206 protein-coding genes, 1 tRNA gene, 1 other RNA gene, 1 pseudogene and 1 riboswitch are annotated in these 230,686 nt (G+C 37.7%); of the genes and pseudogenes, 68 read left to right on the top strand and 141 right to left on the bottom strand.

Features of this window, described 5'->3' with window-relative positions; all coding sequences use genetic code 11:
• Positions 1-218: 218 nt before the first annotated feature.
• The 5 genes from recJ (at position 219) to nth (ending at position 5,447) form a co-directional block, all read left to right on the top strand.
• A complete protein-coding gene (gene recJ, locus CBF29_RS01030) occupies positions 219-2,525 on the top strand; it encodes a single-stranded-DNA-specific exonuclease RecJ (RefSeq protein WP_126806352.1) in 2,307 nt (768 codons plus the stop codon).
• Positions 2,526-2,539: 14 nt separating this feature from the next.
• A complete protein-coding gene (locus CBF29_RS01025) occupies positions 2,540-3,052 on the top strand; it encodes an adenine phosphoribosyltransferase (protein ID WP_126806349.1) in 513 nt (170 codons plus the stop codon).
• Between the two features lie 202 nt (positions 3,053-3,254).
• Complete coding sequence (locus tag CBF29_RS01020) at positions 3,255-3,875, top strand: lysozyme family protein (protein WP_126806347.1); 621 nt, start codon at positions 3,255-3,257, stop codon at positions 3,873-3,875.
• A gap of 196 nt (positions 3,876-4,071) precedes the next feature.
• Positions 4,072-4,797, top strand: a complete 726-nt coding sequence (locus CBF29_RS01015) for a DnaD domain protein (RefSeq protein ID WP_126806345.1) — start codon at positions 4,072-4,074, stop codon at positions 4,795-4,797.
• An 11-nt stretch (positions 4,798-4,808) separates the two neighbouring features.
• Positions 4,809-5,447, top strand: coding sequence for an endonuclease III (nth, locus tag CBF29_RS01010; RefSeq protein WP_126806343.1), 639 nt, complete (start codon positions 4,809-4,811; stop codon positions 5,445-5,447).
• A gap of 114 nt (positions 5,448-5,561) precedes the next feature.
• On the opposite strand, the gene CBF29_RS13820 is transcribed toward nth, so the two are convergent.
• Entirely contained in the window at positions 5,562-7,778 is a 2,217-nt protein-coding gene (locus CBF29_RS13820; RefSeq protein ID WP_126806341.1) for a PBP1A family penicillin-binding protein, read from the bottom strand.
• 3 nt (positions 7,779-7,781) lie between these two features.
• Positions 7,782-8,393, bottom strand: coding sequence for a Holliday junction resolvase RecU (recU, locus tag CBF29_RS01000; protein WP_126806339.1), 612 nt, complete (start codon positions 8,391-8,393; stop codon positions 7,782-7,784).
• Between the two features lie 60 nt (positions 8,394-8,453).
• On the opposite strand from recU, the gene CBF29_RS00995 reads away from it, so the two are divergent.
• The 6 genes from CBF29_RS00995 (at position 8,454) to CBF29_RS00970 (ending at position 14,287) form a co-directional block, all read left to right on the top strand.
• The gene (locus CBF29_RS00995; RefSeq protein ID WP_126806337.1) at positions 8,454-8,996 is read left to right on the top strand and encodes an SLOG family protein; all 543 of its coding nucleotides are present in this window, start codon (positions 8,454-8,456) and stop codon (positions 8,994-8,996) included.
• Positions 8,997-9,094: 98 nt separating this feature from the next.
• Positions 9,095-9,451 carry a cell division regulator GpsB gene (gpsB, locus tag CBF29_RS00990; protein WP_126806334.1) on the top strand — a complete coding sequence of 119 codons (357 nt, stop codon included), beginning with the start codon at positions 9,095-9,097 and terminating at the stop codon, positions 9,449-9,451.
• An 18-nt stretch (positions 9,452-9,469) separates the two neighbouring features.
• Positions 9,470-9,840, top strand: an RNA gene (rnpB, locus tag CBF29_RS00985) — RNase P RNA component class B.
• 84 nt (positions 9,841-9,924) lie between these two features.
• Complete coding sequence (locus CBF29_RS00980; RefSeq protein ID WP_425469872.1) at positions 9,925-11,085, top strand: THUMP domain-containing class I SAM-dependent RNA methyltransferase; 1,161 nt, start codon at positions 9,925-9,927, stop codon at positions 11,083-11,085.
• Between the two features lie 5 nt (positions 11,086-11,090).
• Positions 11,091-12,590, top strand: a complete 1,500-nt coding sequence (locus CBF29_RS00975) for a carboxypeptidase M32 (RefSeq protein ID WP_126806330.1) — start codon at positions 11,091-11,093, stop codon at positions 12,588-12,590.
• Between the two features lie 260 nt (positions 12,591-12,850).
• Positions 12,851-14,287, top strand: a complete 1,437-nt coding sequence (locus tag CBF29_RS00970; protein WP_126806328.1) for an aldehyde dehydrogenase family protein — start codon at positions 12,851-12,853, stop codon at positions 14,285-14,287.
• A 47-nt stretch (positions 14,288-14,334) separates the two neighbouring features.
• On the opposite strand, the gene CBF29_RS00965 is transcribed toward CBF29_RS00970, so the two are convergent.
• Positions 14,335-15,759 (bottom strand): phospholipase D-like domain-containing protein, encoded by a 1,425-nt coding sequence (locus tag CBF29_RS00965; RefSeq protein ID WP_126806326.1) that lies wholly within the window; start codon positions 15,757-15,759, stop codon positions 14,335-14,337.
• Positions 15,760-15,975: 216 nt separating this feature from the next.
• On the opposite strand from CBF29_RS00965, the gene CBF29_RS00960 reads away from it, so the two are divergent.
• On the top strand, positions 15,976-16,914 hold the full coding sequence (locus CBF29_RS00960) for a glycosyltransferase family 8 protein (RefSeq protein ID WP_126806324.1): 939 nt from the start codon (positions 15,976-15,978) through the stop codon (positions 16,912-16,914).
• Between the two features lie 69 nt (positions 16,915-16,983).
• Complete coding sequence (locus CBF29_RS00955; protein ID WP_126806321.1) at positions 16,984-17,763, top strand: TIGR02452 family protein; 780 nt, start codon at positions 16,984-16,986, stop codon at positions 17,761-17,763.
• A 55-nt stretch (positions 17,764-17,818) separates the two neighbouring features.
• On the opposite strand, the gene CBF29_RS00950 is transcribed toward CBF29_RS00955, so the two are convergent.
• From CBF29_RS00950 to CBF29_RS00940, 3 genes are all read right to left on the bottom strand, one after another.
• Positions 17,819-18,673, bottom strand: a complete 855-nt coding sequence (locus CBF29_RS00950) for a DegV family protein (protein ID WP_126806319.1) — start codon at positions 18,671-18,673, stop codon at positions 17,819-17,821.
• Between the two features lie 13 nt (positions 18,674-18,686).
• On the bottom strand, positions 18,687-19,205 hold the full coding sequence (locus CBF29_RS00945) for a DUF1836 domain-containing protein (protein ID WP_170169950.1): 519 nt from the start codon (positions 19,203-19,205) through the stop codon (positions 18,687-18,689).
• Between the two features lie 140 nt (positions 19,206-19,345).
• Positions 19,346-19,753 carry a ribonuclease HI family protein gene (locus tag CBF29_RS00940; RefSeq protein WP_126806315.1) on the bottom strand — a complete coding sequence of 136 codons (408 nt, stop codon included), beginning with the start codon at positions 19,751-19,753 and terminating at the stop codon, positions 19,346-19,348.
• Between the two features lie 85 nt (positions 19,754-19,838).
• On the opposite strand from CBF29_RS00940, the gene CBF29_RS00935 reads away from it, so the two are divergent.
• Positions 19,839-20,297: an EbsA family protein gene (locus CBF29_RS00935; RefSeq protein ID WP_126806313.1), complete on the top strand. Its 459-nt coding sequence runs from the start codon at positions 19,839-19,841 to the stop codon at positions 20,295-20,297.
• 28 nt (positions 20,298-20,325) lie between these two features.
• Here the strand turns inward: CBF29_RS00935 and CBF29_RS00930 are convergent, their stop codons facing one another.
• Complete coding sequence (locus CBF29_RS00930) at positions 20,326-20,544, bottom strand: cold-shock protein (protein ID WP_126806311.1); 219 nt, start codon at positions 20,542-20,544, stop codon at positions 20,326-20,328.
• A 663-nt stretch (positions 20,545-21,207) separates the two neighbouring features.
• On the opposite strand from CBF29_RS00930, the gene CBF29_RS00925 reads away from it, so the two are divergent.
• The 15 genes from CBF29_RS00925 to CBF29_RS00855 all read left to right on the top strand — a co-directional run bounded on the left by CBF29_RS00925 (position 21,208) and on the right by CBF29_RS00855 (position 36,257).
• On the top strand, positions 21,208-21,597 hold the full coding sequence (locus tag CBF29_RS00925) for a hypothetical protein (RefSeq protein ID WP_126806309.1): 390 nt from the start codon (positions 21,208-21,210) through the stop codon (positions 21,595-21,597).
• A gap of 43 nt (positions 21,598-21,640) precedes the next feature.
• On the top strand, positions 21,641-22,288 hold the full coding sequence (locus tag CBF29_RS00920) for a CBS domain-containing protein (protein WP_126806532.1): 648 nt from the start codon (positions 21,641-21,643) through the stop codon (positions 22,286-22,288).
• Between the two features lie 12 nt (positions 22,289-22,300).
• A complete protein-coding gene (lspA, locus tag CBF29_RS00915; RefSeq protein ID WP_126806307.1) occupies positions 22,301-22,762 on the top strand; it encodes a signal peptidase II in 462 nt (153 codons plus the stop codon).
• Positions 22,759-23,661 (top strand): RluA family pseudouridine synthase, encoded by a 903-nt coding sequence (locus CBF29_RS00910; protein WP_126806305.1) that lies wholly within the window; start codon positions 22,759-22,761, stop codon positions 23,659-23,661. The genes lspA and CBF29_RS00910 overlap by 4 nt, the downstream gene beginning before the upstream one ends.
• Positions 23,662-23,861: 200 nt before the next feature.
• Positions 23,862-24,395, top strand: a complete 534-nt coding sequence (pyrR, locus tag CBF29_RS00905) for a bifunctional pyr operon transcriptional regulator/uracil phosphoribosyltransferase PyrR (protein WP_126806303.1) — start codon at positions 23,862-23,864, stop codon at positions 24,393-24,395.
• Positions 24,396-24,551: 156 nt separating this feature from the next.
• Positions 24,552-25,832, top strand: coding sequence for a solute carrier family 23 protein (locus CBF29_RS00900; RefSeq protein ID WP_126806301.1), 1,281 nt, complete (start codon positions 24,552-24,554; stop codon positions 25,830-25,832).
• A 21-nt stretch (positions 25,833-25,853) separates the two neighbouring features.
• Complete coding sequence (locus CBF29_RS00895; protein ID WP_126806298.1) at positions 25,854-26,780, top strand: aspartate carbamoyltransferase catalytic subunit; 927 nt, start codon at positions 25,854-25,856, stop codon at positions 26,778-26,780.
• Between the two features lie 2 nt (positions 26,781-26,782).
• Complete coding sequence (locus tag CBF29_RS00890) at positions 26,783-28,072, top strand: dihydroorotase (protein WP_126806296.1); 1,290 nt, start codon at positions 26,783-26,785, stop codon at positions 28,070-28,072.
• A 1-nt stretch (position 28,073) separates the two neighbouring features.
• The gene (locus CBF29_RS00885) at positions 28,074-29,174 is read left to right on the top strand and encodes a carbamoyl phosphate synthase small subunit (RefSeq protein ID WP_126806294.1); all 1,101 of its coding nucleotides are present in this window, start codon (positions 28,074-28,076) and stop codon (positions 29,172-29,174) included.
• A complete protein-coding gene (gene carB / locus CBF29_RS00880; protein ID WP_126806292.1) occupies positions 29,152-32,328 on the top strand; it encodes a carbamoyl-phosphate synthase large subunit in 3,177 nt (1,058 codons plus the stop codon). The genes CBF29_RS00885 and carB overlap by 23 nt, the downstream gene beginning before the upstream one ends.
• 29 nt (positions 32,329-32,357) lie before the next feature.
• Complete coding sequence (locus CBF29_RS00875) at positions 32,358-33,143, top strand: dihydroorotate dehydrogenase electron transfer subunit (protein ID WP_245987218.1); 786 nt, start codon at positions 32,358-32,360, stop codon at positions 33,141-33,143.
• Positions 33,140-34,057, top strand: a complete 918-nt coding sequence (locus CBF29_RS00870; RefSeq protein WP_126806287.1) for a dihydroorotate dehydrogenase — start codon at positions 33,140-33,142, stop codon at positions 34,055-34,057. Before CBF29_RS00875 ends, CBF29_RS00870 begins: the two co-directional genes overlap by 4 nt.
• 2 nt (positions 34,058-34,059) lie before the next feature.
• Positions 34,060-34,773: an orotidine-5'-phosphate decarboxylase gene (pyrF, locus tag CBF29_RS00865; RefSeq protein ID WP_126806285.1), complete on the top strand. Its 714-nt coding sequence runs from the start codon at positions 34,060-34,062 to the stop codon at positions 34,771-34,773.
• 1 nt (position 34,774) lies between these two features.
• Positions 34,775-35,404 carry an orotate phosphoribosyltransferase gene (gene pyrE / locus CBF29_RS00860; RefSeq protein ID WP_126806283.1) on the top strand — a complete coding sequence of 210 codons (630 nt, stop codon included), beginning with the start codon at positions 34,775-34,777 and terminating at the stop codon, positions 35,402-35,404.
• A gap of 139 nt (positions 35,405-35,543) precedes the next feature.
• Positions 35,544-36,257 (top strand): carbonic anhydrase family protein, encoded by a 714-nt coding sequence (locus tag CBF29_RS00855; RefSeq protein WP_170169949.1) that lies wholly within the window; start codon positions 35,544-35,546, stop codon positions 36,255-36,257.
• Positions 36,258-36,443: 186 nt separating this feature from the next.
• On the opposite strand, the gene CBF29_RS00850 is transcribed toward CBF29_RS00855, so the two are convergent.
• Positions 36,444-37,496 carry a helix-turn-helix domain-containing protein gene (locus CBF29_RS00850; protein ID WP_170169948.1) on the bottom strand — a complete coding sequence of 351 codons (1,053 nt, stop codon included), beginning with the start codon at positions 37,494-37,496 and terminating at the stop codon, positions 36,444-36,446.
• 355 nt (positions 37,497-37,851) lie between these two features.
• Between CBF29_RS00850 and CBF29_RS00845 the strand changes: the two genes are divergently transcribed.
• The 15 genes from CBF29_RS00845 to CBF29_RS00780 all read left to right on the top strand — a co-directional run bounded on the left by CBF29_RS00845 (position 37,852) and on the right by CBF29_RS00780 (position 54,264).
• Entirely contained in the window at positions 37,852-38,760 is a 909-nt protein-coding gene (locus tag CBF29_RS00845; protein ID WP_126806276.1) for a phosphate ABC transporter substrate-binding protein PstS family protein, read from the top strand.
• A 77-nt stretch (positions 38,761-38,837) separates the two neighbouring features.
• Entirely contained in the window at positions 38,838-39,557 is a 720-nt protein-coding gene (locus CBF29_RS00840) for a response regulator transcription factor (RefSeq protein ID WP_126806274.1), read from the top strand.
• Positions 39,554-41,287, top strand: a complete 1,734-nt coding sequence (locus tag CBF29_RS00835; RefSeq protein ID WP_126806271.1) for a sensor histidine kinase — start codon at positions 39,554-39,556, stop codon at positions 41,285-41,287. Before CBF29_RS00840 ends, CBF29_RS00835 begins: the two co-directional genes overlap by 4 nt.
• A 650-nt stretch (positions 41,288-41,937) precedes the next feature.
• Positions 41,938-42,357 (top strand): DUF4430 domain-containing protein, encoded by a 420-nt coding sequence (locus CBF29_RS00830; protein WP_126806269.1) that lies wholly within the window; start codon positions 41,938-41,940, stop codon positions 42,355-42,357.
• Positions 42,341-42,880, top strand: coding sequence for an ECF transporter S component (locus CBF29_RS00825; RefSeq protein WP_126806267.1), 540 nt, complete (start codon positions 42,341-42,343; stop codon positions 42,878-42,880). The genes CBF29_RS00830 and CBF29_RS00825 overlap by 17 nt, the downstream gene beginning before the upstream one ends.
• 227 nt (positions 42,881-43,107) lie before the next feature.
• Positions 43,108-43,923, top strand: coding sequence for a helix-turn-helix transcriptional regulator (locus CBF29_RS00820; RefSeq protein ID WP_126806265.1), 816 nt, complete (start codon positions 43,108-43,110; stop codon positions 43,921-43,923).
• 122 nt (positions 43,924-44,045) lie between these two features.
• Positions 44,046-45,383, top strand: coding sequence for a carbohydrate ABC transporter substrate-binding protein (locus CBF29_RS00815; RefSeq protein WP_126806263.1), 1,338 nt, complete (start codon positions 44,046-44,048; stop codon positions 45,381-45,383).
• Positions 45,384-45,499: 116 nt separating this feature from the next.
• Positions 45,500-46,390, top strand: a complete 891-nt coding sequence (locus tag CBF29_RS00810) for a carbohydrate ABC transporter permease (protein WP_126806261.1) — start codon at positions 45,500-45,502, stop codon at positions 46,388-46,390.
• Positions 46,391-46,402: 12 nt separating this feature from the next.
• Entirely contained in the window at positions 46,403-47,275 is an 873-nt protein-coding gene (locus tag CBF29_RS00805; protein ID WP_126806259.1) for a carbohydrate ABC transporter permease, read from the top strand.
• A gap of 10 nt (positions 47,276-47,285) precedes the next feature.
• Positions 47,286-49,448: a 1,3-beta-galactosyl-N-acetylhexosamine phosphorylase gene (gene gnpA / locus CBF29_RS00800; RefSeq protein WP_126806257.1), complete on the top strand. Its 2,163-nt coding sequence runs from the start codon at positions 47,286-47,288 to the stop codon at positions 49,446-49,448.
• Complete coding sequence (locus tag CBF29_RS13655; RefSeq protein ID WP_170169947.1) at positions 49,441-49,608, top strand: DUF6903 family protein; 168 nt, start codon at positions 49,441-49,443, stop codon at positions 49,606-49,608. The genes gnpA and CBF29_RS13655 overlap by 8 nt, the downstream gene beginning before the upstream one ends.
• Positions 49,609-49,621: 13 nt before the next feature.
• Positions 49,622-50,527: an ROK family protein gene (locus CBF29_RS00795; protein ID WP_126806255.1), complete on the top strand. Its 906-nt coding sequence runs from the start codon at positions 49,622-49,624 to the stop codon at positions 50,525-50,527.
• 121 nt (positions 50,528-50,648) lie between these two features.
• Positions 50,649-52,121, top strand: a complete 1,473-nt coding sequence (locus tag CBF29_RS00790) for an arylsulfatase (protein ID WP_126806253.1) — start codon at positions 50,649-50,651, stop codon at positions 52,119-52,121.
• A gap of 57 nt (positions 52,122-52,178) precedes the next feature.
• Positions 52,179-53,015, top strand: a complete 837-nt coding sequence (locus tag CBF29_RS00785) for a PP2C family serine/threonine-protein phosphatase (RefSeq protein ID WP_126806251.1) — start codon at positions 52,179-52,181, stop codon at positions 53,013-53,015.
• 460 nt (positions 53,016-53,475) lie between these two features.
• The gene (locus CBF29_RS00780; protein WP_126806249.1) at positions 53,476-54,264 is read left to right on the top strand and encodes a hypothetical protein; all 789 of its coding nucleotides are present in this window, start codon (positions 53,476-53,478) and stop codon (positions 54,262-54,264) included.
• Positions 54,265-54,749: 485 nt separating this feature from the next.
• Here the strand turns inward: CBF29_RS00780 and CBF29_RS00775 are convergent, their stop codons facing one another.
• The 8 genes from CBF29_RS00775 to CBF29_RS00740 all read right to left on the bottom strand — a co-directional run bounded on the left by CBF29_RS00775 (position 54,750) and on the right by CBF29_RS00740 (position 60,790).
• Positions 54,750-55,577 carry an IS30 family transposase gene (locus CBF29_RS00775; protein ID WP_245987217.1) on the bottom strand — a complete coding sequence of 276 codons (828 nt, stop codon included), beginning with the start codon at positions 55,575-55,577 and terminating at the stop codon, positions 54,750-54,752.
• A gap of 372 nt (positions 55,578-55,949) precedes the next feature.
• Complete coding sequence (locus CBF29_RS00770) at positions 55,950-56,147, bottom strand: helix-turn-helix transcriptional regulator (protein WP_126806247.1); 198 nt, start codon at positions 56,145-56,147, stop codon at positions 55,950-55,952.
• Positions 56,140-56,523 carry a DUF3796 domain-containing protein gene (locus CBF29_RS00765; protein WP_170169946.1) on the bottom strand — a complete coding sequence of 128 codons (384 nt, stop codon included), beginning with the start codon at positions 56,521-56,523 and terminating at the stop codon, positions 56,140-56,142. The genes CBF29_RS00770 and CBF29_RS00765 overlap by 8 nt, the downstream gene beginning before the upstream one ends.
• Positions 56,524-56,829: 306 nt before the next feature.
• Entirely contained in the window at positions 56,830-57,366 is a 537-nt protein-coding gene (locus tag CBF29_RS00760; RefSeq protein ID WP_126806243.1) for a hypothetical protein, read from the bottom strand.
• 321 nt (positions 57,367-57,687) lie between these two features.
• Positions 57,688-58,422 (bottom strand): ABC transporter permease, encoded by a 735-nt coding sequence (locus CBF29_RS00755; RefSeq protein WP_126806241.1) that lies wholly within the window; start codon positions 58,420-58,422, stop codon positions 57,688-57,690.
• Positions 58,415-59,320, bottom strand: a complete 906-nt coding sequence (locus tag CBF29_RS00750; protein WP_126806239.1) for an ABC transporter ATP-binding protein — start codon at positions 59,318-59,320, stop codon at positions 58,415-58,417. Before CBF29_RS00750 ends, CBF29_RS00755 begins: the two co-directional genes overlap by 8 nt.
• 132 nt (positions 59,321-59,452) lie before the next feature.
• Complete coding sequence (locus CBF29_RS00745; RefSeq protein WP_170169945.1) at positions 59,453-60,088, bottom strand: DJ-1/PfpI family protein; 636 nt, start codon at positions 60,086-60,088, stop codon at positions 59,453-59,455.
• A 426-nt stretch (positions 60,089-60,514) separates the two neighbouring features.
• On the bottom strand, positions 60,515-60,790 hold the full coding sequence (locus CBF29_RS00740; RefSeq protein ID WP_126806235.1) for a hypothetical protein: 276 nt from the start codon (positions 60,788-60,790) through the stop codon (positions 60,515-60,517).
• Between the two features lie 344 nt (positions 60,791-61,134).
• Between CBF29_RS00740 and CBF29_RS00735 the strand changes: the two genes are divergently transcribed.
• Positions 61,135-62,745 carry an ABC transporter ATP-binding protein gene (locus CBF29_RS00735; protein ID WP_126806233.1) on the top strand — a complete coding sequence of 537 codons (1,611 nt, stop codon included), beginning with the start codon at positions 61,135-61,137 and terminating at the stop codon, positions 62,743-62,745.
• Positions 62,746-62,817: 72 nt separating this feature from the next.
• Here the strand turns inward: CBF29_RS00735 and CBF29_RS00730 are convergent.
• The 22 genes from CBF29_RS00730 to CBF29_RS00625 form a co-directional block, all read right to left on the bottom strand.
• Positions 62,818-62,890: transfer RNA gene (locus tag CBF29_RS00730), tRNA-Ala, on the bottom strand.
• A 210-nt stretch (positions 62,891-63,100) separates the two neighbouring features.
• Complete coding sequence (locus CBF29_RS00725; protein ID WP_245987216.1) at positions 63,101-64,933, bottom strand: glycoside hydrolase family 13 protein; 1,833 nt, start codon at positions 64,931-64,933, stop codon at positions 63,101-63,103.
• Positions 64,930-67,356, bottom strand: a complete 2,427-nt coding sequence (locus CBF29_RS00720) for a glycogen/starch/alpha-glucan phosphorylase (protein ID WP_126806231.1) — start codon at positions 67,354-67,356, stop codon at positions 64,930-64,932. The genes CBF29_RS00725 and CBF29_RS00720 overlap by 4 nt, the downstream gene beginning before the upstream one ends.
• A gap of 121 nt (positions 67,357-67,477) precedes the next feature.
• Positions 67,478-68,908 (bottom strand): glycogen synthase GlgA, encoded by a 1,431-nt coding sequence (gene glgA, locus CBF29_RS00715; protein ID WP_126806229.1) that lies wholly within the window; start codon positions 68,906-68,908, stop codon positions 67,478-67,480.
• A 14-nt stretch (positions 68,909-68,922) separates the two neighbouring features.
• A complete protein-coding gene (glgD, locus tag CBF29_RS00710) occupies positions 68,923-70,059 on the bottom strand; it encodes a glucose-1-phosphate adenylyltransferase subunit GlgD (protein WP_126806225.1) in 1,137 nt (378 codons plus the stop codon).
• Positions 70,049-71,191 carry a glucose-1-phosphate adenylyltransferase gene (locus CBF29_RS00705; RefSeq protein WP_126806223.1) on the bottom strand — a complete coding sequence of 381 codons (1,143 nt, stop codon included), beginning with the start codon at positions 71,189-71,191 and terminating at the stop codon, positions 70,049-70,051. The genes glgD and CBF29_RS00705 overlap by 11 nt, the downstream gene beginning before the upstream one ends.
• Positions 71,192-71,232: 41 nt before the next feature.
• Positions 71,233-73,149, bottom strand: a complete 1,917-nt coding sequence (glgB, locus tag CBF29_RS00700) for a 1,4-alpha-glucan branching protein GlgB (RefSeq protein ID WP_126806221.1) — start codon at positions 73,147-73,149, stop codon at positions 71,233-71,235.
• A 300-nt stretch (positions 73,150-73,449) separates the two neighbouring features.
• On the bottom strand, positions 73,450-74,856 hold the full coding sequence (locus CBF29_RS00695; protein WP_126806219.1) for a serine hydrolase: 1,407 nt from the start codon (positions 74,854-74,856) through the stop codon (positions 73,450-73,452).
• A 247-nt stretch (positions 74,857-75,103) separates the two neighbouring features.
• On the bottom strand, positions 75,104-76,123 hold the full coding sequence (locus CBF29_RS00690; protein ID WP_126806217.1) for a DUF2804 domain-containing protein: 1,020 nt from the start codon (positions 76,121-76,123) through the stop codon (positions 75,104-75,106).
• 32 nt (positions 76,124-76,155) lie between these two features.
• Complete coding sequence (locus tag CBF29_RS00685) at positions 76,156-77,547, bottom strand: aldehyde dehydrogenase family protein (RefSeq protein WP_126806215.1); 1,392 nt, start codon at positions 77,545-77,547, stop codon at positions 76,156-76,158.
• A 180-nt stretch (positions 77,548-77,727) separates the two neighbouring features.
• On the bottom strand, positions 77,728-78,702 hold the full coding sequence (locus CBF29_RS00680; protein ID WP_126806212.1) for a siderophore ABC transporter substrate-binding protein: 975 nt from the start codon (positions 78,700-78,702) through the stop codon (positions 77,728-77,730).
• A 24-nt stretch (positions 78,703-78,726) separates the two neighbouring features.
• Positions 78,727-79,482, bottom strand: coding sequence for an iron ABC transporter ATP-binding protein (locus tag CBF29_RS00675; RefSeq protein WP_170169944.1), 756 nt, complete (start codon positions 79,480-79,482; stop codon positions 78,727-78,729).
• Positions 79,482-80,450: an iron chelate uptake ABC transporter family permease subunit gene (locus tag CBF29_RS00670; protein ID WP_126806528.1), complete on the bottom strand. Its 969-nt coding sequence runs from the start codon at positions 80,448-80,450 to the stop codon at positions 79,482-79,484. The genes CBF29_RS00675 and CBF29_RS00670 overlap by 1 nt, the downstream gene beginning before the upstream one ends.
• Positions 80,450-81,397 (bottom strand): ABC transporter permease, encoded by a 948-nt coding sequence (locus CBF29_RS00665; RefSeq protein ID WP_126806208.1) that lies wholly within the window; start codon positions 81,395-81,397, stop codon positions 80,450-80,452. Before CBF29_RS00665 ends, CBF29_RS00670 begins: the two co-directional genes overlap by 1 nt.
• 171 nt (positions 81,398-81,568) lie before the next feature.
• Complete coding sequence (locus CBF29_RS00660; RefSeq protein WP_126806206.1) at positions 81,569-81,865, bottom strand: hypothetical protein; 297 nt, start codon at positions 81,863-81,865, stop codon at positions 81,569-81,571.
• A gap of 28 nt (positions 81,866-81,893) precedes the next feature.
• Positions 81,894-82,499, bottom strand: coding sequence for a DUF5052 family protein (locus CBF29_RS00655; protein ID WP_126806204.1), 606 nt, complete (start codon positions 82,497-82,499; stop codon positions 81,894-81,896).
• 311 nt (positions 82,500-82,810) lie between these two features.
• A complete protein-coding gene (locus CBF29_RS00650) occupies positions 82,811-84,661 on the bottom strand; it encodes an acyltransferase family protein (RefSeq protein WP_126806202.1) in 1,851 nt (616 codons plus the stop codon).
• A 419-nt stretch (positions 84,662-85,080) separates the two neighbouring features.
• On the bottom strand, positions 85,081-85,302 hold the full coding sequence (locus CBF29_RS00645; protein ID WP_126806199.1) for a YozE family protein: 222 nt from the start codon (positions 85,300-85,302) through the stop codon (positions 85,081-85,083).
• A complete protein-coding gene (gene msrA / locus CBF29_RS00640; RefSeq protein WP_126806197.1) occupies positions 85,292-85,813 on the bottom strand; it encodes a peptide-methionine (S)-S-oxide reductase MsrA in 522 nt (173 codons plus the stop codon). Before msrA ends, CBF29_RS00645 begins: the two co-directional genes overlap by 11 nt.
• 2 nt (positions 85,814-85,815) lie before the next feature.
• Positions 85,816-86,505, bottom strand: coding sequence for a YpmS family protein (locus CBF29_RS00635; protein WP_170169943.1), 690 nt, complete (start codon positions 86,503-86,505; stop codon positions 85,816-85,818).
• 8 nt (positions 86,506-86,513) lie between these two features.
• Positions 86,514-87,350 (bottom strand): SGNH/GDSL hydrolase family protein, encoded by an 837-nt coding sequence (locus CBF29_RS00630; protein WP_126806193.1) that lies wholly within the window; start codon positions 87,348-87,350, stop codon positions 86,514-86,516.
• Positions 87,351-87,409: 59 nt separating this feature from the next.
• Complete coding sequence (locus tag CBF29_RS00625; protein ID WP_126806192.1) at positions 87,410-88,252, bottom strand: DegV family protein; 843 nt, start codon at positions 88,250-88,252, stop codon at positions 87,410-87,412.
• Between the two features lie 127 nt (positions 88,253-88,379).
• Here CBF29_RS00625 and trhA point away from each other — a divergent pair, with 127 nt between their 5' ends.
• Entirely contained in the window at positions 88,380-89,024 is a 645-nt protein-coding gene (gene trhA, locus CBF29_RS00620) for a PAQR family membrane homeostasis protein TrhA (RefSeq protein ID WP_126806191.1), read from the top strand.
• 148 nt (positions 89,025-89,172) lie between these two features.
• On the opposite strand, the gene CBF29_RS00615 is transcribed toward trhA, so the two are convergent.
• Positions 89,173-89,736: a cob(I)yrinic acid a,c-diamide adenosyltransferase gene (locus CBF29_RS00615; protein WP_126806190.1), complete on the bottom strand. Its 564-nt coding sequence runs from the start codon at positions 89,734-89,736 to the stop codon at positions 89,173-89,175.
• A 289-nt stretch (positions 89,737-90,025) separates the two neighbouring features.
• Between CBF29_RS00615 and CBF29_RS00610 the strand changes: the two genes are divergently transcribed.
• Entirely contained in the window at positions 90,026-90,919 is an 894-nt protein-coding gene (locus tag CBF29_RS00610) for a LysR family transcriptional regulator (RefSeq protein WP_126806189.1), read from the top strand.
• Positions 90,920-90,972: 53 nt separating this feature from the next.
• Here the strand turns inward: CBF29_RS00610 and CBF29_RS00605 are convergent, their stop codons facing one another.
• The 26 genes from CBF29_RS00605 to CBF29_RS00480 form a co-directional block, all read right to left on the bottom strand.
• Entirely contained in the window at positions 90,973-91,815 is an 843-nt protein-coding gene (locus CBF29_RS00605; protein WP_126806188.1) for an arginase family protein, read from the bottom strand.
• A 74-nt stretch (positions 91,816-91,889) separates the two neighbouring features.
• Entirely contained in the window at positions 91,890-93,284 is a 1,395-nt protein-coding gene (locus tag CBF29_RS00600; protein WP_126806186.1) for a GlmL-related ornithine degradation protein, read from the bottom strand.
• Positions 93,281-95,512, bottom strand: coding sequence for a D-ornithine 4,5-aminomutase subunit OraE (gene oraE, locus CBF29_RS00595; protein ID WP_126806183.1), 2,232 nt, complete (start codon positions 95,510-95,512; stop codon positions 93,281-93,283). Before oraE ends, CBF29_RS00600 begins: the two co-directional genes overlap by 4 nt.
• The gene (locus tag CBF29_RS00590) at positions 95,505-95,873 is read right to left on the bottom strand and encodes an ornithine aminomutase subunit alpha (RefSeq protein ID WP_126806181.1); all 369 of its coding nucleotides are present in this window, start codon (positions 95,871-95,873) and stop codon (positions 95,505-95,507) included. Before CBF29_RS00590 ends, oraE begins: the two co-directional genes overlap by 8 nt.
• 20 nt (positions 95,874-95,893) lie before the next feature.
• On the bottom strand, positions 95,894-97,294 hold the full coding sequence (gene ortB, locus CBF29_RS00585; RefSeq protein ID WP_126806179.1) for a 2-amino-4-oxopentanoate thiolase subunit OrtB: 1,401 nt from the start codon (positions 97,292-97,294) through the stop codon (positions 95,894-95,896).
• A 3-nt stretch (positions 97,295-97,297) separates the two neighbouring features.
• Positions 97,298-97,594, bottom strand: coding sequence for a 2-amino-4-oxopentanoate thiolase subunit OrtA (ortA, locus tag CBF29_RS00580; protein WP_126806177.1), 297 nt, complete (start codon positions 97,592-97,594; stop codon positions 97,298-97,300).
• Positions 97,595-97,623: 29 nt separating this feature from the next.
• Positions 97,624-98,682, bottom strand: a complete 1,059-nt coding sequence (gene ord, locus CBF29_RS00575; RefSeq protein WP_126806175.1) for a 2,4-diaminopentanoate dehydrogenase — start codon at positions 98,680-98,682, stop codon at positions 97,624-97,626.
• Between the two features lie 21 nt (positions 98,683-98,703).
• A complete protein-coding gene (locus tag CBF29_RS00570) occupies positions 98,704-100,131 on the bottom strand; it encodes an amino acid permease (protein ID WP_126806174.1) in 1,428 nt (475 codons plus the stop codon).
• 75 nt (positions 100,132-100,206) lie between these two features.
• Positions 100,207-101,286: an ornithine racemase Orr gene (gene orr / locus CBF29_RS00565; protein WP_126806173.1), complete on the bottom strand. Its 1,080-nt coding sequence runs from the start codon at positions 101,284-101,286 to the stop codon at positions 100,207-100,209.
• 456 nt (positions 101,287-101,742) lie between these two features.
• Positions 101,743-102,276 (bottom strand): ClbS/DfsB family four-helix bundle protein, encoded by a 534-nt coding sequence (locus CBF29_RS00560; RefSeq protein ID WP_126806171.1) that lies wholly within the window; start codon positions 102,274-102,276, stop codon positions 101,743-101,745.
• A gap of 271 nt (positions 102,277-102,547) precedes the next feature.
• Positions 102,548-103,261: a helix-turn-helix domain-containing protein gene (locus CBF29_RS00555; RefSeq protein WP_126806168.1), complete on the bottom strand. Its 714-nt coding sequence runs from the start codon at positions 103,259-103,261 to the stop codon at positions 102,548-102,550.
• Between the two features lie 446 nt (positions 103,262-103,707).
• The gene (locus CBF29_RS00550; protein ID WP_126806166.1) at positions 103,708-104,427 is read right to left on the bottom strand and encodes an aspartate/glutamate racemase family protein; all 720 of its coding nucleotides are present in this window, start codon (positions 104,425-104,427) and stop codon (positions 103,708-103,710) included.
• Positions 104,428-104,434: 7 nt separating this feature from the next.
• Positions 104,435-105,607 (bottom strand): carboxylate--amine ligase, encoded by a 1,173-nt coding sequence (locus CBF29_RS00545; protein WP_245987224.1) that lies wholly within the window; start codon positions 105,605-105,607, stop codon positions 104,435-104,437.
• A 58-nt stretch (positions 105,608-105,665) separates the two neighbouring features.
• Complete coding sequence (gene murE / locus CBF29_RS00540; RefSeq protein ID WP_126806162.1) at positions 105,666-107,192, bottom strand: UDP-N-acetylmuramyl-tripeptide synthetase; 1,527 nt, start codon at positions 107,190-107,192, stop codon at positions 105,666-105,668.
• A 90-nt stretch (positions 107,193-107,282) separates the two neighbouring features.
• The gene (asnB, locus tag CBF29_RS00535) at positions 107,283-109,157 is read right to left on the bottom strand and encodes an asparagine synthase (glutamine-hydrolyzing) (RefSeq protein ID WP_126806160.1); all 1,875 of its coding nucleotides are present in this window, start codon (positions 109,155-109,157) and stop codon (positions 107,283-107,285) included.
• A 126-nt stretch (positions 109,158-109,283) separates the two neighbouring features.
• Complete coding sequence (locus CBF29_RS00530) at positions 109,284-109,982, bottom strand: hypothetical protein (protein WP_126806158.1); 699 nt, start codon at positions 109,980-109,982, stop codon at positions 109,284-109,286.
• Positions 109,964-110,332 carry an acyltransferase family protein gene (locus tag CBF29_RS00525; protein WP_170169942.1) on the bottom strand — a complete coding sequence of 123 codons (369 nt, stop codon included), beginning with the start codon at positions 110,330-110,332 and terminating at the stop codon, positions 109,964-109,966. The genes CBF29_RS00530 and CBF29_RS00525 overlap by 19 nt, the downstream gene beginning before the upstream one ends.
• 377 nt (positions 110,333-110,709) lie before the next feature.
• Entirely contained in the window at positions 110,710-111,204 is a 495-nt protein-coding gene (locus CBF29_RS00520) for a dihydrofolate reductase (protein ID WP_126806154.1), read from the bottom strand.
• A gap of 31 nt (positions 111,205-111,235) precedes the next feature.
• Positions 111,236-112,183, bottom strand: a complete 948-nt coding sequence (locus CBF29_RS00515; protein ID WP_126806152.1) for a thymidylate synthase — start codon at positions 112,181-112,183, stop codon at positions 111,236-111,238.
• Positions 112,184-112,200: 17 nt separating this feature from the next.
• Positions 112,201-114,102 (bottom strand): ABC-F family ATP-binding cassette domain-containing protein, encoded by a 1,902-nt coding sequence (locus tag CBF29_RS00510; RefSeq protein WP_126806150.1) that lies wholly within the window; start codon positions 114,100-114,102, stop codon positions 112,201-112,203.
• Positions 114,103-114,314: 212 nt separating this feature from the next.
• Positions 114,315-114,773 (bottom strand): hypothetical protein, encoded by a 459-nt coding sequence (locus CBF29_RS00505; RefSeq protein ID WP_126806148.1) that lies wholly within the window; start codon positions 114,771-114,773, stop codon positions 114,315-114,317.
• A gap of 83 nt (positions 114,774-114,856) precedes the next feature.
• On the bottom strand, positions 114,857-115,216 hold the full coding sequence (locus tag CBF29_RS00500; protein ID WP_126806146.1) for a thioesterase family protein: 360 nt from the start codon (positions 115,214-115,216) through the stop codon (positions 114,857-114,859).
• Positions 115,213-116,421, bottom strand: a complete 1,209-nt coding sequence (locus CBF29_RS00495; protein ID WP_170169941.1) for a CCA tRNA nucleotidyltransferase — start codon at positions 116,419-116,421, stop codon at positions 115,213-115,215. The genes CBF29_RS00500 and CBF29_RS00495 overlap by 4 nt, the downstream gene beginning before the upstream one ends.
• The gene (locus CBF29_RS00490; RefSeq protein ID WP_425469873.1) at positions 116,399-116,770 is read right to left on the bottom strand and encodes a nucleotide pyrophosphohydrolase; all 372 of its coding nucleotides are present in this window, start codon (positions 116,768-116,770) and stop codon (positions 116,399-116,401) included. The genes CBF29_RS00495 and CBF29_RS00490 overlap by 23 nt, the downstream gene beginning before the upstream one ends.
• A gap of 137 nt (positions 116,771-116,907) precedes the next feature.
• Positions 116,908-117,435 (bottom strand): YpiB family protein, encoded by a 528-nt coding sequence (locus CBF29_RS00485; protein ID WP_126806142.1) that lies wholly within the window; start codon positions 117,433-117,435, stop codon positions 116,908-116,910.
• An 11-nt stretch (positions 117,436-117,446) separates the two neighbouring features.
• Positions 117,447-118,694, bottom strand: coding sequence for a tetratricopeptide repeat protein (locus CBF29_RS00480; protein ID WP_126806140.1), 1,248 nt, complete (start codon positions 118,692-118,694; stop codon positions 117,447-117,449).
• Between the two features lie 515 nt (positions 118,695-119,209).
• On the opposite strand from CBF29_RS00480, the gene CBF29_RS13650 reads away from it, so the two are divergent.
• The 6 genes from CBF29_RS13650 (at position 119,210) to CBF29_RS00460 (ending at position 121,671) form a co-directional block, all read left to right on the top strand.
• Positions 119,210-119,353: a hypothetical protein gene (locus CBF29_RS13650; protein WP_170169940.1), complete on the top strand. Its 144-nt coding sequence runs from the start codon at positions 119,210-119,212 to the stop codon at positions 119,351-119,353.
• 120 nt (positions 119,354-119,473) lie between these two features.
• Positions 119,474-119,662 (top strand): hypothetical protein, encoded by a 189-nt coding sequence (locus CBF29_RS00475; RefSeq protein ID WP_126806138.1) that lies wholly within the window; start codon positions 119,474-119,476, stop codon positions 119,660-119,662.
• A gap of 134 nt (positions 119,663-119,796) precedes the next feature.
• Positions 119,797-120,309: a dihydrofolate reductase family protein gene (locus tag CBF29_RS00470; RefSeq protein ID WP_126806136.1), complete on the top strand. Its 513-nt coding sequence runs from the start codon at positions 119,797-119,799 to the stop codon at positions 120,307-120,309.
• Positions 120,310-120,478: 169 nt separating this feature from the next.
• Positions 120,479-120,685, top strand: a complete 207-nt coding sequence (locus tag CBF29_RS00465; protein WP_126806134.1) for a hypothetical protein — start codon at positions 120,479-120,481, stop codon at positions 120,683-120,685.
• Between the two features lie 219 nt (positions 120,686-120,904).
• Positions 120,905-121,063 carry a hypothetical protein gene (locus tag CBF29_RS13645; RefSeq protein WP_170169939.1) on the top strand — a complete coding sequence of 53 codons (159 nt, stop codon included), beginning with the start codon at positions 120,905-120,907 and terminating at the stop codon, positions 121,061-121,063.
• A gap of 155 nt (positions 121,064-121,218) precedes the next feature.
• Positions 121,219-121,671 carry a tyrosine-type recombinase/integrase gene (locus tag CBF29_RS00460; protein ID WP_126806131.1) on the top strand — a complete coding sequence of 151 codons (453 nt, stop codon included), beginning with the start codon at positions 121,219-121,221 and terminating at the stop codon, positions 121,669-121,671.
• 297 nt (positions 121,672-121,968) lie between these two features.
• On the opposite strand, the gene CBF29_RS00450 is transcribed toward CBF29_RS00460, so the two are convergent.
• From CBF29_RS00450 to CBF29_RS00420, 7 genes are all read right to left on the bottom strand, one after another.
• Positions 121,969-122,244 carry an HU family DNA-binding protein gene (locus tag CBF29_RS00450; protein WP_126806127.1) on the bottom strand — a complete coding sequence of 92 codons (276 nt, stop codon included), beginning with the start codon at positions 122,242-122,244 and terminating at the stop codon, positions 121,969-121,971.
• A 187-nt stretch (positions 122,245-122,431) separates the two neighbouring features.
• Positions 122,432-123,742: a ribosome biogenesis GTPase Der gene (der, locus tag CBF29_RS00445; RefSeq protein ID WP_126806125.1), complete on the bottom strand. Its 1,311-nt coding sequence runs from the start codon at positions 123,740-123,742 to the stop codon at positions 122,432-122,434.
• Positions 123,743-123,956: 214 nt separating this feature from the next.
• A complete protein-coding gene (rpsA, locus tag CBF29_RS00440; protein ID WP_126806123.1) occupies positions 123,957-125,159 on the bottom strand; it encodes a 30S ribosomal protein S1 in 1,203 nt (400 codons plus the stop codon).
• A gap of 97 nt (positions 125,160-125,256) precedes the next feature.
• Entirely contained in the window at positions 125,257-125,925 is a 669-nt protein-coding gene (gene cmk / locus CBF29_RS00435; protein WP_126806121.1) for a (d)CMP kinase, read from the bottom strand.
• 59 nt (positions 125,926-125,984) lie between these two features.
• A complete protein-coding gene (locus tag CBF29_RS00430; RefSeq protein WP_126806119.1) occupies positions 125,985-126,542 on the bottom strand; it encodes an SAG1386/EF1546 family surface-associated protein in 558 nt (185 codons plus the stop codon).
• Between the two features lie 93 nt (positions 126,543-126,635).
• Complete coding sequence (locus tag CBF29_RS00425; protein ID WP_126806117.1) at positions 126,636-128,081, bottom strand: RecQ family ATP-dependent DNA helicase; 1,446 nt, start codon at positions 128,079-128,081, stop codon at positions 126,636-126,638.
• Positions 128,074-129,144, bottom strand: a complete 1,071-nt coding sequence (locus CBF29_RS00420) for a YpbB family protein (protein ID WP_126806115.1) — start codon at positions 129,142-129,144, stop codon at positions 128,074-128,076. Before CBF29_RS00420 ends, CBF29_RS00425 begins: the two co-directional genes overlap by 8 nt.
• Positions 129,145-129,171: 27 nt before the next feature.
• On the opposite strand from CBF29_RS00420, the gene CBF29_RS00415 reads away from it, so the two are divergent.
• Positions 129,172-129,402, top strand: a complete 231-nt coding sequence (locus CBF29_RS00415) for a ferredoxin (RefSeq protein WP_126806112.1) — start codon at positions 129,172-129,174, stop codon at positions 129,400-129,402.
• A gap of 24 nt (positions 129,403-129,426) precedes the next feature.
• Here the strand turns inward: CBF29_RS00415 and CBF29_RS00410 are convergent, their stop codons facing one another.
• From CBF29_RS00410 to CBF29_RS00355, 12 genes and pseudogenes are all read right to left on the bottom strand, one after another.
• Entirely contained in the window at positions 129,427-130,008 is a 582-nt protein-coding gene (locus tag CBF29_RS00410) for an ECF transporter S component (protein WP_126806110.1), read from the bottom strand.
• A gap of 144 nt (positions 130,009-130,152) precedes the next feature.
• Positions 130,153-130,279: riboswitch (FMN riboswitch) on the bottom strand.
• 90 nt (positions 130,280-130,369) lie between these two features.
• Positions 130,370-131,095, bottom strand: a complete 726-nt coding sequence (locus tag CBF29_RS00405) for a pseudouridine synthase (protein ID WP_126806108.1) — start codon at positions 131,093-131,095, stop codon at positions 130,370-130,372.
• A gap of 154 nt (positions 131,096-131,249) precedes the next feature.
• A pseudogene (scpB, locus tag CBF29_RS00400) lies at positions 131,250-131,816 on the bottom strand (SMC-Scp complex subunit ScpB); the annotation flags it as partial.
• 7 nt (positions 131,817-131,823) lie between these two features.
• Positions 131,824-132,582 carry a segregation/condensation protein A gene (locus CBF29_RS00395; protein WP_126806102.1) on the bottom strand — a complete coding sequence of 253 codons (759 nt, stop codon included), beginning with the start codon at positions 132,580-132,582 and terminating at the stop codon, positions 131,824-131,826.
• Between the two features lie 67 nt (positions 132,583-132,649).
• The gene (gene xerD / locus CBF29_RS00390; RefSeq protein WP_126806099.1) at positions 132,650-133,540 is read right to left on the bottom strand and encodes a site-specific tyrosine recombinase XerD; all 891 of its coding nucleotides are present in this window, start codon (positions 133,538-133,540) and stop codon (positions 132,650-132,652) included.
• A gap of 127 nt (positions 133,541-133,667) precedes the next feature.
• Positions 133,668-134,123, bottom strand: a complete 456-nt coding sequence (gene fur, locus CBF29_RS00385; RefSeq protein WP_126806524.1) for a ferric iron uptake transcriptional regulator — start codon at positions 134,121-134,123, stop codon at positions 133,668-133,670.
• A gap of 102 nt (positions 134,124-134,225) precedes the next feature.
• The gene (locus CBF29_RS00380) at positions 134,226-135,434 is read right to left on the bottom strand and encodes an MFS transporter (protein WP_170169937.1); all 1,209 of its coding nucleotides are present in this window, start codon (positions 135,432-135,434) and stop codon (positions 134,226-134,228) included.
• Positions 135,435-135,493: 59 nt separating this feature from the next.
• Positions 135,494-136,360, bottom strand: a complete 867-nt coding sequence (locus CBF29_RS00375; RefSeq protein WP_126806095.1) for a CvfB family protein — start codon at positions 136,358-136,360, stop codon at positions 135,494-135,496.
• Between the two features lie 113 nt (positions 136,361-136,473).
• Positions 136,474-137,910 carry an NCS2 family permease gene (locus CBF29_RS00370; RefSeq protein WP_126806092.1) on the bottom strand — a complete coding sequence of 479 codons (1,437 nt, stop codon included), beginning with the start codon at positions 137,908-137,910 and terminating at the stop codon, positions 136,474-136,476.
• 268 nt (positions 137,911-138,178) lie between these two features.
• Entirely contained in the window at positions 138,179-140,392 is a 2,214-nt protein-coding gene (locus CBF29_RS00365; RefSeq protein WP_126806090.1) for a heavy metal translocating P-type ATPase, read from the bottom strand.
• A gap of 2 nt (positions 140,393-140,394) precedes the next feature.
• Positions 140,395-140,601 carry a copper chaperone CopZ gene (gene copZ, locus CBF29_RS00360; RefSeq protein WP_126806088.1) on the bottom strand — a complete coding sequence of 69 codons (207 nt, stop codon included), beginning with the start codon at positions 140,599-140,601 and terminating at the stop codon, positions 140,395-140,397.
• The gene (locus tag CBF29_RS00355; RefSeq protein ID WP_126806521.1) at positions 140,598-141,059 is read right to left on the bottom strand and encodes a CopY/TcrY family copper transport repressor; all 462 of its coding nucleotides are present in this window, start codon (positions 141,057-141,059) and stop codon (positions 140,598-140,600) included. The genes copZ and CBF29_RS00355 overlap by 4 nt, the downstream gene beginning before the upstream one ends.
• 164 nt (positions 141,060-141,223) lie before the next feature.
• Between CBF29_RS00355 and CBF29_RS00350 the strand changes: the two genes are divergently transcribed.
• Entirely contained in the window at positions 141,224-141,499 is a 276-nt protein-coding gene (locus CBF29_RS00350) for a hypothetical protein (protein ID WP_126806085.1), read from the top strand.
• Positions 141,500-141,679: 180 nt separating this feature from the next.
• On the opposite strand, the gene asnS is transcribed toward CBF29_RS00350, so the two are convergent.
• The 8 genes from asnS to pflB all read right to left on the bottom strand — a co-directional run bounded on the left by asnS (position 141,680) and on the right by pflB (position 153,311).
• Positions 141,680-142,978 carry an asparagine--tRNA ligase gene (gene asnS / locus CBF29_RS00345; RefSeq protein ID WP_126806083.1) on the bottom strand — a complete coding sequence of 433 codons (1,299 nt, stop codon included), beginning with the start codon at positions 142,976-142,978 and terminating at the stop codon, positions 141,680-141,682.
• Between the two features lie 59 nt (positions 142,979-143,037).
• Positions 143,038-144,225 (bottom strand): pyridoxal phosphate-dependent aminotransferase, encoded by a 1,188-nt coding sequence (locus CBF29_RS00340; RefSeq protein WP_126806081.1) that lies wholly within the window; start codon positions 144,223-144,225, stop codon positions 143,038-143,040.
• A gap of 68 nt (positions 144,226-144,293) precedes the next feature.
• Positions 144,294-144,770 carry a cell wall elongation regulator TseB-like domain-containing protein gene (locus CBF29_RS00335; protein ID WP_126806078.1) on the bottom strand — a complete coding sequence of 159 codons (477 nt, stop codon included), beginning with the start codon at positions 144,768-144,770 and terminating at the stop codon, positions 144,294-144,296.
• Between the two features lie 73 nt (positions 144,771-144,843).
• Positions 144,844-147,615 carry a helicase C-terminal domain-containing protein gene (locus CBF29_RS00330; protein WP_126806076.1) on the bottom strand — a complete coding sequence of 924 codons (2,772 nt, stop codon included), beginning with the start codon at positions 147,613-147,615 and terminating at the stop codon, positions 144,844-144,846.
• A gap of 320 nt (positions 147,616-147,935) precedes the next feature.
• Positions 147,936-148,895 (bottom strand): Gfo/Idh/MocA family protein, encoded by a 960-nt coding sequence (locus CBF29_RS00325; RefSeq protein WP_170169936.1) that lies wholly within the window; start codon positions 148,893-148,895, stop codon positions 147,936-147,938.
• Between the two features lie 91 nt (positions 148,896-148,986).
• On the bottom strand, positions 148,987-149,910 hold the full coding sequence (locus tag CBF29_RS00320; protein WP_126806072.1) for a manganese-dependent inorganic pyrophosphatase: 924 nt from the start codon (positions 149,908-149,910) through the stop codon (positions 148,987-148,989).
• Positions 149,911-150,153: 243 nt separating this feature from the next.
• A complete protein-coding gene (gene pflA / locus CBF29_RS00315) occupies positions 150,154-150,936 on the bottom strand; it encodes a pyruvate formate-lyase-activating protein (protein ID WP_126806070.1) in 783 nt (260 codons plus the stop codon).
• Positions 150,937-151,064: 128 nt separating this feature from the next.
• Complete coding sequence (pflB, locus tag CBF29_RS00310) at positions 151,065-153,311, bottom strand: formate C-acetyltransferase (RefSeq protein WP_126806067.1); 2,247 nt, start codon at positions 153,309-153,311, stop codon at positions 151,065-151,067.
• 377 nt (positions 153,312-153,688) lie between these two features.
• Between pflB and cls the strand changes: the two genes are divergently transcribed.
• Positions 153,689-155,221: a cardiolipin synthase gene (cls, locus tag CBF29_RS00305; RefSeq protein WP_126806065.1), complete on the top strand. Its 1,533-nt coding sequence runs from the start codon at positions 153,689-153,691 to the stop codon at positions 155,219-155,221.
• Positions 155,222-155,419: 198 nt separating this feature from the next.
• Positions 155,420-156,451 carry a pirin family protein gene (locus CBF29_RS00300; RefSeq protein ID WP_126806062.1) on the top strand — a complete coding sequence of 344 codons (1,032 nt, stop codon included), beginning with the start codon at positions 155,420-155,422 and terminating at the stop codon, positions 156,449-156,451.
• 382 nt (positions 156,452-156,833) lie between these two features.
• Here the strand turns inward: CBF29_RS00300 and CBF29_RS00295 are convergent, their stop codons facing one another.
• The 5 genes from CBF29_RS00295 to CBF29_RS00275 form a co-directional block, all read right to left on the bottom strand.
• Positions 156,834-157,499, bottom strand: coding sequence for a deoxynucleoside kinase (locus CBF29_RS00295; RefSeq protein WP_245987214.1), 666 nt, complete (start codon positions 157,497-157,499; stop codon positions 156,834-156,836).
• Between the two features lie 64 nt (positions 157,500-157,563).
• Entirely contained in the window at positions 157,564-158,013 is a 450-nt protein-coding gene (locus tag CBF29_RS00290) for a GNAT family N-acetyltransferase (protein ID WP_126806060.1), read from the bottom strand.
• 232 nt (positions 158,014-158,245) lie between these two features.
• On the bottom strand, positions 158,246-159,694 hold the full coding sequence (locus tag CBF29_RS00285; RefSeq protein WP_126806058.1) for an ABC transporter substrate-binding protein/permease: 1,449 nt from the start codon (positions 159,692-159,694) through the stop codon (positions 158,246-158,248).
• 39 nt (positions 159,695-159,733) lie between these two features.
• A complete protein-coding gene (gene argH / locus CBF29_RS00280; RefSeq protein ID WP_126806056.1) occupies positions 159,734-161,107 on the bottom strand; it encodes an argininosuccinate lyase in 1,374 nt (457 codons plus the stop codon).
• A gap of 150 nt (positions 161,108-161,257) precedes the next feature.
• On the bottom strand, positions 161,258-162,457 hold the full coding sequence (locus CBF29_RS00275; RefSeq protein ID WP_126806054.1) for an argininosuccinate synthase: 1,200 nt from the start codon (positions 162,455-162,457) through the stop codon (positions 161,258-161,260).
• Between the two features lie 238 nt (positions 162,458-162,695).
• Here CBF29_RS00275 and CBF29_RS00270 point away from each other — a divergent pair, with 238 nt between their 5' ends.
• The 3 genes from CBF29_RS00270 (at position 162,696) to CBF29_RS00260 (ending at position 165,377) form a co-directional block, all read left to right on the top strand.
• The gene (locus tag CBF29_RS00270) at positions 162,696-163,460 is read left to right on the top strand and encodes an ABC transporter ATP-binding protein (protein WP_126806052.1); all 765 of its coding nucleotides are present in this window, start codon (positions 162,696-162,698) and stop codon (positions 163,458-163,460) included.
• A complete protein-coding gene (locus CBF29_RS00265) occupies positions 163,453-165,045 on the top strand; it encodes an ABC transporter (protein ID WP_126806050.1) in 1,593 nt (530 codons plus the stop codon). The genes CBF29_RS00270 and CBF29_RS00265 overlap by 8 nt, the downstream gene beginning before the upstream one ends.
• A gap of 134 nt (positions 165,046-165,179) precedes the next feature.
• Positions 165,180-165,377 carry a hypothetical protein gene (locus CBF29_RS00260; RefSeq protein WP_126806048.1) on the top strand — a complete coding sequence of 66 codons (198 nt, stop codon included), beginning with the start codon at positions 165,180-165,182 and terminating at the stop codon, positions 165,375-165,377.
• Between the two features lie 117 nt (positions 165,378-165,494).
• Here CBF29_RS00260 and CBF29_RS00255 read toward each other — a convergent pair whose 3' ends face one another.
• The 18 genes from CBF29_RS00255 to CBF29_RS00170 form a co-directional block, all read right to left on the bottom strand.
• Positions 165,495-166,922 carry a 6-phospho-beta-glucosidase gene (locus tag CBF29_RS00255; protein ID WP_126806045.1) on the bottom strand — a complete coding sequence of 476 codons (1,428 nt, stop codon included), beginning with the start codon at positions 166,920-166,922 and terminating at the stop codon, positions 165,495-165,497.
• Between the two features lie 99 nt (positions 166,923-167,021).
• The gene (locus CBF29_RS00250) at positions 167,022-168,935 is read right to left on the bottom strand and encodes a beta-glucoside-specific PTS transporter subunit IIABC (protein ID WP_126806043.1); all 1,914 of its coding nucleotides are present in this window, start codon (positions 168,933-168,935) and stop codon (positions 167,022-167,024) included.
• 114 nt (positions 168,936-169,049) lie between these two features.
• Positions 169,050-169,895: a BglG family transcription antiterminator LicT gene (gene licT, locus CBF29_RS00245; protein ID WP_126806041.1), complete on the bottom strand. Its 846-nt coding sequence runs from the start codon at positions 169,893-169,895 to the stop codon at positions 169,050-169,052.
• A gap of 478 nt (positions 169,896-170,373) precedes the next feature.
• The gene (locus CBF29_RS00240; protein WP_126806039.1) at positions 170,374-170,802 is read right to left on the bottom strand and encodes a VOC family protein; all 429 of its coding nucleotides are present in this window, start codon (positions 170,800-170,802) and stop codon (positions 170,374-170,376) included.
• Between the two features lie 296 nt (positions 170,803-171,098).
• Positions 171,099-171,584, bottom strand: coding sequence for an FUSC family protein (locus tag CBF29_RS00235; RefSeq protein WP_126806517.1), 486 nt, complete (start codon positions 171,582-171,584; stop codon positions 171,099-171,101).
• A gap of 222 nt (positions 171,585-171,806) precedes the next feature.
• Complete coding sequence (locus CBF29_RS00230; RefSeq protein ID WP_126806037.1) at positions 171,807-172,589, bottom strand: ABC transporter ATP-binding protein; 783 nt, start codon at positions 172,587-172,589, stop codon at positions 171,807-171,809.
• 16 nt (positions 172,590-172,605) lie between these two features.
• Entirely contained in the window at positions 172,606-173,652 is a 1,047-nt protein-coding gene (locus tag CBF29_RS00225; RefSeq protein ID WP_126806035.1) for a taurine ABC transporter substrate-binding protein, read from the bottom strand.
• Positions 173,653-174,432 (bottom strand): ABC transporter permease, encoded by a 780-nt coding sequence (locus tag CBF29_RS00220; protein WP_126806032.1) that lies wholly within the window; start codon positions 174,430-174,432, stop codon positions 173,653-173,655.
• Between the two features lie 78 nt (positions 174,433-174,510).
• Positions 174,511-176,214: an FAD-dependent oxidoreductase gene (locus CBF29_RS00215; RefSeq protein ID WP_126806030.1), complete on the bottom strand. Its 1,704-nt coding sequence runs from the start codon at positions 176,212-176,214 to the stop codon at positions 174,511-174,513.
• Between the two features lie 51 nt (positions 176,215-176,265).
• Positions 176,266-177,534, bottom strand: a complete 1,269-nt coding sequence (locus CBF29_RS00210; protein ID WP_126806028.1) for a YeeE/YedE family protein — start codon at positions 177,532-177,534, stop codon at positions 176,266-176,268.
• A 439-nt stretch (positions 177,535-177,973) separates the two neighbouring features.
• Positions 177,974-178,891: a magnesium transporter CorA family protein gene (locus tag CBF29_RS00205; RefSeq protein ID WP_126806026.1), complete on the bottom strand. Its 918-nt coding sequence runs from the start codon at positions 178,889-178,891 to the stop codon at positions 177,974-177,976.
• Positions 178,892-179,015: 124 nt separating this feature from the next.
• The gene (locus CBF29_RS00200) at positions 179,016-179,852 is read right to left on the bottom strand and encodes a class C sortase (RefSeq protein ID WP_126806023.1); all 837 of its coding nucleotides are present in this window, start codon (positions 179,850-179,852) and stop codon (positions 179,016-179,018) included.
• Between the two features lie 70 nt (positions 179,853-179,922).
• Positions 179,923-181,515 (bottom strand): SpaH/EbpB family LPXTG-anchored major pilin, encoded by a 1,593-nt coding sequence (locus tag CBF29_RS00195; protein ID WP_126806021.1) that lies wholly within the window; start codon positions 181,513-181,515, stop codon positions 179,923-179,925.
• 43 nt (positions 181,516-181,558) lie between these two features.
• Positions 181,559-183,928 carry a SpaA isopeptide-forming pilin-related protein gene (locus CBF29_RS00190; protein WP_126806018.1) on the bottom strand — a complete coding sequence of 790 codons (2,370 nt, stop codon included), beginning with the start codon at positions 183,926-183,928 and terminating at the stop codon, positions 181,559-181,561.
• 1,125 nt (positions 183,929-185,053) lie between these two features.
• Positions 185,054-185,989, bottom strand: coding sequence for a hypothetical protein (locus tag CBF29_RS00185; protein ID WP_126806015.1), 936 nt, complete (start codon positions 185,987-185,989; stop codon positions 185,054-185,056).
• Between the two features lie 577 nt (positions 185,990-186,566).
• Positions 186,567-186,902, bottom strand: coding sequence for a metal-sulfur cluster assembly factor (locus CBF29_RS00180; RefSeq protein WP_126806012.1), 336 nt, complete (start codon positions 186,900-186,902; stop codon positions 186,567-186,569).
• A 57-nt stretch (positions 186,903-186,959) separates the two neighbouring features.
• Positions 186,960-187,706 (bottom strand): prolyl oligopeptidase family serine peptidase, encoded by a 747-nt coding sequence (locus tag CBF29_RS00175; protein ID WP_126806009.1) that lies wholly within the window; start codon positions 187,704-187,706, stop codon positions 186,960-186,962.
• Between the two features lie 116 nt (positions 187,707-187,822).
• Positions 187,823-188,737, bottom strand: a complete 915-nt coding sequence (locus CBF29_RS00170; RefSeq protein WP_245987212.1) for a YitT family protein — start codon at positions 188,735-188,737, stop codon at positions 187,823-187,825.
• Between the two features lie 141 nt (positions 188,738-188,878).
• On the opposite strand from CBF29_RS00170, the gene CBF29_RS00165 reads away from it, so the two are divergent.
• Positions 188,879-189,424 carry a biotin transporter BioY gene (locus CBF29_RS00165; protein ID WP_126806007.1) on the top strand — a complete coding sequence of 182 codons (546 nt, stop codon included), beginning with the start codon at positions 188,879-188,881 and terminating at the stop codon, positions 189,422-189,424.
• Between the two features lie 91 nt (positions 189,425-189,515).
• Here CBF29_RS00165 and CBF29_RS00160 read toward each other — a convergent pair whose 3' ends face one another.
• From CBF29_RS00160 to CBF29_RS00150, 3 genes are all read right to left on the bottom strand, one after another.
• Positions 189,516-189,887 (bottom strand): YccF domain-containing protein, encoded by a 372-nt coding sequence (locus tag CBF29_RS00160; RefSeq protein ID WP_126806004.1) that lies wholly within the window; start codon positions 189,885-189,887, stop codon positions 189,516-189,518.
• Between the two features lie 153 nt (positions 189,888-190,040).
• Positions 190,041-191,771 carry an ABC transporter ATP-binding protein gene (locus CBF29_RS00155; RefSeq protein ID WP_126806002.1) on the bottom strand — a complete coding sequence of 577 codons (1,731 nt, stop codon included), beginning with the start codon at positions 191,769-191,771 and terminating at the stop codon, positions 190,041-190,043.
• A gap of 285 nt (positions 191,772-192,056) precedes the next feature.
• The gene (locus tag CBF29_RS00150) at positions 192,057-192,494 is read right to left on the bottom strand and encodes a hypothetical protein (protein ID WP_126805999.1); all 438 of its coding nucleotides are present in this window, start codon (positions 192,492-192,494) and stop codon (positions 192,057-192,059) included.
• Positions 192,495-192,924: 430 nt separating this feature from the next.
• Between CBF29_RS00150 and CBF29_RS00145 the strand changes: the two genes are divergently transcribed.
• A complete protein-coding gene (locus tag CBF29_RS00145) occupies positions 192,925-194,157 on the top strand; it encodes an ethanolamine utilization protein EutH (RefSeq protein ID WP_126805996.1) in 1,233 nt (410 codons plus the stop codon).
• Positions 194,158-194,212: 55 nt separating this feature from the next.
• A complete protein-coding gene (locus CBF29_RS00140; protein ID WP_126805994.1) occupies positions 194,213-195,016 on the top strand; it encodes a glucose 1-dehydrogenase in 804 nt (267 codons plus the stop codon).
• Between the two features lie 570 nt (positions 195,017-195,586).
• Here the strand turns inward: CBF29_RS00140 and CBF29_RS00135 are convergent.
• The 3 genes from CBF29_RS00135 to gcvPA (CBF29_RS00125) are packed head-to-tail and all read right to left on the bottom strand — an operon-like array spanning position 195,587 to position 199,698.
• A complete protein-coding gene (locus CBF29_RS00135) occupies positions 195,587-196,741 on the bottom strand; it encodes an ATP-NAD kinase family protein (RefSeq protein ID WP_126805991.1) in 1,155 nt (384 codons plus the stop codon).
• Positions 196,705-198,267, bottom strand: a complete 1,563-nt coding sequence (gcvPB, locus tag CBF29_RS00130; RefSeq protein WP_126805989.1) for an aminomethyl-transferring glycine dehydrogenase subunit GcvPB — start codon at positions 198,265-198,267, stop codon at positions 196,705-196,707. Before gcvPB (CBF29_RS00130) ends, CBF29_RS00135 begins: the two co-directional genes overlap by 37 nt.
• Before the next feature lie 24 nt (positions 198,268-198,291).
• A complete protein-coding gene (gcvPA, locus tag CBF29_RS00125; protein WP_126805987.1) occupies positions 198,292-199,698 on the bottom strand; it encodes an aminomethyl-transferring glycine dehydrogenase subunit GcvPA in 1,407 nt (468 codons plus the stop codon).
• 321 nt (positions 199,699-200,019) lie between these two features.
• Between gcvPA (CBF29_RS00125) and CBF29_RS00120 the strand changes: the two genes are divergently transcribed.
• Positions 200,020-200,889, top strand: a complete 870-nt coding sequence (locus tag CBF29_RS00120) for a MerR family transcriptional regulator (RefSeq protein WP_126805985.1) — start codon at positions 200,020-200,022, stop codon at positions 200,887-200,889.
• Positions 200,890-201,015: 126 nt separating this feature from the next.
• On the opposite strand, the gene CBF29_RS00115 is transcribed toward CBF29_RS00120, so the two are convergent.
• Genes CBF29_RS00115 through CBF29_RS00105 form a run of 3 tightly spaced genes read right to left on the bottom strand, consistent with a single transcriptional unit; the run spans position 201,016 to position 205,150 of the window.
• Positions 201,016-202,671 carry a peptide ABC transporter substrate-binding protein gene (locus CBF29_RS00115; RefSeq protein ID WP_126805983.1) on the bottom strand — a complete coding sequence of 552 codons (1,656 nt, stop codon included), beginning with the start codon at positions 202,669-202,671 and terminating at the stop codon, positions 201,016-201,018.
• A 26-nt stretch (positions 202,672-202,697) separates the two neighbouring features.
• On the bottom strand, positions 202,698-204,071 hold the full coding sequence (locus tag CBF29_RS00110; protein WP_126805981.1) for a transglutaminase-like domain-containing protein: 1,374 nt from the start codon (positions 204,069-204,071) through the stop codon (positions 202,698-202,700).
• Positions 204,071-205,150, bottom strand: coding sequence for a dipeptide epimerase (locus CBF29_RS00105; RefSeq protein ID WP_126805978.1), 1,080 nt, complete (start codon positions 205,148-205,150; stop codon positions 204,071-204,073). Before CBF29_RS00105 ends, CBF29_RS00110 begins: the two co-directional genes overlap by 1 nt.
• Positions 205,151-205,351: 201 nt before the next feature.
• Between CBF29_RS00105 and CBF29_RS00100 the strand changes: the two genes are divergently transcribed.
• Complete coding sequence (locus tag CBF29_RS00100; protein ID WP_126805976.1) at positions 205,352-205,918, top strand: helix-turn-helix domain-containing protein; 567 nt, start codon at positions 205,352-205,354, stop codon at positions 205,916-205,918.
• 181 nt (positions 205,919-206,099) lie between these two features.
• Here CBF29_RS00100 and CBF29_RS00095 read toward each other — a convergent pair whose 3' ends face one another.
• From CBF29_RS00095 to CBF29_RS00040, 12 genes are all read right to left on the bottom strand, one after another.
• Complete coding sequence (locus CBF29_RS00095) at positions 206,100-206,669, bottom strand: HD domain-containing protein (protein WP_126805974.1); 570 nt, start codon at positions 206,667-206,669, stop codon at positions 206,100-206,102.
• A 517-nt stretch (positions 206,670-207,186) separates the two neighbouring features.
• Positions 207,187-208,818: a peptide ABC transporter substrate-binding protein gene (locus CBF29_RS00090; protein WP_126805971.1), complete on the bottom strand. Its 1,632-nt coding sequence runs from the start codon at positions 208,816-208,818 to the stop codon at positions 207,187-207,189.
• A 24-nt stretch (positions 208,819-208,842) separates the two neighbouring features.
• Positions 208,843-209,163, bottom strand: a complete 321-nt coding sequence (locus tag CBF29_RS00085; RefSeq protein WP_170169935.1) for a cupin domain-containing protein — start codon at positions 209,161-209,163, stop codon at positions 208,843-208,845.
• 253 nt (positions 209,164-209,416) lie between these two features.
• Positions 209,417-209,914 (bottom strand): LURP-one-related/scramblase family protein, encoded by a 498-nt coding sequence (locus tag CBF29_RS00080; RefSeq protein WP_126805969.1) that lies wholly within the window; start codon positions 209,912-209,914, stop codon positions 209,417-209,419.
• Positions 209,915-210,345: 431 nt separating this feature from the next.
• A complete protein-coding gene (locus tag CBF29_RS00075) occupies positions 210,346-211,638 on the bottom strand; it encodes a D-serine ammonia-lyase (protein WP_126805967.1) in 1,293 nt (430 codons plus the stop codon).
• 19 nt (positions 211,639-211,657) lie between these two features.
• Positions 211,658-212,206 (bottom strand): TIGR01440 family protein, encoded by a 549-nt coding sequence (locus tag CBF29_RS00070; protein WP_126805965.1) that lies wholly within the window; start codon positions 212,204-212,206, stop codon positions 211,658-211,660.
• A gap of 32 nt (positions 212,207-212,238) precedes the next feature.
• Positions 212,239-213,357 carry an ATP-NAD kinase family protein gene (locus CBF29_RS00065; protein WP_126805963.1) on the bottom strand — a complete coding sequence of 373 codons (1,119 nt, stop codon included), beginning with the start codon at positions 213,355-213,357 and terminating at the stop codon, positions 212,239-212,241.
• Between the two features lie 111 nt (positions 213,358-213,468).
• Complete coding sequence (gcvPB, locus tag CBF29_RS00060) at positions 213,469-215,055, bottom strand: aminomethyl-transferring glycine dehydrogenase subunit GcvPB (protein ID WP_126805960.1); 1,587 nt, start codon at positions 215,053-215,055, stop codon at positions 213,469-213,471.
• The gene (gcvPA, locus tag CBF29_RS00055; protein WP_170169934.1) at positions 215,056-216,459 is read right to left on the bottom strand and encodes an aminomethyl-transferring glycine dehydrogenase subunit GcvPA; all 1,404 of its coding nucleotides are present in this window, start codon (positions 216,457-216,459) and stop codon (positions 215,056-215,058) included.
• 54 nt (positions 216,460-216,513) lie between these two features.
• Positions 216,514-217,314 (bottom strand): SDR family NAD(P)-dependent oxidoreductase, encoded by an 801-nt coding sequence (locus tag CBF29_RS00050; RefSeq protein WP_211334222.1) that lies wholly within the window; start codon positions 217,312-217,314, stop codon positions 216,514-216,516.
• A 435-nt stretch (positions 217,315-217,749) separates the two neighbouring features.
• The gene (locus tag CBF29_RS00045) at positions 217,750-218,766 is read right to left on the bottom strand and encodes a zinc-dependent alcohol dehydrogenase (protein WP_126805956.1); all 1,017 of its coding nucleotides are present in this window, start codon (positions 218,764-218,766) and stop codon (positions 217,750-217,752) included.
• On the bottom strand, positions 218,723-220,147 hold the full coding sequence (locus CBF29_RS00040) for a helix-turn-helix transcriptional regulator (protein WP_126805954.1): 1,425 nt from the start codon (positions 220,145-220,147) through the stop codon (positions 218,723-218,725). Before CBF29_RS00040 ends, CBF29_RS00045 begins: the two co-directional genes overlap by 44 nt.
• Positions 220,148-220,706: 559 nt before the next feature.
• On the opposite strand from CBF29_RS00040, the gene CBF29_RS00035 reads away from it, so the two are divergent.
• Positions 220,707-221,945, top strand: coding sequence for a transposase (locus CBF29_RS00035; RefSeq protein WP_126805951.1), 1,239 nt, complete (start codon positions 220,707-220,709; stop codon positions 221,943-221,945).
• Between the two features lie 182 nt (positions 221,946-222,127).
• Complete coding sequence (locus tag CBF29_RS00030) at positions 222,128-222,511, top strand: HIRAN domain-containing protein (RefSeq protein ID WP_245987211.1); 384 nt, start codon at positions 222,128-222,130, stop codon at positions 222,509-222,511.
• A 4-nt stretch (positions 222,512-222,515) separates the two neighbouring features.
• On the opposite strand, the gene CBF29_RS14085 is transcribed toward CBF29_RS00030, so the two are convergent.
• Positions 222,516-222,647: a hypothetical protein gene (locus tag CBF29_RS14085; RefSeq protein ID WP_281272899.1), complete on the bottom strand. Its 132-nt coding sequence runs from the start codon at positions 222,645-222,647 to the stop codon at positions 222,516-222,518.
• 202 nt (positions 222,648-222,849) lie between these two features.
• On the opposite strand from CBF29_RS14085, the gene CBF29_RS00025 reads away from it, so the two are divergent.
• Positions 222,850-223,845, top strand: a complete 996-nt coding sequence (locus tag CBF29_RS00025) for a zinc-dependent alcohol dehydrogenase family protein (protein WP_126805949.1) — start codon at positions 222,850-222,852, stop codon at positions 223,843-223,845.
• Positions 223,846-224,434: 589 nt separating this feature from the next.
• On the opposite strand, the gene CBF29_RS00020 is transcribed toward CBF29_RS00025, so the two are convergent.
• The 4 genes from CBF29_RS00020 to CBF29_RS00005 form a co-directional block, all read right to left on the bottom strand.
• Positions 224,435-225,061 carry a phosphoglycerate mutase family protein gene (locus CBF29_RS00020; protein WP_126805947.1) on the bottom strand — a complete coding sequence of 209 codons (627 nt, stop codon included), beginning with the start codon at positions 225,059-225,061 and terminating at the stop codon, positions 224,435-224,437.
• Between the two features lie 23 nt (positions 225,062-225,084).
• Positions 225,085-226,530, bottom strand: coding sequence for a glycoside hydrolase family 1 protein (locus CBF29_RS00015; RefSeq protein ID WP_126805944.1), 1,446 nt, complete (start codon positions 226,528-226,530; stop codon positions 225,085-225,087).
• A gap of 11 nt (positions 226,531-226,541) precedes the next feature.
• Complete coding sequence (locus tag CBF29_RS00010) at positions 226,542-228,425, bottom strand: beta-glucoside-specific PTS transporter subunit IIABC (RefSeq protein ID WP_126805942.1); 1,884 nt, start codon at positions 228,423-228,425, stop codon at positions 226,542-226,544.
• 114 nt (positions 228,426-228,539) lie between these two features.
• Positions 228,540-230,048: an AcpB/EbpR/MafR family transcriptional regulator gene (locus CBF29_RS00005; protein ID WP_126805940.1), complete on the bottom strand. Its 1,509-nt coding sequence runs from the start codon at positions 230,046-230,048 to the stop codon at positions 228,540-228,542.
• Positions 230,049-230,686 lie beyond the last annotated feature (638 nt).

The following is a 230,686-nucleotide window of genomic DNA, read 5'->3' as shown; positions in this document are numbered from 1 at the left end:
TTGATATTATTTTTAAATTTATTTGCCATTTTAATAATCAAAACCTCCAGTATATGCTGGGGGTTTTGCTTATTACTGGAGATTATTAGTTAACCAAATTAAGTTTTAAATCCTCAAAACTTTTATTATTATTGAAGCCATACTAAAATATATATGCTTCCCTAGTTATCTATTGTGAGGAAATTTGCTATAATGGACAGGTTGGGAGTGATAGATAAATGAGAAAATCTCATTTCCATTGGACAACAACAGAAGTGGAAATACCACCAGAAGTTGTCAATTGGTTAGAAAAAAATAATATTTCCAGTTTTCTTGGAGAATTGCTGGCAAAAAGAAATATAACGACCGAGGAACAGCTGGCGGGCTTTTTTAATCCCAGTCTTGAAGAACTTCATGACCCGTTTCTTTTATTTGATATGGAAAAAGCCATCGAACGACTTCGTGGGGGGATAGCCTCTGGGGAAAAAATAGTCATTTACGGTGATTATGATGCAGATGGTATTACCAGTGTGACGGTGCTGAAAGAAGCCATTGAGTTGGTCGGAGGAGAAGTCACCGTCTATCTGCCCAATCGCTTTACCGATGGATATGGTCCTAATTTAGACGTTTATAAACATTTGATTGAAGAAGGGGCGGAACTGATTGTCACAGTCGATAATGGTGTGACGGGTCATGATGCTGTGGATTATGCTAATGCCATGGGAGTTGACGTTATTATCACAGACCATCATGAGCTTCCTGACAGTTTACCGGAAGCCTATGCTGTGATTCATCCAAGACATCCTAAGGGGAAGTATCCTTTTGGGGAGCTGGCAGGTGTGGGCGTGGCTTTCAAAGTTGCCTCGGCCCTGCTGGAAGAAGTACCAGAAGAATTGCTTGATTTAGTAGCTATCGGCACGATTGCTGATTTAGTTTCATTGACCGGTGAGAATCGGGTTTTGGTTAAATTAGGGATAGAATACATGGGGCAAACTCATCGACTTGGCATACAAGCTTTGTGTCAAGTGGCAGGGATTGATATCTCATCTGTCAGTTCTCAAACGATTGGATTCGGTATCGGACCGCGGTTGAATGCGATTGGTCGGCTGGGTGATGCCACACCTGGTGTTCAGTTGTTGAGTACCTTTGATCAGAAAGAAGCGGAAGACATCGCCCAAGATATTCAGAAAAAGAATGAGCAAAGGCAAAAAATCGTGGCAGACATTAAAAAAGAAGCCATGGCCATGGTAAAAGATTCTGAGCCGAAAAATATTTATATTTTGGCTAAGGAAGGCTGGCATGAAGGTGTTTTAGGTATTGTCGCCAGTCACATTGTACAGGCCACTAACCGACCGGCAATTATTTTGTCCATCGATTCAAGCACAGGTATCGCTAAAGGGTCTGGCCGAAGTATTGAGGCAATCAATTTGTTTGAGTTGCTGCAAAATGTTGAAGAGCATCTGGAGAAATTTGGCGGGCATCATATGGCTGCCGGACTTTCGTTGCAAACAACTCACTTGGAACAAGTCAGACAATTGCTTAACGAACGAATTTTCAACATGGCCATTGATTTTTCGATTGGCAGTCCGCTACCAGTGGAAGATAGTCTTTCAATCAATAATATTTCTGAATCTTTGATTGAAGATTTGCAATTATTGGAACCTTTTGGCACTGATAATCCCAGTCCTTATTTTCTATTTAAGGATGTTGGCATAAAAGAAACTAGGAAAATAGGTGCAGATAAGAAACATTTAAAGCTGGTGTTAGAATCATCCGGCCAAACGCTAGACACGATTGGTTTTGGTTTTGGAGATGAGGCGGATGAATTTGAGACTGCAGAAGAGCTTTCAGTTGTGGGAACTATTGGGCTGAACGTCTGGAATGGTATAAAAAAACCCCAGTTGCTATTGAAAGATTTCCAAGTTTTAGGCAACCAATTATTTGATTATCGTGAACAGCTCCATCGTCTTGAAGAATTATCTCAGCTGGAGGATGTGTTATATGTCTTGTTCAATGAAAGGAATCGTCGTGTCTTCAGCAACCTGTCAGAAGATAAAATTTTTTCTTTTGAGGAGCTGACAAATGGGAAGATGGCTTTAACTAGCACTTATCGTTCGCTAGTCCTCTTGGATTGTCCCAACACGGTGGCACAGGCTCGCACGGTGGTGCAAGAGTATCAGGCAGAACGTCTCTATTTACTGTTATATTCTAGTGAGAAATGTTACTTAAACGGTTTGCCTAGTCGTGAACAGTTTGCCAAGTTATTTAAGTTAATCCAACAGGAAAAAGAATTAGATGTCCGCCACAAAACATCTTTGATTGCCAATCATTTAAACATCGAAGAAAGTTTGATTATTTTTATGATTCAAGTGTTTTTTGATTTGGAATTTGTTACAATAGAAGATGGTGTTTTGCGAAAAAAAGAAGTCATGCATTCTATGTCGCTAAATGAAAGTAAGATCTATCAGCTTCGAGAACAAAAAGTCTTGACGGAGAAACTATTATTATACGGCAGCATGACAGATGTGGAAAAGCACCTTTTTTAATGGGAGGAAATAACATGAATTTAAAAGACTATATTGCAAGTATTCCGGATTATCCAACTAAAGGGGTTATTTTTAGAGACATTTCTCCTTTGATGGAGGATGGCAAGGCCTATCGAGAAGCCACAAATCAAATTGTTGACTATGCCAAAGAAAAGAAAATCGACATGATCGTCGGTCCAGAGGCTCGTGGCTTTATCATTGGGTGTCCGGTGGCCTACGAATTAGGTATCGGCTTTGCTCCTGCTCGTAAGAAAGGCAAGCTTCCTCGTGAGACGGTTGAAGTCGACTATGCTTTGGAGTACGGACATGCTACATTGACCATACATAAAGATGCGATTAAACCAGGTCAAAGAGTCCTGATTTGTGATGATTTGCTGGCGACGGGAGGCACCATTGCTGCGACGATTGAATTAGTTGAAAAGCTTGGCGGCATAGTGGTAGGGTGCGCATTTCTTGTTGAACTTGCCGACTTAAAAGGACGGGACAAAATCAAAGGCTATGATATTTTGGCATTGATGGAGTTTTAAGCTTGGAACAGTAGCTATTGAAAAAAGCAATAAATCAAACAGTTTTCTTTTTGATTTATTGCTTTTTAAATTTTATCGTTATAGTCTTAAAATCTATTTTTTAAAAAATAACTAAGGAACTGCTAAAAACTACTCCCTGAATTAAATCTATAGTATGATGTGAATTCAAGAAATGATTTTTACTAGAAGGGTGACACCTAATATGAAGAAAAAAAGAAGACATCCGTTAAGACGTTTCTTCTTAATTATATTTGTATTTTTCTTGCTGTTTGTCGGCAGGTATTTATATATAAGTAAACAGAGAGTGGATCAGATCAATCAATGGCAGTCTCAAGTGGAAACTTTAGTTAAATATTATGATATTGGGGAATATCGTGATATCGTGCTAGGGATTATTTTTACTGAATCCAAAGGCAATCACGTGGACATCATGCAAAGCAGTGAGAGCAAATATGGGAAAAAAGACGAAATAAATGATACGGATGAAAGTTTGGAATCAGGCATAAAATTTTTATCTGAAGCTATCCATCAGTCAGAACTGTTAAAAACTGATGTCTGGACAGCTGTTCAAGCTTATAATTTTGGTCTAAACTATATTACGTATGTCAGTGAACGTGGAGGGAACCATACCATCGAGCTGGCCGAGGAGTATTCTAAAAACATTTTGGCTCCGGCACTTGGCAATAGCACGGGAGAGGAGTATAGATACTTGACCCCTCGTTCTGTGATACACAATGGAGGGCGTCTTTACCGGGATGGAGGCAATTTCTTTTATGTGGATATTGTCAAATGGAATGTGAGATTACTAAATTTATTGACTTAAAGGTTAGGCGTCGTGCCTGACTTTTTATTTTGACGGCTTTCAAGGAAAGTAATCTTTAAGCTGCTTTTAGAGAAAGAGAAAACAATAAAATCAACCAACGATTGAAGCATAGATTCAGCTATGCTTTTTTTATAGTTTTCAAACTAACAATCTGTTGTAAAAATTGCTATACTAGAGTCTAGAAAAGAGAGTGAGAATGATGTTAAAACTATCTGAATTTTTACAAGAAGGCTCAACAAATTTATCTAATTTAATCATCAAATATTATAAAAAAATCGGATTAAATGAGGTGGAGCTTGCTCTATATCTGCAACTGGTCATGTATCACGATCAGGGAGACTTGTTTCCAGATATGGAAGAAATCGCCTCGAATATGGACGTGTCCTTAAAAGAAGTTTATGGGAATATCCAAGGACTGCTCACGAAAAAAGCAATAAAAATGGAGTCCATAAGAGATGAGCAAGGTAAACAGGCAGACCAATACAATTTATTTTTGATTTTTGATTTGATTGGCAACTATTTGATTTCAAATAAACAAAAAGAGAAGATAGATGCTGATGAGCAGGGGATCGTTGAGTTGTATCAGTCTTTCGAAAAAGAATTCGGACGGATGTTGTCGCCTATTGAACGAGAGACGATTGGGTATTGGATTGAAGATGACAAGTATTCCTTGCCGTTGATTCATTTAGCTTTGCGAGAAGCGGTCCTTAATCAAGCGTATAATTTAAAATATATCGACCGAGTACTTCTCAGTTGGGAACGAAAAAATTTAAAAACCAAAAATGAAGTCCTTGAGGCATTGAACCGTCGTAAAAAATCAGTGTCAGAAAATGATAAACAGCAGTTTGACAAAGAACAAAAGAAACAGGGAAGAGTGCCGTTGTATAACTGGCTGGATCCAAATAATCAATCACAGAAGTAGGAGGAAATTCGTTGCTGTCAAAGAAGAAGACTTTAGAAGCCATTGAGGTAATGGCAAAAATGTTTCCTGATGCTGAAGGAGAACTGATTCACAACAATCCTTTTGAGTTGCTGATAGCAGTTATTTTAAGTGCCCAGGCGACCGATGTTTCTGTCAATAAAATCACCCCCGCATTATTTAAAAAGTTTCCCACACCGGAAGCTTTCGCTGAGGCGCCTTTAGAAGAAATCGAAGAGTCTATCAGGACCATAGGATTGTTTAGAAATAAAGCGAAACATATCAAAGGCTGCTGCATAATGCTGATTGAGGAGTACCAAGGGGAAGTGCCTCAAACAATCAAGGAATTAATGACACTTCCCGGAGTTGGACGCAAAACTGCTAACGTGGTTGCCGGGGATGCTTTTGGTGTTCCTGCAATCGCAGTAGACACACATGTGGAAAGAGTTTCAAAACGTTTGAGAATCGTAAAAAAATCAGCAACTGTTCTGGAAGTGGAAGAGGCACTAATGAAGAAAGTACCTAAAGAGCGTTGGGTAGAGACCCATCATCGCATGATTTTTTTTGGACGGTATCATTGTTTAGCTAGAAACCCTAAATGCAGTGAATGTCCGCTGCTTTATCTCTGTGCAGAAGGAAAAACAAGAATTTGATTTTTTTCTTAGAGTACTCTTATACTATATTTAATTATCAGTCAAAATAAAAAGAGTCTTAACACCTAGATGATTCATCTAACTGTTAGGACTCTTTTATATTTTAATCATTTGCTAAGGTGAAGTTCCGGCTTCCGGTTTAGGCTCAGGTTCCGGCTCAGGTTCTGGTTCAGGTTTTGGCTCCGGCTCAGGTTCCGGTTTAGGTTCCGGCTCAGGTTTAGGTTCCGGCACTTCAACAGGAGGAGTACTTTCGGAAGATTCTGTAGTCTCAGAAGTTTCACTCTCTTCAACAGAACTGGAAGGCTGAGTATACCTGTACTGATTGGTTTCATAACCTTTCACAAACAGTTCATTGCCGATTTTTACTACACTGTCAGGCATCACCCAGTCTTTGACTTCAACGCCATTCATCATATAGCTCATCATAAATTTATAAATCATCATGGCAAGCTGTTGTTCCGAATAAGGAATCGAATGGAAATATTCAGAGTAGCCTGTCCAAACTGAAATGACGTAGTTAGGAGTGTAACCTACAAAACTGATATTAGGCGCCCCTGATGGATCACCGATAACTTTACTTTTTTCTGTATCGTCATAGTTAGAAGTCCCGGTTTTTCCAGCATGAACGATGTTGGAAATATTTGCCGGCACACCGGTTCCTCTTCTCAACACATCCTTCAGTATATCTGTTACCATATAGGCGGTTGATTCTTTCATGACCCGGGTGCCGCTGTCTGTATAAATTTCTTCGGAACCATCTGTAAATTGTATGCGTTCAATATAAGAAGGGGCATAATATTTTCCACCGTTTGCCAGTGCTGCGTAAGCTCCCGCCATGTCTAACGAATTTGTTTCCCCATGGATTGCCCGAGACTGAACGTTTTCTCCTGCGTATTTCACATGGAGTTTGTTAAGAAACTCTTGGGATTTATCCAAGCCAACTTCCTTGATTGTTTTAGCAGCTGGGATGTTACGTGAATCGACTAAAGCTTCTCTTAACGATATTGGTCCTCGATAACTCATATCATAGTTGTATAATGGAGTATTGGTTCCTTCGTACTTGTACGGTTCATCTACGATCGTTTTAGCTGTAGAATAGTTCAAATATTCGATTGCCGGAGCATAAACGTTGATTGGTTTCACTGCTGAAGCAAAATCCCGTTTTGCTGTGGTTGCTAAGTTTTCTCCCAGCTGGACATCATCAGGGATTTTTCGTCCGCCGATTTGGGCAACCACTTTCCCGGTATTGACATCCAATACAGTCACAGCAGCTTGAAATTCATCATTAGGAAACAAAATCGTATTGTCTGTATTTACCAAATTGTACAAATAATTCTGTGCTTCCATGTCAATGTTCGTATAAATTTTTAAACCATCCGTAAAAATATTTTTCTCGGTTTTTGTTTCCACTTCTTCAATGACTTCATAGATATAATTGTCAATGACTTTATTTTGTGCCTTGTTGTCTTCGATAGGGAGCAGCTCATGATCGATAGGTTCATTGACTGCATCTTGGAATTCCTGATCTGTGATTTTGTCGTCAGACCGTAGTTGTCCTAACACCATGTCCCGTCTTTGTTTCGCCAACTCGGGATTAACGTAGGGATCATAGTCATTTGGTGCTTGGGGAATTCCCGCAAAAAGAGCAGATTGCGCCAGGGTCAATTCGTCTAATTCTTTATCATAATAGGCCTTGGCAGCGGTTTTCATACCATAGAGGCCATTTGCCATATATACTTTATTGATATAGTAGGTAAGGATTTCATCTTTTGATTTTTGTTTTTCCAATTCTAAAGACAGCCAGGCTTCTTGTGCCTTACGTTCAAGAGTTTGATCTGCTTTACTTGTTGAAAAGAAAGATAATTTGATTAATTGTTGGGTTAAAGTACTTCCCCCTTGAAGACCGCCAGAACCGCTGCTTTTAAAGTTAGCAACGACTGCGCCGACAATTCTGATAGGGTCAATACCGATATGCTTCTCAAAACGTTTATCTTCGATTGAAATTATCGATTCTTTTAAAAGAAAAGGTATCTCTTCAGATTTGATGGCTTCCCTTTTTTTATTACCTACGCTGTAAATCAATTCCCCGTTAGAGGCAAATATCTCAGAAGATAGATCGTCTTCTAGTTTTGCGTAGTCCAGTTCAGGTGTTTCTTTTACATAGTACATAAACAAAGTTGCACCAGACAATAAACCGATACATCCTATTAAAAATAAAGTCAACAGCAACCTGAGAAAAATATTCTTTTTCTTTTTCCTTGGTTTACTCCCTGTTTTGCTGCTACCGGTTCTGCTGCCGGGAAGTGGGTTGCCATTTTTATTTGTAGCCATAAGTTACGCTCCTCCTATAGTAAGTTTCTCCAGTGCGGCAAGATAATCCACTCTTGGAGCAAAGCCAATTGACACTTCAATACCATCTGATTCGAAAAAGGAAAGAGGGATAGATTTTTTGCCGTTTTGTTTTTTATCCCAAAAGTCGAACACACTCGAACTGCTTAATAAAAAGCAGCGTTTTAACGTGGAAAACCAGACTAAAACAAAAACTATTCCTTGCTGTTTAACACATTTTTTCATATGATAAACTTGATGATCGTGAAGATTTGCTAAAGGAAACGATGTTTTGTTTTTTGTCTCCTTAGCTTCAAAGTCCAAATAGCGGCCTTGATACACTCCGTTATAGTCTGTTGTCGATGCTTGTTTAAAGTAAGCTTCTTTGATCTTTGCGGCACTTCTTTTCGGGTAGTCCACTTTGACGATTTGTATTGGAGTCGGTTTTTTATGAATGACGGCAATATCACGCTGCAAGTAGTAGAGATTGGTTTCGTTAATCATCTCTTCAAAAGTCATCCCGCGGTTGCTGAACTTCGTATTGATTTTCTTAGAACCCTTGATGTCCGAGGAAGAACTGACGGAATAACGTCTGCCATTCGGATAATTCATTGTCATACCATCACACTCCTGTACGTATTATATCAAAAATCATTTTAGATTGGAAAGACTAGTTAAATGAAACCAATAAAAACACTTTATGTATCTGGTTATCGTAGCTTTGAATTAGGCATTTTTCAAGAGAAAGATCCAAAAATCACGATAATAAAACGCGCTTTAAAGAAATCTTTAAAAATGTATTTGGAAGCTGGATTAGAGTGGGTGATCATCAGCGGAAACTTAGGTGTGGAATTCTGGACGAGTGAGGTCATCCCTGAGTTGAAGACTGATTATCCCGAGTTAAAGCTGGGACTGATATTTCCCTTTTATGAATTTGGCAACAACTGGAATGAAGATAATCAGCAAAAATTGCTAACAATGAAAAATAATGCCGATTATGAGAATTCAACTTCTCATCAGCCCTATACCAGTCCCGTACAACTAAAAAATCACACGAAATTTCTCCTTGAAAAAACGCAGGGATGCCTACTGGTGTATGACCCCGAATACTCTGGGAAAACTGAATATTTTTATCGTGATGCCCTAAAGTTTCAGGCGGACGAAGATTACCTTATGGAGACCATTGGGATGTTTGAACTGCAAGATATCGCCGATGAATGATAATCTGATTGATTTTCATATTAATTTTAGATACAATATATTAGTAGTGTAGTAATGTAAAAAAATAAGAGACTTAACGATAGATGGGGTGCTAAAGAATGGCAAATTATAATTTTACAGCCAGAGAAATTTTACAAAAAGAATTTAAAACAAAGATGAGAGGTTACGATCCAGTTGAAGTGGATGAGTTTTTAGATGATGTCATTAAAGATTACGAGCAATTTAACCGGGAAGTTTTGGACTTAAAAGAAGAAAATCAACGCTTGATTTCCAAAGTAGATCAATTGACTAAGAGTACAGAAACTTTGTCACGAATTCGTCAAGAAACGCCAAAGCAAGCGAGTCCAGCAACCAATTTTGATATTTTAAAACGACTCTCCAATTTAGAAAAAGAAGTTTTTGGCAGCAAATTACTTTCTAATGACAATGATTTAGATCAGACAAAACAATTTTAAGATGATTGCACCAGTGTAGTTTTCGGGTAATTACAGCAGCTCCAAGGAGTTGTTGAGGAAAGTCCATGCTCTCACAAGCTGAGATGCTTGTAGTGTTCGTGCTTAGCGAAATCATAAGCTAAGGTGCTCTTTATTGAGCAACGGCAGCTAAAAAAGCTACGGCGTAAGCTATGCTTGAGTAGGCTTGAAAGTGCCACAGTGACGAAGCGGCTTTAGAAATAAAGTCGGTGGAACGGGTAAACCCCTCGAGAGAGCAACCCAAATTCAGGTAGGGGCATTCTTTTCAAGGAAATGAACTAAGAAAAGAGACGGAGATTTTCTCCGTAGACAGATTATTACCGTTGATTTTTTCTCCTGAGAAAAATCAATACAGAACATGGCTTATAGAAAACTACACGTATCAGGTTTTTTAGCTTTCCGTTAGTTAATGGGGAGCTTTTTTTAACATTTATTATCAACTTGAGGAGGATATGATGAAACGATTTAAGTTAATGGCAACTGCAGCAAGCGGCATCGAAGCTCTAGTTGGTAAAGAATTGCGTGATTTAGGAATAGACTGCCAGATAGAAAATGGACGGGCTATTTTTTACGGCACCATGGAAACCATTGCCAAAGCAAATTTATGGCTGAGAACAGCCGATAGAATCAAAATTATTGTGGGAGAATTTAAAGCGACCACTTTTGAAGAACTTTTCGAAAAAACGGCTGCCTTGCCTTGGGAAGAATATTTGCCTATGGATGCAGAATTTCCAGTCGCCGGAAAATCAATCAAATCAAAATTATTCAGTGTATCGGATTGTCAGGCAATCACAAAAAAAGCTATCGTGAAACGATTAAGTGATTACTATCACCGATATGGCAGACTGCCGGAATCGGGAGCACACTATCAGCTGGAAGTCTCTTTACTGAAAGACCAAGTCAGGATTACTCTTGACACCACAGGCCCAAGTTTGTTTAAACGGGGCTACCGATTGGATAAAGGCGGGGCACCGCTGAAAGAAAATATGGCAGCCGCCTTAGTGTTGTTGACTAACTGGCGAAAGGACCGGCCTTTTTATGATCCTGTGTGCGGTTCTGGAACGATTTGTATCGAAGCCGCTTTAATCGGGCATAATATCGCTCCCGGCTTTAATCGCAGTTTTGCCTGTGAAGACTGGGCATGGGTTGAAGACAGTGTATTTGAAAAAGCCCGTGATGAAGCTGAAAAACTTGCTGACTATGAATGCGAACTAGATATTATGGGATCAGATATCGACGGCCGAATGATTGAATTGGCTAAAAAGAATGCGGAAGAAGCTGGTTTAGGAGACTCCATCGTTTTCAAACAAATGCAGCTTTCAGATTTCCGCACGGAAAAAGAATATGGTGTGATGGTTGCGAACCCTCCTTATGGGGAACGTCTAGGGGAAGAAGAAGCAGTGAGAAAACTTTATCGTGAAATGGGGGAGGTTTTCCGTCCTCTTGATACGTGGAGCAAATACATTCTTACCAGTGATTTGGAATTTGAAAAATCTTATGGCGAAAGAGCCACGAAAAAGAGAAAATTGTATAATGGCGCATTAAGAACGGATTACTTCCAGTATTGGGGGAAACGTCCTCCCCGTCCAGCCAAACCTGAAACTTCAAAGGAATGAAACAGATGACAGAAAAAGAATTTTTAGCTTATATTAAAGAGCGTGAACTTTTAAAAGAGGCTAATAGCCTCCTGTACTGGGATATGGCTACCGGAATGCCTGAAAAAGCTGCTGAACAGCGTAGTGAATTGATGAGTTACATGAGCGGTCTAGAATACGATTTGTCTTACGGGGATAAAATGACTGATTTTATGACGCATTTTACCCAACATCCAGAGGCATTGTCTGATTTTGGTCAAGGGGTCTTTCTCAAAGAAAAAGAATCTTTTGAAAGAAATAATCGCATAGACAAAGAGCGTTATTTGGCTTTCCAAAAAGCTCTGGGTCTTGCCCACAGCGATTGGGTCAAAGCCCGGAAAACAAATAATTTTCAAGATTTCAAAGAGTCCTTGTCTTCCATGATTAGTTTCACTAAAGAGTTTATCCCTTTGTGGCAAAAAGATGAGGCCACACCCTACGATGTTTTGTTAAACTTGTACGAACCCGGCATGACAGTTGAAATTTTGGACGGTGTTTTTGAAAAACTTCGTAAAGGAATTATAGAAATTCGCAACACGATCGCTGAAAAAGGAACACCTCCTGAAACGGATTTTCTGTATCGGAAAGTGACAAAAGCCCAACAACAGAAATTTATCGAAAAGGTGATTGCTGATTTAGGCTATGATATGAGTCGCGGTCGCTTAGACGATACTATTCATCCCTTTGAATTAACGCTGAATCATAATGATGTCAGGCTGACTACACGATGGGACGAAGAGGATTTTCAAACCGCTGTGTTCGGCGTGATTCATGAAGCAGGTCATGGATTGTATGAACAAAATATCGATGCCAAATATTCTTACACTCCATTAGCAACAGGGACTTCTATGGGATGTCACGAGTCTCAGTCACTGTTTAATGAAATTATTATTGGCGGCAGTCGGGCATTCTGGCAAAAACAATACCCGTATTTTCAAGAAGTGACTGAGGGAACATTTGATGATATCGACTTTGATAGGTTTTATCGGGGACTCAAAGTAACGCAAGGAAGTCTGATTCGGATTGAGGCGGATTCATTGACTTACCCATTACATATCATTATTCGTTATGAAATCGAAAAGATGATTTTTAATGATAATATCGACTTAGATGATTTGCCTCAGATTTGGAATGATAAATATGAAGAGTATCTTGGCATTCGTCCAGAAACTGACTTGGAAGGTATTTTACAGGACTCTCATTGGTCTGGTGGCAGTTTCGGCTATTTCCCATCCTATGCTCTCGGATTTATGTATGCAGCTCAATTTTATCACCGCATGAATCAAGCGTTAGATGTGGAGGCTGTTTTGGGTTCAGATGATTATTCACCGATTATTCAATGGAATAAAGAACATATCCATCAATACGGTGCCTCACGTAAACCAAATCAGCTGATTTTAGAGGCAACAGGGGAGACCATGAATCCTCAATATCTGCTGGACTTTATGAAACATATGTACTTTGATGCTTACCAAATCGAATATTAGTAGTTTGTGAAAAAAGATATGGATTCTTAAAACGAATAGATATCTTTTTTTCTTTTTAAAAAAATGAAGAAAGGTTGTTATTCTGAGGGTTGCAAACTATACAGATAGGTCTGCTTTTATTTAATATACAACAAAAATTTTTAGCTAGGAGCTAAAAAATATTTTTTTTGCATAAAAAAACGCTTTCTTTTTTACTTGTTTTGTATTACACTGGTGTCAATGTGCTGATGGCATAAATAAATTCAGAAAGAGGCAAAACGATGAAACATTATCAAAAGCAGTACATCAATGGTGAGTGGCGTGAGGGAACTAGCGATCGAATGATGGAGAATTATAACCCTTTTACTGGAGAATTGATTTATACATACAAAGCAGCTAGCCCGAAAGACGTGGATAATGCTTACGAAGCCGCAAAAATTGCACAAGTTTCTTGGAGTAAAACACTTCCTGAAGAAAGAAGAGACTATTTGAAAAAATTAGCTGCCGTTATCCGTGAGATGGAAGAGGAAGTTTTTGAACTGCTTGCAGAAGAAAGCGGAGGAACAAAAGCAAAGTTTGCTTTTGAATATGGGGATACCTTAAAAGTCATCGATGATGCGATGGGTTATCATATGATGATGGATGGACGCATCATGCCATCAAATGTAGCGGGAAAAGAAAACTATGTTTATAAAAAACCTAAAGGGGTCGTCTGTGTCATTGCCCCATTTAACTTCCCACTTTTATTATCTATGCGTTCCGTAGTTCCTGCCATTGCTTGTGGTAATACTGTCGTGTTGAAACCATCCAGCGACACACCGGGTTCAGCATTTCAAATTGCAGAAATGTTCGAAAAAGCAGGATTTCCTAAAGGTGTATTGAATGTTGTTGCTGGCAGAGGATCCGAAATCGGCGATTATATCGTGTCCCATCCAGTTCCTTCTCTTATTTCCTTTACCGGTTCAACAGAAGTGGGGCAGCATCTTGGAAAAATTGCTGGAGAATTATTGAAAGATGTTTCCTTGGAACTTGGCGGCAATCAGGCCATGATTGTTTTGGATGATGCAGATGTGGACCAAGCAGCAAAAGCAGCAATCTTAGGGACTTACTCCCATCAAGGTCAAATTTGTATGGCAATCAATCGTATCTTGACCACACCAAAAGTTCACGAGCCGTTTATCAAAGCCTTTGTAAAACTTTCTAAAGAAGTCAAAGTGGGAGATCCTTTCGATGAAGAAGTTGTGATTGGGCCTCTCATTAATGAAAAGCAGGCAAAAAAAGTCAAAGAAAATATTGAGAAGACAGTAAATGCTGGGGCCAAAGTCGGGTTAGAAGGAAAAATAGAAGGAAGTGTGGTCCATCCTTGGATTCTTTCTAATGTGACTAATGAGATGTGTTCAGCCAAATGCGAAATGTTTGCTCCTGTCAGCTCTATCATCCTTGTACAAGATGAAGAAGAAGCAATCAAAGTAGCTAATGATACTGAATATGGCCTAAGCAACTGTATTTTCACCAAAGATTTATTCAAAGGAATGGAGTTAGCTAAACAACTTGAGTCTGGCATGGCACACGTTAATGACCAATCGATTACACACGAACCTCATGTGATGTTTGGCGGAGAGAAATACTCTGGGGTCGGGCGGTTTAACGGACATTGGGTAGTAGATAAATTTACAACTGAACAATGGATCAGTGTACAAAAAACAGATAGATATTGATTGGATGATAAAAATAACGGTCGGAGATTTTTCCGGCCGTTATTCTTTTAGAGAAGAAACTCGATCAGCGGACTTATCCAGCTGATGACTTTAAGGAGTCCTTTTTTCAAAGCGCTGGTACTTGAGGCATCTTCGTTGTTTTCTTTACCCATGACACTTGGCAAACTATGCTCTTTGTAATCGTTGATAATATTGTTTAACTCGTCGTGGAACCCTTGGCTGTTGATAATCAGCATATGCTCACTGCTTAAAAAAGTTGAACGAGAATCCATGTTAAAAGACCCAACAATACCGATAGTATCATCTATCAATACAGCTTTTTGATGAAGGGAGCCTTGTCCCTGATATTCCCAGATGTTAAAAATTTCTAAGAGTTTTTCTTTTTGATTCAGATACCCTCCAAAAGCAAATAAATTGGGTGAATTGTTGACAGAATTAGATAGTATGTCAATCTGACCATGGGAAGGGACCGTGATATAGTCCTTCATTTTGTCTGTTATCACGACGTAAGGACTTGAAATAGTCGTGTTATGTTCGGACTGATTAATCAAAGTGGTCAACTGTTTCCAAACGACAGGTTCTTTTACCAGAGTCCCAACGGAATTATGAACGAGGTGACTTGATGCAATGGGATGAAAAGTCATCTGTTCAAGCACTTCTTTGCCTATCAATGATTTCTGACGGGTGAAAGCTGCTGCAATATTATTTTTGTTTTCTGCGATATCTTTCTCAGATAAGTGTTCACCATTAATTTTTGCTTTATCTAGCAGGTCCACAGCATAAGGATTTTCCCATAGCTGATTGAAATAATCGGTACCTTGCGTAATTAATGAGTCTTTAGAAACGTCTCCATTTCTTTGGATGACAACATCCAAATCGTGAACAGGCCTAGGATTATCAGCAACCACGGTAAATCTGTTTTCAATATTCCCTCCAGAAGAAAGAAGGTAATTATCGTCAACAATCATCAATTTATCATGGAGAACATTATTCATCTGCCAAGGTTTCAAGAAATTAAATCCGCCCACCATTTTTAGTTCAAAATTCGGATGACTGGCAAGTAGAGATAAGGGCAAACGCTGGAAACCTTTCACTTGATTTGAAAGTCCATTAACTAATAATTCAATTTTGACCCCGCGTTCTGCCGCTTCAAGCAGTTTGCCAATGAAAATCAAACCGCTGTCGTCATCGGCAATCGTATACTGACAAATCAGCAACGATTCTTGTGCTTGGTCAATAAGCTGGCAGCGAAGGGGTAGGACATTCTCAATTTTACTGCTAACGGCAGCCAGTTCGTTTGTCTGATTCGGTATTAAAATATCATCCATCGATTTAACAGGCATTTCTTGAACGATGACGGAAGTTTGATTCATTTTGATTTTAGTATAGACTAAGATGCTGACCGTGCTGTAAAGGAAATAAACAATCAACAGAATAAACAAATATTTCGCAATATGTTTTAATGTGGGCAAGTCAATCACTTTCTCCTTTTATTCTTAGTATTTCATAGATTCATTTTAGCACCGATAAAAAGAAACTTGAAACAATATGATATGGGGGAGTTCCAAGCTTATTTTCGAAAACAAGCAAAATATGATTGAAAAGTTTTAAAAATTATTCCACTTAGTTTATGATAGAGGTAAGAGGTATTGAAAAATACTGGTGGTCAAACAAAAGGAGAGAGCCTGATGAACGAAGATAAAATTCATATTTTAGTCACTCTAAATGAAAATTATCTAGAACCTTTAAAAACAATGCTGGTTTCGCTTGTCCATAATAATTTTTTAGAGGACATTGATATCTGGTTGATTCATCAATCAATCTCAGATGAAAAAATAGAAGAGTTAAAAAATTTTACTAGCTTTATTAATTGTGGGCTCCATGTAATCAAAATTGATGAAGATTATTTTACCAATGCGCCTGTATCAAAAAAATACCCTAAAGAAATGTATTTTCGGCTGTTGGCTCCGGTCATCTTACCTTCCTATTTAAATAAAATTATTTACTTAGACCCTGATATTTTGGTTATCAACAGCATTCGTCCATTGTGGGAGCTTGATTTTCAAGAAATGGTTTTTGCCGCATCTGCTCATACTGGCTTAACAGATATCAGTCAGGATATCAATAACCTTCGTTTAGGGACAGAACACGCGTACTACAATACCGGGGTGATTGCGATCGACTTAACGAAAGCCAAAAAAATCATAAAAAAAGAATCTATTTTTTCTCATATCGAAGAAAGTATCATCACGTCACTGCTTTTACCAGATCAAGATATTTTCAATGCTTTGTATGGCAAGATGACGTTGGAAATTCCCGACGAAATCTGGAATTATGACACACGAAAATTTTCAAAATACATTACACGGACAATGGGAACTGTTGATTTTCCATGGATCATTAAAAACACGGTCATTTTACATTATTGCGGAAAATCAAAGCCTTGGAAAGTTAACAGCACCTCAAGATTTCATGCCCTTCATAAGCACTACCAAAATTTAACTGACCGATATGAAACAGCCGTTGCCGTTAAGGTGGGGGATGTTGTGGAAGATAAGAAAAAAGAACTGCCTAGAGTCACTTTAGGAACAGTTTTTGACACAGACCAAAACTCTTCAACATTGTAAAATGCTCTTCATCTACTAGTGAAGCATTGCTGAGGAGGTATTTTTAAAGGAAATAAAGGGGATGGGGCTATGGATAAAAACCAAAGAATACAAAGTGCTAGAGAAACATTGTCATATTATGATAGCTATCCCAAGGAGAAGCTGAAACAAACAAGTAAAATTTATATTGGCGAGCTGGCTGAAGCAGCTACCAAAGCGGATTATACTGCCGAATACGCTGTTTATGAAGAAAATGTCCTCCAGAGGATATTTTTCGAAACGCCGCATGGAAAAACAGGGGTACTTAATTTTGCCAGCGCCATTCATCCGGGAGGCGGCTTTCAGTCGGGAGCAGCAGCTCAGGAAGAGACCCTTGCCAGATGTTCCTTTTTGTATCCCGAACTACTGAAATTCACCGATGAGTACTATAAATACAATCAAGAACACATCAACCGCCATCTTTATTCCAGCCGCCTGATTTATTCAAAAGATGTTTTGTTTATTAAAAATGACATTGACGGTCAGGAGTTGATGGTGCCGCCGGTTTTATGCGATGTAGTAACGCTTCCTGCACCAAATAAATCAGCCAATATCTGCAATGACCCAAAAGTAACAGATGGGGAATATGAAGAAGATTTGCAGCGAAAAATCATTAAAATTTTAAGAGCGTTTAAAGAAAATCACTGTGAAATTCTTATACTTGGAGCTTTTGGTTGCGGTGTATTCGGCAACGAACCATTTCAAGTAGCAAGATTATTTCAGCAAGCTCTTTCTGCCAAAGAATTTCAGCAGGCGTTCAAAAAAGTATGTTTCAGCATTTTGGGTAATGATGATAATCTAAGGGCGTTTCAATTAGCTTTTCCAGAATAAAAATGAACTAAAGTCGGATATAAAAAAAGTTCTGTCAAAAGTGACAGAACTTTTTTTAATCTCTTTTCAATATGCCGATTCCGATAACTCCCGGGCCAGTGTGGACACCAAGAACTGGACTGACTTCATCAAAGTAAAAATGTTTAAAATGAGTAAAACGTGCTTTAACCGTTTCAGCAAGTTCTTTTCCTTCATCCACGCAATTCCCATAGGCAACTGCTAAGTCATATGAAGAGTCAGAACCTAAAAACTTTTCTACTTGTCCAAGCATTTTTTCAAGACTTTTTTTCCGTCCTCGGGCCTTATTGACAGTATAATAAATACCATCTTCATTACAGGATATGACTGGGTGCAGATTCAATGCAGTCCCGAAGATTGAGGAGACTAAACCGATTCTACCGCCTTTTTTCAAATATTCCAATGTAGGAATACTGAAAAAGACCCGTGATTTTTGGACACTTTCTTTTAAGATTTCACTTATTTTTTCGAAAGATTCCCCACGATCAATGAGTTCTTTGGCATAGGCTCCTTGTAAGCCTCCGCCAATCCCAATGCTTTTAGTATCGATAACAGTGGTCGTCAGCTGCGGGAAATCTCTGACCATCAAGGACAGCATATTATTAGTTCCGCTTAATCCACCAGAAATAGTACTGATAATCAGGTGGTTAAACCCATCATTATAAATTTTATCTAATATCTTACTGATGGACTCACCATCAGGCAAAGAGGTGGAAGGCACTTCATCATCAAGACGGGCATAAATTTCCTTAGATGTAATGGTAACTTTGTCGATATACGCTCCTTCAGAATAAATAACACTAAGTGGAATAACGTAAACACCTGGTTTTTTTATGATTTCTGGTGGTAAATCCATCGCAGAATCAACGAGTAACGCGATTTTTTCTGTCATTTGTTGCACTCTCCTATAAATTTTCACGTAAAGCTTTTGCTGCGACGAATTTTGCCGCAAGTGATAAAGTAGCCATTTGTACGGCCCGATACTGATTGTTTGAAAAATTAATTTCAATGGTTTGCTGCTTTTGCTCTGGTATCAAAAGCGCAATAGAATCTTCCAGCTGTTTACAGAATTGATCGTAAGCTTGTTTATAATCACCTTGCTCAATCTGAGACTGAATACCTAAATGGATGGTGGGCAAATCAAAAGATTGTTTCAGAATCAAAATAATGATCAGCCTTGCCAGATGCCTCTGATCGTACCGCTTCTTTTCAGGCGCCAAAATATAATTTTTTTTCACGTAATTATTGACCATATTTGGTGTTAAAGCTTTGTCATTGGTATCTCCAACTTGGAAAGGTTGAACATATCGACTGACAAGAGTGACCAGCTGATCCATATAAAGTGGAATATCTGGCAGTTCAGACCAACGGGGAAGCCGGATGCTTCGAAGTTCTTCCTGCCAAGAAATTTGATTATCTTGCATGTTTGTTTTTCGATATCCTTTCATGTGGTTTTTAAAACTATATCACATAATTACAATAATTTAAAGTGAAAAGACACAGAAATTTTTTTCTGTGTCTTTGTTTGAGTTGTAATGAAAAGTCAGAAGGGTGGAAAGGAGAACTAAGAAATTGATTTCAAAGATTTGTGCAATCCTTGTCGGGCCAGCTGATGAGCTCCTTTATTTTTGCTTTCTGGAATCCATTGAATCATGACTAAAGGAAATTTCGCAAGCAGTTCGTTGAGTTTAATTAAGTAAGGCTGAAATAAAGGATTTTTAGTATGGTTGCTGTCAATCACTTTGCTGACTACTTTGCTGTCAGTGTATAAAAATGTGGTGGAGGTGTTCAATCCTTTTTCAATCGCGATCTCAAGTGCTTTTACCGCAGCGAAAAACTCGGCTTCATGGTTGCTCATCTCAGGAATAGGAAAATGAAGTTGTTCATAGATGGTTTCAGTTAGTAAGATGATACCAATTCCGCTAGGTCCCGGGTTGCCTTTCGTTGCTGCGTCAATATATATCTTCAACATAACATTACTTCCTTTAAAATAGTTTAGATATCATTTTACATGTGTTAATATAAAACTAGACGTTTGAAAATTGTGAGGAATTCAAGTGGAAAAACAATTGGTTAAGTATAAAAAATATCATTGGCAGCCGGAAATTTCAAGATTTGTTATCTATTGGTCATACACCCTCGGACTGCTGTGTTTTGGCATTATTATACAGTTGGAAAAAATTAAGTTCAACTGGCTGACGATTGCACTGATTTGTGTATCATTAGCATTCATCCTTAACGGCTGGATGAAATATTTCATCCTCACGGAAAGGCATCTTTGCCAATGGTGTATAAATCCCAAAATAAAAAGAAAAGTCATGATAAAAAATATCGAAAGTATTTCAGTGGGAAGCCACGGGTTTACTTTGACAATCAAGCACTTCAAAGGGAAAATAGACCGAAATATTTTTTTGATGAGAAAGAAGACGATGGAAAAATTTTTAGCTGACGTGGCTTCTCATTCAGAATTCAAGGGGCAAATCATTCAAATGAAAGAAAAACAAAGGCGGAGCTGACAAGAGTGGTCAAGTCAGTTCCGCTTTTTTAATTATTATTATTGTCCTCTTGTAATTCAACATTGGTTGCCTGCGGGCCGCGCCGACCTTCTCTTATCTCAAATATTACTGGCTGATTGGCTTTTAATGTTCGAAAACCTTCTCCGATGATACCTGTAAAATGAACAAAAATTTCTTCATCTTCATGATAGGTTATAAACCCATAACCTTTCTTGTCATCAAACCACTTCACAGTGCCTTCAGTCATTTTACACTCCCCCAGTCAATCTAATTTAGAATACACTCTCCATTATAAGTACAATAGGTTTAAAGGTCAATCAAAGGCATAAAATCAGTTGATATTCTTTCGCTTTTCGCTTTTTTTAAGTGCTATGTGATAGTTATTTTAATAACGTCGTATTTGTGATAAAGTCTGTCTCTATTCGTATCTGTTTTTTTTGCTATAAAAATAGCACATACCTTGATGTTATGAGGATTGCTAGGATAATTTTATGAAAATTACAATAAATTCTTTTCAAATGTTTTTAAATGAATCTTTTATACCGTATGAGAAATTTGATTCGATGTGTTGTTTTTCAAAAGGACAATATTAAAAATATTACATTTCCAATAAAATTTGATTAAAATATGTTTTATACTTAACAATTTGGGTCTTTTTGGTTATACTTAAGATAACAAGTAGCGGGAGTGATAAAAATGACAAATTTACAAAGGCTAATATTCAAATTGGGCTTTATTTTTGGCAAGGTATTTAAAAAATCTCCTTCTACAGTAAAAAAGAATCTAGAAAAAAAAATAACGGTATAAATTTTCTTGATAAATCTTCCAAGCAGTAGGTAATCTGCTTGGCTTTTTTTTTGAATTATTGATATCATAGGTAGAGAATTTACTTAAAAAGGTGTGAGCTAAAATGAAATTTTCACTAAAAAGAGAAACAGGCTTTTTTGGCATGGGATCTTCCTTGTCCATCATAAAAAACGGGGAGTCCATAGGTACGTTGGCATACGACAGTGAAAAAGAAATAGAATTTTCAGAGGGTGATCAGCTGTCTGTGAAACTCTCGATACTTAGAAGCGAACCTTTTACTTTATCCGAGACCAATCAAGGGAAACAATTGACAGTCACATTCAATCCCATAGTTTTTAGATTATACATTTTATTTTTTACTTTTACTTTTATTTTCCCTATTTTCTTTCATTCATGGGTCTTAGCTGTCGTGATAGTTTTAATCTATCTCGTCTTTGCGGTTGCCATGACGAAAAAAATTTATTTGATAGAGGAGAGCAGACGTGAAGCGTAATTCAGAGGTTTTCTTGACTTCATTCAATCGAATCGAAAAGTGGATGCGCCGGCAGTTGGACAATCCGGCAAATATTGGCTTCAGTGAGCTGGTCCGGCGTCTGTCACGGCGTAAGGATTTGCTGATTCAAGAGCATGGGGATGACTTGATTCAATTGGCGCAGTTACGTAACGCTATCGTTCATGACAAGATTGCTCCCGACTTTATCATTGCGGAACCTAATGATTGGGCCGTTAAGAAAATCATTCAGATTGAAGAAGATTTGATCAATCCTGAAAAAGTCATTCCGGTATTTCAGAAAAATGTTACTGGTTTTGAGCAGAGTACATTATTGAGTGACCTTTTGAAAATCGTTGCTTCAAAGGGGTATTCTCAGTTTCCTATTTATCGTCGCGGGAAATTTTTGGGTCTTATTACGGCGCATGGATTAGGAATTTGGTTAGCAAGGCATACGAAAGACAACTACTTGGATATCGAGGGCAAAACAGCTTTTGATGTTCTCGATTCGGACCGCAGAAGTCAAAACTTCCGCTTTGTAGCGGCTGCAACACCGGTTTTTGAGGCAGTGGAATTATTTCTTAATTCGCCCTATATAGAAGCTCTGCTGATTACTAAAGATGGTCATCCAGACGGCAACTTGCTGGGGATCATCCGTCCGAGAGACGTATTTAAAAATTACTACGGCGAATGAAGGGAGTCAATTATGTGGTATATAGCAATAATAGTTATTTCAGTTGGGCTTGATCAGTGGGTAAAATGGTGGACAGTTGAAAACATCCCATTTGGAGAAACAATCATGGAAAATCCAGTGTTGTCTTTGACCCATATTCGTAATACAGGGGCAGCTTGGAGTATGTTTGAAGGAAAGATGTGGTTTTTTTATATCATGACAGCCGCTGCACTGGTCGTTCTCGTGTATTTGCTGTATACAAACCGTTCAAATAGCCGTTGGATGACAGTAGGTCTGTCACTGATTATCGCCGGAGCTTTAGGAAATTTTATCGACCGCGTGCGAATGCAATATGTTGTCGATATGTTCCAATTTGAGTTTATCAATTTTCCGATTTTTAATGTTGCAGATGTCAGTATCGTCATTGGTGTCATCTGTGTCTTTATTTATATTTTCTTTTTTGCCGAAGAAGAGGAAAAGGTGGCAAGAAAATGAAACAAGAAATCACATTGACTGTGAGTGAAGAAAAAGGACGGATTGACAAAGTATTGGCAGCACATTTAGCGGATACTTCCCGTTCACAAATCCAGCATTGGCTAAAAGGCGACTGTGTTTTTGTAAACGGCGAACCTGTGTCAGCAAATTATAAAGTCAAAAAAAATGATACTATAGTTGTCACTCCGCCGGAAAATATCGAACTAGAGCTGAGTCCAGAAGCTATACCTTTGGATATCGTTTATGAAGATACAGATATTATCGTGGTAAATAAACCTCAAGGGATGGTAGTCCATCCTTCTAAAAGTCATCAAACAGGCACCTTAGTGAATGCATTACTTTATCATACTAGTGACCTTTCCGGCATCAATGGTGTGATCCGGCCAGGCATTGTTCATCGTATCGATAAAGATACTTCTGGTTTGCTTGTAGTTGCTAAAAACGATCAGGCACATAAAAACTTGCAGGAGCAAATGATGGCTAAAACGGTGATACGAAAATATTCTGCTTTGGTGCACGGTGAGATTCCCCATGAGACTGGGACAATTGATGCACCAATTGACCGTTCCAAAAGTAATCGTTTGATGAATACTGTCAGAGAGGGCGGCAGGAAAGCTGTCACACACTTTAAAGTTTTAAAAAGATTCACTGACTATACTTTGATTGAATGCCAGTTAGAAACAGGTCGTACACATCAGATACGGGTTCATTTGAAATATATCGACTTTCCCATTGCAGGGGATCCAATATATGGCCCGGCTAAAACTTTAAAAGGGCAGGGACAATATCTTCACGCGGGAACGTTAGGGTTTAAACATCCAGTTTCTGGGAAAAATCTTTTATTTGAAGTCCCGCCTCCTGAAGTGTTCCAAAAGACCTTGAAAAAGTTGGAAAAATAGATTGCATTTTTTAATGAAAAGAGCTATCATGAATAAGAACTAAATATTGTTTCCTTTAAACATAGTCCCGTGAGGCTAAAAAGGAGAGAAAGCTAGTGATACCTTGGAGGCAGTCTATCCAAAGGCATTTATTTGCAAAATTTTCAACCCTATCTCGCGGACGAGATAGGGTTTTTTATTTAGGAAAAGGGGTGAAGCATATGAAAAAGGAAGTATTGGACGCGATGACCATGACACGAGCTTTAACGCGTATTTCTTATGAAATTATTGAACGTAATAAGCATCTGGAAGACATTGTCTTGGTGGGAATCAAAACAAGGGGAATATTTTTAGCTAAAAGAATTGCCGAGCGTATACTTCAAATTGAAAATAAACAGCTTCCTGTCGGGGAATTGGATATCACACTTTATCGCGATGATAAGAAACCTGAAGTCTCTACAGAGGAAGCCTCCGTTCAGGCATCAAATATCCCGTTTGATATCACTGGAAAACAAGTGATATTAGTGGATGATGTGTTGTTTACAGGACGAACAATCAGAGCAGGATTAGATGCTTTGATGGATGTTGGACGGCCGGAAAAAGTTTCTGTGGCGGTCTTGGTAGATAGGGGACACAGACAACTTCCGATCAGAGCTGATTTTGTCGGGAAAAACATCCCCACTGCTATCAGCGAAGAAATTCTTGTTCAAATGAAAGAACACGATGGGACAGATGGTGTCTTTATCGTGACATAGCAAATATAGAGTTGCTTTTTAAACACGTTCAGAGAGACGAAGAAGAGCATGTGGTAAAGATAGAATCATTCACTTTACTTATAGAAAATCTTCTGTCCTCTCATAGGTATGGAAGATTTTTTTCTGAAAAATTGTGCTGGAAGAAGGGAACATGAGATGGAACAAGAATTTAGAAACAACGATGCAGTATTGGATATAATGGACAAACCGAATTTTTTACAAGGTCTTGGTTTGAGTTTTCAGCACTTATTTACGATGTTTGGTGCCACTGTTTTAGTACCAATTATAGTAGGAATCGATCCGAGTGTGGCGCTGATGAGTTCCGGAATCGGGACGCTGGTCTATTTATTTACTACCGGAGCAAAAATTCCTGCTTATCTAGGCAGCAGCTTTGCCTTCATTCCTGCAATGAAGTTATTGATGAGCAATCCCGAAGCAGGCTACGGGGCAGTCGCTCAAGGGGCATTCACTACAGGATTAATATATATCCTCGTGTCCCTGGTCATTAAGAAAATCGGTTCTGACTGGATTGGTCGTGTTCTCCCGCCAATCGTTGTGGGCCCAGTAGTGATGGTTATCGGGTTAGGATTGGCATCAAACGCAGCTCAAAATGCCATGATGGATAATGGTAATTACAGTATCAAATATATCGCAGTAGCACTGCTTACCTTAGTTTTGACCATCATCTTCAACATGTTTTTAAAAGGCTTTTTAGGACTTATCCCGATATTACTAGGTATTGTGAGCGGGTATATTATTTCATTGGGATTCGGCATCGTTGATATCCAAGCCATCGAAGCAGCTCAGTGGTTCTCACTACCGGATATCCATATTCCTTTCTTGCAGTATCGACCGGTCTTTCATTGGAATGCAGTTTTGATGATGGCTCCCATTGCCTTTGTCACTATGACAGAGCATGTGGGACATATCAGTGTGCTCAATAAACTCACGAAGCGTAATTTTTTTGAAAATCCCGGACTCGACCGAACCTTGCTAGGTGATGGTTTAGCACAAATAACAGCCGGTTTAGTCGGCGGTCCTCCCGTTACAAGCTACGGAGAAAACATCGGGGTGCTGGCGATTACAAGAATTCACAGCGTGTTTGTTCTTGGCGGGGCTGCGGCCCTTGCAATTATTTTAAGCTTTGTAGGTAAAGTCAGTGCTGTGATTTTAAGTATTCCTGGTCCGGTTATTGCGGGCATCAGTTTTATTTTGTTCGGTGTCATTGCTTCTAGCGGAATGAAAATTATCATTGATAATAAAATAGATTTTGACCAAAAAAGAAATTTAATTATTGCATCGGTGATTTTAGTCATCGGTATTGGCGGTTTGGTATTGAAAGCAGGAACATTTGAATTGGAAGGCATGGCTCTGGCAACGTTATTTGGGATTATACTTAATTTTGTTCTGCCTCAAAAAGCGGCCAGTGAAGCGTAGCATTAAGAAGGGAGTATTGCGATGATTATTAGTCGAGAACAAGTTAGCTTAAAACATCTTTTAACGGTGGAAGCTTTACACGATAAGGAAGTAATGGGATTGATCAGGCGGGCACAACAATTCAAAAACGGTGCTACTTGGATCAATAAACCGAGAGATTATTATGTCGCAAATTTATTTTTTGAAAATAGTACGAGAACTCATAAAAGTTTCGAAGTGGCAGAAAGAAAACTCGGCTTGCAGGTCATCGAATTTGATACCTCCACTAGTTCGGTCAAAAAGGGTGAATCTCTGTACGACACTGTGTTGACGATGGCGGCAATCGGTGTGGACGCTTGTGTTATCAGACACTGGGAGGAGAATTACTATCACCAGCTGATACAAAGTAAAACGATTCGTTGTTCGATCATCAACGGCGGTGACGGCAGCGGACAACATCCGACCCAGTGCTTGCTGGATTTAATGACTATTTATGAAGAATTCGGCAGATTTGAAGGCATCAAAGTCAGTATTGTTGGAGATTTGAGTCATTCGAGAGTGGCAAAATCCAATATGCAAATGCTGAAACGTTTAGGAGCCAAAGTGTATTTTTCTGGTCCCGAAGAATGGTACGATGCCAAATTTGAAGCTTACGGAACGTATTTGCCTATTGATGAAGTGGTAGAAAAAGTTGACGTGATGATGTTGCTGCGAGTGCAGCACGAGCGTCATAACGAAGATGAAATTTTTTCAAAAGAAGTCTACCATCAGAAATACGGATTGACAGTTGAACGGGCAGAAAAACTGCAAAAGCATGCGATTATCATGCATCCTGCTCCAGTGAATCGTGATGTTGAACTAGCAGATGAACTGGTTGAAAGTCTGCAATCACGTATTGTAGTTCAAATGAGTAACGGTGTGTTTATGAGAATGGCAATTTTAGAAGCGATTTTAGAAGGGAAGGCATAATGATGGCGATACTAATTACTAACAGTTTGGTTTTAAATGAGCGTAACCAGTTGATACCTTGCGAATTTCTACTGAAGGATGGGAAAATTCAAGCCAAAGGAGCTGCGTTGGAGGAACAAGGGGTCAAGTTCGATCAAAAAATCGATGCACAAGGGGCGTTAGTGACTCCGGGTTTAGTTGATGTCCATGTTCACTTTAGAGAGCCGGGATTTACTCATAAAGAAACGATTGCTACAGGCAGTGCGGCAGCCGCCCGAGGAGGTTTTACTACTGTTTGTGCAATGCCTAATCTTGATCCTGTACCTGACACGGCAGAAAAATTTGAACAAGTTCAGAAAATCATCGATCGTGATGGTGTGGTCAATGTCTTGCAATATGCGCCAATCACTCAAAATTTGCGCAGTGACGAGCTGGTTGACTTTGAAAAACTGAAAAAAGCAGGTGCCTTTGCTTTCACCAATGACGGGGTCGGTGTGCAGACCGCTGGTGTCATGTATCAGGCGATGAAAGCTGCCGCAAAATTGGGTATGCCCATCGTGGCCCACACAGAAGATGAATCCTTGTTGTTCGGAGGATGCATGCATCACGGGGAAAAGTCAAAAGAATTGGGACTGCCCGGGATTTTAAGTGCCACAGAATCTTCCCAAATCGCTAGAGATTTGATTTTAGCTGAAGAAACTGGCGTTCATTATCATGTCTGCCATGTTTCTACAAAAGAAAGCGTGCGAATCATTCGGGATGCCAAACGTGCGGGTGTGAAGGTTACTTGTGAAGTTTGCCCCCACCATCTCATCTTATCCGACAATGATATCCCCGGCGATGACGCCATCTACAAAATGAACCCGCCTTTGCGAGGGGAAGATGACCGACAAGCATTGATAGAGGGACTTCTTGATGGAACGATTGATTGTATCGCAACGGATCATGCACCGCACAGCCGAGAAGAAAAAGCACAGTCCATGGTCAGTGCGCCTTTCGGGATTGTGGGCAGCGAAACTGCTTTTTCATTGATGTATACTCACTTTGTAAAAACAAATATTTTCACACTGAAACAAGTCATTGATTGGATGACTGACCGACCAGCCCATATCTTTGGTTTGACATCGGGGACTTTGGACATTGGAGCAGCGGCAGACCTTGCGCTTTTCGATCTGGAACACCCATTTGAAATCAATGGAGAGGATTTTGCTTCCAAATCTGATAATACACCTTTCTTAGGAGAAAAAGTTTATGGGGAAACCATGTATACATTTGTATCAGGAAAATTAGTTTGGGCGAAAAGAGGAAAATAGTTTGAAAAGATTACTACTATTAGAAGATGGCACAGTTTTTGAAGGAGAAGGATTTGGTTCAAGCAATGTCAGCACTGGGGAATTAGTGTTTACGACAGGAATGACTGGCTATCAAGAGGAAATAAGCGATCCAAGTTTTAACGGACAAATTATCGTATTCACCTATCCTTTAATCGGTAACACGGGTATCAATCGTGATGATTTTGAATCAATCGAACCTAGCTGCCACGGGGTAGTAGTGAGAGAACTTGCAAGAAGACCATCTAATTGGCGCTCCAGCGTTAGTTTGGATGAATACTTAAAACAAAAAGACATTCCGGGCATTAAAGGAATCGATACACGGATGCTGACAAAAAAAATTCGTGAAAAAGGCACGCTGAAGGCTTGTATCATCAATGGGGAAACAGATCCGGCTCACGCGTTGGATCAACTGAAGGCAACCGTGATGTCATCCAAGCTGGTGGCTGAAGTATCCACGACTAAACCTTATCCAAACCCTGGATTAGGTAAAAATGTTGTCGTTGTGGACTTCGGTTTAAAACACAGTGTTTTGCGTGAGTTAAGCAGATATCAATGTCAGGTTACCGTTGTGCCATATAATACCTCAGCAGAAGATATCCTCAATTTAGCTCCTGACGGTGTGTTGTTGAGTAATGGTCCGGGAAATCCAGAAAATGTACCAGAAGCTCTTCCGTTGATACAAGGAATTCAAGGGAAAGTGCCTTTGTTTGGAATTTGCCTTGGGCACCAATTGTTTGCTTTAGCCAATGGTGCCACTGCCTATAAGCTGCCCTTTGGCCACAGAGGCAGTAATCATCCCGTGCGAGACCTTGAAACGAAGACTATTGATTTTACTTCTCAAAACCACAGCTATGCTATTTCGGCACAGTCCCTTGAAAATACAGATTTAGTGGTGACACATTTGGAAATCAATGATGGCAGTATTGAGGGCTTGAAACATAAGACAGACCCAGCATTTTCTGTACAATTTCATCCTGATGCTGCGCCGGGACCCCATGACGGACAGCATGTTATCGGAAAATTTATAAAATTAATGGATACTTGGAAGGAGACCTCTGATGCCAAGAAGAACAGATATTAAAAAAATTATGGTCATCGGTTCCGGGCCAATCGTCATCGGACAAGCAGCAGAATTTGACTACGCAGGAACCCAAGCATGTCTTTCCCTAAAAGAAGATGGCTATGAGGTAGTTTTAGTGAATTCCAATCCTGCAACAATCATGACAGATAAAGAAATTGCTGACAAAGTCTATATTGAACCTATTACGGAAGAATTTGTTTCCCGCATCATTCGTAAAGAGCGCCCAGACGCTTTATTGCCAACTCTTGGCGGACAAACTGGTCTTAATATGGCAATGACGCTGGCAAAATCAGGAGTTTTAGATGAGTATCAAGTGGAATTACTAGGAACTAAGCTGTCAGCGATCGACAAAGCTGAAGACCGGGATTTGTTTAAACAGCTTATGGAAGAGTTGGAACAGCCTATTCCGGAAAGCACTATAGTAAATACTGTTGAACAAGCAATCGAATTTTCTGAAAAAATCGGATTTCCGTTGATTGTGCGTCCGGCATTCACCCTTGGGGGAACCGGTGGAGGTATGTGTCACAATCTGACTGAATTAACAGAGATTACCAGCAATGGTTTAAAATTATCTCCTGCAACACAATGTTTAGTTGAAAGAAGTATTGCAGGCTATAAAGAAATCGAATATGAAGTGATGCGTGATTCTGCAGATAATGCCATCGTTGTTTGTAATATGGAGAATTTCGACCCGGTGGGTATTCATACAGGAGATTCTATCGTTTACGCCCCCAGTCAAACCCTGACAGACGTGGAACACCAGATGTTAAGAGACGCTTCACTGAAAATTATTCGAGCATTGGAAATCGAAGGAGGCTGCAATGTGCAGCTGGCATTGGATCCTGAAAGTTTCAACTATTACGTTATTGAAGTCAATCCTCGGGTCAGCCGTTCCTCTGCTTTGGCAAGTAAGGCGACTGGCTACCCAATCGCTAAACTGGCAGCAAAAATCGCCGTCGGGTTGACACTGGATGAAATTAGAAATCCAGTCACTGAAACCACTTTTGCAGTCTTCGAGCCAACTTTGGACTATGTGGTGGCAAAAATCCCCCGCTGGCCTTTTGATAAATTTGAAAAAGGGGAGCGCCATCTAGGGACACAGATGAAAGCTACAGGGGAAGTCATGGCAATCGGTCGAAATTTGGCGGAAGCTACCTTAAAAGCTGTCCGTTCATTAGAACTTGGAACGACTCACCTAAAGTTAACAGAAACGGTGGAAGCCAGCGAAGAAAAATTGCGTGATAAAATCATTCGTGCCCAAGATGACCGGATTTTTTATCTGGCAGAGGCTCTTAGAAGAGGTTACACTGTTGAGGAACTTTTCGATATGACAAAAATTGATTTGTTATTCCTTGACTGTTTAGAATTTATAGTCGAAATAGAAAAAGAACTGGCTGAGAACTCTTTCAATCTGGTGACGCTCAAAAAAGCAAAAATATATGGCTTTTCAGATAAAACAATTGCAGAGCTGTGGAGTACCACTGAAGAAAAAGTCAGAAAATTAAGACTGGAAAATGATTTAAAACCTGTCTATAAGATGGTGGACAGTTGTGCTGCTGAATTTGAATCAAAAACACCTTATTTCTACAGTACGTATGATTTTGAAAATGAAAGTCGGCCGTCAGGCAAGCCATCTATTTTGGTTCTGGGGTCAGGTCCGATTCGAATCGGGCAAGGAGTCGAGTTTGATTATGCCACAGTACATTCAGTAAAAGCGATTCAGCAATTGGGTTATGAGGCAATCGTAATCAACAATAATCCTGAAACAGTCTCCACTGACTTTTCAATTTCTGACAAGTTATACTTTGATCCTTTGACATTTGAAGACGTGATGAACGTGGTAGACTTGGAACAACTCAAAGGAGTCATCGTCCAGTTTGGCGGACAAACAGCCATCAATTTGGCAGACTCTCTGGATAAAGCGGGTGTGCCGATCATCGGTACGAATATTGATGATCTTGATTTAGCAGAAAACCGTGATTTGTTTGAGCAAGCATTGAAAGACCTGAATATTCCTCAGCCATTAGGCGATACAGCTACCAGTGTTTCTGAAGCTGTACAGATTGCTGAGACAATCGGGTATCCTGTATTGGTTCGCCCTAGCTATGTTTTAGGGGGACGAGCCATGGAAATCGTCGATAATCAAGCTGATTTGATGTCTTATATGAAAGAAGCTGTCAAGGCCTCTCCTGAGCACCCTGTGTTGATCGATCGCTATTTGATTGGTAAAGAGTGCGAAGTAGATGCTATCTGTGATGGAAAAGATGTTTTGATACCGGGAATCATGGAACATATCGAACGAGCCGGCGTCCACTCTGGTGACTCCATTGCTGTTTATCCGCCGCAAACATTGTCGCCAAAAATTATCGAGACGATTATCGATTACACTAAACGTCTTGCCTTAGGTCTGCGCTGTTATGGTATGATGAACATACAGTACGTTATTCACAAAGATGAAGTTTATGTGATAGAAGTCAATCCCCGTGCCAGTCGGACAGTGCCGTTTTTAAGTAAAGTAACAGGTATTCCTATGGCACAAGTGGCAACAAAAACGATTCTAGGCAACTCACTGGCTGACCAAGGGTATGAAAGTGGACTTTATCACAATAGTCCCCTTGTTCACGTGAAGGCTCCCGTCTTTTCATTTGCAAAATTGCAAAGTGTAGACACCTATTTGGGACCTGAAATGAAATCCACCGGTGAAGTGATGGGTACGGATAAAACTCTTGAAAAAGCGTTGTACAAAGCTTTTGAAGCAAGCAATATGAATTTGCCTCATCATGGGTCAATATTATTTACTATTGCAGATGAGACGAAAGAAGAATCCATTGATATCGCCAAACGTTTTGCAAACATCGGATTTAAACTATTTGCAACAGAAGGGACAGCTGAATTTCTTACTAAAGCAGGACTTTATGTAGAAACTGTCGCTAAAATCAATAAAAACGGTAAAAATGTCCTAGATATCATTCGAGAAGGCACCGTCCAAGTTGTCGTAAATACTATGGATAAGTCGCGCCAGACAAATTCCGACGGGTTTATGATTCGGCGGGAATCTGTTGAGCATGGTGTGCCGTTGTTCACTTCTCTGGATACGATAAATGCTGTTTTGAAAGTCATTGAATCACAACAATTTTTGCTTGAGAGTCTGTAAAAATGGTTTTTAAAAAAGGAGCGAGTGTATTGAAACAGGAAGACATGCTAATTGTGCAGCAAAAAATGATTGCACCAAAAATTTTTGAATTGGTCCTTCAAGGGGAGTTAGTAAATGAAATGTCAACACCGGGTCAGTTTATTCATTGTAAACCATCTAGGACAGATTTATTATTGAGACGTCCAATCAGTCTTTCTAGCATTGACCGTGAAAATAAGCGTTGTACGATTATTTACCGGGTTGAAGGAGATGGGACGAAAAACATGAGCGAAATGGTTTCCGGTGAAACTATGGATGTTCTAGGACCCTTAGGCAGCGGATTTCCTGTTGAAGAAATCACTTCAAATGAAGTGGTGGTCATTGTTGGAGGGGGTATTGGTATTCCGCCCTTATATGAAGTAGCCAGACAAGCTCACGAACGAGGGGCAAAGGTAATTTCATTTTTAGGCTATGCGTCAAAGAAAGTCGTCTACTATGTGGATGAATTTAAAAAATTAGGCGACGTCATTGTTTCAACAGACGACGGTTCTTTCGGCGAGAAGGGGCATGTAGGTATGTCGCTTGACAAACATTTGCCTCAAATCAAAGCTGATGCAGTCTATGCTTGTGGTGCTAAAGGGATGTTGGCGAAAGTCGATGATGTTTTTCATGACCATCCCCGTGCCTATATTTCCATGGAAGAGCGGATGGCTTGCGGTGTCGGTGCTTGTTATGCTTGTGTTTGCCATGTCAAAGATGAGAAAGACCAGTCTTTGTCAATGAAAAAAGTGTGTGATGAAGGTCCAGTCTTTAAAACAGGGGAGGTAGTACTATGAATCGACTGAAAATCAGTTTGCCGGGATTGTCATTAAAAAATCCAATCATACCTGCCAGCGGATGTTTTGGTTTTGGTGAAGAGTATGCTGCCTATTATGACCTGAGTAAATTAGGTGCAATCATGATTAAAGCTGCAACGCTTGAGCCAAGAGAGGGTAACCCTACGCCGAGAGTGGCTGAAACTCCTAGCGGTATGCTCAACGCCATTGGGTTGCAAAACCCTGGTTTGGATATCATCATGAACGAAAAATTGCCAGCTTTAGAGGCGTATGATGTGCCGATTATTGCTAACGTTGCCGGTTCATCAGTGGAAGACTATGTTGCAGTTTGTGCCCGGATTGGCGATGCTCCAAATGTCAAAGCAATCGAACTGAATATTTCTTGTCCGAATGTCAAATCAGGCGGTATTGCATTTGGCACAGATAAAAAAGTAGCCGCAGATTTAACTTATAAAGTAAAAGAAGTAGCAAAAGTTCCCGTCTACATTAAATTATCTCCCAATGTCACTGATATCGTGCCTATCGCTAAGGAAATAGAGGTGGCAGGGGCAGACGGATTGACGATGATTAATACATTGCTGGGTATGAGAATTGACTTGACCACACGTCAGCCGATTTTAGCCAACCAGACAGGCGGACTTTCTGGTCCAGCGATTAAACCAGTGGCTATCAGAATGATTCATCAAGTGTCACGTGCCGTTGATATACCGATCATTGGGATGGGCGGCGTGTATACAGTGGATGATGTCCTAGAGATGTATATGGCAGGCGCTAGCGCTGTCGCTGTTGGCACAGCAAACTTTACAGACCCATATATTTGTCCCAAGTTAGTTGAAGGATTACCTGCAAGAATGGATGAGTTGGGAATTGAAACGTTAGAACAATTAATTAGAGATGTGAAGGAGGCCCGCTAAAGATGAATCATCGACCAATCGTTGCATTGGATTTTCCTAATAGACAGGAAATTGAAACATTTTTGTCTTATTTTCCCAAAGAAGAATCACTCTACGTGAAAGTTGGAATGGAATTATTTTATCAAGAGGGTCCCGAAATTGTCCATTGGCTCAAATCTTTAGGACACGATATTTTCTTGGATTTGAAACTGCACGATATCCCTAATACGGTAGAAAGTGCCATGAGGGGAATTGCCCGATTAGGTGTGGATATGACCAACGTTCATGCAGCGGGAGGAAAACGGATGATGGCGGCAGCTCTCAACGGCTTAAAAGAAGGAAGCAGTGATGGAAAACCTCCCGTACTAATCGCTGTGACACAACTGACGTCAACATCTGAGGAAGAGATGCATACTGACCAAGGGTTGAGCTGCTCTCTAAAGGAAAGTGTACTTCACTATGCAAAAAGTGCTGAAATCAGCGGATTAGATGGCGTGGTTTGTTCAGCTCTTGAAGCAGCTGATATCAAAGAAGCGACCCGTTCAGACTTCGTTTGTCTGACACCAGGGATTCGTCCTCAAGGTGCCAGTGTAGGTGATCAAAAAAGGGTGGTCACACCAGCAAAGGCTAGAGAATTATCTTCCAGTTATATCGTTGTAGGAAGACCAATCACACGATCAGAGCACCCATATGAAAGCTATCTGTCAATTAAAAAAGAATGGAATGGAGAAATTTAAGATGAGTATTGCAAACAAAATTGCCGGTCATTTGTTAACTATTGAAGCTGTAAGTCTAAAACCACAGGAGCCTTTTACTTGGGCCAGCGGAATTAAAAGTCCGATTTATTGCGACAACCGGGTAATCATGAGCTACCCTGACATTCGGAAAGAAGTTGCCGCTAATCTAGCTGAAATAATCAAAAAGAACTATCCGGAGGTTGAAGTCATTGCAGGAACTGCCACCGCAGGTATCCCTCATGCCGCATGGGTGGCTGACATATTGAATTTGCCCATGGTTTATATTCGCAGTGCTGCAAAAAAACACGGAAAGGGCAATCAGATTGAAGGAAAGATAACCGAAGGGCAAAAAATGGTGATTATCGAAGACCTTATTTCTACTGGGGGCAGTGTCCTTGAAGCAGCTGAAGCCGCAAGAAATGAAGGCGCAAATGTACTGGGAGTTGCTGCTATCTTTACCTATGAATTGCCTGACAGTATAAAAAACTTCACTGAATTAGACTTGCCTTTTGAAACGTTGACGAACTATACTACACTGATCAACGTGGCTCTAGAGAAAAATATCATTCATGAAAACGATGTTAATTTACTGAAAGAATGGAAAGAAAACCCAAGAGAGTGGCTGAAATAAACCGGTTGAAATAGGGCTGCTAAGAACGACTAGCAATAGAGCAGGCTTTTTATTCGTCAATTTTTTTCTGATAAGATAAAATAAATCATATGCTATCCATGGTTTCTACAAATGGATAAAAGATAAGGCGGGTGGTCTTTTGAAAAGTACTGCAAAATCTTTCATTCCCCAGTGGGATTATTCAAGTAAAGAGAGAGGACCTGAAAATTGGGCACAACTTTGCCATGATTTTTGTACAGCTGAAAATACCGGCTACCAATCTCCTATTCATTTAGCTATGAAAAAGTCCAGTACGTTGGACAAAAATTTAGTCGAATTTTCATATACACAAGAAATATTTAGAAAATCCTATTATAATCATACACTGCAACTGGAGAGTACTGGTTTCAAGAATACGCTCGTAGTTGATGGTAGTACTTATCGCTTGCACAATATTCATTACCATATTCCTAGCGAACACCACATCAATAATCAGCAAAGTCAGTTGGAGTTTCATTTAGTCCACCGAAATGCTCAAGATGAAATCGTCGTGGTAGGTGTACTTTTCAACGTAGAAGCAGTGGAAGAAGACGTGTTGAAAAATCACTCTTCGGCTGACAGTCAGTGGTATGAATCAAAAAAACATGTGGCATTAAATCCTGCAATGTTGCTGCCAGATAAAAAAAGTTATTTTCATTATCAGGGTTCTTTGACAACGCCGCCTACACGAGGGAATGTGAAGTGGTTTGTCTTTTCTGATAGTTTAAACATCACTCAAAAACATTTTCAGAAATTAAAAAATCATCTTAGTGATTCTTTTAATAATCGACCTCTGCAGGAATTAAATGGCAGAACCGTATGGTATCACAGTTAATCTGACCTTGATGTGTTCAGATGTTTTTAGAAAGAAAATAGTTTAACCATAGGACTTGTATTATGACAGGTCCTTTTTTAATTAGTGGTTTTTCTTAGCTGAGTAGAAGAATAAGGAAACAAAAATTAACACTAGTCTGCACACACAAAGTGGTGTTTAGGTTAAACATGATATTAAATGATTTTTTTAGTTGTTTTCGGAAGAAAGCTTATTTAACTCCAGTTCAATGAATTGTATTAATTTTTCTCGCTCTTCATCGCTAAGATCAAATTTTTGTTCTTCGTCTGTCAAATCGGCTAAGAAGTCTTGATAAATTTGCTGATATAAAAAATGATTCTCTTCAATATTAAATGTCATATGTGAATATAGTTTGCTCCGTACAAACGAATCTAGTGTAGGTATAGAATGCAGTAATTCCTTGATATTTTGATAGTTCATTAAATCCGTGTTTGGATCATCTAATAGTGCGCCTAACTGCGCAAATTTTCCTATTTCAAAAGCATCAAGCATCTCTATTCTTTTTTTTACGTAATAGGCGGCCATGTTTTCATTGCCTTCATTCTCAGCCATAAGTTTCAGGGATATTAATATATTGTTAATCATTAGTTGGCTGCCATAAAGTATTTCTTCGTATGTTTTATAAGCAGTGGGGTAATCGCCAATGCTTCTATGAAAATCTGCTTTTAGGCTGGAATAAAGGGGGCTCTGTTTCGGCAGTAATTCCAATATCTCCTCTGCACGCGAGTAGTCTTCAATCGATAGATAATATTTCATCAGCACCTCTATTAATGAATAGTCGATTTCGTTAAAATTATTTGTTACGAGAGAGTGCATGCTTTTAGCAACCTCATGCTGCTCTACACTCTGGCGCCCATAGTGAGAAGTCAGGAGCATGCTGAGTAAGTTAGTCTGTAAGGCAAGATCATTCGGATAATCATCCAAATAACTTGTTGCCAGATTAAATGCTTGTAAAAAAGAGTCCTGTTCAATCAAGTGAAATACTTCCAATACGTACGTGCGCAATTGTTCTGAGGTGCACATACTTCCATCTTTCAATAAATCGTCAACGCTAACATTTAATAATCTTGACAAAGGCAAAAGATTATCAATATCTGGGCTCGTTGTTCCTTTTTCCCATTTATTGACTGCCGTCGGACTTATATTGAGTGCACGGGCAACTTCTTTTTGTGTCAAGCCTTTTTGCTTTCTTAACTTGTTAATGGTTTCTGCTAAGTTCATCATTATCACCCCTTCTAATATCATAATATCATTAGGACTTTGTTAATACTATTGCTGTTCTCTCTTTTTTAAGCTCGATTGTAAACTGTTAGTTCATTGAAAAGACACATCACAGAATATTTTATATTGACGAAGCAGTCCCATCTCTGACTTAAACATGCATTTTTTTTGATTCTTAAAGAAGTGGTCACAGTACTTATTTTTTCAAAAATAGCAAAGATTATTACGGTTTATGTCAAATTAATGCAAATTTACAAAGATTTTACAATAACCAATCTTCTTTTTTACATGAGCTTGGTATTATTCTTTTAGAGTTAATATACAAACCCACAAGGGAAAAGGAGAAAAAATTATTATGAAAAAAATCGGGATAGCTGGACTATTGGCAGCTGTTTTACTAATCACAGGAGCTTGCGGCGGGGGAGAAACGGCTGAATCCGGCTCAGGTTCTAGTGACAAATCTCAAGGAAATGATAACAAAAAAGTCGAAATAACAGCAGTGGGTTCTACTGCCTTGCAGCCCTTAGTGGAACAAATCGCTGAAATTTATATGACGGATCATCCTAACTACTCCATCGTTGTGCAAGGAGGCGGCAGCGGGACTGGACTGACTCAAGTAAGTACAGGAGCAGTAGATATCGGAAATTCAGATGTGTTTGCAGAAGAAAAAGAAGGAATCGACAGTTCAGCCATCAAAGATCATCAGGTTGCCGTGGTCGGCATGGGGCCTGTTGTCAATAAAGATGTAGGTGTTGACGATGTTAGTCATGATGAATTAATCGACATCTTCACAGGAAAAATTAAAAACTGGAAAGAACTTGGCGGAAAAGATCAAGAAATTGTTGTTGTCAATCGGGCGCAAGGAAGTGGTACACGGGCAACATTTGAAAAATGGGGTCTGAACGACGCACAATCTGTAGCGTCTCAAGAACAGGATTCTTCAGGGACTGTGAAGAAAATTGTTGCTGAAACTCCCGGTGCTATCAGCTATCTTGTCTTTTCATACTTCGATGATTCTTTAAACCCGTTGAAAATTGACGGCGTAGAACCGACTGAAGAAAATGTGGCAACGAATGACTGGAAAATTTGGTCTTATGAGCACATGTACACAGAGAAAGATGCGTCATCAGACATCACAGCTTTCCTTGATTACATCATGACAGAAGATGTTCAAAAAAATGTTGTTGCAGAACTTAATTATATCCCAATCACTTCCATGAAAATATCTCGAGATTTGGAAGGAAACGTGGAAACAGTAAAATAGATAGAAGCCCCCCTTTCGACTGTGCTATAATGTTCTCACATTATATGCACAGTTTTATTTTATGAGGAGGTCAAAAAATGAAACGAGTATTGATTGTAGATGACGAACCGTCGATTACTACTTTGTTACAATATCATTTTGAAAAAGAAGGTTATGAGGTTGTTGTTGCCCATGACGGTGAGAAAGCTGTAGAAGAAGGAACCACCAATGATTTTTATTTTATTATCTTAGACGTGATGCTTCCAAAACTTGACGGATTCGAAATAGTAAAAATTTTACGTCAAAAAAATATAAACACACCTATTTTAATGTTGACCGCTAAGGATGATGTAGTAGATAAAATTGTTGGTCTGGAGATCGGTGCAGATGATTATATGACTAAACCTTTCAGTCCAAGAGAGCTCATTGCACGAATGAAAACGATCATGAGACGTGTGGATACTGAAAAATCGACTCCTGAAGAAACCCAAGAAAAAAAAGAAGAGAAGGTACTAAAAGTAGGGGACTTAGTCGCCTACCCTGGAAAATTTATCGTGGAAAAAAAGGGAAGTCCTATCGAGTTGACCCGCAAAGAGTTTGAACTTCTTGTTTACTTCATGGCACGTAAAGAGCGTATCATTGACAGAGAAACTTTATTGGCTCAAGTCTGGTCGGATGATTATTTCTATGATCAATCGAGAACCGTGGATATTCACGTCAGTCATTTGAGAGAAAAAATTGAAGATAATCCCAAAAAACCGAAATATTTAAAAACTGTTAGGGGATTTGGCTATAAATTTCAGGAGCCGGAAAAATGACACGAAGCAAAAGAAAACAAATGAAACTTTTTTTTATCTTTGTCTTACTTTGCTTTGCGGCAGTTTTTTTGATTCAACATTTTTTTACTCAACAGGGAATAGCCCAGCAAACAGAGATGCTGTTTAAAGAAACAGATTGGCTCATACGAAGCTATCACTTAACGGAAAAAGAGAATTGGACGGATGATACCTTTCTGAAAATGTCGTCAACAATTGACGATACACAGCGTTTGGTTCTTTTAGATCCAACTGGTGTGATTCTTTACGATTCTGATAAAAACAAAAATTCTGAAAAAGTATTGTCTCAAACGCCTGAAATAGAAGCACTTTTAAAAGATAATCATGAAAAAGCTAGCTTTTTAGATAAGGGCAGTGCTCTAGGGAGCGATGTTCTTCATACTGGCAAGCAAATACGAGAAGATTACGAATTAGTGGGTATTATCAGTTTGTCTGACAAATATTATGGCATCGAAGGATCTCTCAATCGTCTTAAATGGGGGCTAATAGTTGGGACTGTTTTTTTGTTTGGCACAGTTTACTACTTGCAGTTTTATTTGGAGAGTCGGAGCCGTCGTCCTTTAAAATATGCTTTACCAGTGATACAAGAGTTTCTGCGGCATCCTGAAAACAGACAAAAAATCGAAATCCAATCTCAAGAGTGGTCCAATTTGTATGATTCGCTGAATCAATTAATGAAAAGTACCAACAAACTTTATTTCCAACAGTTGTTCAGCGAGGAAAAACTAGCATTTATTCTTGAAAATTTAACAATCGGCGTGGTGATTTTTCAAACAAAAGACCAGAGTCGGAATTTGAATCAGGTCGCCAAGGATTTGATAAGGGAGTCGGATGGGCTAGAAGAAGAACTGAATCATTTGCTAAAAAAAGCAGAAAAGACGAAACATGAAGCACAGAAAGAAGTCTATTTTTCTTTTCCTTTTGAAAGATATCTTAATATCGTTGTTAAACCTTTGTATTTTTCTGAAGGGGAAAATACGGAATTGGTGGCAATTCTCTATGATATCACTGATATCCGAAAAATCGAACAACTTCATAGTGATTTTATCCGTAATCTTTCTCATGAATTAAAAACTCCGACAACCTCTATTCTAGGCTTCACTGAGACGTTACTAGATGGGGCTCTTGAAGATTCGGAAGTCAGTGGAAAATTTGTAGAGATTATAGATAAAGAGGCTAGACGTTTGTCCCGCTTAATTCAAAATATTTTACTTATCATGCGTACAGAACAAGAATTTGATGTGGATTCAATTATTTGGATGCCTGCTGGAAAGGTGATTCAAGAAGAGGTAGAGCACTATATGCCGCAAATTTTATCCAAGGAATTGTCAGTGACCCAAGAAATTAGTGATGAAGCAGATGTGATGCCTATTCCAAGAGAACATTTCCAACCTATCATTAAAAATTTACTAGAAAATGCTGTGAATTACACTGAAGTCGGGGGAAATGTCACTCTAAAGCTTCAAATTTCAAACAAACATTTAGTACTTAAAGTCATAGATAATGGTGTCGGTATTCCTCTAGAAGAACAAAAAAGAATTTTTGAAAAATTTTACAGAGTGAGTAAATCTCGGCAAAGAAATACTGGAGGTTCAGGTTTGGGACTAGCAATCGTTGCGAATTATGTCAAACTAATGCAAGGCACGATTGAATTAGAAAGCGAAGTTGGAAAAGGAACTGTTTTTACGGTGTCTATCCCACAAATGTTTTAACTTCTTTGGAAAAAAGTTAGAATTAATCTGAATTTTTTTTGTACATTTTTGTATATTTATTGATTCTAACCTATGGAATTTAACTGAATAATCAAAAATAAATCCCCCTTTTTTGTCAGATTTAAGAGATTAATTGCATTTTATTGTGAAAACTTTTATAATGACATTGGTTGAAAATTTCATATTTTTAATTGTAAGGTATAAGGTTCAAAAACTCTTCGATCTTTCTTGATATGGATGTAGAAGGAAGATTGGCACGAATCCGACACATACCTCACAAAAAATAAAAACAATTCTATTGGGGAAGATTGTTTTTATGTTTGATAGACAAAGTTTATATTTGAACTATCTAAAACAGTACGAAACATTTCTCAAAAGTGTTAGTACTGTTTTATTTTTCCCACATCAAGAAAATTTTTGGGGGTGGCGTAAAAAATAAAACAAACTTTGGTTTTGATGAGCAGCTTGTACTCATAAATCAATCCGATCTATTGTAAACGTTGTCAAGTTATAATCCATTAGCATTAAAAAAAGATTAAATATAATTTTAATTTCCTGTTTGATGTTTTTTTTTAGAGTGTTAATGATGTTTTGTAGTTTATTTTCGAAAGACTATGTATATTTCTGAAGCTTATTAAGAGGAGGATATTATGAAGAAAAAAAACCTATTCCTTTCACTGTTGTGCATGACTATACTTTTTATCAGTGCATGTTCTACGCCAAAAACGACGACAGAATCTACACCTGCCACGACAACTGAAGTAACCAAGCAAAAACAAAGTGAAGAAGAAATCAATGTTTTTATTAAAATTGTTGAAGAAGATAACACCATTGCGGATAAAGAGTTACAAGTACCATCGGACTCATCATTGATGAGCGTAATGAAAGAAAATTTTGATATCGTTGAAGAGGGTGGCTTTATCACTTCTGTTGAAGGAGTCGAACAAAAAGCTGAAGAGAATTTCTTTTGGACCTATAAAATAAATGATGAAGAAGTGATGACCGGGGCAGAAGATACTATCCTGAATGAAGGGGATAAGGTCGTGTTTACATATGCTCAATTCAAATAAGCCGAAAAAGCCAATTTATTCAATTAAAGAGATTGCTTATTTAGGCTTGTTGATTGCAGCATGTGTCGTTGGTCGAACGGCCTTTCAAGCCATTCCTAATGTTCAACCAGCGACAGCGATTTTTTTGATCATTACACTTTATCTAGGTATCACTAGAGGATTGATTGTTTGTTTAGCAACGATGACCATTACCAATCTGTATATGGGGATGGGGTCTTGGATGATTGGGCAAATGATAAGTTATACGTTTATTATAATTCTTTTTGGGATTTTAGGTAAAATAAGTTATTTTAAAAAAAGTCTCGTGCTTCAATCGATAGTTAGTTTTTTCTCTGGGTTTATCTATGGTTTCATTTTTTCCATCGTTGATGTTCAAATCTATGGGATGAAGTCATTCTTAGCTTATTATTTACAAGGTGTTCCTTTTGACTTTTTGCATGCTGTTGGCAATATCGGGTTTTATATTATCCTAGTGCCGATATTAAGAACATTATTGAAAAAATATCAAGAAACACTCTCTTAAATCTTTGAACAACCTGAAAGACCAACAAGAATAACGGTCGACAGGTTGTTTTTGATTACGTTAATTTTAAAAAAATTGTTTAATATCAACTCAATCAGCATGAAAAGAGTTTTTTGGCGAGTGAAAGATTATCCTTGTCTATCACCTCGTTTTTTTGATATCCTGTAGCTAATGAAATTTTTTTGATTCTCAGTGGTCTGTCTTCTCAGTTAAAGGAGGGAAAATTCATGTCAGACAATATAGAAAGTTTTTTAGCTAAAAGCGAGTTGATTTATATAAGGCATTCCAGATATACGGAAACCGAGTGGCATTCATCTTTACACTCTCATTATTTTTCTGAAGTTTTAATCGTATTGAACGGAAAAGGCGAATTTCTCGTTGAAAATGAACGTTATCCCATTCAGCGAAACGATATTATCATAGTCAATCCCTATGTCCAGCATACCGAAACATCTTCTGGAGAATTTCCTTTATGGTATATTGTGATCGGCATCAACAATATAAAATTTGAAAAAACAGTTCAGGAAAATCGTTCCCATTTTATTTTTCATGAGTATTCCGGCGAATTACTTCCGTTACTTAAAATGGCAATCAAGGAACTGAATGAAAACAAGTGGGGCAGTGATGCGGCACTGAAAAGATTAGCAGAAATGATTCTTATACAAATTTATCGTGACCAAAAATTCACATTGATTCCTGTCGAAAATAAAAGTGTCGGCAAGGATAGTGCTCTGATCAAAGATTTTATCGATAAACATTTCAAAGAACAGCTGTCGTTGGATGACATTTCAGATAAGGTACATTTGGATAAGTTTTATATTATTCATACCTTTAAACAAAATTTTGATACTACACCGATGAACTACTTGATGAAAAAACGGATTGATAATGCTAGAAATTTATTGGAAAATACGGAATATCAAATTTCAGAAATATCTTTGATCAACGGTTTTACCTCCCAGTCATATTTTAATCAAGCCTTTAAAAAAGAAGTTGGGATGACTCCAATGAAATATCGTAAAAAATATCGCCACTCTTCATAATGTTTATATAAATATGCTTAAATCGGTTTCATCAATATATATAAAAAAATAACCAATAGTTCGAAACTAAACCGTTTTCTTAGATGCTATACTTAATTCATAAAAGATTAGGAGGAGCAGTCATGAAGAAATTCTTTGGCTTAACATCAGTTTTAATTTTAAGCGGTTTACTACTGGGAGCGTGCGGATCAAATAAAAAAGATAAGACGGAAGATACTGGTGCTGCTGACGGAAAACAAGTCGTTAAAGTAGCTGCACTGGAATCAGCTTATGGGGCAGATATGTGGAACAAAATGAAGGATGCTTATGAAAAACAAAATCCAGATGTAGAAATCGAACTGACTCTTGACAAAAAGATTGAAGACGTTATCAGTCCCAACATGAAGGCAGGAAACTTTCCAGACGTGATTTTATTGGCAACCGGAAGAGAAGCAGGACTGACAGAAACGTTCATTAAGGACAAAAATTTAGAGGATTTAACTGATGTCATTTCTATGACAGTGCCAGGTGAAGACAACAAAGTTTCTGACAAACTGATTCCCGGATTTACAGAAACTTTAGCAACCAACCCGTATAACGATGGGAAAACTTACTTGATGCCAATGTTTTATTCCCCAACTGGACTTTTCTATAATGCAGCATTACTAGAAGAAAAAGGCTGGGAAGTACCAGAAACTTGGGACGAAATGTGGGAGTTAGGTGAAAAAGCTAAAAAGGAAAATATTGCATTGTTCACTTATCCGGTAGCAGGCTATATGGACTCTTTCTTCTTTAGCTTATTATCTGCCACTGGCGGACCAGAACTTTTCAACAGTACCATGAACTATGAAAAAGGGTCTTGGGATTCAGATAAAGCTACTAAAGCTTTTGAGATTGTTGGAAAACTGGCTGAATATACAGCTGAAACGACCGTTGCTAATGCCAACCAACAAGACTTTACTAAAAATCAACAATTGATTCTTGATAACAAGGCGATTTTCATGCCTAATGGTACATGGGTGCCTGAAGAAATGAAAGATGCGCCTCGTGCTGACGGCTTTAAGTGGGGAATGACTTCTTTACCAGCTGAAAATGCAGACGGTGATCGCTATTCTTACACATTCTTTGAACAAATTTGGATGCCTTCCGGTGCTGAAAATAAAGCAGATGGCAAAGACTTTATTGCTTTCATGTACTCAGATATTGCGGCAGACATCTTTAAAGAGGCTAGCGCTATTCAGCCAATTCAAGGTATGTCCGACAAGCTAGACGGTGACAACAAATTATTCTATAGTATCTATGATGATGGAGCTAAAGCAGTCATGGGCGGATTTTCAAGTGCTGAAACAGTTGAAGGTGTCAACATGCATGATGCTTTATATGGCACGATCAATAGTGTAGTATCCGGAGACAAGAGCGTCGACGAATGGCAAAAAACTGTAGTGGAAACAGCAGAAAAACTAAGAGAAGCTGCAGAATAGTCTCAGAGTGAGCTGAGGTGCAACAACTGCCTCAGCTTAACTTTTTTCGACATTATTAATTTAGAATTATTTAAAATATAAATTAAATGCAAAATACATAAAACGAGGTGACAATTATGAACAGGAGAAAACAAAAAAACATTTTTATTACTTTATGTTTACTTCCTGCCATATTACTGGTCAGCATCTTTATTTTTTATCCGACACTCACTGTATTTTTCATGTCCCTATTCAAATGGGGAGGATATTCTCCCGAAAAAGAGTTCGTTGGGCTAGACAACTTTAAAATTTTGATTAAAGACATGATGTTTATGCGTTCCTTTCAGAATACAATTTTACTTATCGTCCTCGTAACGATTATCACGCTAGCATTAGCCTTGATATTTGCTTCGATTCTCACACGTGAGAAATTCAAAGGCGTCAACTTTTTCCGGGTCATATTTTACATCCCTAATATTTTGTCGATTGTTGTCATCGCGGCTATTTTTTCAGCGATTTACGATCCGACGAGCGGACTGCTTAATAATTTGCTGGGAATGTTAAAATTAGACGGCTTGCAACGAATGTGGTTGGGAGATCAAAAAATCGTCATTTATAGTATTGCTTTTGCACTGATTTGGCAAGCAATCGGCTATTATATGGTCATGTATATGGCCTCCATGGCGTCCATTCCCGAGAGTCTTTATGAAGCTTCCTCCTTGGAAGGGGCAGGGGCGGTCCGACAGTTTTTTGACATCACACTGCCGTTAACTTGGAATACTATTCGGACGACATTGACATTTTTTGTCATCAGTACGATTAATTTGAGTTTTCTGTTAGTAAAAGCTATGACCGGCGGCGGTCCAGATGGTTCGACAGAAGTATTTTTGAGTTATATGTATAAACAGGCGTATACAAACTCATCATTCGGATATGGAATGGCAATCGGTGTGATTGTCTTTACCTTCTCATTTATCTTGTCAGCTATATTAAATAAAATTACTGAACGTGAAGTCTATGAGTTTTAGGAGGATTGGACTATGAAGAACAAAAGAAAAAATCGTCTCTATAAAGTGTTTGTTTATGTAGCGCTTATCACACTGGCGGTTTCTATTATTGTCCCAATCGCCTGGGTCTTTCTAGCTTCCATCAAACAAAATAATGAGTTTTACGGTGATCCTTGGACATTGCCACAAGGCTTCTATTTCCAAAATTTTATTGAAGCATTTGAAAAAGCCAACATGGGGACGTATATGCTAAATTCGCTAATCGTGACACTGTTAGCATTACTTATTTTGGTTAGCGTTGCGTTGCCGGCGGCTTATGTACTGGCACGTTTTAAATTCAAAGTAAGAAAACCAATTAACACACTGATTATGATGGGATTATTTATTAATTCCAACTACATCGTGGTACCTATATTTCTAATGTTGCTGGATGGGGACAAGTTTTTGCAACAACATCTAGGTTCAGGATTTCTGATTGATAATCTGTTCATTCTTGCCCTTGTTTACGCTGCCACATCATTGCCATTCACTGTCTATTTGATGTCAAATTACTTCCGCACATTATCCACTTCTTATGAGGAAGCAGCTTATATCGATGGGGCAGGTTATTTCAAAACGTTGATTACAGTGATGGCACCGCTAGCTAAACCAAGTATTATCACAGTGATTTTATTTAATTTCCTTAGTTTCTGGAATGAATATATCATTGCTTTAACTCTTTTACCCGGACAAAATAAAACACTGCCAGTCGGGTTGATTAATTTAATGGCAGGTCAAAAAGCGGCGGCCAACTACGGGCAATTATATGCTGGTTTAGTTATCGTTATGTTGCCGACACTGATATTATACATCCTTGTTCAAAAACAGTTGACTCAGGGTATGACAGTTGGCGGAACGAAGGAATAGGAGGATACATATGAAAAAAACAGGACGCTTAACCATCCCAAGTGAAAGAGATTACCTTGCAGAGACGAAGAAATTGATGGAGATCTGGGGAGCCGATGCTATCCGTGACAGCGATGGCACTAAATTGGACGAAGCACTAAAACAACTAGAAGCTAAAATATACACAACTTATTTTGTCGCACGTAACCACAACGACTTTGTCGAAAAACACATGGATGAGGTACAACAAATCTATTTATTAAGCGAACGTGGCCTATCAGACGGCGCAGGCAAAGTAACAATCAATTTATTAGAAGGCTTTTTTGCAGAACAAATTCTGCCGAATTACGATGATGATCCTAAGAAGTATTGGGAAGTTCGCGACCGGACATCAGGAGAAGTGATAGACACAGATCAATGGAAAGTTAATCAGGAAACAAATGATGTTTACTTAACTGATGTCAAGCCATTTCATGAGTATACGGTGTCTTTTCTGGCTTATATGATTTGGGACCCTACTCAGATGTATAATCATATTACGAATGATTGGGGAGACATCCCACATGATATTCCCTTCGATGTCCGCAAACCACATTCTCAAAAATATATGATGGACTATTTAGTCCAATGGCTAGAAGACAATCCTGACACGGATGTGGTGCGTTTTACGACCTTTTTCTATCATTTCACACTGTTTTTCAATCAGCTGGGCAAAGAGAAATTTGTTGACTGGTTTGGCTATGGCAGTACTGTTTCAGTGGCCACACTTGAAGCATTTGAAGCCGAATACGGCTATGCATTGACGCCAGAGGATTTTGTAGATGAAGGGTATTATAATTCAAGCTTCCGTGTGCCTTCTCAATCTTACTTGGATTACATTGAATTTATTCAAAAATTTGTTTGTAAAGAAGCAGGGAAACTCGTTGCACAAGTCCATAAGAGCGGCAAAGAAGCGATGATGTTTTTAGGAGATAACTGGATTGGGACAGAACCTTATGGCGACCATTTCCACGAAATTGGTATGGATGCGGTTGTAGGCAGTGTGGGAAACGGCACCACATTACGTCTGATTTCTGAAATCCCTCATGTCAAGTATACGGAAGGACGATTTCTACCATATTTTTTCCCCGATGTTTTCTATGAAGGCAATGATCCCACAGTAGAAGCAAAGGAAAATTGGCTGACTGCCAGACGGGCAATTCTGAGAAAACCTGTTGACCGGATCGGTTACGGAGGTTACCTGAGCTTGGCCAACCAGTTTCCAAAGTTTGTAGATTATGTGGGCAAAGTTGCCGATGAGTTCCGGGAGTTGTATGATAATATTGACCAATCTAAGCCCTATACTGGACTAACAGTCGGTATTTTGAATGCTTGGGGAAAATTACGTTCTTGGCAAACGCACATGGTGGCTCACGCCTTATGGTATCGTCAAATCTATTCATATAATGGTGTTCTAGAAGCACTTTCGGGCCAAAAAGTAGAGGTAGTCTTCTTAAATTTTGATGACCTTAAGGACGGTGTCCCGCAAGACATCGATGTTTTGATCAATGCAGGAGATGAGGCCACCGCTTTTTCTGGTGGCGCGCATTGGCAAGATGTGAAACTGATTGAAATAATTACTCAGTGGGTTCATAATGGGGGCGGTTTTATTGGTGTAGGAGACCCAAGTGCCTATCAACAAAATGGCCGGTATTTCCAACTCGCGTCAATTTTAGGTGTTGAGAAAGAACGTGGCTTTACTTTATCGACAGATAAATATTTTAACAAGGAAACAGATGACCATTTTATCACTGCCAATAGTGGTGATATCCAGTTTGGTGAAGGAAAGAAAAACATCTATGCTCTAAGCGAAGCAACACAAATTTTACGTATAGAGGAAGATTCAGTCCAACTAGCTACCCATGATTTTGGGCAGGGCAGAGGGGTATACTTTTCTGGTTTACCATACACACCAGCTAACAGTGCACTGTTTCTCCGGGCATTATTTTATGCAGCGGGCAAAGAAAAAGAGCTTTATCAGTGGTATAGTGAAAATCCATCAGTGGAAGTGCACGCATACCCGGAAGTTGGTAAATATGCTGTAGTCAATAATCATGATCAGCCTGAAGAAGCCTTAGTTTATTTGAACAATGATCAAAAGGAAATCGTCCACTTAGCTCCTGGTGAAATCATTTGGAGGGATTACCATGAATAAGAGAGTTTTGATAATCATCAAAATCATCAGTTTCTTTTGTTTTCTATATTTAGTCATTCGAGGACAAAAATACATTGGCTATTCAGGTTTAGTCAGCATGCTTATCGGATTAGCCGGACTTTTGATGTTGATGTGGGACTATAACAGAAAATATCAGTGAGAGGTAATGAAAGATGAAAAATGTTATCGGAGTGGATATTGGCGGAACTAAAATAGCTGCAGCACTGGTTAACCAAGACGGTTCATTTTCCCATGAAATTGTCATCCCCAGCAGGGTTGAAGATTCTGAGGAGATGTTTTTAGCGGTGTGTGAAGCAGTCGATAAAGTTATCGACCGATCAGGCATCCTTAATCACCCGTTTAGTATGGGAATCGGGGTCCCGGGTCTAGTCAATGTTGAAGCAGGTATAGCTGTCTTTCAAAATAATCTTCCATGGACCAACTTTCCCCTGAGAGAACGATTGACCAAACACTATGTGATGTGTGAAACTGTCGCCATAAATAATGATGTGTATCAGGCAGCCTATGCAGAATGGTGGCATGCTAACCTGGGAAAAGAGGACACCTTAGTATTTTTCACCATCAGTACCGGAGTGTCTTCGGCTATCATTAAAGGAGGAAGCTTTCAAAAAGGCAAAGGCTTTGCCGGTGAAGTTGGTCTTCTTCCGATCAAAAAAATTAAAGGTAATCAGTATTTAACACTGGAGCAGTTGGCCTCCGGACCAGCGTTGGCTGAGACTGGAAGATTACTTTATAATGATGGAACCATCACAGCAAAAGAAATCTTTTTCCGTTATCGTACGGGAGATCCAAAGGCATCAGAATTAGTGGAAGATTGGACAGAAACGATTGCTCTTGGACTTTATAGTGTGATTTGTCTCCTTGATCCTGAAAACATAATTCTAGGCGGCAGTGTGATTCAAAAGAATCCTGACATGCTGGATGTGATTCAAAAGAAATTAAATCGATTGTTGATTCCTGCACAGAAAGAGCGGCCAACTAAGATTTCAATCAGTCAAATGGACAATCACGCAGGATTGATTGGGGCAGGTTTATCTGCTTTTTCATCCGAAAAATAATTTTGAAGAAATAATAACCCAAAAAAAGATGTATGACCTTAGGTAGATGTTGTGCCAAAGGTCATACATTCATAGTTAAAAGGTAACTTATTTTGAAAATTTTTAAAAAGAGGGGAGAAAGATGAAAGAAAACAGACAAAAGAAACCTAATGTGGTGCTGATAATGGTAGATCAACTGCGGTATGATTGTTTAGGAATAAATGGTCATCCGATTGTTTCAACGCCAAATTTGAACATGATGGCTAGTCAAGGTTTTAATTTTCATCATGCTTACAGTGCCGTCCCTACTTGTATTCCTTCCAGAGCGGCATTAATGACTGGCCTTAATCAAAAAAATCACGGCAGGGTCGGCTATGAAGATAATATTCCATGGCAATACGAAAAAACTATTGCTAAAGAATTTACTGAGTTGGGGTATCAAACAGAAGCCGTCGGTAAAATGCATGTCTATCCAGAAAGGCAAAGAATGGGATTTGAACATGTGACACTGCATGATGGTTACCTTCACGAATCGAGAAAATACTATAAGCCACATGGCTCACAATTTGAACAAACCGATGACTATCTAAGCTGGCTTAGAGAAAAAAAGGGGACGGACGCCGATTTAATAGATGACGGTATGGACTGTAATTCATGGGTGGCACGACCGTGGATGTACGAAGAAGCCCTGCATCCAACAAATTGGGTCATAACAAAATCCCTTGATTTTTTGAAAAGACGAGACCCGACACAGCCGTTTTTCCTAAAGATGTCTTTCACTCGTCCCCATGCCCCGCTAAATCCACCGGAATATTATTTCGACATGTACATGGCTAGGAAAGACAGCTTTCCTGAAATCAAAGTGGGAGAATGGGCGAAAAAAAATGGAAACGACTCTCCATACGATACCACAGCATTAAAGGGTCAATACTCTCAAGAAGAAATGAACCGATTCCGAGCTGGTTATTATGGTTCCATTACCCATATTGATCATCAGATTGGTCGTTTCCTCACGGCTATGACGGAACACCAACTTGACCAAAATACAATCATTCTATTCATTTCAGATCATGGAGATCAACTAGGAGAGCATCATTTATTTCGGAAAGCTTATCCTTATCAGGGAAGCATTCATATTCCTTGTATTTTGTATGATCCCGGACACCTCCTTAATGGACAAATTAAAGACATTTATGAGATAGTAGAGCTAAGAGATATTTATCCGACCTTGATTGATTTGGCTGCAGGCCAAAAAGTTGCCGACATTGATGGTATCAGTGTGAAAAATTCTATCTATCAGCAAGAGTTTACGACAAGAAATTATCTTCATGGGGAACACAGCTTTGGTGAGGATTCCAGTCAGTATATTTTAACTAAAGAATATAAATATATCTGGTTTTCCGTCAGGAACGAAGAACAGCTATTTTATCTTGTGGAAGATCCTGACGAATGCGTCAATCTTGCCGATGAACCGGCACATCAAGAAATACTATCTTATCTGAGAAATCAATTGATTAAAGAGCTGCGCAATCGAGAAGAGGGATTTGTAAAAAATGGACAACTGGTTCCGTTGAACAAAACGAAACCTACGCTGGATTTTATTAAAAATATTTAAGTTAGTAAACTGACCATTTTGCAATAGAATCTAAAGGCAGACAGAAGGAGGGGACAGATGTTTTATTATTTTACCGATCGAGGGAATCTTTTTAACGAAGACTTTGTTTATGGTACCGGTGATTTTGGTGTTCTTTTAGATGGAGCGACCGGTCTGAACAATAAAAAATTTACGACTGGGAACACAGATGCACAGTATTGGAGTCATTTATTAGGAACTAAGTTGATTGAAAAGATTGAAGCAGATGATGAGCAATCCTTGGAACAAAATATTTCAGAAGCATTAACGTCCGCTTCTGAAGCTTATTTCCATAATATAGGCACAGATATTGCGGTGGAAGAGTCAGATTTGCCTTCCTGTACACTAAGTTGCTTTAAAATCCGTAATCACATTGCAGAATTTGCCATCGTAGGAGATTCTCCTTTAATAATCAAAAAAGGGGAGCAAGAGCATATTTTTATCGATGAAAAGCTTGAAGCTAACGAACAACTTGCCATCAATGAAATCAAAAGCTATTTAAAGGAAGGGCTATCTTTTCAAGAAGGACGACAGAAAATCAATCCGCTGCTCCAAAAGTTCAGAAATGAGAGAAACACTGAAGAAGGCTATCCAATACTTGATCCTACGATGAAGGGATTAAGTGAAATTGGCTATCATACGTTCCCAGTTGAAGAAATTGATGCAATTATCCTTTGCAGTGACGGCTTTTATCGATTGCTAGATGTCTTTGAAGTACTGACAGATCAGACATTTATTGAATCCTTACAAAGTTATCCAAAAGCTGTGGCGTGGGTTGATAAACTACGCCAACTTGAAAAGCAACAGGATTCTTTAAGAAATTTTGTTCGTTTAAAAGAGTCTGATGATGCGTCGGTTAATTTTTGGAAACAATAAAATTACAACTCTGTGAAATGTTTAACAGAAAACAAAAAAGACAACCATACTCGGTTGTCTTTTTTGTTTTGCCTTTTTAACTAATATGTATTCGATATTGAGAACGACATGGTTTTGACATGGGTTATGGAAAAATAATAAAATAAATCTATTTAGTCCAAAAAACTAATTCAATAGAAATAGAAAATTCATATGAAAAATCTTTCAATGTTTGTAATGGTCCAAGTACTAAAAAGAATTATTTAAATGTTTGTTGTAATAAAATATTGAGAAAATAATTTTAAGCGTCAAAAAATGTCATTCAAGAGATTAAAAGTTATTTAATAAAAGTTGATAAGTCAATAAGTCAAACATGAGTATATCTATCATAAGTAAAATTCATTAATGGCACACTTTAAAAAAATATTGTATATTATTATCTTTTCAATTATACTAAAGAATGTTTGGAGGAGAATTTAAAATGAATAAATTTGGGGATTTTAAAATGGACAAATTCAACAGAACCAATATGACAATTACAGCTTTAGTTATCGTAATAGGAATCTTGTTAGGATCAATGTTAGTGTTCAGACAAAAGAGTGTGGCGGCACAACTTACTATGCAAAGTGTGATCAGTACGCTTCGTGAGGAAAAAGAAGATGCTGAAACAGATAGAGTGCGAAAAGACATAACAGATTTACCTGGTCTATATATCGGGATTAACCCATATACTAGCGAAGTCAAAATTCTAAGGGTTGAGTTTCTGATGAGTGAAGGTAGCTATAAAACATTATTCAAAATTAAGGCAATAACAGACTATTCAGACGAATATCGTTCGAACAACGGCTACTTTAAAAAACATTATAGTAGCTACGAAGATGAATTAGAAGGTGTCGTGAACGCCTCGGACAGAATGATAATTAGTAATTATCAAAAGATACCAGAAGACAATGGGACATACTTTTTTAACTATGAAAAAAGTTCATCCCTAAGACCCACTCCTGGAATTAATCTTCAAGGATTCCTGTCAATTCGTGAAAAAGAAGGAGTTATTCATTACAACCTATACTTTGGAGATAGCGATTTTTACACGTTCGCAAAATTAGATGACAAAATCCTAATTGAAGAATATGATAAATGGGCTGAAGCCGATATTGAGGGATTAGTACAAGAATTAGTAATGAATACTCTTCAAATTAATACGGAACGTTCAAAAGATTATGTGGCCGACCTTGCTAAATCTCTTGAGAAATACCAAAAGAAAGAATAAAGAAAATAGGCGAGTAGATCGTATAATCATCTTTCTACTTGCTTATCTCTATATAGCTACATACAATATTGTTGATAAAGGTATATTTTTTTGATGGAGGGAGTTTTGGACAAGAAGCTTAAAAACTTGAACCCATGTTTCAAAATAGACTGTATTACAAACAAAAATATACAAGTTTACATAATATATATTAAACGAAGTTAAACTGGTTAATACTAATTTAACAATTAAGATAACTATTTTCATAGGAATAAATTGAACATTGATTTAAATACTTTTGACTGAAATTAATCAACTATAGGATAATATTTTCATTCATTGTTTTAGTTTTAAACATTCCAATTTGAATCTATAATTTGCAGATTTCCATTTTAAAATTTTTTTTTGACGTAAATTCATAGTAACTGTCGACTGTTCTATTTGGTTTTGTGTAACTCGATTAAAACCTACTGGCTTTGAAAATATTCTCTAAACAGGCCATTGTGCTATTCATTAGAACCACGTTTTTGTGGTGAATAAGGGTTTGCATAGTAAATCTTCACTCCAAAAGTATCTTCAACTAGCCCAATATTGAATTGATGGACAAATTCGGCACCACGATCACAAGTAATCGATTTAACAGCTCCTTTTGGAAAACGGTCTACTAATGTTTTGATGGCACTCAACATACTGACAGAGTTTTTCTTTGGTATTTTTATAGCGACATACAAACGTGTCTTTCTTTCTACAAAAGTCGCAAGACAACTTGCTACACCACGTTTAGAAATGATAGTATCGGCTTCCCAATGGCCAAATTCAGAACGATCAATACATCCCAGAGGTCTGTCCTCAATCGAGTGATTAATATAAAACGTTGAGTCAGGGCGCTGCAACGCCCTCCCCTTACATTTACGCTTATAGCGTTTTCCTTTATGTCTCAGTTTTTTGATATCAAAGTCTATTATTTTCGAGTACATCCAGTTATAGATAGTGTTTCTGCAAACTGTCACACTTTTAACTGCGTTGGCAATCTGGTCGGGGGACCATTTTAGTTCCAAATATTTTTTTATCGTCTTAATATTGTAACGTGCTACTTTTGTGGTAGAACCACAATTAGCTTTTCTCAAGTTGGCTAAATTATTGGCACTACTTGCTTGATAAGGCAATGCTGCGATACTATTACCCTTTCTTTTTTCGGAGTTGCGTCTAATCTCTCTAGAAATAGTGGAACGATGCCGTCCTAATCGGTTGGCTATTTCTGACTGAGCAACACCTTCAAACAGCCATGCTTCAATTTTCCCACGTTCTTCTCCTGATAAATGTGTATAAGACATATTAAACCCCCTAAAAATGAAATGAATGTCAAATTGTTAAGGCGCTTATTATCCAGTGTACTGGGTCTTGAAATATTAGTAAAGGCCTCAATAAGTAAATAGATTCCGGTATTGCTTGACTAGGAACCTTCTTGGATACGATTCGATCCTTTAAAAAGCCTAAAATAAAAAGAAAGGCGGCTCTTTCTAAAGACTATCCTATCCAAGTTCCAAATCAATCAATACCTAGTATAGCCTACTTCAGCACTTGGTTCCCTTTCCATTACCAGCTATTAAAATAACAATAATGAACTTCATGGAATCAGCCCTTGTTGCACTTTATTCTGACACATGAGAGTTATTTACAGGAGATGAAGAAATAATTTCAGGGGTTCATTCATCAATTGAAAATAACATCTTAATATCTTGTTCTAAGGTATCCGATATTCTAATGGCTAACTCTAGAGATGGATTATATAGTTGTTTTTCTAATCTAACTATGGTTTCACGCCTTACATTAGTTAAATCTGCTAGTTGCTGCTGTGTAAATGATTTTTTCAGTCGATAATTTTTAACTTCATTTTTAATCATCGAGATTCCCCTTATCAAAATGATAAGTTAGCATTGGTACTAGAATTAAAGTGATTGCAATTACAAGGCTAATCAATGTCATTTGGAGCATAAGTGTGTTTTTATAATTACTGAACTCTCTTGAACACAGTATTATTGTTAAGAAGATTAAAGTCATACCTAGTCGATAACCATATCTTTGAGCCTTAGAAAAATTATCCTTTAGTCTTTCGTCGATTCTCTCTTTATTAAGTTTTCCCTCCCAATAGAAACCAAAAAATCCAAAAAAAGTGAAAAAAGTAAGAAATATAGGTTCTTCCATTATAAAACCTAAAAATCCTAAAACACCCAATAAGCCAAAAACACTCATCCATGAATTAACCCTCTTGTTAAACATTCTTTCTCCCCCTGTGTGATGTATTTGTATCATGTGATAAATATATCACTTTTAATGAGTGCTGTCAATAAACTCTCAGTTGTGGAATATAGATAACAAAAACACCCAACAGAGAACTGCTGGATGTTGCACTTTATTTTGACATGAAAGAGTTAAACTGGTAAGGCACATGTCAAGATTAAATGTAACATTTTAATATTAGCTTATACTTTTCATTTTAGGGTAATTTAGTTTGTTTGATACAACAATTCGATCTCATACATATTTGGAATACTTGACCAAGCTAAATATCCTTTCTAATTTTTTCTAATCTTCCATTTGGGTTAATCTTAAAAGTTTAATATTTTTTTGTTCAGCAATTTTTTCTAGGTTTTCTTCTAAATAATCATACGCTGCTCTGTCAGAAGTTGATTTTTCAAAAACTTCTACCAGATCAAAAGGATCTTTAAATGGTACTTGAAGCATAGAGAGCAACGATGATAACTGTGGCAACATAACCATATCTTCACATTCGAAATGAAGGATGGTCCCATCACTTAAAGATATTATTAAATCTAAGTTAAGTCTTGTCCCAAGTGCTATAATAACGAATGATAACTTTTTAACAGGACTGATTTCAATTTCTTCAATGTCTCTATAAGCAATAACATCGTATATTTTCTTGCTTTTTTTTGTATTTGTTAACGGAACAATTTTATAAATGGTAATTTCATCTTCGCCAAAAACTAAGCAGCAATATGGCGGGAATTGTATAGGCATATTTGGGTATGTTTGCCCCGTTATTTCTAAAGTTGTCTGTAAAATTCGTCGATTCGCAAAATCTCTGAATGTCTGTCTATCCATTGTTACTTCCTCCTATTTTTTGAATTTTGTCTCACTAGCTATTGGTATCCGTTCATATAACTACAGTTATGTGTACCTATTATCAATAAAAAATCCTAATTTTTTTAATGAACAAAGTCTAATTCTTGAACAATATAATCTTCTAAAAATTCTGTTGTCAGAATAAAACGGTGCTTGTCATTTAAAATTTGTTTTAGTGAACATAGACCAATCCCCCTTGATTTGACAAATCAAATTATATTAAAAATAATGTTAACAATTAGTTGAATCAATTTTCATTTTGTCTGATTGAAACTGAAGGTTCCATCCATCCAACTCTATTCAATCCCACTTAAAATAGAAAGCTGAAATAGCTGTGCATATTATCAAGATAACTATAAGAACGATTACGTTTGAAGAACCCCAAGCAATACCTTCTCCCAACCAAGTTTTTTTGAGAAGATTTACCGCATGAGTTAAAGGAATAAATTTTGAAAACTCCTGAATTGATTCTGGCATTATCTCAATAGGTATTGTTGCACCAGATAAAAATAACATCGGAAAATACACCAAATTAGCTATTGCATTTGCCATTTTAACATTTGAACTGATACTGGCGATGACTCCTCCAATAGAAAAAGTCGAAAAAATCGAAAGTAAAAATGCTAAAATAAATTGTTTCAGATTTCCTGAAAACTCCACTCCATATCTCATACTAGCAACAAAAAATAACAAAATAACTCCTAAAATAGTCATGACCACATTTACTAATATTTCTGAAACAAGCAAATTCACGGGATTCATGGGAGTGGCTTTCAATCTTTTTAAAATCTTTTGTTCCCTATAATTTGCAATGGTCAGGGGAAAACTCATAATTCCAGTCACTGAAATTATCATTGCAATATAAGCTGGTGTCGACACATCCAGTGTACCCTTCCCATTAAAAAAAGAACTGGGATCATTGCCATATATTTCTCCAAATAATATGATGAAGAAAACTGGAAAAACAAAAACGAAAAATACATTGATAAAATTTCGATAAAAGACTTTAAATTGTGTAACGATTAATTCACTCATTTTTCTCACCTGTTTTCTCGAAATATATACTTTCCAACGTTGCTTGCTTCACGTTTATGTTTGTAATCACATATTTTCCCAGCGATGAAATCTTGTTAAATTCTTTCAAAAAGATATCTGGTTGACAAAATATCGTGTAAACGTCCTCTTCTACAGAAACTTTTTCTACTGAAGGGATAGCCATAAACGCTTCTTGCGGTATCTCATCTTTTGATGATAAAACAACTTGTTTACTTGAAAGACTTTGAATATTTGACATTGTTTCAGTGTAAACTATTTTGCCCTGATTCATAATACATATTCTATCACATAGATATTCTGCTTCTTCTAAAAAGTGAGTGGTAGTCATAATTGTGATGCCTTCTTTTTTCAACTTTAGAATGATGTCCCACACTTCTCTTCTGGATCTCGGGTCGAGACCAGCAGTCAGTTCATCTAAAAACAGTATTTCAGGATCTGGAATCAATGCCAAAATTATTGAAAGTTTCTGTTTTTCTCCTCCAGAAAGTTTAGAATAATGAGTGTTCACCCGATGATGCAAGCCAATACTTTCAAGCAAAGAATGAAAATCTTTAGGGTTTTCATAAAAACTAGAATACAATTTGCATATTTCTTTGACCTTTAGACGGTCTGGGTAACTTGCTTCTTGGAGCTGTATGCCGATTTTCTTTAGCAAGTCAGTCCTATTCTTGAGCAGATTAAATCCCAACACTGAGATATCCCCTGTATAATTAGTCCGTATTCCTTCGATGCATTCAATGGTTGTTGTCTTGCCAGCGCCATTGGGGCCAAGAATCCCAAACACTTCTCCCTTTTTTACAGATAAAGACACATCATCAACAATCTTAGTTGATTTGATGGTTACTGATAAATTTTTCACTTCGATAACATAAGACATTTTGACCTCCATTTAAACTTACTCTGTCTATCCTAAATTATGTTTCCACAAGATTTAACAATTAACTGCTTTTTTTATGAAAAGCGGTTTTGGTGCTCCCCATGTTCCTTTTTCTTTCCAATTAAATAGCATTTATTGGGGCTTTTTATAAAACGTCAATTCTTCATCCGTATACGGTCGATCAGTTCTAACTCCAGCAAGTCTTCGTTCAGCATTCTCAAACCCTAATAATTCTGCTACTTTTACAGCAAATTCTCTGTAAGCAAACCCGATAGCAGTAACGATATTATTTTTTTCATCGTATACGACAGGTTTTCTGATAATATTAGCTTTGTCAAAAAAATCAAATTCATCTAGAGCTTCTTCAAATAAGCCTGAAGTAAACTTAACACCTTTTAAAATTTCCGCTTTGGCTAGAAGCATTGGAGCAGAAGAAATTGCTGCAATAAGCGGTCTATCAGTTAAATTAGCTAATGGTTTGATAAAATTTATCAAGTCTAGATCGTTTGCGATGGAATATGGGTCGATAATGCCACTAAAAATAATCACTTGATAATCCATAAAATCTATTTCAGAAAATATCTTATTTGGAATAATTTGGAATGAATCCTCTGTTTTTATCATTCTGGGATTCTTAGAACTAACTGTATCAATTTTCCATGAATGTTCAGAAGATTGAAACGCTGTTAGAAAATCAGTAAGCAACGCTATTTCACTCAAAGACATCCCATCATACACAAAAACTAAAGCCTTTTTATTTGCAACCATGGCAAATCCCGCCTTTTTATTCATTTTGATTACTATCAAAAAACTCAAAATCACTTTACTTAATAAATATCTTCTCCTGTTAGCATGAATTTCACAAAAGTTACTTACTCTATATCTCCTACCTCAAAAAAACTTTAATAAGTGTATAATCAGAGGTCTACAGAAATAACAGACTGGCATTTGGCATTTTTCCGTAAGATAATTTCAAGTAAAAAATAAAGATGCTGACCAGTAATATGGCAGGAAGTAAACATAATAAATGTTGAAATAGAACTGAGTTCAAAATTATATTTTCTTATAAATTTCTTTGTAGATATCCCATTTCCGATCGAACATCCCATAACAATAAAATCAAAACATTTTTTTTGAACCGGAGCAGATTTTCGATTTTAAAATTAATTATCCATAAGTTGCTTCTCTTTTGTATCAAACAAATGGAATATATAGTCCTGCTGCATTCGTAATGGTAAAATCATCTTCTGTTAGTTTAGTTTCTTTGCAAATAAGAGCAGCTAATTTCTTTTCGCTTAATTCCGTTTCTACTCTAAGAATTGTACCTGATGCTTTTAGCCATTTGCCACATTTTTTTAATTCTTCATACTCCGTAACATTAATTTCTTTATCATCTTTCAAATTAACGATCAAATCCACTGTCCCGAACTCTTTTTCGAGCACTTTATTTATTTTGTCAATGATTGCCATAATACTCCTCCTTATTTATAACGCTTTCATCCCTTGAGGAAAATAAATCCAGACATGTCGTACTTTCATCCTCTTCCCCATAAAAAGCTGACATCTTCTTCTATTATCCTAGGATAATAGAGTCTCTTCAAATTCTTTTCAGTAAAATCTGCTCCTATCATTACGAATTCATTTGGTGTAAGATTGGTTTAGATTATCATGTGAATTTCATTACAACCTTCTAAACATGATTATATCAAGTGTACCATGAATGATGTTTTTTTGGTCTATCTAATTGACGATCTACGTCAGTTGATTAGATACCGGTACCCTGCCAGAAAAATTATAGTGAGGTGGTTATCCTTTTGAAAAAATATCTATCAATTCATAAGAAAAAATTAATATCTTATATTTTTATTTGTATCATTGCCGCCATGGCACAGGTGGGTCTGGCTTATGTCTACCAAATCATCTCTGAGGTGGCATTAGCCAAAGACTTAGCTTTATTTTTCAAAGTTGCTATTTTTGTTTTCTTTTACTTGATTTTTGAGGCTTTCATGGACTACTTACCTAGGAAAAAGCGAGCCATTGTCGTTCAAAACGTTATGATGAGTATGAGATCGGATTTAAATAAGAAGATAAAAAGAACCCCACTTTCGCAAATGATAAATAACGACAAATCCGAATTTACTTCCATCTTAGTAAATGACCTGAAAGTAGTCGAAGATGAATACTTAAACCCCTTGTTGAGTATTATTTTTACATTTATTGTTTTTATTTTTTCTTTGATGGCTGCTCTGCAGTTACAAAGTTCATTTGCACTTACCATGGTTATTATTTCAATTATCCCTCTTTTCTCACCGTGGATAGCTAAAAATATTTTATCCAGCAAAAAAAGTGACATGGTGAAAGAACAAAAAAACTATCTTACTAATTTTGAAGAATACACGACGAAGTTTAAAACTTTGAAATTGGCCAATAGTGTTCAGTATATGAATAAAAAGCTGGTAAATAAAAATCAACATTTGAAAGACTCTAAGGTTAACTTTCTTTCAGCACAGGGGAAAACATATGCCATCTCTTATGGATTGGGCAATGTGGTTTATACAGGGACATGGATAATCGGTGCTTGGTTCATTATCAATGACCAGTTGACATTCCCACAATTAATCGCAATGACCCAGTTAATGAGTACGATTGCTGGACCAATTCAATTTTTTAGTGATTCTTATACAGAGCTATCAGCTAGTCAAAAAGTAGTCAATAATATTTTAAATACCCTGGAAGAAAAAGCCGGAACAACACACGAACAACTGATGATGCCTGATAATTTTAATTCAATTACATTTAACAACGTTTCTTTTCAGATTGCTGAGCGAATGATTGTTGAAACGTTTAATTTTAAATTTTTAAATGGAAAAAAATATGCGATTGTCGGCGAAAGCGGCAGCGGTAAATCAACCTTGGTCAATTTGCTTGCAAGAATTTATAAACCAACTGCGGGTGAGATAAAAATAGATGAAATAAACGTCAAAGCTATCGACTTAGAGTCTTTTTATTCGAAAATTTCTTTTATCAGTCAAACTACCGATATTTTTAATGATACTATCGCTAAAAATGTTTCCATGCTAAAACACGAAGACACTGCACTTGTTATTAAAGCATTAGAAAATGCAGGGCTAAAAGAATGGCTCAAAAGTACCCCTAAAGGAAGCCGGACGTTGCTGGGTGAAGGCGAAAATGTGTTTAATCTTTCTGGTGGCGAACGTAGGCGGCTAGACTTTGCCAGAAGTATTTATCAACAATCACAAATTTTGATTTTTGATGAACCTACCACGGGATTAGATGCTAAAAACGAAAAAATTGTAAGTGAATTTATTAAGCAATTAGACAACCATTTAGTTATCGTAGTTACTCATAGTACCAATCAAGAATTTTTAGATATCTTTGATGAAATTATTCAAATCCAGCGATGAGTCAGCATACAAAAAAAACTTGACCGTCAATTTTAAACTACAAATTAACGGTCAAGTAACGTTTTTTATTGATGGAGATAAGCGGTCTCGAACCGCTGACCTCTTGCATGCCATGCAAGCGCTCTCCCAACTGAGCTATACCCCCGTAAAACAACTACCTATTTATTATACCAATAAAATTAAATTCTTCAAGTGGTATTTTAAGCCGCTTTTGGGAGCCTTTATGCTTCTCATACATAAAACTCTTTAAAATATCATGGTGATATAAATTAGCACACCACTATTTGGTTTTTGTAGGATTAAAAATAAAAAGACTGGCACTCCTATTGAGAGGCAACAGGAGTACCAGTCCTCTTTATTCAAGAACGATATCTATTTTTCCGGTGACTAAATGATAATCCTTGGATAAAATGATTTGGTCCTTGATTTTACTCAACTCTGATTGGATCAAAGGATTTTTTCTGACAAATTTCAAATCTGAACCATTTAATGTATAGTCTCTATCAGTCGGATTCATGATATAAAAAACATAATCATCTTTCGTGTATCTGACGATCCCCAACAAATCATCAAAATAACAAACATCTAACCCGCCTGATTGAAAAGCTTTAGAGTCTTTTCTTAGTTTGATCCACTTTTTGAATAAAACTTGGATGTCAGTGTCTTCTTTACCCCATGGGAAAAACTTGCGATTTTCCGGGTCCTTCCCCCCTGTTAAACCGGCTTCGTCACCATAATAAACACAAGGTATCCCCGGCATCGAAAACATAAAACCAAGAGCTAAATCCAAAGCTTTCTTATCATGATTTAAAAGAGTTAAAATCCTTTCGGTATCATGGGTGCCAAGATTATTAAAACTATTGTAAAAGGCTGCTCTCGGATAATTTTCTTTAAGCGTCTCGAGATGCCTGCAAATTCTTTCTGCAGAAGAAATCCCATGAAGAAAGTCCAAAATGTCTTGACGCAGCGGATAATTCATCACACCGTGCAAATGACTGCCTAAAATGTAGTCGCGGCGCTGATTATAAGAAATTTTATTTGAAGCATCTTCCCAAACTTCACCGATCAAAACTTTATCTGGATAATTATCCATTTTTTTTCTAATATTTTCAATGAAGAAATCAGGTAATTCATCTGCAACATCTAAACGCCAGCCATCTATTAAAGGTGTCCACTTTGATAACACACTGTCCTCATCATCGCCGTAAATAAATTGCTGAAAACTGCTATCTTGTTTATTAAGTACCGGGAGATCTTTCACTCCCCACCATGACTTATAATTCTCGGGATACTCACTAAAACTAAACCAAGGGAAATAGGGACTGTTTGGATCATTATAGGCTCCCTCATTCTCGCCAAACTGCTTATTGCGATTGAAGTAGCGGCTATTCCAGCCCACATGACTAAAGACGCCATCCAGAATCACACGAATACCGGCCTCATGCAACTTTTCTGTTAATGACAAGAAGTCTTCGTAAGTACCTAAAATAGAGTCGATTTCTAAATAGTCATCCGTATCATACCGGTGATTGCTGCTCGCTCTAAAAATGGGGTTCAAATAAAGAATAGTGACTCCCAGATCTTTTAAATAAGGGATTTTTTTTTCGATCCCTGTCAAGTTTCCACCGAAAAAATCCCAGCGGATAATTTCATGCTTTTCATTTTTTACATAAAGGGGATCATCATCGGTTGTTGCATAAATAAATGTGTTCTTTCTTGGATGATTGATCAAACCATTCTCATTCCCATTGAAAAAGCGATCTGGAAAAATCTGATAAGCTACCCCATTTTGGTACCATTCAGGCACATCGTCCACATGGTCAAAACAAGTGAGTTGATAAGGCGTTAGGTGGTCGATATCATGGACCAGCACTCCTTCGCCGCCAAACTCCTGCTGACCATAATAATAGAGCTGTACACCCTCTTCTGTTTCACGACTAATCTGAAAATAGTAAAAGTACATGCCTTTTCCTTTGTCGATTGTGTGGTGGACATTAAATTCTGCTTCAGCGCACCGAATCATTTCTAATACTTCTGGCTTTTCGTTTTCTTTCTGGATAATCAAAAACATCTTAATGTCCCCGGATAGTTGACAACGAATGAAAAAATCAACTGTCGTATCGACCATAACTGCGCCAAACGGCCGTTTGTACGACAAATCCCAAGAATCATAGTAAACTTCCATCATTCCAAACCCTTCTCGTCTCCATAATTTGGCAATGTATCAATGTGCCATATCTCATCAGCATAATTCTTAACTGTTTCATCTGAAGTAAATGCGCCTGCGTGAGCAATGTTTCTCAAACTCATTTTTCTCCAGTGATTTTGATCCTTATAACACTCTTCGATTTTTTCCTGTGCTTCAACATAAGATTTGAAGTCACGTAAAACAAAGAATTCATCATTATATCGAATCAAGGAATCAAATATCTCAGTACCTTCATGATAGATGTTTGGAATAGTCCCATCAATAAACGCTTCGATGACTCTTCTGATGACTGGATCATTCTCATAATAAGAAACGGCAGAATAGGATTGGTTCTGGTAATAATCATACACTTCATCTTTAGTGATACCAAAAGTACAAATGTTTTCGTCTCCGACAGCATCACGTATTTCTATATTTGCCCCATCCAGTGTGGCAAGAGTCACCGCACCATTCAGCATCAGCTTCATATTACTAGTACCGGAAGCTTCTTTTGTAGCAAGAGAAATCTGTTCACTGACATCTGCAGCAGGAATAATCAATTCTGCTAAAGAGACATTATAGTTTTCCAAGAAAACGATTTTGATCAAGTCCTTCACATCAGGATCATTGTTGATCAACTGAGCCGTCTCATTGATACATTTGATAATCGTTTTAGCATAAGTATAGCTAGGCGCTGCTTTGGCACCAAAAATAAATACTCTCGGATGTGGTTTGCTTTCCGGATTTTCTTTGATGTCCTGATAGCACTTTATAATATGCATCAAATTGAGCAACTGTCTCTTGTACGCATGAAGTCTTTTGATTTGAACGTCAAAGATTGCGTCAGGAGACACAACAATACCGGAATGATCTTCGATGAAATCTGCCAATCTCTTCTTGTTTTTTCGTTTAGACTGGTAAATTTCTTCCAAGACTTTTTCATCGTCTTGATAATTAAGCAACAGTCTCAAATCAAGAGGGTCATGACGCCAAGTAGTTCCGATTGTTTTATCCAATACTTCAGATAACGAACGGTTGCTCAACTGCAGCCAGCGGCGTTGTGCAATCCCATTGGTCTTATTGTTAAATCTATTCGGATAAATCGAGTAAAAATCAGGCAACACAGTGGTTTTCAAAAGTTCTGAGTGTAGTTTTGCCACCCCATTAATACTGTGGCTGCCGATGATGGCAAGGTGTGCCATATGCACTTCCCCATGCTTGATAATCTTTGTGTTTTCAACAACTTTTCCGTCGTAAACTTTTAATGACATATCTTCAACAAAACGTCGGTCTATTTCTTCAATGATTTGATAAATCCTTGGCAATAATCTTTTGATCATGTCTACTGACCATTTTTCCATAGCTTCAGCCATGATTGTATGGTTGGTGTAGCTCATTACTTTTAGTGTAATAGCCCAAGCTTCTTCCCAAGTCAAATCTTCTTCATCCAGTAAGATCCGCATAAATTCAGGGATACACAACGCAGGATGAGTGTCATTGATATGAATAGCTACGTACTCGTGAATATTATGAATGGAAACATTCAATGTTTTGAAATAGCGAACGATACTTTGAATCCCAGCCGAAACGAAGAAATATTCTTGAGCCAAACGTGTCAAGCGGCCTTTTTCGTTTGAATCATCCGGATATAAGACGGCAGTCAAGTCTTCAAGTGCACGTCTTTCTTCGATACTGCGGTAATGAACCTCTTCAGAGGCTGGTATTTCAACAGACCACAAACGAACAGTATTAACCATCTCGTTCTTATAGCCGATCATACCTGTATCGTAGGGAACAGCTCTCAGCATTTGCTGATTTTTATAGACAGGCTTTAATTTCCCATACTCTACTTCTTCTAAATGAACGTCCCCAAAAAAATGCACGTTGACAGCTTTGCTATCTTTTCTGACTTCCCAAACATTTCCATTATTTAGCCAATCATCGGGTAATTCCACTTGATAGCCATCAATAAACTTTTGTTTGAATAGCCCATATTGATAGCGAATGCCGTTTCCATTGCCTGGCAATCCGCAAGAAGCGATAGAATCCATAAAACAAGAAGCAAGACGTCCCAGCCCGCCATTACCTAGTCCCATATCAGGCTCGACATTGATTAATTCTTTTAAATCTATGCCCATGTCTTCTAAAGATTCTTCAACCACTTCCAGCCAATCCATATTTAATAGATTACTTTCCAGCAGTTTTCCGGGTAAAAATTCTATGGAAAAGTAGTAAACCTGCTTTTGCTGGTTGGCTAAGTAATTTTTCCATGTGTGGTGCCACTTTGAGGAATAAGCCGCACGCATCATTGAGCCAAGTGTATTATATAATTCATTGGCTGACGCATCTTCGACCCCCATAGCGTACTTTTCATTTAAACGGTTTTTAAATTCTTTTTGGAACTGTTCCTTTGTGATTTTCATTGTTTTCTCCTTCATAACGACACACAATCGTGATTCCTAAGATGAATCTACTCCTCTTTTATGAATCAAAAATCCATTATAAAGAGGAGTTAAATTATCTTAATACTTTTCATTATTTTTTCTATTTTACAAGACTGGCATACAAATTAAGGTATTCTTTACTCGAATGCTCCCAACTAAAGTTCTTTGACATTGCTCGATGTATCATAATTTCCCATGCTTTTTTATCAGTAGCATAAGTGGTCAGAGCCAATTTTAAAGTTTCCATCATGAAGAACCCTTGAAACTGTGAGAAGCCAAAGCCGTCCCCTTGAGATGTTACTGGATTATACGGAATGATCGTATCTTTTAAGCCTCCCACTTCGTGAACGATAGGAAGCGTCCCGTACCGCATCGCAATCATTTGCGATAATCCGCAAGGTTCAAAGGCTGAGGGCATCAGAAAAATATCTGAACCGGCATAAATTTTTTGAGCAAACGAAGCATCGAAAAGAATATTAGCTGAGAATTGTTCAGGATATTTATTTCCCATATACTTAAAGAAATTTTCAAAACCAGCATCTCCTGTTCCCAAGAGAACCAACTGACAATCAAATTGCATCAGATTTTCAAATTCTTCCGCTACAAGCTGAAAGCCTTTTTGGTTGGTCAAACGACTGACGACACCAATCAAAGGCACGTCTTTTTCTGGTAAATTCACCATGTTCTGCAACATTTTTTTGTTGGTTTTTTTACCAGCCAAGTCATCCACAGAAAAATTCGCAAATAAATGAGGGTCTGTTTTAGGGTTATTGATATCATAATCAATCCCGTTCAAAATACCAGAAAGTTTTCCGGCAACCATTCGCAAAATGCCGTCTAATCCAAACCCAAATTCTGGAGTTTGAATTTCTTGTGCATATGACGGACTGACAGTATTGACTTTATCGGCATAAATAATGCCAGCTTTGAGAAAATTAATGCCATCATCAATACGGATAGTCCCATCATGGTATCTTTCCAAGCCGATACCAAACAAATTATGCAAAACACTTTCACTGCACTGCCCCTGAAATTCCATGTTATGGATGGTTAAGACGGTTTTGATTTGACGATAGGCTTCAACCCAATGATATTTTTCTTTCAGCAAGTAAGGAATCATTCCGGTATGATAGTCGTGAACATGCAAAACATCGGGAATAAAATCGATTTTCTCCATCATCTCGATGACTGCTTGCTGGAAGAAAGCAAAGCGTTCTCCGTCGTCATAATACCCATAAATGCCGTCGCGGTCAAAGTAGTACAAGTTATCAATAAAATAATAGGTTACATTTTGATAAACAAGGCGTTTGATGCCGCAATATTGTTTTCGCCAGCCTACATTGACTGTAAAGTCCAGTAAGTGTTCCAAATCCTTGCGGTATTTTTCCGGTAAATTCTTAAACAACGGTAAAACAACCGCCACTTCTTGATTTTGTTTGATTAGCTCTTTAGGGAGTGCTCCTACCACATCACCAAGACCACCTGATTTGAAAAACGGAGCACACTCAGCAGCTGCAAATAAAATTTTCATACGTCAACCCTTCCTTAACCTTCTTTGGAAACGACTGCTCCTTTTGCAACAACTTTAATATTGTCAGGAGTACCGATGACTTCTGCCCCGCTTTCAACGATGACATTTTTATCCAAAATCGCATATTTAACTGTGGCATTTTCCTCAATAGAAACATTTGGCAAGACGATAGAATCTGCCACTTCTGCACCAGATTTAATGATTGTTTTTCTTGACAACAATGAATTTTTAACATTTCCTTCAATAAAACAACCGGTAGCAAAATGACTGTTCTTCACTTGAGAATTCTCTGAGTAATACGTAGGCACTTCATTTTTCAGTTTTGTATAGATTTTTTTGTTCGAATAAAGAAGGGAGTTAAATTTGTTGACCTCTAACATGTCCATGCTGACTTGATAATAAGAGTCTATATCAAAGATATTGCCCAAATAACCAGTGTATTCATAAGCAGAACTTTTAATTTTTTGTATTTGGCTCTGAATGATGACATGAAGGTCGGCAGAAGAACCTTCCATCTGTCCTTTTTCCAGTAAATCAATGAGCCATTCTGTTTGAACCATATATATTTCCATAGATAAGTTGTGAGCGTCCCCTCTCTCCTGGGCATCTTCGAGAAGATATGCTCCGGTGATAGTCCCTGTGTCGCTAAGGTTTAAGAGATTGTCAGTAGCCATGATACGGTTTTCTGGAACACGCTTGTACACGACAGTGATATCATTTTTCTGATTCTGATGCACGTTCAACACTGCCTGCAAATCGATATTACAAAGGATTTTACTTCCCATCACGACGGTGTATTCAGATTTTGATTTATGTAAATAATCAATCAATTTATCATAATACGGCTCGCCCCGCTCTTTTTTCTTGAGGAATTCCTGATAGAGATGGATAAAGTAATGGTGCTGGATAGCATCCAAATTCCATTCTTTCCCTCCGCCTAAGTGGTCAAAAACTGACTGGGTTTCATCTTCATTAAATATCATAAAAATAGTGTTGATTGAGGCATTGACAATACTCGAAAGAGGAAAATCTATCAGCCGGTATTTACAATCAAATGGCAGTGTAGCAAGAGGCCGCTTATTTGTCAATGGTTTTAAATCTTCAAATTTTTTGATTCCTGATAATACAGCACATAGTTTATTAGTTCTCATCGATTTTCACTCCTATCACTTCTGAGTAGCCAACCACTGCAATCTCATCTGTTCCATCAATCACAGCGTCTGTACCGATAATGGCATGTTCTCCGACAATTGCCCGATTAATGTACGCTCCTTTACCGATCACTGCACCAGGCATAATAAAACTGTCTTTGATGACTGCATTTTCCTTGACCTGAACATCGCTGGATAAAATACTATTTTCTACTTTTCCAGAAACGAAACAGCCGTCCACAATTAACGAGTGTGAAACTGAGGCAGTTTTTGTAAGGAAATGTGGCGGAGATATCGTATTTTTTCCAAAGACTCTCCAACCTTTGTCTCTCATATTCAGCTCGTTATCAGGACTGATAAAATCCATGTTAGACTGCCACAGAGAATCAATCGTTCCAACGTCTTTCCAATAACCTTCAAAGCGATGGACAAACACATTTTCTGCACTATTTAAATAAAACGGTATGACGTGTTGACCAAAATCCAGCATATTGTCTTCTTTGTTGTAACTATTGATCAGAATATTCTTTAAACGTTCCCAATTGAAAATGTAGATACCCATAGACGCTAAATTACTTTTTGGATTCTCAGGCTTCTCTTCAAATTCGATGATACGATCATTTTCATCTATATTCATGATACCAAAACGTGAGGCCTCTTCCGTCGGTACTTCAATGACGGCAATCGTCAATGAAGCATTGTTTTTTTGGTGGGTCTCCAGCATTTCACCATAATCCATTTTGTAAATGTGGTCTCCCGAAAGAATCAAAATATACTGGGGATTGATGTCATTAATATAATCTATGTTTTGATAAATAGCATGTGCAGTCCCAGCAAACCACTTGCTTCCTTCAGAACTGGAGAAAGGTTGTAAAATCGTTACTCCGGTATCTATACCATCCAATCCCCAACTGGCACCATTACCGATATGGCGGTTCAAAGTCAAAGGCTGGTATTGCGTGACGACACCCACATTTCCGATGCGTGAGTTGGCACAGTTACTCAATGTAAAGTCGATAATGCGGTAACGCCCCCCGAAAGGTACGGCCGGCTTGGCAATAGTTTTAGTTATTTTTCCTAAACGAGTGCCCTGCCCGCCAGCTAAAATCATTGCTAGCATATCATTTTTCATAATGTGTTTGGTGGAAAAAATCCTCCACCATCCTCCTTTCTTTATCTACCTCTCCTAGTGTTGATTGAATCTGGTCTCAAAATAATCGCACCTAAAGCTGGTACTGTCGTTTTGATAACATCTGTATAATGTTTAAATTCTTGAGGCACTGTTTGACACTCCGGATTATGAGCAGTCCATGTCCCTCCAAATTCTTTCATTTCCGTATTAAAGACTTCCGTATACGTTCCCGGATATGGCACGCCTACAGTGAAGTTTCTTCTCTCAACAGGTGTCATATTTAATATCACGATTAAAAAGTCCTTTTTACGTTTGCCCTGACGAATAAAACTTAAAACAGTTTCATCAGAATTATCTGCATCAATCACTTCAAGGGTTTCATGAGTATTGTCCAACTCCCATAATGCCCGTTCATCTTTGTAAAATTGGTTGAGTTGTTCTGTAAAAAATTGCATGGACTGATTGAGAGGGTCATTTAAATCTACCCATTCCAGCTCTTCATCAAATTTCCATTCTAAAAATTGTCCCCACTCACTACCCATAAACAGAAGCTTCTTTCCTGGATGGGTAATCATGTACGTGAATAAATTACGAAGTTGAGCAAACTGTTTGTAGCGGTCGCCCCACATTTTATGCATGAGGCTTTTTTTCCCGTGAACAACTTCATCGTGGGAAAGGGGCAAAATATAATTTTCATTATGCATATACATAAATGAAAAAGTAATCAAATTAAAATTGTCTTTTCGGTAAATAGGATCTAATTCGTAAAATCTTAAAACGTCGTTCATCCAACCCATGTTCCACTTAAAATCAAATCCTAAGGAACCGGTCTCGATCAAACCTGTTACTTTTGTTTCAGAGGAGCTTTCTTCTGCAATCATCAAAACTTCTGGATGGCGGCCTTTTATCACCGCGTTTAATTTTTGTAAGAAATAATACCCTTCTAAGTTACGATTTCCTCCCTCATGGTTCGGAGTCCATGGGCCATCATCATAGTCACGATAAATCATGCTTGACACCGCATCTACTCGAATGCCATCCACATGGTATTCTTCTATCCAAAATAATACGCAGGAAATCAAAAAACTTTGAACTTCGGGTTTGCCCAAATCAAAATTCAAGCTGCCCCAGCGGATATTTTTCGCCCGATCAGGATCAAAATATTCAAACTGCGGTGTCCCATCGTAATAAGCCAATGCATCGTTGTTAACTGAAAAATGCCCTGGCACCCAATCTATCAACACGCCAATGTTTGATAAGTGGCAAGCTTCGACAAAATCTTGAAATTCTTCTGGTGTGCCGAAATATGAACTAAGGGCAAAATAGCCCGTCAGCTGATAGCCCCATGATCTGCCGAGGGGGTGTTCCATCAGCGGCATAAACTCGATATGTGTGTATCCCATTTTTTTAACATAAGGGATCATCTCATCTTTTAACTCTTTGAAAGAATATGGAGTCCCATCTGGACGCTGACGCCATGAACTACTGTGAACTTCATAAATATTCATCGGACGTCTAAAATAATTGCTTCTCTTTTTTCTTGCAAACCAGAGACCGTCACGCCATTTTTTTTCAGGAAAATCATAAATCACTGCCGCATTATTGGGACGCTTTTCAAATTTAAAACTAAATGGATCTATCTTATCGATGATAGTCCCGCCTTGCTGTTGGATTCTAAACTTATACAGCTGATCTTTCTGTGGCGTTTCAAGTGTAATCTCCCAAATGCCACACTCGGAATCAAAGGTCATCAAATCTGTTTGCTCCCACTGATTAAAATCTCCAACTACCCAGACTTTTTCCGCATTCGGAGCCCAGAGTCTGAAAGTATAGCGATCTTCAGTTTCCTTATGTAAACCTAAAAAACGTTGAGCGGAAAAATTTTCGCCAGTTTTGAACGTGTCTTTCTCCTTTCTAATCAAAGTATTTTGTTCGATCTCGGTCGGTTTTTCAACCATATTTTCACCTACTTTCAATTTAATGGTAAATAATCAATTTACAAGCGCTAAACGAAAATAAAAATATTACTATTACACTTACTATAATACCATATATTTCGGATGATTTTCATTGTTACCGCTATCTTTTTTTGCTAATGTAAGCGATAGTGAAAAAAGACGAATAATCAATGAAAACGAAAGATAGATCGTTCGTCATACGTTCTCCCGTTTTTATTGATATCACCATGTTGAAGTAGAAAATTAATTAAAAAACAAAAAACACTAATCATTGTTATTTGATTAGTGTTTTGATGGTAATTAACGTGACCTTCTGCCTCTTGACTGTCTAGTCATCTGCCTTCTTTTTTTCCTGCGATTAGCTGCCACCTTCGTGACAATAACCAAGATAATTAAAGCTATCAGAGCAAGAATACTGATTAACAACAAAAGATTATCGAAAACTGTTTTGAATACCTTTTCCCCAAGGCTGGCATCTTTATTGTCAAGGGCACTTAAATCCATTTTATTGATGATTGATTTTTCTCTTTCAAAAGGAACTTTGACAGGAGAAATTGTTGGAGAAGCAGGTGCTAAACTATTCTCTACTTCTAAAAGATCATCTTCCCCTAAATTAAAACCTGGTGTCTCCCCTTTTGGTACCAAGTCCCACACCGTATCTGATAAAACGATATTTTCTTCGTTTACTTGCTGTTTTCCCGCAGGTAGAAGCTCTTTGTATTCGAAGTGATTGAAGCCATAATCCATCATCGCATTAGCAAATGGGTGGCGATAATACTCCCCATTTTGATCAGACCAATCGCCTACACCCAGCACAACTGCGATCATCCGCAAATCACCTCGTTTTGCTGTCATGGAAATATTAAAACCGCCCGACTCGCTGGAACCGGTTTTTAAACCGTCCACTCCCTCATAATCATGAGCTGCCCCGGGCAAGGAATGGTTATAAGAATCAAAAGTCTGTTCATAAGGAGTCCCCGCCATCACTGTTACTTGTGAACGGTTGGAGTATTCAAGTACTTCAGGAAAATTATCCAATAAATGATAAGTAAAAACTGCCACATCTTTTGCAGTGGACACATTGTCTGTTGTTGGCTGAAGTGCACTGATATCGACGCCTTCCTCAGCATATAAACCTTGAAAAGCCGAAATTTGTGCTCCCGTGGCATTGTAGATTGTTGTATTTTCCATGCCAAGCTCCTGTGCTTTTTCATTCATTTTTGAGATGAAAGCTACGGGGTCATTTTCTACTAATTCTGACAGCATGATGGTGGCCACATTAGATGACGGAACAAAAACCATCGGAAATAATTCTTTTACTGGATAGGACACGCCTTCGACGATTTTACTATTGCTTAATTCATATATTTGAGAAATAGCCGCATGACGACGGGTGGCAGTCACTTCCGTCTCCAAACTGATTTTACCTTCTCTGATGGCTTCGTAAGTTAAGTAGACGACCAACAACTTGATAATGCTTGCAGGATTTCTAGAAACATCTGGATTTTCGCTCCATAAATATTTTCCCGTGTTAGCATCAATCAAAAACGCAGATTTAGGCTGGTTATATTCTTCTGCTTCATAGCCCGACTCATTGATCAAATCCATCATTGAAGGACTTTCCGCATAAACTTTTTGAGGCACAAGACTCATCAGGACGCATAATATAGCCATAAATGAACACAATCGCAAGTTTAACCTTTTCACTAATCCTTCTCCTTTACTTAGTATCAACTAAAGTTGAATCCCCTTTATTAGACGTTTAAAATTACCAAAAAACAATTATATTTTTATAACATAATTTTCAGTTGCAATTATTGTTGATATGCAGAAAAACGATGCTTTTAGAATTATAACATATCCTTCTGAGCTTTTTCTTTCAAAATTGTAAGACAATCTCCATCAAATAAAAGGTGATAAGGAAATCCAGAAATTTTAAGGTTAGTTTCATTATTTAAAATTTATTATGAACCTTTTCAAAAAAGCATATCAGTTCGTCTAGTTGTAACTTTTTACCACTATCGAGAATGACTTCACCGGTTAGTTTGCCAAAGACCTGATGCTGCTCTGACACAATAACTTTCAAGTCAGTTAAGGCACTGCGGTTTAAAATAGGGACAAATTCACCTTCGAATCTTCCATCTGAAGAGGTGATTTCCCAAGGCTGCAAATAGTCTCCACCATGTTTAAAAACTATATCATCTAATTTATGCAGAACACCATCAAAATAAACCACATTTTCACTCGCTGCGGCAGTATCGCCGAAGCCATAACCTAAGTTGAAACCAAAATATTTACCTTCGACTAAACCATTGCCATTACCCCAATACCAGGTATTGTCATACGTCCACACGCCCCGTCCCCAATCCAAGGTTGCAAAGGAATCCTTTGGGTCAAAAGTAATAGAAGTATCGCCAAATTTGACTGAGCCTTCAGCAGTCATGCAATTAATTTTTTGATTATAATAGAAAGCTTTCTTATTTTCGGCCCACGGAGTTGCAATCACCATGCTATCAGGTTGAGTTTCAGTCAAAGTGAATTCACAGGAAAAATCTTGTCCCTCTTTGAATTGTTTAAAGTGACAAAGAATTTTCCGTTGATGGTTGACATGACTAAAAGAAAGACGCAGACGCTTGTTTTCAAAGAAAACATCACCAGATGCCGAACTGGCAGGCATCTGCAATTTTCCCATCGGAAACGGGATAATGATGGATTCTGTATGCTGCCACTGAGTTTTCAAATGAATCAAAGATACTGATTCCAATCCCATATAACCATTATCAGAAACCGTAAAACAGCAGACATACTCAGAATTTTGGATGATATAGTAGTCCCACTCTTTAATGCGCCACTTAGGTGCTTTGATTTGCTGGCGGTGGTAGTTTTGGATTAAAGACCGCGACCAGCCGGGTTCGTCTAAATGTCCTTTGTCATTCAGCAAATTTTTAACAACGTTGACTTCATGATTTCTCACATTCAAAACCTCCTGTTACTTTATTTTCATTGCTATCTTAAAAAATTTCGGATGATTTTTTCTTTCATGTTTGTATATGGGGGAATCATCAATGGAAGGGACACAAATGTTTTTCTATCCAAAACGGCTTTTTGATGGGTAAAAGTCTCAAAGGAATACTTTCCATGATAGTGCCCGATTCCTGAATTCCCCACACCGCCAAAAGGCAGATGAATATTAGCCAAATGCAGTATGGTGTCATTGACTGTGGCTCCCCCAAACTGGCAGCTCTTCAATAAATCCGAAATTTCTGCTCTATTTTCCGAAAAAGGATAGAAAGCTAAAGGCGGTTCATGCTGACCGATGAAATCGATTGCCTCAGTTAAATTTTCATAAATCAGGACTGGTAACACTGGGCCAAATAGTTCTTCCTTCATGCTTTCAAGCGGTGTGTTGATGGGAGCCGCTAGTACTGTTGGTTCCAAATACTTGTCAGAGGCGGTCTCTTTACCTCCTGCCAAAAGATACTCCTGATCTTGGGAAATGATATAAATCAGCCTTTTAAGGGCATCTTCGTGAATGATACGGCTATAATCAGCAGAATGTTCAGGATTGTTGCCATACATTTTTTCAATTGCTTTTACCAATTCTGTTAAAAATTCATCAGCCACCCTAGCATCCACTAAACAATAATCTGGCGCTACACAAGTTTGACCGGAATTTAAAAATTTACCCCACGCAATTTGTTTGGCAGCATGTTTAATCTTGCCGTGATTAGTAACTATAGCAGGACTTTTACCGCCTAATTCAAGGGTAATCGGTGTCAACTGTCGGCTGGCGGCTTCGTAAACGATTTTCCCTACTTTAGGACTACCAGTGAAAAATATTTTTTGAAATTTTTCCTTTAAAATCAATGTGTTTTTTTCTTTTGAACTGACGAAAAAATACAAATAATCAGTGTCAAAATATTTGGTATAAATTTCAAGTATGACTTGATTTACATAAGGTGTATGTTCCGACAAAGCCACCATTGCCGTATTACCGCCACTCATCGCCCCTATCAGAGGATCAATGGATAAAAGCAGCGGATAGTTGAATGCTGACAAAATCAAAACATTACCATAGGGACTAGCCAGCGTAAAACTTCTAGCCGGAAATAAAAACAAGGGTGTCTTAACTCTCTGTGCTTTACTCCATCTAGGTAAATGTTTTAACATATAATCTATACTATGGTAAATAAGGCCTATTTCAGTCACATAAGATTCTGTAGGGTGTTTGCCTAAGTCCTTGGATAAAGCTTTTAGGAATCTCTCCTCATTTTCTTTAAACATTTTCTTTAATTGCTTTAACTGATTTAGTCGAAAACTAAGACTAAAAGTTTTCTTTGACTTAAAATAATTCCGTTGTTTCTCTAAAGTGTCCAGCAATATTTGTCCATCTGTCATTTTAGCACCTCATTCTTTTCTTTGTGTGCATGTGGTCTATCGATGATTAAATGCTTGTGATAAGTCTATTATGAATTAAGGGAATCATAAAATCAAACCATGCTATGAATAATAAAAAACACCTTGCTCATCTTCAAATAAATTGAACATGTACAAGATGTTTTTAAAATCAGAAAAAAATTATTTAAAGACGTTTGCCACATCTTCAAGCATCAGACTGGTAGACTGGATGCCGCCGCCGGACAGGTACCAGACATCTGCCGCCAATGATATAATCTTATTATTCTTTCCGGCATTCGTCTGCGCCGCTAATTCGTTGTTAGCCACGTCATTATTTGAAGCATCTCCCCCAATGGCTTTTGTCCGGTCAATGACAAAAATGATATCAGGATTTTTTTCCAAAATGTACTCATAAGAAGCTGACTGACCGTGGGTGGAAGCTTCGATTTCTGAATCCGCAGGTTCAAAACCAAAGGTATCATGGATGATACCAAAACGAGAGCCAGAACCGTAAACTGAAAGTTGTCCCTCATTAACCAGAGTTGCCAGTGCTTTTAACTGACTATCTTCAGCCTTTTGTTTGACTTCTTCGATTTTTGTTTCTAATCCGGCAATTTCAGTGTCGGCTTTTTTATCTTCTGAAAAAATCATAGCTAATGTTTGAATATTTTGTTTAGTTGACTCCCAAGTATCTGTGTAATCCACAGATAAGTACAATGTGGGAGCAATATTAGCCAACTCCGCTTTGAATTCTTGCTGGCGACCGGAAATGATGATCAAATCTGGCTGCATTTGATTAATTTTTTCTATGTCAGGTTCTTTGATGCCCCCAGCCGACTCCAAATCAGCATACTTATTTAAGTATTTAGGCAAGCTTTCTGTCGGGACAGCAATGACATCCGTTTCTTTACCCAAACTATCAATAGTATCCAAGGCTCCAATATCAAATACGATGACTTTCTTTGGATTTACAGGAACTTCAACGTCTTCATTTTCAGAATCAGTAATCGTGATAGTTTTATTTTCAGATTTTTCGGAGTCGGCTATATGAGTATCAGAAGACTTCTCAGTCCCGCTACTGAAACTTTTGCTGCACCCGCTAAAAATCATCACTGTGAAAAACAATGTACCCAAGATTTTCAAACTTTTTTTCATTCGTCTCTCTCCTTTTAGTGGCTATTAATTAAAATATAAACAAAACCGTTTGCCTTCCATTTCACATACTTTGATATTCATGTCATACAAACGATCAAGAACTTCTTTTTTTATGACTTCCTCTGTATCATCATGTAAAAATAATTTTCCGTCTTTCATTGCGATAATTTCGTCTGCATAACTGGCGGCAAAATTGATATCATGCAAAACAATGATCACCGTTTTGCCATGATACACAACTAAATCTTTTAAGATTTTCATCATTTGCACGGCGTAATTCATATCCAAGTTGTTTAAAGGCTCGTCTAATAAAATGTAGTCAGTATCTTGAGCAAAAATCATAGCAATGTAAGCTCTCTGTAACTGGCCTCCAGATAAAGAATCAATCAACTGATCTTGTATGTCCGTCAAACCAAAATGGCTCAAAGCTTCATCAATCATCTCACTATCTTTTTGCGTGACTCTCCCCTTACTATGAGGAAATCTGCCAAAAGCGACCAACTCTCTAATCGTCAACTTTAGATTGACATGATTGGATTGTTTTAAGATGGCTAATTTTTTTGCTAACTCATTTTGTTTCCAGCTTTTCACTTCATTTCCGTCAAGATAAATCTCCCCGATATCTTTATCTATCAGCCGACTCATCATGGAAAGGAGCGTACTTTTTCCTGCACCGTTAGGGCCAATCAAAGCCGTGAGTTTCCCTTCAGAAATCTCAAGATCTACACCATCTACCACTTGTCTGCTGCCGTAAAGCTTTGAGACTTTTTTAATTTCCATCAATGCGCTCGCTTCCTTTCATGAAGTATTTTTCCGACAAAATAAACGCCGCCAACGAATTCGATGACTACACTCATTGTCGTATTCCATTTAAACACTTGCTCCACAAAGAACTGTCCAGAAACTAATAACAGCACACTGATCAAGCTCCCTGCGACAAATAAGTATCTGTGTTTGTATGTGCCCATCCATTGATAAGTCAGATTCACAACGATAAAGCCTAAAAATGTCACAGGTCCTGCAAGAGCTGTCGATAAAGCAACTAATAAGCTAACCACTAACAAAAGCTTTATCTGAAAATTCCTTACATTCACCCCTAGACTCGTTGCTTGATCTCTGCCTAAATGAAGCACATCCAGCGTGGGAGCAGAAAGCCATAAATAGATGATGGCTAAACAACTCAATATAAACCCAATCCCGATTAAAGAAATATCGATATTTGAAAAGCTGGCAAACAGTTTTCCTTGTAATTTATCATACTCATTAGGGTCTAGAATCACCTGTAAAAAAGTGCTGATACTGCTGAAAAGTGTCCCTAATATCATGCCTACCATCAAAAGAAGGTATAACTCCCGATTCCCTTTTTTCAGCAAGAAAAAGTAAAGAAACCCGCTTAACACAACCATCAAAAAAACATTGAGTAAAAAAAGCGGTATGGTGTGATGCAACACACTGCTTACTTGGATACCGAAAAAGAAAAACAACAACGTTTGAATTAAAATATAAAGAGAATCAAACCCTAAAATACTAGGTGTTAAAAAATGATTGTTGGTTATAGTTTGAAAAGTTATTGTGGCAAAAGTGGTTGCAACCCCAACCAAGATAAATGCTATAAATTTCTTGCCGCGAAAGGACAGGGCAAATTCTAAATTCCCATAAGTATTATAGGTCAAAAAAAGAACAGAGAAGCCAACAACTGCTATGATAAGCAAACTAATTTTAACCATATTTTTCTCTAGTATTTTCATCATTTTTCCCCACCTTTTAGCAAAAGAATGATAAAAATGACGCTGCCGATGATTCCTACAACTAGACTGACAGGTACTTCAAAAGGCTGGATAATCACACGAGAAATAATGTCACAAAAAATCAAAAAAGCACTGCCTGCTCCCGCTGTGACCCAAAGCGTCTGTTTCATCTGGTCTCCCATGTAAAGAGAAACTAAATTGGGGATGACTATTCCAAGAAAAGGTAAATTTCCAATGGTTACAAGCATCACACTGCTGGCAATCGCTACGATGCCAAGTCCGAACAACTGAATCAACCGGTAATTCAATCCCAAGCTTGATGCCATGTCCCTTCCCATGCCCACAAGCGTGAACTGATAGGCGTAGACATAAGCTATTAACAACAGCGGCACACTCACATAAATCAATTCATACCCATTTCGGCTGACTGTCGCAAAATTTCCTTGCAACCAAGACGACATATTTTGAATCAACTGGAACTGATAAGCAAAAAAAGTAACCACTGACCCAATGATATTTCCAAACATCAAACCAATGAGAGGAACCATGACTTGATTTTTATGAGGTAATAAGTTGATTAGTTGGATGAACAGCAAGCTTCCTAGAAAAGAAAAAATAAAAGCTATCAATGAACGATTAATATTAGAAGCATTGGGGAAAAAAATCATCACGACTAAAATACCCAGACGTGCACTGTCCATTGTTCCGGCAGTCGTTGGCGATACAAACTTATTTTGAGTGAGATGCTGCATGATCAATCCACAAACACTGGCTGTCGCACCAGCGATGATCAAACTAATAGTACGAGGCACTCTCGTACTCCATAAAATCAGTGACTGATTTGAATCTAAATCAAAAACATCCATGATAGAAATGCTTTGAACACCGACAAAGATGGAACTTATAGTTAAGATTAACAAAGTAATCAATAAGATAGTTTTTCTCAATGAGCCCTCCTTCTTAATTGAGAATGATTTTCACTCTCGATAATTATTGTATGAGTTTTCACAGAAAAAGGCAAGATGATTTTTAAATATTTTTGTGAAAAAATAAAAACTGGGAGAACAGTTCTTCTGTTTTCTCAGTTTTTTCTTTTGTCAATCAGTTAGTGATGACCATTATATAATTTTTTTAGACTTAGAGTATTTCATAAAATGTGCCACTTTTTCCATCTTTCTTGTTTTAATATCGTCAATTTGCATTTCTGATGGGGTCTGGAGGACTCGTTCTTTCTGCAGTCTCTCCATCACCGCACACAATTGATAAAATTCCAACAACACTTGTTTCTCATTTGAGAGTTCCGGTGTTTCTGGATGGGTATCATCCAAACCAAATCTTAAAGATTTGGACAAAGCCTGCTGAATCTCTGCACATTCTTCCATAGCCACAATCATTAAATATTCATGTTCTTTCATTAATGTCTCCTCAAATTTGGATTTCTGATTATTGAAATAAATCTAAGTCGTAAATGGTGTAATCACATCGGTAAAGAAATAAATATTTTCCATCAATCAGGATGCCAGTACTTTTGGGGACTTCTGTTTTATATAAAGAGACTTTTTTCCCAGCATAAGTTGCTAATGGGGTGCCGTTTTGACTCCTAATCAGTATAACCTTTTCTTTTCCTGAAAAAGATTGTTTATAATCGTTAATCATCGAGTTCACAATTGGAATCCCACGATCGAAATTTTGTATATCCACGGTCTCACTAAAATCATCAAAGATATTGTCTAGTCCTGTTTCTTCAATAATCATTGATGAGCCTACATGATGCATTTCTTTATTCCCAATAGTTATTTGAATGACACTGGAGTCTTGACTTTCTTCATCGGAATCGAATGTGTCATCTCTTTCCAACTTGATTGATTTCCCGACAATTTCATCCATGATTTGACTTTCTTCATCATAGGTCCTAATTGTCATTTCTAACCCTTTAAAACTCTCTTCGAAACCTTTGAACCACATCTTGATATCTTGACAGCCAGCTAATAATAAACCACTCATTAAACAGACTACCGCTAATAAAAAATGTTTTTTCTTAGTTGTCATTTTTTACTCCTTTATTGTGATGTTCTTAACTATCCTCTATTCTCATAGTTTAGCATAATTAATATGTTTTAGAATAAAAAAACCGCTGTTTTTTATGTCACAAGCTAATTAATATGACAACAAATCAATTTTTTGTTCTTGGTTTTTCGAAAAATCAGTCCAATAAATATATTATGTAAACTTATATTCGGTTTTGATTTTTATCCTCATCAAAAACAGAGTGGATAGTATTTTTTTCTTGCTATGAAAAAAACTTCCAAAAGTTAGCTTAACTATCTAACTTTTAAAAGTTCGTATGTACCACTCATTTTTTAATCTTCTGTTTCTTTAATGTCTTTTTCATCTGCAGGTTTGTCTTTAGTCTCATCAGACTCGGAAGGAGTTTTTTCTTTCAAATCCACTTTGTATGCAGTGATTATAGTTTCTTCGATTAAATCAGTGTAGGCTTGGGCACCTGAGAGATTGAGATGGACCCCATCAACCTCCAAAAGACTTAAATTATCCGAAACATAACTATGCCAATCGATTAAAAGAATATTATCCATTTTATTTGAGGCATTTTCTAAGATGCTATTCACTTGATTTTCCCAATTAAAAGGAATTTTGATGGTAATAAAAGCAAGTTGAGCTGGTGCTGTATACTCAATCAATTCATCCAAATCTTTTTCCGAAAAAGGACCATTAGAACCTAATTCAAGGATGAGAAGAGTTGTTTCATCTAACTTATCCTTATATTTTTCCTCAATGATTTTTCTTCCCTCTTCCAATTGTCTGCTGACTTTTCCATCAACGATAGTTCCCGGGAAACGATCTTCTATCTCCTTCTCAGCTCCTAAAATAACAGAATCACCAATGGCAAATATTTGATTTATCAGAGGTCGGCTATCAACGACTGGTTTTGGCTCTGGTTTTTCAGGTTCTGATTTGACTACGATTTTTTCTTTTGCCTGATTGACCAACTCTTTGTTAAAAAAATAATTCGTCGCAGAAATGACCCCTAGACAGACTAATATTAATGATAGATTTTTCAGAAGTCTGGCTCTATTATTATGCCAATGACCGCCTATTTTCTCTTTAATTTCTTTCAATGTGAAATTTCTAAACGGTTTTTCAATTAATTCATAAGTAAAATGAGCTAACAAAAAGCTTAAAATGATTTGCGATATCACCAGTACAATCCGATAATTACTTCCAATTCTTAAAGGAGTGGATAGCACAATGATTGGGTAGTGCCATAAATAGAGACTATAGGACCGTTTGCCGATCCAGCGTAAAACTGGATGGGAAAACAATTTTCCTAAAGATGCGGATGGGTGAATAATCACACCCACCAACCCTATCGTCATCAATGCCACCAGCAAGAAGCCACCTTGATACAAAAATGGTGAAAACTCTGTGACTGAGACTACTGTGGCAATCAGTAACGCTGTCATAAGAATACCCATCACATCAAGAGCTGCCTTTGTGGAGCGGTTAGCATTTTTATTTAAACGCTCATAGGGCCAGACAAAAGCAAATAAACCGCCCAAAATAAGTGTGAACACTCGAGTATCAGTGCCGTAGTAAATTCTATCAATTGCCTCTGGCTGATAAAGAAAAATCATAGTTAAAACAGAGGCCGTGCCAACAGCAAATAAACCATAAAAAACATATCGTTTACGTTTAAAAAATTTGAAAAATAACAAAAAAACAACTGGATAAAGTAGATAAAACTGACCTTCAACTGCTAAAGACCAAAGATGTTTCAATGGAGTCGGTTCGGCAAAGAAATCTGCATAAGGTACTTCTTGGAAAATATACCACCAATTGCTTATCAAAGTCAGCCCGGCTGCATCGGCTTTTAAAATAGATTGGAAATGTTTAGGAATAAGAATAAGTGCAAATCCGGTGATTACCACCAGTAAAAAAAGTAAAGCAGGATACAAACGTTTCAAGCGTTTTTTCCAAAATAATTTCAAATCGATAGAGTCACTTCTCTGCCATTCCTTCAATAAAATACTTGTGATTAAATAACCTGATAAAACGAAAAATATGTCAACCCCAATGAAGCCCCCATTGAAGAACGGGATTCTGAAATGATAACCAAGCACCAGTATGACTGCAAAAGCTCTAAGACCGTCCAAGCTGGTAATATAATTTTTTGTATTTTTATTTGTGTGCATCCATAAAATTCTCCTTGAAAAGTTTCTAGTTGTTAAATTTAGATCATATAAGTATAAAAATTTAAGTTTGTCATATCGTCCTTTAATTGTAATACATTTGTAATTATTTCGCAATAAAAAAAACAAAAGAAATATAACTATTAATTTCTTTTGTTTTTGTTATAGTTTTGTCATTTTTGTTACTTTATAAGAAGGAATTAAGCATATTTTTCACTAAATACGTTGCTTTAAAATATGTTGAGTTTTTATTGTTAACTTTAAATATAGCATTTTTTAATATTTAAGAAAAAAACGGACTTCCAAAGACAAATCAGATGTGAAAAAACGCAAGTGTTCATCCACATCTGATATGATCTCAAAGTCCGCTTTAACTACCGGAGATAAAATTATGTGATACTTTAAAATTATTTTGATAACGATCAAGTATTTTCCTCATATTGCTGCCACAATACATCAAAATGATCCATGCTTTGAACATAATTTACACTGTCCTCTAGATAACGACTGATTTCATTATATTCGGTAGAGAATCTAGGGAATTGGGAGTCTTGACAAATCTCTTCCGCTAAAGTCGCCAAAGCATCTGTCGCCTTTGGATTTCGCTTTGTTTGAACAAATTGATGAAAACTTTTATTTCTCATGCTGCCATTTTTCCTCAATAAATTTTTCTCTCAAACCACTAGAGGCGTGATATCTGGCAGGGTTTTTCCGATAAAAATCCTGATGATAATCTTCAGCCGGATAAAAAGCAGTCTTTGCTTCTATGGCTGTAACGATTGGCTTATCAAACCGGCTACTATTTTGGAGCTGCTCGCGACTTTTTTCTGCTATCTGCTTTTCTTCTTCAGTTTGATAATATATCACAGGTCGATAACTGTCTCCCCGATCTTGAAATTGACCAAAAGCATCCGTCGGGTCGGTTTGCTGCCAGTAAATTTCTACTAACTCTGCATAGGAAATCAATTCTGGGTCATAAGTGATTTCAACAGCTTCTGTGTGCCCTGTCAGACCTGAACATACTTGCTCATAAGTCGGGTTTTCCACGTGTCCTCCAGTATAACCAGAGATGACTGAAATAATTCCCGGATGTGTGTCAAAAGGCTGCACCATGCACCAAAAACATCCTCCGGCAAATACCGCTGTGTTTGACATTGCTACTCCTCCTTTTTGTTGCTGTTCTCAGTTTCCAAATCTAAGTAGACGCTCATTCGAATATCATCATCTACCAAATTTATGCGATCCGCTCTTAAATGAATATTGTTTCCAATCACAAGCTGATCTAAATGCAGAATAATTTGCTCTTTTTTAGGATCGATTTCCACCCATTTTGGCATATCAAATCCTGCGACTTGATTCATCACTTGACTCACTGGCAAACCAAGAGAGCCAATAGAAACATTTTTCGCTTTCAACTGGATATTGCCATCTTGCATCACATAAGGTTCAAAGTATAAAAAGAACTCCATGGGATAGCCTAAAACTTTAAATGTCCCGTTCAGCAATGCCTGATTCTCCAGATAAAAAGTATATTGAACACCGGAGTCTTTCAAGAAATCATTCAAATAAAAGCTGATAACCTTATTTAATTGTGCTTTATTCGTAGAAACTTGGAAGCTTGGATCATCTGGTAAAACCAACTGTTCTTGGGCTTTTTTAAATTCAACTTCTCTTGTGCCTGTCACTCGTACACCGATGATGATGACAAAAGCTAAAATGATGCCGACCAGTGTGAGAAAAGCATACTGCCAGAAGTTATGTTTCTTTGATGATACTTTTTTGTTTTTTTCCGGTAACTTCTCAGAACTTTCCTGTCTTTTTCTTCGTTTAGATTGGTTCTCTTCCATTATCTCACCTATTCTTCCAGCCATAATTTAGTTGTAGTCATCAATTTAGATTTAAACTCATTAGCAATGATTTGATAGCCCAAATTGTTTGGGTGAAAGTTATCTGCATCTGATAATAAATTATTGACGCCATTTTCTGAATTTTCATTGGTTGTATTCATACCGCTGTATATGTTGTCATTGATCGGCACAAAGAAAACATCATCGAATGATTTGATACTTTCCTCGGCGGTCAAATTCCACAAATCAACGATTTCCTGCATTTCCGTAATTTGATTAAAACTCAAATAGAAAGGATTATATACTCCCAACTGATAAATAGGGGCGGTCTTATTATACTCTCTAATCAATGCTAATAATTTTTCTAAGTTTTTCTGATAATTTTCCTTAGGTTTCTTAAAAGTTTCAAAGTTGATATCGCTAAACAAATCCGACTTGATGATTTTCATCAAATCATTCCCGCCAACTGTCAACGTGATAAAATCAGCTTTTGCTAAATCTTCTTGGATGTCCTTGCTTTTTTTGATTCGCGAGAAGACTTGATCGCTTCGATCACCAGATTTGCCGTGATTGGCTGATTCTACTACATTTAATTTAGCTTCTTCGGCCAGCATATCCTCCAGCAATGGGACAAAACCTCCAGACTCTGTGGAGTCCCCCACACCCTCGGTCAAGGAATCTCCGATGGCTACGAAAAAGAGAGAATCTGTTTGCTTGTCTGGAATATCCAAAGTGACCATTAAATCTTTTTCAGCTGGAAAAACTTTCAAAAATATAAAAATACTTAACGCTAAACTGATGAAAAAAACTGTTAACGAAACTGCATTTTTTTTGATAATATTCATCGATTCCTCTCCTTTCTTCGGATAAAAAAACAGATCAAACCAATGATCTGCCTTTAATGTTATTCTAAGTAAAGCATGATGGCAAATGCACCTTCACCAGTATGGGTAGCAACAATAGGTGATGTATCCAAAACAGGAATATGAACATTGGGGAACATTTCTTGTAATTCCTCTTTAAATTTCAAGGCTGTTTCCAAACCCGCCGCATGAGAGATACCTATTTTTTTTACGCTGCTCAATTTGTTTAGTTTCTCTTTCTTTAAGTCATCAAACCAGCGATTAAATGCTTTATTCCCACGACCTTTGCTCATGGTTTCCAAACCAGTATCTAACAATTGCATAACGACGCGTATATTGAAGACGTTTGAAAGAACACCCGTCGCCCGACTGATACGTCCCCCTTTAACTAAATTATTCAAATTAGCAACACCTATATAAAGAAGGGAATTTTTTTGTCCTTTTTCAATGGCTGCCAAAATAGTTTCGGCATCGGCACCATCGTTAGCTAGCTGGGCTGCATCTTCAACTAAAAAAGCAAGGGATTGGTCTGTAAAGTGGCTATCGATTACCGTCACTTTGCTTTTTGAAATTTGACTTGCCTGTCTGGCAGCTTCGACAGTCCCGCTTAATAAACCAGTCAGATGAAGAGAGATGATTTCCGATCCGTCTGCTCCTAGTCGGTCATAAACTTCAACAAACTCACCTATTGGAGGCTGACTTGTTTTAGGCAGTGCAGAAGCAGCAGCCATCATTTTCATATATTCAGCACCATCAATAGCTGAATCTTTGTAAATCACATCGTCTACCATGATAGACAAAGATATAATTTCCACTCCTAGGGCCTCCGCAACCCCAGGTTCAAATTTAGCACTTGAATCTGTAACAATTTTTACTTTTGACATTTCATCAGTCCATCCTTTATAAAATCAATATTTTCATGTAAAATGATATACAAGGAAACTTTCCTAATAATTATAACAGATATAATACTCTTTTTCACTTAAAATAAACTTAGAAAGCAGGGGTACGATGCAGCAAGCTAACTTTTCAAGAAAATACATTATTGTAAATGAAGTCTTTAATGCCGTGACACATGGCATTGGCGCGGGTTTAAGTATTGCCGGATTGATTGTATTGTTAATCAAAGGAGCCAGATTGGGTTCTGCCATTCACATTGTCTCCTATTCGATTTACGGTGCCACCCTGATCCTCTTGTTTCTGGCGTCCACCTTGTACCACAGCTTGATTTTTACGAAAGCAAAAAATGTTTTTCAGGTGTTCGATCACAGCTCCATCTATTTATTGATTGCCGGAAGCTATACGCCCTACTGTCTGATTGTTATTGGAGGAACACTAGGCTGGGTACTCTTGGGATTGATTTGGTCACTGGCAATCGCAGGCATCGTCTACAAATCGATTTTTCTTAAGAAAAAAGGGAAAACGGATGTCATCTTATATATCTTAATGGGCTGGATTTGTCTGATTGCTTTCAAACCCTTGCTAGAAGGCCTTGGTGTTGGAGGTACTCTACTTCTCGCAGGGGGCGGTGCTGCGTATACAATCGGAGCAATATTCTACAGTATGAAACGTCTCAAATTCATGCATGTGGTCTGGCATTTCTTTGTCCTCTTGGGTGCGGGCCTCATGTACTTTTCGATTTTATTTTACACTTAATCCTATGTTCGTACGTAAGGCTAGCTTTCATTCAGGAAATGATTAAAACTGTGAGAGGTAATAACTACTTCTCACAGTTTTTATTGTCTTAGTTTATAGTTGATTTTTTGAAGTCTTTCTACCCACACCATAGTTGTCAAAAAAAGCTTTAATTACGGAAAACTTTTCCGCTTCTTTCATAAAATATATCCTGTTCTCCATAAAAATGATTGACATAGCGAGCGGCAACAAACAAGAAATCTGATAAACGATTTAAAAATTTCAACGCCTGTTCATTGATTTTTTCTTCTGAAAGAATGTCCACAGTTTCCCGCTCTGCTCTTCTGATAATTGTCCGGCAAATATGGATTTGAGAACTTATCTTATGCCCCCCGGGAATAATAAATTTTTCGATTGGGGGAACTTTTCCAGCATAAACATCAATTCTTCCCTCTAACCACTCCACACATTCTTTTGATATGCGATATTTTTCAGCGACGGCTGGCGTTGCCAGATCTGTACCTGCATCAAACAGGTATTGTTGGATGACTGATAATTCTTCATATAGTTCGGGCATTTCCTCTTTCGACATCGAACTTATGACTAAGCCAATAAAAGAATTCGCCTCATCTACTGTCCCGTATGCTCTCACACGTGGATTATTTTTAGATACTCTTTTTCCCCCTATGATAGATGTTTTTCCTTTGTCTCCACCCTTTGTATATAATTTCATGATTATTCCTCCTATCCAAATTATTTTTACCAAATAAAACAATTAATAATACGTTATTTATTTCTTAGTGTTATTAATCGTTTAATTGTTATTTATAAGTAGGTTATTAATGATTTTGTTTCGTGATTAATATCGTTCATAACAACTTGAATGGCGAATGTAAAATCAAGCTTAACCATATCGTTTAAAGTTATTTTAAATTCATTAAAAACTGTATTTATTCTTGAGTAAATGATATATTTACGTTAGAGATATAAACTCATTCAATTCATTGGGAGGGAACTTTATTTTGGAAATCAGAACACTAGAAACATTTCAAGTTGTTGCTCAAGAATTAAACATGACTAAAGCTGCCCAAAAATTAAATTATTCCCAGCCGACAATCTCAAAACATATCCAAAGTCTTGAAAATGAAATAGGAACCACTTTATTAGAAAAAAAAGGTGGGAAATATTTTCTGACACTTGCAGGAGAGGAATTATTTAAACATTCCACCAATATCTTAAGAGAAGTAAATTTATTAAAAAAAATTCATCCAGAACATGGTGAAAAGTATAAGATACGTCTTCAGGGACACGATTATTATTTGTTTAATTATTTTTTGCCTATCCTCAAATCAGTCGTTGCAAAATTTCCCACCGTCTCTTTTCAATTAGACGGTACTAATAACGAAACAGCTATCCAGCGTATCATCCGAAATGAAATCGATTTAGGTATCGTTTCTGGTAATATTGCATCCTCAGACCTGCTTTACGAAAAAATCGGATCAGAAGCCACTGCTCTTTGTATTTCTTCTGAAATCTATAAAGAGTCTATTGACATTGAATACTACCTAGAAAAATACCCTATCGTGATAGATAACACTGAAAAATATTCTTATGAAAGCTTTTTTTTAAAAAGTGTCTCCACTCCGACCATTATTCATTGCAGCAGCGATGAAGTTGTCCAAGAAGCTATACTAAACGAAAAAATGATTGGCATTGTCAGAACTGGTAGATTGAAAAAGTATATCCAGTCTGGAGAAATCAAGATACTGAAACAATTGACCAAAAGTGAACCTATCCATATCGTAATGAATGCTAACCGTTTGGATAATAAATATATCAATCAGGCCTTTAATGCCATTTGTTATCGTTTCAAAAAAAATCAAACAACATCCAGAGAATTAGCTTGGAAAAAATAAACAACAGTCTAAACAAAAGTTTAGATTGTTGTTTAAAATTTACTCTTTCTACCTCATTTCAATATTTCTTCTATAATCCTCATTGCCTGTTTTCCAGTCCGCTTATCCTTCATGTCCAAATATGGATTGATTTCTACAAAGTCCATACTTGTAATACGGACACGATCTTTTAACTTTTGAATAAAGTCTAAGACTGTCGTTTCTGACAACCCATTTTCTACTGGCGTCCCAGTTCCCGGGACAAGGGTCGAATCAAGACTGTCGATATCAAAACTGAGATGGACCTTTCTTGCTCTTGTGGAAATTTCACTAAGACACTCTTCCAGCCACTTCGGATTTTTTTCTATAATCTCCGCCCCGTAAAAATGAACACCTGAGCTGTCGATTAATGCCCTTTCTTGTTTGTCGATAGCCCTTTGTCCAATCAAGAAGACATTATCTGATTTTATTTTTTTATCAAAAATCCCAAGTATGTCATTTTCCTCACCGTACCCCATGGCGTAGGCTAAAGGCATGCCATGTAAACTACCTGTCGGCGACGTCGATACAGTGTTCATATCTGCATGAGCATCCAGCCAGATGACCACCGAGTTTTCGTCCAATTTTAAAGAAGAAAGACTGCTAAATGATAAACTGTGATCTCCTCCAATAAAAAGCTGCAACGCTTCGTCTTTAAGGTCCAAAATTTTTTCTAAATTATTTTTCATAGTTATCAGAGAATTAAATTTATTGAAATCATAAGTATCATACAAATCAAATGTACTGACCTCATACCCAAGATCAATAAGCCTGCCAATCAATCCTAATTCTTTCAAATAATCCGGTCCAAACTCTACACCTGCTTTAGTCTGTCCAATGTGCGTGTGCAAATTATAAATATTTATTTTTCTTTTCATAATTAGTCTACCGTTTTCCTATGTGACATCACTGCTGAAAATAGTTTATGCTTAAAGCCATTGACTCCCTGCTATTAAGGTTCCTCATCCTCCAAGGCTTCTTTTACTGGTAAAGTCATATTTAAAGAGCCTTCTAAAAGCTTCAAGGCTGCCGCTTCATATTTATACGCCAGCACACCTAAGGAAGCTAAAATGTATTGATAATCCATTAAAATCGTTACTTCTCCGGCTGGCAGCAGCATATCCTTTGTTTTTTCTTTTTGCACGATTTTTTTGAGTATTTTCTCCCCGTCTGGAAGTTGGGTAAGTGCTCCCCCTGTCCCAATAATATATTGTATTCTAGTCAAATCTTTACCTTGAGCCAGAGTGGCTCTGCCGCTTGGACCATAAACATGACGTAATTTTCCTGCATGTCTGTAAACCGCGGTTAGAGTGGCCGCCTCAGTCAACCTGACAATGAAGCGTTTTTCTTCTTCTGTGCGAGGGATAAATTGATAATTAGCCAATAGGGTGTCAACATTAAATCCTTCTTTTTCTAAAACATCTTTCCCCACTATATCAATCACATTCTGACTATTGACATACATCCCCAAGTCCCCTTCCACCGTACGTTTCGCCACAGGTTCAGGTGCCACTTGTATCCGTGAAATAGCTTCGTTACCTTCTGTGACAGAATGGACATCCGTCGTTGCCCCACCCACATCAATCACTAGCACATCACCAATTCTTTCATAAATCAGTTTACACATATTCATGACGGATGCAGGTGTCGGCGTGATCGTCTCATTTACCATGTCATAAACATGGCTCATCCCCGGTGCGTGAACAATGTGATTTTCAAAAACTTTTTGAATTACTTTTCTTGTAGGCTCCACATTCAATTCATCAATTTTTGGAAAAACATTTTCCACAACCATCAGTTCTTGCTGGCTTCCTTCAAAGATTAGTTTTATTTCTTCATCGTTTTCAATATTGCCTGCATAAATCACAGGTATCTTTAAATTTAAATCTAAAATTTTTTCTGCATTTTCTAGTGCGGTCTCTCTTTCCCCGTAATCCACACCGCCAGCTAATAAAATAATATTGGGATTGATTTCTTGGATTTTTTTTAAGTCTGTCCGACGTAGTTTGCCTGCTGTCACAAAACGAACAATCGCCCCGGCCCCAAGAGCTGCTTCCTTAGCAGCTCTTGCAGTCATATCAAAGACTAGACCATGTACAGTCATTTTTAAGCCCCCGGCGGCACTTGACGTAGCAAACATCTCATCATAGCTTAAATCTTTCACACCTAGATTATTTTTAAGGTCATCAATGCTATTTTGCAAACCAATTCTAACATCTCCAGCTTCCACGCTAGTTGTAGCTTGTCCTTGACCAATAAACTGGGGATTTTCCGAATGAATATGATGAAAAGCATTGACAACGGTTGTCGTTGAGCCAATTTCAGCTACTAATACATCGACTTTCATTGGTTATCTTCTCTTTCCATCTTTCGTCTTTTTTCGACTAAAGCGGTAGCTACTTGCTGTCCATTGCTGCCTCGACCAAAAGCTGCATCCATATTATATTTGCTCGTAGCGATTTCTGGCACCACTTGTGTCCCTCCCGCCATGATCATCAGTTTATCACGCACACCTTTTTCAACTGCCAAATCATTGATTCGCTTCATATTTTTGTAGTGAATATCGTCATGGCTGATAATCGTTGAGGCCAGGATACCATCTGCATTTAATTCAATTGCAGCATCTACGATTTTTTCAACAGGGACACTCGTTCCGAGATAGTGGACTTCGATGCCGTATTTTTCAATTCCCCCATGCTTGATATCAATAATCTCACGAAGTCCGACTGAATGTTCATCTTCCCCGATTGTGCCAGCCACTAGAACCATTTTCTTACGTTTGATATCCTCACGAATGTCATCATCTGACATGACTACAGGCTCCTCAGGAATGACTAAATCATTTTTATCAATCGCAAAAGGCACACGCCCCTTGAGCTCGATTCTAGTTCCTTCAGCATATTGCATCACTTCTTTATTGATTACTTCGGCATCTTTCAATCCCATTTTCTTTGCCATTTCCAAAGCTGCGAACTCTGCCACTCGAGTTGATTCAGGAATCATCATAGTCAAGAGAATAATCCCATCTCCCTGCCATTCAGCTTCCGGAACGATTAGTTCTTGCTCTCTTAATTCCCTAGTCTCTTCTAAACGAACATTAACGTTATCATTTTCATCCAGCTCATCAATGAAAATAATTTTTTCCGGTTTTTCAAGAGTGGAGCCGTTAATCAGTTTGGCAGGGTCTTCTTTTGCACCTGCATCGTATTGTTCAACATTATTATAACCGAAATGGGCAGTAACGGGTGCCATATAATCTTCATCACGTTCATAGACTGTCCCTTCTCCGACTCCCCCATTAATTTTACGGGAAATCCCATCGTCATTACGTTCAGGGAAATTGCCCGAATCGACAAAGAATGCATCCTCTACCGCTTTGAAATATCCCCCATCTTCAATAATCGCTTCCATAAACAACACTGCCCGTTCTTTGATTTCTCGAGCTTTTTCTCTCAGAGGGCCATCCTCCTTCAAATCAAGCATTTCATTCAATCCGTCCAGACCTTGAAAGACTTGTTTGGCTGTGTCTACTGCTTCAATATTATAAATATGCCACGGCACATTTCTTCCTTCATCCGGCGTAATCGTAGATTGAATATCTGCACTCGTCAGTTTTGAAATCAGCAAGTTGAGCACATGGGTCACAGTGGCCTCACGAGTAGATGCTTCCATGTACTTAGTATTTTGCTGCGCCCTCATTCGATAGTCGCTGAAAAATTCTCTTAGTGCTACAGCATAAGGCAGATCCAAATACATTGACGGCGCGGGAGGTGCAGTCGGAGGAACGGTGGACAAACAAATATTTGATTTTTCCATTCCTACTTTATAAGAAAAAGCGGAGTTGATTGCATGTTGCACGATGAGTTCCGGCATTACTTTCCATGCTTCTCTTGCTGTTGCATTGGCATTATGTGCCCCGTCAATTTGTGCGATGCCTGCCCAAGCCATCACTTTTTTAGATTCACAAGCATCTACAAACGAGCGTATCATGTTGATGTTTCGGTATAACACATTATACTGCGGGTCTTGGTGTGCTCCGTTGACCCCTTCCTCGGCAAACATCACCGCAACTTCTGGGCCAGCAATGCCTGAAACATAACTATGGTAATTGATTGGACGCCCCACTTCATCTTCAATTGCATCCAGTGCCTTTCTTTGGGCTCGCACCTGTTTGCGAGTGATTGGGATTCCTCCAGTTCCCTGAGGTGTTCCTTCAATTAAACCATCAAAGTGAGATTGTCCTGCCGTTCGAATAACCATGATATGGTCAGCACCGTGCCAAGCCGCCATGCGCATACGTCTGATATCATCTTCAAAACGTCCGGAGGCGATTTCTGTTGTGATAGTCGACGTTCCTTGCGGGTCAATATTATTAAAATATTTTGCTGAGGGCAAGGGCACATATTGTTTCAACGATTCAGCCATGTCCTTATATTCAAATTTATGCATCTGATAATTCGGTACAGGTGTTCGCCAAACCCATTCTTTCCTTCTTGGATGATAATTTTCAAGGTCAGCTAAAATCTCATTGATATCGAGTTTTTTATTTTTATCTAATTTGATACTCTTAGTCATTTGCTTTTCCTCCCTTGAAAATATTGTTGACTTGATCCCACAATTCCCCATTGTAAAGTTTCAGCCCGGCCTCGCGAATCTCTAAATTATTTTCTTTGGCTATACGGTAAACAATATGTCCCGCACCTTTACCGATAAGATTATGAGCTAAGACTGTTTCAACGATTTTTGCTGCTTCAACAGACGAAAAACCCATACGCAAAAGTACTGAACGTTCGATTGACGGAGAAGTATATTTCCTTCCCATATCAAGCAGCGGTTCAACAATTTCTTCAGCTAATTCCCAAAAACGTGTTTTTAATTCCTCATCAGTTAAATTTGCAAGATGTTTTCTTTCGTCTTCAAATTTAATGTTTTCCATAATTATTACGCTTCCCTTCTTTATAACTCAGCTATAATCTTTTTCACGTTCGATACACTGCTCCCTGTTTCATCAGCTAAAAATTCTAATTCTTTAGCTGATAGCTCCCGATCTAATCCCTTGGTCGCATTTTTCACGAAAGATTTTCTCAAATAGCCCAAATCCAACTCTTTTACACTGATTTGTTCAGGAGTTGATGGTAAAATGATACTTTTTCCGGGCACTTCATCCCCTGGATCACCAAATGTCACATTGATGCCATTGTCTCGTGCAAAAGACAGTTGAGGCTGGACACTCTTACCTGCCCCAGTATATTCAGTTTCCTGCACTAAAATTATTTGTTCTTTATCCATCTCCTGCGCAAGTGCAAAAGCAGCTGCGAGAGAAGTATTTCCTGCAGGTCCTTTTTCCAGTCCTTCTAGGTTAGCCAATGCTTCAGTGATAAAGAAGACTTCTCCTTGATTGACTAAAACATAGCGGTCCATGTAACGTAACGGGCGGGCAGCTGACCTTGGAACGTCTGAGCGGTCTGGTCCTGTGGTGAACGGTACTCCAAAGCCAGTATGACCTGTTGTGAATGATTTCCGATTAAAATCAGTATCAGAAGCCATGTGCAGGCCGCTTAGATCTACGCTAGCACCGACAATCTGAGTGCTTTTATTTCCAGCTAGCCTCATCCCCCGAGCAGTCCCTGTCAGATTTCCACCGCCAGCATTCGTGGCTACCACCACATCTGGCTGACGTCCGATTTTTTCATCAAACTGTTGAACTATTTCTGCCCCCAAAGTTTCTATCCCGGCAATACCGAAGGGAGTATATAAAGAAGCATTAAAATACCCGGTTTCTTCAATAAGTAACAGAAATTTATAAAACAACTCAGGTCCAACTGTCAGCTGGACGACTTCCGCACCAAGAGCTTCGCATTTTCTGGCTTTTTCTACGATTTCAGGTTGTCCTACTCCTTTAGAATCAAAACATTCTTGAACAACGATACACTTCAATCCCAGCTTCGCTGCATGGGCTGCCACGGCCGCACCATAGTTTCCTGATGTAGCAGTCACCACACCTTTGTAACCAAGCTTTTTCGCATGATACACGGAGATTGTCGCACGCCGATCTTTAAAACTACCTGAAGCATTAGCTGCTTCATCTTTAATAAAAATACGTGCCCCTTTGCCTGAAGGTGCATATTTCCTTGCAAGCTTCGTCAAATTAGTTAATTCCACGATTGGTGTGTCTCCAACCCCAAGCTTGCTTTGAATGTCAACCATTTCATCTAAAGCATATCCAGCTTCAGCCATCATTTTTTCATAATCAAAAGCAATGCCTTCAGATTCAAACTCATCATAATCAATCTGAATAGAATTTTTCATGATACTGTTTTTTCTTGCCATCACTGATTCATAACTTTTATCTAACAAAGCTTACTCACCTCCATAGAGTTCTTTTTGTACTATTCTGTCAATTTCCAATATTTCCGGGATAAACTCACCAAAACTATGGGTATAGGTTGGAGAAATTTCTACCAAAACTCCTGTTTCTTTGCGACCAGTCACCGTTCTTATCTCGACTAGATCATTTATCTTCCCATCTACTTCCAAATATCCCTTGACCCACATCTCTAGAGGTACCATTTTTGTGTCCTCTGGTACTTGAGGAGCCCTTTGGTCAGCCGTCAAAATGGTCGAATGGATTTTAACCCAGTCTCCTTTTTTTGCCATGATTCTTCCTCCTTTTATTTCTTAGTTGCTTATCTGACTATTTTTGCATCTGGATGGATCTGATCACGAAAATCTCCTAAAATAGCACGAGGGATCGGCAAATCAATCATCGTCACTAATCCCGGACGGGCATTAATTGTTTGAGGAATCATATTGACACACATGGCTATCGTGCCAATACCTCCTTCAACTTCTGGAGATCCTACCATATTAACTTTTGGCGTCCCGTCAATAATAACGTAGTCCCCTGTATTGACTCCCACTTGTTCGGGTTCGATTTGTTGTGGATGATCCATTTCAATAATTGTTTTCCCATCTTTTTTACCGAAGGCTTTCATAGAAACACCGGCAACCTCTCCTGCCTTAGCTTCACCATGAGGAGCTTCCCTGTCCACATCTGTGACGATAGGCTCCATGCTTTGTTCGATCTCATCAATTTCCCATCCTAGTCCTTCAACAATCAATCCTATAGATTCTGGAAAACCCACGTGTCCAGATAAAGAGCCATCTGCTTTTCCTTTTTCAAAATCCTCTACGGTAATACCGATTCCCTGCTCTTCCATCACTGCTTGACCAAATGGAGATAGGGAGTTCACACGTCTTGACGTGATATGTTTGATATCCGTACACGCACCGGTCAGCACTAACACTAATGTATCCATAATCAGACCTGGATTCACCCCAGTTCCAAGAACAGAAACACCATTTGCTTTAGCCAATTCATCGATAGTTTCAGCAAGTTTAGGACTTTGAGCTTTTGGATAAGCCATTTCTTCCGCTGTGGTAATAACGTTCATCTTGTTCTCAACAATCAATTTAATCTTATCGAAAGCTTTGACTGTAAAAGAATCCGTACATAGTAAAACGATGTCCGCTGCCTTTTCAGTGATTGTTTCTTCCACCGTGCCAATGATTATGTTTTCGTTACCAGGGAACTCTTTTCCTAAAATATCAAAAATAGGCTTGCCAACTTTTTCCCCGATATCAATGGCACCAACAACATCCACACCTTTTTTTTGTAGTAAAACTTCAGCCATGCCGCTTCCCATAGCTCCCATGCCCCAAATAATCACTTTTACATTTTTCATTTATGATTCCTCTTTCTCTTTTTATTTTTCCTGACTATCCTTTAATAAATCATGTGTCACTGTTTTATTTTTATATTTTGCCCAAATAGTGGATATCACAAACAACCCAATAAAGACCGGGGCTCCAGTGATTAGAGATGCCCTTTGTGTTGAATCGAAAACCATTCCAGTTGCTACTAACATACACAAAATAACTAATGCAATCGGTATAAACGGAAATAGGGGAATCCTGTATTTCAAATCAGACAACGTGTGTCCCCGCTTAAAAAAATACTTTCTAAATTTCACCGCACATACACCAGTGATCGCATAGACGACTAATTCTGCAGAACCAATAAATGAGGTAAGGAAAAGATAAACCACATCAGGTGAAATAAAACTAGCTGCTACCGCAAAACTAGCAAAGACCATTGTCACAAGCAAAGCGTTCATCGGTACTTTTCTCTTATTTACATTTCCAACAAATTTTGGTGCCTGCTCATAGTGACCCATGGACCATAACATTCTAACTGCTGAGTAAGCATGGGCGTTTGCTGAAGATAAAGCGGATGAAACAATAATCAAGTTGACTATAATTTCTGCAGAACGAATGCCTGCTGATTTAAACACATACGCAAAAGGACTTCCTAATAAATCTGCTTCTCTCCATGGCAATAAGGCAACTAAAACAAACAATGTTAGAAAATAGCTGATAACGATGCTCAAAATACTTGTTCTGATAGCCCTAGGCAAATCTCTTCCCGGATTCTCACTTTCACCAGCTGCAGTTGCAAACATATCAGCACCACTATATGCAAACACAGCGGTCATCATAGACATCAAAATAGGAACAAATCCTGTAGGAAATAATCCGCCATCACTTGTAAAATTAGATAGGCCGACAGGCTCATCTCCAATTAAACCTGTGATCATACCAAATCCGACAATAATAAACATGACAATCAAGATTATTTTTAAACTACTGAATATAAAAGAGCTGGACCCGTATTTGTCACTTTCTGAGGCATTCATAACGAAGAGTAATAAACCAAAACCGATAATCCATATGATGCCGGGAACATCTGGAAAAACATTTTTCATCATGATTGATGACGCTACCAATTGAGTTGGAACTGTGACGGCTAATTGCAGCCATTTCACCCAACCTACAGTAAAACCAGCGCCATAACCTAAAAATTGAGATGCATAGGCTTGAACGTTTCCTGAGACAGGCATTTGCACTAGCATTTCACCCATACTAACCATCATAAAGTACATAATAATCGCACCAAAACCGTAAGCAACAAATAAACCGCCCGGTCCTGCCTGTTGCAAGACGTATCCTGTCCCTAAAAACAATCCAGTCCCAATCGTTCCTCCAACACTCAACATAGCCACATGATGGGATTTCATCCCTCTTTTTAATTCTTCACCAGATGTTTCCTCTGAAATATTTTTCATTTCTGCCATCAAAATCTACCTTTCTTTTGGGATTTGTAAAAGAAAATTAACCAAATAATTTGATATTAGTTGTGTGTACATCATTTAATAACGATAAAAGTCTTTCATGACATATTTACTTGTGAAGCAGCTTAAAAGAGAGCCGTAGTCTAATTTAAAGGCAATTTTGTCTCCAACTTGATAATTTGTATCACTGTGAGTTAAATCTAAAATCAAATGATCGGAACTTGCTCCTAATATTTCAATGGCTTGGTCTTTGGGAGAGATAGCTGTTTCAGAAACATCTTGCTTTCCTAAAGCCACGATACCGCGCAGCATGATTCCCTTATCTTCAAAAGTTGGAGAATGCCCAAATGCATCCATACCGATTTTTCCTGTCGGAAGAGATGGTTTTTCTTTCACTTCAATAAGTTCGGCCGTCAATTCGAAAACATCTTGATTCATTCCCGGCAGAGCTTTGCCAAAAGCTGTTTCTTTCCCCAATACTAAAGCTTCTCCAATTCTTAAATTATTTATTCCCTCTGGGATATTTTGGGACTCATCATCCAGCAAATACAAAGAACTGGAATTGCCTCCTGAAATCATATCCAATCGATAACCTAATATTTCTTCAATCTTGGTCTTATAATATAATAATTTTTCTAAGTTTTTCTCCTCTGGAATTACTGCTCCATAGCAAGTCAAGTTAACACCTATGCCAATAATTTGGATATGTGATAATTTTTTTATCTGTTTGACAGCGGCCATCAAATCTTCTTCATAGTAAAACCCTTCCCTTAAATCGCCTAGATCGATCATTAGAAGAATCTGATGTTTTTTATTGATTTTACTTGCGAAATCATTCATCAATATAACCGTTTTCATTTCTGAGTGGAAACTAATATCAGCATATTTAACAACGTCTTCCACTTCACTTGGCATACAGATACGAATTAAAATCTTCTTTTTTTTCGACTCCTTATAACTTTTTAAATTGATGATTCGTGAATCACCAAAATATTCAATACCTTCACACTTTTCAAAAATTTCCATCATCTCTGGGTGTGCCGAAAAAACTTTAGTCACTGCAGTAAATGATAGCCCTCCTGCCTTTAATTTATGGGACATATATTCAAGATTTTCACTTAATTTTTCAGTGTTAATTCTGACTTTGGGATAGCTCATTGGATTTACCTCCTTTCAAAAATATTTTTAAAAATAACCAACTACTCAAATCATAATATGCTTTTCTTAATAAATTATTCTAAAATCGAATAGTTACTATTCACTTTTGAAAACGCTTCCTTATTTAGGCTTATTTGCTTTTTTTGAAAAATATATAATGAACCCGAGATTGAGATGGCTAGACTTATAAAATGAATAACTGATTATTCACGAAGGATGTCGATGCCCATATTACCTGCAAATATCAGTGCGAATTTTTTATAGGAGCACCTCAAAAATTAATGGAGCATACTCGATTAAAGCTAATTTTTATCTTCTAATATGTTTCTTAATCTTTTCTCCATAAAAAAAAGCATAAACTCAAGAAGTCTAACTTTCTTGAATTTATGCTTTCGATTTCCAATAAATCATTTGATAAGCTCATTTATAGCATATCTGTTCGCTGCTAATTAGCTTTCATGTTAAAGATTTTTTATGGCGACGGATTTTTTTCATTGCCCAATCATAATGACTGGCGGTGGTCGAAACAAAATAGCTGCCTAAGGTGCTGCCACCCACCCAATCATAGGTTCCTTTTGAAAATAACTGGTCATTGGAAAACTGATCAGCTAACTGCATCACGTCTTCATGACTTTTAACGACCAGCGCCATAGCCTCTTCAAAAGAAGTCTTTTGATGTTTCTTCCAAAACTCGATATTCATATCGCCATAAGTCCTCCAGTTATAGCCTTCTGGCAAAAATGATTTTTCTTGTCCTTGCATATTGCTGGCAACCCATTCCAGTAAAAGGTTGTGCCATTCATACAAGTGGATTAGTACATCGCGGATATTCTTGTCTCGCTTCCAATGGGCCTCTTTATCTTTAGAAATATCAAAAATAAACTCATTGACTTGGTCCTCATTAGAAATCGACGAGATCATCTCTGTCATTTTCAGGTATTTCTCGTTAGCTGCAGCTATTAAGTCTTGTTTTGTCGTCGGTCGAGCCATTTCTTCCACCCTTTCAAATGAATAATTTTATTTGATTTCCCATATTCATCAAATTTTTTAACTGAAAGTATTGTCGAATTAAACTAATAACGTTTTAATCGACATTAAATCCATCCACATGCCTTGGAATTTTAGTATAAACCCTTACGTTAGGTTCGAGTCAATACTAATGAGGAAAATAATTTTCAAAATAGCTTACCTTACTGGACAAATAGGAATGGACATACAAGCTGGTTTTCTAAGTGCCCTGCCGCAAATTATAGTCAAATATCTATTTTTTCAACTGAATGACATTTTTTTCCTCTTCATAAACTAATGCGACCAAAAATATAAAAGAAATCATTAGGGGTTCTAATAGCTCGTCTAAAATAGTGACGTCAAAAGAAATATCTTCTTCTTGACTCACAGAAACGTCAGATATTTTCTCCCCTTTTCTTAGAATTGTGAACTGATTACCTAAAAAATCACCTTCTATGGTTATTTCTTCTCCTTTTATGTTGTAGACACGCCTGAATTGAATCATATCCTTAATAATCGAAATCTCATTCCAATTGTCTATCTTTAGGAATAACCTAGGCAAATCGTACATCCCAAAATTATATCGTTTTCTTTTAGCCAAACCTATTTTTTGATGGTGAGCGTCTTCTATCACATATTTTCTTTGGGTCGGCAGAGAAGTGGTCTCTTTCATATAATAGCGGCTATTTTCTGTCTCTCCGATTGCTTCGAAATGATTAGCAGCTTTTCTTACAGTTACTTTCCTTCCGATAGTTTTTTTCAATATATTCTTTTCCTCTCTTAATAATTTATCAAGAGAGATACCATATAAATCACTGATCAAAAGAATGGTTTCTATATCGGGAATATTTCTTCCTACCTCCCAGCTAGAAACTGTTGAACGAGAAACGTTTATCAAATCGGCAAAATGTTCTTGTGTCCATCCTTTTTTTTGTCGTTCTTCCTTAATTTTTTTACCAATGTTCATGATATCCACCTCTCAACTTAATTATCTTACGAAAGACTAAAAACACTAGCCATTTTTCATAGAGTCATAAAAATATGATGATACTAATCGTGTCATTGACTTTTTTGCTAATTATAAAAGCTAATTTAATTACTTTCTGTTTTCCCCCACTTTAATTTTTCGATATTTTCTTAATTTTAACAGAAAAAATGAGCAAGGATCTACTTCAAACATATTAAACTTTACAAATTTCCTTCTTTTTCTAATAATGTCCAATTTAATTTTATATTCATTTAAGAAATAAGTCTATTTTTTTCAGAGCGGTTAGAAACACCTTTCAACGTAATTAAAGAAAAGTTAAAGATGGGTTTCCCCAAAACATTCAAAAATAAAAAATCTACCTAAGCAAACCGCCTAGGTAGAGAGCTGACGTCATCAGTCAATTTGTTCTGTAAAAAATCACCTTATTATTTCCTAGCTGCCAAAGCAAGGCGGATAGTCTCATCCACTAATTCTGATTGAGCATCAACCACTGGGAAGCGTTCATTCTTAGTTTCCTCTTGCATTAACGACAACTCTGTACATCCTAATAAAGCAACATCGCACGTTTCAACGTCAATCATTTCTTCTAATATCTCATTATAAAGAGCTGTATTCAAAAAATCATGTTCTTTAATATCCCGGTAAATCAAATCTGTAATCTTTTCTTGAATTCTTTCATTTGGAATAACTGTTTCAAGATTAGAAAACTTGTCCAATTCCTTTTCATAAACTTTAGAATTGATTGTTCCTTCTGTCGCCAGTAACGCCACCCTTAATAAAGGCTTTTCTCCGGCAAATTTTTTCTGAACAGCCTCAACAGCTAACCGGGGCATATGCAGCATAGGAATATCCGTAGCACCAGCTAATTCTTCATAAAAATTATGTGCCGTATTACATGTTAAAACAAAAAAGTCTGGTCCCAGCTGGCTATGCTGGCGAATATCTTCTTTGATTGATATGGCAGGATTTTTATTAGACTTGCCAATCAAATAAGCCGTTCTATCAGGCACAGTGGCATGATTGACCAAAACATAATTTAAATAATCCTGATCAGAAGTTGTGGGTGTCCGTTCATTTAAGACGTGGATAAAGCTTTCCGTCGCCAACGTGCCCATACCGCCTAGGATTGTAAAAAAATTTTTCATAGCACCACTATTTCTTTCTAAAATATTTCTTGAAACGTGAATTATACTGCTGAAACATCCGCTTGACAAGCAAATAGCGTTTGAAAGACATATCCTGTTTATAAAAAACAGTAGAACCGTAATTTCCTTCATTCAAGTATTTCATTGCTGCCTTTTTGTCCGGACCTTCAGTAATATATTCACGGAGAATTTTTTTGGGAACACCGATCCACAATTTATTTCCCATGCCGATCACTGTGTCAGTAAAAGGTTTTTCAAGGACATAATCTTCTACGATATATTTTGCTAGATTATATCCGCCCAATGTAACATAAAAACTGCTTCGACCTTGGCGCAAGTTGATCTCGAACAATTTGTATTCTCCATCACGTACGTCATATTTCATATCGAAATTTGCATAGCCTGTGTAACGGATGCTTTCCAAAAATCTTTTGATTTTCAGACAGACCTCTTCGTTATAGTCAGGCATGATAGCCACATAGTTGCCAATTGCTTCAGGTGTCGGATCTTCAAGCAAGGGATGCCCCATGCACATCATTCTCACTTGATGATGTTGATCCACGTACGCATTAAGGACTCTCATCCGCGAATCATCTCCGGGAATAAAATCTTGAGCGATCATCTCTGACGTATACCCGGCTTGATAAATTTTTCCGATGGTTTCGTCAAATTCTTGTTGTGTATCGATAATAAAAGCTTTCTTCCGACCTACAAAATCGATATCCAGCCACTCCACACTGTTTGCTGGTTTCAAAGCCACTGGAAAATCAAATGGCAGGGAAAGTGTCTTGTTTTCTTCAGCCAGTTGTTTTGTGACAATCAATGTTTTAGGGTAAGGCAAATCATAGCGTTCGCAAGTTTCATAAAAAGATACCTTATTCGACAACAGTGCTTGAGTTTGCAAATCAACTGTGGGACAAACGAACACCTTAGACAGTTCTTCTTTATACTGAGCAATCAGTTCAGTATAACCATCCCCGCAAGGAATCAACAAAAGCTTGCGTGAATCATTCTCATACTTTGTCATTAAATCTCTCATGACCTTGATGAAACTTTCAGACTCATTAAACCCATCATGGGCATGCACATGCACGATTTTACTATATTTTGTTGCCGATAATTCACCCGCTCCGTGAGCTTCTGAAATAATACCGTATTCTTCGTAGAAGGAACGAGCCATTCCATACACATTGATATCACTACCAAGTAAAATCGGCTGGAATTGCTCCTTAACTTCCTTACTCAAGTTGAAACCCCCTTTTCTTCAACCACTCAAAGACCACATCGCCGTCGCCAATATAATCAACTTTTTTGGTGCCGATGATTTGATAGCGATCTGCCCCTTTTCCTGCAATAATGACCACATCTTCAGCCGAAGCATCATCTAAAGCTGCTTCGATAGCTGACTGCCTGTCACTAATTGTTTTGCTCTGAGTAGTACCTGTTAATGATTTTTCAATCACTGCTGCGATTTCCAAAGGATCTTCTGTCCCCGGATCATCAGACGTTAAATAAACATGGTCGATATACTTTGAAATAACTTTCCCAAAACTTAGTCGACGGGTCTGCCCTTTATCCCCAGTGCTCCCGATGACAAGTCTTAACGTACGGTCTGGATATTCATCTGCAATAAAAGACAACAGCACGTCTAAACTTAGATGATTGTGTGCATAATCAATATACACAGGGAAACTATCCTTCACTTGGATTTTTTCCATTCTACCAGGTATCGTCGTCTTTTTAACAGCATCCTTGAAGGTAGAAGTCTCCTTGTTCAGGATAAGCGAGCAAGCCATTAATGCACTTACTGCGTTGGTTTGATTAAAAGCACCCTCAACTTGAATTTCATACGTTTCCGCTAAGTTCAGCTGACTATCATCAACAGTAAAGTTTTTGCTGTCCAGACTTTCAAAATGGATATCTGCTTGTTGGGAAGTTCCTGAATAGGTCCAAAAATCATCCTTATTATATTCACTGACTTCCTTTAGAAAATCAGCATAATCACTGTCCATATTCAAAATCATTTGACGAGAATGATGGAACAACCGACGTTTACAGTAAAAATAATCATCAAAATCAGGATGTTCAATCGGACTGATATGGTCTGGAGAAATGTTTAAAAACACACCAATATCATAAGTCAGTCCATAAACACGTTCTTGTTTATAAGCTTGAGAAGACACTTCCATCACTAAATGAGTGACCCCATTAGTTACCGCTTCACGCATCATGCGGTAAAGGTCTAAAGATTCGGCCGTCGTCAATTCAGAGGTAAATGTGTTATCGCCCCCCAAATGTGTCTCTAATGTCGAAAACAGGGCCGCTTTATTGTCTGTGGCCTGCTGTAAAATAGAATGACAAAAATAAGCTGATGTGGTTTTCCCTTTTGTCCCCGTATAAGCAATAATTTTCAATTCATTTTGAGGATAATCATAGTAATTCATACTCATGATTGCCATAGCTTTGCGAATATCAGTAACAATAATTGCAATACAATTGTCAGATATATTTTCGTAATACTTATCAGACACATAAACTTTTGCACCCTGTTTAATAGCATTCAACAAGTAATCTTCTTTAAAATTCAGTCCTTTACAAAAAAACAAAAAATCTTTTGCCACTTTTCTCGAGTCGTAGGCCATACCGGTCAGAGAAGTCTCAAGAAGTTCTTCCGGTAATTTATAATACCATGAGCCTTCGATGATGATTTCTTTTAAAATATTACTTTGTCGTAAGATTTCTAAACTTGCCTCTAATTTTCTCATCTTATCGCCCTCTTTCATACTTAAAATAGTATATCACATAACCTAAAAATGCTAAACTATTCTTGTAAAACAAAAAGGTTAAGATTATTCTTAACCTTTTGTGTCTAAGTCCTCGTCAATAAAATAAACTTTATACCAAATTAAAAAAGTAAAAATGGTCCAAATTTTACGACGCTCATCGATTTTTTCATTAAAGTTATCATCCAGCAATTGAAGAATTTTATCCTGATGGAAGAACATACTGACAAAGTCAGCTTCAAACAAACTGCGGATGTCTTTGTAAAATTTTTCTTCTCTTAACCAATCTTTTATCGGCACAGGGAAACCTAATTTTTCTCTGTCCGCCCATTCATCTGGCAAATGGCGATTGGCGGCCTTTCTGAAGGCATACTTGGTGTTCTCCTCATTGATCAGATATTTCGTCGGGATTCGCTCCGCCAATTCCATCATGCGGATATCCAATAAAGGTGTCCGGGCTTCCAAAGAATGAGCCATGGTCATCTTATCTGCCTTGAGCAAGATATCTTTAGGCATCCATTGATGAATGTCCAAGTACTGCATTTTTTTGACTTCAGGCAAATCAGGTACTTTTTTATAATGGCGTTGAACAATTTCATTCACACTTTCGCTGTCATGAAAAGGCTCCTTCAAATAGCTTTCCGCTTCTTTTTCATCAAAAACAAAGGCTTGTCCGATAAAAAAGTCTTCCGCAGGAGCTAGTGATTTATATAGATGCATGGACCCTTTAAAATTAGGCATTTTCTTGATAGTACGTGCGAGACGGTAACGTGATTTTTTCGGAAGTTTTTTCAATTTTTCTGCAAACACCCGAACAATTTTGGAACGTGTAGCAAATCCGTAATCCGTATAGCCGGCGAATAACTCGTCCGCCCCTTCCCCTGACAGAACCACTGATACTTTTTCACTGGCTAATTCTGACAGAAAATACAAGGGAACACAAGAAGGATTAGAGGCTGGTTCATCCAAATGGTATTGAATCGTTGGGAACTTTTCAAAAGCCTGCTCTCCTGTGACGACTTTGGAATAATTTTTTAATCCCAGTTTATCTGTCAGTTTTTTTGCTTCATGGGATTCATTGTAACTTTTATCGCCGAAGCCAATGGAAAAAGTATAGTTTGGACGGGTCAAGGCAGTTACAAAGCTGGAATCCACCCCGCTGGACAAGAATGTCCCAACTTCCACATCACTGACCGAATGTGCCGCAACAGATTCTTGCACGGCTTCATCAATCAAATCAATGGCAGTTTCCAGTGTCATATCCTCTTCGCTAAACTCTGCATCCCAGTATTCCGTCAGTTCCATCTTGTCTCCGCGCACAAAGAAGTAATGCCCTTCAGGTATGCGAAAAACATTTTTGAAAAATGTTTCGTCAACAGCAGAATATTGGAAAGTCATGTATGGCTTCAAGGCTTTAGGATTCAATTCCTTCACAAAGTCAGGATGGTCCAAAAAGCTTTTTATTTCTGAAGCAAACATAAACGTGCCATTTTGATGATAGTAATAAAATGGTTTGATACCGAAATGATCTCTTGCACCAAACAATTCTTGTTTCTCACGGTCCCATATTACAAAGGCGAACATCCCGCGCAAATGTTTGACTATTTCAGTACCGTACTCCTCGTAGCCATGTAAGATGACTTCAGTATCAGCCTTAGTTTTAAAAATATGTCCTTTTCCTGTCAATTCTTCACGAAGTGCTTTAAAGTTATAAACTTCCCCATTAAAAATAATGACTTTCGAATCATTTTCACTATAAATGGGCTGACTTCCGCCTTCCAAATCCATAATGCTTAAGCGGCGAAAACCAAAGGCAATCGATTCATCCACAAATTGCCCTGAACTGTTTGGTCCCCGGTGAACGATTCGGTCCATCATTTTATGAACAATTTTTTCCTTATCTTCTATAGAATAATGATTATCTACAAATCCCACAATGCCACACATAAATTTTTACCTCATTTTCGTATTTCTTACTCAGGAAAAGCATGTCCTCCCGAAGTTACAGCCGTTTTATTATAGCATAAATTATTTCATTGATACAGTATGAGAGCCAAGTTTATTGTTGTCAAATTATTTTTTTATGAGACTTCTTTTCATGGGAGTAATGCTTTTTTCCGGCATATATTTTTGGAATATGTTACCCAGTAAAAAACTTCCCTTCGCAGCTATTTGACTGAATCGATCGTTTCCTAGAAGAACCGTCAAAAAGAAACTGAAAATAACTATTGTAACGATTAAAATTATCCCAGGTAAATTCGTACTCCCAATCAGTTCTCTCAGACCTTTTACAACAAATCCATGAAGCAAGTAGATGGTTAATGTCTTGGTGCCATACTTAGTATACCAACGTTTTTTATCTGATATCAAACAGAAAAAACTGAAGACCCCTAAAAAACTTAAACAAAAGACCATCAGTCGAACTGTCGCTCCAAATTCAGGAACCGCCATGAAATCCTCGTAAGCTTTGGAACCAAAGACCCAGTACTTATTGATTTTTTCTAATTTAAAAATGATAGAAAACAGCACTGTCCATAAGGTTATTCCGATAAACTTTGTTATCTTTCCTCTTTGAAAAAAATTAAATGTGCCCACTGGTAAATAATAACCTAGGATGAAATAAGGGAAAAAAACAAACATTCTTTGAAGTGTTAATTCCCTGCCGACAAAGGGCAGATAGCCAACCAGCAAAGATAAAAACAGGCTGATAAGAACCCCAATAACAGGCGGTAGACGATGAAAAATAAAAAGTCCTACTTGCCAAAAAGCCAAGCAAACCAAAAAGACCATTGGGGAGTAATTAAATCAAAGGACATTTTATCATGAATACCCGTCACCCAATAATAAAAAGCATACATATATTGAAATGCAATATACAAAAAAATGTAGCGGCTGAAATTGGTTTTCCATTTCTTTTTATTCACAACACTTTTTGAAAAATAGCCTGAAATCACAATAAAAGCAGGCATGTGAACAGTAAACAGAAAAAAGTAAATATCCTCGTAAATCGCTTTTCCTTCAATGTACGGCTGAAACAAATGACTGAAAATCACCATAACCATTAACCAAAATCTGGCGTTATCAAAATAGCTCTCCCTTGATAAAGGTTTTTCTTTAATCATTGTCAAGCATCACCTCCGTTAGTCAATCCTTCTTGGAAAAATTGGCAACCGATACGACAATTATAAAATGAACAGCGAGTAAAACACCAATTAAACGACAAAAAGGACTAAATAAATTTAGCCGACAGTTTATTTAATGATAAAAGACGATTAAGAAAAGATAAATCAACTCTCCAACTAATATGTTAAGTGAAATTAAAATTTACTGTGCCAACAGAAATTCTTTTTCAGTACTGCTGACATTGAAACCATGGATCAGCTTATTATCAGACATCTTTTTTTGCATCTCATTTAAATCTATTTTCATTGTTTCCTTTCTAAGAAAAAATATAGATAAAAATAGCAAGAAAGAGTGTCAGCCACCCTTTCTTGCCATGCTAATTTTGTTTTCTTTTGTATGTTTCAAAGGAATGAGAATAGTTGTTTTTTTCATCCAAAGTTCCTTCGCTGATATCAATCATCGTCCAGTCATCCCAATTCACTTCTGGGATATAAGTATCTCCCTCAAAGCTTTCATGAATGACTGTCCGGTAAATGATGTCACAGTATGGCAGAAACGAATCATAAACTTTCGAGCCTCCTGTGATAAAAACAATCCCGTCATAATTCTTTTCATAATTAAGAACTTCTGCAATACAATGCATCACAATGACATTGTCAGCCTGATAGTGTTTATCGGTCGTCAGAATAATCGTCTGTCGGTTAGGCAGAGCTCTTTTATTCATCCCTTCGAAAGTGGTACGTCCCATCACAATCGTATTGTTCTCGGTAGTATTTTTAAAAAATTGTAAATCATTGGGAAGATGCCAAGGCATCACATCTTCTTTACCAATTAAACCATTTTCATCTTGTGCCCATATAGCTGCTAACATATCATTTGTATCCTCCCAAAATAACTTGTCGCTAAACTGCAATCGGTGCTTTGATTGCTGGATGCGGTTGATAATTTTCTATTTTAATATCTTCCATTTCAAAATCAAAAAGCGATGTTTTTTCCTGATTTAATTTTAACTCAGGAAAAGAACGAATGTCACGTGATAATTGTTCTTGAACTTGTGCCACATGATTATTATAAATATGGGCATCACCAAATGTATGAACAAACTCTCCCACTTCCAACTGCGCTTCATGCGCAATCAAATGAGTCAACAAAGCATAACTTGCAATATTAAACGGAACGCCTAAAAATACATCTGCACTTCGCTGATACAATTGACAACTTAACTTGCCGTCAGCCACATAAAATTGGAATAATGTATGACAGGGAGGCAAAGCCATGGTCGGGACATCTTCTGGATTCCATGCTGAGACGATCAACCGTCTTGAATCAGGGGAATGCTTAATCATGTCAACCACATCTTGAATCTGATCGATGGTTTCTCCATTCTTAGTCTGCCAATGCCGCCACTGAGAACCGTACACATTGCCCAAGTCCCCATAAGAAGCTGAAAATTCATCGTCCTCCAAAATTTTCTGACAAAATTTATCCTTCTCTTGCCGGTAAATTTCCCTGAATTCTTTGTCTTCCACAGCCCGCAAACCAAAATCTGTCATATCAGGACCTGAGTAATCCGGACTTTTTACATAGCGTTCAAAAGCCCATTCATCCCAAATGTGATTGTTATGCTGAAGTAAAAAACGAATATTAGTGTCTCCTTTTAAGAACCACAACAACTCACTTTTTATTAGACCAAAAGGCACTTTTTTGGTGGTCAGCAAAGGAAACCCTTTTTGAAGATCAAAACGCATTTGATAACCAAAAATACTTTTTGTCCCAGTGCCAGTGCGATCGCTCTTTTCTACCCCTTCGTCTAGTATTTTTTGACACAACTTTAAATAGTTCTCTTCCATTACGAATTCCTCGCTTTCTAGTCCTCCGCAAACTCACTTAAATATTCCCAGCGATCCAATTTGTAGGCGATTTTCCCCTCAACATCATCCACTTGCGTCTGAAGCGTATGAAGCTTTTCAAAATCACTGGTCTGTAAATTCATCTCTTCTTGCAGCTTTTCAAGTTCCTGTTCCAGCTCGTCGATCTCAGTCAGGATAACTTCCCATTCCTTTTTTTCCATGTAACTCAACTTAGTTTTAACAGCTGGCTTCGCTGGACTTTGAAGGTCCGGCTTCTTCTCAGATTTTTTAACTTGTGTCTCCTCTGATTCAGCCTCTAGAGAGTCGTTACTTTCTAAAAAATCGCTCATTGAACCGAAATACTCAAGTATCTTACCATTTCCTTGAAAAACAAGCAATTTTTTCATTGTCTTGTCTAAAAAGTACCGGTCATGACTGACGGCGATGACAGCACCTTCAAAATCATTCAAATAGTCTTCTAAAATTGTCAGTGTATCGATGTCCAAGTCATTGGTCGGCTCATCCAACAGTAAAACATTGGGCTGTGCAATCAGTAGTTTCAATAAATACAACCGCCGTTTTTCTCCACCAGAGAGTTTACGAATCAATGTACCGTGAGAATTTCTAGGAAACAAAAATCTTTCCAGCATATCTGGTACACTCACAACACCATCAGTAGCCGTCCGAACTTCTCCGGCAACATCTTGCAGATACTTGATCATCCGGACATCTTCAGGAATTTCTTCAGTCTGCTGAGTATAATAGGCAAGTTTGACAGTTTCGCCTAGTGTTACGATACCGGAATCCGGTGTCAGTTTTCCAGCCAGTACGTTCAATAGCGTTGATTTTCCAGACCCATTTTTACCAGTAATCCCCAAACGTTCATTTCCCTGAATCAGCAAATTAAAATCTTTTAAAAGGCACTGCCCCCCCATTGTTAATGAAAGGTTCTTGGCTTCAATCACTTTTTTACCTAATCTTGTGGTGCCGATGTTGATATCGACTTGTGCTTTTTCTTGAGATTGATTTAGATTATCTTTTAGTTCGTTAAAACGGCCGATTCTTGCCCGTTGCTTAGTGCCCCGTGCCTGAACACCGGCACGCATCCAGTCTAATTCCTGTTTATATAGTTGTTTTCTTTTATGTTCGGCAGTTAGTTCTGAAGCTTCTCTTTCACTTTTTCGTTCCAGGTAAACTTGATAGTTTCCACGGTATTCATGTAATTTTCCAAATGACAGTTCAAAAATCCGATTAGTAATTTTATCAAGGAAATATCGGTCATGAGTCACTAATAAAATAGCTCCACGGTATTGTTTCAAGTAACTTTCCAGCCACTGAATCGCTTTATAATCCAAGTGGTTGGTTGGCTCATCCAAAAGAAGAAGGTCAGCTTCTTGAATCAAAGCCTGAGCCAGCGCCACCCTTTTTTCTTGACCGCCTGATAGTTCCTTTATTCTTTTAGAAATATCGCTAATCCCCAATTTTTGCAGAATCGTTTTAGCATTAGTATCTGCACTCCAAGCGTCTTCTTTGTTCATCAATTCTTCTGCTTGGATGTATCGTTTTTGAGCCTGAATATTCTGCCCGTCTGCTTCTAATTCTTTCAATGCAAGCTCATAGTGATGCACGGCTCGCAATACAGGAGATTCTCCTGTAAAAATCGCTTGAGCAACGGTGTCCTCACCATTAAATTCAGTCGTTTGGGAGAGATAACTTGTTGTAAAGTCATGGGGATGTTTCATCTCCCCATTGTCAAAGGTATCTTTACCCGCCAACACGTTCAGCAAACTGGTTTTCCCTGTGCCGTTGATACCAATAAGACCGATTCTATCATTTGTATGTATTAGAAAAGAAATATCATCAAACAATAACTTGTCACCGTAACTTTTACTCAAGTTGTCAACTCTTAGTTCTTTCAAGATATCACATCATTTCCATCAATGTCTTTCTTATTTTAACAAATTATCCTTTTTCTCACAATTCAAAAAAAAGAATAAATATTTATAGATAACTTCTATATGATACATCATTTTCATCAGTTAAGACAGTTCTGAAAAACGAAAAAGTTTTGCCGACTAAATCAAGACAAAAAAACTGGAAAGATTCTCCTCTTTCCAGTTTCCGTCTCTATTTAAATTTCTTTACCATAAACACTTTCAACCGTATTGTTAGCATCAATTACGATGTACAAGTGACCATCTTTGCCGATTTTAGTGCTTTGGTATTTGTTATCCAATCCCTCTTGTCCAGGTGTTCCCTTGTCCAGATATGGGAAATAAATCTGCTCTGCTTTCCCATCATCAAATTGAATATCTATTTTTAAAATATCTTCATATTTCAAAGCTCTTTCAAACATGCCCATCTCCAAACCGCCCAGATTGATATCATCTGTTTGAACATGGTCGGCTTCTTCAAACAATTCTATCTTAATGCCTTCACAAGGTCTGATTTTTTGGAAATCTCCTCCGTTGATTCTGCCATAACTTGTAGTTACTTGCTTGATCCAAAGATCTCCGATGAACTCTCGTTGAATTGTCCATGTTTCACCATTTCTAAAATAAAATTTAAACGCAGTCATCTCTTTTGTCATTGTTCTGGCTCCTTCACAATTTATATGTTCATAATATCACAAAGATTTTAAATTACAATATCTTTGTGAAAAATATCATCTTATTATAATTTTTCTAAGAATCTCTGGCGATTGACAGCGACACGCTGATGCGTGCCGGAAGCAATCAATGTCTTTTTTTCATAAACTTTTACTTGAAAATCAAATCTTCTTTTTTCGTGTTTGAGCAGTTCGGCCTCAACTTTTACAGTTGCACCTATACGACTTGCTTTTAAGTGTTCTATCTGAATAAAAATACCGACCGTTGTTTCATCAGCCGACAATAATTCCAGAACCATGTCCTTACAAGCATTTTCGGCAAACCCAATCAACGCAGGTGTTGCCAGCACCTCTAAATCACCAGAACCAATAACCGATGCTGCATGATTTTTTTCGACTAAATAATCTTTTTTATATGGCTTCACTTACTATCCCCCCTCTCTGAAACGTATTGCATCAGCCTTTGGGAGTCGTTGGGCAAGTCTTTAAGGATAACCTTTTCTTCAACTTCTTCCAATAATTCTCCTACCCAAGGTCCAGGTTTTTTCTTGGTTGATGCGAGAATATCCGCACCGCTGATCGACAGATCTTTCAGAGAATGAATCGTCAGCCCGTCATAGCAAGCCAAAGCCTCTGATAGCCTCCCTGTCTGATTAGTCAAAGCCAACATTTCTTCTACCATGATGACTTCTTCCCGTGACAAAGGATATACTGTCAAAGGAGTCCAAAAATCATGTAGCCGGTAGTGATACGCAGGAAGAATCGTTCCTACAGTTTTGATTAACTGATTGGAAAGTTTCCATGCTCTCAAAAAACGATTGACTTCATTTTCCTTTAAGTTTAGAAAATAGGCAATAATCGTCCAGATAACTGCTTCTTTCTTTATCTCTGTTTCTGGGAGAGTCATCAATTTAGTCAATCCAGTCAGATGATTAGAAAAACCGGGGCAAGACTCATAAAGTCCACACTCTAAAAAGGGTGTCAGTCCGATACTTCTTTTACTTTCTGACATTAATTTAATAAACTCAATTTGAATACGCTCCACAGATATATGATGTAAAAGTGCGTGATGATCCTTAATAGCAGCCAGAGTCTGTTCTTCGATTGAAAAACCCAGTTGGCTGGCAAAACGTACCGCACGCATCATTCTCAGCGCATCTTCATGGAAACGTTCCTGCGGTTCCCCTACGGCCCGGATGATTTTCCTCTGCAAGTCTGCCTGTCCGCCGAACAAATCGATCATCTGTCCTTCAGTAGTCATCGCCAAAGCATTGATAGTGAAGTCTCTTCGTTTCAAATCATCAGCTAATTTTCTTACAAACACCACTTCGTCAGGACGTCTAAAATCTTGATAGCCTGATTCCGTCCTAAAGGTGGTGATTTCATATTTATTTTGATGATAAAGAACTAAAACAGTCCCGTGTTCTATGCCCACATCAATGGTACGGGGGAAAATGCCTTTGATTTCTTGCGGGAAAGCGTTCGTAGCAATATCAATATCATGAATTGGTGTACCGAGTAATAAATCCCGTACACATCCACCCACAAAATAAGCTTCAAATCCAGCTTCTCTGATTTTATTCATCACAGGAATTGCTTGTTCAAACTCAGTCGGTAACTTGTGTCCCATGACGTTGTCCCTCACCATCCATTTCTAAAGTATCGTTTTTGTCTTTTCTTTCAAAACGATCCTTATCTCTTGTCTGAAATTTTCTCATATTGTCATGAAAAACTTCCGTTAAATCTATCTCTAAAGAATTAGCCATAATAATAGCGGCGATCAGCACATCTCCGATTTCTTCACCAATTGACTGGCTGGGTTCTTCAGGCTTTTTTTGTTTATCTCCGTACACGTGATTCAATTCCCGAGCCAACTCACCGACTTCTTCAGTCAGTGTAGCCAGCAGGGACATGGGTGGAAAATAACCTTTTTCAAATTGACGGATATACAAGTCAACTTCTTTTTGAAGCTGCTGAATCGTTAACTCGCCATTCTTTTCTTTCAAAAAAGCACCCCTCTCACATACTTCTCCATTCTATCAAAAGCAGTTACTTTTATAAAGAAAGCTGCACTGGAAGAAACAAAGCTTTGCTACCACTGCGAATTTGCTTTTTATCAGTCTTCAAGTAAATATCCGCTTAATTTCTCAAACAGTTTGACGTCCTTTTTTTCCAATGCTGCGTCTAATTTAAGACGAATTTGCTTTTCGTGAAATTCTTTTTCCAATCCATTTAAAAACTTATCCATTTCATCGGAAGAATAATCCAAATCATAAACATTCCAAGAATAATGGGGGTTATCTTCTAATACCCCAAGATAAAGTTCATTTTTCCATTGATCCTTGAATAAAAACTCTACAAATAAATCATATTGGGAATTCATCCTGATTTCATGAAATATTTGCTCCGCATTGTCAAAATCAATCGTATACTTATACATTTCAAAAGGCGGCAGATCAAACGTGTTGTCTGCAAACCGAAGACCTCTCGGGGTAGTCTCTGCGTGTTCGACGATTCTTACTTTTTCTAAAATATTTTCATGACCCATCAGATAATCAATCAGCCAATATGCCTCTCGTTCTCTGAACGGCACATTTTCCATCACCCACTGCATGAATTGTTTCTTTGTCTCCAGATTAATCATGATTATTCATCCTATTCTTCAAGTAAATCATAAATTTCAACGTCGTCAGGGACTAACGTAATATACTGACGAAGAATGTTGTCTGCTTCCCCTATCTTTCCTTCTTCTCTCAGAAACAGGCCAAATTCTTTCATAAACTCAGGATCATCCGCCAGACCCTCATAAGCTTTTTGATATTGTTTTGCGGCTTTTTCGTATTCTTCTAACCCGTAATAAGCCTTTGCTAAACTCCAATGTCCCTGAACATTCATCAACTCTTGTCCTTCTTCCAGCAAGTCCAGCACTTCTTCGTACTTTTCCTGAAACAGGAACAAATTGCTCAATTTGATCAATGTAAGTTCGGCATCTTCTTCGATTTTCAAAGCATCGAGCAAATACTCTTCTGCTTCGTGCAAACGGTGGTACTGAAAAGCAAAATCAGAAGCTAAGTGATAAAGGGAAAGGTCATAAGGATTTTCTTTTAAGCCTTCTTTAAGGACTTCTTCTGCTTCTTCTAATTGATTTTCATCTATCAGTGCACTGGCCAACGGCACGTAAACATTCAAATAGGTGTCCCCCATTAAACGAACTTCTTGCAACAAGGGGATTGCCTTATCTCTCTCCCCTAATTGAACATAAAGAAGGGCTAAAAAATAGAGCACATCATCTGAACGTTCATGAGCGAGTTCTTTTTCAAAAAGAGTTACAGCAGCGTCAAATTCTCCTATCTGACTGTAAATCATAGCTATTTTTTTCGGTATCCTGGTCTGGACGAACTCTTCATAGCCTTCTTTGATTAATTGCTGGTAATACGCTAAAGCTTTGGAGTATTTTTCCATTTCAAAATAGAGTTCCCCCAACGCAAACTTGATTGCCGGTTCATCAGGGAGTATCGTTAAAGCTTCTTTTAACTTGCTCTCGCTGATTTCCGGTGCTTGGATAGCCCAATATAAGTCCGCCGCTACTAACAAGCTCTCTGGGTAGCCAGGATCATCTTTTCTCACATGGGATAAATAATCCAAAGCCAAATCAATCTCATCTTCTTCTATGGCAATTTCTGCTAAAGATATATTTAATGTTGTCTGATTGGGATATTTTTGATTCAGTTGCAGAAAAATCTTCTTTGCTTCATCTAAAAATCCCATCCGAAACAATGCATCTCCGAGACTTTCTAAAATTTCCTCATCGTCAAAACGCAACGCTTGTTCGAGAAATATTTCGCTTTGGACGTAGTCATCATTTTCTATCGCCGCTAACATCTTTTCACTATATGCTGTCATTTCCTCACCTCTGCTACACACTATTATAAACTAATCAGGGGAAATTAGCACAAAGTAAATCTCAATCCCCTTCTTAGGTGAAATTCAAGACAAAAAGAAAAAACTAGCCTGCGAAAACTGTCTAGTCTTTCCAGCATCTACGAAACTCTGTCTATTCATTTTCTAATATCTTTGTATAATAAAAATATTTAGTTCGTATTTAGGGGAATTAACATGAAGGAATTTTATAAAAAACATCGTATGGAAATCACAATTATTACTGTATTATTGATTAATCTTTTTATTGACTTATATCAAGGTAAAGCTACTCCTATTAATATTATTTTTTCTGTAATCTTATGTGGCTATATTTATTTTTCATGGTATAGAACAATGTAAAAAAGCCGACACTATATCAGATTTTTCATAGTCATAATTATCGTAAACAATCACAATTTTCTCTAATATACTTTAGTTGCGCTGTTTTTAATCCCTTGTTATTGGTATAATTTATTTAAAATCGGAGGGATGTTCACATGGATACACTTCGAACTGGCATCAGTTTTGGTACAGCTCTTGCCATGATAATTTCTTACTCAAATTGGAAAAGTATTTCTTGGGCAATTATTCACGGTATTTTTGATTGGTTATATGTCATTTATTACGCAATTAAATATTAATTATTAAAGGAGCCGAAGAGGCCTCCTTTTTTATTACGTTACAAAATCAGTACTCTTTGTCGTTTATAACCCGTTTCTTATTCTTTGTGATATACTTTTTTTATAAGGAGTTGATCATATATGCCTGATAAAAACAATAACGATAAAGAATCATACGCTACTTTAGCTTTTACGTTTGGCCCTGGATTTGGTATAGCACTCGGAATAACTTTTGGAGTTCTTTATGATAATTTAATTAATGGTATGCTGATAGGTCTAATCATAGGATCTTTTGTTGGCCTTATGATTTACCTTCTCATTGAAAAATAATCCTTTTCTAGTAGTAATTGACCCTCACGATTAGATATAGTAATCACCATTATTTTTCTAAATTCTTTCTGTTTTACATTCCTTTATCTATATACTAAACTCGGTAAATAATATGATGAAAGGTCGGTGGTTTTATGACTGTTTATTTTTACGGTTGTATAACATTAGATGGATACCTTGCAGATGAAAGCAATAACTTAGATTGGCTATATCAAACAGGTTCTGTTAAGGAAACAAACTATGATGAGTTTTATGAAAAAATAGATGTTACAATTATGGGGAAAAAAACATATGATGAAATAGCAAAAATGGGCACTGACCATCAAATGTATCCCACTACTAAAAACTATGTTTTCACGCACACAAATCTATTACCAATTGACGGATTTATCCCTGTATCAGGTAATGTTGTTGAATTTGTTAAAAATATTGAACCGTCTAAAAATATTTGGATAGTTGGTGGCAATCAAATGTTAGCACCGCTACTTGACAATGATATGGTTGACGTAATGATAATACAAATTGCCCCCGTACTTTTAGGAAATGGTATTCCTTTATTTACACAGAAAAGTGATCTCAAAAGGTTTTCCCTAGAAAAATTAAACCACTATGGACAATTTGCAGATCTAGAATATAGAAAGATTTAATTAACTGATTCTTTTGACAAGTTATTAAAGTAGCTTGTCTTTTTACTTTCAACTATGATAGAAATTTATGATTAGATACAGTAATCAGCTTTTTCCTCTGGCAAAATATTCCAAAAGTATTTATTTCTTCCTCGTAGATGTTATAATTTGCTCAAAGGAGGTGAATAATTTGAAAAATAAACCTGTTGGTATTTTTCTTATTATTGTTAGTGTTCTAATTTTGCTTTTTTCACCTAGTTTTGTCTTTCCGCAACTAGGAGAAGGCAGTTACGATCACGGAGAATATTATCTTAAAATTATTGTAAACTTTACAAGACTGGTCTTAATTTCAAGTATCTTTTCTATTGTTGGCATTAAACTATATTTTAAAAAGTAGTGTGCAGCCTCTAAAAGCCGGTTAACGGCTTTTCATTTTTTTAATCAATCAAAACAGTGGAAATTAAACCTCACTTTCGATTACATTGAATAATGACAACCTTTCAATTTTACATTTATCCATCTAGATTAATCAATCGTATTTTCTTAATATAAGTTGATTTTGTATATTTGTTATGCGAAAATAGTCGTATTGAATAGAAATCAAAGGAGCTTCCTTATGAAAACAAAGTTATTATCATCAAGTTGGTCAGCAGAGAGTTTAGAAACAAAAATGAACAATTTTTTATCTTATCTAGAAGATAATGGAAATGAAGTTATTGAAATACAATATAGTCCTACAATTTTTTCATACCAAGCGATGATTGTTTATAAATAACCCCTGAGCAGATTCACTGCTCTTTTTATTTTCCAATTATGATAGATAACCAAACTCCCTACCTATCACACGCGCATATAGGCATTTCCGTCTATATTCACCGTTTATAGATGTGAAAGACGTTGTCATCGCACAAAGCATAAACATTCAGTGACATCAATTTTATTGAGAATAAATATCTTGAAAAGGAAGAACTGTCTGCCCTCTTGTCCCGTCAAAGAAAATCTAGGGGAACTCATAGCTATGCTATTTTATTAGAATTTATGGCGTTAACCGGTTTAAGAATTGGAGAAGCCATCAGTTTAACTCATGAAAACTATTTAAAAGCTGATAGAGCTCTTTCCGACACCGGGACATTAAACTATCAGTTCGAATATAAGAAAGGCCTAAAAGGACCTGCAAAGACCTTAAAATCACATCGGGTCGTTGATCTAGATGATAGATGCGTTGAATTGTTAGATGAAATGATTACATACAACGAAGAAAAAGCTTTAAACGATAGATACTCTAATAGAGGTTTTATATTTACCTCGAGGACTGGTGTGCTAATACAAGTTAATGCTTTTAACTTCTCATTAATGAGGACAGCTAAAAAAATAGAAATATAAAAGAATCTAGTATCACACATTTTTAGACACACCCGCATTTCTATGTTGGCTGAAATGAATATCCCTCTGAGAGCAATCATGGACAGAGTTGGTATGATGACGAAAAAAACGCAACAAATTTACACTCACGTTACCAAAAAAATGAAAGTTGATATCATTAATAAATTGAATCAATTGCCCTCTTTGATTTAAGTTGCCCCTTTTCTGCCCTTTTAATTAAAACAACTTGCAATCAAAAAAAATAAAGAGTGAGAAAGCTTGTAATATCAAGCAAATCTCACTCTTGTTTTTATATCATTATTTTACAGCATCTTTTAATGCTTTACCTGGTTTGAATGCAGGTACTTTGCTTGCTGGGATGTCGATCTCCTCGCCAGTCTGTGGGTTACGACCCTTACGTGCTGCACGGTCGCGTACTTCAAAATTACCAAAACCGATAACTTGTACTTTTTCACCGTCAGATAAGAAATCTTGAACAGATGAGAATACTGCATCAACAGCTGCTGTAGCATCTTTCTTAGTTAAGTTAGTCTTTTCTACAACTTTTTCAATCAATTCTGCTTTGTTAGCCATGTGTTTGTTTCACCTCCGCAAATTATAAGATGTTGCCATCTTTTTGTTTCTAAAAACTAAAGGTCGAAAAATTGACGAATCAATATTTCATTATCAAAGATATCACAGAAACATTGTCTTATCAAGGAATTTAACCGTTTTGTTGGAAATAATTAAGAAAGATATGGATTTGATTAAAATTTTGTTTTTATTTTCTTCGTCGCGGAATAATGTGTATCGGTGTACCTTCAAAAGGGAAGGCCCGCCGGATTTGATTTTCCAAAAAACGTTTATAAGAAAAGTGCATCAGCTCTTCTTCATTGACGAATATCACAAAAGTCGGCGGTTTTACTCCTACTTGCGTGGCATAAAATATTTTTAAGCGTGTGCCTTTATCTGTGGGTGTAGGATTGATGGCTACCGCATCCATAATAACATCATTTAGAACAGATGAAGAGACCCTTAAATTCTGATTCATGCTGATAGATTCAATCATCTCAGGCAACTGGGACAATCTTTGTTTAGTCACCGCAGAAACGAAAATCATCGGCGCGTAATCTAAATATTTAAACTCTTCACGGACCTTAGTTTCAAATTCTTTCATCGTATTCGTATCTTTTTCAATCAGATCCCATTTATTAACCACAATGAGTATCCCTTTTCCCGCTTCATGGGCAAAGCCAGCAATACGCTTGTCGTACTCTCTGATGCCCTCCTCAGCGTTTAAAACCATCAAGACGATGTCTGAGCGGTCAATCGCACGCATAGCACGCATCACACTGTATTTCTCAGTGCTTTCATATACTTTTCCGCGCTTTCTCATGCCAGCTGTGTCGATCATGACAAATGGCTGACCACTTTCTGATGTGAATGCCGTATCCACTGCATCCCTAGTTGTTCCTGCTATGTCAGAAACAATGACCCGTTCTTCTCCTAAAATAGCATTGATCAAGGAAGATTTCCCCACATTGGGGCGACCGATCAAACTAAAACGGATAATCCCATCGTCAACATCTTCCGCCTCATCTTTAAAATGCTTCACTGCTTCATCGAGCAAGTCACCTAGACCTAAGCCATGACTTCCCGACACTGGATAAGGCTCTCCTAAGCCTAAAGAGTAAAAATCATAAATGTCTGCCCGCATTTCAGGGTTATCCACTTTGTTCACGGCTAATAAGATTGGTTTTTCAGTTCTGTGAAGGAGGCGTGCAATCAATTCATCAGCATCGGTCACACCTTCTCTGCCGCTTGCTACTAAAATAATGACATCTGCCTCATCCATGGCTATTTCAGCTTGATATCTGATTTGTTCCATGAAAGGTTCGTCACTGAGCTCTATTCCGCCTGTATCAATGATATTAAATTCTCTGCCTAGCCATTCGCCCACAGCGTAGATTCGATCCCTAGTAACCCCAGGAGTGTCCTCCACAATCGAAATTCTTTCCCCTGCAATACGATTAAACAATGTAGACTTTCCCACATTAGGTCTGCCTACGATTGCGATTGTTGGATTCGCCATTCATTTAACTCCTTTCTCCTGTGATAATAACCTTAAACATACATAAAATAGTCCAAGCTTGATTTAACCTAAAGCCTGACTATCTTAGAAAACTATCACTATTCATATTGTATACTGCACCATTGTAGTTTACCTAAATGAGCGGCTTCATGCAAGAAAATTCTTTCTTCCACACAAAAGCACCGCATGAACCATGCGGTGCTTAACTGAATGATTATTCCTTATCTTCGGTAATATCAGTTAATTGTTCTCCTACAATGTCCCCTAGGGTGAATCCTGACTCATCCTCTTTTTCGAATGTTTCATAAGATTCTTCCACAGGTTCTTCTTTTTCTTCCAAAGCTTTGATACTTAAAGCGATACGATGTTCTTCAGGTTTGATTTCCAAAACTTTGACTGTTATTTCTTCACCTTCTGTCAACACCTCATGAGGGGTCGCAATATGTTTGTGAGAAATTTGCGAAATGTGTACCAAACCTTCCACACCTGGGAAAACTTCAACGAAAGCGCCAAAACTTGTCAAACGTTTGACGATACCGTTAACCACTGACCCTACGGCAAGTTTATCTTCTATGCCGATCCAAGGTCCTGGCAAAGTAGCTTTGATTGAAAGAGAAATTCTTTCATTTTCTGCATCAATGGAAAGAACTTTTACTTCCACTTCTTGACCGGCATTTAAGACATCAGAAGGTTTTTCAACGTGAGTGTGTCCAATTTCTGACACGTGGACTAATCCGTCGATACCTCCCAAATCAATAAATGCACCAAAATCAGTCAATCGTGCCACAGTTCCTTTAATAACAGAACCTTCCTCAATCTCATCTAGCAATTCTTTTCTTTGTTCAGCCTTTTCAGCTTCAACGATGGCTTTGTGAGAAAGAATCAGGCGGTTTTCCGATGGCTCGATTTCAACAATTTTAAAGGTCATTGTCTTGCCTTTGTAATCAGAAAAGTCTGATACATAATGATCCTCAACCATGGATGCCGGTACAAATCCACGGACGCCAGTGTCTACAACCAAGCCGCCTTTTACAACATCTGTAACTGGTGCTTCAATCGTATTCCCTGCTTTGAAATCTTCTTCGATTTCTTCCCACACTTTTTTGGCATCCAAGCGGCGTTTAGACAACAAATAATTTCCGTTTTCTTTGTCTTTTCCGATTGTAGTAATTACAACCAAATCTAAAATGTCGCCGACCTTCACAAGCTCGTTGATGTCTTCAACAGGAAAAGTTGACAATTCTTTTAAAGGAACTACCCCTTCTTCTCCAGTACCGATGATTCCGACAAGCGCTTGCTTATCTTCAAGCTGCAGTACCTCTCCTTTGATGACGTCGCCAATCTTCACCTCTTGAACACTTTCGAGAGCATCCAACATTGAAGTATTCTCCGTTTGTTCTTTTTCAAATTCTGACATGACTAATGGCCTCCTAACCAACAAAAAATTTCTATTTACATTGTATCTTATAAATCGTGGGATATCTAGTAATACCCTAGTTTTTTTGAAAAACGCTTTAAATTTCTATGATTTTTTCGATTTCTGACACAACTTCTTCAATAGTCATACCAGTTGTATCGATTTTTACAGCATCTGCCGCCTGAACTAACGGCGAATTTTTCCGATGGGAATCTTTATAGTCCCTTTCAGCAATTTCACGTTTTAAAGTCTCAAAATCTACTGTCATCCCTTTGGAGATATTCTCTTCATATCTTCTTCTGGCACGTTCTTCCACGCTGGCCACTAAAAATATTTTCAGTTCCGCCTTTGGCATGACAGCCGTCCCGATATCCCGTCCATCCATCACAACACCGCCGTCAGCCCCCATCGCTTGCTGTCGGGCAACCATTTCTTCTCTGATTTTTTTATGAGCTGAGACCTCGGACACATTATTTGTTACCACATCTGCTCTAATTTCTTCAGTGACATCCTCTCCATTCATCCAAACTCGCTGCTGAGATAAATCTTCAGAAGTAAAGCTGATCGTCATTTTTTTCAGCAACGAAAGAATTTTATTTTCATCTCCTGGATCAAGTTGTGCCTTTAATACTGCGTATGTCAGAACACGGTACATGGCACCTGTGTCCACATAAATATAATTCAATTTTTGTGCCAGCAATTTAGCTACCGTACTTTTCCCCGCAGAAGCAGGGCCGTCGATGGCTATACTTATTTTTCTCCTCATTAAAATCCCCTTATCTTCTCGCCTTTCGGTTAAAAAAAAGCCGTTTTCACGGCTAAATTTTATTGTACTTTTAACTGTTGACCTATGGAAACTTCATCCCCGCTCAGTCCATTCATCTGCTTTAATTGCTCTACTGTCAAACCGTTATTCAAGGCAATTCGATATAAATTTTCCCCAGCTTGAACAACGTGTACTCCTCCTGCTGGGGTTTCCGGTGACTGATTAGCAGGTGGTTCCTGAACCGGAGGCTGATTTTCTTCCGGCGCTGGTGTTGGCGTTGGTTGCGCTGGCGCTTCTTCCGGCTTTGGAGCTGTTTCTGTTGTTTCAGTTTTTTGGGTAGATTCAACAGTCTTTTTAGTACTGCTGACAGAAGACTTGATTTCGATTTTATCTTCTTTCTTGGCAGCCGGCTTTCTATTATCTGTTGCCTTGACAAAGATAAAGATCACCAATAATGCGATAGCCAGCAACATCACAACTAATAGAGTAATAAAGCCTGCGTTCCCCTTAGACTCTTTGCCCTTATTTCTCTTTTGTGTTCTGGAAGCATTTGAATCATATTCCGTTTCATATATCGGTTGTTCCCATGGTTTTTTTTCGTTGTCATTTTTATCCACAATAATTCCTCCTTGTAGATTAATTATCTAATCTAGCAAATGGTTTTCATAACTCCTATCCATCTTACAATATTTCGGTACAAATATCCAATCCTAAAATAAATTTTTTAAGATTTCTTTTGATTTCTCTAGTTTTGAATACTTTTTATTTGAATCTGGCGACATCAGACCGATAGGAAAATCTGATATTTCCCGATGACAATTATCACAACAAATTTCTTGCTGAACCGTCGAAGTTTCAGAAAAATAAGACAAGATTTTCTCACGTCTGCATCCATCCGTATCTAAATAATCTTCCATGCGGGCAAGTTTCTCAGCCTTTTCTTCTACACGTTTTTTGATTTTTTCTTGAAGATTTTCAATAGAGTGATTCTCTGACTTAGAAAAGTCATACCACTTTTTCTGTAATTCAGAAAAATGATCTAAAACAATACTATCATTATTTTGAGTGAGGGGCACTAGATGAGTAAAGTCATTGATTTCTTTTAGCAATTCTTTTTGGAAATATTGGTGTACTTTCTGATCTTGTGCCATATATAAAACAACGGAAAGCGTCTGTAAGCCATCACGACCTCCCCTGCCAGATTCTTGGATAAACGCTTCAAGACTATCAGGAAGCTGATAATGAATCACATAGCGAATATTCGGTTTGTCAATCCCCATCCCAAACGCACTGGTTGCAATCAAAACATCTAATTCATCGGCTAAAAACTGCTGCTGAATAGCTGAACGCTCCATGCTAGTCAAACCCCCATGGTAATAAGCTGTTTTGAGTGTGGTGTTTCCCGAGAGATAGAGGCTGACCTCTTCGGTGTCTCGGCGGGTGTTGCAATAAATCAACCCGGGGCCAGAATATTTGGAGCAAAAAGACTGCAGCCATGATAATTTTTCTTCTACTGTTGACAGCTTTTCAACATGATAAAAAATATTTACCCGATTGACGGTTTTTTGGACTAAGTCGATTTCCTGCCCTAAAAAAAGTTTTTGACGAATATCTTCTTTCACAACTTCTGTGGCTGTAGCAGTCAGTGCCAAAACTTTTTTCACACCCAGATGCTGGATAATGGAGGCCAGTCTTTCATAGTCAGGACGAAAATCGATCCCCCAAGTAGAGACACAGTGGGCTTCATCTACGACAAAAAGTCCTACGTCTAACTGTCTGATTCGCTGAAGTATTTCTTCCTGAAATAAAGATTCAGGCGTGATAAAAATAAATTTGTACGCCGCAATATGTGCTAAAACCCACTGCTTTTCTTGGTAAGTTAACTGACTGCCAAAAGCGACTGCTTGTTTTTCCCCTGTTCGCTGTAACTGCCGGACTTGATCTTCAATCAGTGAAAGAAGTGGAGACACAACGATGGTGACTCCAGAAAGCAAATAACTAGGTAATTGATAACAAAGGGATTTTCCGGTGCCAGTAGGCAATATTGACAACACATTGTTTCTAGTTAAAATTTTCGTGATCGTTTCTTCTTGTCCTTTTTTAAAAGAAGAAAAACCGAAACGCTGTTTTAACACCTGTTGGATTTCTTCATTCACAAGAGGTCATCCTCCCTTTCACTCGCCAGATTTGATACAATCTCATCTCAAAAAATGACACCTCAGGATACAATTCTTGGATGACAGAAATTTTCCAATCTCTCACATCAGGAGATGACTTTTCGATTTTGAAAAACATTTCTTTTATTTCAGGAGTCAGTACATCAAAAAAAGGAAATTTTTCATCAATGATGGCAAACTCGATCAAATGATCTAAAACCGTACTTTCCTTCAACCGCCTATGTGCAATCAATTGATCAATTTTTTTGACTTTTAAATACAATTGATAAGTTTGATAAGCACTTTGATTATAGTTAGGCTGCCTAACCAGCTGATATAAGCTATTCATGAGAGGATATGTCTCTGGTGAACCCGCCACAATCGTCATGACCCAATGAATACAATGGCGCTGAAATAAGGTTAATTCAAATTCATTCAGTCCCAATAAACTTCCAAGCTGGTGGTAAGTTTTGCCGATGACATCTGCGCCAGTCAGCTGATTGGTTAAAAAATCACCTTCTAACTCCGGCAACGTTTCGATTAATTGGTGCCATTCCGCTGAAAAAGCCTGAATAAAATCTTCCTTGGATTGTCTTTCAAGCTGGTGAGCCAGCCATTTTTTAAGCTGAAAATGTTTGTACGGACTATTTTCTACTGGCGGATAAGATGAATTTCCTGCCTTTAATTCTGCTGTCACTTGAGTAGAAAATAACAGCAAATCAAAAAAAGACTGCCATGATTTACCATAAACAAAGTGATTCAGCTTATCGTAATTTATCATATCGCCATCGGCTAAATATTTTCTTCCCTCTTGGGTTATCTCTGCTTTTTCATCTTTAACAGTTAAAAAGTTTTTCTTTGTTAGTTGATGCACCGATTGCTGGTACACTTGTCTGTCTAGTTTAGGCAATAAGCCAAAGTAAGGCAGTTGACCGTAAAAGTGCCCGTAACATAAAATAGATGAGGTTCTCTTACCAATTAAAAGCTGATACAGAGTACCGATTCTTGCCTTGTAACCGTGAGTGAAGAGAGTTAAAATAAATGTATCAATACTCATTGTCATTGAAATACCTCTTTTAAGGTGATGTAATTGTTAACTAGAATTATACCAGAAAATTGTATTGCCTGTGGTCTCTGTCAGATCAAAGCACCTGATATTTTCGATTATGATGCTGAAGGTATCGTAATCTTTAAAAACGATCCGGAAGTTTTGAGTCAAATGATTCCCAGTGATCTGGAAGAGCAGTGCATGACTGCTTATAAAAAATGTCCCACAAGAGCAATCATTATCGAAAAAGAAAAGGCGACACCCACTAACTAATATGGGTACCGCCTTTTTTGGTTTTTATTGTAAATGATGACTTAAATTTTGTTTTTTCTCCAGCCAAGGCAACAAGTTCTTGCGAACAAGTATAAAGGCCGTGCTGACAATGACCGCTTTGATTAAATTAAACGGCAAGACACCGAACATAATGTAAGAAGCCAGCGTCCCGGGTAATTGGAACCCCATAAATTTAGCATACACAGGCAAGATGAAACTGTAGTTTGAGAACATCATCACCCCAGTCATCAAGAATGTTCCTAGAATCAATCCTCCTGCAAGGTGTTTAGTAGATGCTTTTTTATTTGATAAGAAATAAACTGGCAGCACGAAAGAAATTCCGGCTAAAAAGCTCGCCAAATCCCCTACCATATTAGGAATACTTACTCCTGTAGTTAAAAAATGCAAGGTCGAACGAACGGCTGCAATCCCTATAGCGGCGAAAGGTCCAAAAATGTAAGCCCCAATCAATATGGGAATCTCACTAAAATCGACTTTCATAAATGCATAAGCAGGTATCACAGGAAACGATAAAAACATCAAGACATAGGCAACTGCACCCAGCATGGCAATACCTACCATGCGTTGAATCTTACTTTTTCTCATACAACTAATCCTCCTAAAAGGATTCATCTCCACCGAACTTTAACATCTGATAGCTTATCAAGTATAAATTTCAATAAAAAAAGCCATTTTCTATCCACAGGCAGAAAATAGCGAGAAATCTTACTTGATACTTCATCAAATAAGCCCAATCCTCTTTATACCAGACTATACTGTCGGTTTTGGAATTACACCAAATCAGCTATTTCAAAAAGAAATAGTTCGTGGACTATCACCACCGGTCGGGAATCACACCCTGCCCCTGAAGACGAACCTTAATATTTAATTACTCTCATACTATAACAAATTTTTTTACCATAGACAAGCCTTCTGTTTCATGCCATCTACTAAATACTACATAATACTACATGGTGGATTGATTCAGCATATCTCTGACTTCGTTTGCAGACAAACTCCGGTACTGACCGGGAGACAAACCAGACAAATCTAATGTTCCTAGACGCTCTCTTTTTAATTTCATCACCGGGAAACCGATGGCATCAAACATTTTTTTCACTTGATGATTACGTCCTTCGTGGATGGTCAGTTCCACAATCGCCGTTTCTGCTTTTTTATCTCTTGATAAACCCCACGCCTTAGCAGGAGCTGTTCTGCGTCCGTCAATTTTGATTCCTTTTTCAAGCTTCATCAAGTCCTTTTGACTAGGCAGACCTTTAACTTTAGCTACATAAACTTTAGGCACTTCATTTTTTGGATGAGTGATTTTATTCATAAACTCTCCATCGTTAGTCAGCAATAATAACCCTGAGGTGTCATAATCTAGACGACCCACAGGAAAAATCCGTTCTTTGACGCCAGGCAGCAAGTCTATGACGACTTTGCGTCCCTTATCATCACTCACTGCCGAAATAACTCCTCTTGGCTTATAAAGCAAGAAATAAACATTTTTCTCTTTGGTTAGGGGAATCCCGTTAACTTCAATAAGATCTTTTTTGGTAACCTTGACCCCCATCTCGGTAATAATCTTTCCATTTACTTTTACCGCACCTTGAGATATCAATTCTTCTGATTTTCTACGTGAGGCAACCCCGCTTTGAGCTAAAACTTTTTGCAGACGTACTTCTTCCATTTATTTACTCACCTATTCCTTCTTCTATGTCATCTTTTATCTGAGCAGGTCCTTCTTTATCCAAATCAGAGGCTTCTTCAATAGATGAATCATCAAATTTGCTCACGATTTCCTCAAAACTCTCTGCATCATGAATTCCTTGACCTTCAAGTTCTTTTTTAAACTTGTCAAAAAATAAATCACTTGGAAGCTCATGTATCAACTCAGCTTCCATTTCTTTTACTGACGGCAAATCATTGATAGTTTCCAAGCCAAAATAATTCATAAAATAAGTGCTTGTTCCGTATAAAATAGCCCGTCCGGGAGCATTCACACGTCCTTTTTCTTCAATCAGCTGACGTGCTAATAATTTTTGTACAGAGCCAGTGGACTGAACCCCGCGGATCTCATCGATTTCCATACGAGTCACCGGCTGCTTATAGGCAATAATCGAAAGTGTCTCTAAAGCTGCCTGAGATAAGTGATTCGACATCGGGGACTGGGCATATTTTTTTAATAAATCAGCACATTCTTTTTTAGTCGATAAGATAAACTGGTTGCCTACTTCCAAAATATGCAAAGCACAATCTCTATCTTTCTGATATTTATGTTCTAAAAAACGGATAGCCTCGAAAACTTCTGCCGTTTCTTTTTTTAGCAAAAAAGACAACTCGTCTAAAGAAATCCCTTCCTCCCCTACAACAAATAGGAGAGATTCAATTTTTCCGTATAAACTCTTCATTCAGTCTTTACTCCAGTTCTTCCGAATAAGTATATAAATAAATAGGTGCCAGATGATTTTCTTGCTGAGCTGTCACTCTGCGTGCTTTTATCAATTCCAGCAACGCCATAAACGTGGTCACGATTTCGCCCCTTGAATAAGTCACAAATAATGTGTCAAACGAGAGTCCTTTATTCTCAGGCAAATCTTCCATAGCCTGCTCAATGAATTTAATTTGCTCCTCGATGGAAAGCGTGTCAGTAGTAATCGTCGTTTCTTTGGGCCCACGAAGTTTGCTGCGTTCCAAAACATCATGAAAAGCCAAAAATAAATCGATGGTACTGACTTGATCAGGTTTTAATGGTTCCATCTCATCCTTGTAATTGCTTAAATCCAGCGGCTCTTTCGTATAATAAAGACTCCGTTCTGCTTCTTTATCCTTGAGCACATCAGCAGCATACTTAAATTTACGGTATTCCAGCAGTTGAGCGACCAAAGCATCCCGCGGGTCCTCCCCTTCTGAATCCTCTCCGTCTTCTAACACATCCAATTCTTGTTTTGGCAGCAGTAATTTGCTTTTGATGGACATCAGTGTGGCTGCCATGACGATATATTCCCCTGCCACTTCTAATTGCAAATCTTTCATAGATTGAATATAGTTCATGTACTGTACCGTAATCTCGGCGATTGGAATATCGTAAATGTCGATTTCCAACGTTTTGATTAAATGGAGGAGTAAATCCAAGGGACCTTCAAACACCTCTAATTTTACTTTTAAAGTTTCCACTGAATCACCCTTTCCATGTTTAAGCCTTAAGTATTATAACATATCAAGACAATAAAATTAAACTTCTCTATGCACGGGGAAAATATTGTTTATAGACCTCCGCCATTCGCTTCTTAGTAATGTGTGTGTATATTTGAGTGGTCGAAATATCTGCATGACCAAGGAGTTCTTGGACTACCCGCAAATCGGCACCATTTTCCAGCAAGTGGGTCGCAAAACTATGCCGTAGAGTATGAGGCGTTACCTTTTTGGTGATTTGAGCCTGCAAAACATAGGCTTTTAAATTTTTCCAAATACCTTGTCGGGTAAAGCCATTCCCCCGATGATTTAAAAACAAATAAGGTACAGGTTTATCCTTGTTCGTCAGCTGAGGACGGGAGCTAGCCAAGTATTGTTCAATCCAATAGATGGCATGATCGCCTAGAGGAATGATTCTTTCTTTATTCCCTTTACCGATTGTTTGAACTAATCCGAGAGATAAATGTAAATCGTCCATCTTCAAAGAAATCAGTTCTGTGACTCGTAAACCAGTAGCATACATCACTTCAAAGATAGCTCTATCCCGCAAACCAAGCGGTGTTCCAGTGTCAGGTGCTTCAATCAAGGTTTCAACTTCCTCTAATGAGAGAGTCTTTGGCAATTTTTGAGACTTTTTAGGTGTTTCAACATATTGCATGGGGTCGGAATCAGTGATTCTTTCAATCCTCAAATACTGATGGAATTTCCGCAGAGTCGACACCATTCGAATACTGGTAGAAGACGATTTTCCTTCATCGGAAAGTTTCTTTAAAAACCCCATCACATGATAACGGTCTATCGTCTGCCAATCTTCTACATCCAAACTTTTTAAATAATCGTGATATTGAATCAAATCACGCTGATAACTTTCGATCGTATTTGCCGAAAGTCCCCGCTCGATTTTTAAAAAATGAATGTAGTCTTGAATAACATCCATCATTTGACCTTGCCTTCCTTCAATTTTTTTAACATCTTCATTGTATTTCCAATACATATATTATGTCAACTAAATAAATAAAAAAACTACTAAGCAATCATTCAGTATTCTCTCGCTTAATAGTTTTTATCTATTTTGATTTATTTTCGCGACATGCTCCGCAAACACCGTGGAAAGTTAAACGGTGATCCGTCACTTCAAAGTTGAAATTTTTTTCAACCACTTTTTCTACCTCAACCAGCAAATCTTCTTCGATTTCTTCAATACTGCCGCACTCGAGACACAGCAAATGGTGATGAAAATGTTTGGCGCCTTCCTTACGCAAGTCGTAACGTGCCACGCCATCATTAAAGCTGATTTTATCGACAATCTTCAGCTCAGTCAGCATTTCAAGCGTCCGATAAACAGTCGCCAAACCTATTTCTGAACTTTTCTGCTTAACCAACATGTATATCTCTTCAGCAGAAAGATGGTCTTTCTCATTTTCAAGCAAGACTAAAACTGTTGCTTCACGCTGCGGTGTCAGCTTATAACCGCCATCATGCAACTGTTTACGAATGCTTCGCAACATCGTTTCCTGACTCATAATCAACGCCCCTTTATTTATAATCATTATAATCTGTCTTTGTATATAAAAAAATTAATTTAGATTAATTATAAAGTATCCAGGAATAATTATCAACTATTCTCAATTAGAAGGAGTATTTTGTTTCGGCTCTTTTTTTACTGTATAGAAAAGGACTAGCATCCCGACGAAACTTAACAGTACGCCAAACAACAACATTGCTGAAACCCCTAGATTCTGAACAAGCTGTCCTCCCACTAGACTTCCAACCACATTACCTAGCGTTACTGCCGCCATCACAAAGGTTTGCCCTTTTACTTGATCTTCTTCCGCCATTATTTCATTGACATAATGTGCATAGGCGGGTGTAATCAAAGCAAAAGAAAAACTTTGCAGTAATTGTGCAGGCAGAAACATCAAAAATGTACCGGCAAAGTAATAAATCAAACTACGAATAAAAAAGAAAACACCGGAAATTTTTAATGTGTTTTGCACTGTAAAGCGGGCTTCGATACGCTGAAAACTTAACATGATTGGGATTTCGCAAAATGCTGCCAGTGCAATAGCATAACCGACTTGCGTGTTCTTTCCTCCCACATTGTCAATCATCTGAGGTAAAAAAACATTCACAACTGTATGAAATATAAAAATGCAGCACAGTCCTACCAGCAGTCCTAACATTGTCGGATACTTTCGAAACACTTCTCCTAAACTCGTTTCTTTCGCTCTCTTTCCCTCGTCTTCTTGACGATTCTTTTTAAGGGAATTAACTTTCGGCAACGTTAATAAGAGAATGAACAGCACCACCATTGTAGTCGTTGAAAGGACGGGAACGGAAAGACTAGAATGGGCGTCTAACCATTTCCCTAAAAAGAAAGAGGTCAGTGCATACGTCAGAGAACCTATCCCTCTTGAAAATGAAAACGTGGTGTTGAGTCCACTGTTGATATATTGATAAACAAGTGTTGTAATAAGCGGCTGAACGTTAAAAAGAAATACAAGTGAAACACAATACAGCAAGGCAACTATAACGGTGTAGCTTTGAACCAATAAGATTAAAGCATTTAACACGGTCGTGGCCCCGGCATAGCCAAGTAAGACTTTTTTTACGGTCAGATTGACAAATCGATCCAAAATAAATCCAGTGGCAAACTGGGCAAACACAGATATCAAACTGGCAGAAGCAATGATGATTCCTATGGTAGAACTACTAAGACCCTTAGTCAGCAAAAAGACAGTAGCAAACCCGCTAATTGAGCAAAAAGCTACCCAATAAATACCTTGAAGAAGGTTTAGCTGCTGTTTTAATCTATCGGTGTAACCTTTAGTCAATTGCAAAATCCTTTCTCAAGGGGTGATTTTATTAACAGTCTTTCCTTTTAGGAACTCTGTTACTTTTCTTCGTCGTGTAATAAAATCGTATAACCGCCTTCTTGTTTAACTTTCTTTGCTTTCATCAAACTGCCCAAAGCACGTTTAAACTGTCCTTTACTTATGGCAAACATTTCTTTAATTTCTTCCGGTGTTGATTTGTCTGAAAAAGGAATCTTCCCTTCTTTTGACTGATGAAGAAAAGTCAAAATCATCTGGGCGTCATCGCTGATTACCTCATGAGCCCGTGGCTTCAATGAAATATTCAACATGCCGTCAGGTCTAACCCCAATCACTCGTCCGTTAACGATTTCTCCTAATCTTGGCTCAATGTAACGTTCTGAAGGATGGATAAATGCCAAATGAAAATCATCTGTCAACACAAAACTTCCAACTACTTTTAACCGGTAAACTTTGCCGGAAATATTTTTATTCTTCATTTCCTCTGTTGCAGGTCGGCTCATGGCTTCAATACGCTCTTCTTCAGCCAAAGTTGCCCACAAACGATTTTTTTCGTCAGTTCTTAGCGTTACATATAGGACATCGCCTTTTTTTGGCCACAGTTGACGCATTTCGGATAACTCATCCAAAGACAGAGCCATTTCCTTATCTGGAAGGCCGATATCTACAAAGACACCGAGATCTCTCCTGCTAGCCACTACTTCTGCGAAACCGTAAGTGCCTTTCACTATTTTAGGCAGATTAGTCGTGACTGCCAATTCATTTTTCTGATTCGAATATCCAAAGACTTCCACCATGTCACCAAGTGTATGGCTATCTTCATTTTTATCTAGACGGAAAGTGACACCATTTTTTTGAACAAAATAAGCAGTGTCGTTCTCATCCGTGATAAGACCAGTCCAGATTGTTCCTAATAATTCATTCATTAAACGTCAACTCGCTTCTGTAAAAGTATGCTTATTATAACACAGTGAGTAACTAAGGACACTAAAATATAAAAAACACAGGGAGCAGCTCCCTGTGTCCAACATATTGTCTGTTAAATAATACTCATGATAATAAAGTTGATGATAAACAACCCGGTAACGATCCATAAAATCGGACTGACATCTCTTGCTCTGCCTTTGCTGACTTTTATAATCACATAAAAGATGAAGCCGGCAGCAATACCATAAGAGATGCTAAAACATAATCCCATAAAAATGGAAGCGAAAAATGCTGGAACAGCTTCTTCAAGTATGACCCAATTAATTTCTTTAAAGGAGCCTAACATCATCACTCCTACGATAATTAGGGCTGGAGCAGTCGCCTGTGCCGGCACAATGGCAATCAATGGAGCGAACAAGCTGCTTAATGCGAACAAGGCTGCAACCACAACAGAAGTTAGACCCGTACGTCCGCCAGCGCCGATACCTGCAGCACTTTCAACAAAAGTCGTCGTATTTGACGTTCCGAAAATAGCACCGATAGAAGTCGCAATAGCATCAGCAAATAGAGCTTTATCCATTTTTGAACTGAAGCCTTTGCTGTTTTCCAGCGCTTCTTCATCTTCCTTACTGAAAATACCAGTTCTTCTTCCAGTACCAATAAATGTGCCAATTGTATCAAAAGTATCTGATAAACTGAAAGCCAAAATAGTCATCAACACTTGCGGGATTTTTGCAGCATCTGAAAATAAACTTGGTAATCCTTCTGACCCAAAAGCTGCGCCGAAAGTAACGCCTAATTCTTTAACAGAATTGCTAAATGAATTTTGCTGAAAATCTATCGCAGATAAATCCACGACTCCCATCAAGATACCAATCACAGTTATTCCTATGATAGAAATTAAGATAGCTCCTTTTAAATCTAGAACAACGAGCACCACTGTAAGGATCAAACCGATAACAGCTAAAATCATCTCTGGATTGTTAAACATTGCCAAACCAGGAACCACACCGCCATTAATCGTAACGTTGGTGGTAACACCATTTTCGACTGTTGAAGCAGTAATTGAGGATGTATCACCAGAAAAAACTAACAAGTTAGCACTTTTAAGCCCAGCGTAAGCAACAAAAACCCCAATTCCTCCGCCGATAGCGTGTTGCATACTTTCTGGAATTGCTTTGATAATCATTTTTCTGATTTTTGTAACTGTAATTAAAATATTAATAATACCACATAGAAAAACCATCCCTAACGCTTGCTGCCATGAATAGCCTAAACCGAAAACAACTGTAAACGTAAAAAAGGCGTTCAGACCCATTCCCGGTGCTTGAGCATAAGGAACGTTAGCAAACAATCCCATCACCAATGTCCCGATAACAGAAGAAATAATTGTTGCTAAAAATACTGCTTGAAATGGCATTCCTGAAGCAGACAAGATGGTAGGATTTACAAATAAAATATAACTCATTGCAAAAAATGTTGTTAATCCTGCCATTATTTCTGTAGACACGTTCGTACCATTTTTCTTTAATTCAAAAAACTTTTCCATTCTTTCTCCCCTTCAGTACTTAATATTACGAATCAATCACAATTAATTGTTCGTTTCATTCAACCACAAATTCTATTATAGTAATATAATTTAAATAACACAACACAATTATTAACTTTTGTTGATATTAAACTCTTAATGTTCGTGTTTTAGTGATTTCCGGAGTTTGGAAACGGTTCGTTCAAAATATTAGGATTAAATAACCCAAAAAACACGTCAAAATTATTTTGACGTGTTTTTTAAAGATTTATTTGCTTTACAATATTTATTAACTTATTTTTTTGCGATTCAAACTTAGAGAATTGAGCAGCACACTAACAGAACTAAAGGCCATTGCCCCGCCTGCTACCATAGGATTCAAAAAGCCTAGTGCAGCAAATGGAATACCGATTGTATTATAGAAAAATGCCCAAAACAAATTCTGTTTAATTTTTTTCATTGTCGTTTTCGATAGTAAAATCGTACTGTTCACCTTTTGCAAGTCTCCATTCATGATGGTGACATCTGCTGTCTCCATTGCAATATCAGTGCCAGTCCCCATCGCCAATCCAACGTCAGCGGTTGCCAAAGCCGGCGCATCGTTGATACCGTCTCCCACCATGCCAACGAACTTGCCATTTTTTTTCAAGCTTTCTACGTAATTTGCCTTGTCCGCAGGCAGTACCTTGGCAAAAATATGTTCGGAAGTCAACCCAATTTGTTGCCCGATATACTCTGCTGCCAATTGGTTGTCTCCAGTCATCATATAAACTTCAACACCTTGACTTTCAAGTTCCTTGATAGCCGTTAAAGAGGTTGCCTTGATTTGGTCAGCCAACCCTATGATTCCCATAAGCTGCCGGGCATCAGAAACATAAATAACTGTTTTTCCTTGACTTTCAATGGTTGAAACTTCCTCATCAGCCATCTCAGTATCTATATTCTGCTCGGTCATCAAACTTTTGGTGCCAATATAGTAGCTTTGTTGGTTTATATCCCCCTTGATGCCGGCTCCTACCAAAGCTTCAAAATTACTTGCTTCACTTGCAATACTTAAATTCTTTTCTTTAGCTTCTGCAACAATGGCTTTGGCTAAAGGATGTTCAGAATTTTTTTCTAATATTGCCGCTAAAGTCAGCATTTCCTCAATCCCTACATCTGATTGATAAATTTTCATATCAGTAACACTTGGCTTGCCTTCAGTTATTGTTCCAGTTTTATCTAAGACTAACGCATCGATTTTCGATGCTCGTTCCAAAGCTTCACCGTTTTTAATCAATATTCCATTTTTTGCACCTAAACCTGTTCCTACCATGATAGCTGTAGGCGTCGCTAGCCCCAGCGCACAAGGACAAGCGATAACCAAAACCGAAACGCTATGTATCAAGGATTGTTCCCAATTTTTAGTCACTAGTGCTGTCACAACTAAAGTGATTACGGCGATAATCAAAACAGCCGGTACGAAAACAGAAGAAATTTTATCGGCAATGGCCTGAATCGGTGCTTTTGTTCCTTGAGCTTCCTCCACCATTCGGATGATTCTGGAAAGGGTCGTTTCTGATCCTATTTGAGTTGCTTCGAATAGAAAACTTCCACTGGAATTCAAAGTTCCGCCAAAGACATCATCATTTATCTTTTTCTCTACGGGCAAGCTCTCACCTGTCAACATACTTTCATCAACTGTTGAAAAACCTTCCACTACACGGCCATCTACTGGAATTTGAGTGCCCGGTAGAACGCGGATAGTATCCCCAACCAATACTTCTTCGATACTGACAGTCTGTTCTTTACCATCTCGAATAATAATCGCTTCTTTTGCCTGAAGTGCCATCAATTGTTTGATGGCATTGCTTGTTTTATTTTTAGCATTTTGTTCCAAGTACTTTCCTAATAAAATCAAAGTGATAATGACAGCACTGGATTCAAAATATAAGTGAGTCGGATCTCCACCTAAAAAGCCATTGTATATACTTAGTAAATAAGCGGCACTAGTACCTACAGCAACTAAAACGTCCATGTTTGGTGCTTTCGTACTGATGGCATGATAGGCACCCTTATAAAATCGCCAGCCAATCAAAAACTGTACAGGCGTTGCCAATAAAAATTGAACGATAGGCCGATGTAAAAACATTGTTAACGCACTATGATTGCCTGCCATCATAAACACCATCGCAATCAGCATTGGGGCACTTAGAACCGCTGATACGATGAGATCACGCTTCATTTTATGGTGTTCTTTCCGTTTATGTTCGGCAATTTTAGCTTTATGGGCATCGTCATATAAAATGGCTCCATAACCGATTTTTTCAATACTTTCGATTAAATTTTCAACCGATAAGCCTGAATCATGCTGAATAGTCGCTCTTTCCGTGGCAAGATTTACGTTAGCATTCACAACTCCTGCCTGTTCATTCAATTCTTTTTCTACACGGGCCGAACAATTGGCACATGTCATGCCTGTAATGGAAAGTGTGTCTACTTTTGTTGTTTGTTCTGGACTCATGTTTACACCTCGACTTCGTATCCGGTTTCTTTCACCTTATTTTTTATTGTCTCTAAATCAACAGTCGATTCATCAAATTTTACCGTTGCCTGATTTTTTTTCAAATTGACCTTAACTTTCTGAATCCCTTCCAATGTATTGATCCCCTCTTCAACCCTTGCTGCACAATGTTTGCAAGTCATTCTATTTACTGTAAAAGTTTCTTTCATTTTTCAACGCCCTCTTTTCTTTTATTATTATATTTATGACAGGTACATTGTCCCGGCACGCAATTACATTTTATTTCCAATGGTGCTGTTTGTTTTTTCTTTGCAAGCGTCTCTTCAAGTTTTTCTATATCTCCAACACTCAACTCAGACATCTCAATCATTTGTTCTACAGTATAGACTACCCTTCTGGAACAAATTTGTGACAAGAGCATCTCCATCGTGTGATTAATGGCTTCCTGTTCTTCGATTGTGGCTCTATAAATAAATCTTTTTCCGTCTTTTTGTGTTCTCAGCATATTTTTCTTCACAAGACGTCCAATCAAAGTCTTGATCGTAGGTGCTTTCCATGACATTTTTTCAGATAAGACATCAACGATTTCTGAGCTGGTCGTTGAATCTTGAGCCCAGACCACTCGCATCACTTCCCATTCAGCGTCACTAATAGCAATGTCATGCATCAATAATTCTCCTCCTTTCTTAATCGTTTACTTCTGTAATCTCAATACACTTAGTTTACAACTGTAATTGTTAAAAGTCAACAATTCATTCTTAAGACTGATGTCTCATTTGTTTTTTTCAATTATAATGATTCATATGATGAAAATGTTGGGAGGTTGTAGGTATGAGTTTGACAAAACAAGATATGATTGAAACTGATGACTTTTGGATTCTCTCTTTGGGGGCACTGTCTTTACTTCTTTTTATTTGCAACTGGGATTTTGATTCTTCTATTATCAATACTTCTCAGATAATGCTGACAGGCCTAAGTTTTATGAACTATCTTTCCAATTTGCAATCAACAAAAAAAATGATTAGTTCCATCTCAATGATTTTGGCCTTGGCTCCATGGGTCTTTCTGCTTCTTTTGAGCTTGATTAATTTGGCAGTAACCATTTAAAAGACAGTGATTTTTCGCTGACCATCCGCCAAAAGCTTTTTCTAAGAAAATAGACTCCGGTCTTAGCTCAGTAAAAATATAATAGTACTTTAATGAATCAAACAAATTCAATACTAAAAAGACATGAAACCAAGCATTTGCTTTCATGTCTTTTTCGATTTATTTAATTTAAAACTAATGTTAAGGGTAAATTCTATGTAATAAACGAGGGAATGGACTTGCTTCACGGACATGTTCGATTCCGGCAATCCAAGTTACCGTCCGCTCTAAGCCTAAACCGAAACCAGAGTGAGGCACAGGACCATATTTATTCAAATCCAAATACCAAGCATAGTCTGCATAATCTAGATTATCTTTTTCCAGCTGCTCCATAATATAGTCGTACCCTATCGCACGCTCACTGCCGCCGATGATTTCGCCATAGCCTTCCGGAGCAATTAAGTCAGCACGAATGACCACATCATCCCGGTCTGGGTGAGGTTTCATATAAAACGGACTCATGGATTTCGGATAATTCAAAATAAACACAGGCTTGTTAAAATGATTAGCGATGAATGTTTCATGAGGCGAGCCAAAGTCATCCCCCCACTTAATGTCTTCAAAACCATTTTCATTCAGTAAAGTCACGGCATCATCGTAAGTGATCCGAGGATAAGGCAGCTCAGTGTAGCCTTTCAATATTTCTTTATCACGCCCCAAAACATCCAAGGCATAATCACAATTTTCTAAAACTTTTTCAATCATAAAGGCTACATACTGTTCCTGTATTTCCAGACTTTCTTCATGTTCGACAAAGGCCATTTCCGGCTCCATCATCCAAAACTCTGTTAAATGTCGGCGGGTTTTAGATTTTTCCGCACGGAAAGTCGGGCCAAATGAAAAGACTTTTCCAAAAGCCATCGCTGCTGCTTCTAGATAAAGTTGTCCCGTTTGAGACAAATAAGCTTCCTGACCAAAATAATCCGTATGGAATAATTCTGTCGTCCCTTCCGGTGCACTGCTTGTCAAAATCGGCGGATCAATTTTAATAAACCCGCGCTCATTGAAAAATTCATATGTGGCACGAATCAGCTCATTACGGATTTGCATGATCGCATGCTGCTTGCTTGAACGCAGCCATAAATGACGATGATCCATCAAAAAGTCTGTGCCATGTTCTTTTGGTGTGATGGGATAATCATGACTTTCACCGATGACTTCGATGTTTGCCACACCTATCTCATAGCCGAATTTTGAACGTGTATCTTCCCGTATTTCTCCAATAATTTTCACAGATGTTTCCTGATTCAATGATTTAGCTAGTTCAAAGACTTCTTCTGGTACTTCGGACTTGACCACCACTCCTTGAAAATAAGCTGAACCGTCACGCAACTGTAAAAAAGCAATCTTTCCGCTAGAACGCTTATTGGCAATCCAAGCATCAATTTCAACTTTTTCACCCACATGATCTTTTGAATCAATAATTCGAATTCTTTCCATCGTTTCCATTCTCCTCACTTCCAACCATTTACTTCTATATTCATTTAATTTTAAGCACTTTATTGTCTTTTTTTATCAATAAAGTTTTTTATTCTTTCAACGCCCCGCTCGATTGTTTCGATATCGGCAGCATAACTCAAGCGAATGTGATCCGATGTACCAAAGCCTTCACCGGTCACCACCGCCACATGAGCTTCGGTCAATAAATCATTGACAAAATCTGTGACATTTTCATAGCCACACATTGTCAAAGTTTCTCTGACATTGGGATACAAATAAAAAGCACTTGGAGGCTTTTCCAATGAGACTCCCGGCAATGCCGCTACTTGAGGGTACACTCGGTTTAAGCGTTCTTCAAAAGTCCGTCTCATCTCTTCCACAGAGTCTTGCGGACCTGCCAATGCTTCGACCGCTGCATACTGACTGACAGCCGCACAATTACTGATGGACTGCGAATTCAAGTCCGCAATAGCCTTGATGACCTCTTTATTTCCTAAGATATAACCAATGCGCCAACCAGTCATGCTGTAGGCTTTGGACACACCATTGACTACAAAACACTGACGGCGTATTTCATCTGATAATTCTATAAAAGAAACAAAACGATTGCCGTTATAAACCAGCTTGCCATAGATTTCATCAGCAATGATGTGAACATCGTGCTGTACCGCCCATTCCCCGATGGCTTCTAGTTCCTCTTGTGTGTACAATGCACCTGTCGGATTAGATGGAGAGTTAATCACCAATAATTTTGTTTTATCTGTCCGTACCTGTTCTAAGTCAGCCACGGTAGTTTTAAAGCCGTTGCTCTCTTTTGCTTCTAAAAATACAGGAACCCCTTCAGCTAATTTGATTTGTTCACTATAGCTGACCCAATATGGCGAAGGCACGATGACCTCATCCCCTGCATCTAACAATACTTGAAACAACGTATATAGGGCAAACTTGGCCCCTTCGCTGACAACCACTTCGTTCATTTGATACTCAAAGCCAAAATCTTCTTTTGTCCGTTGAATAATCGCTTTTTTTAATTCAGGAATTCCCGCAGAAGCAACATAAAAACTTGCTTTTCCATTTTCGATGGACTGAATCGCTGCTTGTTGGATATTTTTCGGTGTCACAAAGTCAGGTTGTCCTAAGCTCAAGTTTAATACGTCCACCCCTTGTGCTTTTAATTCGTTGGCTTTCGCAGCAGAAGATAGTGTGACTGAAGGTTCTAATCTTTGTGCTCTTTTAGATAGGTTCATTTTAACACTCTCCTTTACCTTAACGGTCTGATATTTTAAATGTCACCTTCTTTAGAGGGCTAACATTGCTAGACTTTTTCTAAGATAGACTTGACACTTCCTGTGGCAAAATCAATCAGATAATAATTTAATGAGTCATTGTCGTTTTCTGTCACAACTTCCCATACAGGCACGTCCTGATACTTGCCCAAAGTTATTTTTAACACATTGATCGGTCCATAGTCAGCTTGAACTGTTGCTAATGCCTGATCTCGGGTGATTCCGTCCTTTTGATTGAGGATGGTGATTTTATCACCAGTTTGAGAAATAATGGCAATCACGTCTTTGTCTTTGTCCGTTGTGCCGACAAGGGTAAAATAAGTTTCTTCCCGATTGAACCAATAAAAATCAGAAACGTGGTCAAACGTGACATAGTCTTCTGCAAATGCCAATGCTTGTTTTTCAGCTTGTTTCATCGGCCGGACTGAACGAATGTAGAAGACAGTGGTAAACAAAAGACATAAACCTAAGACAATGCTGACACCTATCCCAAGTTTTTTAGGCATATTTCCCCCTCTTTCTATTTCTTTCAAATCATTATAGCAAAACTTTCCCTTCTTGTAAGGAAACTTTGGAAAATCATAAAAAGTTTTTCAAATCTTTTAAAATATTTTCAAAAGATTGTTCTGTGAGTGAAAGCCCCTCGGGTAATGCAGATTGAATTTTTTTGGCATAGCGCGCTTTTACTATACGAGGATCCATCATGACCACTGCGCCCCGATCTTCTTTTGTCCTCAGCAATCTTCCAATCCCTTGGCGAAGCCGCAAAACAGCTTTAGGCAAAGAATATTGTTGAAAGCCGTCCATCCCCTGCTGCTGAAGAAATTTTAATTTTTCTTTGACGAAGGGTCTTTCTGGAGACTCAAAGGGTAATCTGGCTACCACAATCAGTTGTAGAGCATCTCCCGGTAAATCAATGCCTTCCCAAAATGAATCAGCCCCCAGCAAAACCTTTCGACCCTGACCAGTAAATCGTTTCATTATCCGTTCTCTAGAACCCGATAACCCTTGGCCCAGCACTTCAATATTATGATTAAGCAACTTGGGCTGAATCCCATGATACACATTTTGCAGCATCTCATGAGAAGTGAACAACACAAGCATTTTGACAGGAATGTTCAATGCAAAAGAAAGCACACTATCTATTAAATATTTTTCATAATAGGCACTCGAAAGATCACTAAATGACAGACTCTCCTCCGGCACATAAAAACGAGCTTGTGTACTAAAATCAAACAGAGTCGGAAACTGAATAAAGGGCATAGAATCAATTCCTAAATTTTTTGCCAAATATTGAGTATCGTTGCCTATCTTCAATGTCCCGCCTGTAAACAAGATTTTATCATACCGATCATACCAAGCAGAGCTGTCTGCTGAAGAAGGCAAAAACTCACTTGTGTAAAGATAGACATTTTGTTGTTTTTCTTCGATTTTCAACCAACGAACAGACTGCTCTTCGCTTGATGTCAAAAAGGAATCAATGAAGTGATAGTTTTCAATGAGATTTTCACCTAAAGACTGCCAGTTTTGAAGAGTCAGCTGTTCGGATATCAGCCATTTATCCAATTCCTCGGTAATGTAGTCCTGCCCTTGTGCAATCAGATTGACTAAATCCTGAAGGAGGCGATTTAAGCGGAAGATATCCTGATTCAAATAAATCGGCAAGTTGTCTAGACTTTCACTAGTCAGCAGAATCTCATCATCGAACTGATGAGCGGAATCAATCAGAGCTGTTTCAATAATATCATCTTGAACTATCTCAAGTACATTGATTGTTTCAAGAGCAGTTCGCTCCAGCAATTTATTTTTGAGCGGCCACCCTTGATCTTTAGTGATTTTTTTCCACTCAGGCTCTTGTTCATGAAAATGAATCAGTTTGAATAAGGAACTTTTCAGCTGTAAAAAATTTAAATGGCGGTAGCCTAACCTTTCCGCTATTTCAGGGAAATGATGAGCCTCATCAATAATTAGATGCTCACTTGCCGGCAGCCACGGAAATTCTCTGAAGGTTTCCTTGATCAAAAATGCATGATTGACAATGAGAACATTTGACTGACGAACTTTTTTCTTCAAGAAAAGCCAAAAATCCTCATCATAATAAGGACTGGACTCTGTCACATATTTTTCTCCTAAATGCCGCACATGGGAAAAAAACACATGATCCAAATTTGACAGATTTAATTCACTCATGTCTCCTGTATCAGTTTCCAGCAACCAGACCAGACACCTCATTTGATAGAGGGCATACTGTTTTTGTTTCAGAGGATTGGCTAGAGTGGCAGCAAATTTCGTCAAATCAATAAAATATTTAGAACTCTTAATCACTGTGGCCTGCAAACAATCTGGATTCACTTTATTGACCAGAGGCACAGCTTCTTTTAGTAACTGATTCTCCAATACAATTGAGATAGTGCTCACAATAAGAGGATTGTCGACGGTCGCCTTATAACTTAAAGGAAATAAATAGGCAAATGTCTTGCCGCTGCCGGTAGGCGATTCGATACTTAGATTTTTTACGTCAAAATTTGTTGAAGTAAAAAAATCAAAGATGTCATTCATCATTTGTCCCTGACTCTCACGATAGTCAAGAAATTCTCCGTAAACTGCTTCTTTTCCCTCCCGATTTCTAGGAAACTCCCCTGCCGGTTTTGCAGGATATTGTCCCACTAAGTCGACTTTTTTCTTCAATGCCAATCCATGAACCACCTGAACGTCCTCTCGTAAAGGAGGAAGATGTTTCTGGATAATTTCCAACTGAAGCATTAAAAAATCTCTAGTTTCCATTGCCAGTACATCTGCAAGAGAAATGATTTTTTCAAGGGTCACAAGCGGGATTTTTCTGATCTCCTCTTGGATCATCATAAACAATTGCCCTGTAACAAAAGCATCACTATCTGCTTGATGAGGTCTATCATGACTAAAATCAAATTGATCTGCAATATCTGACAAACGATAACTTGGCAAGGTAGGGATGAAAATCTGTGCTAACTCCACCGTGTCCATCCCTGGCATCATCATTCCCGGAAAGCCGGCACGTTCAAACTCTGCACTTAAAAATTGGTAATCAAAAAAAATATTATGTGCCACAAAGACAGTGTCTTTTAATAGTTCAAATAATTTTGCCGCTATATCTTCAAAATAAGGTGCATTTGCCAACTGTTCATTAGAAATATGAGTGAGGGATTCTATCTGTTTTGACAGTTTGATACGAGGATTTAGATCTGTCACGAAACGATCGATTACTTCACCGTCTTGAATAAATACGCAGCCGATTTGAATGATCCGATCCATTTGGACGCTAGTCCCTGTAGTTTCGATGTCAACGACTGCATAAACCGAATGCTGTTTCATTTAAACAGTCCCCTCCTTTTGTTTTCAATAGTTCTTATTATACCTTATTTTATTTTGAACAGTAGAAGTTCTCAGCTTTTTTTACATAAAAGTGGAAATTAAATCATTTCTTGTTTGTCACAACTAAAAAAAACCCTTTCTGATGATAAAGGGTTATCTTCGTTGATTGAGACTTTTTAGCCAATAAATATTGGAGTGATTGCTGTCACTAAAAAATAAAAAGAAAGAAAGATTGATTCATCTGTTTTGTTTCCAGTCAACCTCAGATGAAAAAATCTTTCTTAAAAATAATCTGAACGGCTCAACAGGCAAATGGCCTGCTAAAAGTGACGACTTAACAAGCCGTCTATCCAGAAAATCGTTTGCTTCGTTAACTCAAAATAGACTAAACCGCTATCTTGCTTTGCGATAGCCTCTTCCATGTGGCTAGCTTCATAATATAAGGCATTCCGACTTTCCCCTGCCGCGATAGTCTCTTTGCTGCCATCCGGTTTGACTAAGACAGCTTTATCGGCACGAGGGTATTCGTAGATTTCGATATAGCCTTCGTCTCCAGCAATCAACGCACGTTTAGGAAGCTTGGAACGAAAACTCAATGTGGCCGTTGCAAGGATATCTTTGTCCGTCACCATACCGATATTCCAGCGTTCATCCACCCCTGTCTTAGAGTAGGGAATTTGTACTTCCTGAATTTCTGCTGCTTTTCCTTCAATAAAGAAGCTCAAAAATGACAGTGCGTAGATGCCAATATCCAGCATGGCTCCGCCGCCTTTTTCTTTTGAAAAAAATCGGTTGGTTGGATCGTCTTCCTTTAAACTTCCAAAATCTGCTTGTACAGATTGAAGCTTTCCGATGGCTCCTTCGGCTATTAAGGTTTTTAATTTCTCCATCAAAGGCATGTGATAAATAGTCATTGCTTCTGCCAAAATCAGCTTTCTTTCTTTTGCCAGTTTCTCTAGTTCCAACAATTCTCCATAATCATGCCAGATTGCTTTTTCACACAAAACATGTTTGCCATTTTCCAGACTTTGTTTGATTAACTGAAAATGCTGACTGTTAATGGAAGCAATATAAACGATGTCGATAGCCTGATCTGACAGCAACCCATCATAGGAAGAATAGGCTTGCTTTATCCCATGTTTTTCTGCAAATTTTACGGCTCTGTCCTCGTCTCGTGCGGCAACGCCATAAATATTTTTTCCGTTTTCCTTTAAATTTTCTGCAAAAGCTGCGGCAATCTCCCCTAAGCCTATGATTCCCCAATTTAATGCTTGACTCATGTTTAACTCTCCTTTTTCCATCTCATCTGATTAATAAAAATACCTAACATAAAAAGCTTGAAAGTTATGACTCTCAAGCTTTAATTTTAAATTAAAAGGCATCCGTTAAAGGCGGCACCACTTGTTTCTTACGAGAAACAACCCCCGGCAGCAATGCGGTATTATTTTCAAGTGTCACACTAAATGCCTGTTCTACCTTTTCTTTAGGCTCTCCAGCGACTAATGCCACTGAATTACTGCTTAAGATATCAGTAATGATCAAGACAAACAAATCATAGTTATTTTCTTTGTTTTGTTCTCCCATTGCTTCTTCCAACGCAGACTGACGCAACAAGACTTCGTCTACATCAACCGTATTGACCTGACCGATTCGAACTACTTTTTCGCCCATGTTAAAACTTTTAGCATCCATATCCAGCAGTTCTTTTTCTGTTTTAGTCGACAGATTCGTCCCTGCTTTCAGCATCTCTAAACCATACGTTTCCATATCGATTTCAGCGATCTCAGCTAATATTTCTGCTACCTTCTTATCTTCTTCAGTAGAAGTAGGTGATTTAAATAATAAAGTGTCAGAAATAATGGCAGAAAGCATCAAGCCTGCAATCTTTTTAGGTATTTCGATATTGTGTTCTTTAAATAGTTTATAAATAATCGTATTAGTACAGCCAACTGGTTCAGCTCGGTAATAGAGCGGATTAGCAGTTTCAAAGTTAGCGATTCGGTGATGGTCCACTACCGACAGCACTTCCACTTCCTTGATATCAGCAACACTTTGCTGTGCTTCATTGTGATCCACCAGCATCACATGATCAGTTTCATTTTTTGCAGTTTTGATAATTCTTAGAGGAGCTACTCCAAATTCTTTTAAAGCAAATGCAGTTTCTTCATTCATTTCCCCCAGAGCAACAGCCTCTGCTTCTACGCCTAGTTGATTTTGCAGATAAGCAAATGAAATTGCTGAAGCGATCGTATCCGTATCAGGATTTTGATGACCGAAAACTAGTATTTTTGACATTTAATTCCCTCCAAATAATATTTCAAAGTCTATTAAATTATAACACACAAAAAAGAAGGATAGAAATACTATCTTATTATAAATAATCCACGTTGAAAGTAAACGTATCCAGCAGCTTTAAAAAAAATAAATAGCCTGTCAACACAAAAAAACTGCACAAATCAATGTATCTACACAGTGATTCATACAGTTTTAAATGTCTTTAAAGCCTTCGACTAATTGTTAGTCAAAGCATTATCTATGTTAAGCGGTTTTTTCTTGCTTATTCTTTTCTTTATATCCTTGATAATCATCCACATGCAGTAATTTCTTTGCATTTTCAACTCGTTCCTGGGTTGGCGGATCAATACCTTCCAAAGGATAGTCAATGCCCAGTTCTTTCCATTTGAAAATTCCCATGCGGTGGTAAGGTAATACTTCAACTTTTTCCACATTATTCAATGTTTTAATAAATTCGTCCAAACGGACAAGATAATGATCGTAGTCCGTTCTTTCTGGAACCAAAACGTGACGAATCCAAACTGGTTGACCGATATCTGATAAATATTTTGCCATCTCAAGGATATTTTCATTTGTATGTTGTGTTAATTCACGATGACCTGTGGGATCGATATGTTTGATATCAAACAAAATCAAATCCGTATATTCAAGTACTTCTTGGAATTTGTTGAAAAATGATTCACGTCTTGTGAATGGTTTCCCACAAGTATCGATAGTGGTATGAATCCCTTCTCTTTTGGCTTTCTTGAACAAGTCTAAAATAAAATCAAGTTGCAACAAAGGTTCTCCTCCGCTGACTGTGATCCCGCCATCTTTGCCCCAGTAGCTTTTGAATTTTAAAGCTTCTTCAATAATTTCATCTGCAGTGACTAGCTTGCCAGCCTTCAAATCCCATGTGTCAGGATTATGGCAAAATTGACAACGCATTTGGCACCCTTGGGTAAAAACAACAAAACGAACGCCAGGCCCGTCCACTGTTCCAAAATTTTCGGTAGAATGAATTCTTCCCATTACTGATTGATTCATCATTTATTCCCCTTTTCTAATCGTTCCAATCTTTTTTAAAGACTAGCACAAAACCCAACAGATGAAATAATCCTAGCTTATAAAGAATACTGAGACAAGGGGCACTCATCTCAGCATTCAACTAATAATTAAAGTCTGTCATGTGAAGTTCTTGAAATAACATCTGCTTGTTGTTCCGGTGTCAAGTCACGGAATTTGACCGCGTAACCAGAAACACGAATGGTTAAGTTAGGATACTTCTCAGGGTGTGCTTGTGCATCTAATAATAGTTCATTAGTAAAGACGTTCACATTGATATGGTAACCGCCTTTGTCAAAGTAACCATCCAACACATTACGCAAGTTGTCAGTTCTCATGTCTTCATCTTTACCCAAACCGTTTGGATTGATAGTTTGAGTATTTGAGATACCATCTAGTGCACATGTGTACTCAAGTCTAGCAGTAGAGTTAAGAGAAGCAAGTAAACCATTCTTCTCACCTAAGAATTTACCGTCTTGATAACTTGGGTTAGCTCCTGGTGCTAAAGGTTTTCCAGCACGACGTCCGTCTGGCGTGTTACCTGTTGCTTTACCGTAAACCACGTTAGAAGTGATTGTCAACAATGATGTTGTTGGTGTTGCATCTCTATAAGTATGTTGACGTTTGATTTGACCCATGAAGTATTCAAGGATCCAGTTTGCCATTGCATCAGCTTCCTCGCTGTCGTTTCCGTAAGTTGGAAACTCATTTTGAGGAACATAGTCAACAGCCAATCCGTCTTCGTCACGAATAACTTTTACATTACCATGTTTGATTGCCATCACACTGTCAGCAGCGTGGGAAATACCAGCAATCCCTGTAGCAAATGTACGTCTCAAATCAGTATTCATAAATGCCAACTGTGGTGCTTCGTAAGCATATTTGTCATGCATGTAGTGGATGACGTTTAAAGTATTAACATACAATTCTGCCAACCAGTCCATGATGTCTTTGAATTTATCCATAAACTCATCAAAATCTAGTGCTTCTCCAACCATTGGACGGAATCTAGGTCCAACTTGTGCTTTTGTTTTTTCATCAACACCGCCGTTGATAGCATATAGAACTGCTTTAGCCAAGTTTGCACGAGCTCCGAAGAACTGCATGTCTTCTCCCATGACTGTCGCTGACACACAGCAAGCGATAGCCGCATCGTCAGATTTCCAGTTTTCTCTCAACAGGTCATCATTTTCAAATTGAATAGATGAACTTTCTTTGGCAATTTTCGCTGAGAATGTTCTGAAACCTTGTGGTAATTTTGAAGAATATAAGACTGTCAAGTTTGGTTCAGGAGAAGGTCCCATGTTAGTTAAAGTATGCAAGATTCGGAAATCACTCTTAGTAACTAATGAACGACCATCCATTCCCATACCAGCGATGGACAATGTTGCCCAAATTGGATAACCAGAGAATAGTTGATTGTATTCTGGTGTCCGTGCAAATTTAACCATACGCAATTTCATGATCAAATGGTCAATCATTTCTTGTGCTTCAAGCTCAGTGATGATGCCATTGTCAAGGTCACGTTGAATATAGATATCTAAGAAAGCAGAAATACGTCCGATAGACATTGCTGCCCCATTTTGAGATTTGATAGCAGCCAAGTATCCAAAGTATAACCATTGGATAGCTTCTCTTGAGTTTGATGCTGGAACAGATAGATCAAAACCGTAAGAGGCGCCCATTTCTTTAATTTGACCAAGAGCACGAATCTGCTCTGAAATTTCTTCTCTCAAGCGAATCACATCTTCAGTCATTTGATGTCCGCCGGCAGTACTTAAATCTTTTCTCTTTTCTTCGATCAAACGGTCGATACCATATAAAGCTAATCGACGGTAATCTCCGATGATCCGGCCACGTCCATAAGCATCAGGTAAGCCAGTGATGATTTTATTTTTACGAGCAGCTCTCATCTCAGGCGTATAAGCATCAAAAACACCTTGGTTGTGAGTTTTTCTCCAGTCAGTAAAGACATGATTCATCTCTTCATCGACTTCATAGCCATTTGAACGCAAAGCGTTATTTGCCATATTGATACCGCCAAAAGGCATAAATGCTTGTTTCAATGGAACATCCGTTTGTAAACCAACAATTGTTTCTTCTTCTTTAATTAAGTAACCTGGCGCATGTGATGTGATTGTTGCAGGAATATTATTATCCATGTCATAAACGCCGTTTTGTTCATGTTGAACCTCAAATAATTCTTGCAGCTTTGTCCATAGTTTATCAGTACTTGGTGCAATTGGTTCCAAGAAACTGTCATCACCACGATATTCTGTGTAGTTGTTTTGAATAAAATCTCTTACATTAATGGTATTTTCCCATTTGCCGCCTTTAAATCCATCCCAGTATCCCATTAAATTGGTCCTCCTTTAAGTCTTTGCAATTGAATTGCAACAGCTTTATAAACAAAGTATAACACAAGATAAAAAAATCACAATACTTTTGCTCAAAAAAAGATAAAATATTTTTCAACACTTTATGAAAACCAAAGAAAAGCCTATATATAAAGGTTTTAAAGCATATTAACATTCAAAAGAAATTAGAATATTCAAATGAAAACTTTAATTAAAGAACTAATTCTGTTATAAAACAGATGAAATTATTGTTATAGTTGTTATACTTTTATACGTACCTAATTTAAGTTAAAATTAGAAATCCCAATTACCGGTAACATTTCAGCCCGCTTTATTGTATAATTAACAATCATTCGGGTGGTGAAAGGGGAAGAATAATGAAGCTGTTAAAATTAGCAACTAATCGAATTGTCATAGTTGTGCTTTTGCTTCTTTTACAATTAATTGCACTTTTTGCTGTTGTCATGAGATTCCAAGAATATTTTGTTTATTTTTATGCTATCTATGTTTTAATTTCTATCGCTGCTGTGCTGGATATCATCAACAGCAGAAAAAATCCTGCTTATAAAATTGCATGGCTGGTACCTGTGATGCTGCTGCCATATTTTGGGGTTTTTATCTATATGATTTTCGGTCATCTATATGTTAGACGGAGCTTCAAAACAAAGATGGCACGTATCGAAGAAAAAGAAATCAAAGCCATCAAAAAAACCATTCCTACGATTGACATCGATAAAGAATTTAAGGACGATGATGCGAAAATACAATCTACCTACTTAAAAAATTTCGGCATTCTCCCCTTGGTGCAAAATAGTTCCAGTAAATATCTTCCTTTGGGTGAGGATATGTTTGAAGAAATGAAAAAAGAACTTCGGAAAGCTGAAAAATATATTTTTATGGAATATTTTATCATTGAAGAAGGAAGAATGTGGCGCGAGATATTAGAAATCTTGGAAGAAAAAGCCGCAGCCGGTGTTGATGTGCGTTTCATGTATGATGATTTTGGCTGTCTGTTTAAACTGCCCCAAGGCTACGATAAAGAATTAGAAAAAAAAGGTATCAAAACTTGTATTTTCAATCCTTTAGTCCCTGTTCTCTCGTCTATTTTTAATAACCGTAATCACCGAAAGATAACCGTAATTGACGGCAATGTGGCATTTACAGGGGGAGCAAATCTGGCAGATGAATACATTAATGAAGTGGAACGTTTCGGACACTGGAAAGACACCGCCATCGTGATGTATGGTGATGTAGCTTGGGGATTCACCTTAATGTTTTTATCTCTTTGGGATTTTGTCCGAGGGGAAGAAAAAGATTTTACCTATTATTACCCTGAAAAAAAATATGAAGTCAAAGATGCTTTAGGTTTTTATCAACCGTTTTCCGACACCCCTTTTGACGAGGAATCCGTCAGCAATACGGTCTATCTTAATCTTATCAACCGGGCCAAACACTACATTTATATTACGACGCCCTATCTGGTGATTGATAATACATTGATGGAAGCTTTATGTGCTGCTGCCAAAGCCAATGTAGATGTCCGAATTCAGACTCCCTATATTCCTGACAAATGGTATGTTCACTCTGTCACACGTTCCAACTACGATCAGCTAGTGGAAGCTGGGGTTCGTATTTTCGAATACACGCCGGGATTCATTCATTCTAAAACCTTTGTCGTAGATGATCTCTACGCAGTTGTCGGAACCATTAATTTGGATTACCGTAGTCTGTATCTGCATTTAGAATGTGGTGTCTGGATGTATAAGACAGAATCTGTTCAGCAAGTTCTTGATGACTTTCTTGACGTGCAAAAAGTTTGCAAAGAAATCACTCTTGAAGACACACAAAGCGTCGGATGGTGGCGGCATTTAGCACGAGCTGTTCTCAACATGCTTGCACCATTGATGTAAATAAAGCTGTCGTACACCTCAAAAGCTAAACTATGTTCGGAGTAGAGAAATCTGCTCCGATTTTTTATTTTAAACTGTCATTTTCTAATGCTTCATTTTTTTCAGAGCAAGTTGATTGAATAAAGCTGATAAAAAGATATAATAAAATTATAACTTACTAATTGTAAGCTGGAACTCATCAAGAAAGAAGGTTGTAAAATGTTAAATGGTAAAGTATATCCAGTTAATTCTGCTAGAATCCCAGTTCAAAATCCATATATATTAATTGCAAGGCACGTAGATGACTATCCTGAAGGAAATGGTGAGATGGCCCCAGTCGAGTTTCCTAGAGATTGGCAAAAAGGCAATGATTTTACCTCTGGACGTGGCTGGAATATGTATCACGGAGAATATGTTCCTGGCTTTCCTGCTCACCCCCATCGTGGCTTTGAAACAATTACTTATGCGAAAAATGGAATCATTGATCATTTTGATTCACACGGCAACTACGGACGTTACGGAAATGGTGACATTCAGTGGATGATTTCAGGACGGGGACTTCAGCATGCAGAAATGTTTCCCCTGATTGAGACAGAAAAAAACAATCCTTTTGAAATCGTTCAAATTTGGCTGAATTTGCCTGCTCATAAAAAGATGGTACCACCTTCGTATAAAATGTATTGGCACGAAAATATTCCTGTTATAAAGTTAGCCGATAAAAATCCAGATAAAAATTTCTTGAAAGTGCTGGTAGGAAGTTACAACGGTGTTCAGGCTGAAAGACCTGTAGAAAATTCATACGGATACGAAGAAGAAAACCACATCAATGTCTGGGATGGCAAGCTGGAAAAAGGTGAACGGTTCGTTATCCCGTCATACCCTAACGATGTAAAAGTTCAATTTTACGTTGGTGATGGTAAATTTAAAGTCGATGATTACCTTGTGGATAGGAATTCTCTGCTAGTTTATACTTCTGACAGCGAAATCACCTTTACCGCAGAGGAAGATTCTGAATTTATGGTGTTCATAGGAAAAGAAATCAAGGAAGAAATTTATGCTTATGGGCCATTTGTGATGAATACCAAAGCTGAAGTCGTTCAAGCTTATGAAGATTTCCGGAAAAATCAGTTTGGTGGATGGCCGTGGAGCTCCAGTGCTCCAACAATTCCATCTGACAAAGGACGTTTTTCTGTCTACGATAAAGGGTCAAAAACAAAATATCCGCCAAAAAAGACTACCTCCGCCCAGTAAGCAAACTGTGGCAAAAATAATTAAAATAAAGGATTAAGTATGAGCATTAAATCACATGTTATCTGATTTGACCATTACCCAGCCCTGATGTTTTTGAAAAAAGAGAAGTTGAATCGAAATTTAATTCCGATAATAATGTTCTTGTAAAAGTTCAACGGGCTGGCATTAATTCAGTAGACACATTATAGATTGAATCTGCCATCTCTCAATGCGTATAAGCGTTGAGAGATGTTTGTTTGATGCGATAAAATCAAGACCATCAGACGTCTGACCAATTCATCATCAGAAAATTAAAAGATGTCTGGCCATAAAAGTTTTTTTCTAACTTGATTTTTGCAATCTAAGATTAAAAAAGAACAAGCAATACGCCTGTTCCAAGTCATTAAAATTTTCCTATGTCAGTATCATTTATTTCAGTCATTTTTTTATCTACTTGAGTTAAAAAAAGTTCCCGGTCTTCCAAACGATTTACCACATCTGTTGTATCCATATCCACTACCAAGACCTCTGATGCGTCGTAACAGTTCATCACCCAATCATCATAGCCTTGCCACAAAGCATAATAATAATCAGTCAAGCTTTCGTCCTGTTCGAAGTCTCTGCCCCGTTCTTCTATTCTTGCCATGACGGTTTCGAAAGAACCTTGTAAATATATCATTAAGTCAGGCGCTTTTTTCGGCAATTCATCTAGTTCTTCCATCATATTTTTCAAAAGCTTTTCATAAATGGTAAATTCAATATCAGAAATTTTACCTAAATCCATATTCACTTTTGCAAAGTACCAGTCTTCATAAATCGAGCGGTCTAAAATGCTGTATCTATCAGTTGTTGCTCGTTTAATATCTTTAAAACGCCGCTGCAAAAAATCTAATTGCAGCAAAAAAGGATACCTTTTGGATTCCAATTCTTTGTCACTGGCGGTATAAAATAAAGGCAGAATCTCGTTATCATTGACATCCTCATAAAAAACTTCTGAGTCAAAATAATCTCCTAGTATTTTTGCCACACTCGTTTTCCCAAGTCCAATCATACCTCCGACTACAATCACCTGAATTTAACTCCTCTCTTTATCGTTAACTGACATGCTCACCTGTTCAAAAATAAATCCTTCGTTAGGGTAAATCTAGAACAAATAATTCTTCCCCATCCACGAGTTGTCCGGTGTTAATGAAACCAAACTTTTCATAGATATATTTTCCCAGACTATTTTCAGGGTCGGTACTGAGATATATTTTTTCACAATTAAATCTGGCGCACATCTCCTCGACGATAACCTTCAATGCCTTTTGTCCATAGCCTCTTCCCTGAAATTTTTGATCCAGCATAAAACGGCATAAATCATAAGCTTTATCATCAACATTGTAGCCATACATGGTAAATCCGATAATATCATTTCCATGGGCGATTCCTTTAATTACCCACTGTCCGTCATTATCGTAAACTGATTGCACGATGGAAATAGCATTCGGAGCGACAAATTTTTCTCCTGCTTCTCCCGGAGTCAATAAACACAATTTCAGCCAATTATCTTTGTTAATATCTATCAATCTTATATTTCCCATAAAAAATCCCCCACGCTGCTTTAAAAGTTAAAAATCCTCTTAATTTCATTAATAATTTTAGTTTACTTTAAAAAAACTATAAAAGAAAGACAAAAAGAACCATGTTTTTAAAACATGATTCTAAAGATACACGTGATAAGTTAGATGGTCTGCTCAAAACCTTCATAAAAAGTGCTCAGGTCAAAAACATCCAAAAATTCTCTAGATTAGTTATTATGTGTTATCACAAAAACTAACCGCTTATGCTCAATTTTCTTTCATAGTAGTTGACCGCCCGGCTTAATGTAAAGGTCAAAACAAAGTAAATCAAAGAGACAATAGCAATCGGCAAGAACGGCTTAAAGCTTGCTCCCTGCACCACTCCGGCTTGAAACATCAGCTCTGTGACCCCGATAACAGAAACAATCGAAGACTCTTTAACAATCGTTACCAGTTCATTCCCAAATGCAGGTAAAATATTTTTAACTGCTTGAGGTAAAATAATCAGACGCATCACCTGACTTTGGTTCATCCCCAGTGACGAGGATGCCTCCCACTGTCCCACATCTATGGATTGAATGCCCGCACGGATAATTTCTGCAACGTATGCCGCACTATTTAACCCTAAAGCCACAATACTGGCATTAAAAGCACTAAGTTCGAAACCTAGCACAGTGGAACCAAAAAATATAATAAATACCTGTGCCATGAGAGGAGTCCCTCTGACAAATTCGATATAGATTGTTGACAGCAACTTCAACCCCCGCTGTTTTGACAATCTCATCAAGGCTAAAAATGTTCCTAACACAATTCCCGGAATCACTGACAATACAGCTAAAAACATCGTCGTTACCGTTCCCTTAATAAAATAAGAATAATATTTTTTAAAAAAGCCTTCGTCCTTAAACATCAGCTGGTTAGCTTCTTTTTGCCACCCCGGTAAGAGATTTTGGTCTTTAATCTCTTGAATGGATTCATTGATTTTAGCTTCTAAAACAGGTGCACTTTTAGAAATGGCAATGGCTGTTTCTTTCTTGCCGTCCTCAAATGCCACATCGGTTACAAATAAGTTTTTATCTTGGGACGCATAAGCTTCGGCGACCACACTTTCTAAAACTGCCGCATCAACTTTTTTGTTTTGTAAATTTAAAACAACGTCGGCTCCTTTAGGCAAGGAAACCAGCTGACTGCCCAACAATTCTTTTTTGGCTAACGCTTCTTGAGTAGACTGTTTTTGAACCCCTACTTTAGCCCCATCAAAATCATTGACTGTCAAAAACTTTTCAGCATTCTCTTTTCTTATGATAACTTTTTGTTCAACTTCCATATATGAATCAGAAAAGTTAACTTCTTGTAATCGTTCCGGTGTGGGCGACATCCCGGAAATGATTGCATCGATTTTTCCGGTTTTTAATGCTCCCAAAAGAGAATCGAAGTTCATCTCAGTAATTTTTAACTTCACACCCAAATCATCTGCGATTTTATTGGCGATGGAAATATCAAATCCGACAATCGTATCCTTGCCATCCACTGTGGCGTGAAATTCGTAAGGAGCATAGCCGGCAGACAATCCAATCACTAACTCTCCGCTTTCCATCACCTTGTCATAAACGGGGTCTTCTTCTTCGGCAAAAACTTTGCCAGGCATGCTGCATACGCTCAACAGAAAGAGCGGAATCAACCAACTAACAATTTTTTTCATTTCACTACCTCCTTTGTGTTTGCAGTCATCTGTTTTAGTTTATTGCAACTCTTGCCATGCCTTGGCAATCATTTTAGCGACTTCTGAACTGCTGGTTCCTCCATGAGATGTTCGACGATTCATAGCATTTCTTGAATCTAAAAACTGATAAATCTCTTCTGAAATACTTGGTTCGATTTCTTGATAGGTCTTCAAGTCGATATCTTGAAGGTAAATGCCTTTTTGGATACATGAAAGTACAAGTTTACCGACAATTTCATGGGCTTGTCTGAACGGAATCCCTTTAGTTGCCAAGTAATCTGCTAATTCTGTGGCATTCGAAAAATCTTGATTGGTACTTTCATACATCTTCTCTTTATTTACTGTCATGGTTTCAAGCATGCCTTTCATTGCTTTCAAACTTAAAGTCAATGTAGCTACCGTATCAAACATACCCTCTTTATCTTCTTGCAAATCTTTATTGTAGGCTAAAGGCAGACCTTTCAAGACCGTCAAAAGACCAAAAAGATTGGCATACACTCTGCCGGTTTTTCCACGAATCAGTTCGGCATAGTCAGGATTTTTCTTCTGGGGCATGATCGAACTTCCAGTAGAATATTGATCAGAAAGTTCGATAAACTGAAATTCATGAGAAGTCCACAATATAATTTCCTCACAAAGGCGTGATAAATGCATCATCAAAATCGATGCATCACTTAAAAATTCTAAAATAAAATCACGATCGCTGACACCATCCAAACTATTATCATAAACAGAACTAAATCCTAATAACTCCGCCGTATACTCCCGGTTTATCGGAAAAGTCGTTCCTGCCAACGCCGCACTTCCCAAGGGTGAAATATCAATTCTTTTGATACTTTCTGCCAAGCGCTCTTTATCACGGCAAAACATTTGGTAGTAAGCCAACAAATGATGACCAAATGAAATCGGCTGTGCGTGCTGCAAATGGGTATAGCCGGGCATCAATGTATCGGTATTTTCCTCAGCTTTCTTCACTAGAGTTGTTTGCAAACTATGTAATTCTGCTATCAGCGACTGGACCGATTTTTTCAAATACAAGTGCATGTCTGTTGCCACTTGGTCGTTTCGACTTCTAGCCGTATGCAGCTTTCCTGCTACGGGTCCAATTTTTTGATGCAGCGCTTGTTCAATATTCAAATGAATGTCTTCATGTTCAGGTAAATAGTCGAATGTATCAGCTTCGATAGACTCTTTGATTTCTATCAACCCTTGTTCAATTAATTTTTTATCTTCTTCAGTGATAATCTGGCATCTCGCCAGCATCTTCACATGGGCAAGACTTCCCTGCACATCCTCCAAAGCCATTTGGTAGTCAAAACCAATGGAGGCGCCAAAATCATTCAGCCATTCTTCCCCGTGGGCAGTAAATCGGCCCTGCCATAATTTCTTCATTTGATTTGCTCCTTTTAATAAATTCATTCCAGCTTCTCTTGAAAAACATTTTGAAGGCCATCATTCTGACTGCCATTTAAAAATCATTGGAAAAATGATGATTGTCTTTTTGGTAAAACAGAACGCCGACCTTCATTGCTGAGAAGGACATTATTTTTTTTGCATTGCTTGAACTTCTGCATTGACTTTGGAAGGCAATCCCCACAATTGAATGAAACCAACGGCTGCATCCTGATCAAAAGTGTCCGCAGAAGTATATGTAGCCAAAGCTTCATCATAAAGACTGTTTGGTGATTTTCTGCCTTCTACGATTACATTACCTTTAAACAATTTGACTCTAACCGTACCGTTAACATATTTTTGAGAAGATTTGATAAAAGCAACTAAGGCATCTTTGACCGGATTGAACCAAAGACCGTCATAAATGATTTGAGACAGCTGAAGTTCGATATAAGGTTTCACATGAGCCAATTCTTTGACCAAGGTCAAGTCTTCTAATTCTTTATGGGACTTTAATAAAACAGTGGCTCCCGGGCATTCATAGACTTCACGAGATTTGATACCCACTAGTCTGTTTTCTACATGATCGATTCGCCCTATTCCGTGTTTACCTGCCAAGTCGTTTAGGAATAAAATCAAATCGGATAATTTCATTTTTTCTCCATTAATGGAGACTGGCACACCTTCAACAAAATCGATTTCTATGAAATCTGGTGTATCTGGTGCTTCCTCAAGACTTACCGTCAGATCATAAGCATCTTCAGGAGGTGTCGCCCACGGGTTTTCTAAAATCCCGCATTCATTGGCTCTCCCCCAAAGGTTTTGGTCTACTGAATATGGACTGTCTAAATCGATGGGAACAGGAATCCCTTTTTCTTTTGCATACGCAATTTCTTCTTCACGGGACCATTTCCATTCCCGGATAGGAGCGATGATTTTCATCTTTGGGTCCAAAGTAGCGATAGAAACTTCGAAACGAACTTGATCGTTTCCTTTACCGGTACAACCATGGGCAATCGTCGTAGCCCCGACTTCATGAGCCAGTTCTACCAGTTTTTTTGAAATCAACGGTCGGGACAATGCTGAAACTAAAGGATATTTTCCTTCATACATCGTATGTCCTTGCAATGAAATCAAAGCATATTCCTGTGCAAACTCCTCTTTAGCATCAATCGTATAAGAAGCACTGGCCCCCACATCCAAAGCCTTTTGTTTGATACCTGCCAAATCTTTTCCTTCACCTACATCTAAACAACAAGCGATAACATCGAATCCTTTATCAACTAAATATTGAACAGCCACAGAAGTATCTAATCCTCCTGAATATGCCAATACTACTTTTTCTTTCATATTTATTCACTCCTAAATCGATTTTTATCTACTATAACAAATAATAATTTATTTTTCAATACATTATTGCATATTAATTCATAATTTTGGTTTTTTATCACTTTTATACTGAATATTATGAATATTTGAGCCATTTTGTACTCAAAGGCGATAGAAGAACCTTACAATTTAGAAAGCTAAGTTGAGATAAGTAAAAAATTGTAGTATAACTGATATAATTAACAAGGAGGTTCGAAAAATGATTGAGGTAGTTGGATTAAAGAAAAACTATGGGGAAACACAAGCGTTAAAAGGGGTAGATTTAACTATTCCAAATGGGAAAATTTTTGGTTTTCTTGGACATAATGGAGCGGGAAAATCAACAATCATCAAGAGCCTTGTCAGTATTATAGAACCCACCGAGGGGAAAATATATTTTGATGGGGAAGAATTAATCAATAATCGTTTAGACATCAAAAAAAGCATCGGATATGTTCCCGATACGCCTGATATGTTTCTACAATTAACGGCTGAGGAATACTGGGATTTGGTTGCGGCCGCCTATGAAATTCCTAAAGACGTAAGGCAACAAAGACAAGAAGAACTGCTAGCCCTATTTGAGATGACTGGAAAAGAGTCTGATACCCTTGAAGGTTTTTCACACGGTATGCGTCAAAAAGCCATTGTCATCGGTGCTCTTCTATCAGACCCTGACATTTGGATCTTAGATGAGCCTTTACAAGGTTTAGATCCGCAAGCTGCCTTCGATTTGAAAGAACTTATGAAGAAGCATGCTGAAAATGGCAAAACTGTGATTTTTTCGACTCATATTTTATCTACTGCTGAACAGCTTTGTGATGAATTAGCCATTCTTAAAAAAGGTGAATTGATTTATAATGGCTCGGTCAAAGATCTCTTAGCTTCTGCAGAAAATGAGTCGCTTGAAAAAATTTATTTAAAAATGACTGGAAAACATTCTAACGGCGAGTTGATCGAGGAGTTGGAGGAAATGGAAGATGAGTAAAAACCAACTGCTGGCATTATTAAAAGTCAACTTTTTGTATGTTAACCCCCAATACACAACAAGTTCGAGGAAAAAGAAAAAAACAGGCAATCAAATCGTTAAAAATGTAGTATTGCAATATTTGCTTCTATCTGTATTTTTTGTTTTTGTTTACGGTCTTTCCATGTTTACGGTTGATTTCAGTCAATTTCCCGGCTATTTTACGTACTACATCGCTCTATTTAGTTTAATGAGTTTCTCGCAAGTCTTTACTTCTATTTTCAATATATTTTTTCAAAGTAAAGACTTAGCAAGCTATCAACCGCTGCCGTTCAATCTAAATCAGATTTTCATCGCAAAATTTGCAGTAGTTGCCTACACCACTCTGCCGTTTTTGCTGCCTATACTGGCACTTTTCTTTTTAGTCGGATGGCAGTCGAATATTTTTATTTTAATCAATATTATTGTATCTCTGATAGCATTTCTCGGCTTATTTACTTTATTGTTTGAACTTTGTGTCATCTGTGTCTTTGGTATCACCCGAAGTAATTTTTATAAAAACAATCAAAAAATCGTCTCATCTATCTTGATGTTGATTCCAACTGTTTTAGTCGTTGTTGCAGTCTTGTTTTTAAATTTTGATACCGGTACTACTTCTGCTGAGATGGTGGATCGCGGAATTATTCCTTTCATTTATCCATTATACGCAGTTGTTACCAACCCTTTTTCACTTAGCAGCGTTTTGATTTTAGCAGCTATAGTACTTTTGATTGCTGGTCTATTTCGTCTTATCAGTCTTTGGATCGTTCCAAGCCTTTACGACATAACCACAGTCAACCATAAAAAGAAAAGAAGCACAAAGAAAAGAAAATCTCATGCTAGTTTAAAAGAGGTCCTGATACATTACAACCGTGGCTTGATCAATGATCCCACACTTATTATGCAGTCTCTTTCCAGTACAATAATCATGCCAATGGTGATGATCATTTCTGGTGTGGTCGGGGCTCAAGGAATGTTAAAATTATCAAATTTAAGCCTAGATTATGCTGGGGTGTTCTTCTTTACTGGCATTGTTTTTTCACTGATGACTGTGAATGGTGCTTCTTTTGTGGCTAACTTGATTTCATTAGACCGGGAAAATTTCAATTTCATCCGCAGCTTGCCGATTTCTATGAAAACTTATTTGTCAAATAAGTTTTGGTTTGGCTATTTGATACAAGTTGGCTTAAATATACTGGTGATACTGCTAGCATGTATTTTCCTGAGACCGCCTGTCCTATTAATCATTTGTATCTTGGCGGGAAACATCATCGGAGCATTTTTTATTAGCCAGCATTATTTCTACCGCGATTTTCGACTCCTTGAACTTCAATGGACGAACGTTTCACAATTATTCTCACGAGGCGGCGGAAACTTCGCCTTGATGTTTTCCATCTTCGGCGTGTTGTTCGGAGGTATTATTTTAATCGTGGTTTATGCCGTAACAATTACTATGATGGGACACCTAGCTTTAGCCATTAACCTTGGTGTGCTTGCAGTGTTAGCCCTCATCTTCGGGTTGCTGTATATTTTCTATAGAAATAAATTTTGGCAAAAACTTAGTTAATACACAACAATAAAAACTTCCAGTGTAAACTGGAGGTTTTTATTGTTGACCTCTTAGATTATAAGAGGAACATATCGAGTTTTTCTTGATAACGTTTTCATCTAGTGATATTCTTATATCAAGGAGGTAGTTATATGATATATTTAATTGGCATTATTTTTTTATTAGTAGGTCTATGGACACTTGTGATGACTTGGCGAGCATTCACTTACGTCAAAAAAGATGGAGATGAAAACACCTCCCCTTTTATTGTACTGGGACTGGGGAATGGGTTAATATTTTCTGTAATTTCCATTGGTGTTGCACTCGCGTGTTTTTTCAATAAATTTTAAGCCCTTTGATGCAAAATCACGAGGCCGGTCATAAGTCAGGAAGTAAAAAAGTGTCAGATTCTCGCTGAAAAACGAGTCTGACACTTTTTTTGATGTCTATTTTTACCAAAAATCTTGTTAATCTAAGTCTTCTCCATTAGAAGCAATAACTTTTTTATACCAGTCAAATGATTTTTTCTTTGAACGTTTCAATGTTCCGTTTCCGTCATTGTCTCGGTCAACATAGATGAAACCGTAGCGTTTTTTCATTTCGCCTGTGCTGGCACTGACTAAATCTATACAGCCCCATGAGGTGTATCCCATCAAGTCTACACCATCGATTTCTACAGCATCTTTCATCGCCTTGATATGATCTCGCAGATAATCGATACGGTAGTCATCTGCCACATAGCCATTTTCATCTGGGGTATCCACGGCGCCTAAGCCGTTTTCTACGATAAAGAGCGGTTTCTGATAGCGATCATATAATTGATTCATCGTTGACCTCAAACCGAGAGGATCAATTTGCCAGCCCCATTCAGATGCCTTCAAATAAGGATTTTTCAATGAAGCAAAAATATTTCCAGCTACTTTTTTGTTCATCTCCGGATCGGTCGATACCGTGCGGGAAGAATAATAAGAAAATGAAATAAAATCAACTGTATGTTCTTTCAGTAATTCCAAATCACCGTCTGCGATTTCCAGCTCGATGCCTTTTCTTTCCATCTCTTTTAATGCATAGCTTGGGTAAGCTCCCCGTGACTGTACATCAATGAAGAAATAATTCTCCCGATCTTTTTGAACGGCTGCAAAATAATCTTCCGGATTACTCGTGTAAGGATAATAATTTCCGGCTGCCAGCATACATCCCACTTGGTTTTCAGGGTCGACTTCATGCGCAATTTTAGTCGCAATGGCACTTGCCACCAGTTCGTGATGGGCTGCCTGATATTTTATCTGTTCTTCATTGTCCCCTTCTTCAAAGTAAAGACCCGCTCCCATAAATGGTGCATGTAAAATCATATTGATTTCATTAAAGGTCAACCAGTATTTAACAAGTCCTTTATAACGGTTGAAGAGCACACGGCATAGGTTTTCATAAAATCCGATTAATTTTCGACTTCTCCAAGCACCGTAAGTCTCAACTAAATGCATAGGACAATCAAAATGAGTGATCGTAACTAGGGGTTCGATACCATGCTTGTGACATTCTTTAAACAAATCTTCATAGAAAGCCAATCCTTCTTCATTTGGCTCAGATTCATCCCCCTTTGGAAAAATCCGACTCCATGCAATAGAAAGACGATAGGTTTTAAAGCCCATTTCTCCAAACAAGGCGATATCTTCCTTATAGCGGTGATACATATCAATGGCACCTTTTGCCGGATAAAAATGCTCGTCATCAAAATCAAAATGTTTCATTTTCCCAGAAATAATCGGGAAACGATCTTTCCCAATCGGCACAACATCAACATTGGCTAATCCGCGTCCGCCTTGATCATAGCCGCCTTCACACTGGTTAGCAGCGGTAGCACCGCCCCATAAAAAATCCTTACGAAATCCCATTTATTATTACCTCCTAAAATTCAAAAGCTTACTTCTTTAAAGATAGTACTAACTATATCCTAGCACATATTTTTTCAAATTTCTCCGAAATCAAGAAAATCACATTAATAAGGTCAACAGATCCTCACCAGATTTGATGTTGCTTTCGCTCGTTTCGATAATATCAAGAAAATCATCCTTATTGGTCACGATGACTGGTGTTTGAACACTATAGCCAGCTTCTTGTATTTTTTTAACATCAAATTCCACTAACAGTTCACCTTTTGACACACGATCCCCTTGCGCAACATGAGCCGTAAAGAATTCCCCGTTGAGCTGTACAGTATCTAATCCGATGTGAATCAAAACTTCAGCTCCTTCATCAGAAACTAAACCAATCGCATGTTTCGTCGGGAATAACGTCATTATAGTTCCGTCAAACGGTGCCGTTACTTTGCCGTCAGTCGGATCGATGCCCACACCTAATCCCAACGCTCCTGAAGAAAATGCTTCATCTTTGATTTGATTCAATGGAATGATTTTACCCGTCATCGGACTGCTGACTGTCAACGGTGCTTTGACAAGAGAAGATTTTTCCTCGACAGTTGATGCTTCAACAGTGTCATCTTTCCAGAAGAAGTAAGTCAGAACAAAGGCAATGACCATTGCAATCCCTGCTGCAACTAATGATTTCCAAATACCTGACGTATCATTTGTCGCTGGATTTACATAGTTAAAAATTCCAAAGATTCCTAATCCACCCACTGTATAAGCTTTTAAATCAAACATCATCATGATGGCTCCACCGATTCCGGCACCGACCAAGGAGAAATAAAACGGTTTTTTCCTTGGCAAGGTCAACCCGTAAATAGCTGGTTCAGTGATACCAAAAGTTCCAGAAATCATTGCTGGAATTGCCAAGCTTTTGGTTGCTTTATCTTTTAGTTTGAAGAACATAGCTAAAACAACAGCTGTTTGGGCAAACGTCGTAGCAAACATTGGCGTAAGCGCCTGAGAGTAGCCAAATTGCTGTACTTGAATAAACGATAGCGGAACCACGCTCCAGTGCAAACCAAAAATAACCAGCACTTGCCATAATGTTCCCAAAACCACACCATACAAGATTGGTGAAAAGTTAGCTACAGCTTCAAATCCGACTTGGAACAGGTTCGTTAAAATCGTAATCACAGGGCCAATGACAAGAAATCCTACAGGAACAGAAATCATTAGAACAAACAGCGGCACAAAAAAGTTTTGAATCATCTCAGGAATGATTCTCTTAGCCAACTTTTGAATTTGAGCTGCAAAGGCAACAACAAAAATAACTGGAACAACAGAACTGACATAGTTATTGGCGATCACTGGAATCACGCCGAATAATTTCATATAGGCAGTCCCTTGGAAAATCCCGCTTCCCACCACTGCTGGGGTCGTCCCGGCAGCTTCAAACAAAGCAGCAAGAGTGTCTTTTTGAAGTGCAGGCATACAAAGAGCCATCCCGATGGTCATCCCCACAATAGGTGCCAACTTAAATTTCTTCGACGAAGTATAACCAATAACGATAGGCATAAAATAAAAAATTGCATCACCGACGTTGAACAATAATTTGTACAAATCCCCGTCGCCGCTCATCCATCCAAAGGCTACAAATGCACTTAAAATCCCCTTCAACATACCGCTGGCAGCCAGCACACCAAGAAACGGCTGGAAAGAACCGCTAATAATATCTATCAATCGGTCAAATATGTTCATTTTTTCATCCGGCTCTTCAGAACCGCCTTCTGATAGACCAGCGACTGACATGACATCCTCAAAGACATCCCCTACATGGTTGCCTATGACCACTTGGTACTGACCTGCGCTTTTCATAATCGTTACGATACCGTCAGTGTTCTTCAAAATATCATCATTTGCTTTTGTTTCATCCTTGAGCTTAAATCTCAAACGTGTGATACAGTGACTCAAACTATTGATATTTTCTTTTCCGCCTACATTTTTGACAATCTCTTTTGCTAGATTTTCATATTTTCCCATTTCTTTTCCTCCTAAATAATTGCATACGTTGATACAAATTCTCTAGTAGGTTTAGCCAACTTAATGTCACTATCCAGTTTCTTTTCGTTGTACCTCTACCCTCCTTAAATTATTTTAAACTAATTCACTCTGTCTGATGACCCGATCAATATGGATCGTCAAATAAAGTAATTCATCTTTTGTTATATCGTACTTATACTGCTTGGCAATAAAGTCCGAAATAGTTAATGCACACTGATAGGCATTGCGATACTTCAACTGTATCATTTTTATCAAATCCTCATCAGTTTCATCTTTGTAATGAGTGTTAGACACAAGACGGTAAGCAAAGAATTTTAAATGTGTGATGAAGCGATAGTAAACTACCGATTCTTCCTGAAATTCTATGTGGAAATTATACTTGATGATCGTTGTGATCTCCTGCATGATTTTCGTGATTTTTTCAGCATCATTAAAGTTTGGTGCCAGACCGCTGTTTAACAAGTGTAAAGCAATGAAACCTGCTTCGTCTTCTGATAATTCCAAACCAATTTTATCTTTTATAATTTCTAAAGCTTGCAGGCCCACGTCATATTCTTTTCTAAAAAATTTTTTTATATCCCAAATTAAGATGTTGGTTATTTCTAACCCTTCTTTGACACGTTTAACAGTTGAGTAGATATGGTCTATCAAATTGGTGTAGATATTTTCACTGAAAGAATTATCTAGGTTTCGGTTCGCAATCTCAACTATTTCATTGGCGATTTCAATATATTCGATTGGCACGTCTTTTAGTATTTCCTGAAAACGGTAAGAGGCAGCTTCATCCTTCAACACATAGGTTTTATCGATAGCATTTTTCGAAATCTGTTCCCCAACCCTTTTTTTAAAAGCGATACCCTTTCCCATGACGATGGTTTCCTGTCCGCTTTGATCGTGAGTAACCACCACATTATTATTTAAAATCTTGTCAATTTTCACCTTTACCTTCTCCATTTCTCCCTAAAAAAACAAATACCCAACCATGCGAAATAAACAGAAAATCCAACCTTCCATTTGATTTCACACGATTGGGTTTAGCTTGCAAACTGCAATCACTATCCCGTGTATTCCTTTTCATAACAAATATTAGCTCAAATACGCACCTTTGTCAACCTTGTAAAGGTATTGTTTTGCCAAAAAAATAAATTTAACTCTTCAGCGATACAGACAAAAAAACCGTCATACACTTGTAATTTTAAGAACATAATATTTATTTTTTCTTTAAACGAATTGTTGTTTTGTAGGTTACAAGTCTGAACAATCGTCCGTATGGCTGTCTATTCATTTGCTTCAATATGCTAAAAAAGAGAATCTGCATAGAGAACCGTCTCTCAAGTCCTATGCATTACTAAAATTACTTTCTTTAAATGCTTATATTTGTTAGTTGATGCTAAAGCTAAATTCACTATGAATTATTCTATTCGGGCTTTTTATACATGCTTGCGTCCCAAGGAATGCTCGGGTCGTAATCATCAGGCGGGCGATGTTGGGGAGCAGTGATAAACCACCAAACGCCAAATTTATCAATAATTGTGGCAGCACATGGACTCCATGGTAAAGGTCCAATCGATTCTTTGATGATTCCTCCCTCGCTTAAAATCCGGTATACTTTATGTACCTCTTCTTCGCTTGCCAACGTCACTCCTATCTGTATCGCCTGTTCCATAGCAACTTCATTCTGTGCTTCTACGACAGCGAAACCTTTACCATCTTTTGATAATTCGGAATGAAAGTAGCTTCCATCAGGATTTTTCACATAATAGCCAAGCTCCAAACCAAATGCTTCTTTATATAGATCGACAGCCTCAGAGCTATTTTTGACAGAAATGCCTATGTTAATTTCCACACTATCCCCTCCTAATCATATTAAAATATTCTACATTCATAATATTCACTCACAACAAATCACTGCTAACAATTTTTACTATATGTTAAAATACTAGGTTTATAAAATGGTTTGAGATTTGCCACAAGCTATTTTTCGTATCTGAGTGAAGTAACGGTTTCATAAAAAACAAATAAATCACATACGAAAACGTATCATAGGACAACTAAATAATTGTCAATATTTTTAAAGTTTCGGATAACATTTTTTGATTTATGCAATGTATCATTTATTCTCCCAGAATAATTACAGATAAATTAATTTTCTTCTTTCTTATTCTCAGCTAAAGTTGTCGGACGGCAAGGAATAATAAAATTCATCCCAAACGCAATAAACATACCGATAAAACTGTCAATGATTCTATCCAGTGCATAGCTGTAAGATTGATGGCTGGGTATCATAAACAAGATTGTCAACAATGTGGCACTAGCACCCACTGTCCCTTCCTGATAGCCCAAAGTTGATAGAATCGTAATCATCAGCACGATAACCAGAGGAATCGCAATGAGCTGGACCAGCTCTGTTTTGCCAAAAACATCAAAAATAGCGATGACCAGCAATGAAAGGATTGCCCCTAACACATTGCCGACCACACGATGTTTGCCAAATTTTACTGTATTTTCAATATCTTCCCGCAAAGTAAAAATTGCGGTGATTGAAGATACCACATAGGTTTCCCTTTTCAATAAAATACTAATTAATATACAAATAAACACACTTAACCCTGTTTTAACTGTTCGCATCCCAATCTTCAAATTTTCAATCTCCTTAAATCTTTCTGAGCTCCACTAAAAACAACCTGATTTCATAAACTCTTTTCATGTGATTATTTGAATAAAACAAGTCTATCAACGGTTATCAACGAACTTTTAGCGCCAACTTGATGATACCATAAATCATCGCAGATTTAATAAATAAATAAAAAAAACAGGAAGCTGTCTTTGAAAAAGAAGCTTCCCCATTTGCTATTTACTTAGTAATTTGCTGAATTCTATTTTGTGTTCGTGAAATTCCTGATCTTCTTCCAAGAGATAGGACGGGTCACTAAGAATTTTTCTACTGAAATCTATCTTTTTATCCACTTCAATCTGACCCGGTCTTTTAGACATGACGATGATACGAGTACCTAATTTTAAAGCTTCTTCAATGTCATGAGTAATCAGAAAGATAGTCTGCTGACTATCTTGCCAGAGATTCCGAATCAAGGTTTGCATAGACATTCGGGTAATGGCGTCAAGAGCGCTGAAAGGCTCATCCATCAAAATCAACTCAGGTTCATTGATAAGTGTTCTTGCTAGGGCAACACGCTGCTTCATCCCGCCTGAAAGTTCATACGTATGGGACTCTTCAAAATCGGCTAATCCAACTTTTTCAATGTAAGCTTGACTTTTTTCTCGAATAACCGTGGCATCTTCTTTTCTGATTCTAGGACCATACTCAATGTTACGACGAACTGTCAGCCACGGATACAAGGTGGGAGACTGGAAAACTACTCCTCTAGTCACATCAGGCGCGATAATTTTTTTGCCATGCATTTCACAGCTTCCGGAACTTGGTATCAAATATCCAGCCAGAATTTTCAGTAAGGTACTTTTCCCGCTGCCAGAGGGGCCAATGACACAAACAAATTCATTTTTAGCTATTTTTAGATTTATATTTTTCAAAACTGGAAGATCTTCAGCTTGTTTTTTAAACTGATGATTCACATTTTTAACGACAATCATTTCATCATGAGTTGAATTTGTCATCCTCCACCCTCCATTTTCATTTTTCTAAAGCAAGCTCCACATATTTCGAAGAAATAAAACGATTGACTTCCTTTTCGTCAGGGACTCTCTTGATGGACCCCTGTTCTTTTAAGAAAACGGCAGTATCATAGAAAACATCATGGAATTTTCCCGGATTATCAGAAGTTCCCAAGTAGCCATCACCAACCTGTTCTTCGAGTGTAAGCCATTCAGTGGCTTTCATCTGACTCAAAGCATCTTCCTCAGTAATTTCAAGTGCATCAGCGGCTGCTTGAGCGGCCTTTTCAGGGTTATCTTTATAAAGCTCAACAGCTTCATTCAGTGCCAGTAAATAATCACGAACTAGATTAGGATACTTTTCTGAAAAATCCTTATGAACTAAATCAATATTGGCTGTCAAATAACCTTTTTCAGCCAACTCCCGACTGTCGATTAACACATCGCCAGTTTCCTTGATTTTACTCAACGTAGGTTCCCATGTGTATGCTGCATCGATGTCTCCACGCTCCCATGCGGCAACTATCTCTGCTGTTTCCATATCAAGAATAGTGACATCATCTTCGATTTTCGCTTCTTCAAGTGCTTTTAACAAACTCAAATGGGAAGTGGAACTAAACGGTGTCGCAATTTTTTTTCCTCTTAAATCTTCGACTGACGTCGCTCCTAATTCTTTTTGAGCGACTAATGCTTCATTTTCTCCCAGCACTTCATGAATCCAAATCAACTCCACAGGTAATTCCGTTGCACAGGCAACAACCCCATTAGTATAGCCCATTTCGGCAAAGTCTATACTCCCTGAAGCAAAAGCCTGATTTGCTGCTACGCCAGAATCAAAAAACATAAAACTTGTTTTAATCCCTTTGTCATCAAAATACTTCTTAAAAAAATCTTGCTGAATGGCTACTTGTTTATCATTTGGTACTCGAATGATTCCAATTCGCACCTCTTTGGGATTAGCAGCCTCTTTGGTGCTTTCCTCTTTGTTTTTTCCACAGGCAGCAAGCCCCCCGCTCAGTAAAACAAGCAGACCGACCATCAAAAAAATTTTATTTTTTAATTTCATCTACTCTTTTCCTTTCCAAAAAACCACTTTTTTCTCCAGCTTCTTTAAAAGATGGTCAATGACTAAACCAGTTACTCCCATGACGATGATGCCGACAAACATCACGTCGCTTTTTAAATATCTGGAAGCATCAATGACCATCCAGCCAATGCCGGAAGTCGCTGCTATCATCTCAGCTGAAACCAGCGTAGTATAAGCAACACCGACAGCCGTTCTTAACCCAGTAAAAATCTCAGGCAGACAGCTCGGAAGAACAATTGTAAAGAAAACATCTTTTTTATTTGCCCCTAAAGATTCTGCACTCAACAAATAATCTGGATTGATATTTCCTACAGCTGACACACAAGCAAGATAAATCGGTGCAAATGCAGCCAAGAAAAGCAATGTCAGCTTGGAAGATTCATCAATCCCTAACCATAAAATCAAAAGTGTATAATATGCCAGCGGCGGTAACGGGCGATAGAATTGGACAATTGAATCCACCACACCTCTGACTGGAACGAAATAGCCGCTTAACAAACCTAACGGGATCGCAGTGACTAAAGCCAAAGAAGAAGATATCAGTAGTCTAGACAAACTGACTCCGGCATGTCTCCAGAAAGATATCCCATTATATCCATTTTTTAAAATATCAAAAAAAGTCATGACTACTTCTGAAGGGGAAGGTACCAGACTTGAAGAAATTAACCCAGTCTCTGTTGTGATGAGCCAGACAAGAACAATGGTGACCCATGTGCCGATAGCATAGTATCTAGTGCTGATTTTCTTTTTCTTTTCCATTATATCCCAACTTTATCTTATAATATCAAAAAGGCATAAGATGATAAACATTTCCTATGCCTTTTTTTCTTTTAGAGATTACAACAAATCAAATCGGTAGTTAGTAACCACTGGTTTACGTCCAGTGACTTGATCATTGTAATATTCATACATACACAAGCCCAAAAATGAACCCATCAAGTTGAAAACATTGTCAAATCCACGCATTTGTAAAGCTTTTACCATGTTATAACTGCGTTGGCTAGATAAGCAGTGAACATATACCGGCTGATCTTTTGGAATTTCATCCAAACGGTTTCTGAATTCGCTGAATGGAATATTTACAGCATTTATCATATGCCCTTCCTCATACTCATCTGGTTCACGACCATCAATGATAAAAGCATTAGATTCAATCAGTGAACGGATTTCCGTCACAGGCACTTGCTTGTATTCTCCATTCAAAATATTCAAGCCTACCAAAGCAGCCATATTTACAGCGTCTTTAGCCGTCCCAAACATTGGAGAATAAGACAATTCTAATTCTTTCAAGTCTTCTAAATTCCCGTTCATTGTGATCATCGTGGCAATAATATCGATTCGTTTGTCCACATTTCCTTCTCCCATACATTGGGCACCTAAAATTTGACCCGATGGGTAAGCAAAAATCAGTTTGAAATAAATCGGACGTGCGTTAGGCATCAATCCAACTTTATCTTTTGGAATGACATAAGACGTGCGGTAGTCGATTCCCTCTTTTTTACAGTCTTTTTCATTTAGCCCTGTTGAAGCAGCATTCATCTCAAAACATTGAATAACGGATGAACCAATCACACCAGTATTACGATACTGTTTACCATACATATGATCAGCAACGGCTCTGGCTTGTCTTTGCGCCGGACCAGCCAAGGTCAGGCGAGTTGGTTTGCGTGTAATCAGATTCGTTGTTTCAATGGCATCACCGACAGCATAAATATGAGGCTCTGAAGTCAAATAATGATGGTTGACCTTAATACCGCCAGTTTTTCCAATCTCTAAACCTGCCGCTTTGGCAAGAGTCAACTCTGGTTTTACTCCAATAGCCATAATTACCACTTGACCAGGAATTTCTTTTCCAGAAGTCAGCAGAACACAATCATCCTTAATTTCAGCAATGGCATCTTCCAATACAAGATTTACATCGTTATCCATAATTTCTTTATGAAGGATTTGAGCCATATCATAATCAAATGGCTCCATCACCTGATCTGCAGCTTCAATCAAGCTGACATTTTTTCCAGCTTTTTTCAAGTTTTCTGCGACTTCGATTCCGATAAAGCCTGCACCGGCCACTACCACATCTTGAACATTATTCTGATCGATATAACGCTTGATTTGATCGATGTCTGGAACGTTTCTCACTGAAAAAACATGTGCCGAATGGATGCCTTTGATGTTTTCAGGCAACACCGGGTTAGCTCCCGGAGATAACACAAGCTCATCATAGGCTTCGATAGTTTCTTCGCCTGACAAGAGATTTTTGACAACGATTGTTTTTTCTTTAGGATTGATTGCAGTCACTTCATGATTGACACGCGCATCTATATTATATTGTTTATCAAAAACCTCAGGTGTCATCAAAACTAAATTTTCTGATTCTTCTACGATACCGCTCAAATGAAAGGGTAAAGCACAATTTGAGAAAGAGACAAAAGGTCCTCTTTCAAACATGACGATTTCAGCAAATTCATCAATTCTTCTGATTCTCGCTGCAGCAGAAGCCCCTCCTGCTACTCCGCCAATAATTAAAACTCTTTTTCCCATAATAGCTGCCTCCTATAAATTTTAAAAAACTTTAAATCATATCATCTTAAGTTAATCAAGATTCACTGCTTTTGCAAGTTTGTTGCCAAGAATCCCCCCGGCGACAAGCGCGATCAGAAAAATCCAACCTGATAGTGAAAATTGAGCAATTGGTGAATATAAAGCACCCACATTACAACCGTTAGATAAGCGTGTACCGAAGCCCATCAGTAATCCTCCCAATGAATAGAAAGCCAATCCGTTCATTGTCAATTTAGGAATAGATTTAACTGTCTCCTTAAATTGTCCAGATGTTAGAAGGAAAACCAAGGTTCCTAACATAATACCAATATTCTGAACTGTGACACCATTTTGCAATAAAGATGCTGTGAATGTTTCAGGTGCCTGATGAGTAAAGCTAGCCAATGAATCAGCAGAAACACCAAAAACTGTCAATAATTTACCAACCCATATACCATAAGGTGTTGAAGCACCCCATCCGCTTTTAGTTACTGCCATTAGTATAACAAAAAGAATGGTCAGCATAAATGCTCCTTGTTGCAACGTCCAAGGTTTTGTCAACACGTGATTGATGGTAGATTCATTTGATAGAGAAAAAGTTTTTACATCTAAGGTTTCTTTTCTGTCTTGTACCCGTTCAGAAGGAACCCCAACATATGTCCCTTTGTTGATACGAGATTGTTCATAACGATAGGATAAATAAACTACAATACCAGCAAATATCATCGTTAAGACGATGGCACCAAGATAGCCATTCAAGCCATCCCACTTAAACCAGTCTGGAAGAAATACCCCTTGAGAAAATTTCTTACCAGTTTCAGAGGTGAATAGAGAAGTTGTGACCCAAGATTGAGTGCTTTGCAGCGGAAAACCAACGAATACCCCAATACCGAAGAAAATCAAAGTCACTCCTGCCCGCGGTAAATCAGTGACGATATCAGTCATCACGCCAGAGGCACAACAAGACGAAAGAGCCATTCCAATTCCGAACAAAACCCCACCGACTATCAAGCCTAAATTAATCGGATTGATCCACAAACCGTAAGACGTGATATCTTCTGCAAAAACTAAAAATGCAGCAGTAGCAATTGATGTGATGACGAACATAAACATCAATGTACGCATTAGTTTTGTAGAACCCGTCCGGTAAGCCCTGTTCACACTGCCGGCAAATCCAGTATAAGATCTCGATAATACATACCCAAAAGTAAGTCCAATAATTAAACGAAAATACATCATATTTGATGGCAGTATTTGTAGTCCAACAATTAAAAAGACAAATAATAAAATAAATCCAAAAATTCTTTCCTTCAGTTTCATAAACATTCTCCTTTGTGAATTTTATAACTAGGTCATTATAACATTAAGGACAAATTAATTAAAGTAATTATTAAAAGTTGATTAAACTTGTAGATAATAAACTACAAAACCAGTTCTTAACTTGAATGTAGACAAAAGCATTTCAGAAATAAGACAAATTATTTTCTCATATTTTTTACAAGCATATGTTTAAAACCAAAAAATAAACAGATGACTGTCAAATTATTTTCGCTTATGAATTCACAAACTCCGGTTTTTTGCTAACAATCGTGTGATGGTTTAAATGTTATTAAATTAAGAAATATTTGAATACACTTAAAAACTCCCAAAAGACAGCTCGGAAAACATTTATGAAGCATAAAAAACAGGAGTATAAACTCACCCCTGCCCTTATATTAGTTCATTAGATTGTATCTCCCAAAAACAAATACGGATCTCTCTATAAAAGTTTGATTTTTTTCAAAATGAAATAAATCATAAGAGAAATAAACACCATGATACCTAGAAGAATATAGTAGCCGTTGGGATTTTGGAGCTCCGGCATGTTTTCGAAATTCATGCCATAAATCCCGGTCAAAACTGTGATTGGTGTAGCAAAGACTGTAAAGACAGTCAGCTTGTTGATAACATCATTGGTTCGAGTACTAACTGTACTGTCATAGATTTCTAAAAGATGGACACAAGTTTCATAAAGATTGGAAGAAAATTCGTACAAACGGTTAATCGCCACATCTAATGTATTGACAACTTTCATTTGTTTTTCAGAAATCAAATTATTAATGTTCAATATCAGGTCGTCTCCTACGTACAATAGCAACCTCATATATTTTTTAACTTTAAAACAATTATTCTTTTTTTCGACTATCTCTTCCATCCCGTGAACTTTGTCACTTATAATAATTTCATTTTCGATTTCAGCTAATATTTCTTCATACAAATACAAACTATCAAACATCTCACTGAACAACGCATCTAAAAAACTTACATACAATTGGCTAATATCATTCGTCTGAATAGAGGGCAAAAAATCATCTAAAAAGTCTTCTAAGAGATGGCTTTCTTCCGTGAGTGATAAAATTAAAAATGTTTTACCAAAAACTAAAGAAAAAGTTTCAAACTCAAAGGTGCCTCCGACTGTTTGAAAGTAAATCAAATTTAAATAATCGTGATCTTCTCGAGCATCAAATCTGATAAATGTATCTGCCCTTTTAATAGTATTCCTTGAAAAATCACTGATACCGAGCAGGTCTGCCATTTTTTTCACTTGATTCTCTTTTGCAATCACAAAACAAGGCTCATTGACAATACTGTTATCCAATGTGTGACTATTCCCCTCAAGCAGGTTATATATTTTCATATCATCCAAACCTTCCTCCCAGATTTTATCGCCTTTATTTTATCATATTTCACGATTAGACGAACTTTTAAAATTACGTTGGAGTCAAGTTTATCCGATAAAATCATTTGATAACTCTCTAATATTATTTAGTCTTTGTCGTTAGTCTCTTTTTTATAATTAACGCTCCAAGTATGATAAAAAGCATCAGTGTGCTTGTTATAATAACCGAATTTCTCAAGATTTTATCAGCCTCTGTCTCCTTTTTGATTGGCTTTATTTTTTTTCTTTCTTCTGGAAGATACTTAGTTCTGCTGCCTCTGACCAAAAGTCTGTGGGAATTTATGCCATAAGGAGTACAAGTAATCAATGTTGAATAATCTTCATCCGTCTTTGTCGCTAAATATTTCAAATTGTCAGGTGTGACCACTTTAATCTGGTCAACTTTATAAGCCAAAACCTTATCTAGCGCATGAATAAAAAACAAGTCACCTTTTTCTAATGAGGTTAAATCTGTAAACATTTTTGAATGAGCCAAACCGCTATGGCCTGTCAGTACACTGTGATTGCCTTTACCACCTATCGGCAAAGAAGTCCCCTCCATATGTCCGATACCTTTTTGTAACACACCCTCACTGGTGCCATGATAAACTGGTAATTTGACAGAAATTTTAGGTATATCGATGACTGCCATGGTATTGTCGGGAAAGTTCAACACCTGTTGATAATCTTTAGGCAAGGCGATACCGCTGCCGACAATGAAAGGATCCTTGACAGGGTCTCCCTTTAGATTTTGATTGTAAACCACAGCTTTTTGCCATTCTTCTTTTAATTTTGCATCATCTTCGGCATTTATTTTTTTTTCATAATCTAAAGTCTGAGTTGATATTTTTTTGTCATACAACTCTTTGCTTATGATCGGATAGACTAAAAAGCCTAAGCCTACGAAAATCAACAAAAATGTAAGCAGCCGTCGTTTCATCATTTTCACTCCTAAAACTAAAGACTGAAAATTGATAAACAATGTTCAGTCTTTAGCCTATAATCATTTCTTATGATATTTTTTTCTTCTTGTTAGAAAAAATACCAAAAATAATTCCCACACCGATAATAACTATCCCAACAACAGAAAAAATCAAAGCCGCTGTACTACCTGTTTTTGGCAATAATCCTTTTTTACTGTTTTTTATTTGAGACTTGATTGTAAAGGTAGGAGAATCTCCTGAAGAACTGACTTGATCAAATGAGACTTGGACAGCATCATCCAATAGATGGTAGCCTGTGGGCGCCTTCGTTTCGACCAACCAGTAACTTAAATAATCTGTGATGGTTTCCCCACCTTGGGCATCAATCGTCGAACGATAGTCTTCAATTCCCTTAAATTCAGCAAAGCCGTTCTCATCTGTCTTAACCATCCACGCCGAAGCCAAATCATAGCCATTCTCACCAAAATCAATGATTCTGCCTTCTTCATCTCTTCTCAAATAATTTCCTTCCTTGGCATTTTTTTGAGAAGAAGCTAATTGAAATTCAGCATCTTTTAGTTTTTTATTATCCCTTGCACTCAATTTTTCGATTTGAATGGCTGCTGTATGGATATCCACTGAGGATGTTTCCACAGTAACTGTTTGACCATTTTTATTTACAAAATTAACCGAAGCTTTATTTCCTACGACCATCCGATCATCAGTCCCTAAAGATTGATTCACTTCGACATCAAAGGCTAAAATGACAAACTTATTGTTGGATAATTTTTGTCGGCCAGCTGCCGTAAAGTCTACTGAAAAATTCGAAGCTGTATTAAGAATATAATCTTGACCTAGTAACATCTCGGTGCCTGGAAGCATCTCTCCTTCTTTTGTATCAGACGTATATACTTTTAAACTGTCTGTTTGTAAAGTTAGAGCTGTATCCAATGTGTCAATAAGCGAGAAAGTAATGTTTTCGTCGATGGTGGGATTACTGTCATAAATGCCTGCTGGTACTTTAGTATTCATACGATACGACATCGTCCCGCCAATCCGGTTTGCTAATGAGGTTTGGGCGATTTTTTCAGATGCCAGTCCCTCATTTTTGGGATACACGTGAACATCTGTCAACCAATCTGACCCGCTAGGATTTGTCATAGGGACATGAACAATAAATGGCGCAATTGGATTTAAAGTTATTTTTTCCCCTGCAATTTCTATAAACTCTGTGGAGCGTTCAACAACGATATAGGCTCCTTGAGGCAAGTTTGGTAAAAACGCGGTGCCATCACTATCAGAAATAATAGAAGAAGATTTCACTAAGTCATAAGTCACGCCTTCATCTGTAACAGTCAGTGCCTGTTCGTCAACAATTAAACTTTTTCCTTGCGGATAGGTGCCTTCAATAGGGACAACTTTGAACAGATCGAAAGTGATACCTTCTAATGGTACAGCAGAATCGGGCAACTCATGTACAGGAATTGCCTCTCCATTGTTAGGGATATTAGCCAAATCAGAATCTGCCATATAATACTTATGAATGTAAAGATTTCCTGTCTCAGGTGCCACATCGGCAGCTTCAGCAATTGATAAAAAGCTGCTGAAAGTACTTAGCAGTAATACGATAGTAATAATAAATGACACTAACCCTGTTGATTTGATTTTTTTGATTTTCATATTATTTTTCCTCTCTCTTCTTTCATCACTCGTTGAGCAAAAATCAATCCTTATTTTTTGAATCAGTAAAAATATAATACACTCCCCCCATCCCTAAACATGTGATGCCTGCAATCAATCCAACTAACGCACCAAGACTTCCTGTTTTTGGCAGTATTGTCGTTGGATAATTGGGAAGCTTTAAAACTTTTTCTCCTTCTTGTTCTTCTATCATAAATGCAGGAGGCAACTTATCCCCCACTGCTTCGATATGTATTCGTTCGTCAATAACCTCTTTGTAAGGATCAAAGTGGACTTCCCAGTTTCCTAAAGGCAACTCATACCCTGAATGGGTCCGAGTTTCCACTAATAAATAATTTCCTTTTTTTAAATTATTGAACCGTACTTCCCCAATCTCATCACTTGCAGTTTCTTCCACATATTGCCAACATTCAGGAAATTCCTCACCGGTAAATTTTTCGTGGGTGTGATTTTGCGTGTCATCAAAGCACTGATACAACGTGAAAGCTACATTTTCCATAGGTTGATACTCTTCATTCACTTTGTAAAACACTAAAGGCAGCAATGGTTTGGCTTTATTAGTGATTGCCATGGATATCTTATTGGCTGTATCGCCTTCCATCAATGTTGCTTCTACCGGCTTCCGGTCATTTTCAACCGTTCCATCATTCAAAATATCAATCAGCAACGGTTCAGAATTTTTCTCAAAATTCTCTGGTGCCTCAAGCTCCGTTAATGTGTATTTTCCGGGAAATAAATTTTTAAACATAAAATGATCTATTGCTTGATTATCACTTGGCAAGGTCACGTTGATGTTGGGACCTGTTAATTGGAATTTTGCCCCTTTTAACGGCTCTCCCATCTCATCTGTTTTTTGAATTTCCAAATCAAAAGGTTTTAACTGATTCTGGTGTCGCAAGGTCCAAAATGGCGCATTTTCCTCAAAATTATCACCTGCGTAGATAATTTCTCCATATTTTGTTAAAGAAAATTCATAATCCCCTGCAACAGTATCGTAGCCCACAGGTCCCTGTGTTTCTTTCATCCGGTAATCTCCCGGCTCTTGTAAGGTAAAAGGAGCGAAACCCTCAGTATCAGTCATTTTTTCTTCAACCAAATCATACGCTCCCCCCGCGCTTTTCTTTTCTAGTTGAAAGACGGCTCCTGACAAACTCAACAGCTCCTCCTTATTTCCCTCAGCATATTTTTTAATCCCAACTGAGACTGGAGAGAATCTGTTTTCAACCGTTAAATGAACACTATCCTTTTCTGTTGGGACACTTTGCCCATTCACAGTCACCCTGCCATTTAAATCTATGCTGATTTCCCAAGATGCAATTTCTGATAATGAATGACCTGCCGGCGCACGAGTCTCTTTTAACAGATATTTTTTCCCAAGAGTCATGCGAAAATTTTCAGGTAATCGGTATGTACCATCTCCGCTATCCACCAGCGTAACTTCACTGCCGCCATCAACAGCTTTTAAAAGAAATTCCGCTCCTTCAAGAAAATCTCCCCGTGTACTTACTTTGGATAAACTAAGGTCTGTTCCCACATAAACACGGGTGAAAAAGACACCTTGACTCTGACCTCCAACGGGATTGCCGGCTAGAGGACCTGTTCCGCTCGTGAATCCCCAATAAACACTGTTGGGATCAGCTAAATCATTTCTTAAATTATAATTTAATGAAAAGGAGGAACCTCCAACCGAACCATACAACCTGCCATTACCAAAATTACCACCAGGATCCCAATTATAAACAACTTTTCTCCATCCTCCATCTGCTACCGGGTTGAATATCGTGCCGTTGAATAAAACTGTATGTCTGCTCACCACGTCATTGCTTCCGCTAGTTCTGATGGCCACATGCCCAGTATGATTACCATAGATTGTCATATAATTAAAGAGATCGTGATCCCCATCTTGTAAAGATTGGTCTTGATTCACTCGAGAATTATAGTAAGTATCAAACTCCAACACATGGGCGCGACCTAGTCCGTTGCCATAAGCGCCAATGGAAGACCCCACGCCTCCAACGTGTTCGGCAGTCCCATTTCTGAAAATTAAAGTAATACCATCTGCAACCACTTGCCGCTGGAGTGCATTACCAAGATAAGCATAAAATTCAAGACGAAAGGGGTCATTTAAGTTTATCTTTCTTTTACTCCAAGCCTGTCCAGAAAAATCGGTCCTGTTAGGCCCAGTTAAATCAATGACGTGTTCTCCAGGAATATTATGATAAATAGTTGAACCGGAAAAATTATAGAGTTCTGACATATCTATCGAAATCACACCGCTAGGTAAATTAGGATATCCGGTTACGGCTGCAAATGTTTTTGTTAAAGGTGTTTCTATTACCAAAATAGTTATAATTAAAATCAAACTCAAAAATATTTTTTTGAATTGATTCACATATGTTCACCCCCTTCCTCTCATTAAAATTTAATATTTCTTAAAATAAAGAAATATTTTATGTTTAAATCATTTTTAGGCAACCAAGACCAAAGAATAATATTTTAAAACAAAAAATATATTTTTGAATATTTTATAACAAATATCAAGATTTAGTTAAGAATAATATTATTATCTTAAAATATAATTTTCTTTCCAAAAACTTTCTAAAAACGCGGTATTTTTGCCTTGATAGATTATATTATAGGTTTATTTTTTTAACAATCATCTTGTTTCAATTTTTTATGAGTTAAAATAAAAAAACATTGAAAATATTTTACATATATATTTTTAATGTTTTTTATCCAATTATATTCTCTCAATAATAAAAATTATTTCTATAAAAGTATTTTTGAATATTATTTTTCATTATTAGATTCCTTTAATTTAAAAAATATTTAAATTAATTCTGATGATTTTTGCGTATTAAAATAATGAGCTATTTTTATAAGATAATATGCTATCAGAGTCTATTGTTAGCTGGATTGAATCAGAAACAATCCAAAATCGAGTTTTTTGAATTAACAATTTTTTTATTTTCAATGAACTTTAGCTGAATTTATTAAATACATTATTGTTTATTTCTAGAATAATCAAGTTTTTTCTGAAGCTATATTTTGCATGTAAAAAACTCCTTTATCAACTTTTTCTAAAAGTTAATAAAAGAGTTTCAACTTGTTATCTCATTCTGTCTGGTATCCACATCAGAAACATCATCATTTGATTTGTATATCCGAAGTCCAAAAATCTGACTCGAATTGCATACTGACTGAGTGATAATGGCTTCTAACTGCTTATCAGTTTAGGCATCCTTGTAATTCAGTTCCAACTTGTGTTCTTCCCTTCTGATATTAAAAAACAACCTAGAGAAGCAACAGCTTCCCCAGACTGAGTAAGAGGGTTGATGGCTGTGACAGTCAACACATCTTGTCCCTTACATATACTTAGGCACATTTATACCAGCTTTTATAAGTTGAAAAGAAAAAGACAGAGAATGAGCTCTGCCTTTGAAGCGACCCCCAAAAGTTAGACCAAAAATCTAACATTTGGAGGTCACTATTTTTATAGCAAAATTTTAATTTTTAATTATGGAGTAATCCATCCTGCAGGACCTTCTATTTCATCTCCTGTTATAGACCAAGATCCATCTCCATGATCTATTGCTGTACCAGTTCCTATACTTCCATCAGAATGAGATTGGGACCACCATCCATATTCGTTAGTTGCATATCCACCGCCTTCTGCTGGAGCAGTATAACCGCCGCCACCTTGAGATGGGGCAACATATCCACCAGAATTATCCACATAGTTTCCAGAAGCATCATAATAGGCAACTCCAGCATCCACTTGTGCTTGCTGCTGTGCTTGAACTTCAGCTTGTTGAGCAGCTGCTTTTTCCTCTTCAGCCTTCTTAGCTTCAGCTTTTGCCTTTTCTTCCTCTTCCTTTTTCTTCTTAGCTTCTTCTTCCAGCTTTTTAACTTTATTTTCATAGGTTTCAATCAAGACATCAATTGGTTCAATGGATTTTTCAACTTCTTCTTTAGAATAGACAATTTCTTTCTGTAGTTCTTCCATTTCATTTTTAACAGATTTTAATGCCTCAATCTTTTTCTTCAAATCTTCAATTTTTTCTTTCTCTAAATCTTCTGATGTATTATCTGCAATTAGCTTATTATTTTCAGCTTTAAATTCATTTCTCAAATCATCAATAACTTTATCATAAGCTTCAATCACACGCTCATCTTTTTCTTCGCCCTTAGTATATTTTTCAGATTTTGAAATAAGGCCATCCAAAATTTCTAATCTTTTAGCTTTATCTTCTTCTTTTCCAAACTTTTCTTTTTCAGAATTAATATTTTCTACTTTTAATTCAATTTTCTCATTGTAAAGCCTAAGTTTCTCAGCCTTTTTATTGTGAGCATAAACAGTAACACCACCAATTACAAATACTGCCAAAATTGAAATAGCAATAGATAAAATAATTTTTTTCTTCTTAGTCATTTTCTTGTTTTCATACCTCATTTAATTTAGGTATGCTCCTCCTTATTTTTTCTAGTACCTCTCCAGCTAACTTAGTTTCAATCTCTCAATTTCCTAAAACAATCCAATAAACAATTATTTCCTGTATATAAATCATTGAGTAATTGAACTTTTTAAAGCATTTTTATAAAACCTATTTATCCTTTGTTGGACATCTGGTGCACAATACAGATATATCTTCTTGAAAAACAGCACATGCCCTAGCCATACATGACCCTTTCCTTGAACTTTAATGTTAAGACTGATTATACAGGACTTGCATGATTAAAAAAAGCCAGAGTTCTATCTCTGACAAATAATTGCTATGATACTGAAACATTTCCTGTCATTAAATTTAAGTACTTTTCTGTCAAATACTGCTTGTTTTCATTTAAAATAAAATAGAAATTCTTCAAATAAACTTTCCAAATTATACCTAACAAAAAACCTCCCAAATAATTTCTAAAAAGAAAAAATTCAGGAGGGTGCTGTTAAAAACTGGGGTACTGGGGTAACCGACTACATTGAAAAAAACCAGTGGAAATTCAATAAAACTCATTGTCAACCCTACAGTTCCAACTTATCTAATCCCTAACGCAATCCGTGCATATCTTGACATTCTATCAGTCGTCCACGCTGGATACCACACGAGCTTCACATCTGTTTCTCTGATTTCTGGAATACTAGATAGTGCTTCGTGGATTTCTTCTGTAATCACGTCTGCCAATGGACAGCCCATTGTCGTCAACGTCATTTTTATCGTACAAAGGCCATTCTCATCCAACTCTACTCCATAAATCAATCCCAAATTTACGATATCAATGCCTAATTCCGGGTCAATAACAGTTTCTAAACAAGCTAAAATTCTTTCCTTTACATCCTCAACTTGCTTATCTAATTTATTTTCTTCAGACATTTAAAACATCCTCCCTATTTTCAAAATTGTGTGAATTTTATTTAACTGCTGATTTTTTTAAAATTGTTTCTTAAAAAATTCTGCCATCTCTATTGTAATCTTATAAGGCACTTTATGTCCATCATCAGTGGTCGTAAATGTTAAGGACTGCCCAAAATCTTCTGATTTATTTTTTAGATAAAAGTCAAAGGTGGGCTGATAAGGAACTGTATCATCTTCCGTACCGTGCCAAAAATGAAGAGGACGTCCCATTAGTTTTTCTGGATGTAAACTCAAATCCAATACTTCTAACTGAGCTATCGTTTCTTCAACTTCAGCAGAAGAACACGTGGCTTCATCAACGCCTGCCAACATTTTTTGGGTGAAATCTACAAAACAAGGCGTACCCATCAAGCAATCACCTGCTTTTACCCATGGATAACTTGCCATCACGCCACAAGTAGTGATGCCACCCATTGAAAGCCCGGTAACCCCCACCTGCTCTTTCGAAGCCAGACCCATCTCCACATATGCATCAACAATCGAAGGAAATTCCGCAATATTTTTAAGAACTATATTCCAAAATTCCATAAAATGTTCTTCTGTTTCAAGATGATCTTTTCTTTCTCCATGAAAGATTGCTTCAGGCAGAACAGCTCTCATGCCTCTCTTCGCAAGTTCATAACCATTCACAAGAACTGCTTCTTTAGTGCCGGTCCAACCGTGATAGAAAAAAACAAGGGGACGCATCTCCTCACGATAATTTTCTTTTATAACCTCAAGGACCGGGATTCCAGCAATTGTTTTACGGTGTACTTCTATCATTTGTCATTCTCCCTCTTCATTTAGCAACATCATACAGGATACTCTGTAAACATACAGTATCGCCTCAACAAAATCATTAAGATGATTGTATCAAAAAATCAGGAAAATTTAAACCACTATTCTACTTGTCCGTAGGCATTCCTTAACATTTCTTTTTGCTGGTTTTCAGTGTAAAACAATCCCATCACATGTTCCGTAGGCATCACGTTAACAAAGGCATGGGGATCAACTTCATAAATGGCTTTTTCAATGTCATATAATTCATAACGACTGACGACAATCATATAGACAGAACGCTCTTTTTTCGAAATGCCGCCCTTGCCTGGAAAAATAGTAATTCCTCTAACAACAGTCTTCCGCAACTGTTGCACCATATTATCCTCTGGAATATCTGAGATGATCATCAGTGTCAGTTTGTTTCCACTTGTATGAATCTTATCTACCACGATGCTTAAACAATAAATCGAAATAACTGTATAAATCGCCTGTTCCCAGTTGAATAAAAGTCCTGCTAACATAATGATGAGCAAATTCATTAGAAACATCATATTTCCAACAGATTTACCAGTTGATTTGGCAATAATGACTGAGAGCACATCAAAGCCACCAGTAGTAAAACCAAACTTCAGACATAAAGCGGCACCAATTCCTACTAATACACCGCCCACTATGGCATTAAGCAATGTATCTTCAACAATGGCATGCACAGGAATTAGGAGTAGCGAGATCGAGAAACTAAAGACAGTCAAAAAACTATAAATGGTAGCTTTAGGTCCAAGTTTAATCCATCCTAACATAAAGACAGGGATATTAAGTAAAAAAACTAAAATTCCAGTATCGACGGTGATACCTGAAAAAATATTTAATGCTTCTGAAAGTAATTGTGATACACCATTTAAACCGGCCGAAAAAACATTGGCAGGAATCAAAAATAAGTTCAAACCAATAGCTGCTAATAATGCATTGATTAAAATAACAACACATCTGGTGACTATCTCATAATTTTGGTTAAACTCTCGAATCCTCCTCACAACACGTTTCCCCCTAGAAAATCAATTTCTTTTTGTACCATACTCATCCTACAACAAAAAAAAATAAAAGGATAGCTTATATCCTCTTTCTTTAATCAATTTTTTATGTTAAAGTTAACATCAAAACAAGGAGGTTAACACATGAAGTTTTCAGTAAAAAATATCACCATTTCTGCCCAACTTGCAGTCTTTATCGCTATCGTTTCTCAATTAACGATTCCTCTAGGACTGATTCCCTTGACTGGACAAACTTTCGCCGTAGGTTTCGTTGCTACACTTGTTCCCCCGAGCATATCTGTTTGCGCTGTGGGAATTTATTTATTGATGGGAATCATTGGCATTCCTGTTTTCGCAGGATTTTCAGGCGGTTTAGCAACTGTTTTAGGTCCAACGGGAGGTTACTTGATTGGCTTTTTTTTCAGTGCTTTTTTTATCTCTTTTTTAATTTCCAAAAAATCTAATAGTTTTATTTGGGTGCTTCTAGTTAATGTTTTTGGTGCAATGATTTCACTCTTTGTTGGAGCAATCGGCTTAAAAATATATTTAGATACTTCTATGATTGAAGCTTTAAAAATAGGCATTCTGCCTTTCATTTTACCAGAAGTCATCAAAGCTTTTTTTGCTTCTTTTTTGGGTATGAAAGCTTTAACAGTCTTCCGTAAAAGATTCCCTTATCTCATCAATTAAAAAGCAGTTTACTTTATAGTAAGCTGCTTCAATCATGATGAATCAAGTTTTTATGAGTATACCATGTGGAGAGTTTTCTCATTGAATCAAATCAATAACGGGACGCCACTACTCTGGCACCAAAAGGCATCAATGCCAGCTTAGCCAGTTTGAATGACTGCATCGCAAAAGGGATACCAATAATCGTCAGACACAAAAGAAGCCCGCTGATACAATGTGCTATCGCTAATTCAATCCCTCCAAAGATCAACCAAAGGATATTGATCAGAAAACTAACACCGCTGCTATCGTACACTACCTCTTTGCCAAAGGGCCAAAAACTTAATCCTGCCAGTTTAAAACATTGGAGACCCACAGGAATACCGATAATTGTCACGCACCAAATCAGACCGACAATTGTCCAGCCTAATCCGCCTAAAAAACCACCAAAAATAAACCATATGATATTTCCTAAGCAACTCATTTTCTCACCCGCTTTTATAATTTTCACTTCTAAACTATGAACTAACATCTGAAAACATCATATCATGCTAAAGGGTTTCTGAAAACAAATTGTAAAAAAATCCGACTAAAGTCTAACTATTGAGGATATACTGGAAAATTGGATATCTATTTTTTAAGCCAACACTTGTTCTTTGACATATTCTCCATATAAAGGATGGTTTTCCAATAATTCTTGGTGGGTTCCGCTGCCGGTAATTTTGCCGTTTTCCACAAAATAAATCTGATCTGCATCAACTATAGTAGACAATCTATGGGCGATAACAAATGCTGTTCGCCCTTCCATCAAATGTTCCAGCGCTCTTTGGACTTGTTCTTCCGATTTAGAATCCAAACTAGCTGTCGCCTCATCCAGCATTAAAATTTTAGGATCTCTCAAAAATGCTCTGGCAATAGCTAAACGTTGTTTCTGACCACCAGAAAGTTTAACTCCACGCTCTCCCACTTCTGTCTCCAATTTTTCGGGAAAATCCGATACAAAATGATTAGCATAGGCAAGCTCCAGTCCTCGCCAAAGCTCATCATCAGAAAGTGTTTCTTTTAATCCATATTGAAGATTATCACGGATACTTCCAGAAAATATCGCAGAGTCCTGAGAAACATATCCTACTTGTCTGCGCCAACTATGAAGGTTTATGTTTTCGATTGCCTCATTAGCCACATTAATTTCTCCATTATCGACTGGATAAAATCTTTCCAACAATGAAAAAATCGTAGACTTTCCACCCCCACTTGGACCAGCAAAAGCGATCACTGAATTAGGAGAGGCTGAAAAAGAAACCTCTTGTAACACTTGCCGGCCTTCTTCATAAGAAAAATCGACATCAATCACCGATACACTCTTGCCAGTAATATTAATATCCTCTCCAGAGGCAAAATCTTCTTTTGGCGTGTTCAGCAGTTCCTGAATCCTTTCCGTTGCTCCTCTGGCTTTTTGTACCTGAGTAAAAAAGATGGGAAAACTAGCTGCCGGCATCAAAATATTAAATAAATAAAGTAAAAAAGCAACGAGAGTCCCTGTGGAAAGAGTGCCTGCTTGGACCCTGATAGCACCGTAACCTAAAATACCGATAAACATCCCAAATATTGCTGTGCTCATGATGGGTTGCAACAATGCACTGACTTTGGCTTCTTTTATACTGACATCCAAAATTCTTTGTATCAAAGCTGCCCCACGTTTTTCTTCCACTTCTTCTCCGTTAGACGCTTTTATCAAACGAATTTCTCCCAGTTTTTCTGTGGCTTCTCCATTAAAGTCAGCAGTAGTTTGCTGCAAGGCTTTTCCTAATTTCACCATGATCGCACCGATAGGAACCATGATAAGCACTACGATAGGCACAACTGTAAAGATAAGTGCCGCCATTTTCCAATCAGTTAAAAATAAAATAACCAAGGCACCGACTAACTGAATCATCCCGGTGATAAATGAGGGGAAATAACCAGAGACCAACTCTTTTATTATCATGGTATCATTCACCAGTCTTGAGCTTATTTCACCACTTTTATGTTCATCAAAATAACTGATAGGTAAACGAATCAAATGACGCCAAACTCTGTTTCTTAAATTTGCCACGGTCGTTTCACCCGCAAGGCGAAGAAAAAAACCTCCTAAAGCACCAAGTAATAGCTGAACAGCAAATAAAGATAATAGTGCCAACAACATGCTTCGGTCAATTTTGGCGAGTTGGGCCGTGTCTATCAGACTTCTTGTCAATTGTGGAAGCAGCAGCGAAGAACCTGTTGTCGCCAAGCTAAGAATCAAGCCTAAAACAAAAATTAATTTTTTATTGTTTGCTTGATTGATTAACGTCAAAAAATCTTTTAGTTTAAACTTATTTTTTTCCATAAATGTACTCCTAACAAGTGATGATTTTTATTCCCATCGTTAAAAAATAAAAACATCTACTATTTTACCATGTCCGCTTTAATGGACCTTCAATCTGAAAATTCTTAAAATAAAAACATTTTCGATTGATTTTATTTTACTCTGAGGATTGAAAAAGAAGCCGTTATTTGAGATGACAGCTTCTTTTTATTGAAATGATAACTTATGTCAATGGTTGTTTCATACCTAACACAGAAAATTCAAGTTGAAAATTTTGGAAGTCAAACGGGTGCGGCTTACCTGCTTTTATTCTGATTGTTTCTCTTTGCAGTAATCAATTTTTAGCTCATAGTCCTCCGGAGTCAAAATAGCGTCTTCAAGATTTTGACTGCCAAAATCAATAAGATCCAATCGTGCGGTATTAGGCTCAAAATCAGCGTAGCGTTCTTTTGGAGTAATTAATTTGCCTTTGAAATACTTTTCTCCCCGAATGAATAAAGTAACCCCTATTTCTACATCCTTGATTGTATTGGACTTATTATTAATCAGTAAATATTCCAAAATCATATGGGGAGCCTCGATTGTCAGATTTCCTCCAACTAAAATCAATTCTTCCTTTTGTTTGTTCAATTCTTGTTGATGCTGCTGCAAAAAAATTTCCCAAACGTTTATGTATTCCTGATTTTCTGTCAACGCAGAAAAATTTGGATCTTCTTTTAAATATTTTGACCATTCAATTTTCATTTTATTCCTTCTTTCATTAAAGATTTGATGACTTGACCTGCAAAATCATCCAAATAACAAATCTTTGTTCTACTGTATGAATAATGGTGTCTGGCTTACAGATTTTTTTTGCAAATAATCCCAAAAAGAAATCCATCAAACAGCAAATTTTTCTAAGACAAACTTAAATAGTATTATATCATACTTCTTTTAACCGTTGATTTGATACTTTTTAGCATTTTAACTTTTTTTCTTTGAAAAAATCCATCTCTTCTCTTGACCTTCCATTACTCTAATCTTTTACACTTAAGATGACATAATTGTCTTAAATCTTATCTCTTAAAGTTAAACTTCTATTCTTCGCAGAACAATTGTGGTTTCAAAATTTTCATGAAAGACACTTTCATGTCAATTAGACATAGTCAGGGCATTTTAGGAAGGAGGTTTACAAATGTTTGATGAACTTTTAGAAAGTGTAAAGAACACGGATGTCTTTACCCAGTCATTAGAGTTAGTCAAAAAGGATTTTTCATTCAGTAAGCTAGTCATGTATGTTTTGATTTTCTTTATGTTTGTTGGTGCCATTGATAAAATACGCGGTAATAAAAAAGGGTATGGCGATAAATTTGATGAAGGGTTCATTACTATGGGTCCTTTGGCTATAAGTATGGTAGGAATTATCTCGTTAACTCCCGTTTTGAAACAAATTTTGCAACCAATCATTTCCCCGATTTACAAATTATTTGGTGCTTCTCCAGCGATGTTTGCAGGAACAATACTTGCCAATGATGCTGGTGCCTACTCTTTAGCTAAAGAAATTGCTGAAAATGATGTAGCAATCGGTAACTTCTCAGGTCTTATTTTAGGAAGTATGATGGGAGTGATGATCGTTGGCATAATTCCTTTAGCACTGTCAATTCTCGAAAAAAAAGATTTAGCATATTTTTCAGCAGGTGTGCTTATGGCTATCATCACTATCCCCCTTGGAAGTCTCGTTGGAGGGCTTTTAATGAATCTAACGGGGTTTTCTCTTAGTTTAGGAAAGATTTTAATTAATCTAATTCCCGTAGTTATCCTCGCCATTTTAATAGCTGTAGGAATGTGGCTCAGACCCCAATCAATGATGAAAGGGTTCTCCGCCTTTGGAAATGGCGTGATAATTATGATAACAATTGGTACAGCAATCGCAATTTTTCAGCAAATTACAGATATCCGACTCCCTTTATTTTATTTGATGGTAGAACCAGCCGCTCCAGGAGAACTTTCTCCCCTAAAAGAAAGTTTGCTAGTTGTTGGAGAAATTGGGCTTGTTTTAACTGGAACATTTCCATTCATCGAATGGCTCACTCGGACTTTCAGTAATGTCTTAAATACACTTGGAAAAAAACTCAACATGAATGAAGCCGCAACTGCTGGATTCATTGCAACTCTTGCAAGTATTATTCCGACGTTTAACATGGTCAAAGACATGGATCCTAAAGGGAAATTATTAAATATTTCATTTGGTGTTTCGGCTGCATGGGTCTTGGGAGATCACTTAGGCTTCACCGCTGGCGTTGCACCTGATATGATTCTGCCAGTTGTTATTGGAAAAATGACCGCAGGACTAAGTGCGCTGTGGTTAGCTAATAAGTTTTCTGATGCTATCTTACCGCGTGTCCAAAGTATGAAACTCATGGAATAAGGTTGATAAAGAAATTTTTTCAGCGATATAGTTTACATTTTAAGGAGGAATTAAAATGAGATTAAAAGATAAAGTTGCTGTAATTACTGGTGGCGCAATGGGTATGGGTAAAGGAACTGCTGAAGTTTTTGCAAAAGAAGGAGCTAAGGTAATTTTAATCGATTTCTCCAAAGACTTAATAAAAACACAGGAAGAATTAAAGGAAAATGACTTTTTAGTTGAAACCTTCCAAGTTGATGTCAGAGATAAGGAAAAATTAAAAGAGATATATCAAAATATCTTCGACAAATACGGTCATTTGGATATCTTGGTCAATGCCGCCGGAATCGGCACTCAGGCGTCCTTCTTTAATGCAGATGGGAAAATCTTATCTGACATGATGGATATAAATTTTGGCGGTATCTGGAATTCTTGTCAAGCTGCTATTCCTTTTATGCTGAAGAACAATTACGGAAAAGTCATAAATTTTGCTTCTGTAACTGGCGTGATGGTGGTAGACCCTAGCATGACTGCCTACGCTGCAAGTAAGGGCGCTATCATGGCATTGACAAAAGCTTTGGCGGTTGAGTTTGCTCCTAAAAATATTACTGTCAATGCGATTTTGCCTGGCATGATTAACACACCAATGACACAGAAATCTAGTAAAGAAGCCAATCCAAGTGACCCGCAAAAAATACTGGATGGACTTGCGAAAACAGTCCCAATGGGTCGTTTAGGAACTGCTGAGGAAGCTGGGAAAGTTGCACTTTTCTTAGCAACTGAAGATTCCAGTTATGTCACAGGCTCAGCCATCGTATTTGACGGAGGCTCTACTCTACCAGAAAGCCCAGGAAGCGGCTGGCAACCAGAAGACGAATAATTTACTAATTATTCTCAAAACGACATCAGCCACCTGCAAATATAGCGGGTGGCTTTTACTACTAAAATTATTTGATTTTACAATCACGCTCAAGACAAAATTTAGATTTTTTTACTTTAAGAGAAGTCTGTTTCAAGGATAACAATATTCTCAAAAAAATTATATTTAAACTATTTTACTAAAATTTCTTTCCACCAGTCCACAAAATTCAGCAATAATTAATGCGTATATTTTACAAACATCGAGTAAATTAGATATTTGTAATTTCTCGTTTAAACTGTGTGCATATTCTGCTTCGCCCAGCCCTAGAACAATGATTGGAATTATTATTCACCTTAATGAAAGAGCCATTGCAAACAGCAAACATACCAACTAATTTCCCGCCATTTGGATTTATCTCCCTTACTTTAATGAAATTAATTTGCTAGTAAATGACAAAGTACGTCATTATATTAAAACTGCGCAAAATCAGTCAGATGGTACTGTAATCCCGCGCAGTTTTTTATTTAACAAACGTATTATTTCAATGAAATAGCTGTAAAACTTGAATAACTAACCAAAATTTTCTACCTAAACCGCTACCTGACAAACAATCTCTTCATGCCACCCTACAATAATTCTCCAATAGCCCGACAGTTCCTCATCTAGGTCAGGGTCTGAAGTATCCACATGCAGTAAATTATCATGAAGGGAGTACAGTTTATCCGCCGTAGCTACAATCCAAATATTTTCTTTTCGAATTTCTCTGATAACTCGGGGACTTAGCTGCTGATTGCCGCGCCCGAAAATATGACCTTGTCCTCCAATAACAGTCAGAATTAAAATGACATCTTTACCACGGATGTATTCGTAAATATCTCTTTCAGCTCCGTCTTTAATAACCACGTTCTTTTGAAAGACCACATCTACACCTAAGAGACTGCCCTTTAGGCCAAGCTTCTCCAATATCGTATGGGTCGTGCCTCCTGTCCCAAAGATGTAGCAAGTATTGTCATCTTTTTTTGCCATTCTTTCAATAATTTCATCAGCAATTCCTTGTAAATCATGCTCACTGAATTTAATGGACGCTTTAGATTGCTGCATCAAATTTCTCGCAAAGGGAATTTTTAAATAGCCATAAAGTTTAGCGTCGACAATATTTTGACGAAATTTTTCCTCATCAATATCCATGACTTCACAATCAACCGTAGCGCTCTCTCCAAACTGATTAACATACTGTTTAATCAATACACCCGCATCTTTAGGGTTATTGGCATAGACGGCGGAGTGGATTTTAACACCCGCCGGAATTCCCACACAAGGAATTGAAAGTCCGATGGCATTATAAATATCTCTTGCCGTACCATCTCCTCCAGAAAAGACAATCAGATCCACCTTTTTTTCCTTCATGATTTTCGCCAACATCAACGTATCTTCACTGGTCGTCCGCTCTTTCTTTTCATCAAGAATCTGATAAGAAAAACCTAAGGACTTCACCACATCTTCTCCCATCAGACCTGATCCAGTCAAAAACATCAGCTGATCCTTTTCTTCAGTCAACTCAGAGAGAGCTATCTTGGTTTTTTCGTTAGAGCGATACTCGCTCCCCAAACTCACAGCCAATCGTTGAATCTCTTCACTGTCGCTCCCTTTCAAACCTGCAGGGCCTCCAATTCCAGCAATTGGATTAACTATCAGCCCAATCAGCATTAGTCGATACCGTACTTCTTCTTGTATTGCCGCCATGAGCAGATAACGTTTGCTGGATCAGACTCATAGTAATTTTTAATGCCGTGACAAGGAGCGTTGTGTGGAGCCGTCCTGATAACTTCTGGGTCGTTGTAGCATTCCCAAGAAATTTTTTCCAATACTGCGATAAACTCATCCACATCTTTTTTACTGTAAGAATCTGTCGGCTCAAGAGTAAATGGTTCTGGAACGATATGAGGGTGATGTGATTCCCAATAGTGCTCCATACTGTAATCCACTAAACGCCTTTGAACATCCTCTGTTCCGAGACCCGTCTCTTCCTTCATCTGTTCCCAGCTATAACGGCATTGTTCGATTCGACGTTTGCCTTCTGCGTAATACATCGTCACTCCTCTGATTTGAGAAATTTTCTTGATTGCATATTGATTGTTCAGCACAGCACATTTGGCTGCTTCCCGGACGCCGTCAGCTCCTAAACTTCTAAGCCACATGTACACACGTACAATAATCGCAGCATTTCCTATAAAGGAACGAACCTTGCCGATAGACTGCTTGACCTCATGTTCCAAAAGATATTTTTCTCCGTCAAAGCTGACTTTAGGTACCGGAATATAATCTTTAAAGACACCTCTAGCTCCCAGTGCCCCTACGCCCGGTCCCATACCGCCGTGAGGAGCAGAAAATGTTTTATGGAGATTGTAGTGAATCAAATCAAACCCTGCTTCTTTTGCCCGAGTGATTCCCATGATGCCATTTACATTTGCCTGATCGTAAACAGCAACTGCGCCGACTTCATGGGCCGCATCCACATATTCTTTAATCCGCGGATTGAAAATACCTGTATCTTCAGGGTTAGTAATAAAGATAGCCGCTGTTTTTTCGGAAAGGGCAGCTTTGAATGCTTCCAGCGTCGGGTAGCCTTGATCTTTATCATGCATTAAATCAATGACTTTATACCCGCACGTCGCGGGAGCTCCTGCGTCAGCCGGGTGTGAAAAGATAGTCGTTACGATTTCATCCCGGTCTTCGCCTTTATCCTCAAAGTATTTTCTAACAATGACTGCGTTAGTATAAATTGCCTGAGCCCCTCCACCTGGTTGGAATGAAAAAGCATCCATTCCCGAAATTTCTTTTAAGTACTGTTCTGTTTTATAGTAAATTTCAAGCAATCCTTGAATCGTTGATTCGTCTTGATACGGATGGACAGAGGCGATATTACTATTCCTAGAGACTAAATGTTCCTGAACTTTTGGACTATACTTCATCGTACATGTTCCCTGACCGATATCCACACTGACGTCATTTCCCAATGTTTCCTGAGACAGCCGCATGTAGTGGCGATTCACTCTCATTTGACCTATCTCTGGCAAATCAACCATTTTTTTACGTTTCAAAGACTCGGGAATCATGTTCTCTTTATTCCTTAATTTGTCTTTTATTTTTTTATCGACTGCTGGTGTGATAACACCACGCTCTCCTGGCGTACTCATTTCATAAATAATCGGTTCACTCCAACGTGCCTGGTGAAAATCTCTCAACAGAGTTTCTTGATCTTGTCCCATGGTCATTCTCCTCCCTTTTTTAGTCTATTTCAATATCTTCTCTAAACACTCTACTAGGAAATCAATTTCTTCACGAGTGTTCACTTCTGTGACACAATATAGAGCGCAATGATCAAAATCCTCATAACAGCCGGTCAAATCCAAACCGCCGAAAATTTCATTTGCCAATAGTTGCTTATTGATTTCTTGAACAGTTTTACCGGACTGAGAAAAATCGACTACAAACTCTTGGAAAAATGGGCTTGTAAATTTCAGTGATACGTTGGGAATCCGAGAAATTTTTTCCGCTGCGTATCGACTATTATAAAGGATCGTTGTACCTACTTCTTCCATCCCTTTGGGTCCCATCAAAGCCATGTAAACAGCTGCAGAAATCATCCACAAGTTTGTGCCTGTTCCGGTATACTCGTTACCAAACGCTCTTCTCGAATAGTGAGTCCGTTCTATCAACATATTGCCAAAGACATATTCCCCTTCCACTTCAGGCTCGGCAAAACCATAAATAAAGTCTTTATAGTTATTTAAGTATTTGGCTTCTCCTTGAGTAGAAATGAATCCTGCTTGTCCATTACCGGCTGACAGATGCAGACCAAGACTATGTAAATCACCACATGTGATAGTGGCACCATAATTCGCCGGCGCCTCTAAAATACCTAATGAAATCGGATTGACATATACCACAAATTCTGCCCCAACGGATGTCACCAATTCCCCGATTTCTTCTCCACGATCTTCTAAAACACCAAGAAATCCAGGGTTTTCGATCATCACAGCAGCGACGTCTTCATTTAATTTTTCTTTTAAGTCAGCTAAATCAATCCTGCCAGTTTCTGGTTCAAATTTGATATATTCAACTTGAACTTCTAACTCATCCTGAACGGAATGCATATAATTTTCCAAAATAGATTTGTAACCCGGATTCATCAACTCCGGTACCAAAACTTTCTTCCGGTCAGTGATTCTGCAAGCCATCGCCATAGCAGTTGAAATAGCCTGTCCACCGTCAAATTGCGGGACACTCATCACTTCAGTATCTAAAAGTTCCGCCAGCATCGAGTTATACTCCACAAATGCTTGATACTTTCCATGGTCTCCCCAGCTTTCTGCACCATAACAAGTTAAAAACTCCCCACGAGTAGTAATTTCATCAACGACCGCCGGGATAAAATGCTGGGCACAGCCTGCACCTAAAAAATTCGTAAACTCATCACAATTCTTATTTTTAGCTAATATTTTTTCCACGTGTTTTTTAAGACCAAATTCATCTAATATGCCGTCAGGTATGGCGAGTTTTTCTTTATACCTTAACTCTTCAGGTATCTCTTCATACAAGTCCCACATGTCTTTTGCGCCGACGAAGTCCATCATTTCTCTTTGAGTTTCAGGGTTAGAATTTGGAATATAAGGGTAGACAACTTTTTCTTCCTTCATCTTCTTAACGCCTCCTAAATTTTTTATTTACAGATAAAGCTTTGACTCCCTCCTCTAATCACTTTATCCTCATCACGTTCCTTTGTTCAGCAAAAACCTGAAGAAGCACGTCAGACATCCAAACAAACATATTTTAGGTCACTAATGTCCCATCTTCCTTGATTTTATAAGATTATAGTAATAGAAGGTCAAGTTATTATTTGTATTATTTGGAAATTATTTTTATAATGAAGCTAAGGATGTTCAGTTTAATGCGATTTTTATACATTAAGGCACATGTGGCTACTACTCAGGAATGACACATAAGGAGATGATCCTGCCTTGGACAAGCAAAAAAGCTATACGATAGGCGAACTGTCCGACATCTGCGGTATCAGTACACAAACACTTCGTTTCTATGATCAAAAAGGACTCTTAGCTCCTTCGGGAAGGGACACAGAAAATAACTATCGTTTATATTCCAATGACAAGGCTCTTGAAGCTCTTGTTATTCGAGGGATGCGTCAACTAGGTATGGAATTGACAGAATTAAGAAAAGTGAAAAGAAATCGTGATTTGCAGGAAGTCAAACAGAAATTAGAAGAAAAAATTCATTGCCTTCAACAGGACATTGCAGATGTTCAAAGACAGCTAGATTTCACAAGAAACACATTTGAAATCCTTGAGTCTTCTATTGATGAGGTGGAAAATTATGGGGATCGAAACATTTTTTTCAATTATCTAAAACCTGAGACAGTTATTTCTATTCGTTACCAGTCAAGTGTGAGTGCCAGTAAAATATTTTGGAGACGGTATGCCGAACTTATTCAGTTAGTTGAAAAATTAAATTTAACTATTCAGGGACCATTTTCAGCCGTTTTCCATGATAATTATGAAAATCAATTTATTAATGATATTGGTGATTTGGAAGTATTTTTTCCCGTAAAAAATACCAATATCAGCTCTCCAAATATTAAAATCGTTGCACCGGCCTTGGTAATCAGTACTATTCATTATGGCAATTATACTGACTTGCTGGAAGTCTATGATGCTTTGGTGAATTTTGCCGAAAAAGAAGGATACAGCATTTGCGGTCCCAGTTTAGAGGAATATCTCATTGACTTTTCCCTAGGTTTAAACGAAGAACATTGGGTCACAAAAGTCAGCTTGCCGGTGAAAAAAGCAATACTAGACGATAATTTTTTGGTCTAACTTTTGGAGGGCGGTAGGGTTTGATAAAACTTTTTTATCGAACTGATTTTAATCAAAAACAAAGAACAGGTAAGAAAAACTTACCTGTTCCTTTTATATGTCAAACAATTTAGGGGGTGTCTGACATTACTCGATGTAAGCATATTTATAGATACATGTCGGACCAAAATTATGGTACTCAAGTCCTGTCAAACCAGCTCTTGTCAGCTGTGCTCTTCCTTGTTGATACAAAGGAATCAAAGCAGCATCTTCTTCAACAAACTGTTTTTCTACTTCAATCAATGTTTCCCAACGTTTTCCAAGGTCATTACCATACTTGTTGATAACATCATCGATTAACTGGTCGTACTTTTCACTTGAATAGTTTAACGTATTCCCCGTTGTATAGCTTTCAAAGAAAGTCATCGGGTCTTGATAGTCCGGTGCCCAAGTGCCGATTGCCAAATCATAATCGCCTTTCTTGATGATTTCAATCGAGTTATTCAAAGGCACTGTTTTAATGGTAACTTTCAATCCTGGTAAAGATTCTTCCAGTTGACTTTGGATAAATTCAGCAACTTTTTTATCACTGTCGCCATCTTTAGCTAACAGTTCCATCTCAACATCACCTTGCAACTCTGTTTTAGCCTTTGCCAAATACTCTTTAGCTTTTTCGACATCAGTCACAGCCAATTCTCCAGCATCTTCTCTGAAATCAGCTTTAGTCTCTGGGTTGAAAACAAAGTTCCATGGGATATAACCATAAATTTCTTTTGAACCGTCTGCTAGAATATTGTCTACCAACCCTTTTTTATCTATGGCATAAGCAACAGCTTTACGCACATTTTCATTCGCAAAGATAGAATCTTTCCCGTTTCTGATTTGATTCATCCGGATAGAATAGATTTTTGAACGTTGAATCGCTTCATATTCTGGGTCATCCACATTCTGCTGTGCCAACTCTCCAGATAAAAAGGCGATATCTAATTCCCCAGACTCAAAAAGGTTGAAAGCTGTGTTGGTTTCTTTTATGACTTGGAAATTGATAAGGTCTGATTTTACTTTATCCGCATCGTAATAGTCAGGATTTTTTTCCAGTTCCCATGTCAGGGAGGATTGATCCCAATTATTCATGATAAACGGTCCGTTTGATACAATATTTTCACTGCTTGTCCCATATTCACTGCCTTTTTCCGTGACAAATTTTTCATTTTGTGGGAAAAATGGTGAGAAAGCAAGTAGAGATGTAAAATATGGTACTGGTTTCTCCAACTTGATTTCAATCGTGTAATCATCCACTGCTTTAACCCCTAACTCTTTAGGGTCTTTGCCATTGTTGATGATATCAGTGGCATTTTCAATCATACCGTCTGTTAGGAACACATAGTTAGCTTGCTTTTCAGGATTGACTAACTTTCTCCAAGCAAAAATAAAATCGTGAGCCGTGACAGGATCGCCATTACTCCATGTTGAATCTTCTCTTAACTTGATTACATAAGTTTTACCGTCTTCTGATATTTCCGGCATCTCCTTGGCAACTGCAGGAATAACATTATCATCCTTGTCTAACTGATAAAGTCCTTCAAAAACATTGGATTGGGCATTGATACTTGGCTCATCTTGAGTATAAATAGTATCCATGGAACCAATCTCTGATTCTTCCATAAAACTCAGCGGTCTAGCATCGCTGGCTTTTTGTTTGTCCCCGCCGCTGCTGTCAGTCCCCTTCTCGTTACCGCCGCAACCTGTCATCAGCAAAGTTGCACTTAATACCAAAGCTCCTAATGTCAGCCATCTTTTCATTTTACTCATCCTTTCATTCATCTCTTCTAGTCTAAGTCAATCATTTCGATCATTTCCTGCGTTACTTCCAGATAAGCATAAGGCAGTCCTTCTCCCTCATACTCAAACTCTCCTCTTTGATTGTCTATGGGATCGGCTCTAAGTGTATTTTTTTCAGGGACAAAATTTTTCTGAATGGCACTGTTTGCTGGCATACGGAAAATATCAAGATTACCAAAGTAATAATTCCAACGGTCTAAATTATTCATCCGATAAGCTGAACCGCCAAAGGATAAATCTGCAAACACCCAGCCGTAAGGTGCCACATAAAACTGTGCCCAGTCATGACAACCGGTATAGTATTCGCTGACATATAATCCAGACTGCCACTTTGCCGGAATCTTAGCCATGCGGCATAAAGTGATAAATAAAATTGCCTGGACACCGCAATCCCCTTTTAAGTTAACAGCAGCATATTCAGAAATGTTTTCAATCGTGAAATATTCTCTCATAAAAGAATAATTTACTTTTGTCGTAATAAAATCATAGATTTTTCTTGCTTGTATAATCGGATTGGTTTCACCCTCTAGTAATTCAGCTAAAAGTTTTTCTAAATACGGCGTAAATTGAATGTGAGGCAATTCTTCTTCCAAAAACGAGTCATTTGTGATTGGCTCTGCCTGAGCAGGATCTAACTCGACATAATTCAATTGATTGATATAACTGTATTCTACTGAAAATTCTTGATTTTCTTCTAGTACCGTCTCAAAGCAAACTGTTCTTTGTTCCGTATCTTCTGGCGCAATAAACGCTGCTTCAGGACTTGTACTGATAATTTTAATCTCAGAGAGTTGCTGACATGCTTGAGGTACAGGCAAATAAACTTTGACTTTTTCTCCTACACGCTCATACTCTTTTTTGACTTTAATTGAACCTTTTACCCGCGTTTTAACTTTACGAGAACCTTTTTCTTTCATCAATCGGATGTTTTCATTTAATTGATTTTGCCTCGCTTGTTCTGTGCCATTGTTATCCTCAGTTTGTATCGCCCGTTCTTGATAGTCTTTTTGAGTTTTTATCAATGTTTGTAAAAAACGTCTTTGGAAATGTGGTTCTCCGTCAATGTATATCCAGTCCACCAGTCCTGCTTCTTTCAGGTTTTGTAATTCTGAAGTATCGTAATCAGCTAAAGCATCTTGCATCATTTTTTGTGCTTGCTCCCAAGAATAGGGGTACTCATTGATACCGATCATCTTGAGGATTTCTTTTTCTATTCGCAGACGCTGCTTCAATGCGTCGGGAATATCTCGCTTCAAAAAAGAATCAATCGTTGCTGTGGCTCCTTTAAAATCTCCATAATTCTTTTGTTTGAGCACATCTTCTGGCAAAGGGACACTCAAATATTCTAAATCATATAGCATTAATGACTTCCCCTCTCTTTCGTCAACCCTAGTCCAGGCTGGTCTGTTAATGATAAAATAGGCGTTGCCTCTAGCGGTACAGGACCAGAAAAATTGGTTTCTACTAATGAAAAAGTCGCATCTAAATCTGCTCTGGTAATGTTTTTCTTAGCGGCAACGAGATGCGCACCCGCAGTCACACCTAAATCTGTTTCCTCTACCATACAGCCCACCATACATTCCACACCGGCAGCTTCACAAATGCTGTTGATTTTTTGGGCTTCATAGAGCCCACCGCATTTCATCAACTTGATATTGACAATATCCACAGCCCGTTGTTTAATCAGGCGCAAGGCATCCTTGGAATCAAAACAACTTTCATCTGACATGATCGGAATTGGCGACTGACTGGTCACATAGGCCAAGCCTTCAATATCATGATATGGAACAGGTTGTTCAATTAATTCAATGTCATAGTCTGCTAAACGGTGAATCATTTGAACCGCTTCTTTAGCACTCCAACCTTGATTCGCATCTAAACGCAGTTTGATATCTTTGCCGACATTTTTTCTTATTGTTTCAATTCGTTTTATATCAAGGGCATTGCCCATTCCTACCTTGACTTTTAATGTGTTAAAGCCTTGACTGATTGCTTCCTTTGCTTTGACTCCCATAATGTCAGGAGCATCAATGCCAATCGTCATATCTGTTTCAACTTTGTTGTCATGTCCGCCGAGAAGTTTATACAAAGGCAGATTAGCTTTCTTACCCAGCAAATCATAACACGCAAGGTCGATTGCTGCTTTAGCGGAATTGGCATGAGCTGCGATACGATCCATGATTTCATGAACTTTTTCAAGATCTGTAGGATCAGTCCCTATCAAACCTCTTTCGAACATTTTGAGACATTCTACAGTCCCGTCTAATGTTTCTCCAGTAATTAAAATTCCAGGTGCACCTTCCCCGTACCCGACAATCCCTTCGTCTGTTTCAATCTCAATGATGGCACTGACAGATTCATGAATCGTTCCCAAGGAAATAGTAAATGGGGTCCTTAGTTTGACAAATTTTTTTTCAACATTGATTTTTGTTATCTTCACATTATCTCCTCCAACTTTTGAACGAAAAGTTAAAAATGACATAAAATTTTAACTATTGGTTCAATAGTAAAGCCGTTGATTAGAAAAGTCAATATTTATAATGAAATTTTGATTAAAACTTTCTAATTTAAATTCTAACTTGTTTTTTCAAACTTAATTAGGGATAATAAGGCGAAAAGAAAAAAAGCTGGAGATGTAATCATGGACTTTAAAGAAATCAAAAACTTGCGAAAAGAAAAGGAGATGACCTTGACTGAATTGGGGACTAAAACCGGCTATTCCGCCAGTTTTCTCTCTCAAATCGAAAGAGGTGTCAACCGTCCTTCTTTAGAAGCTTTAAGAAAAATAGCAAAGTCATTAGACGTTTCAGTGGCATCACTAATGGCAAAGGAGTCTCCAAAAATAAAAGAACAAGGTGAAAAAATCACTCGTGGGTTCAAAGTGATCCGTAATTCCGAGAACACTGTATACAGCCCGTGGCAAACTGATTCTACTTACTATAACACCCTGTTCAATCTTCCAGTTCATACGGACAACATGGTCATCTCAAAAATTTATATCGATGCCCAGTCTTCTTCAAGCGGTAAAAAAATCACCCATAATTTAAGTGAAATTAACTATGTACTTCAAGGCGAAGCTACAATAGAATTGGAAGAAGAAACCCTGACGCTTCAAGAAGGAGATGCAATTTTTCTGGAAGCTTTTACCAAGCATAATATCAATAACTTAACCGACTCAGGTCTACTGCTGTTCACTCTTCAATTTTAAAACTTTTGGGGAGAGATGGATTATTTCAAAATTTATCGTTAAAAGATTCATTTAGCTCTGCGACTTGTTGTACAAAAAAACAATGATACTCCTCAACATGTGAATAACTTTTTGAAAAACAAATAGCTTGAAACGATAGATATCTTTACGTTTCAAGCTGTTTTAGGTTAGGAGTTTAAATTTACAAATTCTTTTCTTCTTCGATCTTTTTAACTGTATCTTCTTTTATAATTTTTCTTAAACCTTTTAAATAGTCAGAGAAGGCCACTTCCTTGTCTCCATGTGTTAAATTCAGTTCATATTCTAGCGGAATCCATGTAGAAAGATCAGATTCATTATGTTGGATCAAAACTTCCAGTTTATCTAAAGCTTTATAGAGCTTTGCTTCCAAAGTTAATTGTTCATCCATCTCTTTGAACAATGGTGCAAGTTCATCTTTGTACATTTTAGGCAAAGTATTCAAAAAATATTGGATTTCTTTGTTCTCTGTGATTTCATCATTTTTTGTCTTATTAAATGTAGGAATGTCTCCTGTGACAGCCTCACCTAAATCATGAAACAAGCACATCAGAATGACTTTTTCCATATCAACTTCCGGAAATTCATCCTTCATGAAAAAAGCCATAAATGCTAATCGCCAGCTATGCTCCGCCACACTTTCCTGTCTCCCTGATGATGTCCAAGAGTGTCTAGTCGTATTTTTTAATTTTTCGGCTAGAGACATTAATTCCAATAATTTTCTGCTTTCCATAGATGGTTCCCCCTTAAGTTTCTGAAAAAATCTGCTAACACATGATTTCAAAATTTAGTGATTTAAATTAAAAAGAAAAACCCTTGCATATCAAGGGGCTTTTGGCAAATTCTTAGTCTGATTCAAAAAATAATTAACACCTGTCTTTGATGGCAGCAACAAATAAAACAATTTTCCCTTAACGTCCGTACCTAAATTTAGTAGCCTTAATTCAAGTAATATTTATACATACCATGTTAATAGTTTTAAGTAACTGTGTCAATTGTCGGTTAGGTACTTGATGTTGTTATTTTCCATTAATTTAAATAATAAAATAGATATTTCAGATAATGATAATTTATCATCGTAAAGCTCTCCAGTTTAAAAAAAATCAGCTTTTGACAATGGTTAATATGTCTTCAGAACGTTTGATTGTCTTAAAACATAAATTTTAACAAAGTAAAATAACCTGTCAGACATCTCTTTACAAGCTCATTTAACAGGTTATTTTACACAAAATCCAGTTGAAACTATTTCTCTATTTCAAATCTTTTAAACTTAATTGCGCTGCAAAAGTATGGAAAGTCACACCTTCCAAAGCTGGATTTTGGAGAACCGTCTGCTGATTCTGACTTAGAACAATCATCCCAGCAGTGTCTTCGATGGCTACTCTCTCAGCCTCAATCAACGTTTCCCATCGTTTATCCAAATCTAATGCATAATCTTTTGACGCTTTATCCAACAATTCATCATATTTTGCATTTGAATAGTTCCGGTCATTTCCTGTATATAACATGTTTAGAGTTGAAATAGGATCTTGGTAGTCCGGTGCCCAATAAATCAGAAACATGTCATAATCACTTTCACGACTGAGATTCAATGCTGATTCTGTTGGCAATGAACGCACCTCCACCGTTAAACCTTCAAAAAGATTCTGCCATTCTCCCTGCAAACTCTCTCCCAGTTTTTTATAGTTGTCCGCATCAGTGGTCATCAAGTCCAGAGTAATAGTTTCACCCAGTTCTTTTTGCGCTGCCTGCCAATATTTTTGCGCTTCAGCCTTGTTAAATTTCATCAAATCTCCAGCATCTTTACGAAAATCAACATCTGTGGATGGATTTTTGACAAACCCTTCAGTGATCATGCCATACAAAGGAACAGAACCATCTGCTATCACATTATTAATCAAAGTTTCTTTATCAATCCCTAAAGCTAGAGCTTTACGAAGATTTTCATTTGCTAAAGGTGTCTCTTTATCGCCGCGTTTTTGATTCAAACGGATGTAATTCATCGTTGATGTGGGATAGGTTTTAAACGCTTCATGATCCTGATTCATCTGTGCCAGTGTCCCGCTTAAAAAAGCCAAGTCCAAACTGCCGTCTTCAAAAAGATTGATCGCAGTTGAAGGCTCTTTGACCGTTTGATAATAAATGACATCCATAGCAACATTTCCAGTATCCCAGTAACTGTCATTCTTATGTAATTCCCAAGTGGTATCTGTTTGCGACCAGTTTTCTATTGTAAATGCACCATTGTAGACAACAGTATCTCCGCTTGTTCCATAGTTGTCTACAAACTCTTCAACAGCATTTTCATTTTGAGGTAAGAAGGTTGGAAACGTCAGTAGTGAAGTAAAGAACGGCTTCGGCTCAAATAATTCTACTTTCAAGGTCAGCTCATCAACAGCTTCCACACCTAATTCATCTACGGGCATCTCTCCGCTAGCCACAGCAGCACCATTTTTAATCGTTTCTTGAACTAGAAAGCTATAAATATAACCATTCTCCGGGTCAGTCAGCCGTTTCCAAGAATACTCAAAATCTTTAGCTGTGACAGGATCGCCATTGGACCATTCCATATCTTCCCGAAGCTTAATCGTATATGTCAGCCCATCTTCTGAAATTTCAGGAAGTTCTTTTGCGGCTGCAGGTATTACTTCATCTTTTTCATTTAAACTATATAAACCTTCATAAACCGCTGATAAAGCAATCGCATCCGGAAAATCCAGCATTCCCGCAGCGTCTAGAGTCGTCAATTCACTCAAAGACATCAAACTAGCAGTTTTTTCTTTTGACACTGTTTTTCCTTTTTCTGATTCTTTTGACGGACCACAGCCAACCAACAAACTTACACAAATTGTCAGCAAGGCTATCCCTTTAATTTTTTTCATTTAAATTTTTCCTCCTATGACCTTTTATTGCCTTTCAGCTAAAAACCAGACAACTGTGGCTGGCACGTCTCCATTATTATAATTTTTATGAGCCTCTCCTGCCTCAATCAACTGAGCATCTCCTGCTCTGCCAATCAAATCCCGACCGTCTTCCAAAACAGTATGTGCCTCTCCTGAGATCACAAAAGAATACTCGTCTTGGTCATGTCTGGCAAACCCTTCCTGAGGGCTTTTTTCACCAGGCTGGAGAGTGATAATCCCCATCTGGACATGGGCATTTTTATTATTTGTCGGATCGAAAAAAACTTCAAATAATTGGTTTGGATCCATTGATTTAATTTTCATGACACTCCTCCTTAATTAGTGTATAAGTTTTATCATAACAAATTTATGAGTATATTTCCATTTAGTTTTAATGTTTTTGCCATTTTACGAAAGTTAGCTGCTATGTATCAACCCCTTGTCAAAAATTTTATACTTTTAATTCCATAAAAAATAGACATAGGTCAAGTCCCGCTTGACCCATGTCCATTATTCACACTCTTTCTCTAAACCTACCTTGCCTACTTATAGTGATAAGTCACTCAATCTCAGACAGTTAAGTCGAAGCAGAACTTGCAGCTGCTTGTTCATCTGCTTTGACACAGTCAATAGCAATAACCAGTGCGATAATCAATTCTTCCAAACTTTCATCAAAAACAGACACCTCATAACTATCTCCCCAGGAAAACCATTTTTTTCGAACTGACCCAACTTTTCTCCTATTTTTTTGAATATCGAAGTCCATATCCCACCAATCCCCTTTTACAGTTAAACCATGAGCAGATAGGGAGTAATTGGACTTAAATAAAGACAGCTCTTTTTTGATTTTAATCATTTCCTGTCCACGGATTTTGACATAAAAAACCGGCAATAAGCTGAGAATTTTTTTAGTAATCGTTGCAATTTCGACTCCTTGAACGTTTTCTATTGAAAAGGTTTTGGGGACTTTAAAAAAACTGCCCTGTATCCGATAACAGATATTCTCAGAAGCATCCTTCACTGTAAATTTCTCACCAATGCTAAATACTTTCTGTTTGATATAAAAATTTTTCATTTTCTCTCCTTTTTAAAATGATTTGTCGTTCTTGTTCCATATATTTATTAGGAAAACAAGATGTCCATTGAAATGATTATATCATGTTTAAGCCTTTGGAATCTTTGATAAACTGAGAAGTTTTATAAGGTCTTGGTTAAATAAATTAAGGAACGAAATCTTTTATGATTTCGTTCCTTTTGTTGTAAACCTTATTTTTTTTTAATTGGTTGAGTTTTCCCTAGCTTGCCAAAACGAAGTATTTACCTCCACTTTGTGAGATGAATGTAGTAATTCAAGATGCCTCACAACATACCTCTCAAGGGATAGCTTGTTCACCTGCCCCAACTTGATTAACGAACCTAACAAACTTAACCTTGATGTTCTTAACATCGCTAAAAAAACCTTTTATCGGCTTCAAAATTAATTAAAATACTTCTCACTGAAAGATACTAAATTTTTAGATATTTTTCCCGCTCTGCCTGAGGCACCATATTCCCGCCAGTTGCCCAAACGATATGTGTCCCATTATCCAAACTTTTTTTAGTAAATCGATTCATATACTCCTGACTTTTATGAGCTAAATACACACCAGGAAAACCTGCCGCAGCCGAGGGTTCCACAAAAATATCCTGAATTTGGTATAGTTGATTGACAAGTTCATACAGGTCATCATCAGAACAAGTATAAAAAGCATCCACAAGGTTTCCGACAATCCTGCCAACCAACTTCGATGGTCTACCAACTGCCAAACCATCAGCTGCTGTTTTTCCATCAAGTCCTATATCTTGTACAGAAATTCTATGATGTTTGCCTGTCAGCACTCCTAGCAGCATGCTCGGAACTTGTATGGGTTCAGCAAAAATACAGTGGACGTGTTCACCAAAAATTTCTTTAAATCCATAAGTAATTCCCCCCGGAGCTCCTCCAACACCACACGGCAAGTAAAGAAACAAAGGATGACTGCTATCGATAACTATTTTTTGTTCTTTCAATTGCTGCTCTACACGTCGCGCGGCAGTTGCATATCCTAGAAACAGCGTCATGGAGTTCTCATCGTCTATAAAGAAGTCGTTGGGATTATTTTCTGATTTCTTTCTCCCACCATCAACAGCCTGCTGATAATCACCTGCATATTCAACCACTTGTGCTCCATGTTGCCGAAGCAGGTTTTTCTTCCACTGTCGGGCGTCAGCAGACATATGAACGCTCACACGAAAGCCGAGTTTAGCCCCCATAATCCCTATACTAAGTCCCAAATTCCCCGTCGAGCCAACGGTAATCGAGTAACCTGAAAAAAAATCACGAAACTTCTTCTCAGCTAATTTGGCATAATCATCCGTCAATTGCAATAGCCCTTTTGCTAATGCAAGTTTTTCAGCCAAATACAAAACTTCATAAATCCCACCTCTAGCTTTGATCGAGCCAGAAATAGGCAGCATATTATCGCATTTCAAAAACAATTTCCCTCTGAGAGTTATTTTTTCTGTCGAGGAAAGATAGTCCTTCATTGGTTCTATACTGAGCAAAGGAGATTCGATCATCCCATTACTTTCTTGTGTTTCAGGAAATACCTTTTGGATATAAGGAGCAAAACGCAGCAATCTCTGTGAAGCTTCTTCAATCTCTTTTTTAGTCACTTCAGGTGATAAACGATTGTCGAGTTTCGGATTGAGCCAAAAAATCGGCTCTTTACTTTTCAATTTATTCAGCCATATACTCTGAGAATCCTTGTTATCTAACATTAGTCATCTCCTTTCCCCTTTATTCTTTAAAATGCACGGCCCGATCTCCACCAATTAATTTCAGACGGCTTCGTGCCATTGTCAGGTGTGCCTCCCCAATTTTTTTGACAGAACTTCTAACTGGAATGGCGACTTTTTTTATATGCATACCAATTAAAGTATCCCCTATGTCCATACCTGCTGCAGCACACACCTCTTCCACCATGACAGGGTCTTGGAGTCCCTCATATGCAGCTACGGCCAAGCCACCACCAGCGTTCAATTGAGGAACAACATTTACCATGGACAAGCCCAGTTTTTGTGCACATTCTCTATCAACCACCAGAGAGCGGTTAATATGCTCGCATCCTTGTACCGCAAGATAGATGCCTTTCTCTTTTAAAATTGAGCTTATCGTATTATAAACTGTTACAGCTGTTTCTTTACTAGTAGCTTTGCCGATTTGTTTGCCTAAAATTTCGCTTGTACTGCACCCGACAACAAAAATTTCTCCTTTTTGGATGTGTGATACTTCTAATAATTCTTTAACTGCTTGTATCAAAGCATCTTTGATTTCCATTGAATCCATGATTTCATCACCTCATTAACTCTGCTCCAAATTCAAACTATTTCTAAAACCGCGACTTCATTCAAAGCTGAAATCACCCGAACAGCTCCTTTAAGCATCGAATCTACTTCCTTTTCCCCTGTGTCCACATGTAACCGATGTTGAGGTAGAGACTGAATTTTAGAAGGTGTCGCAATCACTAACACATTTTTTATACCAACTTTACGTATCACCCGACTACTCAATTGCTGATTACCTCTTCCAAAAATGTAGCCTTGTCCTCCAATTGGCGTGACAATTATTTTGCTTTGCTTACCTTGCTCTAATAACTCCAATAACTGATGTTCTGTGACGTCTTTCATAACCAATTTTTTATTCAACACCACGTCAACCCCAAGCAAGGTATTTTCTAATCCCATTTTTTCCATAATAGCACGACAAGTTGTCCCAGATCCAACTAAATAAAAAATATCTTGTTCCATTTCTGTTACGATACGCTCGGCAATACCCTTTAAATAAAATTGATCATCTGCCTGATGCCCTCCCCCTTTTGTCCCTTGCGTAAAATTGGGAGCATCCGGGATTTTTAAATAGCCGTAAAGTTTAGCTTTAACGACTCCACGGCGAAAAGCTTCTTCATCGATGTCCATGACTTCTAACTCTTTTACTTTTAGTTGCTTGCCTGATAAGTATAAAAAAGCAAGTTCCCCTGCGTCTTCTGGAGAAGTGGCATAAATTCCTGAATGCATTTTAGTTCCTGCAGGTATCCCGACGACAGGTAATTCAGTGCCCACAGCATCATAAATATCCCTAGCCGTTCCATCTCCTCCAGCAAACAGTATCATTTCAACATTCCTAGCTAACATTTCCTTAGCAAAATGGATGGTATCAGATGCTTGTGTTCTCCTTTGAAAAGAGGAACCGATGACCACTGGTAAAAAACCGCATGATTTGGCTTCATTTTCCCCCATTTCCTCTGGACAGGTCACAATTTCAATTTTATCCTTGAGCGGCTGTAATTTTTTTAAAGCAGATATTGCCCGCTCTGGAGATTTACAAACTGCCCCTAATTCAAATGCCCGCTCTACGATTTCCTCTCCATCGCTTCCTTTAAGAGCTACACTTCCCCCGATACCTGCTAGAGGATTAACAATAAAACCGATTTTTTTCATTGATTTTTACCGATCCTTTTTCAAATAATAAGGTCTTTCTCATCATGAATTTGCAATGATTCGACAGACGACAAAACACCACTTGTTTTGTCATCCGCCGAATGATTCTCATTATTTTTTTTGCAACTTCAGCCAAACTGTCCGACAAGGAGCGATTTGGGTTGGATCAAACATTGTCTCCCACGGAACATGGGGCATAGCTGAATTATGAGGTGCTGTCATCACGATTTCAGGTGTCTCATAACATTCTTCTACCACCCGTTTAACAATCGCAGCATATTCTTCAATTTCTTCTTTGGAATAAGTTTCTGTAGGTTCTGGTGTAATAGGATTTTCAACAATATACGGGAAATGACTTGGAAATGTGTCGCCGACACCATAATCACAAATGCGGGCAATCATCTGAAAAGAGTTCACACCCGTTTCCGCATAGACTTGATTTAAGTTCCAACGTATTTCATGAAGCCGGTCTTTTGTTTCGTAAGCCACCTGAACGCCAGGAATTTTCTCAAGAAGCATCCGCAAATAATTATTATTCAAAACGGCCGTTTGTGTCACTTCACGCAGTCCTTCTCCGCCAAGAGATGTTACCCAAGCAAACGCACGAAGAATCACTCCGGTATTGCCAAAGAATGGTCTGACAACTCCCACACTGGATGGCAAGTTATAATCCCAATAATATCTTTCACCATCAAAATTTATTTTTGGTGTTGGGAGATATTTTGCCAAATCTTCCCTGACAGCTATCGGTCCAGCTCCTGGACCAGCACCGCCATGGGGAGTAGAAAAGCTCTTGTGCAAATTCCAGTGGGTCATATCGAATCCTGCTTCTTTAGCCCTTGCCCATCCAAAGTAGCCATTGGCATTCGCTGAATCCAAGATACACAATCCTCCAGCATCATGGACAGCTTTAGTAATTTCCATAATGTTCGGATTATAAATTCCTGTATCATCTGGACACCCGATAATCATACCAGCTGTTCTTTCTGAAATAGCTGCTTTAAATTTTTCCACAGAAGGGAATCCTGTCTCATCAGGATACAAGGTAATAACTTTGTAGCCAGACATTGCCGGAGTCGCTGGGTTACTTGGATGAGAAAAAACAGTAGTAATGATTTCGTCTTTTTTATCCATCCCAAAACCTTTGTCCTCTTGATAGGATCGAATAATCCGCATATTAGTAAAGACACCTTGTGAACCACAGGCCGGCTGCAAACTAACTGATGAAAAGCCTGAAATAGCTTTTAGATAATCTTGGAATTTATACATGATTTCCAAAATTCCCTGAACGGTCTTTTCATCTTGACGGGGATGCAATTCAGTAAAGCGTGGTGTTTCTGCAATACGCTCATGGCTCTTTGGATTGTACTTCATCGTACAAGTTCCCAGTGGAAACATGGTCGTATTATCCTCACATGTCAACTCTTGAGACAATCGCACATAGTGTTTCATCAATCGCGGTTGTCCCACTTCTGGCAAGTGTGGAGGTGTTTTTCTCAAAATTTCTTTCGGCAACAAGTCCAAGGGGTCCCCCACAACATTTCGGATTTCTTCTTCAAGTTCTACTGCAATGATTCCTCTTTCTCCGGGACTTCCCAAATCATAAACAAGAGGCTCCAGCCATTTGCTTTGACGCCATCTATCATTAATCATTCGCTTAGCATCAATGCGTTCCTTTGTTTTTTGGGTCAAATTCATTTAAAGAACCTCCTTTAACACATCAATAAGATAATCAATGTTTTCTTTGGATACATTTTCAGTCACACAGAATAAAGCACTTTGACCATACTGAGGAAACTCATCTGAAAGATCGTGACCGCCAAAAACTCCTTTTTCAAGAAGCAACTGGTTGATTTCTTTCACTGTTTTTCCTGTTTTATCATAATTCACGACAAACTCCATAAACGTTGCTGCCTTTTTGATAGGTAACGTAATACCTTCAATTTCACTCAATCTTTGTTTTGCGTAATAGGACTTCCCAAGGATAACTTCACCCATTTCTCTAAGACCATCAGGACCCATTGTTGCTAAATAAGCCGAAACAGGGACAACCCAAAGAGCAGAGTTGGTACTGGTGATATCTCCTGATTCTTCACGTCTGTCATAGGAAACATTTCCCATGTTGGCAACAGTGTAACCCATTTCGTCTTCCACTACCGTGTGATTTCTAGAAACAGAAAGATAAGGATATTCTGCCAGCCACTCATCTGCGAATGGAGTCGCAATAAATCCAATCATTCCCCCGCCATATTGAAGGTGAACACCCATAGACTGTAGCTCTCCACAAATAATATCTGCCCCATAATTTTTAGGTGTCTCCATAACTCCAAGAGAAAGCGGATGAACTGCCACAACGACTAATGCACCATGGTTATGAGCAAGATCTGCAACTTCCTGACCGCGTACTTCTATACTGCCTAAATATGTCGGATTTTCGAAATAAACACAGGCTGTTTTATCGTTAAGCTTCGCTTTGAAATCATCCATGTCAATCAATCCAGTGTCATTTTCGATCTTGACTTTGATCACTTTCAATTTTGTGCGGCAAACTTCTTCTATGGCATTCATTCTTTGAGGGTCAAGATTTTCAGGAATCAAAACTTCTGTACGTCCATGATTAACCCTTCCCGCAGTTAAAATAGCTCCCCAAGCTGCCGTGGTCCCATCTTGAGCCGGCCATCCTGAAAGTTCCATCTCTACTAAATCACAAATCATTGATTGGTATTCCCACCACATTTGAATTTTACCCGGGTCTGCATGGTATTGTCCCATAAAAGTTGTATACCACTCGGGTTTTCTGACCAACTCATCGCATATTGCCGGAACGTAATGATGGGCCACCCCACCGCCGAGAAAACTAATATGGTCGTCACAGCTTTCATTTTTGTCCAACATTTTTGTCACAAAACGTCGCAGATCTCTTTCATTAGTGATAGGATCAGGCATTTCTAACTCTTTATTGCCATATCTGATAGGCTCCGGAATGCACTGAAACAGTTCCGAAATATCCTTTATTCCAATGGCATCCATCATTTCATTTCTAATTGCCGGTGTTGTGTTTGGCATATAAGGATAAATCCTATTTTTCACATTTTTTTCCATTCTAATTGTCATCCTCCTTAACCTTTTTTACCATTTTCAGATTGAGAAAAGCATTTATATTTTTCCTTCTTTTGCTAGATTAGATAGCGCATTGTCCATTAAATCTATGGCTGGTCCTGCCAAAAAACCGCCATCGATGTTGATAGCGCTTCCAGAAATGTACTGACAATCGTCTGAAGCAAGGAAATGGAATAAAGCCGCACATTCCTCTGCCTGTCCCATTCTTCCCAGCGGGTACCCAATGGACGACAGCGCCAATTCCAAGTCCGTTCCCTCCGCTCTGGCTTGCGGTGTGTCGATTGTCGTCGGGCAAATACAATTCACACGAATTTTTCGAGGTGAAAGTTCGATAGCTGCTGTTTTAGTCAAAATAATAATCATTGCCTTCGAAGCACCATAAGCACCATAACCTGGCATGGCTGAAATGGCTGAAACAGACGACGTATTTAAAATCACTCCCCCATCTTTCATATGTTTTGGTGCGTGCTTCAACCCATAAAAAACACCAAAAGCATTCACATCAATTGTTCGTCTAAACATTTCTTGTTCCAATTCTTCCAGTGGTGTCGCTGGGAAAATAATACCAGCATTGTTGATAACAATGTCGATCTTTCCATATTTTTTTTCAGCTGTTTCCATAAATCTGCTCACATCTTCTTCTTTACTCACATCTGTCCGTATAAATAATCCGTCAATTTCCTTAGCTAATTCTTCTTGTTCTGTAATATCACCAATCACCACTTTAGCACCAGCATTTGCTAATCTCTTCACCGTTGCAAGACCTATCCCAGAACCCGCGCCCGTCACAACCGCCACTTTGTTTTCTAAAGAAAACATTTTTCCCACTAGTTCCATACGTGCTCTTTTCCTTTCTAATAAAGTAGTTTACTTGCAGATACGATATATCGCTTACTTCAATTATATCAAAGCGCTTTCATTTAATGATGAGAGTATATATACCCTTTCAACTATTTGTAGATGAAAATCAGAATATTTTAAATTTGCGCTCTAAAATGAAGGGAGAATAGCAATTCCCCACTTTTTTTATTAGGACAATATAAACTTTCACTGTTTTTTTAAAACTTGTCATCTATTCTAAGTAATAAAAGTTGCTCTACTCTTTCGCAATACCATCTTTGAATTTCAAAGTCTTACCTTCCATAAAAAAAGATGTTAGCAGGAATCCTGATAACATCTTCTCTATTCTATTCTACTTTACGAAATTAAATTGGAAACTAGAAAGAGCATTTTTTGAAGTTTGTGGATATAAGAATTTATGGATAGAAAGCATTACGACCTTCGCATTTTAATTGCGATTCTAGGATAATTTCCAGACTTCAATGCTTCAAATGCTCTGAGTGATTCAGAAAAATCAAATTCTTTCATTATAAATTCCTCCAAATGAAGGGTGGGTAAAATCTTTGCAGATAGATTCATTGTTTGTCTGCTATAAAGAAAGGCTGTGTCAATCGAAATATTATTAATAATCAAGTTGAATGAATTGGTGGACACCATTTTCCCAAAGCCAGAAGAATTGGTTAATAAAATTTTTCCGCCTTTCGCCACTAAATCTATTGCGTGGTTCAAATAAGTTAAATCTACCGTATTCTCAACTATTGCATCAAAACCGTTGAAGTCAGTTAATTGATGAAGTTGATTGACATGGTCTAGATCTCGGGAATCAATCGCATGATTTACTCCATTTCTTTTAGCTAAATCACGAATTACTTCCGAAGCTTCTACGACCGAAACATGCAGTGCTCCTAAGCGGCTTGCTAATTTTGCCATGACCAATCCCTCAAAAGAACCACTCATCACACAAAGCGATTGACCGAATGTCAAATCCAGTTTTGAAACGGCTTCCAATGACACTGCTAATGGTTCGATCAAACAAATCATTTTATCCGTTAAACCATCCGGTGCTATTACCAGTTGAGAGCTTTTCCGAACCACATACTCGCATAGACTTCCGCTATCAACTTGCAAACTGATACAACAATTATGCTTGTTTCGTTTACAAAATTCACATTTTCCGCAAAATAGAAATGGGGTACTGGATACTCGTTGGCCAATTTCAAAACCATCTTTCACTGCCTGCTCTCCTAAGTCTGCTATGATACCACTCATTTCATAACCAGGGATACCAGCTCTCGAATAAAAATCATTTTCTCTTCGAAAACGTAAGTCTGTCTCACTTATTGTGTTATAAAGAACTTTTATTTTGACATCATCCGGTGCAATCACTTCCGGTTCCTTTAAGTTTCTAAATACTAAGGATCCGCTCTCCGATTTCCATAGTGCTCTCAAAACATGAAATTCCTTTCCTCTGATTTGACTTTATTAATCTGTACTCACTGGGAGAAATCTTCATCTTCTTTTTAAAAATACGACTGAAATAGCCTGAATCTTCATAACCAATAAGCAATGATATCTCTCTAATTTTTATTTGAGTATGCCTTAACAAAAAACACCCATGCTGAAGACGTAAGCACTCCAAATATTCGTGAACAGTACAACCAGTATGTTCCTTAAAAATTCGTGAGAGATAGATTTTATTTATCCCCAGCCGGTCAGCTATTTGACTCAACGAAATCGGTAACGAAAAATCGTTGAATAAAATCTCAAGTGCCTCCACTAACAATAAGGGCAATTCAGCATTTTTTTGATACTCAGTTAATGAATAAAGCGCTTCAATTTTGTGCTGGAATTCAACCTCAGCAGAAGCGTAATTTTGGCGGAGCACTTCTTTTTCCAGCTCCACGGGAAATTTAAGCATATGTTGTGTCATCTCAAGATACCAGCTTACAAAGTGCTGTACTGGAAAATCAAACGTTTCTTTAAGTTGAAACAAATAAATATTTCTCAAGTTCATTTTTAGTTGAGAAAAATCACCAGTAATAACCTGCTGGGAAATTCCCTTCAACAAGGTAAGCATTGAGCACACCGGGACGGGAGTGATAGCCTCTATGAGTTCATCGACTGACATGGCCTTGCCTTTCAAAAAATAAAAATAATCATCTAATTCGACCATTTTAGCAATGCCTCGGTATAAACTAGTCCATTTAACATTATCATGATAAAGCATCCCATAATCCAAGCTTAAAAGGGACTGTAGTCGAACAAGCAATTCGTCCAATGTATGATGGGAGTCGATTGTTGACTTTCTCAGAAGCAAGAAATAATTTCGGTCATCCATTTCAAAAATTTCTATTTTTCCAAAAATACTCATTTTGTTAATAATATTCTGCTTATTTAGCACAAACGGTACACCATCACCCACATACTTAGCAAACAACAGAAAATACAAATCTGGATAGGAGTAGAAATCAGCTTTCCCATACCAGTCAAATGTCACCCGTTCACCCGTTATTTTTTCATTCTTATCAGAATTTTTCGCAAAACATTTTTGCAACTCCCGTTTACTTAAAGACTTCTTATCCATCACTTCTAAACCATCGGCAGGAGGATGATCCTTCACATTGTTTCTAAGCAATACGACGCGATGATCCCATTGACATTGATTCAACTGTTCTAAAATCGTTTCATAAGGCGCCATCGTATCAACATCCAATAAGACAATTTCTGCTCTGCATTCCACAAACTTGGTGAAAGCGCGACTACTAAATGGCACAACATGCAAGACGTAATCTTTGTCATTTTTAAATAAATCAAATGTTTTTTTTAACAAAGCACGATCTTCTGACACTATCAATAAGTGAATAATATCATCGCCCCCTTAATACTCAATAGATCTTTTTTAACCAACATAAAAAGGAAAACATGGATAAAGCATCGTTAAACGGTTGACCAGTATCAAAGCAGAAGCCCCTCAACACAACTCTCCTTGATTTCTAAAAGATGAGCAAGAACCCTGATTCGTTCAAGTAAAAACTATTGAGTGTTCTCCACCACTAAACATCTATTTTCTATTAGTATATCACACACCTCTATGTCAAATAAAATTAAAAAAGAAGTGAGATATAGGACATTTGGGATTGAAAAATAAATGAGCACATAAGTTCCATAGTTAGTCACTTAAAAATTTTATCTTTGCTGCTTAGTCCGAGCAACCTAGCATCTATAAGCGTAGACGGTTTTATTTATATAGGTTAAACTGTAATCGAGCTAATTTCATAATTCCAAAGCCTTATGGCTTAAGGGGTCAAATGAAATAAAAATAGGGAACCTCCCCATTTTTGATATAATGTAGTTACTACACCAACATCATCAAAAAGGAGTGTTTCCCTATGACCATTATACAACAACCAACATTTATTGATATAGAAATTTTAATGACCCTTGATATAAAAGAACGACATGCCCAAATCTTCTCCCCAATTGATTTTTATCCAATCATTTCCTTGTTTCAAAAAGAAAATCAACGAGGTGCCCCGGTTTCTATCAATTACGAAGCAGCCATTAGAGCGATAATCGCTCGTTATATAGAAGGTATCCCATCAGTTAAAGCCCTCGTTCGAAGACTAAACGAAGATGTTGCCTTTAAACTCAGTTTAGGATTTCTTTACTCTGAGCGTGTGCCTTCAGAAGCAACATTTTGTAGAATGATGAAAAAATCAGGTAACCATCCCATTGTTTTGAATCAATTGAATGATGAATTACTTTCTAAAATAAATCAAGAATTTAATGTTTTTTCTGAAGAGGTTGCCATTGATGCGACAGCTGTTAAAGCTCATTCCAAGTCTAAAAAAACTGAGAATACCAAAGTATCATCGACAGTGAATCAAAAAAACATGTCAGTTGAAGAACGACTTCTTGAGCTGCCTATGTATCCTTCATGGGGTGTTAAATCCAATAGCCAAGGGAGACATAATTACTGGTTTGGGTACAAAGCTCATTATGCAGCCACTGCAAACACACACTATTTACTGGCTGGAATAACCACATCAGCATTTATCGCAGATGTGAGTGTGGCTATCCCATTAATGGATAAAATTGCTAGTTTAGGTGTAAAAAACACGTTTGTCCTAATGGACAAAGGTTATGACGCCCAAGCCATCTATGAAAAAGCACATGATCTTAGTTTTGAGCCTATCATAGATTTAAAAAGAGTTCCTAAAAATGATGGAGAAATTGATAATTTTTACGCTCCTACATGCTTTTTAGAATATAGCTATCAGTATGAGAGCTTTGACAAACGCTACCATGCCTTAAAATTTAAACGACCAGAAACCCGTTGCCGGGATTGTCCACTGAATAATGAAGGGTTATGTCAGAAAGTCATCAAAATAAAACAAGCAACAGATGTCAGAAAATATGCTCATCCTGGACGAGGCTCATTAGCGTGGAAAAAGCTGTATAAGAAACGGTCATCGGTAGAGCGTGTAAACGCCTATTTAAAAGAAAACTATCAACTAAATAATACGAACTATTATAAAGCCAGTCGAGTGGTCGTTGAACATCAATTGATACAATTAGCTTACAACTTAAAAACATTTTGCCAGCAGAAATTAACCAAAAATAAATAGTCATATATTTTCAAAAAATTCTACTTTTGAAATTGGATGAGTGTTTACTTTTTGAAAATCTGAATTATGAAATTAGTTCAATCAGATATAAAGTAAAAAAAGACTACATCTTTGAATGATGGTCACGGATGAGGATTTCTTGTTTCATCCCCGTTGTTTATCAAAACTAAGGAGGAATCTTTATGGAAAAAATGAACACAGAAGAACTGGTAGCATCACTGAAAAATCACAAGTTTGAACCTAGCAGACATGTGGCAGATTTTCATGTAGCGGGATTTGCCTACTATGATGGGCTGGATATCATTGACGAGCTCACCCTTGGCAAACCAGTCCGTCTCATTGCAGAACCGGATAATCCCTATGATCCAGAGGCCGTTGTTATTTTTTATCAAGACAAAAAACTCGGTTACATCCCAAAAGATAAAAACAGTCTGTTCAGCACGCTCCTTTACTTCGGTCATGGCGATCTTTTTGAATCCAAGATTCAATTTGTCAATAAAGAATCTCATCCTGAAAGACAATTTAGGGTCGTCGTTAAAATCAAAGATAATCGCTCCAATTCATAAATAATTATGGGCTTGACATCAGATTATCTAATAACATCAAGACAATCCTTGGCGTAAAAGTATTTCTGCCGCCTGCAATGGTAATTAATGATTGTTCTATGTTTCTTGTCCCTTTGTCATACCATCTTACAGTCACTTTTTTTGTTTACACCCTATTTATAACAAGAGAAAGCACTTTAAATAATAGTTTATCGACCTTTGGGAAAATTATTCATCACCTTGGCAACAGGTGTCAAGAATGGGCTGGATTTCCAGCTTTCCTTTTAGAAATCGCTATCAATTACTTTTCTCATTTGCTATACTGTTAATAGCGATTATTTATAGAGAGGAAGTTGCAAATGAAAGCTTTAGTTTTAACTGAAAAAGAAAAAATAACTTTAAATGAAATAGCTAAACCTGAAATCAGCCCAGAAGAAGTCTTAGTAAAAGTTTCCTACTGTGGCATTTGTGGGACTGATGTTCATATTTTCCACGGAGAACCAGGGTCTGCTGAGGTCACGCCTCCCATCATCTTAGGGCACGAGTTTTCCGGAGAGATTATTGAAGTCGGAAGTGAAGTTGATAATTTAGCAATTGGCGACCATGTTGCTGTTGACCCTAATATCTATTGTGGAAAGTGTCGTTACTGTCGGGAGGGGCGGGTTCAATTATGCGAAAACCTATCAGCAGTAGGTGTCACTAGAAATGGTGGCATGGAAGAATTTTGTAATGTGCCAGCAGCGGCTTGTCTAAAAATCGCACATTCATTATCTTTAGCTAGCGCGGCAATGGTTGAACCATTAAGCTGTGTTTTACATGGGTTCAATCAAATTCGTCCTATTAAAGCCACAACTAAAACTCTGATTGTCGGTGGCGGGTTCATTGGTTCTTTGTTTCTTCAAGCACTGAAGTATAAAGGTGCCACACAAGTTGATATCTGCGAACTAAACTCAGCTAAGCATCCACTCCTAAAAGAATTAGGTGCAAATCAAACTTACACCGATTTAATTGCTATTAAGGAAAGCTATGATTTAGTCATCGAATGCGCCGGCAAAAAAGTAACCAGCGAAAAGGCCGTTACGCTAGCAGGTAAAGGTGGCGAAATCTTACTTTTTGGTGTGCCTTCTCCTGATACAATAATTGAGCTTCCGGCTTTTGACATCTTCAGCAAAGAGTTAACGATTACTGGTTCATTTATCAACCCTTTCACTTTAAATGAAGCCGTATCCTTATTAGAATCCGGTGATATTAAAGTAGATGCGCTCTTGTCCCATGAAGTTAGTTTGGCAGAAGTCCCAGAATTGTTGGCTAATTTTCCAAGGCTAGGAATTACCAAAGCAATTATCAAATTATAAACAATTTACTAAACATCAGGAGTACATCTTGAATATTTTAATTGACGTGTATCATTAGCAACGGTTCACTTATGTTGAAACAAGATTTTATCATTACGAGTTCATCTGGTTTAAGATGGATGCAGGTCATTTGTATGCACTCCTTATAATTCTTTCATAGGAACTATTCTGAGTGCAGCACAAATGACTTTTTTTAGTTGTCTAGTTTAATTTTACAATTTGTATTGAAAAAAGAAAGAGACCAGTAAATTATCCACTGTCAACTTTTATTTAGATAGTATAAACGGTCCTTTGCCAAACGAGTTGGTTAAGATCAATTGATTAATGAAATAAAAAGTCTACCCAGGAAGTTTGCCTAGGTAGACTTTTAAGGTTGTTTAATTTTTAGTGTGGATGAAGAAATTCATTCACACCCATTTTGTTATAAAATAAAAACATATGTCTCAACAGCATGTATCCAAATCGCATTAAATTTTAGAAGATAAAAATATCTCTTTTAAAAAGAATTTTGTCAAAAAGTTAATATTAAAGGCCATGTGAGTCTAGTTTTTCCATTCCTAACATAACCAAATTATGATGACAAACGATATCATTCCAAACCTTTTTCTACGTAGCTCATATCATTAACAGATTCGACACTATATTTCCCATCATTAAATATCACTTTTGACACACTGGCATTTTTAAGTCCCTTGCCTATTTCGGCATCAGGTTCAATATGGCTTAAAAATGCAGCGATTGTCATGCCATGGGAAACAACCAACACATTCTTTGCATTTTTCGGCTGTGCATCCTTAACGATTTCTTCTATGCCTTTTGTTGTCCGAGATATATACGCGTCATAATCTTCCTCTGGCCAGTTGACGCCTTCCTCCACCTTTTCTTTATCCAATTTCTCTAATCCGTTTGCTGCATCAACCAGCACAGCTTGAATCCCGCCTTCTTTCATTTTTCCCATGAATTCATCTAACGTCTTTCCTTGTGACTCTGCTACTTCTATTCCAGCTGGCGTCAGTGGAGAATCAATCCATCCCTGGGAGCGGTTAAGAGTATTCAACATGATTTTATGATGACGTGTGATATAAAGTGTAACATCTTCGGTTTTGATTGTTTCAGTGATTTTTGTGTCACTTGATTCTATGGTACTGTCTTTAGTGGAATTTCCACATCCCGTAAGAATCGTAAGTGACAGTGGTTCAACACCCAACAGCTTCATTATTTTTTCATATTAAATCTCTCCTATTCCTTTGTTAATATATTCTTTCCGTTTGTTCTAATGACTTTTTGATACCAGTAAAATGAATCTTTTTTATATCTGCTCAATGTTCCCTGGCCTTCGTCATCTTTATCTACATAGATAAACCCGTAACGTTTAGACATTTCACCTGTTGAAATACTGACTAAATCTATACACCCCCATGGAGTGTAGCCCATCAGTTCCACACCATCCTCAAGTGCTTTCCCCATTTCAATAATGTGCTCTCTCAAATAATCAATGCGATAACTGTCATGGATTTTTTTGTTTTCTGTCAAAATATCAACTGCTCCCAAACCGTTTTCTACGACAAACAAAGGTTTATGGTAACGCTGATAGAGTTCATTTAAGCCAATTCTCAAACCAGCAGAATCTGTTTGCCAACCCCAATCACTGGTTTTTAAATAAGGGTTTTTAGCCCCGCCAGTCAAATTGCCGGCAACTTTTGCTCTTTCTGGATCTATTACATCAATGGTTGTTGACATATAGTAACTCAAACCAATATAATCTACTGGATATTTTTTTATGAGAGCCAAATCATCGGTAGCCATTTTTAAAGGTTTGACCCTATATTTCTTAAAAATTCTCTGTGTATAAGAGGGATAACTTCCACCTGCTTGAACATCACAGCAAAATCCATTGATTTCCTGATTTTTCTCCATATTTGCTACCTGATTAGCTGGATGGCAATCGTAGCCGTAACCGGTAGCATAAATTGTCATCATCCCGATTTTAATGGCAGGATCTATCTCATGAGCTAATTTTACCACTAAGCTCGAAGCCACAAATTGGTGATGTAGAGCTTGAAAGACAAGTTGTTTATCATTAGACCCTGTCCTAGGAATCATTCCCAGACTGAGGGCGGGAAAATGCAGAGCCCCATTGATTTCATTAAAAGTCATCCAATACTTTACTTTGCTAGCAAAGCGTTCTAGGAGGACTTTAGCATATCTCACAAAGTGTTCTATTAAGCGCCGGTCCTGCCAGCCTCCAAATTCCTTGGCTAAATACAACGGCATTTCGTAATGTGAAATCGTAATAACAGGTTCGATATTGTATTTCAAACAAGTATCGATCACTTTTTCATAATGAGCAAGCCCCGCTTCGTTGGGCTCAGTGTCAATTCCAGTAGGGAAAATTCTAGTCCAAGCAATGGAGAACCTATAACACCTAAAGCCCATCTCAGCAAATAATTCAATATCCTCTTGGTAACGGGAGTAATGATCAATCCCTGAATGTGCAGGATAATAATACTTTGTTTCATCTATTTCCCAGTCAAAGTCTGGGCTAAAAATCGTTTGAAAACGCGTCTTTCCGCCAGGCAGTGCATCTGCAGTCGAAAGTCCTTTGCCGTCTGACAAATAGGCACCTTCACATTGACTTGCTGACGTTGCTCCGCCCCATAAAAAATTTTCAGGAAATTTCAAAATGGTACTCCCTTCTATTTTTCTATTGTCAATAGCTGATCGCCAACGTCTAAATGTGCACTTTCAGTCGCTGAAATATTGACAAAATCCTTGCTGTTAGTGATGACAATCGGTGTGATAATTGATTTCCCTTCTTTTTGAATCAAATCAATATCGAAATCGACCAATAGCTGTCCCTTGACTACCTTGTCCCCTTGTGTAATTTTAGGAACAAATCCGTTACCGTTTAATTCAACAGTATCCATACCGATGTGCAGCAACAATTCAACACCGCTGGCTGTTTTCATGCCCACTGCATGTCCCGTAGGAAACAGTAATACGATTTCCCCATCCACAGGCGCATATAATTTACCTTCAACAGGTTCGATCGCAACTCCAAACCCCATGGCTTCAGATGCAAAAACAGAATCTTCTACTTGAGCTAAAGGAACCATTTTCCCTGCCAATGGACTGACGACATCTTCTTCCAAAGCTGTCTTTGACTTTTCATCCGCAAGGTTTTCAACCTCTTGTTCTTCAGCGTTCACTTTTCCAAAAAAATAAGTCATTGTCATTGCAAAAACAAAACCAACTGTACAAGCGATGATTGAAGCGATAACTTTTGAAGTGTCGTTATCCGGACCAATAAAATTAGGGAAAGTCAAAATACTTTGCCCGAAAGCATAAGAAATGACACCGTTAAATGCTGTGATTGCTCCGCCGATTGCGCCACCAATACATCCGAAAATAAAAGGTCTCTTAAGCGGCAGCGTCACCCCATAAACGGTTGGTTCTGTAATCCCGAACAAAGCGGTCAACGTCCCGGAACCTGCTAATCCCTTCATTTTTGTATCTTTTGTTTTCAAAAAGACGCCAAATGCTGCACCAGCCTGTGCCAATACACCCGCCAACGACATAGGGATCATCGTATCCATGCCAGTTGTCGCCAAATTGTTCAATGCGATTGGAACTAAGCCCCAATGCATCCCAAAAATCACAAGTACTTGCCAGAAACCTCCTAAAATAGCACCGGCTAATACTGAACTGAAGCTATAAATTGCTTGATAACCTGCCCCGACCAGTTGCCCGAAAATCAGTCCCAGCGGACCAATAACAATATAAGTCAACGGCACCATGATCAATAGAGTAATCAAGGTCACTCCAAAAATCCGTAGAAAATTCGGCACGATACGGCGAGCAAATTTTTCCACGTAGCTTTGAAGCCAGACAGCAATGATAATAGGGATTACTGTTGAGGAATACCCTCCGATGGCTGCTGAGAAAACGACTGGAATACCAAGAAAAGTTAAACTGCCTCCTGCCTCTGCAACTCCTGCTGCAAAATTCAAAAACTCCACCGACATTAGTGACATAGCAAGTGCCAGTGCCAAAAACTCGTTTGTCTTAAATTTACGGGCAGAGGTCACGGCTAGAGCCATGGGCATAAAATAGAAAATACCATTGGCTGCTGTGTACAATAATTGATACGTACCAGAATCCATGGACATCCATCCAAGAAAAACTGCCAGATTCATCAACCCTTTAAGGACACCAGCTCCGGCAATAACGCCTAAAATAGGGGTGAAAATTGAAGAAATTACATCGATTGCCCGACTGACAATCTTCTTCCCATCCTCTTTTTCGGTTGAAGACGTTTCTTCAGACATGGCTTGCATCCCGTCCACATTTATCAGTTCTGCATAAACATCACTAACATGGCTGCCAATCACCACTTGATATTGGCCTCCGCTTTGGACAACTTGAATGATCTCGGAATGGTTTTTTAACTTTTCAGTTTGTGCCTGCTCTTCATTTTTCAATTTAAAACGCAGTCTAGTAGCACAATGTACGACTGACTGAACATTATCAGCACCACCGACAAGACCTACAATATCTTCAGCCAACTGCTTATTACTCATATTAAACAATCTCCTTTCAAACATAAAATCTATTTTTATCTTATCAAGGAATAGGGGGACCAGTAGGTCAGTTTGTGCCTTTTAAAAATGTTTTTTGAGCTAAAAAAGAAACGCCTAAACGTTTCTTAAAAAATAACTCATATTATGATAATACTGTTGGTTCACTAATACTTCTATCTGAGTCAGTTCATCAATGCCCAAAACATCAATGACGCTGATATAAGGAGGGACCAATTTTATATTTTCCGGCAAAATGAAATTAATCAAGACAAGGTCGTAATCAGCAGTGGCTTTGGACAACTCTTCTGACGTTTGCAGATAAAGAGTGGTAACTTTAACTTTTTTCCCGAACAAAAAATTAAGATGTTCAGACATATAATACATATGTTCCACGTCACTGTTGAAGAAAAGTACAATTCGGCATGGGGGCGTAGTCTCTATCAAATAATGATAGAACCCCTGCCAATGTGTCACTAATAAATAAAAAAACTCATAAAAATAAGCATTATTGCTGGCAGCGATCATTGGCAAATTTTCTTGAAATAAAGATTTCACCCGTGACTGGACCGTTTCTTTCAGATGGTGACTTAAGAGCAGGAATGTTTTCCGATTAGGGAAAATGATATAAGGTGTAATGCTGATCTCTTTAGCAATAGAAATAACATTATACATGTTTAAAGTTAATTTTTCCAAGTGTGTGACAGGTATGGAGAAATCATCACTCAATGTTTCTATGACGTTGATGATCCCTTCAAAAACTTCACGATTGCCTTTAGTTTTCCCCACCCTTTCTTTGAAATCACGTTCAGATAACGCGTACCAGTCATTTAAAAAATAACGAAACAGTCTCTGATACACATCAACCGTTAACTCTATTTTGAAGTAATATTCAAAATTATTTTTGTTTTGGTAATGGCTTATTTCTGACTGAACCAGCTCCTGCAGGTCCTTGGGCAACTCAACCATCTGAGAAGGGACATGGTGCTGTTTTTCCCGAGTCAACGCCACAAGCAAATAGCGTTTCATCCGCATGTGACTTGGATAATTATATTGTCCCGACGGAAACTTCTCCATGAAAACATCAATCAATTCGAGACTGAAATCTTTGATTATTTTGTCAAACGGATACTCGTCATCTGGATAGCGTTCCTGAAAATAAAAAATATAAAATGCTCGAATATTATTTTCATCCCCTACCATCTGAACAGGTCTGCTTTTGATTCTGATTTGATAAGGAGCCAAACAAAGATTGATAAAAGAAATCGTCCGCTTTAATGTTGCTTGAGAGATAAACAATTCCTTAGCTAATTTTTCATAGTTGTCATGTTCATTAAAAAAAACTGTCTCTAGCAATCTAAAAGTCAAACTTTCTTTTAAAAAAGTTTGATAAATTATTTTCATTGATTTTTCTTGCGGTATTTGTAAATAACAACGTTTGTCTCCTGTGACTTCAATAAACAATGGTGAGATCATCTGATTCAAGAAGCCGATATCGATTTGAAGCTGCATAATGGTCAGATAAAGTTTTTCAGATAAAGTTTTTAAACGGATCCCGGGGTTAAGATAAATCATTTCGACCAGTTCTAAACGACGGTTCTCTTTTTCATTCAACAACTCTCTCATAACTTCACACTCTTTTTAGTCTAATATTTTATATTCTACTCTTATTGCATCTTTCACCAAATAATGGATGAAAGCGACTTTATCTTCCTAATCATATCATTCTTTTATCGTCATAGTAAAATTATATTTACAGATAACGTTATCTAATACCTATTTAGAAAAGTGTCAAGTCCATAATTTTGTGTAAAATATTATACAATATTTCACTGGTCTCTTAGTATTCAAATTTAATATACTTTCTTGTGGAACTAATCCATTTATCATGAAAGTCCATCAGGACAGCCCCAATCAATATGAACTTTAACTAGAAAAAGATTCATATAGTTTATCATCATCATGTCCGAACTTCATTCAATTTAGAAGATAAAATAACGTTTTTTAGAAATAATTATGCGAGAAGTTAAAATAGGCTTTGGAATTTTCCTTATTTTCCAATGCTTAGTTAGCTCGTGATTGTCTCAATTGAGTAAAGTTTAAGAAGTTTTTTGAGGTATTAAAATCTGATTTTTTAGGCTCTTTGTCAAATAGGACTGATGAATAAAAATTAGTTTGGAACTGAGTAGGAGTGTTTACTCTACTTAGTTCCTTTTTCTGTTATTTTATTTGTATTAAACCATTCATCATAAAAATTCTAATTC

It is taken from the genome of Vagococcus elongatus (assembly GCF_003987645.1).
In the GTDB taxonomy this organism is placed as follows: domain Bacteria; phylum Bacillota; class Bacilli; order Lactobacillales; family Vagococcaceae; genus Vagococcus_A; species Vagococcus_A elongatus.
This window is presented reverse-complemented; position numbering and strand designations above follow the sequence as displayed.

Bases quoted from the DNA above. Each gene is read 5' to 3' on its own strand.
- CBF29_RS00560 (WP_126806171.1), bottom strand. From the start codon at position 102,276: ATGGCTCGACCGACGACAAAACAAGACTTAATAGCTGCAGCTAACGAG.
- CBF29_RS00745 (WP_170169945.1), bottom strand. From the start codon at position 60,088: ATGGTTGCAAATAAAAAGGCTTTAGTTTTTGTGTATGATGGGATGTCT.
- CBF29_RS00270 (WP_126806052.1), top strand. From the start codon at position 162,696: ATGATTGAGGTAGTTGGATTAAAGAAAAACTATGGGGAAACACAAGCG.
- CBF29_RS00330 (WP_126806076.1), bottom strand. From the start codon at position 147,615: ATGAAACAGCATTCGGTTTATGCAGTCGTTGACATCGAAACTACAGGG.
- pyrR (WP_126806303.1), top strand. From the start codon at position 23,862: ATGAAAAAGGAAGTATTGGACGCGATGACCATGACACGAGCTTTAACG.
- CBF29_RS00925 (WP_126806309.1), top strand. From the start codon at position 21,208: ATGAAATTTTCACTAAAAAGAGAAACAGGCTTTTTTGGCATGGGATCT.
- CBF29_RS00065 (WP_126805963.1), bottom strand. From the start codon at position 213,357: ATGAAAAAAATCGGTTTTATTGTTAATCCTCTAGCAGGTATCGGGGGA.
- CBF29_RS00420 (WP_126806115.1), bottom strand. From the start codon at position 129,144: ATGACAATGAGTATTGATACATTTATTTTAACTCTCTTCACTCACGGT.
- CBF29_RS00760 (WP_126806243.1), bottom strand. From the start codon at position 57,366: ATGGATAGACAGACATTCAGAGATTTTGCGAATCGACGAATTTTACAG.
- copZ (WP_126806088.1), bottom strand. From the start codon at position 140,601: ATGAAAGAAACTTTTACAGTAAATAGAATGACTTGCAAACATTGTGCA.
- CBF29_RS00705 (WP_126806223.1), bottom strand. From the start codon at position 71,191: ATGAAAAATGATATGCTAGCAATGATTTTAGCTGGCGGGCAGGGCACT.
- gcvPB (WP_126805989.1), bottom strand. From the start codon at position 198,267: ATGGGACAAGATCAAGAAACTCTGTTGAGAGATTTTCACCAGGCACGT.
- CBF29_RS00960 (WP_126806324.1), top strand. From the start codon at position 15,976: ATGAACGAAGATAAAATTCATATTTTAGTCACTCTAAATGAAAATTAT.
- CBF29_RS00220 (WP_126806032.1), bottom strand. From the start codon at position 174,432: ATGGAAAAGAAAAAGAAAATCAGCACTAGATACTATGCTATCGGCACA.
- CBF29_RS00275 (WP_126806054.1), bottom strand. From the start codon at position 162,457: ATGAAAGAAAAAGTAGTATTGGCATATTCAGGAGGATTAGATACTTCT.
- CBF29_RS00810 (WP_126806261.1), top strand. From the start codon at position 45,500: ATGAACAGGAGAAAACAAAAAAACATTTTTATTACTTTATGTTTACTT.
- CBF29_RS00115 (WP_126805983.1), bottom strand. From the start codon at position 202,671: ATGAAAAGATGGCTGACATTAGGAGCTTTGGTATTAAGTGCAACTTTG.
- CBF29_RS00325 (WP_170169936.1), bottom strand. From the start codon at position 148,895: ATGAGTCAAGCATTAAATTGGGGAATCATAGGCTTAGGGGAGATTGCC.
- CBF29_RS00545 (WP_245987224.1), bottom strand. From the start codon at position 105,607: ATGGCTCGTTCCTTCTACGAAGAATACGGTATTATTTCAGAAGCTCAC.
- orr (WP_126806173.1), bottom strand. From the start codon at position 101,286: ATGAGCTATCCCAAAGTCAGAATTAACACTGAAAAATTAAGTGAAAAT.
- CBF29_RS01020 (WP_126806347.1), top strand. From the start codon at position 3,255: ATGAAGAAAAAAAGAAGACATCCGTTAAGACGTTTCTTCTTAATTATA.
- CBF29_RS00200 (WP_126806023.1), bottom strand. From the start codon at position 179,852: ATGAAACGACGGCTGCTTACATTTTTGTTGATTTTCGTAGGCTTAGGC.
- CBF29_RS00605 (WP_126806188.1), bottom strand. From the start codon at position 91,815: ATGAAAAGAAAAATAAATATTTATAATTTGCACACGCACATTGGACAG.
- CBF29_RS00980 (WP_425469872.1), top strand. From the start codon at position 9,925: ATGAAACGATTTAAGTTAATGGCAACTGCAGCAAGCGGCATCGAAGCT.
- CBF29_RS00900 (WP_126806301.1), top strand. From the start codon at position 24,552: ATGGAACAAGAATTTAGAAACAACGATGCAGTATTGGATATAATGGAC.
- CBF29_RS00840 (WP_126806274.1), top strand. From the start codon at position 38,838: ATGAAACGAGTATTGATTGTAGATGACGAACCGTCGATTACTACTTTG.
- CBF29_RS00615 (WP_126806190.1), bottom strand. From the start codon at position 89,736: ATGAAATTATATACAAAGGGTGGAGACAAAGGAAAAACATCTATCATA.
- CBF29_RS00825 (WP_126806267.1), top strand. From the start codon at position 42,341: ATGCTCAATTCAAATAAGCCGAAAAAGCCAATTTATTCAATTAAAGAG.
- CBF29_RS00470 (WP_126806136.1), top strand. From the start codon at position 119,797: ATGACTGTTTATTTTTACGGTTGTATAACATTAGATGGATACCTTGCA.
- CBF29_RS00790 (WP_126806253.1), top strand. From the start codon at position 50,649: ATGAAAGAAAACAGACAAAAGAAACCTAATGTGGTGCTGATAATGGTA.
- CBF29_RS00320 (WP_126806072.1), bottom strand. From the start codon at position 149,910: ATGTCAAAAATACTAGTTTTCGGTCATCAAAATCCTGATACGGATACG.
- CBF29_RS00630 (WP_126806193.1), bottom strand. From the start codon at position 87,350: ATGAATATTATCAAAAAAAATGCAGTTTCGTTAACAGTTTTTTTCATC.
- CBF29_RS00910 (WP_126806305.1), top strand. From the start codon at position 22,759: ATGAAACAAGAAATCACATTGACTGTGAGTGAAGAAAAAGGACGGATT.
- ord (WP_126806175.1), bottom strand. From the start codon at position 98,682: ATGAAAAATGTAAAAGTGATTATTTGGGGCATGGGAGCTATGGGAAGC.
- CBF29_RS00850 (WP_170169948.1), bottom strand. From the start codon at position 37,496: ATGAACTTAGCAGAAACCATTAACAAGTTAAGAAAGCAAAAAGGCTTG.
- CBF29_RS00230 (WP_126806037.1), bottom strand. From the start codon at position 172,589: ATGACAAATTCAACTCATGATGAAATGATTGTCGTTAAAAATGTGAAT.
- CBF29_RS00890 (WP_126806296.1), top strand. From the start codon at position 26,783: ATGGCGATACTAATTACTAACAGTTTGGTTTTAAATGAGCGTAACCAG.
- pflA (WP_126806070.1), bottom strand. From the start codon at position 150,936: ATGAATCAATCAGTAATGGGAAGAATTCATTCTACCGAAAATTTTGGA.
- recU (WP_126806339.1), bottom strand. From the start codon at position 8,393: ATGACAATGAATTATCCGAATGGCAGACGTTATTCCGTCAGTTCTTCC.
- CBF29_RS00895 (WP_126806298.1), top strand. From the start codon at position 25,854: ATGATTATTAGTCGAGAACAAGTTAGCTTAAAACATCTTTTAACGGTG.
- cls (WP_126806065.1), top strand. From the start codon at position 153,689: ATGAAGCTGTTAAAATTAGCAACTAATCGAATTGTCATAGTTGTGCTT.
- CBF29_RS00265 (WP_126806050.1), top strand. From the start codon at position 163,453: ATGAGTAAAAACCAACTGCTGGCATTATTAAAAGTCAACTTTTTGTAT.
- trhA (WP_126806191.1), top strand. From the start codon at position 88,380: ATGCAGCAAGCTAACTTTTCAAGAAAATACATTATTGTAAATGAAGTC.
- CBF29_RS00950 (WP_126806319.1), bottom strand. From the start codon at position 18,673: ATGACAGAAAAAATCGCGTTACTCGTTGATTCTGCGATGGATTTACCA.
- CBF29_RS00165 (WP_126806007.1), top strand. From the start codon at position 188,879: ATGAAGTTTTCAGTAAAAAATATCACCATTTCTGCCCAACTTGCAGTC.
- CBF29_RS00775 (WP_245987217.1), bottom strand. From the start codon at position 55,577: ATGTCTTATACACATTTATCAGGAGAAGAACGTGGGAAAATTGAAGCA.
- CBF29_RS00300 (WP_126806062.1), top strand. From the start codon at position 155,420: ATGTTAAATGGTAAAGTATATCCAGTTAATTCTGCTAGAATCCCAGTT.
- murE (WP_126806162.1), bottom strand. From the start codon at position 107,192: ATGAGAAAATTAGAGGCAAGTTTAGAAATCTTACGACAAAGTAATATT.
- lspA (WP_126806307.1), top strand. From the start codon at position 22,301: ATGTGGTATATAGCAATAATAGTTATTTCAGTTGGGCTTGATCAGTGG.
- CBF29_RS00110 (WP_126805981.1), bottom strand. From the start codon at position 204,071: ATGCTATATGATTTAGAATATTTGAGTGTCCCTTTGCCAGAAGATGTG.
- CBF29_RS00645 (WP_126806199.1), bottom strand. From the start codon at position 85,302: ATGAGAAATAAAAGTTTTCATCAATTTGTTCAAACAAAGCGAAATCCA.
- CBF29_RS00505 (WP_126806148.1), bottom strand. From the start codon at position 114,773: ATGACAAAAGAGATGACTGCGTTTAAATTTTATTTTAGAAATGGTGAA.
- CBF29_RS00835 (WP_126806271.1), top strand. From the start codon at position 39,554: ATGACACGAAGCAAAAGAAAACAAATGAAACTTTTTTTTATCTTTGTC.
- CBF29_RS00235 (WP_126806517.1), bottom strand. From the start codon at position 171,584: ATGCGAACAGTTAAAACAGGGTTAAGTGTGTTTATTTGTATATTAATT.
- gpsB (WP_126806334.1), top strand. From the start codon at position 9,095: ATGGCAAATTATAATTTTACAGCCAGAGAAATTTTACAAAAAGAATTT.
- CBF29_RS00340 (WP_126806081.1), bottom strand. From the start codon at position 144,225: ATGAACCTATCTAAAAGAGCACAAAGATTAGAACCTTCAGTCACACTA.
- CBF29_RS00155 (WP_126806002.1), bottom strand. From the start codon at position 191,771: ATGGAAAAAAATAAGTTTAAACTAAAAGATTTTTTGACGTTAATCAAT.
- CBF29_RS00845 (WP_126806276.1), top strand. From the start codon at position 37,852: ATGAAAAAAATCGGGATAGCTGGACTATTGGCAGCTGTTTTACTAATC.
- CBF29_RS00485 (WP_126806142.1), bottom strand. From the start codon at position 117,435: ATGATTAATCTGGAGACAAAGAAACAATTCATGCAGTGGGTGATGGAA.
- CBF29_RS00525 (WP_170169942.1), bottom strand. From the start codon at position 110,332: ATGATTAAAGAAAAACCTTTATCAAGGGAGAGCTATTTTGATAACGCC.
- CBF29_RS00080 (WP_126805969.1), bottom strand. From the start codon at position 209,914: ATGAAAAATTTTTATATCAAACAGAAAGTATTTAGCATTGGTGAGAAA.
- CBF29_RS00090 (WP_126805971.1), bottom strand. From the start codon at position 208,818: ATGAAAAAAATTAAAGGGATAGCCTTGCTGACAATTTGTGTAAGTTTG.
- CBF29_RS00740 (WP_126806235.1), bottom strand. From the start codon at position 60,790: ATGGCAATCATTGACAAAATAAATAAAGTGCTCGAAAAAGAGTTCGGG.
- CBF29_RS01015 (WP_126806345.1), top strand. From the start codon at position 4,072: ATGATGTTAAAACTATCTGAATTTTTACAAGAAGGCTCAACAAATTTA.
- CBF29_RS00815 (WP_126806263.1), top strand. From the start codon at position 44,046: ATGAAGAAATTCTTTGGCTTAACATCAGTTTTAATTTTAAGCGGTTTA.
- CBF29_RS00020 (WP_126805947.1), bottom strand. From the start codon at position 225,061: ATGAAGCTGTTGGGTGTTGAACCACTGTCACTTACGATTCTTACGGGA.
- glgA (WP_126806229.1), bottom strand. From the start codon at position 68,908: ATGAAAATTTTATTTGCAGCTGCTGAGTGTGCTCCGTTTTTCAAATCA.
- asnS (WP_126806083.1), bottom strand. From the start codon at position 142,978: ATGGAAAGAATTCGAATTATTGATTCAAAAGATCATGTGGGTGAAAAA.
- pyrE (WP_126806283.1), top strand. From the start codon at position 34,775: ATGAGTATTGCAAACAAAATTGCCGGTCATTTGTTAACTATTGAAGCT.
- CBF29_RS00945 (WP_170169950.1), bottom strand. From the start codon at position 19,205: ATGCAAGATAATCAAATTTCTTGGCAGGAAGAACTTCGAAGCATCCGG.
- CBF29_RS00260 (WP_126806048.1), top strand. From the start codon at position 165,180: ATGATATATTTAATTGGCATTATTTTTTTATTAGTAGGTCTATGGACA.
- CBF29_RS00795 (WP_126806255.1), top strand. From the start codon at position 49,622: ATGAAAAATGTTATCGGAGTGGATATTGGCGGAACTAAAATAGCTGCA.
- CBF29_RS00920 (WP_126806532.1), top strand. From the start codon at position 21,641: ATGCGCCGGCAGTTGGACAATCCGGCAAATATTGGCTTCAGTGAGCTG.
- CBF29_RS00770 (WP_126806247.1), bottom strand. From the start codon at position 56,147: ATGATTAAAAATGAAGTTAAAAATTATCGACTGAAAAAATCATTTACA.
- CBF29_RS00780 (WP_126806249.1), top strand. From the start codon at position 53,476: ATGAATAAATTTGGGGATTTTAAAATGGACAAATTCAACAGAACCAAT.
- CBF29_RS13650 (WP_170169940.1), top strand. From the start codon at position 119,210: ATGGATACACTTCGAACTGGCATCAGTTTTGGTACAGCTCTTGCCATG.
- gcvPA (WP_170169934.1), bottom strand. From the start codon at position 216,459: ATGGAAAAAAATGTGAAAAATAGGATTTATCCTTATATGCCAAACACA.
- CBF29_RS00970 (WP_126806328.1), top strand. From the start codon at position 12,851: ATGAAACATTATCAAAAGCAGTACATCAATGGTGAGTGGCGTGAGGGA.
- CBF29_RS00075 (WP_126805967.1), bottom strand. From the start codon at position 211,638: ATGTTAGATAACAAGGATTCTCAGAGTATATGGCTGAATAAATTGAAA.
- gcvPA (WP_126805987.1), bottom strand. From the start codon at position 199,698: ATGAAGGAAGAAAAAGTTGTCTACCCTTATATTCCAAATTCTAACCCT.
- glgD (WP_126806225.1), bottom strand. From the start codon at position 70,059: ATGAGAACTAATAAACTATGTGCTGTATTATCAGGAATCAAAAAATTT.
- CBF29_RS00495 (WP_170169941.1), bottom strand. From the start codon at position 116,421: ATGGGACACAAGTTACCGACTGAGTTTGAACAAGCAATTCCTGTGATG.
- CBF29_RS00670 (WP_126806528.1), bottom strand. From the start codon at position 80,450: ATGAAAATACTAGAGAAAAATATGGTTAAAATTAGTTTGCTTATCATA.
- CBF29_RS00350 (WP_126806085.1), top strand. From the start codon at position 141,224: ATGAGTTTGACAAAACAAGATATGATTGAAACTGATGACTTTTGGATT.
- CBF29_RS13645 (WP_170169939.1), top strand. From the start codon at position 120,905: ATGAAAACAAAGTTATTATCATCAAGTTGGTCAGCAGAGAGTTTAGAA.
- CBF29_RS00180 (WP_126806012.1), bottom strand. From the start codon at position 186,902: ATGTCTGAAGAAAATAAATTAGATAAGCAAGTTGAGGATGTAAAGGAA.
- CBF29_RS00755 (WP_126806241.1), bottom strand. From the start codon at position 58,422: ATGAGTGAATTAATCGTTACACAATTTAAAGTCTTTTATCGAAATTTT.
- CBF29_RS00100 (WP_126805976.1), top strand. From the start codon at position 205,352: ATGGACTTTAAAGAAATCAAAAACTTGCGAAAAGAAAAGGAGATGACC.
- CBF29_RS00680 (WP_126806212.1), bottom strand. From the start codon at position 78,702: ATGAAAAAAAGTTTGAAAATCTTGGGTACATTGTTTTTCACAGTGATG.
- CBF29_RS00410 (WP_126806110.1), bottom strand. From the start codon at position 130,008: ATGAGAAAAAGTAAGATTCAACGCATGGTAGGTATTGCCATGCTGGGT.
- asnB (WP_126806160.1), bottom strand. From the start codon at position 109,157: ATGTGTGGCATTGTGGGATTTGTAGATAATCATTATTCTATAGAAGAT.
- CBF29_RS00370 (WP_126806092.1), bottom strand. From the start codon at position 137,910: ATGGAAAAGTTTTTTGAATTAAAGAAAAATGGTACGAACGTGTCTACA.
- CBF29_RS00405 (WP_126806108.1), bottom strand. From the start codon at position 131,095: ATGGAAGAAGTACGTCTGCAAAAAGTTTTAGCTCAAAGCGGGGTTGCC.
- argH (WP_126806056.1), bottom strand. From the start codon at position 161,107: ATGAAGAAATTATGGCAGGGCCGATTTACTGCCCACGGGGAAGAATGG.
- CBF29_RS00185 (WP_126806015.1), bottom strand. From the start codon at position 185,989: ATGAGGTATGAAAACAAGAAAATGACTAAGAAGAAAAAAATTATTTTA.
- CBF29_RS00650 (WP_126806202.1), bottom strand. From the start codon at position 84,661: ATGCACACAAATAAAAATACAAAAAATTATATTACCAGCTTGGACGGT.
- CBF29_RS00450 (WP_126806127.1), bottom strand. From the start codon at position 122,244: ATGGCTAACAAAGCAGAATTGATTGAAAAAGTTGTAGAAAAGACTAAC.
- pyrF (WP_126806285.1), top strand. From the start codon at position 34,060: ATGAATCATCGACCAATCGTTGCATTGGATTTTCCTAATAGACAGGAA.
- CBF29_RS00930 (WP_126806311.1), bottom strand. From the start codon at position 20,544: ATGACTGAAGGCACTGTGAAGTGGTTTGATGACAAGAAAGGTTATGGG.
- CBF29_RS00010 (WP_126805942.1), bottom strand. From the start codon at position 228,425: ATGAGTAATAAGCAGTTGGCTGAAGATATTGTAGGTCTTGTCGGTGGT.
- CBF29_RS00515 (WP_126806152.1), bottom strand. From the start codon at position 112,183: ATGGAAGAGAACTATTTAAAGTTGTGTCAAAAAATACTAGACGAAGGG.
- CBF29_RS00820 (WP_126806265.1), top strand. From the start codon at position 43,108: ATGTCAGACAATATAGAAAGTTTTTTAGCTAAAAGCGAGTTGATTTAT.
- CBF29_RS00375 (WP_126806095.1), bottom strand. From the start codon at position 136,360: ATGAATGAATTATTAGGAACAATCTGGACTGGTCTTATCACGGATGAG.
- CBF29_RS00570 (WP_126806174.1), bottom strand. From the start codon at position 100,131: ATGGCAGAAATGAAAAATATTTCAGAGGAAACATCTGGTGAAGAATTA.
- CBF29_RS00660 (WP_126806206.1), bottom strand. From the start codon at position 81,865: ATGAAAGAACATGAATATTTAATGATTGTGGCTATGGAAGAATGTGCA.
- gcvPB (WP_126805960.1), bottom strand. From the start codon at position 215,055: ATGAATTTGACCCAAAAAACAAAGGAACGCATTGATGCTAAGCGAATG.
- CBF29_RS13655 (WP_170169947.1), top strand. From the start codon at position 49,441: ATGAATAAGAGAGTTTTGATAATCATCAAAATCATCAGTTTCTTTTGT.
- CBF29_RS00050 (WP_211334222.1), bottom strand. From the start codon at position 217,314: ATGGAACTAGTGGGAAAAATGTTTTCTTTAGAAAACAAAGTGGCGGTT.
- CBF29_RS00720 (WP_126806231.1), bottom strand. From the start codon at position 67,356: ATGAAAATCACAAAGGAACAGTTCCAAAAAGAATTTAAAAACCGTTTA.
- CBF29_RS00550 (WP_126806166.1), bottom strand. From the start codon at position 104,427: ATGAAAAATTTTTTTACAATCCTAGGCGGTATGGGCACGTTGGCGACG.
- CBF29_RS00205 (WP_126806026.1), bottom strand. From the start codon at position 178,891: ATGAAAATATATAACCTGCTTGAGGGGAATAGTCACACATTGGATAAC.
- CBF29_RS00250 (WP_126806043.1), bottom strand. From the start codon at position 168,935: ATGGGAAAATATGAAAATCTAGCAAAAGAGATTGTCAAAAATGTAGGC.
- CBF29_RS00035 (WP_126805951.1), top strand. From the start codon at position 220,707: ATGACCATTATACAACAACCAACATTTATTGATATAGAAATTTTAATG.
- CBF29_RS00725 (WP_245987216.1), bottom strand. From the start codon at position 64,933: ATGATGGAAGTTTACTATGATTCTTGGGATTTGTCGTACAAACGGCCG.
- CBF29_RS00995 (WP_126806337.1), top strand. From the start codon at position 8,454: ATGAAACCAATAAAAACACTTTATGTATCTGGTTATCGTAGCTTTGAA.
- CBF29_RS00765 (WP_170169946.1), bottom strand. From the start codon at position 56,523: ATGTTTAACAAGAGGGTTAATTCATGGATGAGTGTTTTTGGCTTATTG.
- CBF29_RS00365 (WP_126806090.1), bottom strand. From the start codon at position 140,392: ATGAGTCCAGAACAAACAACAAAAGTAGACACACTTTCCATTACAGGC.
- CBF29_RS00675 (WP_170169944.1), bottom strand. From the start codon at position 79,482: ATGGAAATTAAAAAAGTCTCAAAGCTTTACGGCAGCAGACAAGTGGTA.
- CBF29_RS00025 (WP_126805949.1), top strand. From the start codon at position 222,850: ATGAAAGCTTTAGTTTTAACTGAAAAAGAAAAAATAACTTTAAATGAA.
- CBF29_RS13820 (WP_126806341.1), bottom strand. From the start codon at position 7,778: ATGGCTACAAATAAAAATGGCAACCCACTTCCCGGCAGCAGAACCGGT.
- CBF29_RS00940 (WP_126806315.1), bottom strand. From the start codon at position 19,753: ATGTTGAAGATATATATTGACGCAGCAACGAAAGGCAACCCGGGACCT.
- msrA (WP_126806197.1), bottom strand. From the start codon at position 85,813: ATGTCAAACACAGCGGTATTTGCCGGAGGATGTTTTTGGTGCATGGTG.
- fur (WP_126806524.1), bottom strand. From the start codon at position 134,123: ATGAGTCAGGAAACGATGTTGCGAAGCATTCGTAAACAGTTGCATGAT.
- CBF29_RS00480 (WP_126806140.1), bottom strand. From the start codon at position 118,694: ATGACAGCATATAGTGAAAAGATGTTAGCGGCGATAGAAAATGATGAC.
- CBF29_RS00785 (WP_126806251.1), top strand. From the start codon at position 52,179: ATGTTTTATTATTTTACCGATCGAGGGAATCTTTTTAACGAAGACTTT.
- CBF29_RS00590 (WP_126806181.1), bottom strand. From the start codon at position 95,873: ATGGAAAACATTAAATTTGAAGACGAAAGAAAACATCTTGCAAATTTA.
- CBF29_RS00685 (WP_126806215.1), bottom strand. From the start codon at position 77,547: ATGACAGATGGACAAATATTGCTGGACACTTTAGAGAAACAACGGAAT.
- CBF29_RS00195 (WP_126806021.1), bottom strand. From the start codon at position 181,515: ATGAAAATCAAAAAAATCAAATCAACAGGGTTAGTGTCATTTATTATT.
- CBF29_RS00210 (WP_126806028.1), bottom strand. From the start codon at position 177,534: ATGAAACTGAAGGAAAGAATTTTTGGATTTATTTTATTATTTGTCTTT.
- CBF29_RS00600 (WP_126806186.1), bottom strand. From the start codon at position 93,284: ATGAAAGTCGATGTATTAGTAGCTGAAATTGGCTCAACGACAACCGTT.
- CBF29_RS00140 (WP_126805994.1), top strand. From the start codon at position 194,213: ATGAGATTAAAAGATAAAGTTGCTGTAATTACTGGTGGCGCAATGGGT.
- gnpA (WP_126806257.1), top strand. From the start codon at position 47,286: ATGAAAAAAACAGGACGCTTAACCATCCCAAGTGAAAGAGATTACCTT.
- CBF29_RS00635 (WP_170169943.1), bottom strand. From the start codon at position 86,505: ATGGAAGAGAACCAATCTAAACGAAGAAAAAGACAGGAAAGTTCTGAG.
- CBF29_RS00655 (WP_126806204.1), bottom strand. From the start codon at position 82,499: ATGACAACTAAGAAAAAACATTTTTTATTAGCGGTAGTCTGTTTAATG.
- CBF29_RS00255 (WP_126806045.1), bottom strand. From the start codon at position 166,922: ATGGGATTTCGTAAGGATTTTTTATGGGGCGGTGCTACCGCTGCTAAC.
- CBF29_RS00085 (WP_170169935.1), bottom strand. From the start codon at position 209,163: ATGAAAATTAAATCAATGGATCCAAACCAATTATTTGAAGTTTTTTTC.
- rpsA (WP_126806123.1), bottom strand. From the start codon at position 125,159: ATGTCAGAATTTGAAAAAGAACAAACGGAGAATACTTCAATGTTGGAT.
- CBF29_RS00225 (WP_126806035.1), bottom strand. From the start codon at position 173,652: ATGAAATTAAAAAATAAAATTTTTTTGATGGTCGGTCTGCTTGTTTTA.
- CBF29_RS00335 (WP_126806078.1), bottom strand. From the start codon at position 144,770: ATGCCTAAAAAACTTGGGATAGGTGTCAGCATTGTCTTAGGTTTATGT.
- CBF29_RS00475 (WP_126806138.1), top strand. From the start codon at position 119,474: ATGCCTGATAAAAACAATAACGATAAAGAATCATACGCTACTTTAGCT.
- xerD (WP_126806099.1), bottom strand. From the start codon at position 133,540: ATGATGGATGTTATTCAAGACTACATTCATTTTTTAAAAATCGAGCGG.
- CBF29_RS01025 (WP_126806349.1), top strand. From the start codon at position 2,540: ATGAATTTAAAAGACTATATTGCAAGTATTCCGGATTATCCAACTAAA.
- CBF29_RS00870 (WP_126806287.1), top strand. From the start codon at position 33,140: ATGAATCGACTGAAAATCAGTTTGCCGGGATTGTCATTAAAAAATCCA.
- oraE (WP_126806183.1), bottom strand. From the start codon at position 95,512: ATGACTAAGAGTATCAAATTAGATAAAAATAAAAAACTCGATATCAAT.
- CBF29_RS00290 (WP_126806060.1), bottom strand. From the start codon at position 158,013: ATGGGAAATATAAGATTGATAGATATTAACAAAGATAATTGGCTGAAA.
- CBF29_RS00160 (WP_126806004.1), bottom strand. From the start codon at position 189,887: ATGAGTTGCTTAGGAAATATCATATGGTTTATTTTTGGTGGTTTTTTA.
- CBF29_RS00555 (WP_126806168.1), bottom strand. From the start codon at position 103,261: ATGAACATTGGTAAAAAAATTAAGGAAGAACGACAAAAAAAAGGATGG.
- CBF29_RS00030 (WP_245987211.1), top strand. From the start codon at position 222,128: ATGGAAAAAATGAACACAGAAGAACTGGTAGCATCACTGAAAAATCAC.
- der (WP_126806125.1), bottom strand. From the start codon at position 123,742: ATGGCGAATCCAACAATCGCAATCGTAGGCAGACCTAATGTGGGAAAG.
- glgB (WP_126806221.1), bottom strand. From the start codon at position 73,149: ATGGTTGAAAAACCGACCGAGATCGAACAAAATACTTTGATTAGAAAG.
- ortA (WP_126806177.1), bottom strand. From the start codon at position 97,594: ATGGCAAAAAAAGGAGACTGGGTTAAAATCCATTCGACCATTTTGACG.
- CBF29_RS00975 (WP_126806330.1), top strand. From the start codon at position 11,091: ATGACAGAAAAAGAATTTTTAGCTTATATTAAAGAGCGTGAACTTTTA.
- CBF29_RS00520 (WP_126806154.1), bottom strand. From the start codon at position 111,204: ATGTTAGCAGCTATATGGGCACAAGATGAAAATGGTTTAATTGGTAAA.
- CBF29_RS00955 (WP_126806321.1), top strand. From the start codon at position 16,984: ATGGATAAAAACCAAAGAATACAAAGTGCTAGAGAAACATTGTCATAT.
- pflB (WP_126806067.1), bottom strand. From the start codon at position 153,311: ATGGGATACTGGGATGGATTTAAAGGCGGCAAATGGGAAAATACCATT.
- CBF29_RS00830 (WP_126806269.1), top strand. From the start codon at position 41,938: ATGAAGAAAAAAAACCTATTCCTTTCACTGTTGTGCATGACTATACTT.
- CBF29_RS00285 (WP_126806058.1), bottom strand. From the start codon at position 159,694: ATGAAAAAAATTGTTAGTTGGTTGATTCCGCTCTTTCTGTTGAGCGTA.
- CBF29_RS00095 (WP_126805974.1), bottom strand. From the start codon at position 206,669: ATGGAAAGCAGAAAATTATTGGAATTAATGTCTCTAGCCGAAAAATTA.
- CBF29_RS00135 (WP_126805991.1), bottom strand. From the start codon at position 196,741: ATGGCGGCAATACAAGAAGAAGTACGGTATCGACTAATGCTGATTGGG.
- CBF29_RS00750 (WP_126806239.1), bottom strand. From the start codon at position 59,320: ATGTCTTATGTTATCGAAGTGAAAAATTTATCAGTAACCATCAAATCA.
- CBF29_RS00175 (WP_126806009.1), bottom strand. From the start codon at position 187,706: ATGATAGAAGTACACCGTAAAACAATTGCTGGAATCCCGGTCCTTGAG.
- CBF29_RS00005 (WP_126805940.1), bottom strand. From the start codon at position 230,048: ATGAGAGAGTTGTTGAATGAAAAAGAGAACCGTCGTTTAGAACTGGTC.
- CBF29_RS00145 (WP_126805996.1), top strand. From the start codon at position 192,925: ATGTTTGATGAACTTTTAGAAAGTGTAAAGAACACGGATGTCTTTACC.
- CBF29_RS00070 (WP_126805965.1), bottom strand. From the start codon at position 212,206: ATGGATTCAATGGAAATCAAAGATGCTTTGATACAAGCAGTTAAAGAA.
- CBF29_RS00150 (WP_126805999.1), bottom strand. From the start codon at position 192,494: ATGAAAATTGAATGGTCAAAATATTTAAAAGAAGATCCAAATTTTTCT.
- CBF29_RS00625 (WP_126806192.1), bottom strand. From the start codon at position 88,252: ATGTCAAAAGTAAAAATTGTTACAGATTCAAGTGCTAAATTTGAACCT.
- CBF29_RS00355 (WP_126806521.1), bottom strand. From the start codon at position 141,059: ATGCATGACATTGCTATTAGTGACGCTGAATGGGAAGTGATGCGAGTG.
- cmk (WP_126806121.1), bottom strand. From the start codon at position 125,925: ATGAGGAGAAAAATAAGTATAGCCATCGACGGCCCTGCTTCTGCGGGG.
- CBF29_RS00805 (WP_126806259.1), top strand. From the start codon at position 46,403: ATGAAGAACAAAAGAAAAAATCGTCTCTATAAAGTGTTTGTTTATGTA.
- CBF29_RS00215 (WP_126806030.1), bottom strand. From the start codon at position 176,214: ATGGGAAAAAGAGTTTTAATTATTGGCGGAGTAGCAGGAGGGGCTTCT.
- recJ (WP_126806352.1), top strand. From the start codon at position 219: ATGAGAAAATCTCATTTCCATTGGACAACAACAGAAGTGGAAATACCA.
- carB (WP_126806292.1), top strand. From the start codon at position 29,152: ATGCCAAGAAGAACAGATATTAAAAAAATTATGGTCATCGGTTCCGGG.